Here is a 230,686-nt window from a genome sequence, read left to right on the forward strand (position 1 = left end):
ACAAGCAGGTGCAACATGCCTATCTGTACTGACCGATCGACAGTATTTTAAAGGTCATGATCACTACATGATCAAAGCCAGAAATGTCACAAACTTACCCGTCCTGCGTAAAGATTTTATGGTGGATGAATACCACATCTACGAAAGCCGCGCCTTAGGCGCTGACTGCATTCTGCTGATCATGGCATGCCTAGATGACGAGACGGTTGCTCATCTACACAAGATCGCCATTGATCTGGGTATGGATGTACTGATCGAGATTCACACCCAGCAAGAGCTAGAACGCGCACTTAAATTGCCCAAATCTACCCACAACATTTACGGTATCAACAACCGCGATCTGAATACTTTTAAGGTGGATTTGGCGCATAGCATTCGTCTGTGCGAGCAGCTTTTTGCTGCATTGGGTGATGATGCTCTCGTGGTCAGCGAAAGCGGCATCAATGATGCCAATGACATTCATCTGATGCAAAAGAACAACATCCATCATTTCTTGATTGGTGAACAGTTCATGAAGACAGATGATGCTGGTGCAGCATTGGCAGAGCTACTAAGAAGCATTTAACGCATTAATGATTTAACCCGCCCAACAAAAGCGAATGGCGAGCCATTCGCTTTTGTTGGGCGGGTTAATTTAATAAATCAGGAAAGATTGTTCTAAGTCCACTCACCAAGATCTCAACCGCCACTGCCGCAAGCAGCATACCCATGATACGACTTAGAATATTCAGTCCTGTATCACCCAAGAATCGACTGATACGCCCTGCAGCCATCAAAGACAGATAACAGAACATGCTAATGCACAGCCCTGCCACCAAGATCGTACCAATCTCAAAAGCGCTCTTGACTTGGCTGCTATAAATGATCACCGTCGAGATACCGCCAGGGCCAATCATCATGGGGATGGCCAAAGGTACGACCGCCGAGGCTGTCAGCGATGAATTCACCTCAACTTCATCCTCATTAGGTTTGACGGGATTGCCGCCGCCATTCATCATATTAATGGCAATCAAGAATACTAAGACACCGCCAGCTACTTGGAACGACCCCACCGAGATGCCTAATAACTTCAGCAAACTCTCGCCAAGCAATGTAAAAAAACAAATCGTAATCAATACGGTCAAGCAGGCGATCTGCGCAACTCGTTTGCGATCTTGCGTGGTGCAGCCATTCGTGATGCTTAAGAATAGCCCAAGTGCGCTAAATGGATTGATCAGCACCACGAATGCCAGAATAATTTTAATGAGTTCGGTGTCCATAATACCCTATTCGGTAATTATTTATGTCGCTATTTACATCATGAAAAAAACTAGATATTGTAGCACAATCACACCCAAAATCTTACCAAAATCCGTGTTTTTGTGCTAAAATTCTGCAAAATTTTTAATCACATATTCATCATTTTATCTTATGAACAGCGATTTCAAGAACCATCACGCCATCGTACTATTCTCAGGCGGTCTAGACTCCACCACCTGCCTATACTGGGCACAAGCTAATTTTAAAGACATCATCGCCATCAGCTTTCGTTATGGTCAGCGTCACTCCAGCGAACTGATCGCCGCCACCAAAATCACCAAACAGCTCGGCGTCTCACATCGCATCATCGACATCGATATCGCTCAACTTGGCGGATCAGCCCTGACCGATCAAAACATCGACGTGCCTAACTATGACGCTGCATCAGATGCCGTGCCTGTGACCTATGTTCCTGCGCGTAACACCATATTCTTATCATACGCATTGGCAGCCGCCGAGGTCATGCAGGCTAATTATATCGTGATCGGTGTGAGTTCTGTCGATTTCTCAGGTTATCCTGATTGCCGCCCTGACTTTATCGAAGCCTTTGAGAACCTTGCCAATCTGGCCACTGTTGCAGGGCGTGCAGGCAATCGCCTGTCTGTCGTCGCGCCGCTACAGAATCTATCCAAGGCCCAGACCTTAGAGCTTGGTCTATCTTTGGGTGTGGACTATGGCAAGACGGTGTCCTGCTATCAAGCAGACAGTGATGGGCGCGCTTGCGGTGTGTGTGATAGCTGTGCACTGCGTCGCCAGGGATTCATCGATGCAGGTGTACCTGACCCAACTCGTTATCAGAATGCATAACATCCCTTAGAACGACAAATCATCTCGATTTGTCATTTTTTATTTGCATTTTCTCATGCAGTGTAATAAAATACCGACCAGTTGGTTTTTTATTTGAGACATTTGCTATATGCAATTATCCACCGCTTACGCCCTGCTTGCTCTCGCCATCATCAGCGAAGTGACGGGTTCGACTTTTTTGGCAAAATCTGACGGATTTAGCAAACTCATCCCTACCAGCATTACGCTCGTTTGTTTTGCCATCGCTTTTTATCTACTTTCTCATGTCGTCAAGGTCATCCCTCTTGGCATGACTTATGCCATTTGGTCGGGTGTGGGTATTGTACTAACTGCTTTGATCGGTATGTTCGTATTGAAACAACCTCTAGACATCCCCGCCATGATAGGCATCGGCTTTATCATAGTCGGAGTGATCATCATGAACATCTTTTCAAGCTCTACCGCCCATTAATAAAATAAAGAAAACTCATGGAAAATCAATCACTTGAATTATTCAACGAAAGCCAAAGCAAGCCAAAACGCAAAAACAACCCCGAGCTTCTACGCCACAGCATCCTAATCGCCGCCAAAGACCTTATGCTGCAAGATGGTATCGCCAATCTGTCCATGCAAAAAGTCGCTGATGCGGCAGGCACGAGTAAAGGCGGGCTTTTTCATCACTTTAAAAACAAAGACGAGCTGATCTTATCGGTGCTTGAGCTGTTCATCGCACAGGTGAACACCGCCATAATGCAGCACATTAATGAGATGGGCGAAGCTAAAGGCGTGTTCACGCGCGCTTATGTAAGCGTGTTTTTTGAGAATACTGAGATTGGATTATCAAGTGACTGGTCAGGGTTGATTCGCGCGATGAATGCCGAGAGCAAACTTGCCGCGTTGTGGGATTCATGGCTTCATCATAAGGTGGGCAGCTTTAGTCACACCGACAGTGACATTCGACTAACCGCCATACGTTACGCGGTTGATGGCGCGTGGTTAAACAACATTGATATAAAGGAATTGCCCGCCATTCGCGATTATCTGATGACACTGATTGATGACATTGTGCGCTAACCAATAAAAAACACCACCTAATCAAGCGGTGTTTTTTATTGTAAATCGATGGTCTAATTAAATCGCATAACCCAGCGCATAGAACGCCACCAACGCCACAGCGATGATAACTGTACCGATGTTAAGCTGCTTAAACTCACCAGAGATCAGGCGACCTAATACCAACGCAGCAAAGCCCAACATGATGCCTGTTACGATGTTGGCAGTCAATATGATGAACACCGCACACACCAGACCACTCATCGCACCCACAAAGTCATCAAAATCAAGCTTTGAGACATTGCTTAGCATCAACAGACCCACATGCATCAAGGCAGGCGCGGTCGCATAACCAGGCACTAAGAACGCCAATGGCTGGAAGAACAACATGAGCAAGAATAACACACCCACCACGATCGCGGTCAGACCTGTCTTACCGCCAACCGCCGTGCCCGCCGCTGATTCGATATACACCGCTGCAGGCGCCGTACCGAACAGACCAGAGAATACGCTAGAGACTGAGTCAGCTGTCAATGCCTTGCCGCCGCCGATGATCTGACCGTCTTTATCGATCAGTCCAGCTTGCCCTGCTACTGCACGGATCGTACCAGTCGCATCGAACACCGCCGTCATCACCAGAGCAAATACCGCTGGCAATACCGCTGCATTTAACGCGCCCATGATGTCAAGGTTTAGGAACAGTGATTCGCCTGTAACAGTTGGTAGCTTAAAGACTGAACCGCCAAATTTCACATTCGGGTCAAAAATCAGACCAATCACCGTAATGGCAATGATCACCCATAGAATACTGCCTTTTACCTGCTTACGCTCAAGGCCGATGATCGCAGCCAATCCAACCAAAGACATTACCACAGGAAAAGAAGTAAATTCGCCCATTTTTACAGGCAGGCCAGCATCATTCTTGATGACCAGACCCACACCGTTGGCAGCGATCAGCAGTAGAAACAGACCAATACCAATACCTGCGCCATGCGCAATTGAAATTGGCAGGTTACGCAGAATCCACGCACGAATGCCCGTCACAGAGATAAGCGTGAACACCACACCCATCAAGAAAATCGCGCCCAGCGCCACAGGTACGCTGATGCCTTGACCTAATACAAGGCTAAACGCCGTAAACGCCGTCAAGCTAATCGCACAACCGATCGCCATCGGCACATTCGCCCACAGACCGATTAAGATTGAGCCTAAGCCCGCCACCAAACAAGTCGCAATAAAGACCGACTCGGCAGGAAATCCTGCGTCGCTTAACATGTTCGGCACGACGATCAACGAATACACCATCGCCAAAAATGTCGTCAAGCCAGCGATGACTTCTTGACGCACAGAAGAGCCACGCTCCTCAATTTTTAGATAAGAAAGCAAAGACATAAAACGCCTATCAAGTTGCTAAGAATAATTTTAGGGTGCTAATTTTACTTCATAGACACATTTTTTACAATTTTTAACGAATAAATTTACAAAATTTTATGGCTCATTTGGTCGAAATTTTGACAAATATTAGGTAAAATGGTCGTATTTTTAGATAATTTTAAAACAATATGAAAAACACTCAAGAAACCATCGCATTGCCTGACTTTGATGTGGCACTCGTGAAGAATGACATTCAAAGCTCTGTCAACCTTAGCACTCTCATCCAGGACAGCGGTCGCGGATTGGTGCTATACTTTTATCCCAAGGATAACACCCAAGGCTGCTCGGTGCAGGCGGTTGATTTTAGCCACCTAAAAGAACAATTTGAGAACAAAGGCTATCAAATCATCGGCGTGTCTCGCGATGGCGTCAAGTCACATCAGAGCTTCATCACCAAAAAATCCCTCGACATCCCGCTTATCAGCGACCCTGATGAGAAGCTTTGCCAGTATTTTGATGTCATTAAAGAAAAAATGATGTATGGCAAGACGCATCTTGGCGTGGTGCGCTCAACTTTCGTTTTTGATAACAGTGGACAAATGACGGCAAGCTATCGCAATGTAAAAGCCAAAGAACACGCCGAAAAGCTACTTGAGACCCTATAAAATCTCATGAAAGTTATGCACTTATCATCATCGCTAAAGCATGATGAAGCCGAACGTGGCATCTATGCCATCACCCACGCCCTCATGCGCGCAGGTCATGAATCGATCGTCATCGGTGCCGCTCACGAAGAAGAAGAGCTGGTGACGCGCCTTATGCGTGATGACACCGTATATTATCAATTGCCCATGCCAAAAAAATCTTGGTGGGCGCTAAAAAACATCCTAAAACTTCGCCGAATCATCCAAGCGCACGAGCCTGACATCATTCATGTGCATTCGCGCACGCCCGCATGGGTGCTACATTGGGCGCTGCATCGCACCCCAAAAGAAAAACGCCCAAAAATTGTCGCGACGATGTATGGTTTTTATCCGATGAATTCTTATGCGCGTGCGCTTTTTTATTCCGACGTGATCATCACCGCCTCCAGAAGCATCGACAAATATCTACGCGCCAAGCTCGCCCAAAAAAAAGAAGAGCTCGACATCGAAGAATATCCCTTTGACATCGTGTGTGTGCGACGCGGTGTGGACATTCGCACTTATCCGTATCGCCATCACACATCCGTGTATTGGCTGCATAGTATCTTTGCAGAACATCCAGAGCTTGAACACAAAAAATGGTTGCTATTCCCCACGCCTATCGGTGCAGAATACGGACAAGAATGGCTGGTTGATATCCTAGGCAACCTACAAGAAAAATTCCCCGACATTCACGCTATCATCGCAGAAGATAATGAGCCCAATTTATCCGACCAAGACGTCGCACACGAAGAATTCATCCAACGACTGCACGCCTTAGGTCTGAACGGCAAAGTGACATTCATCGGCCGCAGACCACCCGACATGAAAGAATGGCTATCGTCAGCGAATGTCGTGCTTGCGCTGGCTAATCGCCCAGAGAGTATTGGCATCACCGCCCTACAGGCCATTCACCTTGGTACGCCGGTCATCGGCTGGGCAAAAGGAGCATTTGCTGACATTCTAAGCGCATTGTATCCACAAGGTCTAGTTAAAGAAGAGACCGCCGTCACACTCTGCAAAGCCGTCAAATCACACCTTCAGAACGGCTTGCGCCCTGCCATGACCCACGAATATACCATCGATCAGATGATGGCGGAGACTTTGGCAGTCTATCAGTCGCTCACGCCTGACTGCAAGCTCGTCAAGACCGATCGCCATGATAACCTTGTGTGCGTTCGGGCAAATGAATAATACCGACTTAATCAAACGCGCGTCTCGATTACGCTTTAGATAGCGCAATGCACAATACACACTAACTTTGATTTCATCCCCAATCAAAAACACCGCTAAATTAGCGGTGTTATTACAAAAAAATACCCAGCTTGGGTAACTGGGTGTGTGGGTAAATAGCATCCATCGCCGATGACTCATCCTTTGGCAGCCATGCCTCATACCTCTATCCTAATGTGCGTATTATATTATCAAAAATTTGTCTATACCATCAGCCATTACCTCCACATCCTGTAAGCCATTTCTTACAAGGTTTAAACCGCTTTTAATAATTTAGACATTCAGCTATTTAATAACAAGTGCAGAAAAGCTTATTTTTTTGAGGATATTTACCCAAAAAAGCTTGATTTTTTATTCATAACAGTGCATAGTTATGCGTTTAATTTGAATGGCGCTTGTTTTGCGACATTCATCCGTTTTTATTCATTCTAAGGTGGACACAATGGCAGAAAAATTGGTCGTAGGCTTGGTTGGTTGGCGTGGCATGGTTGGCTCTGTGCTGATGGCTCGCATGGTTGAAGAAGGTGATTTTAATCACATCACGCCTGTTTTTTTCTCAACCAGCAATGCAGGTGGCAAAGCGCCTGACTTCGGCGTAGATGTAGGCACCCTAAAAGACGCATCTGACATCAACGAACTTGCCAAATGTGACGCCATCATCACCTGTCAAGGCGGCGACTATACCAAAGAAGTGCACGGCAAATTGCGCGCATCTGGCTGGAATGGCTACTGGATTGACGCAGCCAGCTCGCTTCGCATGGACGACAACGCCGTCATCATCCTAGATCCTGTTAACCGCAACGTCATCGACGACGCCATCGCTAATGGCAAAAAAGACTTCATCGGCGGCAACTGCACCGTTAGCCTAATGCTGATGGCGATTGGTGAACTATTCCGTCGCGGTTGGGTAGAATGGGTATCTGCCATGACTTATCAAGCCGCTTCTGGCGCGGGTGCTAACAACATGCGCGAGCTTATCTCTGGCATGGGTGTATTACGCGACAGCGTGGCAGACAAGCTTGCTGACCCTGCCTCTGCCATCCTTGAAATCGACAAAACCATCGCCGACACTCAGCGCTCTGACACTTTTCCAAAACAACACTTCGGTGCTGTATTGGCAGGCAGTCTCATTCCTTATATCGACAGCCAGCTTGACAACGGTCAATCTCGCGAAGAATGGAAAGGTCAAGCTGAGACCAATAAGATCCTAGGCAACACAGATTCTGACATCATTAACATCGATGGCATCTGTGTCCGCATCGGTGCAATGCGTTGTCACAGCCAAGCATTAACCATCAAGCTAACCAAAGATATCCCTCTTGCCGAGATTGAAGAAGCACTACGCCAAAGTGACAATCCTTGGCTAGATGTGGTTGAAAATGACAAACCTGCCAGCATGGAGCGACTCACGCCTGTGGCAGTAACGGGTACGCTGAATGTGGCTGTAGGTCGTCTTCGTAAGATGAACATGGGCGGCGAATACCTAACAGCCTTCACGGTGGGCGATCAGCTACTGTGGGGTGCTGCTGAGCCGCTACGTCGCATGCTTGCCATTATCCAAGGCCGCATCTAATCACTCAAGATGCCAAAAGCCATCAAAAAGCACGCAACATGAGCGTGCTTTTTGTGTTATGATACACCAAATTTTTATATTTACCACTCATGACAGACATCACCCACATCATCTATGCAGGCGGAACATTCGGTAGTCATGGTACGCCATTATCACCCTTACCTGCCTATGTTTTTTTACCGACATTAAAACTAACATTGGCAGAACGATTGCCAAACATCACAACTGATATTCTCCCTAATGCCCTTATTAAGGACAGCAGCACCCTAACTCCTGCCGACTTTGTGACCTTGTACGGTACGATTTTGAAGGCTTATGGAGCAGGCGCGAGGCGTTTTGTACTTATTACAGGAACTGACAGCTTAAGCTTTTTGGCGGCATTTTTGGCGAATGCCTTTGAAGGTAGTGACATCAGCCTTGTAATTACAGGCAGTATGCAGCCATTATTCATCGCTGAAAGTCCCAGTCATACCATCAATGATGACAGCGATGCATGGGTTAATCTTCGTGATGCCATCATTGCTACGACCGAACATAAAGGCGTGGCGGTGCAGTTTTATCACAAACTTATGAATGCCAAAGACACCCAAAAAATCAACAGCCAACATCATGATGCCTTCATGGGCGAGTTAGCATCAAAACAAAATACCGACCAGACGGAATGTTTTGATGCTAAAGACGCATTGGGTAATTTACCCATCCTGACGGACAACGCCAAAAACACTCAAATCACTGCCATTTATTGCCTACCTAATGATGTGGCGAACCTTGAACATCAGCTCAGTCAGTTAAGTGAGCATACTCGAGCGGTCATCTTAATTGGGTTTGGTGCGGGCAATGTACCATCATCTGACAAGCTCATCACCGAGCTTCAGCGACTACTAGCCAAGCAAATCCCCGTTATCTGCACTACCATGTGTACTTTTGGCGGTACCAGCGCAGATTATGCGGCAGGCGCTTGGCAGTACCAGTATGGCGTATGCTCAAGCTCGCTTGGGATCGCTGGCATCTACGGACAAACTCTTTGGCAAATCCTACAACCAAACTCATAAACCATGAACGACCTAAGCATACAAACCTACGCCATCGGTGTTGAATTTATTGGTACAAATTATCGAGGCTGGCAGCGACAGCAGGAAGTTGATAGCATTCAGGCACGCCTTGAGTCTGCGCTATCCACCATCGCTAACGAGCCCATCGAGGTGATCGCTGCAGGGCGCACTGATGCAGGGGTGCATGCGGGCAATATGATCGCGCATTTTACCACCGCCGCCAAGCGCACAGAATATAACTGGATGCGCGGCGCAAACACCCTGCTGCCAGACGACATTGCCCTGCGCTGGATTACGCCGATGCCCTCTGATTTTCATGCGCGCTTTGGGGCGATTGCGCGTCGTTATCGTTATGTCACACTAAATCAGCCCTATCGCCCTGCCATCCTACGCCATCAAGTAACGCATGTCTTTGAGCTACTCGATAACGATAAGATGATACGAGCAAGCTCCCTTTTGGTCGGTACACATGATTTTAGTAGCTTTCGTGCAGCGGCTTGCCAGTCTAATCAGCCTGTACGCAATGTCTCACACGCCAATCTGTTTCAGCATGGGGCGTATCTGGTGCTAGACATTCAGGCGGATGGTTTTTTGCATCACATGGTGCGTAACATCATGGGCACGCTGTTCGCCATCGGCAAAGGCGAGCTTGAGATTGATGACATCACAAGGCTTATCGAAGCCAAAGATCGCACATTAGCACCACCAACCGCGTCTGCAGACGGTCTATATTTTATTAACGCATATTATCCCGATCGGTTTCAGACTCTGCTGCCAAACGTACCTCTAACCCCGCTTTGGCTTGGGCTGCCCGATTAAACCAGCAAAAATCCCGCCAAATGACGGGATTTTTTAGATCTATATGATATGAAATTAATCATATTCGATGATAACTTTCACGGCTCCGGTTTGGTCAGCGTGCTTGAAGACATCATACGCTTTTTCCATCTCTGAGAATTTGAAATGAGGGTGGCTAATTTATCCATCGGTAGCCTACTGCATTCACATGATTTTAGTAGCATGCCTGTGGTATTGGCATTCACAAGACCTGTGGTGATTTTAAGGTTCTTAATCCACAGCTTCTCAAGCGCAAAGCTCACAGGCTGACCGTGCACGCCGACGTTGGCGATGTTACCACCTTCTTTGACAGACTGCTAGCAGATGTCCCAAGTCGCAGGAATACCCACCGATTCCATCGCACAGTCCAAACCGCGACCGTCAGTAATCTCAAGGATGCGAGCCACTGCGTCTTCTTTGCCTGAATTAATGGTGTGTCGCGCCCATTTCTTTTGCCATGCGCAGATTTGAAATTTTTGACCGCAGGGCCTACTTCCTCGACAATGCCAACACCTTCATGACCAAGGATTCGCCCATTCCAATCGCCTGTCTTGTCGCGAGCAGCCGCCTCAATCTCAGGGTTCTTGCCCTTCCAGATGCCAAATCCGTACCGCAAATGGTGGTCTTCGTCATGCGAATGATGGCATCAGTAGGGTCGATGATGGTTGGGACGGGACGATCTTCAAAACGAATGTCGTTCTCACCGTAGTAGGTCATGGCTTTCATGGTAGTCATAAGTTACTCCTTTGTAGGTCAAAAATTAACAACTTATGTCATTACCATAACAAAATATTAGGTCGCTGTAAATTTAAAGTTTTATGAAAATATCAATAAAATCATTATGTTATATCATAATTAATGTGTCAATCCACAACCTTGATTATTATCCCTATGCTTTTAAATAAGCCTACATTAAATCAGGAATGTCTTCGCACTTCATTTCAATACCCTTGCCTTCTAACAGCTCTTTTACCATCACTTTTCCACTTCATACATCGACAGACATCACCTCCATCGGGATAGTTGACCCAAAAGATATCACCACCTCAAACTGTTGCCTACTTGGACATGGCGACATACCTTTTCATTAATCAACCAAGAGCCACCAATCTGCCTGCCCTGCTCATCAATATAAAATCCTCTGCCATCTTTTGAGACTTCAGCTCGACCTTAATGAAAGAAAAATGGCTTATCATACAGCACGTCAATCATCGGCTCTCCTGAGCGGTTAAGCATTCCGTGCTTTTTATTAATTTCAATCCCAATGCCCTTACCGGCATCAAAATAAGACATAGAAATACCGTGATATTTCGGCGGTATGATCAGCTTGCCCGACTTATCAGTTACCCCATATAAAGCCATCTCATCGCCATTCGCATCCCGACCATACACGACAACTTCTGCTAGCCCATGATAAAATCCATGCCTAAGACTGTGGTTAAACTGCATCAGAAGCTTGCCATCTGTGTTGATGTAGCCATAACGATCATCTTTTTTAATCACCGCAACACCATCATTAAACCCAAAAATAAAATCATAGTCAAAATCTGCCACGATTTGATTATGGATATCCACCACTCCCCATCTACCATCTTGCTCTACAGGGAAAAGTCCTTCATCTCCTATGAAAATTTCATCATACATGAAAGCAATGATTTGCTTTCTGGATTTATCGATCACACCCCAACGACCACCTCTTTTAAATGGCAAATAGTCATGATAGGAACGGTCGGCATCCTCGAATTGATCAACAACCTGAAGATTAGCATCTAACAGTTGCACCTAATCACCCTTGCCAACCACAAAATACTCACCAAACCCGAAAATCTTATCATATTCAAAGGGAAGAATCTCACGATCATGATGGTCAATCAGCCCACAATTACCATACCTGCCTTCAGCGCGCCGCTCCATCGCGACAATCAGCCCATTGACATCACTTAGCAAACCATATTTAGGCTGAATAATCATCTATCCATGATGCATCATTCCATACTTGCCGTCTTTTATGATTTCATAATAAGAATCATCATGCGGCAATAGATGATCATACTCCATCGGCAAAATAACACGACCTAGACGATCTATCACACCCTCTTTCTCACCATTTGACACGCCAAACTCATCCTTGCCCAGCCGATGGATCTTACGATACTCTGGTGCGATCATCACATCACCTATGACATCTACCAAGCCATGTTTCACGCCTTGATAAGATATCGAAACACCATCTTCAATACAGCCCACCCAGTCATAATCCCCCAAGGGCGGTCTATCACAAACCCATGCCGACGTCACCAGCACACCAGACATCATCAACAAAGCCAAAAATCTTATACCATCCACCTATCGATAACTTTATGTCATATTAACACACCCTGTCGCAAAAACAGCAAAAAACATAGCTTTTGATAAAAATATCGGCTATAATATCGCTTTCATTTTTTAACTTATTTGACTTATGGCAAAAAAAGACGACATCATTGAATTTGAAGGCGAAGTCATTGACACGCTACCAAATACCCTATTTAAAGTCCGCCTTGACAACGGACATGAAATCATCGCACACATCTCGGGCAAAATGCGCAAGCATTACATCCGTATCCTAACAGGTGACAAAGTCAAGGTTGAGATGACCCCTTATGATTTGTCAAAAGGTCGCATCACCTACCGTGGCAAATAATCATCCAGAACCCAAGTTTTTCTTGGGTTTTATTCTATGAGTAAGCCATTCACCCTGCTGATTCACGGGCTGCACATGAGTGGTCTGTATATGTATCCGTTGGCAAAAAAACTCTCTCAAGCAGGCTATCAGACTCACGCGCCTAGCTATCACAGTCTAACCAAATCCATCTCTGACCACAGTCAGATACTGAACGACTGGCTAATACAAAACCACCCAAATGATCGACCACTGAATCTGGTCGGGCACAGTCTGGGTGGCTTGGTGATGCGTCATTTTTTGGCGAATTTTGGTGAGGATTGGCAGGTTCACCGCTGCGTCACACTAGGTACACCGCATCAAGGAAGCATCTGTGCCAATTATGCCAATCGACTCTTTCCGCCTTTGGTTCAAAAAGCCTACCCCTTGGCACTCGATGGCAGCTGTGCACCACTGCCTGATGACATCGAGCTAGGTGTTATCGCTGGCAACCGCCCGATCGGGCTTGGCATGCCAATTTTATCTTATCACAACAGAAGACATCGCCTAGATGCCAATGCCAGACAGCATGACGGTACTGTCTATTTGTCTGAGACCTACCTGCCATCTGCTAAGGATTATCTAATTCTACCTGTGTCGCACACAGGGCTGATCACAGACAGAGCGACCGCGAGCCAAGTGATACATTTTCTAGAATTTGGTAAATTCTTAAAAAAATCCATTTAAAAACCACCTTTTATGAAGGTGGTTTTGATTAATGCGGTTAGGGTTAGCTAAATATGCTTTTTATCCAAGCACCGATTGATTGAATCTGTGGCAGACACACTTGATGTGCCATAGGATATCTGTTAAATGTTGGCTTCAGTCCCAATTCCTCTAATTGCGCCTTGGCATTCACACCCAGAACCTTTGGCACCACATCATCATAATCTCCGTGGTCGATTTTCACACTGATATCGAGATTAGTCGAGACTTCCTGAATGCTATCTTTGCTGGCAAAATATGTCGATAATGCCAATAGTCCACCGAGCTTATGCTTGGACGTTAGCACAGTATGATACGCCACCGCGCCGCCTTGCGAGAATCCTGCGATGATGATGTTCTGACTTGGCATACCTGATGCGATCTCACGCTCGATGAGCTTCTCGATGGCGCGCGCCGATGCTTCGATCTGTGTCACATCCACCTTTCTATCTAGGCTCATCTCAAGAATATCATACCACGCAGGCATGACATAGCCGCCATTGACCGTGACAGGAATTCTAGGTGCGTGCGGAAACACAAAGCGCACCGCCAAATCTCCCAACCCAAGTTCAGGCACAATAGGCTCAAAATCATTTCCGCTCGCGCCAAGACCATGCAGCCAAATCACGGTATGATTGATCGGCAAATTCTTGGGATTATGCTCTACGATCACACAGTCAAGCAATGCATCATTATTAATCAATTCACTCATTGTTATCACCCTTAATTAAAATTGACTTATCATAACACAAACACCCAACGAGATAAATCATAAGCCACCTGCAAAATCATACACCTTTTACTTTTTCTTTGCCAAAATAAGCTCAAAAACCGTTATAATAAGTACATTTTTTGACTTTAATCAAATCATAGAGAGTATATCATGCAGTGGAAAGGTCGCAGGCAAAGTAACAACATCGAGGATCGCCGTGGCGGTGGTGGCGCACGTAAAGTGGGCGGTGTTAGTATTTTTAGCTTAATCTTGGCGCTTATCGTGTGGAAAGTTTTTGGCATCAGTCCTGAGACCACCCTTGGCGTCGCTGAACAAATCACCCAAAACAATCAAAGCGCCCAAGCCCCCGCCCAAGAGACCGCTGATCAAGCCGAGACTCGAGAGTTTGTGGCGACAGTATTGGCAGACACCGAAGATGTCTGGACGCCAATTTTCGCGCAGCTAGGTGGCACTTATCAGGCGCCCAAGCTTGTCATGTTCAGCGGCTCGGTGCAATCAGCCTGCGGTTCAGCGACATCAGCAAGCGGCCCCTTCTACTGCCCTGCCGATCAAAAAGTCTATCTTGACACCAGTTTCTTTAAGGCGATGCGCACACAGATGGGCATCTCTGGCGAGAAGAACAGCAGCGAGCTGACTCGCCAAGACCAAGCCGCAGACTTCGCACAGGCTTATGTGATCGCGCATGAAGTTGGTCACCATGTTCAGACTCTGCTAGGCATCTCAACAGAAGTGCGCCGCGCCCAAGCTAATGCCAGTGAAGCCGCCGCCAACAATCTATCCGTTCGCCAAGAACTACAAGCGGACTGCTTTGCTGGTCTGTGGGCAAGGCATAACCACGAACGCACTCAATTCCTAGAAAAAGGCGACATCGAAGAGGCGTTAGATGCCGCTGAGAAGATCGGTGATGACTATCTACAGCACAAATCGCACGGCCATACCGTCCCTGATAGCTTCACACACGGTACAAGTGCTCAGCGTCAGCGCTGGTTCTACCGCGGTTTTGAGACTGGCGACATCAAACAATGCGACACCTTCGCCACGCGCGAATTATAATTAACAATACCCCACTTTGGGGTATTTTATTATGGCTACTATCATGACAAACACATTCACCTTATCCGACGAATTAACCGAACTACTAACTCAATTCCTAAGACAACGTACCACCAGAGCGATACACATTGACCCTGATGTACTGGCCTATCGCTGGGTGGGCGGCGAATCTGGTCAATTAAGTCCGCTAGACGTGTCATTCCATCAAGATCTTGATGACCTGCTTGGCATCGACACCCAAAAACAAAAACTCATCGCCAACACACGTCAATTCCTATCAGGACTGCCTGCCAACCACGTACTCATGACGGGCTCAAGAGGTGCGGGCAAATCATCACTCATTCGCGCCCTACTAAAGCACTACCACACCCAAGGGCTTCGTATCATCGAGGTGGCGCGTGATGACCTATTGCATCTTGATAAAATTCGCACCGCCATTAAAGCTTCACAATCACAGGGCAACACCAACCGCTATATCGTGTACTGTGATGATTTGGCATTCAACGCCCAAGATGAGAATTATCGCACCCTAAAGAGCGTACTAGATGGTGCGCTTGATAGCGAGCAAGATCGCCTGCTCGTCTATGCCACCAGCAACCGCCGCCACCTACTGCCACAAATGATGAAGGACAACGTAAACATCTATAACGGTCAGACAGATGAGGTGAATCCTTATGAGACCATCGAGGAGACGGTATCATTATCAGATCGCTTTGGTCTGTGGCTGTCATTTTATCCGATGAATCAAGAGCTGTACCTTGATATCGTGGCAAGCTATCTCAATAAAGAAAACATCAACATGGACGATACGGCGCGCCAAGAAGCGCTAAAATGGGCGAGCACACGCGGCGGTCGTTCTGGGCGTATCGCTCATCAGTTTAGCCGTCATTGGATCGGTCAGCTAAAGCTTAATTCAAGCAGCTAGTTAAACACAAAAAATAAAGGCGATCATTGTCACCTTTATTTTTATTTCTGACAGTGTGATTATCGATACGCTAAGCATACGCATATCGCCAGCACATCACGATAAGTTCGAAGCCTGTACCAGTACACGCGTATAGTCTTCTTTTGGCGCGTTAAATATCTGCTCTGCCGTACCCATCTCAACCACCTCGCCATGACTCATGACGATGACTCGGTCGGATAATGCCTTCACTACCGATAGATCATGGCTGATGAATATGTAGCTTAGTCCATATTTACGCTGCAAGTCATTCAATAGCTCAACAACAGTAATCTGAGTTGAACGGTCAAGCGCAGAAGTCGGCTCATCTAGGAGCACAAACTTCGGTTCAAGAATAATCGCTCGCGCAATCGCGATACGCTGACGCTGACCGCCAGAGAATTCATGAGGATAGCGATTAATCATGTTCGGTGAGAGATTTACCTCTTTTAGCATCTGCATGACACGCTGGCGACGCTCATCCTTATTCATGTGCGGATAATGCACCGTCAGACCCTCACCGATGATCTCACCCACCGTCAGACGCGGTGATAGTGAATTAAATGGATCTTGGAACACCATTTGCATGTCTTTTTTGAGCAGCTTGCGCTCAGCATCACCCATCCGATTAATCTCTTTTCCATCAAAGCTGATCTTACCACGCGGCTCAATGATTTGCATGATGGCACGACCCAGTGTTGATTTGCCCGAGCCTGACTCACCAACGATACCCAGAGTCTCGCCTACTTTTAGGTTAAGTGAGATGCCTTTCACCGCGTTGAATACCTGGGTTGGCTTACCAAAGAAACTACGCTTAATTACATAATCAACCTCAACATCATCAGCTGTGATCAGATTAGGCACATCCTCGCCTGGTGATTGTTTTTGGCTTTCAGGAATCGGAGTAAGCAACTCCACAGTATAAGGATGCTGCGGATTATTAAAGACCTCTTCGGTATTACCACGTTCGATGATCACACCATGCTGCATGACGCACACGTCATCGCTGTATCGCTTAACCAAGCGTAGATCATGAGAGATGAGAATAATTGCCATGCCCATGTCCCGCTGTAGCTCACGCATCAAATCCAAGATCTCTGCCTGCGTGGTTACATCCAGCGCTGTGGTCGGCTCATCTGCAATCAGCAGATCAGGCTTATTAATAATTGCCATCGCAATCATGATGCGCTGCAGCTGACCGCCCGAGAATTCATGCGGATAGCTGTTTAATTTTTTATCTGCATTTGGAATTTTGACACGCTGTAGTGTCTCTAGTGCCATTTGGGCTGCCTGAGACTTGCTGATGCTTGGATTATGAATACTAATCGCTTCAGCGACTTGCTGCCCGATTTTCATGTATGGATTTAGCGATGTCATCGGCTCTTGGAAAATCATGCCAATACGCTTACCGCGAATCGTACGCATCTGCTGATCTGATAATGATAGAATCTCATGACCTTCAAAGACAATCGATGCATCATCGCCATATTTTACGATATTCTTTGGCAGCAGCTGCATGATCGCCATCGATGTGACCGATTTGCCAGAGCCTGACTCACCCACGATGGCAAGCGTACGCCCGCGTTCAACCGAGAACGATGATGATTTGACCGCATGCACGAGCTCTTCGTCTGTTTTTAAATAAACATCCAGATTCTTAACTTCTAATAATGTCATCGTTATGTCCTATTTATCCTTTGGATCCAATGCATCGCGCAGACCATCACCGATGAAGTTAAAACAAAACAAAGTAACCACCAAAAACACCGATGGAACCAGCAGCTGCCAAGGCGCTACCTGCATGTTTTGCGCACCTTCTTGAAGCAGTGCGCCCCAGCTGGTCATCGGCTCTTGTACACCCAAACCTAGAAAGCTTAAGAATGACTCAAACAAAATCATACCTGGCACGACCAAAGAAGCATAGACCACAACCACGCCAAGCACGTTCGGGACGATGTGACGCGTGATGATTTTCCAGTTTGATAAACCTGTCACGTGCGCCGCTTCGATGAATTCTTTGTTTTTTAGGCTTAGAGTTTGACCGCGCACCATACGAGCCACATCAAGCCATGACACCAATCCAATCGCCACAAAAATCAAAAAGATATTACGGCCAAATAATGTCACCAAAAGAATGACAAAAAACATGAATGGGAATGCACTTAATACTTCCAAAAAACGCATCATGAGCATATCGACCTTGCCGCCTGCATAGCCAGAGATAGCGCCATACACCGTACCGATCAGCACAGCAACAAAGGCACCCGCGATGCCCACCATCAACGAAATACGACCACCGATCGCAACACGCACAAGCAAGTCGCGACCCAATGTATCCGTGCCAAAGTAATGCCCTGTCGCCATCGATGGTGCTGATTGCATGTTCGCCCAGTCCGTATCAGCATAGCCAAATGGCATCAGCATCGGCGCAATGGTCACAAAAATAGCAATCAACACTAAGATAATAATGCTGGCAATCGCCGCCTTATTACGGCGAAAGCGTCGCCATGCGTCCTGCCATAGGCTGCGACCATTGATGTCAGTTGGTGCAGTTTGTATTGTGTTTGTAGTTACAGACATAAAACAACCTTATTAGTACTTGATTTTTGGATCAATCACGGTGTACAAGATATCCACGATCGCGTTGAACACAATCGTCAGTACACCCACCAAAATCGTCAAACTCAGCACCAAACTATAATCACGGTTCAATGCACCCTCCACAAACAACCGACCAATCCCCGGCAAGCCAAAAATCGTCTCAATCACGATCGAGCCTGTGATGATACCTACAAATGCAGGACCAAGGAATGAGATCACTGGCAACATCGCAGGACGAAGTGCGTGCTTGAACACGATGTGCGATGTCGGCAATCCTTTGGCGCGTGCGGTACGAATGAATGAGCTGTTCATCACCTCAATCATCGAGCCACGCGTCACACGAGCGATGCTGGACGCATACGAGAGCGCGAGTGTGCCAACAGGTAGGATGAGGTATTTTAATGCGCCATCATTCCAACCACCTGCAGGCAGCCATTTTAAGGTCACCGCAAAGATTAACACCAGTAGTGGCGCCTTCACAAAGCTTGGCATCACAACACCAGTCATCGCCACCGTCATGAGCGAATAATCAAAAAAGCTGTTCTGCTTCAAGGCAGCAATCACCCCAAGCGTCACACCAACCAACAGCGCAATAATAAACGCATATAGACCAATCTCAACAGATACCGGCAAAGAGTCAGCAAGCAGCGAATTGATGGTGTGGTCCTTATATTTAAAAGATGGACCAAAATCACCTTGAGCCAGCTGCTTTAGATAATTGCCATACTGTAGCCACATGGGGTCATTAAGATTGTATTTGGCTTCGATGTTCGCCAAAACCGCAGGAGGAAGGTTGCGTTCGCCCGTAAAAGGACTGCCCGGCGCCAATCTCATCATAAAAAACGAGATCGTAATCAGAGATAGCATGGTGGGGATCGCTTCAAGCGCACGTTTAAAAATCAACTTAAACATAAAAACCTCGTGTTTTGCACATCCGCATTAGACACTTGTCATCCAGACAAGAATTCCTTGGATACACTCCTTTGTGATAGATTGGGGAAATCCACCAAATCCTTAATAATAACGCACAATAAATAAGACAGCTGTGTTACTAATTTGTAAATTTTTGGTATTATACATGATTCCAATTAGTTTGTGTTAAGATTTGTCTGTATCAATTTATCAAGCAAAGCATTTATTCAAAATCTTAAGAAATCAATCACTTATTATGATCTGTACTACAAATAAAAAACACATACTAATTTAGTATGTGTTTTTGGTGCCAATCCTAAGCACTCAGTTTAAGATTGGTAAACTTTGATTAATGCTTCAAGATTTTTAGGTCTTTTACATGCCACTGACCTTGTGGGTCATTGGTCGCAAATCCTGATACGTAAGGCTTAACCAGACGCGGTGCAACGTATTGATAAACAAAGATGGTCGCCGCTTCTTTATCCAGTACTTCTTCAGCTTGACGGTACAATTCAGCACGCTGCTCAGGTGTCACATCTGCGCCCAATGTCTGCGCCATGATAGCATCAAATGCAGGACTGTTGTATTTACCATAGTTGCTAGAGTCTGTCGATAGGAACGTATTTAAGAAGGTAGACGCTTCGTTATAGTCAGCACACCAGCCACCACGAGACATTTGATGCTTCTGAGTTCTGCGTGTGTCTAGGTAAGTTTTCCATTCTTGGTTTGCCAGCGTCACATCCACGAATCCAAGCGCATCTTTCCAGAACGATGCTGCCGCCACCGCCAACGTCTTATGCTGCTCATTGGTGTTATACAGTAGTTCGAATTTTAGAGGATTTGATTCACTATAGCCTGCTTCATTTAGAAGCTTCTTCGCTTCTTCGATACGCTTGTCTTTGTCCCATGATTTCCACTCTGGCGTATGATTCTTGATGCCATTGGTGGCTTCAGGGGTGAATTGGTAGGCGACTTTTTGACCTTGACCTAGAATCTTATCCACGATGGTGTCACGATCTAGCACCAACGACAGCGCACGGCGGACGCGCACGTCGTCGAACGGTGCTTTGGTGTGGTTAAATTCATAATAGTAGGTACATAATTTTGGTGAAACTTTTACTTCATCACCAAGCTCGCTTTGTAGCTGCTTGAACTGCGTCGGTGGCAATGCATCATCCGTAATATCAACTTCACCCGCCTTATAGCGCTGTACGTCAGTCGTATCAGAACCGATCACCAATAGGGTAACTTTGTTGATGGTAGTATTGGCATCATCATAGTAGTTCGGGTTACGCTCAAGCACGATGCGCTCATTCACCTGCCACTCTTTTAGGGTGTACGGACCATTACCTACAAAGTTACCCACGCGTGTCCATTGATCACCCAGCGCTTCGACGACTTTTTGGTTCACAGGTTTTACTGAAGTGTGGAACAGCGCGTGTGGGAAATAAGGCACAGGCTCAGCCAAGGTGACTTCTAGCGTCTTATCATCGATCGCCTTTACGCCTAGTGTGTCAGGTTTTACTTTACCATCAACGATGTCTTGGGCGTTAACGACTTTTAGACCAGCCAGATAGGTTGCGTATGGAGACGCTGTGGCAGGATCCACCACACGGCGAAAACTATAAACAAAATCGTGCGCAGTCACAGGATCGCCATTTGACCATTTGGCATCACGAAGTTTAAATACCCATACTTTATTGTCCTCAGATAACCATTCTGTCGCCATGCCTGGCACGGTGTTACCTTCTGTATCGGTGGTGGTTAGACCAACCAACATCTGACGTAGAATATTCGACTCTGGAACGCCGCCTACCTTGTGCGGATCTAGAGATTCAGGTTCTGCGGTATTATTGATAACAATTTCCTGTTTCTCTGCTAGGTCGCCTGCAGCCGGCGCGGCAGCATCCTGTTTATTCGCTTCGGTGGTGGTCGCAGCCTTGTCATCACCGCCACATCCTACTAATGCAGCACCCAAAGCAAGCAGTAGCGCTGATGGCATAAATTTGGTATTCATAGAAATGTCCTTATGATGAGAAATAATTAAAAGCCATTGCCTTGGCAGATCGCCTAAATGACTAGACAATATATAACCGTAGAACCTGATAAAAGTCAAGAGTTTTGTTACAACTTTATGAAAATAAGTTGGGCTTTTACATTCATTTTGTTATGGTTTGATTGCCATACGTATTTTATTCATACCAATAAAAAAACACACCTTAAATAAGGTGTGTTTTTTTATGATTGATGATTACGCGTCGTACGGATCTCTAAGCACGATGGTCTCATCACGGTCAGGGCCGGTTGAGATGATGTCTACAGGGCAGCCCACCAATTCTTCGATGCGCTTGATGTAGATTTTGGCATTCTCTGGCAGATCTTCAAACTTAGTGATGCCAATGGTTGACTCGCTCCAACCCGCCAATGTTTCATAAGTTGGTTCTACTTTTTCATAGAATTCTGCATCGTATGCACCTGCGCACTCGCCTGCGGGTACTTTGTATTCGGTCGCAATCTTAATCTCATCGAGACCATCCAGTACGTCAAGCTTGGTCAAGCAGATGCCAGACATTGAGTTTAGCACCACCGCGCGACGCAGGCTAACAGCATCGAACCAGCCACAGCGACGGGCACGGCCCGTGGTTGCACCAAATTCATGACCCACTTTGGCCAGATGCTCACCCACTTCACAGAACAGCTCAGTTGGGAAAGGACCTGAACCCACGCGCGTGGTATACGCCTTAGTGATGCCCAGTACATAATCAAAGTACAATGGACCCAAGCCTGTGCCTGTCGCCACGCCACCTGCGGTCGTGTTCGAGCTGGTTACGAAGGGGTAGGTGCCGTGATCGATGTCAAGTAGCGTACCTTGAGCACCTTCGAACATTAGGTTCTCACCCGCTTGACGGCGAGTCTCTAGCTCTTCAGTCACATCGACAACCAAATCTCTTAGCTCTTTTGCCCATAGCTGGCATAGCTCAAGCGTCGCATCATAATCGATAGCATCAACCTTGTAGTATTGAGTCAGCGCAAAATTATGATATTCCAAAATCGCTTCTAACTTTTGTGGTAGGTCGCTACGGAATAGGTCGGCTACTTTCAGCGCACGGCGAGCCACTTTATCCTCATAGGCAGGACCAATACCACGACCTGTGGTGCCGATCTTAGCATTGCCGCGTTTGATTTCACGCGCCTGATCAAGTGCAGTGTGATAAGGCATGATCAGCGGACAAGCAGCAGAGATGCGCAGACGCTCGCGTACAGGTACACCTTTATCGATTAGGCCGTTCATTTCTTTTAATAATGCATCCGGTGCCAATACCACGCCATTACCGATGAAGCAAGTCACGCCCTCGCGCAAGATGCCAGATGGAATAAGATGCAATACCGTCTTCTCACCGCCCACGACCAATGTGTGACCTGCATTATGACCACCTTGGTAACGCGCTACTGCGGTTGCTTTTTCGGTCAGTAGATCGACGATTTTACCTTTGCCTTCATCACCCCATTGGCTGCCTAAGACAACGACATTCTTACCCATGATAATTCCTCATTTAACAATTAATTTTCAAATTAGCGACAAATCAAAATCAGTCATCACCGACCAATCGAACAGCCCAACCATCAGCATCATCAAGATGCAACACGCCATCAATCTGGGCAGGTCTGTCATCAGCGGATAGCGGCTTGATAACAACACACCCTTCATCTTGTAAGGTTTTGATCTGCGCAGTTAGATCTTCTTTTTGGGTCTCGGTGCTATTAGTCAGATCCTCAAAGTCCACCACGATGATGGTGTCTTCTTGGAGTTCAACGAATTCAAGCAAGCGGTTAATATCCATACTAAAGCCACTCGCCTGTCGTCCTACCGTCGCACAAAAACGCCCACCACGAACCAAAGGCTGCGTCTGCATGGTAGATGATTGATTCAGATAAACATTAAATACAATACCGGTATGATAGTGATAACCAGACAGCTCAGTCACATCAACACTCACCGTCATGCCAAGCGCTCTTATGTGCGCACCTAGTGTCGCCAGATCCTTAGTTGCATCTATGATGATCGGATCGTTCTGAGCTTTTTTGGAGAGTTTTACCAATAGATTATTGGCGTCTGGTGTCGCATCTTGAGCCAGATTATGCTTAGCAAGTACCAAAAAATCAGCGCCATCTGGCATGTCAGCACAGAACGCTTGAAGCGCTGGCAAGTCTTTTTTGTTATACAGCGCCATCAACTGATCACAAGCTGCCTCATCCAAGCCGTGCAGCTGCGTTAAGCTCTCAAAGATCGCCACATGACCCACATCCACATGAAGATCGCGGCGACTCATACCAATCTCATCTGTCAAGGCAGTGATAAGCTCCAACAAAGACAGCTCCACACCAACATCGCCCACCCCAAAAATCTCAGCGCCCAGCTGTAGCGGTGTACGCAGCCCAAACAATCCGTTCGGCAATGTCTTTAATACTTGTCCGATATAGCAGTAACGTGCCACACCTGTGCCATGCTGAGCATCGATGCGCGTGATCTGCGGTGTGATGTCCGCACGAACACCCATCGTACGTCCCGTCAGCTGATCAACGATCTTAAAGGTCTGGCGTTTTAGGTCTTCATCCGCCCCACCAAGCAACGTCTCGGTGTATTCAATCAAAGGAGGCGACACAAGGCGATAGCCATGCGCCGTCAATACGAACAATAACGCATCGCGCAGACTTTCTTGTTTTTGAGCATCTTTAAATAGAACATCTGCCACACCATCGGGCAGTAGCCAATTCTGAGCATGGGTTTGAAGACTGGTGGAAGCGGTGCAAGCAGGCACAAATCACCCCTAAAAGCATAAAAAATACAATAAAAATAGCAAGTCATCACTTGCCAAATTAAAATAGAGAAAAAACAAACGGTTTTATGTGGTTTTTTCGTGCTTAGTGTACCATTAAATCACGCCCACGGCTAGGCTAAATTGCAAATTATTTTAAAAAACCATGAAAACCACCCAGCAAGAACACAGTCATGAATTTATAATGAAAGTTAGCTAAAATGTTGCTATAATATGGCAATTTTATCCAGCATCTAAGTTTTGGCGTGGATAAGCTTCAAACATCAAGCACACAAGGGGGCGACATGCCGAACAAGCACGATACTGACGACATCCTAGCCCCAGCTGCACCCACAACCAGACCAGAACCGCATCGACCTGACACCATCGAAAGCTACCTAAAAGTTCAAACTAGCGAACACGACATTCGCCCCACCGATGGCGAGCTGGATTTTGGTGAAGAAGATGAAGACGAAGAAGAACTGGTCTTATCGGACAATCAAGACAGCTACATCTACGGCGATGCTGACGCCACAGACGAAGACACCATCGAGACGATGACGGTGTATGACCCTGACGCTGATAGATTTGAAGACCTTGAAGATTCTGGTGACAACGAAACCATCATCTGCTATTCGTATTCTAGAAAAACAGGCGAACCCATCGAACAGCTCGCCATTGATGACGTCAGTCGCGCACTCACCAACAACAACCAATTCATCTGGCTAGGTCTTTACGATCCTAGCATTGAGACCGTTCAGGAAGTCAAGGATGCCTTCGACCTACACGAACTTGCCCTAGAAGACGCCCTTGCCGACCATCAGCGTCCAAAGGTAGAAAGCTATGGCCATGACATGATCTTCGTGGTGGTACGTACCGCAAAGCTAGAAGACAATCAAATCCGCTACGGCACAACCGCGATATTCATGGGCAAGAACTTCATCATCAGCATTCGCCGTGGTGCATCCAACTCATACACCCCTGTGCGAGAGCATTATCATCGCCGCCCTGAACGTCTTCGCTTAGGCCCGATTTTCGTGCTGCACGCGATTTTGGACTTTATTGTCGATAACTATTTGCCGATTACTGACCGCTTGGGTAATTACCTACGTGAACAAGAACGAAACATTTTTTCATCAGAATTTAGCCGTGATACACTACGAAGCCTGTATGAATTAAAATCACAATTGGTTCACATGCGCGCGGTCATTCTGCCCGTACAAGACGTGTGTAATTTCTTTATTAACCACAAAAAAAATGAGCTGATCTCAGCCTTTCCTGCTGCTGCCCAACCCTATTTTAGAGACGTGAACGACCACCTGTTACGCTCGCTGGATGCGGTAAACGGACTTAACGAGATGCTGTCTGTCGCGATGAATACCTATACCACGATGGTTACCATGGGACAGAACGACGTGGTTAGAAAGCTGGCCGCATGGGCAGGTATCGCGGCTGTACCGACTGCCATGGCAGGCATCTATGGCATGAACTTTGAATTCATGCCTGAGCTGACATGGCGTTATGGTTACTTCGCTGTGATTGGGCTGATTTTGGCGATTTGTATGTTTTTATATTATAAATTTCGCAATGCAGGCTGGCTATAAGCATCAACACAAAGGGCGTCAAACGCCCTTTTTCTCGGTCAGATATTGCCAATACCGCCTTGGCAGCTGCGCGATGTGATGCTTAGGATTGATGCGCTCCTTGATGGTGACATGGCGAAAATACGCCTGCCATAGCCTTTGATATATCGGTTCGCGATCCGTGTGAATCACGGACGAATCTTCCAAGACCACTTCATCAATCTGCGCAATCTCACGCACGCCTGCCGTAGGTTCTGTATGGTTATAAAAAATCCCATAACCTCGCACCACATCAAAGATTAGCCAACTCTGATCGGCAAAGCGCTTGGCAAAAAAATCACCTAGCAGCGGCAGCACATTAAAATCAGGGTTCACCTTAGCCAGATACACCCCTTGGGTGGTATCTTCAAACCTGACGAACGCCTGCATGCGATGGCGTTCACGACCTACTTTTTTGATGGCGATTAGAACCGCTTGCACATCAGGATGTGCGAAATTTTGCATAACTTTCTTGTTGGGATTATCCAGCTGATACACCACAACACGAAACAGATGCGTATATATCTTGGCACCTTCTGACAAAAATGCCCACACCACGTCTCGCAGCGGCAAAATTTGCTTAATCTTAATGAGAACGCGCGCCGCCTGCTCTTCATTATTCTCAATCCAAATCTCATTCGCCAAGAAATTCGGCACATGATCAAAAGACGACACGATCGATAATGGCGATCTCGCCAATCGCTGCGCATACGCGTAGAACACTGCTGACAGCCAGCCCTCAAAGCTACCATCAAATATCAGCACCGTCTCATCAGCAGATTCCATCAATGATGGTTGGGAATAAGGTATCAATTGCATGGTTTGATGAGTTACTCAGAATAACGACAGCTGACCTGTGCGATGCTCGCTGAATTTGGTCTTGGTATTACCCATTAGCAGCTCACGGAAATTCTCACGCGTCAGATCATTGAGATAAGGATTAGGCACTGATAACGCCACAAAATACCGCGCTCGGTTCACTGCCGCACCCATCTGTTTAAGATGATCCAACGTCAGTGCAGTGAATTTGCGAGATTTGACGATTTTTTTGGCGGTACGCACACCAATGCCTGGCACACGAAGCACCATCTCATAAGGCGCGGTTTGAATATTGACAGGGAAATGCTCACGATGACGAATCGCCCAAGCCAATTTAGGATCGAATTGCAAATCCAAAAAAGGCGAATCTGCATCGACGATCTCATCAGCATGAAACCCATAAAAACGCATGAGCCAATCCGCCTGATATAGGCGATTTTCACGCACCAGTGGTACGGGCGTGCTGATGTCAGGCAGTCGTTTATCAGACAGCATGGGCACGTAGCCTGAATAATAGACACGTCTTAGCTCATATTTTTGATAAAAATGACTCGATAAGCGGATGATCTGATGGTCAGTCTCACCCGTCGCACCGATGATAAACTGAGTGGATTGCCCTGCTGGCGTGAATTTAGGAGCGTGTTTATGGACTTTTTTTGACTCTTTGAATTGCACGATTTGCTCTTGCACCGTTTGCATGGGCGCTTTCATGTCGTCGTGGTTCTTCTCAGGTGCTAAGAGCGCAAGCCCTGATTTGGTCGGGATTTCCATGTTTACCGAAAGGCGATCTGCATACAGCCCCGCTTCTTTCATCAGTTCATCGGACGCACCTGGAATGGTCTTTAGATGGATATAGCCTTGAAATCTGTGCTCAGTGCGCAAGGTCTTGGCAACCCGCACAAGCCGCTCCATGGTGTAATCCGCATTCTTAAAAATCCCCGAACTCAAAAACAGCCCTTCGATATAATTTCGCCGATAAAACTGCATGGTCAAATCCACCACTTCTTCAACGGTAAAAGCAGCGCGCGGCGTGTCATTACTGCGTCTAGACGTACAATAAGCGCAGTCATAGATGCAGTGATTGGTAAATAGGATCTTCAACAGCGACACACAGCGACCATCTTCGGTAAAACTGTGGCAAATCCCTGACTTAGAGGCATTGCCAAGACCGCCTGTGTTCTTGCGATTGCCACCGCTGGATGAGCAGGAGACATCATATTTAGCAGCATCCGCCAAGATAGAGAGCTTCTCTTCGATACGAGTAGGATTCATTAATCTTTCTTAGTTTTTTGTAGGTTTTGATAGATACGATTGGTATGAATTTATATTATTACTATAATATTTGCCGAACACGTCATTTAATACATCCTGACTACTTCACTGTATATTGGGATGTTGATGATATTTTAAATTAAAATTTTGTTAAAATTTGTACATTGCTTGGTTTTTAAATTTTAACGTCAAACGATAATTCCTGCACCGCTCCATCCAAAATCATGCACCACCTTACCAAAATCATCATCAATCGGAGCCATCACCGTGATACGCTTACCGCTCATGTCATCAAATGCCAAAGTATGAGCGTGCAAAAGTAGCCTTGATACGCCCGTAAACTCTGCCACCGCACGATTTTGGGCGGTGTCGCCATGCGTGGTGTCGCCGACAATGGGGTGAAATAGGTGCGTCATGTGTCGTCTTAGTTGGTGCTTTCGCCCTGTAATTGGGGTAAGTTTCACAAGACTATACCGAGATGTAGCGTATCTATCCACCGAGACAAAGGGCATTTCGCACGTTGCCAAATTCTCATAATCAGTCATGGCGGACTGTGGCTCTTTGTCGCTACTGGCAAATTTATCGGCGATTTTATCAAGTTTGATTTTTAACGGATAATCAATCCGCCCACTACCCAAAAGATAGCCACGCACCACCGCCAGATAGGATTTATCTACCGTATGATGTTCAAATTGCCCCGACAATGCCCGTGCCACGTCTGACGACTTAGCAAACAATAACACGCCCGATGTCGGGCGGTCTAGCCGATGAACAGGAAAAACGTGCTGCCCAAGCATATCACGCAAAACCGTCATCACAAATACCGTCTCATGCTTGTCAAGCCATGAGCGATGAACAAGCATACCAGCAGGTTTGTTTACCGCCACCATATCATCATCTTGATATAAAATTTGTAGCATTTTGCCATTTCCGATTTATTTCATTTATTAAATGTGTAAAATCATAAGAGCGTTGTGTTCGCCCCTACAATCGCAAACTAAGCGTTACAAATCTACCAACCGACAAAACAGCTCATCATACGCCATTTTGTCCTGCACGTTTTGCCCAACCGCCACCGCCATGTCATCAAGACTTGCTAAAAAATTTTCTACCCGATCAAGGCTTAGATTGTCCGCCCCATTTATCAGCCCTGCCACATCCATGTCGGTATGAATGCTATCAAGCCCAAGCCCCACTCGCACCACGTCCATAAGCATGAGCCTTGTCAAAACGGCAAAATCAGCAAAACTCATCACGCCCTGCCAGTAGTCGCTGGCACTCACCGCCGACCGCTCGCCGTGCCTTAGGGTAAGCCATGTTTTTAGCCACAATACACGCTTACCAAACCACACCGCCTTTGGCAAATCCACCGCCTTTAATACCGCCCCGTCGGTGAGTGTCAAGGCAAGTCTGGCAAGACTCTCATCACCCAACACTCCACCTACATAAGCCAACGCCACATCATGAGCAACAGCCCCAAGCGGCAGGGCTTGCGCACGGCTTTTTATGGTAGGCATGAGTTTGGCAGGGTTGTCGCTGATGAGTATCAAATGCACGCCTGCCCGTGGCTCTTCTAAGGTTTTTAGCAGGGCATTGCTCGCCCCAATCGTGAGACTGTCAGCATCATCTAGCACGATGAGCCGAACGCCATGCCCCTTGACGTGGCTATACTCCTGCAAGGCTCGCACATCATCAATCTTAATGGACGACCGCTCACTCTCATCAGACGTAGGCAGGCTCTCGGACGGTAGCACCATGACATCAGGGTGCGTCCCTGCCATGAGCCAATGACAGCTGTCGCACGCCCCACACGCCCCCTGTTCGCCCTTGTGTTGGCACAGTAGCCACGCCACAAACCGCCACACAAATTCACGCTTGCCAATGCCTGCCATGCCACACGCCAACAGCCCATGCGGTAATTTATCGTCATAAAACTGACCGACCACCTGCTCCCAAGCCTGTGCTTGCCAAGGCAATAATGGAGCAAAATAGGGCAACTGTTCTTGTTCGTTCATATCAGAATTTTAAAAACTCATCAATCGGCATGGCATTTAGCCTATCCAAGTCTTCCTGCGTGTCCACCCCAAGCGGTAAGGCGACTTTGGCGACATCTATGGCGATTTTTTGTCCATTTTCTAAAATGCGAAGCTGTTCTAGGCTCTCCAAACGTTCCAATACGCCCTGCTCCCATGTGCCAAATTCCTTTAATAATTTGACCCGATACGCATAAAGCCCCAAATGACGATAGGCGTTTTTTGGTACATCGCCAAGCTCGCCTGTCAAATGAGCATCCCTGTCGTACGGCATGGGGCTACGGCTAAAATACAAGGCATTCTGGCGAGCGTGGACGACTTTTACCACCGAATTTTTATAAAAATCATCATAATTATCAATCACTTCACACAAAGTCGCCATGACACAGTCAGAATTTTCCACCAAAAGATTTTTGGCTTGTTCTAGCAGTACAGGCGGTACAAGCGGTTCATCGCCTTGCATATTGATGACAATGTCATCATCCGCCAAACGCAAAATCTGTGCCACCTCGCCCAGTCTGTCCGTGCCTGATGCATACTCACCCGTCATCACCACAGGCACGCCCGCACACTCACACACCGCAAAAATCCGCTCATCGTCCGTTGCCACACACACGCTGTCGGCAAAAGTCGCTTGCAGGGCTTTTTGAGCTGTCCAGAGAATCATGGGCTTGCCATGCAAATCCAATAAAGGTTTGGCAGGTAGGCGAGTGGATTTGTAGCGGGCAGGGATAATGATGTGGGTTTTTGGTTGGGTTATCATGATTGTTCCATTGGGCTGTTTTGATGAATTAAACCTTTAAAATACGACATGAGCGATCAATAAAAAATTACAAAAACAAAATATTGCCAGTATTAGGCTCTTTTAGGATAATTGTGCCATTGATTAAACCAAGTGCATAATCAAGTTCAGGATTGTTTTCTTTGGGAATGGGGCGAGATTTACCATTCTCATCAATAGCAACAAAGGTAAACACCGCTTCGGTTACACATTCGTGATTACCTGAGCCGTCCTTAACTTGTTTTCGCCATACTTCCACTTTGACTTCCAAAGATGAATTGCCCACACGAGTGCATTGCCCATAACAACACACAACATCACCCACCGACACAGGGCGTAAAAATACCATTTTATCCACCGACACCGTTACCACTCGTCCTTTGGCAATTTCTTTGGCAAGAATCGCTCCGCCCAAATCCATCTGCGACATAATCCAACCACCAAAAATATCGCCATTAGCATTAGTGTCAGCAGGCATTGCCAAAGTTCGCATAACAAGACTACCTTGCGGAGCCTGTTTGATTTCATTTGTCATGAGATTACCTCTTAATCTATAAAATGTTGTTTGTGATTTTAAATGATGTACTTACAAAGATTTAATTAAGGATGTTTAGCCAAAGAAATCAAGCAACATTAACCAATCCTAAAAGCACCCTATCCATCTCCCCATAAACACTTTCCGATAACACCGCTTGTACAGGTAATACCCAAATGTTATCAAAAATTGTATGGTCTGGGTGCGTATTAGCAAGCTCACGCAATTTAACCGCGTCTTTACTGGTTGTGATGATTGGCAAATCGGTCAAATCCACCAAATCATCAAGGCTAAAATCATGATGATCGCCAAAGGATCTCTCCACCACATCAAAGCCCAAATCAGTCAGCGTTTTAAAAAAGCGGGCAGGATAGCCAATACCGCTTACCGCATAGACCTTTTGGGGTGGTAAAGTTTTATCATTTACCGATTTGTCATTTCCCAAAATTGGCATGGGATTGTTTGGGGCTAAGTGCATTAAAAGGGCATTATTATCATATTTCTCGGCTCGGCTATCATGATAAATTACGGTTGCACCATTTAGGCGGTCAAGCGGTTCACGCAAAAAGCCTTGTGGGAATAACTTCTCATTACCAAACCCACGCACACCGTCCACAACTATCCATTCTACATCTCGGTGTAGGGCGTAGTGTTGCAGTCCATCATCACTGATGATGAGTTGTAGGTTTGGGTAATTTTCAAGCAAAATCTCAATCGCCCCACCACGATTTGCCCCCACCGCCATTGGCACGTTTGTACTTTGGACGATAAGGCACGGCTCATCGCCGACTTCTTTGGGGGTACTACCTTCACGAACCAACGCAGGGCGACTGTCCACCCGCCCATAGCCCCGACTTATCACGCCCACGTTTACGCCTTTGCCTTGTAAATATTTGACAAGGGCGATGATAAGTGGCGTTTTTCCACTACCGCCCACCGTAATGTTGCCCACCACCATCACAGGAATGGGGGCGTGGTATTTGGCAAGTTTATCATTATCATACAAGGACTTACGCACACGCCCCACCACGCCATACAGAGCGGACAACGGGGCGAGCGTGGCAAGCATAGGGGAGTTGTCCTGCCATGCCTTTGTGATGAGAAGTTCTAGGTTTTTCATGCCTTACCCTGCTCGCTTTGCTCATCAAAGGTGCGTTCGTACATGGTGCAATACATACCGCCTTTGGCAAACAGCTCGTCATGCGTGCCGATTTCCACGATTTGCCCTTTATCCATGACGATGATACGGTCGGCGTTTTGAATGGTAGATAAACGATGAGCGATGACAAGCGTGGTACGACCGTGCATGACGGACTCCAACGCCTTTTGGATATAATACTCGCTTTCGTTGTCTAGGGCAGATGTGGCTTCGTCCAATATCAAAATTGGCGCATCTTTTAATAACGCCCGTGCGATAGACAGCCGTTGGCGTTGTCCGCCTGACAGCTGCAAACCGTCCGAACCGATAAAGCTGTCATAGCCATTTGGCAAATCCATAATAAAATCATGAGCATAAGCCGATTTGCTTGCTTGTATGATGTCATCACGGGATTTGGCGGATAATGCCCCATAAGCGATGTTATGAGCGACCGTATCCAAAAACAGCGTCACCTGCTGATTGACCATGGCAATCTGTTCACGCAAAGATGACAATTTAATCTCATCAATGGGCGTGCCGTCTATCAATATCTGCCCTGATGTCGGCGTGAGTGAACGAGTAAGTAAGTTCACCAGCGTGGTCTTGCCTGAGCCTGACCGCCCAACCACCGCCACAGTCTCGCCTGCCTTAATGTCAAGGTTAAAGCCCTTTATCGCCTGCGTGCCGCTTTCATAGGTTAGACTCACATTCTCAAATCGAATATCGCCACGCAGCGCCGGGGTCAGCACGCCTATGTCACGCTCCTCTGGCATGTCAATCAGCTCAAAAATAGACACACCTGCGGCAATGCCTCTTTGTAGCTTTTGATTGACATCAGTCAGTGCCTTAACAGGGCGAGCAAGCAAACCTGCCGCCACCAAATAAGAGGCGAACTCCCCTGCGCTGGTATCGCCAAGCACCTCTGGGCGCAGCGACAACCAAATCACAAAACACATCCCTGTCGCCATCAGCAGCTGAATGACGGGCGAGTTAATGGCGGCAAGCACGGTGATTTTTAGCCCTTTATTTAGGTTCTCTTTTGACGCCTTGTCAAATCGTTGCGATTCATAGACTTGTCCGCCATAGTTCTTCACCACTTGATAGCCCGTGATCGCCTCGTTAGTGATGTGACTGACCGCACTCATGGTGTCTTGAATGTCCATGGACAGCATGGCAAATCGCTTCGATACTTTTTTAATGATCCAAAAAATCGGCGGTACAATAATCATCAACACCAAAGTCAATCGCCAATTGGTATAAAACAAAAACCCAAACAACGCAATGACAGTCAAGCCATCTTTCAATAATGTCGTGATGGATTCGGTGGTCGCTGCCGTCACCTGCTCCACGTCAAAGATCAGCTTCGATGAAATCGTACCAGCAGGGTTATTCAAATAAAATTCAGAAGGCAGTTTTAATAGCTTATTAAACACCTCCACGCGCAGCAGATATACCAAGCTACGCGCCATCAATGCTGCATAATAACCCCCCAAGAATGCACCAACACCACGCAAAAAGAACAGTAAAATCACCAAAAACGGGAACCAAAATTTGCGCACATTGTCGTTATTATTGATCGCTTCGATGATGTACTCAAGCAGCTTGGCACTCGCAACCTCGCCGCCTGCACTGATGGCAAAGCCAATCATCACCAAGATGAACGCCCACCAGTAAGGCTTAAGATACGACATCAGTCGTTTAAATACGGCAAATTTATCGGCGCGTTCAAAGACTTGCTTGCAATTAGAAGTTGCTTGAGTTGTGTGCATGATGGTCGTTTTTATGAATGTATTTGATGGATTTTGTTAATTTTAACAAAAAATAAAGGGGATTCGCCAAACTTCCTTGTTTGGCTTTTGTGATTTTTAGTTTAGTCCGAATTGTGATAACAGCCCTTGCAGCTCGTCATCATCATGGAAGAATATCTCAACACTACCTTTGCCGTCTTTACCTTGTTTTAGCTTGACGGTAGCACCTAATAGGTCGGACAGTTTTTGATTCATGGCTTTAATCTCATGACTGTCGGAGTTGATTTTTTTGGCAGGTTCGGGATTTAGGATGGATTTTACCAGCTTTTCGGCATCACGAACGGTCATCTTGCCGTCGATAATTTTTTTGGCGATGATGGGTTGTTGCTTGTCCGATAAGGACAGTAGCGTACGCGCGTGCCCCATGTCCAATAACCCTTCGGTCATGTAGCCCTTGACAGTATCATGTAGGTTATTTAGGCGTAATAGGTTGGAGACGGTGGCGCGCGCTTTACCTACCACATCAGCGATCATCGCATGGCTCATGCCAAATTCGGTGTGGAATCTTTGGAGGGCGGCCGCCTGCTCAAGTACATTCAAATCCTCACGCTGAATATTCTCAATCAGCGCCAACGCGATGGCGATCTCATCTGACAGAACACGCTCAATGGCAGGAATCTCGGTCAGCCCTGCGATCTTAGCTGCGCGCCAACGACGTTCGCCCGCGATGATCTCGTGTGTGACGGCGTCGCTCGTCTTATCTTCATTAGACAACAGCGGACGGATGACGATCGGCTGCATCACGCCATGCTGGCGGATCGAATTGGCAAGCTCATTGAGCGCCTCTTCGTTCATGTCGCGACGTGGTTGATATTTGCCTGACTGTAGACGATCTGGGTGAATTTGTACGAGCGTGATTTGCTCGCCATCATTATCGTCCTGAGCGGGCTTGTCTTTTGATTTTTTATTGGGCTTTTTCTTGGTGATACCGACAGATTTGATGTCTTGCTCATCATCCAATAAGCTAAAATCCGCCTTGGTATCTACAGGCGCAGCCGTCTCTTCAGCTGCCATCAAGGCGCCAGCATCTGTGGCAATTCGCCTTTCTTTTTTTATGTTGCCCATCAGCGCATCTAAGCCACGCTTATCGCCAAGTCCACGTTTTTTCATGATGTTTCCCAAATCAAACCAAGAACCGCCCGCCATGAGTCAGTATATATAAAAGTCAAACGCCCTATTTTAGCATAATTTGCCCGATATTGTCAGTTACCAATCGAACTGCGCACGCACTTTTGCCTTAAACAACTCAGGCTTCTCTGCCTGATCGATGACTTCATTCATTAAGGCATGATAAGCGATTGCACCTTTGGATGATTTTTCATAACCAAAAATCGACTGGCCAAAGCTCGGTGCTTCAGCCAGACGTACGCTGCGCGGAATGACAGTCTTGTACAATAATTCACCAAAATACCCTTCAAGTTCGGCAGACACGTCTTGTGCTAGAGTGTTGCGTCCATCGAACATCGTACGCACCACACCGCGCACATGCAGGTCAGGATTGATATCTTTTAGGCGCTTGATGGTATCGATCAGATCAACCACACCCTCTAGTGCATAGTATTCGCATTGCATCGGGATGATGACATTCTTAGCGACGGCAAACGCATTCACAGTCAGCATGCTTAGGCTGGGTGCGCAGTCCATGATGACATAATCGTAGCCGAATTTTCCGCTCTTTTTAGCGGCTTTGATGGCTTTTTTTAATAAAAATGGTGCATCTTCCACATCTGCCAAAGACACGTCAATCCCTGCCAAATCTCGGTTAGCACCAACCATGTCAAACCCTGCAGGCGCGTCTTTTTGAATGACTTTATGGATTTTTGTGTTATCAAGCAGCACATCGACGATGCTTTTGTCCAGATCATTCTTATCCAGTCCCGTGCCCGTTGTGGCGTTACCTTGTGAATCTAGATCAATGAGCAGTACCCTTTTTTTGCCGATGGTGGATAAAGCCGCCGCAAGGTTCACCGCAGTCGTTGTCTTGCCCACACCGCCTTTTTGGTTGGCGATTGCGATAATTTCCATAAAATACCTTTTAAATCAATATATTAACTATTATTTGGCTATCAAATACACCACACACCGCTCATCGCTCATTTGTGGCACAAAAATGGGCTTCACATCAATTTGCCAATCTGCCAAATTTACCACATCATCGCTTGTTGGAGCTTTGCCTTTCATGGCATATAACACGCCGTCCGCCTTTAAATAGGGCTTGGCAAGATTGACAAAATCATCAAGACTGGCAAACGCCCGAGACGTAATGACATCAAACACCCCATCAAAATCCTCAATGCGACTTGCCACAGGATTGACGTTGGCAAGCCCCAATTCGCCCACCATTTGACGGATAAATCGCACCTTTTTGCCATTGCTATCTAAGGCGGTAACGTGCCAATCAGGTCTCATAATGGCGATAATCACAGAAGGCAAACCTGCCCCTGTGCCAATGTCAAGCACGCTTACGCCTGATTTATCAGCAAACGGTAAATCCGCCACGATTGCCAAACAGTCTAGAATATGCTTAATAAACGCCTCTTTTGGGGCGGTAATGGCAGTGAGATTATACGCCTTTGTCCAAAGCAAAAGATTATCCAAATAGCCGAGCAGTTGCTTTATTTGCACTTCACTAAATGTTAAATTTAGCTTATCAGAAACTCGCTCTAATTCATGAGCAAATTCGTCGGCATGGGCGGATATTTTATGATAAGTCATTGTTATAAAGTCAAGTTAATTTCAAATCCCCTATTTTATCACGTTTTAATCTGTTAAAATATCCCTTTTTCATATTTTAATAACAACAATGACCGACCAATTCGCCCCTTACCGCCTGCCCCACACCGCCCTAAAACGCTACACCGACATCCACACCCTACCGCCCGACAGCACGCACGCACGCCCTGCACTGCATAACTTTGGGCAACGCCGAGCCGTCAATGCCATACAGACCGCCCTTGACATCAAGGCAAACGGCTACCACGTCTTTGCCGTGGGCGAAAACGGGCTTGGTAAACGCACGCTCATCACGCGTCTGCTTGCCGAGCGTGCCAAACACGAGCCGACCCCGCCCGACTTGGTCTATGTGCATAATTTTGACGCACCCCGCCACCCCATTGCACTTACCCTGCCAAGCGGTCAAGGGGCGATTTTTGCCAAGGACATGCACAAACTTTGGCATGACCTGTATAAAAAAATCATCGCCAAATTTAATAGCATCAGCTACCAAAACAGCATTACCACCATTAAGCAATCCGCTCAAAAACAAGAAAGAAATTTGCTTGATGAAATCAATGCCACCGCCAAAAGTCATAATTTGACCTTATTACATTCTGCCGACCAAAAAGCGGTATTTACCCCCATTGATGACAAAAAACCCATTAACAACACCGCCCTTGATAAACTACAAAAAAAACTCACCAAAATAAATATAGAATTGGATAATTTAGATGATGAAGTCAATCAAAAAATAGACGAACTTCACGAAACACTTTTGATTAAAATCATCAAGCCATTATTTGCCCCAATTTTAAAAAAATATGTTACAAAATCTGATAAAAAAATCAGCCAATATTTAACCGACTATCAAAAAGATATTATAGAAAATATCCTATTTATCGTAGAGTATGATGAAGACTTTATGGTAAAAACGGCAAATATCCCCAATCGCTATTATGTCAATGTGGCGGTAAGCCATACGCCAAATAGCGGTTCGCCCATTGTCTTTGAAGATATGCCGACCCACCCCAATCTGTTGGGGCATATTGAATACATCACTCAGCTTGGCACGATTTTAACGGACGCAAGCATGATACGGGCAGGGGCATTGCATAAAGCCAATGGCGGATATTTATTATTAGAAGCGTCATCGCTATTAGAGCACCCCTATGCGTGGCAAGGGTTAAAGCGAGCCTTACAATCAAAATCGCTAAGCATATCAAGCCTAGAACAAATGCTAACCCTAACAGGCTCAGTATCTTTATCGCCTGACAGCACGCCATTATCGGTAAAAGTGATATTATTGGGCGAGCCTGATTTATATTATGAATTATTAGAATTTGAACCTGAATTTAATAACCTATTTAAAATCCGAGCCGATTTTAATGACACCTTACCACGCAATCACGACAGCGAATTATTTATCACCCATAAAATCGCTGACATGATAAAAAAACAAGCATTGCCCACATTTGATAATACTGCCTTTGGGGCGATATTGGACGAATTGTCCGTCTATGCTGATGATAAAGACAAATTGGATTTGCACAGCGACAGATTATTACAACTTGTGGTAGAATCAGCAAGGCAGTTTTATTTAAATCATTCTTATGACATTGATAATAAAAACAATGATAAAAATATTGCCAAAACTGTTAATAAAACCCACGTCCAAAATGCCTTAGATGACATTAAAGAACGTAAAGGCTATTTAAAAGAATTATATTGGCAAGAGATTCAAAACGGACAACAGCTTATCAATACCACAGGAAAAGTAGTCGGGCAAATCAACGCCTTGACCGTGATTGCCTATGCCGACAGCGAATTTGGCTTGCCTGCTCGCTTGACCGCACTCATCGCTCCTAAGTTTGGCACGGGCGAAATCTTAGACATAGAGCGAGACGTGGAGCTTGGCGGAAGTCTGCACGCCAAGGGAATGCTGATTATGACGAGCTTTTTACGCTCATTATTTAGCCAATTTGCCGAGCTTAATTTCTCAGCAAGCCTTGCCTTTGAGCAAAGTTACGCCCACATTGACGGCGACAGTGCCACCCTTGCCGAATGTGCCGTGCTACTGTCCGCCCTTGCAAATGTGCCGATAAATCAATCACTTGCAATCACAGGCTCCATGAATCAGCTTGGGGACGCTCAGGCGATTGGCGGTGTGAACGAAAAAATCATTGGCTTTTTTGACGCTTGTGCTGAGCGTGGGCTTAACGGCGAGCAAGGCGTGATTATCCCAAAAACCAACATCGGACAGCTCATGCTCCCTGATAATGTCGTGGAGGCGGTAGAGCGTGGCGAGTTTCATGTTTATGCGGTGAGTAGCATTTATGAAGCGTTGTTTATTTTGACCGATATGCCGATTCATGATAAAAATAAAAAAGGCGATTATAAAAAGCATACGTTGTTTGGCAAAATCGTAAGACGGCTTATACAATGGGAAGATGATGATAATGAAGCCAAGAAATGAATAATAAAATAAAAGAATATAAAAGCATGATGTTTTGGCGAAATGTCTATGTATATAGCCCATTTATTGTCATGCCAACCGTTGTTTATTTTATTCAAAGCGGTTTTGCAATCATGGTTATTTTGTGGCTAGTCGAAAGGCGAGAATATTGATAAATTAAATCATCAATGATGAAATGAAAAATACCCTCTTGCAAAAGTAACAAGTTTAGATATTTAAAACACCAACTACATTTATCTAAGGTGGTTTTTTTATTTATAAGAGAAAGGTGTGATTTATGATGCGCTGATGTATGTTAAGGATGAACTCAAATACCAACAATAATACCAACAAAATCATGGATAGCAATAGATTATGACGGACTGCCAAAGACAAAAAAGGGCTTAAAGCCTAGAAAAATCAAGGGCTGTCGTACGATGACGGACAGCCCTTGATTGTTTAATGGTCGGAGTGGCGGGATTCGAACTCGCGACCCCTTGCACCCCATGCAAGTGCGCTACCAAGCTGCGCTACACCCCGAATAGGATTGCCATTTTATCAAATTTCTGAGATTTTGCAAGTGTTTTTACATGGCTTATGGCGCAAACTTATTCGCCTGACGATCAATAAAAGACGCGCTTCTATCATTAAATGGTTTTATTTTTGTTATTACATGCAAAATCCTTTATAATTAGCCATTTTCTCGCAGCAGCTTAGGCTGGCTGATGGCAGAACTTTTAGGCTATTTTCAAAACTGGGTGGAAATATCCACCCAAATAATATTAGGTTTAATTTTGTTAAATCAAATATTAGGTTGATTATGCGCAAGCTTCAAGCGCTATTTTTGCAGCGGTTGGTTGAATCATCTAACCTCATCTTGAGTTGTCACCCATCCAATGTAACAATATTAAAACACACTCAAAAGCAAGAACTGAATGCGTTTTAGCACACGGCGGATTTTATTTGCAGTAATGCTTTGAGGTTGTATGACTAAACAATATCAGTTTGTTAGCCCGAATTCCCACATGTGCATTTTACCAACCCCAGTACTACTACTTTGATTCTTTTGCATAAAATCATACACAATAGCAACATCTTTTTGATTTTTGGACTTAGCATTAATTGCAAACCAAATCATACCAAGTGTTTGAGGTTTACTACCCATTGGGAATAGCACTATAGTTATGTCATCATCCAAGGGATCGATTTTTTCTTAATATGTTCATAGGTTTGTATTGGATCGTCTGAAGGAATCGGATGGATTCGTTGCTCTATTTTTTCCATTGAAGCTAGAAGCGTGAAATTTACGTCTACACTTCGCTTTTCCCAGCCAATATTAAATGGAGGTACGCCTATTATGAAATATTTATCGTGCTCATTTTCCACTTCATCAGAATTTAAAAACCCAGCAAGCCGGAAAGCTTCATACCCCAGGCTAACAAAATAAGCTTTGCTACCTAGCTTCTTGGGCTCAAAGTATTGTAGGTAATCCATACCGGCACCATTTCCAGAAAGGGCATAATTATACGCCCCTTTTAAATGAGGAAATTTTGAAAAAGCATTGGATGAATTGCAATATTTTTGAGGTTCTATATAGCAAACAGTAAACTTCAAAAGGTTTTTAAATAACCCATCTAATAAATGTGTAAGATCTGGCACATCAAAAGTGGTTATATCAACAAGAATATTTTGATTTTGAAACTCAGATAATTTTTCTGCAAAAGCACTGATGTGAACTTTTTGCCCCTCCATCGAAATAAGGACATTGTCTGATTGGTAGGTGCATCCAATTTCAACAACTTTAGGTTTTTTAATAAGAGTAGTGTCACCCATCATGCATTTCCAGAATTTTGTCCGATCATCGGTATCAATGTTCTGTCCAGAGAATACGACATCAAAATTCTTAACCCAAGGATGCTCTTTGCTTGGTTGGTATATGAAGTAGTTAATACACTCAATCATACTCATTAAAAATATCTCCTTGAATCTTCTTTTTATTTGAATTCTTAAACTTAAGTTTAAGTTCTTCAAATTGATTGCTATCTCCATTGCATATAATATTCAAATCATGCACCTCCAAAGTAATTTTGTGCATCTTTCTATAGCTTATTCCAAAAGCGGGGCTGTACATGGGTTTAATTGATAATCTAGATACGTTTCCTTAAACTGTTTTTTTCTTTGGTATTGGGATGATCGATGAGTACGTTCCAGCACAATGCCTGATTAAGCAGACGCTCCAAACCACCTTCAAACGCATTACTATCTAGCGAAAAATGGTTAATTTCAGGCTCTGACAGCCTATCCTGATGCAAGATGTAAAAAATCTCCGCCAGTCTTACAGTCAAGACATTCAAAGCCTGCCCCAGAGGAGCGTACGAACCAATATCTTTTACAAGCTTCTGACTTACAGCTTTTGCGGCATCATGCATACGGGTAGGTGGTATGCTATTCATGTTGGCAATATCAATGAAGCCGTCATGTATTGCATTGACTGAATCAAAGTACAATGCCAAAGATTGATAACATAATTCCAAAAAATGGCGTATATTGTCTGCGCTTAAATATATAAACCTATCAAATCCAGAGTATATAGGTATATTGTTATACATTGAATCCAAATTCAGTTTAAATATTCCCGCATGCAAATAATGATCAATTTTTTCATTGAAGGATTTAAGTTCTGGGTCGGTCAGCTTGTTATTTAAACAACGGGTTAAAATATCAGGATCAAATGTTTTATGTTTTGATATTGCAGCAAGAGCAACAATCAAAACAGCATCCTCCTTTAGAAGCTTTATTGATTCTTCATTGAGGTGTTCTATATATTTTTGGTTTTTTATAGCTCTATCAACAAACTTGGGGTTTTGTTTTACATACTCAGAGACTAGATGTTTTGCAGAGTACTCCCTAAATATACCACTTGCAAAACTTAGACAGCATTCATCAGGAGTTTTTTGATAGTTGTCTGGATCCATGGTTGCAAGCAGTACTTTAGCAAAAAAAGACGCTTTTCAGATCTAGCTAAATTATTTATAATTTTGTCAAGATTGATTTCTTCATAATCATGGTTCTTTTGCAGCTGCTCGCCCTGACTACCATCAAATAATTCCTCACCAGGTTCACTAACTTCGTTTGAAACCTGAGCATGTGCTTTATATGCAACATTCCAAGATAGTAGGTCATGTGAATGTTTGCACAGCCCATTAATGAATGATTGTTGTCCAGCGCTTAGATTTTCAAACTCATCAATAAAAACCTTAAAACATATATATTTTTTAATATATTTGGTGGATATACAAAAAAAGGTTCTCCCTGCAATGCTTGAGAATAGAGCCTCGATTTCTGAATGTCTAAATTATTTTTTAAATCTTCCAAGGCACATCCTTTTTCAGAAAAAGTATTTTGGAGCAATTGTAATATTTTGCTATCAGATAGAAACCTGTCTATAGAAAGACCTTGATGCTCGCAAGCATTAATCATGAAAGAAATCAGCTCTTGTGTCACTTCAAGTGTCACCATGGATGAAAATAGATTTCCAGCAATTTTTCCATCCAACTTTCTGGATATGGAGCGATAAAATGTAGTATCAGGCTTCCAATAGAAAATCACACTTTCAAGAGAATTAACATCTGTAGCGATTTTTTTATTTAGCTGCATCCAGTGGGAGAAATACTTTAAATATATTGTTTTCCCTGAGCCTCTACCCCCACCAAAGCCACTGATTGTTTTTTGCAAGAGATTAATTTGTTGCCCAAATGGTGGGCGAACAAATTTTTTTGCAAGTCTTTCGTGTGTATCATTTTCAGTTCGTTTGGCTGAAAGATTGGTTAATACTTGCTGCACTTCTATCATTTTTCAAATTCCTTTTCGGCGAATGAATGGTGGTATCATCACATGAACATAATTTTGACTTAAAAAGGAAGTTGTATTTATCAAGTATGCACTTCTCCTTATCACGCAGTTTGTTTCTTAGTTCTGTATCTCTTAATAATGACTCATAATCAGCCATACAACATTCTCCCATTGCAAGGTATCTTGTTTTCAAATATCCATACTACTGCTTACTATATCATAAACAGCCAACAAGAGCAGTTTGTTGCTAGCTGCAGATAAATTTTGAATATAATCAACTGTATGACCCTTTAGCATTTCTGGATCGATATCGCAGTTATTTAATGCAAATTTGCATAATATGCTAAAGTTTTTAGATCTAATCTTTGCCTTATTATTTAGAATTTTGCTTATTTGAGATTGGTCTATGCCTGCGCTTTTTACAATTCTCCTGGTTTTTTAGGCGACATTCCCAAGAATACAACCTTGTTCTTGAGCAACCCGCCTTTTCATCGAGCAAAAAGTGGATATACTTTTAGTTTTTTTGAAAATATTGGAATCTATCATCAATTGGATATTGCCTTTTTAGATAAAGCGATCTCCCTGTCTTGCCAAACTTCATCTTTGCTATTTATTGTTTCAGCTCCTTTTATTAGTTTTTCTAGCTTTAAGCAGCATAGAAAAAAATTTCTTCAGAAATTTAATGAAGTCAGTGTTATTGCTCTGCCTGATAATATATACACTGGCGCCGAAGTTGATTCTTATGCGATTATCGCCAAAAATACAGACAAAAAAATATTCTCACTGTAGCCTACTAAGCATGGGGGTAGATGGAGGGATTCAAGATGCACCAGTGGTGAATGAAGAAGAGGCGTGTGAAAGCTTATGCTTCAATTTTCACACCAAAAAGAAAATCTTATTATCAAAAGTTGGTAAAAATCATGTCACAATTGCTAAAATTATCAAGGAGATACGACGTGGTAGTAAAACTAAAAAACAATTTAGTGAACTAAATATTGATGCGGTACACATCACAGATTTAATTGACAAAGATCTTGTGTTAAAGCAAAGACAATATCATCATACCCCTCATGCGTTCAATTTTGCGAAAGAGGGAGATATCTTAATCCCTAGGGTTGGCAAGAGATCTATAATGCGCGAATCTTTGGTTGCATCCGGTGCAGATTACTATACTGACTCGATATTTAAATTAACCGCCTCCACAGAAAATGAAACCGAAATCCTATGGGGTGCAATATCAAGTGATTTTGGAAAGGAATGGAGGGGTATTTATTCACAAGGGAAATGTGCGAAATATTTAACATGTGAAGCCTTAATGTCGATGCCCCTTTTGAATTAATTCCATAAAATACCCAGTTTCAAATCACCCTCAAAATCACTTGCTTTTGAGGGTGATTTGATGTCAACCTGCTTTTAAAACCCCACCCCCAAACTCATCCCACCAACCCAATCTTGATCACCAAAGTATTTAGGCTGTCTGATAGGATGTCCTGCAAAGAAGTCGTAGTTTAGGCGTAGTGGCTTAATTTGTCCTTTGATGCCGATTGCACCACCGACCAGAGTATGCCCAAGCAGCAGGTTGTCTTGTTCTTTGTTTTGCATGGCGATACTGCCAGCATCTAGAGCCAGATATAAACTGTGATTTGACTGCTTGATGGGAAAGCTGACATCTTGGCGCAGGATTGCTCCGATGTCACCTGACAGTGTCCGCTCACCATCAAAGCCACGCACGCTATATCGCCCACCAATGCTCATTCGCTCACTGGGGACTAGAGCTTCTTGGGTGTATTGGGCTTTTAGATTTGCCTGATAGCCTGCTTGGTAGTTATCATTAATTTTGATGGGCGTGGCAAAGTTGAGATTAAGTTTATAAATCGGTGTGCGTGCCGTGCCTTCGTTAAACAGACTCTCAGGTGGTGTCAAGGCATTAAATGCCCCTGTACCTCGTTGTATGCTGACATCTGTATTTAGCTGACTTTGCCCCAAGCGTATATCATGACGAATGCCTGCCGTCCAACCTGAGATTTTGCGGCGTTGTACATCGATTTGGGTATCATCAATATGGCTTTTTTGTGATTTGGTAAAGCTGCCCAAATTAAGCCATGTTTTGCTCTTGGCATCTCGATGTACCAAGTGGCTGGCGTTTAGACTGATGTTATCCGAATCACCACTGTAGAGATAATCTTGATTTACCCCTGCCACGGTTTGATGATAGGTGTAATGACTGGCATTGGCATGAAAGACGGTATTTTTAATCGGTAATACATAGCCTAGTCCATAGTTTTTACTGCCGCCTTTGTCGGTCTTATTGGTATATTCGTTTTTATTGATGCGATTGCCCAAATCACGGCTGTAGGTTAAGTAAAGTAAGTCATTATGCCAAGTGGGGTTATCAAAGCTTAGGGTAGCACTGCCTTGGTATTTACCTGTGGTTTTTGAGCCTGAATCATCAAGGCTAAAACTGCCTCGCACTTTTTTGGATGCAGCGTATTTGATGAGTACATCACTTGCTCCCACCTTACCAGTCTCACTTGGCATGATGGCAAAGGTAGCATCAGAGCTTGGCACTCGTTTTAGGTTTTCAAGGGCGGTTTCAAGCTGTCTGATGTTTAGCACATCGTAAGCTTTAAAAGGCAAAGCGGTCTTAAAATTGGCGGGCAGTCCTGTAGGGTCTGTATAAACTGTATAAATAGGTTTGGGGCTACTTAAAGTATCCGCCTTAATCTGTCCGATGATGCCTGGTACGAGGGTTAAGACCAGCTGTCCGCCAGATAAGTTTTGATCACCGATAAAGACTCTGGTGGTGGCAAAGCCACGCTCAATGAGGTGGTTTTGTACATCACGGACAATGCGATGAATGTCATTGATGTTGAGACATTGACCCAATACACTACGCTTGCCATGGGTTAAGGGTGTGAGAGCAAAAGAAAATTGTCTTAGGTCTGTTTTATCTTTGACATCCAGTGGTGCATAAGCAATTTGGTTGATGGTAAAACAAGGCAAATCATCGTGGCTGTCTTGACTGTTAGTATGAATAGAATCCATCTTGGCAACAGGTTCAAAGGCAGCTACATCAACTTGCACGCTAGGGCTTGTCATCAATGATTGATTAAGCACAGCCTGTCTTTGCTCATTAAGCAAGATTTGCTGATGGGTAATCTGTTCAGGGGTATTGGCATAAGCTGAACAGCATAAGGTCAAAGAGACGGCCAATGCCAGTCGTTTTGGTAAGGATAGTGTATGGTAAGATGAGTGGTTGATGTGAGTCATGGGTTTGGGGTTTTTGGGGTTGTGGGTTGTGGGTTGTGGTCTTTAAGGGTTATGCTTGGGCAAAGCGAAGGCCAAACAAAATCAATAGGTTAAGCCACAAATGTTAGGTTTCACATTCGTTCAACTCAATCTACTGTTCTTATTGATTTATTGGATATATACAAAATCCTTTATGCAAACCCTACCATCCGTTACAATCTCGGTAAAATATTTTGATGCCGATGTTAAACTCATTAAAGGAAAAATTGCTAGTAGATTATACTCTCCTTTTTCAAATGCAGAGATAGCAATACAATTATCCAAAGAGTCTAGGCAGTAGTAGAGATTATTTGGGTTGTTTATTTTCTCTCCAAAAATTTCACAAGGTTCCCCTTGTAGATTATGTATTATACTCTTTTTCATCATGATTTTATATTGATCATAAGGAAATAGAGTTTCGTTTTTTTGAAAAAAATCTCCCTTATGATATTTTTCATTTATATTGATGTCAATCATTTTACCACCTTTTCTATATACTTAAGCTCTTCTAATTGCTTGATTGTAAAACCTGTTGCTTCTTTTGTTTCATACTGAATACCCATACCTTCTTTTCCAAACCAAGGCATAACCTTACTTTGTATTACAGGCAAGGGTTTAAGTACAATGTACTCATCTCTAATTAGTAGATTGGTATCTGGCGATAAAGCTCTGGCATCAACAGGAACATCTACTGGGGCCAAATATGAGGAGCGATCGCCTGTGCCGCCATACCTATCTAGTCTCGACCCTACTGGAATTGTGGTATTAAATGACGAGTGTGGTACAATACCATTGTTAGGAGGCCAAATAATACTGCCGTCTGGACTTTTCCAGCCAGTACTTTCAGCTTTTTTCATTAAATCCGAAATGTGAGTAAAACTATCATTATCGGCATTTACATTATTCTCAATTCTTACACTATTCTCTTGAGTGGAGGCAGGCTTATTAGTATGCCTAATATTCCTCCCCTGCAAAACCTTTTTAGCTGCAAGTGCTGACACCTCAGCTACTGGCATTGTCATCCATATTTTTTGAGAGTTTTCTATCTCTTGAGATGTTTTTAAGTATCCGTAGTCATAATAATTACCTTGCAACTGCAACAGCCTTTCATAATCAGCCACCCCTCGAACACTGTCTATAGGTCCAATATCTGAGCTTTGTGCAGATTTGATAATATTGGGAATTAAATTAATAAAGTCATCCAGTATGAGTTTTGTAGTTTTAATAGGGTTGGTGTTTGCTGTGTTATAAGCATTGCCAACACCTTTATTATACTCATAAGCTGCCAATGCAGGATCTTTATTAACCCATATTAATTCTATATACTCCCTGACAGTCTGATCATGAGCTGCAGCCCGCATTAACTCATCTAGATTTTTAAAAGAATCCTCACGAACCTTATCCCTTAAATCGTCTTTAAACAACTTCATGCCGCTATTGGTTTCGTTGGGAACACGCCAATAGTCTTGAACAACTTCATCGTAGTATAAAAAATCAAAAGCTCTATCTTGATCCCCATGCAACACATTTAATTTATTACCATCTTTTTCAAATGCCTCCGCCCATTCTAAATCATGGTAAGCTGTAACAACAATTGCCAGCTCTTTTTTAGCCTCCTCAATACTCAAACCATATTTATCAGCAAATCTTTTTACTCTATCCTCATTTAAGATAAAACGAATCTCATCAGGATGCAACTGCCGATTAAACGCATCCACATTCACTGCTGTGGCAGTGCTTGAAGTATCTACACCTGCTGATTGGGTAGCGGTTGCAACGGCAAGACTTGTGATTAGACTTGTGGCATTTTGTGCAGTATCTTCTGAAATGCCAGCTTTTACCAGTTGTTCAGTTATTTGTTCTGACAGTTTGTTGATTGTTGGTGCAGCTGCTGCAACAGAGCCTGTGGTGACAGCACCTTCAATAGTACCTGTCCCCAAAGCACCCACAACCGTATGCAACGCCACACGATAAACACCACCCTCTGCCCATTTTTTGGCTTCTTGGGTGTTGCCTTGGGCAAGTAGTTTAAGTTCTTTGTCTTGGGCATAATCCCCAATTTGTTTTGGAGCCTCTTCACCAAACTCTGTGGTAATGACTGTCTGAGCCCCAAGCTCTTTAAGTGCTTGCTCTTTATTAAACTCATTGGTGATGATTTCATTAAGCTGGTTTTGAACTTCTGCTTGTTTGAAGTTTTCTGTGTTGATGTGGGAGAGGCCTGCTTGGTCGGTGATGGCAGAATGGGTGGTGGAAGTTTTGTGGGTTGGGGTTATTTTACCATAGCCTAAGCCTTGTAGGGTAGGTTTGGCTTTGCCATTTGGATTGCTGGTGTCTGCACCAATACCAATGCCGACACTGATGGCATCGCCTCCATAACTTAGCTGATTTTGTATGCCTTGGGTTTGGATGCCTTGGGCAAATTGGGTTTGGTTTTTACCTGCATCGGTGATGAGATGGCCACCTGTGAAGCTGCCTTGTCCTTGTACGATTAGAGTGGACTCTTTGGCTGTGATGCCTGATTGGTGGGTGACTTGGGCGTAGGTGGCATCTACATCGGTTTTACCGCCATTGATACTAAAGCTTTGGGGTTTGCCATTAAAGCCAACATCGGCACTAAATCCTGCTTGTTTTTGATCATGAGTGTATTGGTAGGTATCTTGACGGCTTTTGACGATCAGATCACCGCCTACTGTGCCTGTTAGATATGTGGTATCAAGATTGGCTCCATCTAGGATAAGACTGCCACCAATGTCATTGACGGTTGTACCGCCAACAGTGACTTGGGTATTGGTGTGGGTTGTGGTTGTTTCACTGCTACTGCCTTTTGCTTTGTTGGCATTGATGGTAAAGCCAGCAGAGTTTGAGGTCAGCCCATCGGTGCTAAGATTGGCAGAGGCATAGACACCTGCACCCCAACCTTTGCTGCTGTTTTGACTGTCTTGGGTGTTGGTCTGGGTTGAGGCTTGATAAGTAACATCGCCTTCGACCAGATTGTATAAATTTTTTCCAACACTGATGTTTGAACCTGTGACGGTGAGTGTGCTGTTTTCACCTTTGCCTTTGACATCAAAGATGAGATTACCCTCAGCATAAACATTGGCAGCGTCATTCATTTCTTGACGGCTGTGGCTATCACTTTTGGTGCTTTGACTGCCGATGGTAGCTTGGGCTCTGATGTTACCGAGCTTACCGTCTTGTAGATTTTGAGTGAGGGTGCGTGCTTTAGACACAGCAGCCAAGCTGCCCATCAGTTTGGCACGGCGAGAGTTGGTGTCATTGATAGATTCTTTTAGAGTTTCTAGGCTTTGAACCTCGCCAACAAGACTGCTTGAAACACTGGCGGTAATGCCTGTGGTTTTTTGTAAGAAGTGTGATTCATTGCTGGATTGGATATTTTGGCTTGTGATGTCTACAGCTTGGGCTTTAAATAAAATATTACCTGTATTGGCATCAATCGCATCTTTTTGAGCGATGATGTCGCTATTGATGATATTGATGTCATCACCAGCTTCAAGGCGGATGTTACCCCCTGTGGTACCCACCAATGAGCCTGTGTAGGTGGTGTGCTCATAGGCATCGTTCTGACGAGTTTGCTGTTTGCCTAGTGTAACAGAAGTTGGCGAAGTGGCAAATAAGCCTTTTTTTGTGACCTCGTGGCTACTATGACCGCTCACATTATCTTTGGCAGAACCAATAAGCAGTTGGTTGTCGGCTTTGATAAGAATGTCCTTATCTGCCAAGACTTCGGTTGAGATTAGACTGGTGTTTACGCCTTGAATGACAACTTGATTGCCACCAACTTGACTTACTAGACTCTTGTCACTGTACTGTCCAAAGCCAGACTGCTCAGTTTTACTGCCTGTTAAGCGGCGGTTAGTGTGTAAACTTGCACTCTCTGCACGCTCGGTTTGTCTACCTTCGCTAATGCTAACATCCCCTGTTGCCACAACAGCAGTTGTACCACCCGACTGCATACTTGAGCCTTGGATGTTAATGTCTGCATACTCACCTGTGGTTCTGATGATGGTGTTGCCATGACTTGTGATGTTTGAACCCACATCAGTTGTTTGGCTGTAGTTAAAGTAATTATTCTCATCTGCCACAGCACTGATGTGATTGCTTACGGTAACAGTGCCAATGTCGATGCCATTTTCGGCGGTCATGTGGGTACTGCCGCCTGTGTTGTCTGATGTGGCACCTTGATAGATGATCTGATTGCCACGCAGACTTAGGGTGATTAATGGATTACCCTGTTCATCTGTTTGGTCTTTTAATCCATCTCCCACACGGATGGTGGCGATGCGTGTGATGGCGGTATTGGATGAAGTGCTTTGCCCTTGTTTGTTGTGATGAGTGGTTGTTTGGCTTTGGTTGATGATTTGATTGCCAGCATCTAGACTCATGGCACTGTTTGCATACATGGTGCCATGATTGGCAATGGTATTATCTGCTGTGACAGCGACAAAGTTACCATAAATACCGCCGTCATTGGTGACATTGTTTGCTTTGATGCTCATGGTGCCTTTGGCAATGACATTACCATTGTTATCCAAATTGCCAGTCAGCTGCATATCAATGCTTCTGGCAGAGACGGTACTGTATCTACCATCAGGACTAAGCGTGCCTGTCGCGATGTTGGCAGATCTTAGATACAGCTTGGGTACTAAGGCGTCTTGGGTTTTGGTGATGCTATTACCATCTTTGTCTTTGGTGACGACCGTAATTGGTTGTTTGACCAGCCAAACGATGTCAGTGGTTAAGTTTGCCATCTGATCAGGCGTGAGTGCGGTGCCAAGCGTGTAGCCGAACTGCTTGGCTGCCGTGATGCCATTATCCATTAAAGCTTTAAAAGCTTCTTCATTACTGTGATAATCGGTGTTGATGTGTCTGCCTGTCAGTAGATAGTACTGATCTTTAATACGCTCTTGTTCACCATAACCATCAGATAGGCGTTTATGGATGTGATTTGGGTCTGATTGTAGTGCTTTTAGCATGTAGTCAGATGACAACCACTGTTTGTAATCGGTGAACACAGGGTCAGTTTGAACCAGTGGCAGATTGGGGTCGTCAGCGTTGATGATGTAAAGGGCTGAACTTGGGATGGTCAGCTGTGAGAAGTCTGCACTTATCACAGAGGCTGGTTTAGTATTGACGCTTTGAGACAATACCTTGGTCAACTCTGGTAAGATTGCTTCATCAACAGCTTGTCCTTGTGCTTTGGCAGCAAGCAGCTTTGATAGCTGTTGCTTAGCATCAAGGGATAAGGCAGATTGATTGGCTTTTAGAGCAGCAAGCACCGTCTCCACATCACCACTGGTCAAGGCTGATTGGTCAAATGTTATGGCCGATGGGGTTTTGTTGATGGCAGCGTTTAAGATGGGGAGCCCATATGTTGCTAGTGGCGCAAAGGATTGCGTAAAGCTACCACCACCATTAGGTACACGTTTATGACGACGACCACCAGCTGATGAGCGTACAGTATATCTTGTAAAGCGACCATTTTCGGTGACTTTGGTTTTTTCACCATACAAGCCATTGTCAGGTGTTTGAATGACAGTATCGCCAATCACTGAAAAGCCTGCGCCTGCATTCATTTGGCTTTTATCATTAATCAGAGTGTCGCCATGTATAACAAGATTTTGTCCTGCCACCATGCGAGCAGGGTCAGAAGATAAGGTTTTATCTTCATAGACGACAAAGTCAGTAGTAATGACATCCACCTCTTCGGTAACAAAGTGGAAATTGCCACTGGCATCTTTGACATACAAAGCGCCATCTGGTGCGCCTTTTTTGCTGGTTGGTCCAAGTTTTGCTTCATCGGTGGTGTAGATGTTTAGGGCTAAATCAACATCGCTTTTATTTGTGGCAAATTGGCGATTATATTCCCTGATAGCCAGTTCTAACGCTTCAATGGAGGCAGCATTATCCTCTTGCCATTTTAATAAAGGACCCATGACCTTGGTATAATTGGCCAATGCTTCATTATACTGTGTGCAAGCTTGGTTGCTTGCTTCTGCCAACGCACAACTTTCAGCGGTTTCATTCTTTGGTAGCTTAGGCTCATCCAATAAATCTTTGGCTTTGATGTCTGGAATGGGCTGTTTGGGTGCATCAATCTTAAAGTATGACCAGATGGGGGAGTTGTGATCATAATTGACAATACACTCACTGCCTTTAGGGCAGTCAAATAAACCTGCCATGGGCTTTTTACCCAAATCAGCAACATCAGTGCTTTTTTGAGCGGTGGGGATGGCGGCAGCTTGTTCGTGAGCGCGGTAAAGCGTTTGTCCATAAACAGATTCTGCGTCTACCTTAACCGTATGCTTTTTAAAATCAGCATTGGTGTTTAGCAGGGTTTTGGTGTCAACCTGCATCTGTCCTGCCGATTCAATCGTCGCACCTTTATTGACAACTGTCTGTGCTTTGCCTGTGGCATGATGGTCGTCATCTAGGCTGCCACCAATGTGTAGTCCGCCTAGGCTTGTGATTAAAGCTTGATTGTCGAAATCTTCGTTGAATTTGCCTACTCTGTCAGGGTTGGGGTTGTTGTTTAAGTGATTAACACCAATGTCCAGACGCTCTCTTGCGGCAATCACAGGGCTTGTATGATGATCATTTTCTTGATTGGTTTGTTGGTTGGTAGCTTTTGCTGGTGTATTATTCAGCGTATCAGCCTGTATCGCAAGCTGTGTGCCATAGATGCGACCAAAAGCTTGGTTGTTGATGGTGTTTGCGGCTTTAACAATGGTCGTATCGCCATTGATTAAGCCTTGGTTTGTGATGTTTGTTTGGCTAGTAATCTGTGTGTGATTGCCGCTATTGATAATACCTGCTTGCGTGTTATCAATGTAATTGGCATTCAGTGTTAATGTTTGATCCGCGGTTAATTGGCTTTGGTTAATCAGCTTGCCACTTGTTGTAAACGCTAAGCGATTGGCAACAAGCTTATCTTGATCGGTATGGGTATAGTCCACTTGTTGCGTAATGGCAATTGCATCAGCCGTGATGGTGCCACCGTTTTGTAACTCTTTGGCAGTGATATCTGCTTGTTTGACTGCGGTAATGGTGCCGTCTTGATTGATAATACTGTCTTTGGCGATGAGTGTCATATCACCGCCACTTGCTAAGCTGCCACTTGTGTTGATGATGACAGAACCACTGTCAATCACCATGCCATCTCTGGCAGTGATGCTGCCTTTGCTGTTGTCAAAGCGAGTTAATTGCCAATTAATATCCTCTAAGGCGATTTTACTGTTGGTGTTGGTAAGAGTCTTGGTGTTTAAGGTTTGTGCGTCAATGGATGCTTGATTGGTGTTGCTGGTCTGATTAGCGGTGATACTAATGTCGCCTGTGGCTGTGATGAGTGCTTGATTGCCGGTGTTGTGAATGCTGGTGGTAGCAGTGATATGACCGCGAGCAGTTGGGACGGGTTTGGTTTGAGTGTTTACACCAGAGCCACTTAAAGCAGGTGGTTGTGGGTTGGTTCCCAAATTACCTGTACCGCCTGATGTATTTGTATTATCTGCTGGCTCACTGCTGATACTGCCAGCACTTTGATCACTGCTTGGGGTAGAAGGTGTGGGGATACTGGTTTGTCCATACAGGCTTTGACCGATTACAGCTTTATCAGTGTTGATGAGTGTATCGGTGGTGATACCAAGCTTGCCTGTACCAGTTTGGATCAGCTGACCGGTGTTATTAAGCTTATCCGTATGAACTTGCAAAACACCGCCGTAGACACTACCAAGGTTTTTAATGCTATTTTGAGCATCAATCTTGGCAGTCTGTGTGCTGGTGATGGTACCGGCGTTATTAAGACTTGCGGTATTGATGGCGATATCAGCTTGTTCACTTAACAAGGTGCCGTTGTTTTGAGTGGTGCTACCATGTGTGTTGATGGTGACAGCGTCTTTGGCTAGGATTTTACCAGTATTGACAAGATTGCCTTGGCTATCCAAGGTGAGTGTACCTGTGCCAAACTGCCTTCCATTGCCGGTTGCTGTGATAACCCCTTGATTATTAACCCCAAAGCCTTTGTCTGTGCCGACAAGATGAATCTTACCAGCGTACATACCACCAAGCGCTGAAATGTCCAATGCCAAGATTGGCGTAGTGCCTTGTTGCTCCTTATTGGTGGTTTGACTGGCGGATGATGTGCTAGTTTGTTTATTGATGGCAGTTAATTGTGTGAAATCGCCATCTTGAATATTCACACTGTTTTCACCCAAGATAACATCCAGCTGTTTGCCTGCATAAATCTCATCATGGATTTGGGCGGTTTTGGCGATGAGAGTGGCATAATCGGTGCCTTGTAGGTTTAATTTGCCATGGGCGGCAATATGACCTGTGCCAACTTCATAACCTGTCACTTGCCCGTGATTAACTTGGCTGTTTGCTGCTGCCAGATGGACATTACCAGCATTGATAAAGCCAGCACCATTGATGACAAGCCCTGATGGATTGGCAATGATGACATCGGCTTTTTTACCTGCAATTTCAATAAAACCACCTAAGTGACTTGGGTGGTTTGAATTGACTTGGTTTAAGATGGTATTAGCTTCCCCACGAGCCATAAAGGGGTTAGCTTGTACATATCCTGCGATTTGGGTATTGACTGCTTTACGGTTGTTATTTAATACAGCACCTGTGCTACCGACATCAAACTGGCTGTAATGGTTATTGGATAAGCCGTTGGCATTAGGCGTGGCGATATTGACAGAAGTGATGCCACTGGCGGTAGGCAGGATGATGGGCTGCAAGGCTTTATCGGCAGATGGGTCAGCGGTGATGGTGGTGGGTGTGTTGGCGTGCACGGTTAGACCTAAACCAAACAGAAGTGATAGTGCAAGGGTCTTTAAACCAAAGCCAACACCAAAACCAAGCGATGTTGACGAAACTGGCGTACTACCACCCACGCTAGGGTTGTCAGATTTGCCTTCTGATCTTGTCTTTTCAGAAACCACCACAAATCTGCCTAGGCTTTTACTGAAAATGATGCGATAACAAAAGCGGTTCATAACACCCCTAACTTACACTACCAAATTATCATCTTAATTTGCCAAAACACCTGCCAGTTTGCCTATTTTAGTAACAAAGCAGTAATATTGTGTGGATATTAGCACAGGTATTCTTAAAAATAAAGTCTTATCTATTTAAGAATTTAATTTTTGTTTTTTAACTTTATTTAAAAGTTACTCTGCATACTCGAATCACTTCTTGTTTTATGATACTAATCAGCATCTATGGTTATTATGCAACTCTATTTATAATCACAATATTTAAAAAATGATTTAATTTTTTTAAGATAAATCAAATGATGATAAAATCTAAATAAAGCATCTTGCAATCATCAAATCCATCAGTTACAATCAGGTAACTTTAATTGCTGATTAGATGGTCATTAGGCGATCTTGACCATTTGCCTGACCTTTGCTGTCACGACTTGAATCAATCATAATAAGCTCTCAATCTAGCATCCTCATTGATATATGTCTGCACCCTAAAGCACAAATCTCGATAACCTTGCCAGTAGTAATTAGCATCTTGTTTTTCATACATATACCGATCCCAAATATCATCCATCCATGAAATAAAGGTGGTGCGCGCCATCAGATTGAGTGGATGCTGCATGCCTTGTTTTAATTGTTCGCACCGATCTGTGTCAAATACATAACTCATGGCTCGATGTTTGTATTCACTACTTTTGCAAATAAATCTTAATGCCAGTACAAATAAAGCTTGCATTCTGGCACCCGTGGCACCGACAACATCGCTTAGATGGATATTGGTGATATAGACCTGAGCGTGCTTTTGATCAAATTGCTTGATGATCAGCACCTCGCCTGTGTGAGTGTCATTTCGGATGAATGAAACCTTTTGAACCTCATCAAATCCCGCCTCTGGCTCAAAACAAAACTCAACCACCGCCTCGACGGTATTTAAATTGCTAAAGTCTTTGTTTTTAGTAGGGTATGGACAGCCCTCATCAAACATCAACCAAGCGGCGTCACAGCCTAAATAACCTGCCAGCTGTTCAAGCTGGGTAAAGGTAGGTTCAAAATCCCCTTCAAACCAGCGAACCACTTCATCGGCACGCTCATAACCCAATTCATAAGCAATGCGTGCAGGGGTAAGCTGTCTGACTATCGGAACTTTACACAATTCCAATAAAGCGATATTTAATCGCTCTTTAATGGCGCTTAATCGCTTGGTTTTATGATGACGAGCGACAATCTCATCCATCTTCTGGATGATGTCTGCATAGCTGTCATTAGGGGTAGAGAATGAATTGACCAAGCGATAATTCATTTCAAGATTAAGCGAGCGTCCGTTAAACTCTGCTTGTTCTAAGAGTTTTTGTTTCAGGTCAGGTGGGATGCGTAGATTCACCTGAATATCACCAGCCATAAGAACAGCTCCTTTGGATTTAAATGAATTTATTATACTAAAAAGTGAGTGAAAATTAATATACTTTTGCTACATTGTATACCGTTATTTTATATTTATGGTACAATATGGTATATATAAATAAAATAAAAAATATATATTGGTACAAAATTATTTGACAATAACCAATCGATCATTTATGATGAGACAATCGGTTGACATACCTACATAAGGAGCATCATATGACTGTTCGAAATAATCGCCAGATTGCTCAGAGCAACATAAAACTACCAATATACTTGAAAGATTGGGCGAAAGAGCAAGCTGACAATGACTTTCAATCATTATCAGGCTTTATTGCCAAGCTTATTAATGAAGAAAAGAGTCGTCATGAATCTGCAGTCACTACCTGCAACTTGCAAATAAGCAGATCAATACATTCTACATCTGCATAGGACTAGGCACGCTTTTTGCGTGTCTTTTTAATGACTAATAGAAAGAATGAGTAACGGGAGATAGCTTATGCACTGGCCATAAATTTTTGTGGATAATAAAGCAAAAACGCCACCAACGGCAATTGGTAGCGCTTTTATAATGAAATTGTCTTAATCGGGACAGTCTCATTATCCCAAACGGAGTTTGACTTGTCAAGCCCTGTAGAGGGCTTTGTTATCCTTAAATTAAGTTTTTTGTAAAATTTTCTTTTTATTTTTAAATTTATTTACAGGGAAACAAAAATGATTGACTTATTAAGCTTAGCTGATGTTGAAAGTGTCCGCATTGAAAATCATGATGAAGCAGTAACTATCTATGCCAAAACAACTTATCATTTAGTCAACTGCCTCAATTGTGGTGGCGGTTTATACAAGCATGGTAGCCGAGAATATTGTTATACAGACACGCCACTGTACATGAAACCCACCACATTACAGATTAGTGCACGTCGCTATCGTTGTAAAGTATGCAAGTAAGTGTTCAGTGACAGCATTGTTTGTGTTGATGAAAACCGTAGGTGTGCCCACAGGCTAGTGCAGCACATCCAAAACCACTGCTTTAGGCTTGCTTTTAGCGAACTATTGAGGCAGATCGGCCTATCGGTCAATACTATTCGCAATATTGCACAAGACTATTTAAGTTACTTGGAACAAAGTTATCCAAGACCTACCCCAAGTATTTTGGGTATTGATGAAGTGATGATTGCTGGTGAGTATCGCTATGTGCTTACAGACCTTGAGCATCATAGATTGTTCAATATCCTATCAACCAGAAAACAATCCTATCTTGAAAGTTATTTTGAGCAGCTACCCAATAAAGAGAGTATTCATACGGTTTGTAGTGATATGTGGCAGCCTTTTAAAATGTTTGTGCCAAATGCTTACCCTCTGCCAACTTGGTTTTGGATAGATTTCATGTTGTTAAACTCGCCAACGAAGCCCTGGAGAGCATTAGAAAGTCCCATCAAAATAAATTGGACACCAAAGGACGCAAGCAATTAAAAAAGCATCTACGCTGGCTGTTGGTTAAGCGATTAGCACAGCTGTCTTCTGACGACCTAAAAATCTTAGAAGTACTTGCCAAAGAATATCCAAAGCTTGTGATTGCCTATTATTTAAAAGAGAAGTTCTTTGATATTTATGAAGCTAAAGATAAAAATGCGGCAATGTTGGCATTTTTTGAATGGACTGACAGTATTGATGAGCAGGTAACAGGGGTGCATCTGCCTGAGTTTTATCATCTTAAACAAATCGTCAAACGACATTTTACCCAGACCTTCAGCTATTGGGACAGCACCACTAAAGTGAGCAATGGCTACACGGAATGTGCCAATGGTTTAATTAAGCTTGCCAACCGATTGGGCAGAGGTTATGGTTTTGAAATGATCAGAGCTAGAGCCTTGTATGGGCAGATAGGCTTAGATAAAGCCAACAAAAAACCTCAGAAGAGTAACTAGGTAAAAATCTTAAGTGAAAGCATCCAGAAAGATGATTGGTATTCAAAACAAGCCAGTGAATCAGTAAGTCACTGGCTTGTTTTACATCAAGCAATCAAATTATTTATCAAAAATTCAATCCAAAATTATTCTTGTACGCACAATCAAGTTCTTATGTTTTTTCACATTCAACCAAGTTTTGCAAAAGTCAGAGATTTTCAGACATTCAACTTCCACCAGATTTTGCAAGAATCAGAACTTATGCTAGGATAGGTGGCATTGGAGTTCCAACTCGGTTTTGAACATAGCCAAAATTCATTGAAAAACTTCATAAAAGCCAATGGCACATTAATTTTATTGAAGCCCAAAATTACCTAAAACAATTATTTTTATAACTCTTGATTTGATATGATACACATCCAATAAACTTTTTTAATTTTACGAATTAAGGTGCATTCATAAACCTCATTAAAACTCGTGCTGCGGTCGCGTAGGCGCCCAACGAACCTCTAAAAATCGAAGAACTTGACCTCATGCCACCCCCAAAAAGGCGAAGTCTTAGTGCGCATCGTGGCCACAGGTGTCTGCCATACTGATGCTCACACCTTGAGCAGTCAGGATTCTGAAGACATATTCCCTTGCGTGCTTGGGCATGAAGGCGCAGGCATCGTCGAAGCGATTGGTGAAGGCGTGACTGAATTTGCTGTTGGTGATCACGTCATCCCTCTATACACTGCCGAATGCCGAGAATGCAAATTCTGCAAATCCAACAAAACCAACCTATGCTCATCAGTGCGCGCCACACAGGGCAAAGGACTCATGCCAGATGGTACGGTCAGATTCTTTAAGGATGGTCAGCCTATTTATCATTATATGGGCACATCCACCTTCTCAGAATACACAGTCGTCTCTCAATACTCGCTTGCCAAGATCCAAAAAGAAGCACCTCTAGAAGAAGTCTGCCTATTGGGCTGTGGCGTAACGACAGGCATCGGTGCTGTTACCAAGACCGCCAAAGTCAAGCAAGGCGACACCGTAGCAGTGTTTGGTCTTGGTGGTATCGGCCTAGCAGCGATCATCGGCGCGAGAATGGCAGGTGCAAGTCGCATTATTGGCATTGATATTAATGCGGATAAATTTGATAAAGCTTTGGAATTGGGCGCAACTGACTGCATCAACCCCAATGACTTTGACAAGCCGATCCAAGAAGTCATCATTGACATGACAGACGGTGGTGTGGACTTCTCATTCGAATGCATCGGCAATGTCAATGTCATGCGCTCAGCGCTAGAATGCTGCCATAAAGGCTGGGGCGAGAGCATCATTATCGGTGTCGCGCCTGCAGGTGCTGAGATCAGCACGCGACCATTCCAGCTGGTGACAGGACGTGTATGGCGTGGTTCGGCGTTCGGCGGCGTGAAGGGTCGCACTGAGCTGCCTGCGATGATCGACCAATACATGAAAGGCGAGTTTAAACTGACGGACTTCATCACGCACACCATGCCACTTGATGAGATTAATACCGCATTTGATCTGATGCATGAAGGCAAGTCAATCCGTTCAGTGATACATTTCTAATTCATTCAAATACCCCGCCCTTAGACACTCTAAGGGCTACCACAATATTGATAGGATAATCATGGATAAACTCACCCAAATCAACCACTACAAGATGTTCGATGGGCATCATAAGCGTTATCAGCATTTCTCTGATACCAACCAATGCACGATGACCTTTGCCATCTATCTGCCACCTATAGCCCTTCACGGCAAAAAAGTGCCGGTGCTATATTGGCTGTCTGGTCTTACCTGCACCGATGAGAATTTCGCCACGAAGGCGCACGCCCAGCAGTTCGCCAGTCAGCATGGCATTGCACTGGTAATGCCTGATACATCGCCTAGGGGTGATGGCGCGGCTGATGATGATGCGTATGATTTGGGGCAAGGCGCAGGGTTTTATGTCAATGCCACTCAAGAACCATGGGCTAAGCACTACCAAATGTATGACTATGTGGTGCATGAGCTACCAAAGATCATCGAAAGTCATTTTCCTGTGACTGACGAGCGCGCCATCTTCGGGCACAGCATGGGTGGGCATGGCGCACTGCAGATTGCTCTGAAGAACTCACAAAGATACAAGAGCGTCTCTGCCTTCGCACCCATCGTCAACCCAGGCGACATCCCTTGGGGTAAAAAAGCCTTTAGTGCTTACCTAGGCAATGATGCGGCAGCATGGTCAGAATATGATAGCTTGCAGTTACTGGATAAATGCACCCGCAAAGACCTACCCATCCTGATAGATCAGGGCCTGGCGGATAGCTTCTACCCTGAGCAGCTACAACCTGAGAAATTCATCCAAAAAGCTAACGAGCTTGGCTTTAATGCGACGCTTCATCTGCGCAGCGGATATGATCATAGCTACTATTTTATCGCAAGCTTCATTCGTGAACATATTGAATTTCATGCCAAAATCCTAAAGGGATAACCCTTGCATAATATAAAGACCACCGATTTGGTGGTCTTTATATTATTGCTCCATGGTATGAATAGAAATAATCATTGTAAACTTTGGCAGTCTTGCAGAACTTCTTTGATCTCATCTAATTTTAGATATCTGGCGCCTCGATACATCTCTTTTCCCAATAAGAACACCAACACAGCAGGCGCGGTCAACACATGGAAACGCCCTGCAATACTTGGCACATCCGCGATGTTCGTCTGCATGAACTGCACATCATCAAAATCCGCCTCCATACCCCTCACCCGCTCCAAGAACACCTTGCACACACCACAGTTCGGCGCTTGCACGTACAGCAGAACGATGCCATGCTCTGTGATGGTCTGCTCTATCTGACCCAAATCCTCTACAATTCTCATCACTTATTCCATTCGATTAATTCTGTATAAAATAAAAAACCACCCATAAAGGCGGTTCGTTATCTGATTTAGATTTTACAAGCACCGCCTGCGCAGTCATCCTCAGCACTGTCTGCATCAAAACCGCCTTCAACGGTTGCATCAGCGAAGTCGCCAAGCATGGCATCGAAGTCTAGATTATCGATGTCCAGACTGTCAAAGGATGTGTTATTTGTATCTGTTGTATTAAGATTGGGATTGCTCATGGCTTGCTCCGCGTTAGTGCTGGTTAATGTCATCTTTATGCTGTCTGTCTTGATATTTTCAAGTCCACAAATCAAATATCCAAAGGCTGCCACTGTTTGCCCTTTAAAGGCGGCAAGTAGGCAAGTCCTTTTTGTTGGTATGCCCACAACTGGCTTGGGATTTTGTAGATGTGGTTGCACTCAGGATCGATGGCAGTGTTGATCTTATCGTATTCGTCAGTTTTCATCAATGTGGCGAAATTGGGATTAATCATCACTGCCTTACCAACCGCAATGAATTCAGCCCACCCTGTCGCATAAGCACGATTCACATCATCAGCGGACAGCAGACAGCCCACCCCAATCAGTGGCAGACGTCCAGCGATGCACTCGTGAATGAGAGACATTCTAGTAAGGTTCGCGTCTGCACCGCGGCGAGCTTTCTTATAAAAGCCCCACAGCGAGACATACAGATATTGCAATGGTTGCTGAACCAGATAATCAATCAAATCAAAACAGTCCGCCATCGTCAGTCCCTGCTCGCCCGCTTCCTCGGGGGATAAACGATAACCGACAATAAAGTCAGGCTTGACGTGCTTGGTTCTCACCTCATCTACCATCTGTATGACAGCATCCACGAAGCGAAGGCGGTTCTCGAGGCTGCCACCCCATTCATCATCACGCTGATTCGACTAGGGTGAGAAGAACTGCTGGATAAGATAATTATTCGCGCCGTGAATCTCTACACCATCAAAGCCCGCTCGTATCGCAAGGTCAGTCGCCACGCCAAAGCCGTTAATAAGAGCGCGTATCTCATCCACCGTCATCGCACGAGCGATCTGCTTGCCGTTATCCATGGCAGACGGCGCAATCACTTCGCCAAATTCAGCTCAAGACTGATGGCCACCGTGATGAATCTGCAAGATTGCCTTCGCACCACCCTTCTTAATGATGTCTGCAATCTGAGTCAGGCTCGGCAAATACTGCTCATCATAGGCGCACGGCTGACCAACGAACGCCTTGCCACTTGGGTGAACTAAGGTCGCTGCTGTGATGAATAACCCAAAATCATCCGAGCGACCCACCAAAAAATCACGCTCTTCATCAGATAATGTACCATCAGGATTCGATGCATAATGCGTCATCGGAGCGACAACGAGACGGTTGGGTACTTTGACGCCGTTATTTAAGACAAACGGGGTTAATATATTATTTGTATTATTCATAAGATTCTCTATTATCGGATTTAATTGTGGCTAATTGTAGCAGTGACATTATATCAAATCGCACCCACATGCACCGTCATCGCTGTGTAATATCATCTTACCATCATCGTTCAAGCGGTAATATATTGGCTTAATAGACTGCATTTATCATCGCATTTGGATTATCCATCCGCGCTCTTTAACGCCTTAACACCCAATTGAAACCAACGCACAAGCTCATCACGATCATCAATCACTTCACTTGGCACGCTCATGTAATGCATGACCCGCTGCTTGCCCTGAGCAACATAAGTATATGAATGACCACCCGCCTGCGCAAACTCATGACGCGTCTGTCCATCCACTTTCACAAAGATCTCATCATCGTCAGTAATGATCGCAATAATCTTATCGCCATAGAACAGACAATGCTCGCCGAAAATCTTTTTGTAAGTTAATTTATAATAATCACTCAGCTCATCTTGAATAAACCTGACAAAATCATTAGACATATCCCCCTTAATTTTACACATTACGGCATATCGCCAAGCGCAGTCGTTGAAAAATTAAAAACACCACCCAGTGATGGGTAGTGTTTTGATTATAGCATTACTTAGGTAGTTTTGGTGGCTTGTCAGGCTTGGGTAGTGGCGTGGTATTTTGATCTTCTCTCACCTCTATTGTCTCAATCTCCTCATCATCGCTATGATGTTCAGCGATCGCCTCGCGAATGCCTTTATTCTCATCACCTGACTTATCTTTTTCCTGCTCTTTGTCTTTGTCCTTAGGTTTACGACCTAGGCGACGCACGACATAGTTATCAGGCAGCACACGCGTGGTGGGTTCTTTTTCATCTGACACCTCTTCATAGATCACACGCCCTTCACTATCAATCTGGGCATATTTCACCGACTCACTTCTAGGAAAGAAAAAGTCCCAAGGATTGACCAAGAAGTGCTTCCATATCAAGCTATTTAGCTTCTTCCACTCGAAGAATTCCACTTCTTTTGAGCGCAGTGCCACGAACAACGCCAAGGAGAAGCTCACCATCAGGTTCACCATACCGATAAGCAGCACGCCACCGAAGGACAGTAGCGCAAGCCCCCACGTCAAATCCTGTGGCGATAGGTAGAACAGCCCATGCACGAAGTTCGCTGACGCAAAAGCAATGTGGCGAATATCCAGCGGCAACCCAAGCATGTAGCCGATCGTCGCTGTACTACCTAGGAAGCAACCAAAGATAAAGTTACCCATGATCGCGCCCAGATTCGCCTCAATAAAACCACCGAGCTTATCTTGCCATTTGCTAGGCATGATGTGTGACAACAAGCGATGTCTGCGAATGCGTTCACCGATTTTATTATAGGCGGCCAGATTATCATAATAACCTGCGATCAGCCCCGATAAGAACAAGAACACGCCTGCGATCGCCGCATGCGGCAGTGACAATGAACGAATCGGATCAAGCTCATGCAGCAGATGCGCCGCCTTCGAGCCATCGATCATCGGCGCACCCGTGAAATATAGCCAAGCATAGGCAATCATCAGCGCAATCGGCATCGCAATCGAAATATTACCCATAATAGCCACGAACTGCGTACGCAAGATATCAACAATCAATTCAGAAAGCTTGGTGAGCTGCTGGTTTTTTTTGTTGCCAGCACCATGCGAGATGGTCGAGGCAATGGCGGCAGCCGTCATCGCAGGCTGCTTAGTGGCAACCGTACCGCCTGCAATGTGGATCGTCACAAAGCCCAAGCCATAGATCATGCTGTTAATGAATGCCTTGCCAATCGGTGCCAGCACCAATGACGAGCCTAGGATTTTCATCGTCGCCATGAAAGCAATAAAAAAGCCACCGATCGCCGCTTTTTTGAACATCTTGTGATAGCCTATGCGATCAGTACTGATGTAATGCTCGCCGACACGACTGGCATTCTCGGTAACCTTGCGCGACAGCAGCTTGGTATTATTCTCAATCAGATAACCAAAGCTATAACGTGTCTTGGCGGTGCGCACAATCTGAGCAGTTAGCTCCACGATGGCTTTGTCGCGTTTTTTGTCGATGTCTGATACCAGCTCAATCAATACCTGCATGCGATGCAAGCTCTGCTCTAGTCGCACAAGCATGTTCGTCAGGCGAATAGAAATGCCCGTCTTATAGATACGCTTACGTACGCTGGTGGCAATCTCCTCGCACTGCTCCAACATAACAAGCAGCGGTGCAGGACTGATGTCCTCATCAGGCATGATGTCCGTCATTAGGTCAAGCTCATGCGCTTTACGGTATTGATTCACGAATAAAACTGCTTCTTGGTTCTGAGCGACGAAGGCGGCAGAGTGGTTAAGCATCTGCGGATAAGCAGACATCAAATCAGGATGCAGACCCATGCCACTGATGCGATAAGATAAGATAACGATGGCGTTTAGGATATTATTCTTAGCAGTCGCCACCAGTGCTAGATCCGATTCATCGACATGCACAAGCTCGACCAGCTTGTCCCACTTGTCTTCATCAATCATGCGCACCCAACGCAAGTCGCTGCGTTCATTAAATAGGTAACTTGCCAGCTCCACCACCGAATCCTCATCGGGCAATAGTGGCAAGAATCGATGTCCTATCAGACGATTAACACTATAAGAAAAACTATGATCTGAGGCGATGCCCGTATCGGTATATAGAGTGACTTGGTTGTATTTATTGGTTAGCCTTAGGATAAATGCAGCAAGCGATGCGCCATATTCGGGTTTTTGTTCGATGAATTCGATCAGCTCATCCATCTTATCATTGGCGATCTCTTCGTCGCCATCATTCACGCGCAAGAGATCCACCAGCTCCTTGAGCGCCTGTGGTTCAGGCAGCTCTTTTAGGGCGGTGATGCGCTGTAAGGCATGTTCCAATTCAGAATGGTCAACACTTTGCACCAATTCTCTCCAAATTCTTTTTATAATTAGTTTTTAAGTCGCAGTCATTTTAGCACAGTTTTTATTTCAGTTATGTCTTTATATGATTGCGACTTTTGTTATTAGCCGCCGCGCTTGGCTGCAAGCATGGCTTGAATGTTCGACAGGTAGTCTTGGGCGACCAGTTTTGGGTCTTTTTTGACGCCTGATCTGCCTGGGTAATCCATGTGGTCGGTTGGCAGCTCTTCTAAGAATCGTGACGGGGTCGTCTGCTTAAAATCACGTCCTGCGCGGCGTTTTTGGGCAAGTGTTAAAGTCAGCTCCAATCTGGCACGCGTGATGCCCACATACATGAGACGACGCTCTTCTTCGGTGTTCTCTTCGATGAGCGAATTACGGTGTGGCAGAATCTCTTCTTCGACGCCGATGATATACACATAATCGAACTCAAGCCCCTTAGCGGCGTGGAGCGTCATTAGGTTCACCTTATTGGTGTTATCTTCTTCTTGTTGCTGCTCAAGCATGTCAAGCAGCATCATCTTACGAATCACCGCTTCGATGGTCTTATCCTCATCCTCTTCAGCGCGGTCGATGAGTGTCGCGATGCTCTGGTAGAGGGATTCGATGTTGTCAAGGCGGTTTTTTTCTTGTTGTGGGGTTTTGCTGTCTTCTTTGATGTAATCAATATAACCCGTCTCGATGATCATCTGACGTACCAATGGCATGGGATCAGCATTATCATACAGCTCACGCGTGTAACGCTCAATAAAATCAGCAAATGCATACAAAGTATTACTCGCCTTAGCACCAACAGCCGCCTTGAGACCCGCATGAGAACACGCAGACAGCAGCGAGATGCCATATTCTTGGGCGAGCAGACCCAGCTTCTCAAGCGTCGCCGAGCCCATACCGCGCTTCGGCGTATTAATAATCCTTAAAAACGCCGCGTCATCATCAGGATTTAGGATGATGCGCAGATAGCTCATCACATCCTTAATCTCAGTACGCGCAAAGAATGACGTACCGCCCGAGAGCTTATAAGGCACATTCAGCTGACGCAGCTCGGTCTCTAGCACACGTGCTTGGAAATTCGAGCGATACAGCACCGCATACTGATCCCATGTGTTGCCGTTACGCAGGCGGTGTGCGACGATTTCTTTGGCGACGCGTTCCGCCTCATCAAAATCCGACGGGCAAGTAATCACTCGAATGCGCTCACCCTCACCCTTGTCCGACCACAGCGCCTTATCAAAAATATGCTCATTATTGGCGATGACCGTATTCGCCGCGCTTAGAATGCGGTTGGTGGAGCGATAGTTTTGTTCGAGTTTGACGACATGCAGATTGGGGAAGTCTTGCTTAAGCAGCGCCATGTTCTCAGGCTTAGCACCGCGCCATGTGTAGATGGATTGGTCATCATCACCGACCACCGTAAATCTCGCTGATGATCCGACCAGCAGCTTAACCAGCTCATACTGTGCGGTGTTGGTATCTTGATATTCGTCCACGAGTAGATAGCGAATGCGGCGCTGCCATTTGTCACGCACCATCTCATTATCTTTTAGAATCTTGGCAGGCAGCACAATCAAGTCATCAAAATCCACTGCGTTGTACGCGCGCAGATTACGCTCATACAGCCCATACAGATGGGCGAACATCAGATCTTCTGGGTCGGACAGCGTTTGCGCAGCATCTTCAGGAGATACCAAGTCATTCTTCCAATCAGAGATGAATTTCATCGCCTTACCAGCCAGCTCGCGACTCTCGGCGCCGCTCATGTTGTCTCGCATCATCAGCTCCATCAGCAGCCGCTTAGAATCGTCCGAATCCATGATGCTAAAGTTCGCCTTCAGCGGTGTGTGCATGAGCTCATAACGCAAAAACTGCAAGCCAAACTGGTGAAAAGTAGACACTGTCAATCCGCGAGTTTTTTCACTAGGCAAGAGCTTAGAGACACGCGCTTTCATCTCGCGAGCCGCCTTGTTGGTGAAAGTCATCGCCGTGATACGCTCGGCAGGCGTGTTGCAGTTTTGGATAAGATGAGCGATTTTTTGGGTAATCACAGACGTTTTGCCCGACCCTGCCCCTGCCAGAACGAGCAAAGGGCCTGAAACATGGGCTAGGGCTTCTTGTTGGCGGGGGTTTAGTTGGCTCATAATCTAAATTCTTCGGGCAAATGGTTGGCTATTATAATGGATTTTGGCAAATTGGGCAAAAGTTTGTGGTAAAATACACTCATCATTTTAGGAAAAATACTCATGAAAAAACGCCCCACCCTTTTTACCAAATCCCTTTTAACCGCCGTACTGGTTTTGGTAAATATCTCCCATGCCAACACTCCATCAAATAACCTACCAAAAACCCCAAGCCAATTGGAAGCACAAATGCAAGCAGCAGAGAGAGCGAGGCAACGGGCAGAAGAAACAGCAAGACAACGAGCACTGCAACTTGCCAAAAGCCAACTTAGACTCAACCCCATACAAGACCCCATCACACACAAGTACGGCTATACAGACGCACAGGGTAATGTTATCATCAAGCTCATTTATGATGAGATTGAAAAATTTGCTGGCACTGACATGATTGCTGTCAAATCAGGCTTATATGGCGTGATTGATAGAGACGGCAAAGTCATCATTGATATGGTTTATGATGACATAATAAGACAAGATTCGCATTATATCGTCAAAAAACAAGGACTTTATGGCGTGCTTGATAAAAACGGCAAAGTCGTTATTGACCTGACAAATGATGAATTACATGATGTAAAGGTTATTAAAGCATATAAAAGCAAATCTGCTTATTTTGCCAAAAAACAAGGTAAATATGGCATATATGATGACAAAGGCGAAGTTATCTTGCCTTTTGAATATGATAAACACGGCAAAATAGAGCAAGGCATTTTACCTGTCTCCAAAAATGGCAAATGGGGCATGATAAAATTTGCTACCGACCAATATCATGGCGTTGATTTTGACAAGCCATATCATGTCATGGTTGATTTTGGTTTAGATTATGATTTTATTTATTGATTTACCGATGAGCTGTCTTTGGCGGTCAAAGATGACAAATACGGCTTTATTGATAAAACGGGCAAATTGGTGGTTGGGCTAGATTATGATTTAGCTTTGCCATTTTATGCACCCATTTTAAAAATCAAAGCCATAACAAACCCCAGCATCAATAACGAACCCATTACCTTTGTTGCCAAAAAGTCCGGCGATAAAATACATCTTGGTGCAATTGATAAAACAGGCAAAACTGTCATCCCTCTCATCTATGATAACATACAATCAGACCTCTTTACCCATCTGATTATCATCTCAAAGGACGGTAAATTTGGTGTTGTTGGGCGTACAGGCTCATCTGTATTGCCTATGGTGTATGACAACGTTAAAATCTCGCCAATGTGCTTTATGCCTTTTGACTTATTTCCAAAAAATAACAATCAACCACGCCAATGCACAATATATACCCTTAAAGACGGGATAGAAGGCGAAGTTAGTATTGACTATTAAGCCAATCCAATAAAAACGCCAATCATCAGGTTGGCGTTTTTTGTTTTTAGTGATGCTTACGATAAAAGTCCCATTCTTCAACGGTTGGCCCATTGGGTAATTGACACACACTGTATTGGCTGCCGTCTTTGGCGGTCTTAATGACCGACTTACCGCCACGCTCCACGCAGAACACACTGGCAGGATTGGAAGCATCAGCTTTAGGTTCTTTTTTTAGTGGATTATAGTCCTTAATGGTCTGACAACCTGCCAATACCAGACACGTTGCCATCATCGACAGTGCTACTTTTTTCATCTTATGCTCCCAGGTAGGTTTAAAATTTAATTACACCACAAATCGAATGTAAATCGCCAAATATTTTGTACAAGAAACGTTATCAATGGTTGCTTGAACCACCATGGTATTATTCACTATCTTAGATAGAACAGACACCACACCGCCAGCACACCTAATAGAATACCTAGCCCGTTGATTTTTGAGATTTTTCTCTAAATATCACCAGACCAACCACCGCACCGAGGCAGATAACGCCAATATTCATGCCAGCAAATACCAATGTCGGGTCATCTTTATAGACTTGATGCGCCTTGATATAAAATAAAATATTAGCAAAATTGAGCGCGCCCAACAGCACGCCGCTAGCCAGGCTTGTTAGTTGCCATTCGGTTCTGTTCATCACAAGATAAACAAAGAGCAGCACAAACGCCAACACAAAGCTTGCAAACAGCGTATCAGGAAACGCATTGCCAAGCTTTGCCATCTGCTTGAACAGAACATCAATCACACCATAGCCCAGCCACACCCCGCCCAGAATGGCGGCGGCGCGCTTAAAGTCAGTCATATCGGATACTTTAACATCTGTATGATGGACTGGCTTGTAGGTCAAAGCGATGAGCGATGAGAATGCTAAAATAAGACCTACGCCCTTCGCCAGCGTCAAATCCTCCCCAAAGATCGTAAATGACGCCAATATCGGCAAAAATAACGCCAAACGCTGCGCCACGTCTGACTTGGCGATACCGACCATCTGCACCGCTTTTGCCATGATGATGAATACGCTAGGCAGCAGCACACCCAAGGCAACAAAAATAAATGCGCCATTTGCCATTATTTGGCTAACATCAAAGCTCGGCTTTAATAGATAAATACATAAAATAATGGCGGTGATGTAGTTAATTAAGATCGCCTGAACGACATCGATGCCACGGCTGCGCGCCATTTTTAGGAATATAGACACCAGTACGCTGGCACTGATGGCAAGAACCAGATAACTCATAACAGCCGGGCGCTCGCAAGCTCCGTCAGCTGATACAGCGCATGGCGGTATTTATTATCAGGGAGCTTGGCAAGTGCCTCTTGAGAGAGCTTCGTCTCTTCTAATGCGCGCGCCTTACAGTAGTCTAGCGCCCCAGATGATCTGACCAGATCAATTAGCTCGTCAGCATTATCTACCTTGCCTGTTTGGACAGCGATTCTTAGCTTGTCATAGTCAGGAGATTTGGTTGCTTTTAGAATTTCTAAGGTTTTGATAATCGGCAAGGTCGGCTTACCTTCGGCTAGGTCATCGCCCAGATTTTTGCCCATCGTTCGACTGTCGCCCATAAAGTCCAGCACATCATCAATCATCTGAAAGGCATTGCCAAAATGTTGCCCAAAACCAGACAAATTAGCAAGAAGCTCTTTATCATCATGCTTACCATGAAGGAGAGCCGCCCCCACGCACGCCATCATAAAAAGCCGTGAAGTCTTGCCGTCAATGATTTGTAGGTAGTCGCTTTCGGTCGTCTCAATGTTGTGTTGGTGTTGCAGTTGCAAGACTTCGCCTTCGGCAATGTCGCACGTCCCGTCCGAGAACAGTTTTAATAATGTCATGTCGCCAAACCCCGTCAAAAGGTTGAACGAGCGTGCGATGAGATAGTCGCCCACCAGTACAGCCGTGGCGTTGTTCCAAGTGGCGTTGGCGGTCGGTCGCCCCCGTCTCATGCCAGACTGATCAATCACGTCATCATGCACGAGCGTGGCGGTATGGAGCATCTCGGTAATCGCCCCAAGTTCTAGGCTTGGCTGATACTGCTCATCCTTTATCATGCGTGAGATGAGCAGGGTCATCAAGGGTCGCATACGCTTACCGCCTGCGTTGATGACGTGGTCAGACACTTTCATGATGAGCTGAACTTTGGAATTTAGCGAGCCAAAAACCTGCTTGTCCATGACGGCAAAATCATCAGCAACAACGGATAAAATCTCAGAATAAGTGGGCGTGGTCATGTTATTTTTCTCAAAAAATCAACAGTAAACAAAATCCATTTATCATACCACAGCCAACGCATTTACTCAAAGACAAATCAATCCTAGCAACGAAACCGATCAGTTTTATTATTTAGATATCATTAACTGATATTTATATTTTTTGAATTAATTCGATCATAATTAGATTTTTGATGCGATGTTCGTGAATAATTTAAATTTTTTGGGAGCTTTCGCGAGTTTTTGCCCTGCTAAGGCTTGTAAAATGGGTTCATTGTGTGCATAATGGTTGCATTTTTATTTGAGTGTATTTGTGTGCCGCAATAAGCACTGCCAACCACAAGGTACCCCTATGTCATTTTTAACTCATCATACCGAAATCGACGACGTGAACATCGAGAAAATCACACCGCTCATCACCCCTGCAGAACTAAAACGCACCTATCCACTGACCAGCCAAGCCTTTAACACCGTACTTCATGGCCGAAAAGTCATCGAAAACATCCTAGACGGCGAAGATAAGCGCATCCTAGTCGTGATAGGTCCTTGCTCTATTCATGACGTGGAAGCTGCTCATGAGTATGCGGACAAATTGAAAGTATTGGCGGATGAGCTGAAAGACGAGCTATTCATCGTGATGCGCGTGTACTTTGAGAAACCACGCACCACCACCGGCTGGAAGGGTCTGATTAACGACCCTGACATGAATGACAGCTTCGACATCGAAAAAGGGCTTGGCATGGCTCGCAAGCTTCTGCTTGAATTAAACGAAAAAGGCCTACCTTGCGCCACCGAAGCCCTCGACCCTAACACACCGCAATACATGCAAGATCTTATCAGCTGGTCTGCCATCGGCGCACGCACCACCGAATCACAGACTCACCGCGAGATGTCAAGCGGCCTGTCTTGCCCTGTCGGCTTCAAGAACGGTACGGACGGCTCAATGACCGTGGCTGTGAACGCCATGCAAGCCGTTAAGTCAGGGCATAGTTTCCTAGGTTTGTCATCAGACGGTCAAGTGTCTATCATTAAATCCAAAGGCAACAAATACGCCCATGTCGTACTGCGTGGTGGCAACGACCAACCAAACTATGATGAGACTGCCATTGCTGCCGCCGAAAATGAGCTTGCCCGTGGCAAAACCAACGGCAAAATCATGGTAGATGCCAGCCACGCCAACTCTGGCAAAGACCCATACCTTCAGCCAATGGTTATCCAAAACATCGCAGGTCAAATCCAAAATGGCAACAAATCCATCATGGGTCTGATGATCGAAAGCCACCTAAAAGGCGGTCGCCAAAACATTCCTGCCGACCTAAGCCAGCTAGAATATGGCAAATCAGTAACAGACGGCTGCTTAGATTGGGACGCAACGGTTGACGTGCTACGCCAATTCGCCAAAGATGTGAAAGATCATCTACCAAATCGCTAATCGCGACATGCATTGATACATCAAATAGAGGCGGAGCAATTCGCCTTTATTGTTTTTTAGGCTAACAATCAAATTCATCATGTCAAACCCCACTCCCACCAACCCCAATCAAGGCTCATTCTTCGGCTCATTTTACATGGTGCTAGCTAGCCTTGCCTTTGCCTTGATGCTTGTATTTATCAAGCTGTCTGGGCAGAAATTTGGCATGAACACCTATGAGATTACATTTTGGCGAGTGTCGTTCGCCTTGGTGTTATTGGGCGGATTTTCATGGATGAAAGGACGAGATTTTCGCACTAATCATCCAAAAGATCATTTTTGGCGGTCACTGGCTGGCTCGGTCGCTCTACTGATGAACTTTTATGTAGTGCTACACCTACCCTTAGCAACCGCAAGCACCCTGCAGAACACTTCAGCGATATTCCTTGGACTACTCTCCATCATCATCCTAAAACAAAAACCATCACCCATGGCGTGGCTGTCTTTGATTTTAGGTTTCATTGGTGTGGTGATTCTACTAAAACCCACCACAGGCGGTGATACATTCGCCATGCTCGTGGGGCTAGGTAGTGGGGCGATTAGCGGTTATGCGTATCTGCAAGTGCGAGAGCTGTCTTTGCTTGGCGAACCTGCTTGGCGGATTGTGTTTTATTTTTCGTTATTATCCACGCTGACATCAGGCGTTTTGGCGTGGTATTTTGGCTTTACGCCTGTGAGCCTAGCAAGTCTGCCTTATATTGTTGGCATTGGCGTTACCGCCCTAGCAGGGCAACTTTTAATGACTTATGCTTATCAAGTCGGGCAAAAATTTGTCGTGGCGACACTGTCCTATCTTGGCGTGGTATTTGCCATTGTCTTTGGGGCATGGCTGTTTGGCGAGCGATTAGACGCATTAAGCCTTGTTGGTATTGGTATGATTGTGACAAGTGGGGTGCTGAGTGGGAAGAGGTAGCCAATACCAATAAATTCAATGAGAATATTTTCTAAATCAATTTTTATGTTATAATACATATTAAAGTTATGCATCAGTTAATTCAATACATGATTTTTGGTCAAAATTCATCTTAAATGGGTTTTTGACACCAAAAAACCATGTCATCATCATGGTTTTATCACAATAAAACAATAAGGTAACACATGAAAACAACTATGATACCAATGCTGATTATTGGTGGGCTGATGACCGCTCAAACAGCATTTGCTACTGCACCACTTGATGTAAGTTTGGGTCTTGAAACTCACGAAGAAACCTACCGAGAGTATGAAGATGGTCGGCGTGTTATGCAGCAAAAAGGTCGTCTATACGGCTTAAATGCTGCCGCCCAATACCACTTTAATGACGCTCACAGTGTCAAGCTAGAAGGTAGGTACGCCAAAGGCAAGATTGATTATACAGGCGGGGAAAACCCCAGCAAAGAAAACCCAGAGGGTACACCTTATGGCTCGGCACACCAAAAAGACGTTCCCCGCCGTGCTTATGATGTGCGTGCTGTCTATGGCTACCAAAAACCTGTTCGCTCCAATGTTACACTCATTGGCGAGGCAGGTATCGGACATCGAGCGCTTAGAGATTTAAACTCTCGGATTGACCCTGAGGACTATGACCGCAAGAACGAGACCACTTATGCTCAAATTGGTGTTGAAGCAAAAGTTGCCTTGGCAAATGGCTTGGAGATTTCCCCAAAAATCTCTTATAATCACGGCATTCGTGGTCGCCAATACTCCTATTTTGGCGATGATACCATCACCCTAAAACAGCACCATGCCAAAGGTGTGGAAGTTGAACTGCCCATCAGTCGCACCAGAGGTAATCAGCACAAAATCAGCTACACACCCTATTATCGTGGCTGGCGTGTGCCCGTCTCCGATACGGCATATCGCATCGAAAAGGACGAGGATGGCGATGATGTCATCGCAGCATACAGCGAGCCTAAAAATTACACCCATGAATTTGGTGTCAAACTTCAATACACTTTCTAAAACAAGCTCACTTTTATCATAAATACAGCCACAGGCAGTCGCCAGATTGCTTGTGGTTACAATTTATCATCATTCAAATAATAACAAACAACCATTTTTTAATTTCCATGAACAAATCCAACAAAACCACCCTAACCTACACCGACTTTATTATCCTATCTGTCATCTTTTTTGGTTATTTTAGCTATGTTGCCATCACAGGCTATCTGTATGCCACACCCGAACAAACAATCACCGCCACCACCTTTGATGACACCGCCAATTATCTGAGCATCGCCACCGAGCTTATCCTGCTGGCGATTGCAGGGGCATATCTAGCGTGGCGACGCTTTGATTTTTCATTATTGGCTTTTTGCTGGGATAGATACACCCTGCCTTTGACCCTACTGCTCATCATCATTGGGGCGATGACTACCGATGCCGTGCTGTACGGCTGGCATTATCTCTTGACAGGCTACCACCCCTTTGCCGACATCAGCACCGCTCATCTGTCCATCTCTGGTATTTTTGGTCAGCTTACGCTTAGTCTGGTGCTGTTTTCACTACTAAACGGCTTTTTTGAAGAGCTGCTTTTTATGGGACTTGCCTTCGCTGTCAAACCTGAGCATCGCACGCTTGCGATAGCCACCAGCCTATTTGTCCGCTTTATTTTTCATGTCTATCAAGGCATACCATCTGCCATCGCCATCACGATGACAGGACTAATGTTCATTCTTGTCCGCCGTAAGGTACAAAATCTGGTGCCGTTCATGCTGGCTCATGCGGTGTTTGATGTATTTGGGGCGGGGATTTTATCATTCTTTTTGCCAAGCGAAGTGTGATGGTAAAAAAGAGCAAGATAAACATAGGGCGTACCCAACTTTTGTATTTACAATTAAAATCAAGATTTAGCCCCAGCTTTTGACAAACAGTTCATGCAAAAACAATTCATTTATTTCTAAAATATTTCTATTTTATAAATAGTGTTATAAAGGTTGGGCATACCCCATATAAAATCACTTAAAATCCGTCATTTTCTGTTATAATTTGCACCCATTTATCACAACTTGACCGCCATGGACATTATTCTGCAACTTTTTGATTTTATTTTACATATTGATGAGCATTTAGCTGTATTTTTGGCGGATTATGGCTTGTGGATTCATGGCATTTTGTTCTTGATTATCTTTGTGGAGACAGGCTTGGTGGTCATGCCGTTTTTACCAGGGGATAGTTTACTGTTTGCGATGGGGGCATTGGCGGCATTTACAGGCGAGCTAAATCCTGCCTTACTTATCGCTCTGCTGTTTGTGGCGGCGGTACTTGGCGATACGCTCAATTATCACATTGGCAAATACATCGGTCCAAAAGTTTTTGAAAAAAATTACCGCTTTATTAACAAAGACTACCTGTTCAAAACCCAAGCATTTTTTGAAAAACACGGTGGCAAAACTGTGATTTTCGCCCGCTTTTTGCCTTTTGCTCGCACCTTTACCCCCTTTGTGGCAGGAGCAGGGAGCATGAATTATAAGCGGTTTATCAGTTATAACGTCATTGGCGGGTTTTTGTGAATTACATCCTTTGTGCTACTCGGCTATTTTTTGGCAATCAGCCCGTCATCAAGGATAACTTTACTTATGTGATTTTTGGCATTATCGGGTTTAGTGTGTTGCCGATTGTCGTTAGCTTTATCAAGCAAAAAATCAAACCCATGGCTTAATCACTCATCTATTTTTAATCACTCATCTATGTAACGACAGTTATCATCATGACTACATTTAAAGACTTACTCTCCAAAGACGCCCAAACCCAGCTCAAAGAAATGGGTGGCAAATCCTCCACCAAACCAGAGATGGATGCCAAAAGCAAGCCAACCACCGCTGCCGTGATGGGCAAAAAAGAAGCAGCCAGCCAAGTAAAACGCTTTAATCACGAAAGCATCGATGAGGACAAAGTGCTGTTCATGCAAGCAATGAGCGGCGTTCGCCCTTTAAAGCACGAAAAATCAATCGACCACCGCACCAAGACCAACCCCAAGGACCCCACCGCCATCTTTCGCCGTGCCAATGCCGAAGGAAGCGAGGAGTTGGCGAGTGCCAATCTTTCTGATATGCAGGCACTGCTCAATCCTGTGGCAGGCGAGGCGTTTTTAAGCCACAAGAATCCAACCCTACAAAACAGAGTCTTTGAACAGCTAAAACAAGGCAGGCTTCGCTGGTATGATGCCGTTGACCTACACGGTACCAGCATTGATGAGGCTCGCACAGCGGTTCAAACCATCATCTCAAATGCCCTAAAAAACGGTGAGACGGTCATAAAAATCGTTCATGGCAAAGGTTCAGACGCCATCATCAAAACCTGTGTCAACGGCTGGCTTCGCCAAATCAGCGAGGTGATGGCGTTCGTCTCCGCCCCAGTCAATGACGGTGGCACAGGGGCGGTGCTGGTGCTACTCAAACGCAATCAGGTCACAAAATAAATAACAATAGCCAATGACATAACAATCCCAGCGAATGACCACAGACCGATGGTCAGACGATGCGTTCTGGCACATCACAAAACGGCGGTGCGATGAAATTGCATGGTCAGTTTTCAAGCTTTAAGGAGAGATGCACAATGTGTTTATTGACAAGATCAACGACCACCAAGGAGTTGTCATGAACTCGTGTTTGACCATCGGCATCGTCGCTGGCGAGGTTTCAGGCGATGCATTAGGGGCAGATTTCATACACCAAATGCACGCCATTTGCCCAAATGTGTGCTGGGTGGGAGTTGGCGGCGAAAGAATGCAAAAGGCAGGTCTTGTCTGTGTCGCTAACATGGCAAGGCTGTCGGTCATGGGCATCTTTGAGGTTGTCAAGCATCTGCCAGACCTACTGTCCGCCAAGCGTGAGATTTTATCGGCATTTGAGCATCACGAAATTGACATTTTTGTCGGTATTGATGCCCCAGATTTCAATCTAAGACTTGGCAAAGTCTTAAAGCCCAAAGGCATATTTTGTGTCCAGATGGTCAGTCCGAGCATCTGGGCATGGCGTGAAAATCGCATTCATGGCATCAAAGCGGCAACCGACTTGGTTCCCTTTTGAGCTACCCATTTATGCCAAGCACCAGCACCCCGCAGTTTGCATCGGGCACCCACTAATCAAATCACTACGCCCCAAAGGGCTTATTCGCCGTGCTGACACGCTATGTCTGATGGCAGGGTCTAGAATGAGTGAGATTCACGCCATATTGCCCGTTTTGCTTGCAAGTTTCGGCAGATTGTATCAGCTCAATCCGTCCTTAAAAGCGATACTGCCACTTGCCAAGACTGAGCATCATGCCGCCGTCGATGCCATCATCAAGCTGCACGCACCCCACCTGACCTCTGCACTACAAACCCTCACTCCCAAAGACTGGCAGGCATCGACCGACTTTGACGCAAACTACACCGCCAGTCAATACGCCATGCAAATCAGCACTTTGACCATCTTAGCCAGTGGCACAGCAACACTTGAAGCCTTGATGCTACAATCACCGATGATTGTGGTTTATAAAATCAATGCCTTAACCTACTTCATCGCCAAACGACTGGTGAAGACACCTTATGTCGCCCTACCCAACATTTTGGCGGCACAGTCTGGCCCTGCCATCGTGCCAGAGCTGATTCAAAAGCAAGCGACCCCCCACGACATCGTAACCACCGCTTTGGGCATTTTAAATCAACCAGAGCGTCAGCAACAGCAGCTTCGTCATGTTCTAACCCAGCTGCAACAAAACCAGTCAGACGCCGCCCATGCCATTTTGACCCATTTTCAATCAAGCACCAAGAGGTATTCATGACAGCTCACACCAAAGACACCCACCGCCATGATTGCGTGTGCTTTTTGCACAAAAATTACCCAGCAGAATCAACCATTCTCACCATCAGCGTCGATGAGGTCGGTCGTGGCTCGCTGTTTGGTCAGATGACGGTCGCTGCGGTGATACTAGATGATGAGATGACTGGCGAATTTGATGTCGTCGACCTAACTGGCACGCCGATTGCCAGCATCAACGACAGCAAAAAACTCTCTGCCAAAAAACGCACTACTGCTCATGATGCCATCAAGCAGACTTGTCAAAGCTACGCCATCGTTGACATTCCAGCCCATGTCATCGATGAGATTGACATTGATCAAGCAACTTTGCTTGGTATGCGTCTTGCCATCGAAAGCCTTATACAGCTCAATGACATCATGCCTTATGATGCAGTTGTCATCATCGATGGCAACACCGTACCAATCTTATCCAATGATTTCGTTCATCATCAAGACAACCTACGAGCCCTCGTCAAAGGCGACGGCATTCATACCAGTGTTGCTTGTGCCAGCATCTTGGCAAAGGTGCATCGAGATGCCGCCATGGACCGCTTTGCCCAAAAATATCTCCACTATCTTTTGGACAAGAACAAAGGCTACCCCAGCAAAGCTCACACCCAAGCCATCTTTGAACACGGCATCTTACCAGAGCATCGCAAAAGCTTCAATCCGATTCGCACTTTACTGATGACAAAGCGACAACAAGAAGCACACGCACCGCATGGTCTCACCCACACGGCAAACCCGTTCACACACCTCTGACACAGCCCTAACATGGACGAAAGATTTTTTCATCCATTCATGATGTTCATGGTGCATCGGGTTTGGCTTTTTTGTCTTGTCTTTTGACACACTCATAAAAATCAGCCCACCAAAACACATCAGATGAATGTTGACAACACAACCAAACTCTCGATGACAAAGCCGTGCATCAAGGCTTGATTCAAATCTGCCAAAAGGCAGATAAAATTCGTCCCATCTGTTTAGAACCGTCGCCTACTTTTTTGTGATATAATACAAATGCACCATCTCATCACTGCCTTGCTCATTTGCCTTGCATGAGCAATCAGCAGTTTTTCATTAAAATGAAGCATAGAGATGACATACTCAACAAACCAAACAGTTATCATTTTATGCCAATTCAGTTCATAAGCCCTTGCTTTTGATGAATGCAATTCATTCATGGTGCAGGTACGAACGATTGAGCATGACTTATGACAAATGTGCAGCACCGCACGGACATCACAATACAGGCAATCTCATGGTAGAACACATCTTTCATAAAAGTCGCTTTTTGGTATGGCTCATCGTCATTGCCAGCTTGATTTTTTCTATATTGCTGTATTTGTCATCTTTTAAGGTGATGGGACACATCATTGCCGACTTTTCGTCAAATATGCCCACCAAGGTTACCGATTTGCAGTATCAGGCGGTTTATATGCTCAAAGCACTGGACAACCTGTTCATCGCTTTGACTTTCCAAATCATCAGCATTTCACATTATGGTTTGTTTTTATCAAACACGCCGCCATCAGAATCAAAATTTTTGCAAGCTTTGCACATCAGCAGCTATCATGATGTCAAAATCAACATCTTGCAAGTCTCCTTGTTGATTTTGGTAATCATATTTTTAGAACAGTTGGTTGCACGGGGAGCGGTCATTGAGACGCTCTATTTGTCCTTATCTATCGCCACGATGATGGGTGCAATCATCTTTGCGGTCAAGAGTATGCGGCATTAGCCGATGTGCTGTTTGGTCGATGACAAAACCTAAGACAACAGGTCATAGGTCAAAAGACGAGTCAGTCAAATCGTGGTCAAATCAAGAATAGGAGTTTTTTATGAGCATTCAACATCTGACCGTTCTCGGTTCTGGCGTGCTTGGAGCACAAATCGCCTTTCAAGCTGCCTTTCATGGGGTCAAGGTTGTCAGCTATGACATCAATGATGAAGCATTGACAGCTGCCAAGACACGCTTTGAAGCATTGTCCCATCATTAGCGTCGTGATTTGGGGACTGATGATGCTGCAATCGAGCAAGCCTTTGAGCGTTTGAGTCAGTCCAGCGATTTGCAGCAAGCGGTTAAAAATGCCGACATCATCATTGAGGCTGTGCCAGAGAAACTGTCCTTAAAGCAACAAGTTTGGCAGAGTGTGGGGCAGCTTGCCAAAAAAGACTGCATCTTTGCCACCAACACCTTCACCATCTTGCCCAGCAAGTTCAGTCAAAGCTCTGGCGATGTTTCTCGTTTTTTGGCGATGCATTTTGGCAGTGACATCTGGAAACAAAATGTTGTTGAGATTATGGGTACTAAGGACACCCATCAGGCAATCATCGACCAAACCATCGCTTTTGGTGAACAGATGGGCATGGTGCCTGTGTTGGTCAAAAAAGAGCAATCGACTTGGCGAATAAAGCAAACACATAAAAACCAGTCATTACGACTGGTTTTTTGATGAGTAAGATTACTAATCTGATATTTTCTCACCATGGATGGCCAGATCAAGACCTTGATATTCCTCTTCGGCATTCACGCGCAGACCCATGGTCTTCTTAATAATAATACCAATCACGAATGTCATCACACCGCCATACACTAAGGTAGCAATCACACCCTCAACCTGTAGCCAAAGCTGCTTTAATAACGACACATCGGCAATCTCGGGATATAGCGCAGGACTCACAAACACCCCTGTCAATACCGCACCAATGATGCCGCCCACACCGTGCAGCCCAAACGCATCCAGTGCATCATCCACACGCAGGCGTTTTTTGGCATAATAAATCATCACAAAACACCCCAAAGAAGTCAATACACCAATCGCCATCGCACCAGACACATCCACAAAGCCTGCTGCAGGTGTAATCCCCACCAAGCCTGCCACAGCGCCAGACGCTCCTCCTAGTGCGGACGCTTTACCGCGCTTGGCGTATTCTGCCATCAGCCAAGCTATCGCACCCACTGCCGCAGCTGCTTGAGTGGTGATGAGTGCCATCACCGCATTACCGTTAGCGCCGAGCGCAGAACCACCATTAAAGCCGAACCAGCCCACCCAAATCAGACCTGTACCGATGAGTGTTAATGCCAAGTTCGCAGGCGCAAGATTGCCCTTACCATAATCACGGCGACTGCCCAACAGATAAGCCAGCACCAGACCGCCCACACCCGCATTAATATGAACCACCGTACCGCCGGCAAAGTCTAGCGCATCGCCAGTCAGCCAGCCGCCACCCCACACCCAGTGGCATACAGGCACATACACCAGTAGCGTCCAAGCCGCAGCGAACACCATGAATGAGCTAAATTTGATTCGCTCAGCCAAAGAACCCGCTAAGATCGCCATGGCAATAACCGCAAATGTCAGCTGAAAAATTACGGTTAATAGCTTGGGAATGCTGCCATCCAATTCATCCAGCCCAATATTATGCAGCATCACATGATCAAGACCACCCACGAATGTATTCATGGCACCTTCTGAAAATGCCAACGAATAACCAGCCGCAACCCACACAATCGAAACAACAGCCGCAGCACCCAGACTATGCATCATGGTAGATAGGATATTTTTCTTACGCACCATACCAGCATAGAACAGTGCAAGCCCCGGAATGGTCATCATTAAGACCAACGCCGTCGCTGTCAACACCCAGGCTGTATCACCGGTATCTAATACCGACTCATTCGCCATCGCCAAGGCAGGTAACAACCCCACCCCCACCAAACCAAATCGACCTACTGAATTTCTCATTGCTTTTACCCCTTATTAGTTTTATAAAGCATTTTCACCCATTTCGCCTGTACGAATACGAACAATCTCATCTAGTGGCTGTACAAAAATCTTACCATCGCCAATCTTACCTGTATTGGCAGCGTTTGTGATGGTGTGAACCACTTCATCAGCCAAATCATCGCTAACAGCCACTTCAATTTTTAGCTTGGGCAAAAAATCCACCACATACTCAGCACCACGATAAATCTCAGCATGACCCTTTTGACGGCCAAAGCCCTTAACCTCTGTGATCGTCATGCCATGTATGTCTATCGATGTCAGCGACTCGCGAACATCGTCTAATTTGAACGGCTTAATAATAGCGGTGATTAATTTCATAACTAACTCCTATTAATACATAAGTAAAACTGATTAATTAAGTCATAGTATGCCAAAGATTATATAAAATAAAAAATGATTTATCTTAATAAAAAATTGGTTATTTATTAATTTAACTTATTACTATATAAAATTTAATAATATGTAAAATTTTCACGAATTTGTTTGCAAGCATTCCTAGAAATTCGTAAAATATGGCATTTATTTATAATAATTGGGTGACTTATGACAGACATGCTTACCATCGGCATCGTGGCAGGTGAAGTCTCAGGCGATGCGCTGGGTGCGGATTTTATGCATCAGATGAACGCCATTCACCCAAACATTTGCTGGGTAGGCGTGGGCGGTCAAAGCATGCAAAAATTAGGGCTGCGCTCCATCATAGACATGAAGCGGCTCTCTGTGATGGGTCTGACCGAGGTCGTCAAGCATTTGCCTGATTTATTGCGAGCCAGGCGTGAAATATTAGAAGAATTTGATCGTCAGAGCATTGATATTTTCGTTGGCATTGATGCGCCTGATTTTAATTTAAGACTGGGCAAAGTTCTTAAGCCAAAAGGTGTGTTCTGCGTGCAGATGGTCAGCCCGAGCGTGTGGGCATGGCGAGAGAGTCGAATTCACACCATCAAAGCCGCCACCAACCTGGTGCTGTGCCTCTTTCCTTTTGAGCTTGATGTATATGCCAAGCATAATCACCCTGCTGTCTGCGTCGGTCATCCACTGCTGGACAAGCTACAAGCCGATGAACGAGCACTCGATGAGACTAAGGCGGAATTTATCAGTCATCATCGTGGCAGTTTTCCATCACTTAAGAAGCTTAATAACCAGACCATTCTATGCATGATGGCAGGTTCGCGCGTCTCTGAGATTCACGCCATTTTGCCACTGCTTATCGATAGCATGGATGAGCTTGCTGATGATCGCGTGGGTTTTGTGCTGCCCGTAGTGAATGCAGAACACGCGCGGCTGATAGAGTTGATGTTGTTTGAGCGTGCGCCTCATCTGCTGCCCCATGCCCACATCGTTTATGGCGAGGATACACCGATCAGTCATGATGTGATGATGGCATCTGATGTGGTGGTGTTGGCATCGGGCACCGCCACGCTTGAGACATTGCTGCTGCACCGCCCCATGGTCGTGGTATATAAGCTTAGCAATCTCACCTACACCATCGCCAAGTATCTGGTAAAAATCCCCTATGTATCTCTGCCAAATATCCTATCCTACGGGCAGACAGGAAAACCAATCGTACCTGAGTTAATCCAGCATGACGCAACTGCAGCCAATATCGCAAGAGAAGTCAAGCTAATTTTAGGCGACCCTAACGCTCAAATCATAAAATTACAACAAACAACCGCCACACTACGTAAGGACAGTCATCATAACGCCGCCGAAGCCGTATTGACTCATTATCAACATTCATGAAAGCCCATACTCTAAACACGCACACTCACGCCTGCACCATTACCACCCACAAAAATCACGAACCTACATCACGCACTTTTGTCATCGGCATTGATGAAGTGGGGCGGGGTTCACTGTTTGGGCAAATGACGGTTGGGGCGGTGATTTTGGATAATGATTTGACGGACGAATTTGGGCAAATTGACCTGACAAATACGCCCCTTGCTCTTATCAACGACAGCAAAAAATTGTCCGAAAAAAAGCGGAATTTGGTCTTTGACCCGATTAAGCAAACCTGCCAAAGCTATGTCATTATTGACATTCCTGCTTGTGTGATTGATACGATTGACATTTATCAAGCGACTTTACTTGGCATGAGATTGGCGATTGAACACTTGATAACGTTAAATGACGTTAGCAAAAATGACAATCTTATCATCATGATAGACGGCAACGCTGCGCCCACCCTGTCCGATGACTTTACCGATTTTCAGCCGTGCATTCACACGCTCATCAAGGGCGACAGCCTTCACACGTCTATCGCTTGCGCCAGTATCCTTGCCAAGGTTCATCGTGATACCGTCATAAGCGACTATGCCAAGATTTATCCTGATTATGGATTAGACAAGCACAAAGGCTATGCCAGTAAAGCCCATACCACCGCCATTTATGAGCATGGGATATTGACCGAACATCGCAAAAGTTTTAATCCCATGCGGACGATGTTGGCAAATCAACTTTTTTAATCGCTTTAAAACAAATCACCCCTTTAAATTCTTATGCTTTTTTATCATCTCTTTTAACACCCGATTATTATCATCAAACCTACGACAGGTAGGACACATCAAAAGATGAAACTTTACCGTCATTTTTTGGGATAAAGTCAATGGCTCTTCTTGTGATAGACTCATAAGTTCAGTCATTTTTTGGCAATTCTTTAATTGTTTCATTGTATCCCCCTCTAAACAAACCATTTTACCGACAAACACATTTGCAATCTTAATCTAGCTCTGTGCAATAACACATATAAATTCTGTCGAGTAATATTTAGATTCTTACAAATCTCATCACTATCCAATTCTATATATTCTTTCATCAAAAAAACTTGTGCCTGCTCTTTGGGCAGATTCTCCAAACAAAGTTCCAATACTTGCCAAAATTCATCATTTTCAGCTGTTTCATGCGGACTTGCCCAGCGATTATCAAAGGCATTTGGCGATGAACCGTTTTGCCAATGCCCAATATCATCAAACAGCATTGCCAAAAATTCTTCATCGCTATTTTCACTCATGTCGCTCATGACTTCATAATGTTTGTTTTGGCGGATAAAGTCGGCAATTTTATTTTTTAAAATGGCAAATACCCATGTTTTAAAGGCGGACTTTCCTTGAAAACTATCGGCATATTTTAGGGCATTTAAGAGAGCATCTTGCACCACATCTTTGGCGTGCTGTTCGTGATTTAATTGGTTATACGCAAAAGCAAACATGGACTGATATATCTCGTCCATGCTTTTTTTATCAAATTGGCGTAATTGTATTTGGTGCATTTTTAAGTCAAAAAAATTTGAAATAAGACAAGGAAAACGGGCGAAGCTGTACAAATAGGGCGTGTTGAACTTTTATATTTGCAATGAAAAATGAGAAAAATCGCACGTTTTTCAAGGAAAAAACTTAAGGCTGATAGTCACTCTATCAGACCAGTTTTTGACGCAGAAAAACAAGATTTAGCCATTTTTCATGCAAAAACATCATTTCATTTTCACAAGATTTCTAAATTTTAAATTGTGTTATAAAGGTTCGGCACGCCCTCACTGTGAACGAGTTTGACACAGTACTATTTCAAAGTTGGCAGACTTTTATTTATCCAAAAATCCATGCTTATATAACGCCCTGCCCCATAAATAATTAGCACAAGTAACATGATAAAATAAGTCATGCCAAATTCTATGCCATTATTTAAGACCACAAAATTACCCGTTTCGGTCAGCCAATCATAATTGCCATGCGTTTGTAAGATTTCACGGGCTTTATTTAATCGCTCGCCTGCTTGTATGGAATTATCCAAACTTGCCTGTCCCAATCCGCCAAATAATTGGGCGATATTGGTCGCAGGGTCGGTTGGGGTAATGGCGTGCCAGCCGTTTTTTAAATGCACAAGGAGCATGGCAACCGCCATTGTGATTGCCAATAACACGCCAAAAAAACGAGTCGCCACGCCGAGTAATAACGCCACACCACCAATCAATTCAGCAACAATCACCATTGCCACCCAAAAGGATGCAAATGGCAAACCAAGCCCCCAATCGGCATTACCAAACCACTGTGCCGTATCATCAAACGAACGGTATTTGGTTAGCCCTGCCATAATAAACACAGGGGCAAGATAAAGACGAATGGCGAATAATGGCAAAAAGTCCAATTTATTTAAATTTACAACAAATTTATTGTAATAAGCGCTGTATTTTTTTATCATAATTTACCTTATTTTTATTAAAAAGATTGGTTATAAAAAATTTGATTATCAATCATTGTATTGACCAAATCATCAAACGAAGTTTTGATATTATCAAAAATCTCATCATTTAATTCAAAGGTGCGTTGTAGCTCTGCCAATAACTCATTTGTATTTTGATAACATACCTCTTCATTTTGCTTTTCTTGCATAAAGGTTAGTATGATAAAACTAAGCTGGCTTATGGTCATAAATGCCGTTTTAAATGTACCGTCCACCACTTTACGATACACCACCAAAAAAGTGGGGCTTTTTTGACTGGGAGAAAATGCCACGCTAATATCCTGCACCGCCCATTCGTAATATAAAATCTGGGCGGTATGATTGATAAAAATAGACGCATTTTGATACATTAAAATAGGCTTGGGAGTATTGTTCGGTAGATTATCTACAAACAATTCCACCCATTCATAATGAGCAAATTCTGACAAATAAATGGGCAAATCAAATTTTGTCAAAACATCATCGGTCAAATAGCCGACAAATTGCTCGGTAATTTCACTAAAATACGGACTTGCCATATCGCCATGTTTTAAAAAATCTTTAATCAGATTTTGCCAAACCAATATGCCAAAATGCGTCTCAATAATACTGCGAGTAATGGGAAAGCATTGATTGACAAAGCCAGAGACATTATTATAAATCAGATTTTGATATAATTGCCCCACACGAGCAGGCACGGTATCGGTATTATCGTGTTTTTGTTTGCGGATATAATCGCCAAATTCACGCTGAAAGATGCGTAACTTGGGTGCTTTATCAATCATCATTGTTATGCCACTTTATTAAATCATCATTAAAATAATTAGGCCAATTTAAATGTAGAATTATTTTTATGGCGTTCTTGAATTTCCCGAATGAATTTAACTTCACGGGTAAGCTCGCTAAGTTCTGGGAAATTAAAATCACGCTCCAAACAAGTCGGAATCTTATCTGCCGTTTTACCTGTTTTGGCAAATATCAAACCATAAGCGTCATTTAATAACGCCCAAACACGCTCCACCACACTATCGCCATGCGTATCCACAATCAAGCCGTCATCATCCACATAATGCCCAGCAACGTGCAAATAACACGTCCGCTCGAGCGGCAATTCACGCAAATATTGGTGTGGGTCAAAACCAAAGTTTTGGCTATTGACAAAAATATTATTCACATCTAAATGCAATAAACAATCAGCTTCTTTTACCACCGCAGAAATAAATTCACTGTCGGACATTTGGCTTTGGGGTGGTAGATAATAATATGAGGCGTTTTCAATGCCAATTTGAGAGCCTAAAATATCTTGTACTTTTTTAATACGCTCGGCAACCCAAAATACCGCTTCTTCGGTGCAAGGAATGGGTAATAAATCATACAAATGCCCTTTGTCATCACTACACCAAGACAAATGCTCGGTAAATAAATTGATGTTATGCGACTTCATAAAATGCTTAATATTATTTACATGAGCCACGTCCAATTCTTTTGAACTGCCAATAGATAAAGAAAGTCCATGACAAATAAAAGAAAACCGCTCGCTATAAGCACGCAAGATATTTTCAAAACGTCCGCCCATAATTCCGTGGGAGTTTATCCAATTTTCAGGCGACACTTCAAAAAAATCAATCTGGCTTAATTGATGAATGGCATTGGCATCATCAAGAGACATTTGTGGCAATAACTCACGGCGAAAGCCAAGCCCTGCCCCGTGTAATGGTCTTTTACTTGTCATTTTATTTTCCTAATTATTAGGGTTTGTTATCAACATGGCATTTGCAAGTGCTGATGCCCAAAATATGATAAATGGGGCAAAAATTCATAAAGCCTGTCAATAATGGCACAAGCCCAACAATTCCCCCACTACGAACCAAAATAAGTACCCAAGCCAATAATGACAACACCCAAAATAATTCGTACGATTTTATCAGGTTTACCAACATTGATTTTCATAAAATACCTCTTAACGATAGCCCTGTTGTTTTAGGTCTTCATAACCACCGTGATTGGTAACATTGGTATAGCCCAATTTTAAGAGTTCTGTACGAGCGGCTTCGGCACGTCTACCACTACGGCAATACAGATTGATAGGGTTGTCTTTATTAGGCTCAATGGCAGAAATCTTTGATGCAATATCGCCAACAGGGATATTGACGCTATTTGACAAATGCCCTGCTTGATACTCTTCTGGGCTACGCACATCAATCCAAACGCCTTTTGCTTTTGGTTTGATTTGTGATTGAGTTTGGGTTTGAGATTTGGCATTGTTTTGTTTTGATGAGGTATTGGCAAAACTGTTACACGCAGTTAATCCCAAAACGCTAATTGCAATGGCAAGAGTGAGTTTTTTCATAAGACATCTTCTAAATTACACCAATTAAATTTATTTAAAAACAATTAAAATTCAGCAAATAAATCATTTAATGATTCGCTAATGGTTGGGTGCGTAAAAATTTGCCCTTTAAAATAATCCGCTTTAACGCCATTATCCATTGCCAATTTAAATAAATTGATAATCTCATGGCTATTTTCACAAAACAACGTAACGCCCAAAATCTCGTTATTGTCTTTATCCACAATCGCTTTTAATAAGCCTTTGGTATTGCCTGTGATTTTGGCTTTGACAATGGTTTGGGCGGGCAAGGTTGCCACTTGGTAATTTTTGCCACTGTCTTTGGCTTGTTTTTCGCTCAGGCCAATTTGTGATAAAGGCGGTGTGATAAAAACACTCGTTGGGAAGGTGTGGCGGTCGGCTCTGTGGCGTGTGCCGTTCCCAAACAAATCATCCGCCACAATGCGATAATCATCAAGCGAGATGTAGGTAAACTGCGGTGAACCTGCGACATCGCCCATCGCCCAAATGTGGTCGGTGGCTTTTAGTTTGTCATCGCACACAACATAGCCACGCTCGCTTAGCTGTACGCTTGTGTTTTGTAGGTTTAGACCACCTGTGTTAGGTCGTCTACCAATGGCGACAAGCACAGCATCAGCGTCAAGGGTCATCTTATCGGTGATGACTTGGGTATACTCTGTTAGGTGTTTAAACTCTTGGACATCTTGCCCTAAATGCACCGTAATGCCACGCTCATTTAATAGGTCAAGCACAATCGCACGCACATCATCATCGACGTTTGGCAAAAAGCTGTCAAATTTTTCAACAATGCTCACTTGACTGCCAAAAGCGTGATACATAAAGGCAAATTCAAGGGCGATAAAGCCTGCACCCACGATAACCAGTCGCTTGGGGGCAGTCGCTTGGCTGTCGCCTAAGTTTAAAAGCCCCGTGCTGTCATAAACACGCTCGCCGTCCACGCCTGCAATCGGTGGCATAATGGGGGTCGTGCCTGTGTTGATAAAAATCCGCTCGGCACGCACCGTCTCGCCTGTGGATAGGGCAACAGTGTTATCATCAACAAAGCTCGCTTGTGCATTAATGACGGTTACATTTGGCAAATCATTGATTTTGTTAAAATTAGCTTCACGCAAGGCAGAGATGAGCTTGTCCTTGTCCTGCATGGCAACAGCAAAACTGTCTGTTTTGGCTTCATGAATCAGTTTTTTTGACGGAATACAGCCCACGTTAATACACGTTCCGCCATACATTTTGTCCGATTGCTCAACCAAAATGGTACGCTCTCCCTGTTTGTCAAACAGCCCTGCCAGCGTTTTGCCTGCTTTACCAAAGCCGATGATTAAGTTTTTAGTTTGTATCATAAAAAACTCTTATGACGACCAACGTCCAAGCGTCCGTTCAGTCAAACGCACAACCAAAGGACGCAAAGATAAAATGCACATAAAGGTAATAGGCATGGTTTTGATGTATGCCCAAAATACTCTTATTAGGTAATTATCATCTATCCCTGTATTCATGGCGACAGATACCAGCGACATGATGAATGCCATTATCACCGCCATGTAAAGGGCAAAAATCACAGATGAAAATTTGTTAGACACCATGATGACATGGGATTATTTGTTACCGCCACAACTGGCATTAGCATTTTTGTCGGTGCTTGCTCCACAACTGGCAGTTGCTGATTTGTCGGCGGTAGCAGTAGCAGTGTTCGCTCCACAACCTGCATTAGCACTTTTATCGCCTGCTTTTGCTTCGGCTCCGCATTTGCCTTCGCCACATTTGCCCTCACCGCATTTGCCTTCGGCTGATTTGTCGGTCATGGTGGCACTGCACCCTGCTTCGCCACATTTGCCCTCACCGCATTTGCCTTCGGCAGTTTTGGTAGCGGTAGCGGTGTTAGGCTCGGCAGTAGCAGGCTGAGCTGGCTCGGCATTTTGGTAGCCTTGCTCCATGGGCTGGGCTTCTACCTTTTCTTCTTTACAAGCAGTAAGTCCTGTGGCAAGCAGGGTTGCTACGGCAAGACCTGTGATTTTACGGTTAAGATTTGACATGATAAACTCCAATTAAACATCATAAACCATTTTATGATATACCTTAGACGGACGTGGGGCAAATATCTTACAAAAAATTTGAAAAATTTTTAAAAATTGTTGTCATACCCCTTATGTTTTAGGTGCAAACGTATTTTGGCACGCTCTTTTTTATGGCGTGTTTTGGGGTTGTCTTTATCATGAACACCACCCTTCTTCAACAAAGGATTTAGTGCAGTTTGATTGCGCGTTTTAATTACACTTGGACAAATTAGGCGGTTTGGCAATTTCTTGCCAAGCTTGATGAGTTGTTTTTATGTTTTTATATTTTTATTCTCAAATTCATTCGATTCATAGTTTTTGTTGTAAATTTACAATAAAAAAGTGCAAAACCAAAGAAGGTTTGTACCGCATTGAAATCAGGTCAGGCCAGATCACATCACGCAGTCATCATCCAGACAGTCAAAACGGTCAGTTTTATAAATCTACAAGTATTGCAATACATAGACATTGTTTTACTCCCGTTATTATCTGAATGGATGAAATGCGCCAAAGCGCCCGATTGCCTCTATAATGAGTGCCAAAGATACAAATTCAAGTGAATCGAGGCGCTTTTAATCAGCTACTCTATTATTCGCTGACAGTTTTAATGATTAATTTCTCAGCACCCACCAAAGTGTTCTCCACCTGAGTATAATTAATATTCGTCTGCGCAATCATCGCCTTAGTGTCGTTAAAGCTCACCAAAACTTCATCATCCACCTGTGTCACCAACACCTTTAATGGTAGCTGCAGCGCAAAGGTGGGTTCTTGGATCATTAATGGCGTGCCCGCTTTTGGATTGCCAAACACAATAACGGTCGCAGGCTGCATATCAAGACCCGCTTCCTTAGCGGCTTGTTGATGGTCGATGGTCGCAAATACCGCCATACCTTTGCTTTGGATGGCAGCAGTTAATCTCTCAACCGTCTGTTCAAAGCTGTATTTGCTTTTGATGGTTTGCTGTTTCATGATTTTATTCTCCGCATGAATGACAGGTGTTTTTGGGGGGTTGTCAGGCAGACTAGTACACGCACCCAAAAGCATGGTAGCAACAATTAATACAGGTAAAGTTTTCATTATAATACACCCTCAAAAATTAATTCTACTAACTAGATGGAAAATCTAGCGCTTCTTATCGCGTTTCTTAAATTCTGCAATGCGTTTACGTTCACGCATGACTTTCGCCTTATTTTTAATTTTAGGGTTTTTCTTACCTTCGTATGGGTTGGCGTTCTGCTTAAATTCCACATGCAAAGGCGTACCCTCTAGTTTGAACACATCGCGATAAATGTTCTCAAGATAACGCTGATAGCTCTTTGGTAAGGCGGAAGTCTGGTTGCCATGGATGACAATCACTGGCGGATTATGCCCGCCCAAGTGCGCATATCTTAACTTGATGCGGCGACCACCGACCATTGGTGGCTGGTGATTTTGCACGGCATCTTGTAGAATCTGCGTCAGACGAGACGTGGACACCTTGAACATCGACGCATCATACGCCTTATGAATTGACGGATAAAGCTCGCCCACGCCATTACCATACAGCGCTGAGATTAGATGAATCTTCACCCACGGCACGAAGTTAAAGCGGCGATCAATCTCAAGCTTCACATAGTCTTTTTGGTCTTGGGACAGGCCATCCCATTTATTAATGGCAATCACTATCGCGCGACCTGCATCGAGTGCATAGCCTAACATGTGCAGATCCTGATCGACGATACCCTCTTTGGCATCGACCACAACGACAACGACATTCGCATCCTTAATGGCCTGCAAGGTCTTAACAACAGAGAACTTCTCAACCTTCTCATCAATACGACCGCGACGACGCACACCCGCCGTATCGATCAGCGTATATTTGCGGCCTTCGCGCTCAAAAGGAATGTAAATACTGTCTCTGGTCGTGCCCGGCATATCAAAGACGACCACACGCTCCTCGCCCAGTAGGCGATTGACCAGTGTTGATTTACCAACGTTCGGGCGTCCGATAATAGCAAGCTTTAGGCTGTCATCATCATTATCATCAACCTCATCCTCTGGCATGTCAGCCGTTAAGACTTCTAGAAGGTTAGTAACACCCTTACCATGACTGGCAGCGGTCGGAAATGGCTCACCAAAACCCAATTCAAAAAACTCTACCGACGAGGCTTCATGTACGCCATCCATCTTGTTCGCCACAAGATATACCGGCTTGCCCAGAGTATGCAAGAATCTGGCGATCTCGCTATCCGCACCGATCAAGCCAGAACGCGCATCAACCACAAAGACAACGATATCTGCCTCATGAATGGCGGTATAAGACTGAGTCGCCATGTAGTCGTCGATGTTGCCCGTACCATCATCCGCTTCACCGATACCGCCTGTATCCACGACGATGAATGACTTATTTCCAAAATGCGCATCGCCATATTGACGATCGCGCGTCAGACCAGCCATGTCCGCAACCAGTGCTTGACGAGACTTGGTCAGCTGATTAAATAGGGTTGATTTTCCGACATTTGGGCGACCAATCAAGGCAACCACAGGTTTAATACTCATAATCTCTCAAAATTATCTAAAAAATAAATTTACAATCAAATAAAAACACCAAATCCTTTGCCATCATTTGACAGCAAAGGAAAAGTATCAATTAAAAACTTAAAACTGCCAAACGCTCACTACGCCTGATGCACTCTGGGCATAGAGACGATTACCATTGACTTGCAGGCTGGTTAATTGACCTTTGGTATCAACACGGCTTACGATATTGCCATTGACATCGAACAGGTGAATCACTCCATCATAGTCACCAACCGCAATATAATTACCCACAGTAACAGGATTAGTAAGCTTACGGTGTTTTAGGTTTTCATTTAGCCATAATGTCTCGCCTGTCAAGCGGTTAAAAGCCTTAACATCACCATTAACCCCTGTGGCTACAAGCACCTCACCAAGAACGGTCGGTGATTTCGTGCTTGGAATCTCGCCTACGAACATCGGGCGACCTGTTGACATGTTAAAAGCCGCCAATTGACCACTAAAGCTTGTCACATATAAGTGCTGACCTACCACCAATGGCATACCATCCACATCACTCATGCGCTCAACCGCACTGCCACCAGTCGCCATACCCACACGGCGCGTCCATAATGGCGTACCCGAAGCAGGGTTAATCGCATGGATACGACCATCCGCTGTACCAAATAGCGCTGTCTGCTCATCCAAATGTAGCGGCTTAGCGGCGCCGCGTACACTCACATCGACATTCTGCGTGCTAAACTGCCACATGGCTGTACCTGTCTGCAGGTCTAGACCATAAAGCGTTCCATTATTGCCCGACAGTAGGACACGATTGTTAGTAATGAGTGCTGGGGTTGGGCTAGATGTTGGTAGTGCCTTCTCCCACACGATCGCACCTGTCTGAGCATTGATGGCAACCACTTTACCTGAGCGCGTACCAACGATGGCAACACTGCCTGATTGATTGGATGATACGCCGCTGGTGATGGCTTCTTTAAGATCTACCGACCAGACGGTTTGCTTGCCATTCAATAAGGCAACGATGCCATCACGGCTGGCAGCAATCAGACCCTCGCCTGTTTGGGCAACTTGTAGATCAACCACGTCTTTTTTGCTGGCGCGGATGCCTTTCATCATGCTACGACCTTGATCTAGCGATGCACTAAACACAGGTGATAGCACTGCAACAGGTGCGCTGATTTTGATTAATTTGGCAGGTTTTTTGCTTTCTGCCTTAATACCTTTACCACAACCAACCAAAGCCACCGCACTTAATGCGCAGACCAGAGCAGTTTGTACAAAACGAGTGTGCATATTTTATCCTTATACTGTATAGCTGCCAACTGTGCGCTGCAGCAATTTTTTGAGGTGATTGTTCGCTCATCATTATAAAGCTGATTTAATAACGACTAATTACCCATTTGTGTGTTTTGTGTTTCTAAGTTTTGAGCAGGTGCTTCAGCTTCATCACCACCCTCTTGGGTAGCTTGAGCACTCTCAGGCTGACTGACCTGCACAGGCGCTGCGACCACAGGTGTTCTTGGGGTGATCGGTGTTACTTCAACGCCCAACGACTGCAATTTCAGGCTTAATACAGCGCGCTGTTCTTGGCGTTCGCGTAGCGCCTCCCATGCTGCCACATAAGCTTTCTTGGCATTCTCGGTATCATTTTTGGCGATGTGAATATCACCCAACAACTCTTGACGTGACGCCTCAAACGCTGACGGCAGTTCTTTATTTGCCAATTCAAGCGCTTTATCAGCTTCATTGTTGTCAAGCAGCACACGACCTAGGCGCAAATCTGTCATCGCTGCCAAGCCTTGATCATCAAGTTTTAGCGTTTGTGCCTGCTCAAGCGTTGTCATAGCCTCAGTCAGCTTGCCTGCATCCGCTTGATGGCGCGCCTTTAACATCAGGCCTTGCCATGCATATGCAGTATTTGGATGTTCTGCGACCAACTTATCAATGTCAGCGAATAACGCCGCTTCGTCCTTAGCGGTGCTCTCCTGCGCTGCAGCGTCTAGGTCGGGATTTTGCTTGGCAAGCTTAATCACCTCATTACGCTCATTGATGTTAGTATACATATCCGCAGCGACAGTATCAACTTTGGCGTAGTTCTTTTGATAATACTCCCACCCAAAATAACCTGCAAGCACAGCAACGATCACCCATATGATGGTACTGCCGTGTTTTTTGAGTGCGCTCATAGCCTGTTTGTCTGTCATGTTTGACGAATCTTTTGTCATGCCATTATCCCATCAGTTGGCAAATTTGCCATAAATATTAATCAATAATCGACCAGCAATCAATTAATTTAAAAACCAGTTTCTATCTTGGGTGCTCTGCTCGCCAGTCGTCATGTCTTTGACGCTGATCACACCGCGATCAATCTCATCTTGACCGAGCACGACGGTGTATTTAGCGCCTGACTTGTCTGCTTTTTTGAATTGAGATTTTAGACTTGAGCCATTTGCCATTTTTACGCGAAGATCGCTTCGTTCATTGCGAAGACTCTCAGCGAATAGCAATGCCTCTTTATACACCTCGGGCTGCGCTACCACAAACACATCGCAGTCAGCTTCTAGCATAAAAGGATTAACCGCCTCAATCAATAGCAGCAAACGCTCAAGACCCATACCAAAGCCCACCGCAGGCTCAGACTGCTCAGGCTTGCCTTTTAGCACACCGACCAATCCATCATAGCGACCACCACCACATACGGTTGCCTGAGAGCCCAATTTATCCGTCACCCATTCAAAAACCGTCTTATTGTAGTAATCAAGCCCGCGCACCAATTTATCATTGAGTTCAAAATCAATGCCAAGCGCGGTCAAATATATCTTCACCTGCTCAAAGTGCGCTCGAGTATCATCGCCCAAGAAATCATCAAGCTTTGGCGCATTTTGTAAGATGGATTGGGTTTTTTCATCTTTAGAATCCAAGATGCGCAGCGGATTGGTGGTGAGTCGGCGCTGACTGTCTTCATCAAGTTCATCTTTGCGCACCGTTAGGTAATCAACCAGCGCCGTCTTATACGCCAAGCGTTCGCTTTCCTCGCCCAGGGTATTCAATTGCAATTTAACGTGCTCTGACACGCCAAGCTTTTGCCAAAAACGATAAGTCATGGCGATCAATTCCACCTCGCCATCAGGCAGATCATTGCCAAACACCTCGGCGCCAAGCTGATGGAATTGACGATAGCGGCCTTTTTGTGGGCGTTCATAACGGAACATCGGCCCAATGTACCAAAGCTTTGGCGCATCGCCACGAAGCATGTTATGCTCAATCACCGCGCGCACACAGCCTGCCGTACCCTCGGGGCGCAGCGTAAATGACGTACTTTCACCTTCAGATTTGCCGCCATGAATCACGCTGAACATCTCTTTTTCGACGATGTCAGTTGCCTCACCAACACCACGGGCAAACAATTGAGTCTCCTCAACCAAAGGCAGGCGAATTTGGCTAAATCCATAACCATCAAGCACATCACCCAAGATGGCTTCTAGCTTGCGCCATTTTTGTGCATCGCTCGGTAGCACATCGTTGAATCCACGAATGGCGGTAATTTTACTCATGTTTTTTCCTTATTAATATCGTCGGTTTATGTATTAAAATCAATCAAAGCTCAAATCATTCGGTCAAAAATACCTGCTGCAAGGTCGATTCTAATTCGCCATGTGACAAGATCTTATCAAATTCATTCAAAAATCTGTTGGAGTTCGATAAATCAAAATCCGTTACTGTTTTTAGAAATTGGGCAAAGTTCGGGCTTTTTCTTGCCAGCTCATCAATCACCGAATAATCCATTTTTTCTTTGAATTTGGCAGGTGATAAAATCTTAGATTGACCGATATTATTTAAATTCAGCTCAATAATACCAATCCCAAAGCTTTGGCTTAATTTTTGTAAGGCTTCGATAAACTGACCATCTTGCTTGATGTTAAGTGCCACCAAATAACCTTCATTTGCCCAACTTGAATTACTTACCGCCTGAAAGAAGCTTTCTTTATAATTTGAAAAGTTCAGTTCTTTTTTAATTTCAAAAGAAAAAATTTTAACGGGCAAAATATCAAATTTTTTGATAAAACTTAATACATTATTCTTTTGATAATTGGCGTATTCAAAATTAACTGCCACCATATCGGGATACAGCCATTTATCTTCGCCTCTTACGCCTTTTGAACCCTCTTCATGAAAGATGGTTTTGGAATATGCTTTGAAATAGTCATTTTCTTTCAAAAAATAACTCAATAAAGCATGCAGCTCCCTTTCATGACAAGCGGCTTTAGGTGGTCTTGACATCACAGAATTAACTTCTTGAGATACAGTGTCGCTATTTTTTAAGATGTATTGCTTTGGTTTGGTATTTGGTACTGCCTCAAAAATATCACCAGATGTGCAAATTCCAGCGCTAAATGTCGCTTCGGGTGTTTTACCCTTAAAAGATTGCGTCTAAACATCGAAAGTCTTTAGTTGGTGATGCAAATCATTTTGCAAAACAAATTGCCATAAATCTGATGCAGTCATGGGTTTATCAACCATTTGCATAGCTAATTTTGCCAATTCAACAAATCCCAATCTATCGGTTTGCAAAGAATGATTCATCATCCAACCCGAATAATCTCTTTTTGCTTGGCAATGGCTCTTGCCTCAGCAAGCTCTTTGGCTTTGGCGCGCACCATTTGCTCAATTTCATCTGCAAGCGTCTTGGTATCGATCAGATGGCTTTTTTGACCACCCAGATACACGAGCGAATTTGGGCTTGCACCCACGACACCGATGTCCACTTCTTTTGCCTCGCCAGGTCCATTAACCTTGCAGCCAATGACCGAAAGATCAATAGGCTCACGGATGTCTTCCAAGCGAGATTCCAATTCATTCATGACTTTAATGACGTCAAATTCTTGGCGGCTGCAACTAGGGCAAGCGATGAAGTTCACGCCATTTGAACGGATGTTAAGCGATTTCAAAATATCAAAGCCGATTTTGATCTCTTCTTCTGGTTGGCTTGCCAGTGAGATACGCATGGTGTCGCCAATACCCTCTAGCAATAATCCACCCAATGCAATGGCAGATTTGACGGTGCCCGTGCGATACACGCCTGCCTCAGTCACACCAAGATGCAGAGGGTTTTCCACCTGCGCCGAGATAAGTCGATAAGCATCCAAAGTCAAAAATACGTTCGACGCCTTAACTGAGATTTTAAATTGATCAAAGTTATTGCGGTCTAGAATATCAATGTGGCGCAGCGCGGACTCAAGCATTGCCTCGCCTGTCGGTTCGCCGTATTTTTTTTGTAGATCCTTTTCAAGAGAACCGGCATTGACACCGATGCGCATGCTCACGCCATGATGGCGCGCTGCCGCGATGACTTCACGTACTTTTTGTTCGTTGCCGATATTGCCTGGGTTGATGCGCAAGCAATCAGCACCTGCATCTGCCACCGCCAGAGCAATTTTGTAGTCAAAATGAATATCCGCCACCAGTGGCACGCTAACACGTTTTTTGATCTCGGCGAATGCCGCCACCGACTCCATCGTCGGGGTTGAGACTCGCATAAAATCAGCACCCGCATCGACGCAGCGCTGAATCTGCGCAACCGTCGCCTCAACATCACAGGTGTTGGTATTGGTCATGCTCTGCACACTGATTGGTGCATCGCCGCCCACCGCCACAGAACCAACGTGAATCTTCTTGGTGGGGCGGCGCTTGATAGGACTGTGATGTGACATGGAAACTCTCTTTTAATTTTTGGGTAAATCTGGCATCTGTAATTGAGTGCCTTTATATGATAATGCTGACGATCGACCGAAGGCAGCTACGGCTCTTTGATATATATTTCGGGCATCATTCATATTTGACTGCATCACATGTAGATCAATCAGCTGCACATAACTTCGCTCAGTAGCACTGCCCGAATCAATGGCACGTTGATAAGCACCAATCGCATCATCATGCCGACCGATGCGCTGATAAGCCGCAGCCAGATTCTCTAATGACTGCACACGGCCTTCATAGCCTAGGTTGGTCGATGCAATCTTAAAATGATGAATCGCCTGATCATAATGTCCGACCTGCATCAGATACACCGCATAGTTGTTATGCGCACGCATCAGATTGTTATCAAGCTTAAGCGCTTGACAAAAATAACCATCCGCACGCGCAAGGTTCGCCTCACTGCCTTCACTCTGAAGCAGCACACCCATCATGTCATAAGCTGGCGCAAAGCCTGCATCAACTGTCAGCGCCATGTCAAGTTGGCGCTTGGCATCATCTAGCCTACCTGCCGCGATGTATTGCCCTGCCATGGCGGTACGAATCTTAGCAAGTTCGGTCTTATTCTGATGAATGTTACGATCAACGCCCTGACATGCGGTCATCACAAGAGCGATGCTCGCAATCGCCATAGTACGGTAAACTTTCAACCTAAAAACCATCAGACATCCCATTCTATCAAGTCTCAAAAATTTTGCCAACTTATTTCAAATATACCGATTAGGCGTGGTCTTGGCGCTTTTGGATGCTTTCTTGCCATTTTTTGGCACGTCGGGTACGGTCAGCAACTTGCCCAACCAACTGTCCACACGCCGCATCGATGTCATCGCCGCGAGTCTGACGAATCGTACACACAAAGCCTGCATTATTAAGAATGTTGCTAAACGCATGGATTCGGTTATTGCTTGAGCGGTCATAAGGCGCATGTGGGAACGGGTTGAATGGAATTAGGTTCACCTTACTTGGCAAATCTTTTAATAGTGCCACAAGCTGACGCGCGTGCTCATCGCTGTCATTCACGCCGGCGAGCATCACATATTCAATGGTGACGTGTTTTTTGTGGCGTGGATTTTCTTCATAGACGTATGCTTTGGCGGCGGCGATGAGATCTACCAGTGGGTATTTTTTGTTAATTGGCACCAGCTCATCTCGAAGCTCATCATTCGGTGCGTGCAGGCTGATGGCGAGTGCCACATCAATGTCCTTGGCCAGATCATACATCTTTGGCACCACGCCTGATGTTGATAGAGTCACACGGCGTTTTGATAATCCAAACGCATGATCATCAAGCATCAAAGACATGCTGGCAACTACAGGGTTATAGTTCAACAGGGGCTCGCCCATGCCCATCATGACGACATTGGTCACGCGATTCTCACGCTCGGTCGGAGCAACATCTTCCATATATGACTGATTCGCCACCCACAACTGCCCGATGATTTCACTGGCGTCCAAGTCACGCTCAAAGCCCTGTTTACCCGTACTACAAAACGAACAATCCAGCGCGCAGCCAACCTGAGATGAGATACACAAGGTCTTACGCCCAAACTGCTTGCCATCTTCGGCAGGGATAAGCACCGCCTCAACGAGCGAACCGCCCGACACCTCAAAGACCCATTTACGCGTCCCATCTTCGCTAAACTGCTTAAATTTCACCTTCGGCGGTAGTACGCAAGCGACTTCATCAAGCTTTTGTTGAAGTTTTTTTGAGATGTTTGTCATCTCAAAAAAGTCCGTCACGCCAAACTGATAAATCCACTTCATCACCTGCGTCGCTCGAAACGGCTTCTCGCCAAGCGACACAAAAAACTCACCCAAATCCACCTTGGACATACCAAGCAAATTAACCTTATTGGATGAATCAGTGAATTCTGGCGTGTGGATTACGGGGATTTTTGTCATGACAATCGGGCTGCTACAATAAACATAAAAACAGCATATTATACTAAAAATTTCGTTCAAAGTCATGATTTTTTGGTATTGGCGCACTTGTTTGATTTTGCGCAAAATAAAAAACAGCCCACTAAAAAAGCAAGCTGTTTACGATTAATCAGATGATAATATCTGGCAATCAATTAACGAGTGCGTGGGAAGATTTCGTCTGCACCGAAGAAGTAAGCGATTTCGCGCTCAGCTGAAGTGGTAGAGTCAGAACCGTGAGCTGCATTCTCGTCGATGCTTACTGCAAAGTCAGCACGGATGGTGCCAGCAGCAGCTTCAGCTGGGTTGGTTGCGCCTAGGATATCGCGGTGTGCTAGTACAGCGTTCTCGCCTTCTAGTACAGATACAACCACAGGACCTGAAGTCATGAATGCTACTAGGTCAGCGAAGAAGCCACGCTCTTTGTGCTCTGCGTAGAAACCTTCTGCTTCTGCTTGAGTTAGGTGTTTGTATTTGATAGCAACTGGCTTAAGGCCTGCTTTTTCGAAGCGAGCGATGATGTCGCCGATGTGGTTTTTGCCAACTGCGTCTGGCTTGATGATAGATAGAGTACGTTCGATAGCCATGATATTTCCTTAACAATATAAAGGGTTTAAAAGGATAAAAAATTCTACAAGATCGTGCAGAATTACCCACATTATACCAATCTTTTGGGGGATTTGTCATGTGGTTTTTATGTCAAAAATATCAAAAAATATCACCTAAGTCACGCCATCACATTTCGTTTTTTTGCCAAAAATCTCACAGCTTAATGATAATTTTTGGTATAATGGTTTGTTTATGATTTTTAATGCTTTAAGCAACTTTAATTTAACAGCGAGACAACTCATGGGCTTTAACTGTGGTATCGTAGGCTTGCCAAACGTTGGCAAATCCACCCTATTTAACGCACTCACCAAGGCAGGCATTGCCGCCGAAAACTTCCCCTTTTGTACCAAAGACCCAAACACGGGCATCGTGCCTGTGCCAGATCCACGCTTAAAGGCATTGGCAGAAATCGTCAAGCCTGAACGTGTGCTACCGACCAGCATGGAATTTGTGGACATCGCAGGGCTTGTGGCAGGGGCGAGCAAGGGCGAAGGCATGGGCAACCAATTCCTTGCCAATATCCGTGAGACGGACGCGATTGCCCATGTGGTACGCTGTTTTGATGATGACAACGTCATTCATGTGGACGGACGAGTAAACCCCCTATCCGACATTGAGACCATTAATACCGAGCTTGCCCTTGCCGACCTTGAAGCGGTAGGACGTGCGATAACTAACGCCACCAAAAAAGCAAAAGGCGGAGACAAAGACGCTCAGGCGATTTTGGCGGTATTTCAAAAAATTGAGCCATTTTTGGCGGACGGCAAACCTGCACGCATGGCAAATCTTGACAATGATGAGAAAAAACTCATCAAATCCTACGGGCTTATCACTCTAAAACCTGTCATGTACATCGCCAACGTGGCAGAAGACGGTTTTGAAAATAACCCCCACCTAGATGCGGTGCGTGAATTTGCCCAAAGCGAAAACGCCATTGTCGTGGCATTGTGCAACCAAATTGAAGCCGAAATCGCCCAGCTTGACGAAGAAGAAAAGGCGGAGTTCTTAGAAGGTATGGGCATGAGTGAAGCAGGGCTTGACCGTGTGATTCGTGCAGGGTATGAGCTACTAAACCTACAAACCTACTTCACCGCAGGGGTCAAAGAAGTGCGTGCGTGGACGGTGCCTGTGGGTGCGACCGCTCCTGAGGCGGCAGGTGTTATTCACACCGACTTTGAGCGTGGCTTTATCCGTGCCGAAGTGATCGCTTATGATGATTTCATCGAACATGGCGGAGAAAAAGGCGCAGCGGCAGCAGGTAAGTCTCGCCTAGAAGGCAAAACCTATATCGTCCAAGACGGCGATGTGATGCATTTTAGATTTAATGTGTGATTGCGCATTAACCTCAAAAAGCCGATAGTTATCGGCTTTTTTGTTATCAAGTTAAAAGGCTTGAGTCATGATTGTAAATTTTGTTATAATATATCTTGATGATCGCATCTAATATTTAAATATTCCACCATATTAACACATCAAATTAAGGTTTTATCATGAAAAAAATCATCCTAACTTCACTGGTTGCTACTTTGGCTTTAACCGCTTGCGATAAAAAACAAGCCGAAGCACCTGCCGAAACCACAACCACTGAGGCGGCCGCCCTTGCTACCGAAACAGCAAATACTTCTGAAAATACAGCCGATACACAGCATAATCACGATCACAGCCACGAACATGATGATCATGCAGAACACGACCACAATCATGATGGTGACAAATTTCAATGCGGCGACAAGAGTATAAATATTGCTGTACACAATCACGAAGGTGAAATCGAAGCACATCTTACTGCCGATGCTATCACTTACGATCTAAACCAAGACCTAAATGACAAAAAACGCTTCACCACTGATGAAGGTATTGAAGGCGATGGCAAGCCAATGACTCTGATCCTAGATGGCAATAATGCCCAAGTACTGGGCGCAAACAATGCCACCCTTCTAGATTGCACCAAATCTTAATCATCAAGGTGGCAAAGCCAAGCGGTTCACGCTTGGCTTTTTTGATATAAAAAATCATATTAATAAAAATGCAACAAGTTTATGAATTTAATTGAAAATTTCTAGATTTTTATTCATAATACACAGTTATTCACTCAATTTTATGTGCTTTAATGGGCGCGTTTAGGCACACTGACTTCATCGGATTGATTCATGACAGAAACAAAAACCACCACTCGAGAACAAAAAAAACGCCAAACACGTCAAGCTTTCTTTAATGCTGTTCTAGATCTATGCATGACCGGGCAAGGATACAGCTCCATCAGTCTGCGCCAAGTCACTCGCGAGGTTGGGGTTGTGCCGACGGCCTTTTATCGTCATTTTGATGACATGGAATGCCTTGGCAAAGCGTTGGTTGAAGATGAATTGGGTGGTGCACTATCCATCTTACGCGAGCACATGCAGCTGGGCAAAAAACGCAGTTTTGAACGTCAAATCGCCAAGAGCGTACAGCTATTTTTCAAGGCCGTAGATGCGCAACCTAGATATTGGCAATTCATCGCATCGGAGCGCTTTGGTGGCTCCGAGGCGGTACGTAACGCGATCAGTCAACAGATTCACTATTTCGCCAAGATCATGGGCGAGGACTTGGCGCTACAGCCTGCCTTTGAACACATTGGCAGCGAAGACCGCTACCTATTGGCTGAGATTGGTGTCAATCTATCATTCTCCTGGATCATCGACTGGCTAGAGCTGACTTATACACCAAACCTTGATGATGAAGATGCTGAAGACATCACCGACAAACAAGACCCTATTGATGTTGAGCAGCACAAACAAGAAATGCTCCGCCGCTGCACACGCCAGATGCAGATTCTCATGTACGGTGCTTATAACTGGAAATCAAGCGAAGAGACTGTGGTTGAGGATTGATAACACAATCCGTATCAGCCCTACCCTTATCTTTTGGCGGCATTTATGTTAGAATGCCGCCTTTTTTAAATTGCAATTTATCTCATGCCTTATCTACACCGACCAAAATCACATCACACCCTAAACGCCAATGAACGCCTACTGCGCGTCATCTCCATTAATGTCAACGGACTGCGCGCCGCTGAGAAAAAGGGTTTGCTTGATTGGCTGAATGAATCTGAAGCGGATGTCGTCTGCATGCAAGAGACGCGCATCAACCATGATCAATGGACGGATAAATTTAAACCAGAAGGTTGGCAAACCCATCTATTTCCCGCTGAACGTGCAGGCTATGCAGGCACGGCGATTTATAGTCGATTGCCAATCGTATCGGTGAGCCGTGGTCTTGGTTTTGAGCTTGCTGACAGTCAGGGTCGATTCATCACCGCAGAGCTTGACTTAGGTCTTGACAAGCCTGTATTTATCTCATCTCTATACCTACCATCTGGCTCATCAGGCGATGAAGCCCAAGCACGCAAAGACATCTTCCTAGATGAATACAAACAAATCCTAAAACGCTGGCGCGATGAAGATAAATCCGTTATCATATGCGGCGACTACAACATCGTGCATAAGCGCATCGACATCAAAAACTGGTCAGGCAACCAAAAAGCATCTGGCTGCCTACCTCATGAACGCGCATGGCTAGATCATATTTATGATGAATTGGGTTATGTTGATACGTTTCGCGTTGTCCGCAAGGAATCTGAGGTGTATTCTTGGTGGTCAAACCGCGGACAAGCGCGCGCCAAGAACGTGGGCTGGCGCATTGATTATCAAGCCTGCTCGCCCGACTGGAAAGAGCGCACCGTAGGCGCATGGGTTTATAAGGATAATTGGTTTTCAGATCATGCGCCTGTCGTTATTGATTATCTCATTAAGACAGACGTATAAAGACACAAAAAGAGCATCACGCCCTTTTTGTTATTTTAGCTTTAAAATCTTAATATTATCAAAACCCTTACCCTTACTCTTTAATGCCATTGCCTGCAAACCCTCATCACACCACGCTGACAATACAACAAGTGGGTTTTTGATTGATCAAACTCACTAAAGTTCGCACCCAAGCGATAAAAAGGCATCTCGATCACATCCGCTTCCATATCCAGTGGTGAATCCTCGATCTCATCAGGTATGCGAATATTGATGACAACCTCATCTGCCAATACAGTATCAACCGACTGGACGGTTTGATTATCATGTTCTTCGTTTGCAATATCTTGGATATCCATGCATACGGCGGTGTCGATGGCATGTTGCAGAATACCAAAGTCAAAATTCGCTTCCGTATCAACAATCTTATGCTCAATGGCCTTAACCGTTGGGTTTTTTGAGATGACACCGCAGAACTCAGGCATGGATTTGGCAATATCGGCCGTACCAATGCGCTCGGCCATGTTGATAATGTTTTGCTTATCATGAGTGATGAGCGGTCTTAATATGAGTGCATCGCTTGCCTTATCGATCACGCGTAAGTTGGTTAGCGTCTGACTGGCCACCTGCCCCAGCGCCTCACCCGTGACGATTGCTTCAATACGATAATCCCTGGCGATGCTACTGGCAGCACGCACCATCATGCGCTTTAGCACGACGCCCATTTGACCATCATCGATCTTCTGAAGAATCTTAGCCACCACAGGTTCAAAATCCACGGTGATAAATTTCACACGGTGTGAACTGCCGTATTTTTGCTACAGATGGTATGCCATCTGCTTGGTGCCAATCTCATGCTCACGCCCACCCAGATTAAAGAACACATAATGCACTCGACTGCCGCGACGTGTAAACATGTGGCTTGCCACGCCAGAATCAAAACCACCTGAGATCAAAGACAACACATCTTCTTGGGTGCTGATCGGGAATCCCTCAATCCCTTCATGACGCGCCTGCACGAACATCAAGCGATCATGCTCAATCTCAATCTTGATGACGACCTCAGGGTCTTTTAGCTGAACTTTGGCGCTTGGGGTATGCTGATTTAGCCCACCGCCCACATAACGCATGACATCCATGGAATCAAAATCATGTTTGCCGCGACGCTTAACACGCACACAAAAAGTCCTGCCCTCAATCTCGTCTTTAACTCTCGCCATAGTCTGCTCAAAAATATCATGCATGCCTACAAAAGGTGAATCCTCAACCTCCAGCACATGATGAATCCCTAGAATACAAGTCAATGCCGCACGAAGTTGGGCGCGCTTTGATTCATCTTGAACGCACCTCAAGAAAATTCCAATGACGGATGGCCTTAACCGTCTTATCGTGCTGCATGAGTACGTTTTGGATATTGCCCCACAGCACCTTAATAAAGCGTTTCTTGATGGATTCGCTTTTCATGATGATCTCGGGGAAGACTTTGACAATAAATTTCATAATTTTAATGAGCAAATAAAAAAGGTGCTGATTATACGCCTTTTTTGATACAAACATGGACAAGTCAAACAAATCACATCATAAGAACTTACCGCAGCACGCTTTAAATTTATCGCCGCTACCGCATAAGCACGGCTGCTTGTTGGTGAGCGCATTTGGCACAGTAGGGTCTAAAAAGTACCAAACATCATCAACTTTAACAAAGCTTGAATGCTCGTCATGGCAAGATTCGCCCTGCCCGTTATCATAATAAGCTCTAAAATGCACTTGGGCGTGGCGTTTGCCGATCTTGGCGACATGGCTAATCACATCAAGACGCGTCCAATTCATTTCATCCATCCACGATTGTAGCGCATTCTTATCCAATAAACCCTGCTGACTTGGCACGGTCGTCTCGACAATATAGTCGATATTTTTAAGATAAAAAGCACTAAACCGTGAACGCATGAGTGCCTCAGCCGTAGCAGCAGGCACACCTTCATGCAACAACTGACAGCAGTCTTGGCAGGATGGGCTTCCACAAGGACATTGCATCAGCAAATCTTCTCCAGTAGGATGCTCTGGGCATCATGGATGTCAAGGCTATGATGCACCTGATTCCACTCACCACGCCCATCAAGCTCCCAAGCCTGAACGTTATCTTGAAGGTAATTAATCAAGCCGTCTTCGTAGATTTGCTTGAATAGTTTTTTGTCCAAGATAGGAAACGCAGTCTCAACGCGGTGCAATAAGTTACGATCCATCAAATCAGCACTTGAGCAGTACAGCTTCTCATCGCCATCATTATAAAAATAATACACGCGCGTATGTTCTAGGAATCGACCGACGATGGAGCGCACACGGATGTTCTCTGATAGATTCTTTACTTGTGGGCGCAGACAGCAGATAGAACGAACAATCAAATCAATCTGCACACCTGCCTGACTTGCCTCGTATAGCTTGTCAATGATTTGACGCTCGGTGACCGCATTACATTTCATGATGATTCGCGCTTTTTTGCCGTTTTTGGCGTGATGAATCTCATCATCAATCATCTGCACCAACCCATCATGCAAAGTAAAAGGCGCGTGCAGAATCTGATGCGATGGCATCGGACGACCCATGCCTGTTAGCTGCACGAATACGCCGTGCACATCTTCACAGATCTGCTTATCCGCGGTGAATAGACCATAGTCAGTATATGCCTTAGCATTACCCGCGTGATAGTTACCCGTGCCTAAGTGTGTATAACGGCGAATTTTGCCTTTTTCGCGGCGGACGATGAGCATAAGCTTAGCATGAGTCTTATAACCCACCACGCCATACACCACAACCGCCCCAGCCTCTTGAAGCATGTTCGCCACCGCGATGTTGCTCGCTTCATCAAAACGCGCACGCAGCTCAATCACTGCCGTGACCTCTTTGCCATTACGAGCGGCAGCAGCTAGCGCTTGTACGATTTCAGAATTCGTACCAGATCGATAGATGGTCTGCTTGATGGCTAACACATCAGGATCATTCGCCGCTTGCCACAGTAGATTCACCACCGGTTTAAAGGCGTGAAAAGGATGATGCACAAGCACGTCTTCTTTTTTGATGATATCAAACATCGACGTGCCTTCTTTGGCGACTCGCACACTCTCCATGCCGCGAAATGCCTTAGGGATAGCATGGGTAAATGGCGCAAATTTAAGCTCTGGCTTATCAAAGCTCGTCAGCATGCGCGTCAGATTCACAGGACCATTCACGCGATACAGCTGACTCTCGTCGAGCTCAAATTCTTGCAGTAGGAACTCGTAAGTTTCTTTTGGGCAGTTTGTTGTGACCTCTAGGCGAACTTTATGACCAAAGCGACGATTATCCAGCTCACCCTCAAGTGCCTTAGCCAGATCCTCAACATCATCGGACAGCGCAAGGTCGGCATTACGCGTTAATCTAAACTGATGGCAACCTGTAACCTTCATTCCCAAGAACAGCTCGCCCACATGCTCATGAATCACCGCAGACAGCATGATGTGATGATCCTTGCCACCTGTCAGCTCATCAGGCAGGCGAATTACACGCGGCAATGAACGCGGCGCAGGCACTATGGCACGATTAATGTCACGCCCAAAGGCATCCTTACCCTCTAGGCTTACGATGAAGTTTAATGACTTATTCACAAGGCGCGGAAATGGATGCGCAGGATCAATGCTAATCGGTGTCAATACAGGCAGCACCTGATTAAAAAAATACCCTCTCATCCATGCCTTTTGGGCATCTGTAAGCTCATGACGCTTAAGATAACGAATGTCAGATTTGGCAAGCTGTGGCAAAATCTCTTCGTTCAAGATGCGATACTGCTCTTCGACCGCACGATGCGCCACCTGACTGATCTCTGCAAGTAGCTCTGATGGCTTACGACCGTCTAGACTGCTGGACTTGTCGCCAATTTTCATCTTTTGGAGCAATCCTGCCACACGAATCTCAAAAAACTCATCCATATTAGACGAAAAAATCGTCAAAAAAAACATTTGTTCAAGCAAAGGGTTGCGCGGGTTCACCGCCTGAGCAAGCACACGCAACTGAAATCTTAACGTTGATAGATCACGGTTGATGTAACACTCTGGCGTAAAGCCGCCCACCTCATTCATGATGTGCTGAATCTCATGCAGATCTGCTGCTGGTGGTGGTGCCGTGCCTAGCACACTTTGCATGGCGACTTGCTCAATGCTTGGTAAATTGTTCGCTTCGGACAGCACGCTTGATACTTTTGAAGTGGCGCACTTGGCTGCAGGTCTTGAATTGGTGGCTCTTTGGGTCACGGCATTCTCCTTGTATTTTGTTGATTATATTGGCTTATTGCTGGCTTTTTTACCATTCTAGCTTGGCAATACTGCGCTGTTCATGCGACGCAGTATGATTCGTTGTTTGTTTCTAAGTCGTTTGGCGTTTTTATTTTTTTGATAGTATTTTGGGTTTGGTAACATGCTGATAAGCAGCGCGGCTTGTTCGCGATTGAGATTTTTGGCGGATTTGCCATAATAGTGGCGTGCCGCTGACTCAATACCATAAATCCCATCGCCAAACTCCACCACGTTCAAGTACACCTCCAAGATGCGCTTCTTATCCCAAATCCCTTCCATTATCAGGACGATGATCGCCTCTTCGCCCTTTCGGATGTATGAGCGATGGGAAGTCAAAAATAAATTCTTGGCAAGCTGCTGACTGATGGTTGAGCCACCTCTTGCGATCGCGCCTTCAGCTTCATTTTTTTTAATGGCACTCTCAATGCTATCAAAGTCAAACCCGTGATGTTGGGTAAATTTGGCATCCTCGCTCACGATCGCGGCCTGCTTGACACTTTTGGCGATATTGTCATAATCCACCCACGTCTGAGTGACCGTACCGCCGCCGAATCTGTGCGCCATCATGAACGCCGACTCGGTCACTGGTGTAAATTTGCCCACGCCCAAAAGTGCCGCTACCATCAAGTTAAACCCCAAAAAGACAGCAACAACACACAGAACAATCCAACGAAAAAATTTTTTAAGCACTATACCAGCCTTATTTTACGTTATAATGACAATCATCCTATTTTACACTATTTTAGATGTTTATCGATATGAATAATCCAATATTTATCAATCAGTTAACTGATTTATCAAAAAACCGTTTCGCGCTAGACACACTCAGCAATGAACAATTTTTTGAATTTTATCAGACATTATTATCCAATTTTAACATTAATTTGGGCAATGACTGGTATCTGATCGGCACAGACGGCTGCCATCTGTGTGATGAGGTGTACGCCCTGCTCGGTCAAATCGGACGCATCAGACCACTGCCTTTTGTCCATCGTGTAGATGTGATGAATGCAGATGAGCTGGTGATTGAGACTTTGGGAGTTGTGATTCCGATATTGGTGACGCCAGCACGACTGCTGTGCTACCCTTTTGGTGCGATGGACATCATGACATTGACCGACCCAAAAAGCACGATGCCTGTTTAGACAGTCATAATCAAAGCGGTCATTTAATAAACGAACAAAAATTAATTGAGAGCTATTCCTTTTTGGCAAAAAAATCAGTACAATAATGATGAATTTGAGCAACTGTTTTGCAGTTGCTCTACTTTTGACATGGATTTAAACACAACACAAATCGACTCAATGAATCAAACCCAGGCTTTTATGGACTGATTTTATGGGTCGAACTGACCAATCGGCGTGCCTTTACGGTCGCATGGAGCATTGTTATGCTTACCTTTTTGGCGATGTTGCCAATTCTCATTGTTTTTATATTACTCGTTGTGATGCGTCTGCCTGCCAAGACGGCGATGGCGGTCGCTTATCTTGCCACAGCTTTATTGTCTTACTTTTTTTGGCATACCAGTGGCAACCAAATCGCCGCCGCCACCATTCATGGCGTGCTGACTGCTGCCAATGTACTGCTCATCGTGTTTTCTGCCATTTTGCTGCTAAACACCATCAAAACCTCTGGTGCCATTGTCGCCATTCGTCAAGGCTTTATGGGTATCTCTGCTGACCGCCGTGTACAGATGATTATCGTAGCGTGGCTTTTTGGCTCACTCATCGAAGGCTCGACAGGCTGGGGTACGCCATCGGCGGTGGGTGCTCCGCTGCTCTTGGCGTTGGGTTTTCCTGCGATGGCGTGCGTCATGGCGATTCTCATCATTCAGTCCACGCCAGTTTCTTATGGAGCGGTGGGCACACCCATTTTGATTGGTGTGAATTCTGGTCTTGAAAATAAAGATGATGTGAGTGCTGCTATCGCTGAACAAGGCATTGCCTTTGGTGATTACATCGTACAAATCGGTGCTAATGTCGGCTTCATTCATGCTGTTGTTGGATTCTTGATTCCGCTGATTTTGTGCGGATTTTTGACACGATTTTTTGGCGAAAAGCGTTCGTTCGTTGAGGGTTTAAAGGCAGCACCTTTCGCCATTTTTGCAGGGCTTGCTTTTACCATTCCTTACTATCTGACCGCCAAATTCATCGGACCTGAACTGCCTTCATTGGTCGGCTCCATCGTCGGCATGGCAATCGTCATTCCTGCGGCAAAATACGGCTTTTTGACCCCAAAGGACACATTCGACTTTGCCAGCCGTGACCACTGGGAAGAAGACTGGAAAGGCACGATGGCAGCAACCGACATTGACATCAACGAAAAATCCAAACACCCTGTATGGCTTGCATTCATGCCTTATCTGCTGGTCATTGGCATCTTAATTGCCACACGCACCATCAAACCCCTAAAAGCATGGCTGAATGAAAATGCCGTCATCACTTTTAGCAATATCCTAGATACCACCATCACCAACAAAACACAGCTTTTATATTCACCAGCGGCGGTACTGCTCTCGGTGTCGATTGTGTGTATCTTTTTGTTTGGCATGAAAGGCAATGAGGTCAAAAAAAGCTGGGCAGCGTCTGGCAAAACGATGCTTGCTGCTGCACCTGCCCTACTGTTCTCCATTCCGATGGTGCAGGTGTTCATCAATTCAGGGACGCCTGCTGATGTCGCCGAGCCGATACTCGCCATGCCAAGAGTACTGGCGGCAGGTGCTGCTGATGTCTTTGCAAATATGTGGCCACTCGTGTCGCCTTGGATTGGCGCTTTGGGGGCGTTCATTGCAGGCTCTAATACTATCTCAAACATGATGTTTGCTCACTTTCAATGGAGTACTGCCGCTCAGATCGACTTGAACGCCATCGAAGCTGCCAAAGTCGTCGCGCTACAAGCGGTGGGCGGTGCATCTGGCAACATGATCAGCGTGCATAATGTCGTCGCTGCTTGTGCGGTGGTGGGCATGGTCAACCGTGAAGGTCTCATCATTCGTAAGACCTTGGTTGCCATGATTTATTATGCCGCCCAAGCTGGTCTTGTCGGCATGGCAATCGTTGTCAACCCTTTATGGTGGGTTGGGGCGATCATCTGGCCTGTCGTGTTCTTTGGTGTGATGGTAAGAACATCTGCTCGTGCTTGATGACTTTGACGGACAAAACAGCCTGCTGGCTTGTTTTGTCCTGTTTTGTTCGTCAAGCTGGCGGTCTTTCAAGGTCTTGATTGGTTTGGGTCAGATTGATGTGTCTGAAAGTTTTGTATTTTTTAAGACGATTAGGCAGACATTTGTTACAATAAACCATCATGACCAACCAAAGTCGGTCAGTCAGGTGCATGAAAGCCAACCAGCCATGCCCATGATTTAAAAATACTGGGATTGGCACTTTTATTGTTCATGTCCTAGGCCAGTTCTGTGCTTAGGGCGTGCTCATATTCGCCCAGTGCGTCATCGACGGCTCGTTACCAAAAGAACTGGCATCGATTCATTCAACCAAAATAAGGTCATCTTATGGCAGATTTAAGTAAAATTACCGAAATTGAAGATCTCAGACGCGTCGCTGAACGCAAAGTACCAAGAATGTTTTATGACTATGTGGACAGTGGCTCTTGGACACAGACCACCTATCGCAACAACGAGACCGACTTTGATCGCATCAAGCTGCGTCAGCGTGTGCTCGTGGACATGGAAGGTCGTACGCTGGCGACCAAGATGATTGGGCAAGAGGTGCATATGCCGGTGGCAATCGCCCCGACAGGCTTTACAGGCATGATGTGGGCAGACGGTGAGATTCACGCCGCCCGTGCTGCCGAGAAATTTGGCATACCTTTTTCGCTCTCCACCATGAGCATCTGCTCGATTGAAGATGTGGCAGAAAATACCACCAAGCCGTTTTGGTTTCAGTTGTATGTCATGCGTGATAAAAAATTCATGGAAAATCTCATTCGCCGTGCCAAAGAAGCCAAATGCTCCGCCCTCATCTTGACAGCCGACCTGCAAGTCTTAGGGCAACGCCACAAAGACATCAAGAACGGTCTGTCTGCACCCCCCAAGCCTACCCTAAAAAACATCATCAATCTGATGACCAAACCTGAATGGTGCTTTAATATGCTTGGCACCAAACGTCACACTTTTCGCAACATTGTCGGTCATGCCGAAGGGGTGGGTGACTTGTCTAGCTTATCGTCTTGGACGGCAGAGCAGTTTGACCCAAGCCTTAATTGGGACGATGTCGCTCGTATCAAAGAGTTATGGGGCGGCCCGCTCATCATCAAAGGTATCATGGAGCCTGAGGACGCTATTTTGGCTGCCAAATCAGGGGCGGACGCCATGGTCATCTCCAACCACGGCGGTCGTCAGTTAGACGGAGCTCCAAGCTCTATCGCCAGTCTTGCCGACTGCGTACAAGCGGTACAAGCAGAAAACTCAAAATGCGAAATCTGGCTAGACAGCGGTATCCGCTCAGGTCAAGACGTGCTAAAAGCCATCGCACTGGGGGCAAAAGGCACGATGATAGGTCGTTCGTTTTTGTATGGTTTGGGAGCCTATGGGGAGGACGGTGTACGCCGAGCCCTAGAAATCATCTACAAAGAGTGCGACATCACGATGGCTTTTTGTGGACATACCGACATTAGCACCGTCAATGAAGACATCTTTGTCAAAGGCACTTACGAGAATCTCAAAGCCAGCAACCCACACGTTACGCCAATTCGTTGGTAAATAAGCAAACAAACCTTGTAAACAATAAAAAACCACGTTAATCATCACGTGGTTTTTTTATTGTTCGGCAGTTAGTGACCTAATGCATCACGATTCACAGTCAGCTCTGTGGTGTCTTTTAGATACTGTAGATAATCGGACAGCTGGTCTTGACCAATATTATCACGAATCATCATCGCAGCCTGAGCACGCTCGACAGGTGAGATCTGGGCTGTGGCTTGTTCAGCCACAGGACCGCCCACGATCACGCTTGCCCCTGCATCAGTCTCCACTGCCCAAATGTCATTAACGCCTGACTTATGCAGGAATAAACTTGAACGCTCTTGACTGCTTAATTGCGGATTTTGGCGTGTGGTGATGCCAAAATTAGCATTTGGCGTCATCAGCGACTGTCCACCATTGACCTTGGCATCGTCAGCGATCTGAGTTGCTGTCTGTAATGCTAGCTTGGTCGCTTTTTGTTTGGTGATGCGCGCCTTGATCTCTTCTGTCGCTTCAGCCAACGTTAAGCTTTTGGCTTCTTGATAGTTGGTTGGCTGCACCCATACCGTTTTATCTTCAAGTGTTACGTTTGGGCTGACTGATTGATCTTGGATGGCAAAATCATCAAATGCCGCCGCCACAACCGCAGGCTGAGACAGCTCTGTGATGTTATTCTCTTTTTGGTACGACTTGATCAACTTGGCAGGAAGATTCACTTCAGCAGCAATGTCTGCAATCCCCATGCCATCAACCGCCATCGTATTGATCTTAGCGATAAGATCGTTATAAGCCGCTTGGCGCTTCTCATCGATCGCAGATTGAATCAGTTCGTCACGTACATCACTGGCACTAAGATCGCCCGCCTTGGTTAACTTAAAGATCTGATAACCAAAGCCGGTCTTCACAGGCTGACTTACTTCGCCTACTTTTAGGTTGCCAAGCGCCGCATTCACCACACCAGCATCATTACCAAATACCGAAGGGTTGTATTTACCGATATTACCACCTTCAGCACCACTTGGATCCTCAGAATATTGCTTGGCCAATGCCTCGAATGATTCACCATTATCTAGTTTGGCTTTCACCTCGTTGGCTTTATCGGCGTCCGCCACCAGAATTTGAGCCAATTCGCGACCATCACTAAGACCGTTCTTCTGCAAGTATCTGCTAAACTGTGCATTGATCTCATCTTCGGTTGGTGCTTCCACCTTGACATCTAACGGCGTCAATTCAATATATGCCAAATCCACGGTTTGCGGTCGAATTAGCGCATCTTTATTGGCATTATAGTATTCATCAATCTCTGCTTGTGACACGCTGACTGCACCAGCATAGTCCTGCCATTTTAGGCGATGAACCCATACTTCACGGGCTTCAAGCTGTAGATCAAGCAGTCGGCTAACTTGCGCTGCTGGATAGATCGCCGTACCTAAGATACTGGCCGTCAGCTGACGCACGCTAAGCTCGGTGCGAAATCTAGCGAACAGTTCATCTTTTGTTAGATTGTTGTGCTGTAAAAAACTGGCAAACACCTCGTTAGAGAACTCTCCATTTTGATGAAAAGCTTCATCCTGAGCGATCAGGCGAGTGATCTCATCATCCGAGACCGTCATGCCAAGCACATGGGCTTGATTTTGAAGTAGCGCGCGATTAATTAGACTCTCTAGCACCTCATCTGCCATCGCACCTTCATTAATCAGACTGGCGTCATTATTCTGAAGGAGCTGGGTACGATAACGATTCAGCTCTAATTGATACACACTCAAGTCGATGGTGCTATCTCCAGCCTTAATCAGATCATGACCGCTCATCGAGCCGCCACCAATGCCCTGCACGCCTAAGAAAGCCATCGGCACCATGATTAAACCTAAGGTAATGCGACCAGGCCAACTCTGTAAAAAATCGCGCAACTTGTCCATAAAACTTCACTTCTTTTAAATCAAAACTAAAACCTTACTATAATACGCTAAATCTTAAAAATACACAAAGTTTTTTACAATATTTTGGATTTTTTTGGATAAAAAAACACCCTTCATGAACATTGCATGAAGGGCGTGGTCTAATCCAACGTTAATACGTAAATTGTAGGATTAGTTTACCGCGTCTTTTAGACCTTTACCAGCTTTGAAGCCAGGCACTTTGCTTGCAGCGATTTCTAGTGGCTCGCCAGTTTTTGGGTTGCGACCGGTACGTGCTGCGCGCTCTTTTACGCTAAAAGTACCAAAACCAACTAGCACAACGTCATCACCACGCTCTAGAGCGCCTTGTACGCTTGAAGTGAATGCATTTAGCGCTTTAGTGGCTTGGTCTTTTGTTAGACCTGCTTCGCTTGCGATCGCGTCTACCAATTCTGACTTATTCATGTGATGTTCCTCATGTTTTTGAGTTAAATAAAAATCTAGACAGGTCTAATCACCTGCCTTTGTGTGCATTGTATGATTATCATTAAGCATTTACAAGTGGATAAATGCAAAAATCTTGTAAAATTTACAAATTTTTTGTAAAAAATCGAATAAAACCTTACAAATTACAGGCAATGCACGTACCATTCCATTGTTTGTTATAACAAACTTGCTTACCATTTATAGCAAGGGTTTTGGCAATATGCAAGTAAAATTATATAATTTTATGTAACTTTAACAAAAAATTTGTATTTTTTTGAAAAAATCTGTAATTTTTAACCATGCATTTTGTTTTTTGACTTATTTTAAGATACAATCAACTGCATATTTTTGAGTTATTTACCTTTATTACTTTAATGGCTTAGGATTAACATGACGGACAACATACACACACCAAAAAATACCCCTAACGACAACCCAAAACCGCAAAATCAACGCAGTTATAGTAAGTCAGCCCAAAAGGATGCGGGCGTCATTTCTGGCAGCTTTGTGAACGTGCTTTTGGTATTTTTAGAATCTGCCATCACGCTCATGCTGCGTTTTAATCCAAAGCTGCGTCAACTGGCCTACCCGCTCGCCCAAGAAAGCGTGGTGGTAAGTATTCGCACCTATCTGCCACACATTCAGATTTTTGCAACATTCAGCCACCACGGCGTATTGCTTGATCAAGAATTACCCGCTGATAAGCCGGTTGCTGACATCATGGTCAATGCTTACAGCTTTCAGATTGTCAGCACACTAACCAATCACAGCTTCGAAGCGGTTGAGAAGCTTCAGATTCGCGGCACTGCCGAACAAGTGGCTGATTTTAAGGCATTCTTGGTCCAGCTGGGTGTGGGTGGTGTGATTGATCAATTCCTACGCAAAGTCAAAAAAACCGAAAACAAGCCAACCCCTGAAGAACGCGCTGAGAAATTAAGCGAATTAAAGGCTAAGCTGTCCGAACAATCACTTCAAATCGATGGACTAACAACCCAAAACGCACGCCTAAACACACAGCTTGCCGAGGCTAAGACTAAACAAAAAAGTACCTTTACAGGCTTTATTATTGCTTCTTTGGTTGCGATTGCGTCCTTGGTATCACACTTCTTTATTTAAAATTATTAAAGATTAAATGTTATTTTATATCAATAAAAGCAAGGTTTATGGGCCTTGCTTTTGTTTATAAACGATTGATTTAAATCAATAAATTCTAATATTTGCGATGATTGGTTTTATCAAATCTATCTTTTAATAAAAATAACAGCAAAGTTCAATAAATAATCTTGACCTATTTACTAGGAATTATTATAATGAGCCTAAATTAATTCACCGATGTTCGAATCAGAACTAGGCATTTTTGGGTATTTTCTTATGCGCTTAACCACTCGCGGCAGATATGCAGTCACCGCCCTGCTTGATTTGGCGGTACAAGAGAATCGCCATCAAGGTGCGGTCTCACTCTCCGACATCGCAAAACGCCAATCCATCTCAATCTCTTATCTTGAGCAACTATTTTCTAAACTTCGTAAAAAAGGCCTCGTAAATAGCACACGCGGCGCATCAGGTGGCTACCACCTAGCCAAGCCATTAGATGAGATTGATATCATGAGCATTATTACAGCAGTCGATGAGAGTGTCAATGCCATGCAATGCGGCGGTAAAGGCGACTGCCAAGATGGCGCGATGTGTCTGACGCATGATTTATGGCATAATCTGTCTGCACATATCGAAGCATATCTTAGCAATGTCACACTTGATGAGCTTCTTAATTCCAATAACAGACAAAGCATCGCCGAACGCCAAGAGTACAAAGCTCTAAGCAATAAAGGCGATAGAAAAGATCACATTAATACCATTAACTTACTTGGGGTAAATCCAGCATGAGCCAGAATTCCTTAATTTATCTAGATTACGCAGCCACCACACCCGTCGCGAAGGAAGTCGCCGACAAGATGGTTCAATACATGACTTTCGATGGCATCTTTGGCAACCCTGCCAGCCGCTCACATGGCTTTGGCTGGCAAGCAGAAGAAGCAGTTGAAAATGCTCGCCTTCAAATCGCCGAAACCGTTGGCGCTGACCCACGCGAGATCGTGTTTACCAGTGGTGCGACCGAATCAGACAACCTAGCCCTAAAAGGCGTGGCGCACTTTTATCACACTAAAGGCAAGCACATCATCACAAGCCAAATCGAGCACAAGGCAATTCTTGATACCTGCCGTCAGCTTGAACAAGAAGGTTTTGAGATTACTTATCTAACCCCTCAAGAAAGCACAGGCATCATCACGCCAGAGCAGGTAGCTGATGCGATTCGTGAAGACACCATTTTGGTGAGCTTGATGGCAGTAAACAACGAGCTTGGCACTGTGACAGACATTAAAGCCATCGGCGAGATCACTCGCGTCAAAGGCATTATTTTCCATGTGGATGCCGCTCAAGCGGTTGGTAAAATCAAAATCAACCTTGAAGAGCTAAAAGTTGACCTAATGAGCTTCAGCGGTCACAAGATCTACGGTCCTAAAGGTATCGGCGCGCTATACGTTGGACGTAAGCCACGCGTTCGCCTAAAAGCAGAGCAACACGGCGGCGGTCACGAACGTGGCATGCGCTCAGGCACACTGGCTACCCATCAGATCGTTGGTATGGGCGAAGCTTTTGCTCTATCAGTACAGCGTTTTGATGAAGATCATGCACACATCTCTCGTCTGCGTGACAAGCTATGGAACGGCCTACAAGGCATCGAAGAGATCTACCTTAACGGCAGCTTTGAACACGGCATCCCCAACATCCTAAACGTGAGCTTCAACTTCATCGAAGGCGAAAGCTTGATGATGTCGCTAAAAGACCTAGCGGTATCTTCTGGTTCGGCTTGTACTTCAGCGACGCTTGAGCCATCTTATGTGCTGCGTGCGATTGGTCGCCCTGACGAATTGGCTCACTCATCAATTCGCTTTAGTATCGGTCGCTATACCACTGACGAAGACATCGATCGGGTTCTAGCGCAGATCAAAGACGCTGTTGAAAAGCTTCGCGACCTATCTCCGCTATGGGACATGTTCAAAGATGGCGTTGACTTTAGCAAAGTTGAATGGCAAGAGCATTAATTTTTTAAATCACAAAATCCCTAAAATTGAATAGGCAATCGGCTTGATAATCCAATGATCGACAGCATTAAAAGAGTATCAAGCCTAACCCAAAATAGGAAAATATCATGGCATATTCAGATAAAGTTATCGACCATTACGAAAACCCACGTAACGTAGGCAACCTAGACAAAAACTCAAAAAATGTCGGTACTGGCATGGTGGGCGCACCTGCTTGTGGTGACGTGATGCGCCTACAAATCCAAGTTGGCGATGATGGCATCATCCAAGACGCCAAATTTAAAACCTACGGCTGTGGCTCAGCGATTGCCTCTAGCTCACTGGTTACCGAATGGCTAAAAGGCAAAACGCTAGACCAAGCTGCTGCGATTAAGAACAAAGACATCGCTGAAGAGCTTGCCCTACCACCGGTAAAAGTTCACTGCTCAGTATTGGCAGAAGACGCCATCAAGGCAGCGATTGAAGATTATCAAGCCAAAGCACACGCTTAATTTTGTAGTACATAGGAGACAAGTTATGATCACACTAACCGAACGAGCTGCCAAACACGTTAAAGACTTTCTAGATAGCCGTGGTAGCGGAGAAGGGATTCGTGTGGGCGTGCGAACGGCAGGCTGTTCAGGACTTGCCTATGTGCTAGAATTTGTCGATGCGCCAAATGACACTGATGAACGTTTTGAGAGTGATGGCGTGAGCGTGTTTGTCGATCCTAAGAGCTTAGTTTATCTGAACGGCTTACAGATGGATTACGTCACCGAAGGTCTTAACTCTGGCTTTAAATTCACCAACCCCAATCAGACAGGCGAATGCGGCTGCGGTGAATCCTTTACAGTGTGATGGTGCGACATGACGAGTCATAATAATTTCTTCGCACTGTTTGATTTACCTGTGGTATTTGATATTGATAAAGATGCACTAAAAAAATCTTTGTTAGCCTTACAGAAAATTCATCATCCCGATCAAGCTCAAAGCGCGCCCACACAAATAGCATCGCTCATCAACCATGCCTATGACAGCTTATATCATGATGATAAACGAGCAGCTCACTTGCTTGAGCTGGCTGGTGTACAGTGCGATTTGAATGCATCGATCAATGATTGGGATTTTTTGGATGAGATGATGGAATTTCGTATGGCGCTAGACGGTCTAGATAGCCAAGACGAACTGACCGAGCTTCTTCGCGCCATTAATAACCAAAAATCAGGCTACAACATCGCTTTCAACAACAGCTATCAAGCCAAAGATTGGCAAAATGCTGAAGTTAACGCCCAAAAAATACAATTTCTAGAAAAACTCGCCATCGATGTTCAGCATAAGCTTACCAACAGCCTAAGCACCAATGGCGATGATGACGATCTTTATGTATAGATGATAACAGCTAACGATCGTCATTTATGTTTTGATTAGATTAATTAAAATTAGAAGTCAGCCATTTATTTATTTGCGTAATTTTTCGCATTAGCCAGCTTTTAAGAGATACCATGTCTTTATTGCAAATTAGCGAACCCAACCAATCCAAAAACCCCCACCAGCATCGTTTTGCGCTTGGGATCGATTTGGGCACAACCCATTCCTTGATTGGCGTGGTGCGCTCTGGGCGTGCCGATGTCTTGAATTTTGGCGATACACCACTCATGCCATCGGTCGTGTATTATGGTGGTCAGTCCGACCGCCCATTGATTGGTAAAGCCGCGCTGACTTATGCTGATGACACTAAGAACACCATCATCTCCGCCAAGAGATTCATGGGTCGCAGTAAGGCAGACATCAAGTTTTCACACCCTTATACTTTAGTTGGCGATAAGCATACTATGCCCGCCTTCGTAACCGCTCAAGGTGACAAATCTCCCGTTGAGACTTCGGCGCACATCCTGTCACACCTGAAGCGTCATGCTGAAGCTGCATTGCCGCCTGACAGTATCGCTGGTGCTGTCATTACTGTACCTGCGTATTTCGATGAAGCGCAGCGCGCCGCCACCAAAGACGCTGCTACTGCTGCAGGCTTAACGGTGCTTAGACTATTAAACGAACCAACGGCAGCTGCCATCGCTTACGGACTGGATAAGAATACTTCAGAAGGTATTTATCTTGTCTATGACTTGGGTGGTGGTACATTTGACGTGTCCATCTTGAGATTATCAGATGGCGTGTTTGAAGTTCTGGCAACAGGTGGTAATAGCGCACTTGGTGGCGATGACATTGATCGCTTAATTGCCAACTATTTTATCAAAAGCGCAAATCTAAACCCTGCCGACATTGACAATGCAGAAAAGTCACGACTTGCCAAGCTTGCCAAACAATATAAGCAAGCCCTAAGCAGCAGCCATGCTGTGATGATTGACATCACAGTATCAGGCACGCCTGTTCATACGATGTTCAATAGCGCAATGTTAGCCGACATCATCGAGCCTGTCACCAGACGCACTCTACAAATCTGCCAACAAGTCTTACAAGATGCTAAAATCAACAAGGATGACGTTCGAGAAGTCGTGTTGGTCGGTGGTTCAACTCGCATGCCCATCATTCAGCAAGCAGTTCATCAATTTTTTGATAAAGAGCCGCTGTGCACACTAAATCCCGATGAGGTCGTAGCTCTAGGTGCGGCACGCGCTGCCGATCAGCTCATCAATAAGCGCGATGACAATTTACTACTGTTAGATGTGACGCCATTATCGCTTGGGCTTGAGACGATGGGCGGCCTAACTGAAGTCATCATCCCAAGAAACACGCCAATACCTGTTGCACGTCGTCAGGTGTTCACCACCCATCAAGATGGCCAGACTGGCATGGTCGTTCATGTCGTGCAAGGTGAGCGTGAAGCGGTGGCAGATTGTCGTACTTTGGCACGCTTTGAATTGCATGGTATTCCGCCGATGAAGGCTGGTCATGCACGCATCGAGGTGAGCTTTAATATTGATGCGAATGGCCAGCTTACCGTATCCGCCCAAGAGACCACTACTGGCGCGCGCAGTCAGATTCAAGTCAGCCCAAGCTATGGATTAAGCCCTGAACAGCAAGAGCAACTTCTTCAAGCTGGCTTTTTGCATGCTAACGAAGACAAGCGTTTACGCGCACTTATCGAGACCAAAGTCGAAGCAGAACGCGAGCTCATCGCACTAGATTCAGCATTGAATGAATTTGACAATTTATTATCCCAATCTGATAAGACAGCCCTGCTTGCCGCCATGCAGGCACTAAAAGATGCGATACAAGGCGACGACAAAAAATCCATCGATGCAGCCAATACCAAGCTTAAACCATTAAGCGATCATTTTGCCTCGATCATCATGGATCAAAATGTCAAGTCCGCGTTAAAAGGCACAAGCACTGCCGAGTGGCACACGAACTAAGTATTTTAAATCAATCAGAGAAATAACGAGAAAGATCATGGTAACCGTAACTGTCCTACCCCATCACGAAATCTGCCCTGAAGGCTCAACAGTAGAGCTAAATGAAGGTGAAAATCTATGCGAAGGCCTGCTTGAGCGTGGCATTAAGATTGAGCATGCTTGCGACATGTCAAAAGCATGTACTACCTGCCACGTCGTCGTTCGTGAAGGTTTTGATAGCTTAGAAGAGATGGATGACATCGAAGGCGACCTTCTAGATCGCGCTTGGGGGTTAGAGCCTGATTCTAGATTGTCTTGTCAGTGTATCGTATCAAATGAGAATCTTACCATCGAAATTCCTAAATACACCCTAAACCACGCCAAAGAAAACCACTAATTTAATATTAAAAACCCCAAGTAATCACCTGGGGTTTTTCTTAATCATTCAAACCACAGTCGATATGGCAAAGCCAAATTATCAGAAATCACATCTTTATCTAATGATAGAACATCTTTTGCGATCAACTCTAGCGTGAACGGCACCAGCTGATGCTCAAGCTTCTGCACGCGCAATCTTAGTGACTCTGGTAGTTCATTCTGCTTAACCGCCAATACAGCCTGAGTCAATACCTGACCTGCGTCAAGCTCAGCTGTGACCACATGCACGCTGCATCCATGCAGTTTATCGCCAGATTGCAACACACGCTCATGTGTATTTAGCCCTTTATAATTAGGCAGGATCGATGGATGCAGATTAATCATGGCGCAAGGCACAGCAGAGATGAATTCCGCCGACAGCACACGCATGAACCCAGCTAAAACGACCAAATCAGGCATCCACTCATTTAAGAGTTCTAGCGTATGCTTCTCGAAGGTCTTGATGCCCATTTTCTTGCCGTTAGGCACATGCGAAAGCACCACCGTGCGAATGCCTGCATTATTGGCGCGTGTCACCGCATAGGCATCGGCGACATTACTAACCACACCAACAATCTCAATTGGCAGTCGCCCTGCCTGCATAGCATCAATCATCACTTGAAGATTAGAACCACTACCAGAAACCAACACGGCGATTTTTAATTTTTTCATAGATTTGCAATCAATCAAATTATCAGTCATTTAAAAAATAAACCGTCAAAGTGACGGTTTATTAATGTCTTATTGGTAAATAACCGCATCCGTATCACGCGCAGCGATACCGCCAATCACCCAAGAATCCTCGCCTTGATCTTTTAGGAAGCTTAGTGCAGCATCAGCATGCTCTTTTGGGATAACCAGAATAAATCCAACACCACAGTTGAAGGTGCGATACATCTCCAGCGTGTCGATGTTGCCGCCCTTTTGAAGCCATTGGAAGACCTCAGGCAGATTCCAGCTTGAAGTGTCGATTTGAGCTGCTAGGTTCTCAGGCAGTACACGTGGCAAGTTCTCAGTCAGGCCACCACCTGTGATGTGTGCCATGGCGTGGATATTGGCATTGCCCAGGTGCTTTTGAAGTGCATTAACAGACTTAACATAGATGCGCGTTGGTTTCATCAGTGCATCCGCCAGCGACTCTTCACCAAGCTTCGCGGTAGCGACATCGGTGCCAGTTACCTTGATCACCTTGCGCACCAAAGAATAGCCATTAGAATGCACACCACTAGAAGCAAGTGCAATCAGAACATCACCGTCTTGAACGTTCTTGCCAGTGATAACCTCTTCTTCTTCAACCACACCAACACAAAAGCCCGCCAAGTCATAATCTTCGTCTTGATACATGCCTGGCATCTCGGCAGTCTCACCACCAATCAATGCACAATTTGACAATTTACAACCATCGCCAATGCCCTTGATGACAGCTTCTGCGGTATCAACATCCAATTTACCAGTAGCGTAGTAATCCAAGAAGAATAAAGGCTCAGCGCCACAGACCAACAGATCATTCGCACACATCGCCACCAAATCCTGACCGATGGTGTCATGGCGATTTAGGTCTAATGCCAACTTTAGCTTAGTGCCAACGCCGTCAGCACCCGACACCAACAAAGGCGATTTATAGCCCTGTGGGATACGGCAAAGCGCACCAAAACCGCCCAATCCGCCCAACACCTCAGGGCGAGAAGTTGCTTTAGCGACTGATTTGATACGCTGTACTAGCGCTTCGCCTGCGTCAATGTCTACGCCTGCATCTTTATAGCTAAGTGAAGTTTGCTCTGTCATGGCAATTGCAATCCTGTCAAAATCAAAATTGGTTAAAAACTTGTTAATTATACCAAAAATTTAACCCAAAAACTTACTAAAATCACCATTCGCTTTAAATTGTATAATTTTTTTGAAATTGGTGTATATTTATGCAAATTTTTTATTTATCATATAGCCATTATCATCATTTACACCATTTTTTATGAACCAATATCACATTGATCCATTTTTTCGCCGCTTATTTATTACAGTTGGGCTGTGTTTATTTCTCTACCTGCTGTATCTGATGCGGATTGTCATCATGCCTTTTGCTGCGGCGTTTATTTTGGCGTATTTTTTGAATCCGCTGGTGGCGATTTTTGATCGGTTTTTACCCAGAGGTTTGGCGATTGTTGCGGTTTATCTGATTATTACCTTACTCATCTCGGCGCTATTAGTGTGGCTACTTCCCATGCTTTGGGTGCAGCTACAATTGGCTTGGGAATCGTTGCCCGAGTTATTAAAATGGTATAATGACGTGGCGCGGCCTTGGCTGGGTCAATTCACCAAAAACAATCTGCTGAAGCTTGACTTAGACATAATCTCTAACGAGCTGACGACATACATTCAAACCAATTATCAGGTCTCTGATGCTCAGACATTCATCAAGCGCGTACTTACCTCAGGAATGACCGCTGCCAACAGCATCGGTTTGATTGTCATGATTCCGATTTTGACTTTTTATTTTTTGTTGAATTGGCGCGGACGTCTTAGAACTTGGCAAAACGCCCTACCACGCGACCAAGTTAACACAATAAGCCTAATCGCCAAAGATTGCGATGCAGCGCTGATGAACTTCATCAAAGGTCAATTCATGGTGATGATTCTATTAGGTGTGATCTACGCCGTTCAACTTCAGCTCATCGGGTTAAAACTTGGGCTGATCATCGGCATCAGCGCTGGCATCGCAAGCTTTGTGCCTTATCTGGGCTTCGCGGTTGGTATCATTGCAGCACTTGTGGCGGGGTTTTTTCAGTTCGGATTTGATTGGAAATACATGCTGCTGATCATCGGTGCTTTTGGCGTAGGTCAGGTGATGGAAGGCTACGTGCTACAGCCTTTATTGTTGGGTGACAAGATTGGATTGTCTGCGCTGTGGGTGATTTTTGCGGTATTGGCAGGTGCGGCGCTACTTGGGTTCATGGGTATGTTGATCGCCCTGCCTGTCTCAGCGGTGATCAATGTGCTGTTTCGCCATGCTTATGCCGCCTACCTTAGAAGCGATTGGTATCTGGGGTATAAGCAGCTAAAATTATGGTAGTGGCTTAAATGATTTTTTATAAATCCACAAAATCACTTGCCAACATTTCCCAAAATGTGCTATATATAGGCAACTTTAAAATGTATAAAATGACTTGATGGATTCATCAGAATATACCAGCATAATGTTAATAATAAAAATCCATCAAGCCCATGTAGGTAATTGTAATTAATGAGTGATTTTATTCAGCCATCGCTTAATCTTGATCTAAAGCAGGATGCCAGCCTTAGTGACTTTCGTGGGGATGGATTCTTGCCCGTATTAAATGCGATACGTGAGCTAGGTCTTGGTAATCTGAGAGAGTTGTTCATCATTGGCGCCTATGGCTACGGCAAGACGCATCTGGCAGCAGCAATATATAGACACTATACCCAAACCTACAAAAAAAGCGCAATCAGCCTATCGCTTGGCGATATGATCGATAATGACAGTGATGCCAGTGCCTTAGTTGGGCTTGAGATGTTTGACTTGATCATCATTGATGACTTGCATTTAATTCATCGCAGTCGCGAATGGCAAGAAGGCTTATTTCATCTCATCAACCGAGTGCGCGAACAGAACAAGCAGATAGTATTTTTGGCGAATAATCCTGCGCGCGAGCTTGAGATTGGACTGCTGGACTTGGTTACACGGTTATCTCTTGCGCCCACTTTCCGCCTACCGACTAACGAAGACATTGATGATAGAAAGACACTACTTAATTCAATCCTAAAACGTAAAAACTGGCGACTGCCTGAACCGATTTTTGAATTTATGCTAGATAGCGGTCCACGCAATGCTGGTGACATGATTCAAGTATTAGATCAAATCTCGCCCCTACTGACACATCTATCTCGCGTGCAAGTCCCCAAAAAAACCATCGATGAAGCCAAGAGCATCATCGAAAGAGAGACGTTTTTACTCGAAATCTCTGAACATAAAATTGACAATTAATTCAACCAATTAAGCAATAACCCAAATCTCGCCCTAAAGGAAAAACTCATGAAAATGATCACCAAAGCCCTCATCGCCTCGCTTGCACTAAGCGCAGCATATGCTCACGCAGAAGTACGCCTACTGGTCGATGATAACATCAAAGTAACCGCCATTAACGGTCAAGAAGTTCGTCACGGTGCACTACAACCACTACAAAGAGAATTCAAACTAGAAGCAGGTCGTCATGTCGTCACTGCGCGTTATGATCGTATCTTTGACCTGACTCGCGGCGATCATGATTACCTAAAATCTGGTAACATCACAGTGACAGCAGACCTTCAGGACAACCAAACCTATCAACTGGTCATGCCAAACCAACCGAATAACTACAGCGCTGCCAAAGAATACGTAAAATCACCAACCCTAGCCGTTGCTCAAAATGGTCAAATCATCGCTCAAGAGAGCATCGTTGAAGACCGCACAGGCGTACTAAGTTCAATCACCCAGAGCATCGGCGGTATGTTTGGTCGTGATAATGCAGTAACTTCTAACCAAAAAACCATTGCTGCCTTGAACCAAGCACCTACCACTACAGTAACTGCACCAAGCGCACCAACCCAAGCTCCAGTCGCTCGTGATAACCTGGATGGCTTTATGCAGCTTTGGCTTAACTCTAGTGAAGAAGAGCGCGAGAAGATCCGTCAATGGATTGGTAAATAATCCTATCAGATCTTGCAAATAAGGCTCTTAATGAGCCTTATTTTATATCCAAAAAATAAACTCAAATAAAAAAACCATCACAATATTTTGTGATGGTTTTTTATTTGGGATAATCTTAGCTAAGATTATTTTACCAATACAGATACATAACGGCGGTTGAATTGACCTTTAGTCTCGAACTTCACTACGCCTTCAGTTAGAGCGAATAGTGTGTGGTCGCGACCCATGCCTACGCCTTCGCCTGCGTGGAATTCAGTGCCACGTTGACGAACAATGATGTTACCTGCAACAACGTCTTGACCGCCGAATACTTTTACGCCAAGCATTTTTGGGTTAGAGTCACGACCGTTACGAGTAGAACCTGCGGCTTTTTTATGTGCCATGAGAATGTCTCCTATGTGGATGCTTTATCAGATAAAGGCATCAAATAAATGGTAATTAAGCGTTGATTGCTTTGATTTTTAGCTCAGTGAACCATTGACGGTGACCTTGCTCTTTGTGATAGTGCTTACGACGACGGTGCTTAACAATGCGCACTTTTTTGCCGCGACCATGTTCTACCACTTCTGCTTCAACGCTAGCGCCAGCAACAACTGGTTGACCAATTTTGATGTCAGCACCATTTACAACCATTAGCACGTCTTCAATCTTCAGCGTTTCACCTTTTTCAGCTTTTAGTAGCTCAACTTTTAGAGTCTCGCCAACGCTAACACGGTGTTGTTTACCGCCACTTTTGATTACTGCGTACATCTACGTTCTCCGTAAAAAACCTGTGTGTCGTGGCTACCCCTTGATAGCTCTTGATAACGAACACGACTAGGACATAAAATAAGTCGGTATTTTATCAAAAAAATAAAGCACTTACAAGGATAATTTTTAGTTATTTTTTAAATTGTTGAAGCTTTGCGACTAATTCTGACAGCTCTTTGGTACGATAGCGCTGTTTTAGGCTAAATATCATCACGTCGTCAAGTTTTCTGGTGGTATTGACAGCTTTATCATCTAGAATGACAAAAGCGTGAATGGAGCCGTCTTTTGATACAATAATACGATCTTGCTTTATGGTGTAATCAAAATAAGGCTCACGCTGAATCAGCTCAGCTTGTAATCGCTCTATCGGCGCTATGTGGCGCATTGGGTTGTTTAACTTCTTAGGTAAAAAACGGGCTATAAAATACAAAACAATCCCCGCGCCAATAAGTAATATCAGCCAAGTCAACGGGCTATTCATCACTTTAAGAACACCACATCATTATTAAGCTCATTGCCCGAGACATCCCCTGGGTAGTGAATGCGCATCAGATTACCAATCTCGGTAATCAGCGTGGTCAGCCCTGCGCCAAAATTGCCTTGTTTGCATGCATTTAGCGCATTCCGGGTTAGCTTTAACCATTCTTCATCATCGACCAAATCATCAATGCCACGATCAGCAATAACCTCCAAATCATGCTCACAAACATTCACATAAATCAACACACCTGTATTCTCAGCAGTATCCCAAACGCGGTGCAGCCCAAACAAAGCTAAGGCGCGCTCACGACAATCCATCTCATACGCCTCACCGATGGGTAGATGATTCTCAATGACAAGATAAATCTCACCGCGATGACCTCGCTCAGCATCTGTAATACTCTGGGTTAGCGATGACTTTAAGTCATCGGTTAGCCAGCGATTGTGAAGCATCGGAATAAAAAAGAGCTGTCGCCACAGTCGAGCAAGGCTTTTGGTTGATTGGATAGTTTGCATAATTAAATCAAGGTTAAAATCATAAAAAATGAAAGGTGTAAAATAGCAACATCGCTAGAGGTGTTACGGGGCTTAATTACCAAGAGCCGCCCGCACCGCCACCGCCGAATCCGCCACCGCCACCGCCGAATCCACCTGAACCAAAGCCGCCACCGCCGAATCCGCCACCACCTGGCGGTAATACAACAAAGCCGCCGCCACCGCGTCCACCTCTACCACCGCGACCGCCGCCAGACCCGCCTTTGAAGAACAATAGGATCAGCCAAAGCACAATGGCAATCAGTATAACCATAAAGCCAGCACCCGCCATCATACCTATGAAGCCAACACCGCCAGCTGCGATGGTCGCCCCAAGGACCCTACCGAATATCGATGTCAAAAAGGTACCAAAAATAAAGCCAATAATCAGCAGACCGAACAGCGATACGCTCTCTTCACCAAAATTCTCTTCTTCTTGGATTGCGGTATCAGCGCGTTGCAGCGTCTCAGGGTCAGCGCGCAGACGCTCGCTAATACTGGCGATACCAGCAGACAAACCCTGCGCATACTGCCCGCTCTTAAAGGCAGGTGTGATGTCTTGGCGAATGATGCGCTTTAGGGCTGCATCAGGTAGCACACCTTCCAGCCCATAGCCTGTCAAGATGTACAAATCTCGATCATTAATCGCAACGACGATTAAAAGACCTTCGTCGGTGTCTTTTCTACCCAGCTGCCAGCGATCAGCAACCGCCATCGCATAGTCAAAGATCGGCATGCCCTCGGTGCTTGGGATAATAACAAGCGCTGCCTGAGCGAGTTTATCATTATATAGTGTGCGCAGCTGGTCGGAGAGATGGGCTTTTTCGCTTGCACTCAAGATACGCGCCGCATCCACAACAGGCTCATTTAGAATGAGCTTATCATGGGTGATGCTTGGTGAGCTTGAAGTGGTCGGTGTCTGGGCTGTAGCAACTGCGCCGTCATCCGTAGCATCGTCACTCATCTCATCGGTGAAATCACGCACCGATTCAATCAATGGCGATAACGGCTCGCCTGCCGTTCTTAGTGTGTCGTTAATCGCGCCATTACGCGCGACAACGACAGCTGCAAGATCGTCTTCGCTAGCAGCCTGAGCGGTGGCAGTTACTGTTGCAGTATTCGCCGTGGCTGCCGATGACAGGCAGACACCTAGTAAAGCGGTTGCACTTAGACGAACCACTCTATCTAATAGGCTAAATTTAAATTTACCGCTGTTATTTGGCACATCCGCCATTTTATTGTCCTGACGTTGCTGTACCTGTGTTCGTGCCTGTCGCTGTGCCCGATGCGGCAGGTGCTGCACCATTATCAAAATTCACAGTCGGTGCGGTTGAGATTTGGCGCTCATTCTCAACGGTGAAGTTGGCTTTTGGATCCATACCGAACACCATGGCTGTTAGGTTCGTTGGGAACTGGCGCACGGTAGTATTATAACCTTGGACGTCTTGAATATAACGCTGACGAGCCACTGTAATACGGTTCTCAGTGCCTTCTAGCTGAGCTTGTAGATCTTGGAACATCGCGTCGGCTTTAAGATCAGGGTAACGCTCAGAGATTGCCATCAGACGAGATAATGCACCCGTCATTTGCACTTGGGCTTCCTGGTATTGCTTCATCGCATTCGGGTCATTTAGTGTCTCAGGCGTGATCTGGACACTGCCAGCGGCTGCACGCGCCGATGCTACTTCAGTGAATACCTCTCTTTCGTGCTCAGCATAGCGCTGTACGACAGCAACCAGGTTCGGCACTAGGTCAGCACGGCGCTGATACTGGTTCACCACCTCAGACCATGATGCGGTTACTTGCTCATCTTGGGCTTGCAGGGTGTTATAACCACAACCAGACAGGCTTAGCGAGCTTGCCAATAATGCAGCAAAGGTAAGTTTTTTGAAATTTTTCATGTTTTTTCCTTATAATATAAATAGAAACAAAGTCACTCTTGGCGTTCAACTTAAGCAGGCTTATGTCAAAAATCGCCAAACTTAGCAGTATAATGACAAGCTTAACCCAAAAATACAAGCAAAACCGTCCAAATCTTACACAAGCACAACACAATCGTTAAACTTGTAAAAACTTTATTGACAAACCTCAATAAATCGCGCCAAGATTCCTCAAATTCAAGCCAATTAGTATAAATCTCATCCAAGAATTAAGCTTTTTTGTAAAAAATAGCCCATAATTGAAAATTTTACTGGCAATTGTTGCGAAATTATGGCAAATTGCAACATTAAGTTCACGTCACATCTGTTTAGTCAATGCTTTATTCTTCATTGATAGTCGTGAATGTCGCTTTTATTTTATATTTTCCAATGGGCTGAGGAATAGTGATGGAAAATTTTATTAATACGTTAAATGGTATTATCTGGAGTCCTGCACTGGTATATCTATGCTTGGGTGCAGGCTTATTTTATTCAATCATGACTCGCTTCGTGCAAATTCGCATGATCCGAGAAATGGTTAATCTGATGTTCAGCAAGACTAAATCAGCTGACGGTATCTCATCTTTTCAAGCATTCGTGGTAGCGCTTGCCAACCGTGTCGGTGTGGGTAACATCGCAGGTGTGGCAGCGGCGATTGGCTTTGGTGGCCCTTCAGCGGTATTTTGGATGTGGGTTGTGGCATTCTTGGGCGCTTCTACTGCATACGCAGAAAGTACCCTAGCACAGATCTATAAAGAGCGCGACCCGATCACAGGTCAATACCGTGGTGGCCCTGCTTATTATTTTGAAAAAGGCTTGGGTCAAAAATGGTATGCCATCCTATTCGCCATCGCAGCCATCATCTCTTGTGGCATCTTCTTGCCTGGCGTACAGGCGAACGGTGTTGTTAGTGCGGTTACTCGTATCACAGGCGATGGTGCGATGATGAACTTCGCTGGCATTGATGTCGGTACTAACCGTGTTATCGTGATGGCGGTAGTTGTTGCTCTATTAGCAGTGATCATCATGGGTGGTATTAAGCGTATCGCGCGCGTGGCAGAGCTGGTTGTGCCTTTCATGGCATTGGGCTACATCATTCTAGCGCTCATCATCATGGTAACGAACCTTGACAAGATCCCTGCGGTATTTGGGCTTATCATGAGTGACATCCTTAACCCGATGGCAGGCCTAGGCGCAGCGATTGGCTGGGGTGTTAAGCGTGGTGTGTATTCTAACGAAGCTGGTCAAGGTACAGGTCCTCACCACGCAGGTGCCGCAGAAGTTCAGCACCCTGCTCAGCAAGGTCTGGTACAAGCATTCTCAGTATATGTAGATACCCTACTGGTGTGTTCAGCGACCGCCTTTATGATTTTGACCATGGGTACCTACAACATCCAAAATGAGACAACCAAAGAATTCATCGTTCAAAACGTCGATCCTAGCATCGCTGAAATCGGAACGCCTGCCTTTACTCAGATGGCGCTAGAGACTACTTTTGGTTCATTTGGTAACCACTTCATCGCCGTTGCGATTTTCTTCTTTGCCTTCACTACAATCTTGGCGTACTACTACATCGCTGAAGTGAACGTAGCCTATCTAACGCGTCGCATGAAAGCAAGCACTCAGAAGCTAGGCGTATGGATTCCAAAGATCAGTGTATTGCTGGTTGTGGCTTATGGCAGCTTGAACAGTGCAGGTTATATCTGGAACATGGGCGACATCGGTGTTGGTATGACTGCGTGGCTAAACATCGTGGGCATCCTACTAATGTTCGCATTCCTAACCAAGCCTACACTTAATGCCCTTCGCGACTATGAAGAGCAAAAGAAAGCAGGCGTTACGAACTATACCTTCGACCCTGTTAAGCTTGGCATCAAAGGCGCAACCTTCTGGGAAGATCGTCTAAAAAATAAATAATCGTTGATTGTCCATTAAGCCCTGTTCATACAGGGCTTAATTTTTGCGCAGAGATTAAGAGATTAAGAGATTAAGAGATTAAGAGATTAAGAGATTAAGAGATTAAGAGATTAAAAAACCACCATAATTGCTATGGTGGTTTTTAATTATTAGAAATTCGCTAAGGCAGTTTCAAATTCATCTCGCTTCGTCTGCCCCAACATGATGTTGTGCAGATTGCCTTTTTGGTAGAATATCAACGCAGGTGGGCCGATGAGCTGATAGCGATCCAGTAGCGCTCGACCATCATCGGTGACCTCCGTGATGTCAAATTTAACCACTTGAACGTCATTCAATGCCTCTGGACGATCCGTGAATAGTTCACGCTCCATGATGCGACATTCCACACACCAGTCTGCCGTCAGATCAATCAGCACCTTATCATGGCTCGCTAGAATCGCATCAAGCTCGTCAATCTTGGTGATGTGCTTGTCAGTATGGACTACCGTTGATGCCTTCATCACAGACAACGGTCGCCACGCATCCTTAGCACCCATCGATGCACCTGCCATCAGACACGCCGCCCAAATAAGGCCAGCGACAGCCAACACACGCGCAGGCATCCTAGCCAATCGCCACAGCCATACCGACACGATGATAAACCATACTGCCCACAGCAACAGAACAACAGGCGAGACAAACACACGCTCAATCAATAATAGCGAAACCGCAAGCAACAGCAGGCCACAGAACTCCTTCACGCGCACCATCCACGCACCCACCTTAGGCATCCATTTGCCCTGAGCTGCACCCATCAACATGAGCGGCAGCGACAGACCAATGCCAAGCATGAACAGTGCAAAGAATCCAAACAGCACACTACCACTGACTGACACCGCTGCAAGCGCACCCGCCATCGGTGCTGACACACAAGGCGATACCACCAAAGCTGACAACCCGCCTGCCAAGAAGCTACCGCCAATGCTGCCAAGCTTGTCATCAGCAGCTTGGGATTTGGCTTGTAGCTTATCTCGAATGGCACTCGGCAGGCTAATCTTTAGCATATCAAACATATACAATGCCAACAACGCGAACAACACAGCAAAGGCGATGAGCACAACGGGATTCTGTAGATAGCCCAAGATATTCACCGTACGACCTAGCCACGCAATGAGAGCGCCCAGCAGACCATAAGCAGTCGCGACGCCCACGCCATAGGCGGCAGACAGCGCGAAGGCTTTTTTGCTGTCAATGGTTTTTTGGCGGGCGACGATGTTCGCGACAATAGGAATCATCGGATACACACAAGGCGTAAATGCCAACAAAAGCCCCGCCAAGAACAATAATCCTAACGCCAATACAGGATTCTTATGAATACCAAACGGATCGCTCAGTGTTAGCGTGTGATTAAGCTCGTACTGTCCGTCCTGAGGCATGGTTTGGACGACATCATTAGCTGGCGTGCTTGATTCATCTATCACATCATTCTGAACATTAGCATCAGGAGCTATCGCTTCATCGGCAGCAGGTTCATTCTGTTTATCTGCATTGATTGCTTCGTCTTGTTGGTCTTGAGATTCTTTGGCATTATTGTCAGCTACATCTTCAGATGACGTAGCATCTTCTGGCTGATTGGAGGTGATCGGTGCTGCGATGTTTGAGACAGCTTTCTGTTCTGGTTGTGCTTTAGGCTTGGTATCCGCTGCGGCTTTATCAGTCTTTGAATTTGGTATATTGTCTTTAGCAGAGCTTCCTTTAATATTTGCTTGAAGCTTCACCGTCTCAGGCGGATAGCATAGCCCTGCCTTGGCACAGCCCTGCCAGCGCAATGTCAGGGACTCACTCACATCCTTAGCCGAACTCAATTTGGCACGAGCAGTCACATCTTCTTCAAATACCGCCACATTGCCAAATGTCGGGTCATCGATCATGGTGGCAGTCTTGTCAAATTGCCACTTACCAACACTGACACCATCAGGTGCTCTCACGCTGATCTTGTCGCGATAGACATAATGCTTGGGCGTGACTTTGAACATCGCCACTACCTCATCACCTTCCATGCGCACGGCCACATTGAACGCTTCATGCACGGGTAGGAATTTTTGGGCTTTTTGTCCAAATAAAGCAGCAACCCCGCTATCTTGGGCAGTACTGGGCGCTGATACCGTTAATGGCAACACCGCCAACGTGGCGATTATTAAGGAGTTTTTTAGATTGAATGATCGCATAAAACAGTAAAACACAGCAAAAAATCGCATTATACCACCAATATCTATACAAATCACTAAAAATACCAATATGAAAAAACCGCGCAACAAAAGCGTTACGCGGCTCTCTTAATCAATGATGGATCAATCAACATCGACATCTTTGTAGAATGCATCGTGGCGCGATTCTTCAAATTCCACCCAGACCGCACTGACCACCGCCAGTAATACCGCAAAGCCTAAGCCTAATATCCATGCAAAATACCACATAATTCCCCCTAGTCATTAATATAACGTATGTTCGTTTTCTTTGATGTATGCCTTGGTCACTTTGCCACGCATGATGGCGTAAGCCCAGCTCGTATATGCCACGACCACAGGCAGGATCAGCGCAACCACATACACCATCACCATAAGCGTGAACTGACTAGAAGTGCTGTCCCACACGGTCAGGCTAGAACGCGGATCGGACGATGACGGCATATAGAACGGGAATAATGCCACGCCTGCCGTCATGATTACACCAAGCACAGACAGGCTCGATGCGATAAAGGCCAGCAGTGTTTTATTCTCTCTCAATAACACCACCGCAACGAGCGCCATCACGATGCCTAATGCAGGGAATGCCCACAGAATAGGCTGTTCGTGATAGTTGCTCAACCAAGCGCCTGACTCAAGCGTTACAGACTTTGAGATCGGATCAATCAGCGCACTCTTATCAATACTGCTCGTGATGACATAGCCATCCATATTCGCCACAAAGAATCCCGCGATGACAAACAATACCGCCATCAGCACCGATACAATGCCAGTGTAGCGTATCGTTCTGGCTTGGATGTCGCCTACGGTGCGATGCGCCAAGTACGTACCGCCCTGCATGATGAGCATCGTCGCACTGACCAATCCGCAAAGTAGCGCAAATGGATTTAACAGCTCAAAGAACGACCCCGTATAAGTCGATGCCAAGCTATTATCAAAGCCAAAAGGTACACCTAAGAATAAGTTACCAAATGCCACGCCAAAGATCAAAGCAGGGGTAAACGAACCAACAAACAACCCCCAGTCCCATGCCGTGCGCCAGCGATCATCCTTAACCAGACTGCGATACTTAAAGCCAACAGGGCGAAAGAACAACGCCCACAGCGCCGCCATAAGCGCCCAATAAAATCCGCTAAATGCTGTGGCATACACCAATGGTAATGCCGCAAATATCGCACCCCCTGCTGTAATGAACCATACCTGATTCCCCTCCCAGTGCGGACCGATGGTGTTGACGATCACCCGGCGTTCTTCATCGCTCTTACCCACGAAAGGTAATAAGCTACACACCCCCATGTCATGCCCATCCATAATGGCAAAGCCAATCAGCAGCACGCCGATGAGCAGCCACCAGATGAGTTTTAGAGTTTCATAATCAAATAACATGGCTACACCTCTTTATGCTCGCTCAGATTGATGATGTTCGGACTTGTCTTCTCGCCATAATAGCGACCCGTGCCTAGACTGGCAGGACCCAGACGCACGTATTTTTGCATGAGATAAATCTCTACAATGAATAACGCCGTATAGAACACCACGAAGCCCGTCAATGACCAAATCACATTCAACACATCGATGTTCGACACAGACAGATGGGTTGGTAAGATGCCATACACCGTCCACGGCTGACGACCATATTCCGCCACGAACCACCCTGCTTCTGCCGCGATCCAAGGCGCAGGCAACATGATGACAGCGAACTTGAGCAGCCAAGGCTTCTGCGTGAACGTGCCTTTGATCGTGTAAAATAGGCTTAATGCGAATAGAACTAACATCAAGAAGCCAAGCCCCACCATCACACGGAACGACCAAAACATCGGCGTCACTCTAGGAATGGTATCATCTGTCGCCTGTGCGATCATCTCTGGCGTCGCCTGCGTGACATCGCTTGTGTATTTCTTAAGCAGTAACCCAAAACCCAGATCGTTCTTGTTCTTCTCAAAGCTCTCCAGCAGCGCCGGATCAATCGCACGCCCTGCACTCTTATCCTCGCGCATTTGATCAAGAGAGCTTACGGCGATGATGCCATTTTTGATGCGCTCTTCGTTGATGACCTTGATGTCGTGAATACCCAGAATCTGCTTATCAAGCGAGCGCGTGCCGATGATACCCATCGCATATGGCACATGCACCGCCCAGTTATTCTTCTCTTCATCTTCATTGATGCTGGCGATGAGATTGAAGTTGGCAGGCGCTGGCTCAGTCTCCCACATCGCCTCCATGGTGGCAAGTTTGGTCTGCTGAGCCAATCCGATCGAATAACCCGACTCATCACCTAGCACGATCGTACTACAGATCGATGCAAAGCCAAACGCTGCCGCCACATGGAAGCTACGCTTGGCAAATTCGACATCGCGTTTTTTGAGCAGGTACAACGCCGAGATGGCAAGCACGAACACCGCACCCACCACATAACCTGCTGACACCGTATGCACGAACTTATTCTGTGCATCGGGGTTTAGCAGAATCTGCGTGAAGCTCGTCATCTCCATGCGCATCGTTTCATAATTAAACTCTGCACCGACAGGGTTCTGCATCCAGCCATTCGCCACCAGAATCCACAGCGCAGACAGGTTCGTCCCCAACGCCATCATGATGGTCGTCATCAGATGCTGAACACGGCTCATGCGCGCCCAACCAAAGAAAAACAGCCCCACCATCGTCGATTCAAGAAAAAACGCCATCAAGCCTTCAATGGCAAGCGGCGCCCCAAAAATATCCCCCACATAGTGAGAGTAATAAGCCCAGTTCGTACCAAACTGAAATTCCATCGTAATCCCAGTCGTCACCCCAAGCGCGAAGTTAATCCCAAATAACTTCCCCCAGAACTTCGTCATGTCTTTCCAGATCTTTTTACCTGTGATGACATACACACTCTCCATGATGACCAGTAGCCATGTCATGCCCAGCGTCAAGGGAATAAATAGAAAATGAAACAGCGCCGTCACTGCAAACTGTAGCCGTGATATATCCACCAAATGCTCAGTAATCATATCGCACCCATTTTATTAACACAAATACAACATAATTATACAGTATATAATAACCATATTGAATATCTTAGTCAAATTTGGCAAATAGCTCAATCATCACACACTAAAGCAAAAAGCCCATCCCGTAGGATGAGCTTTTTTGATATCTAAATTCTAAATCAGATTAGAATTTGTATTCGATACCACCGCCGATGCCGTATGCATTGGCTTTACCTTCTGTTAGACCAGTTTTTAGGTTGGTGTTTTCAGAACGTTGGTATGCACCGTAGATGTGACCAGTGGTTGCTTTGTTGAATACATATTTACCACCAACAACGGTACGGAATACTTCAGCGTCTTTCTTGCCTTTAGTGTTGTCAACGAAGTCTAGCTGACCATAAGTAGTCCAAGGAGTTTGTGCCACTTTGTAGTTAGCAGAAACGGTGAATGCGTTTTCAGTTTCAGCATTTTCACGTTTAGTGTTTTGATATAGACCACCTAGAGTCAATACTGGGCTAGCTGCATAAGCACCACTTACACGAATCGCTTCTAGCTTACCTGAAACAACTGGAGTTGTTCTTGTTTCGTTTACTTTGATGTAATCACCAGTTGCAGCGCCGTTAGCATCCAAAACTGAAGTTTTTACTGCAACGGTATATTCATCACCACCAACTACATAGCCATTGGCTGCTCTGATGTATGTTGCACCAACTTTAAATGGTTGGTTTGCTGGCTCATACTTAACACCAACACCAAATGCGTCACCGTTTAGGTTGTCAGTAGATTTGTTCTCATCTAGCGCATACATACCCATGAATTGTAGGCCGTTACGCTCTGGTGAGAAGTAAGCGAATGCGTTGTTTGCACGTTCTGCACTGAATGAAGCTAGAACGTTGTTACCGCCAACTGGACGACCAGCTGTTACGTTAGCGTAGTCAACATAGTCATCAATAGTAGTTAGACGACCAGCTACTAGTGTACCGTATTGCTTGTTAGCAAGACCTAGATAAGTGTCACGGCTTTCCCAGTTACGAGCAGCGTCAGAGTCAATATCAACACGATATTCTAGTTGGTAAACTAGATCAGTGTTTTGAGTTAGTGCTTCAGAACCTTTAAGACCGATACGAGAAGCGTTAGAGTTTAGTTGAGTTCGTGAATCTTTAGCGGCACTGTTGCTGTTACCGTCTTGAACGTCAAGAGTAAGGAATGCTTTACCATATACAGTTGGGGCAGCTTGTGCAGCTGTGATAGATAGAGCAGCGACGGCTGATGCTAAAAGTAGTTTTTTCATGGGTTTCTCCACATTACATTTTTTAGTTTGGGTCGCTAAAGCTGCGCCCAATGCAGAACTTGATTATTTAAAATTTAAAACAAGCCTGCGAGGTTACTTTACGAAATAAAGAATCTAGTTCGTGACTTTTTGAATTGTAACAACTCAGAAAAGACCTTTACCAAATCCACATTTCATTTATAGAATACCAACTTTGTCATATTTTGCAACACCTTTTACCAAAAAATTTTTAAATTTTTTTGATGTTTTTTAATTTTTTATTATTTTTCATATAGTTATGTATTTATCAAGCCTTCAAAATTTTGTAAATAACAAGATATATTATTATTATCATTAGTAAATTAGTGTCATTATTGTGCAATAATGTACATTTTTTGAGCAATATTCACACTTTTTTCACCCAAAAAATATGTTAAAATGGTCATCACGCTGTAACATTATTAAGCTAGCTTAAGCCAATATTTACACAGCGAACACAAATGTTTACACAAATATTCATTGATAGATTGATTAATTTTTTTGAACATTGAGACGATCATGACCGACACACCAATGAACGACATCCCGAACCCAGATGCGACCATCGCCCCTGAAGACGATTTACAGAACATTACCACGCGCACCAAAGCCACCACCGACATCAGTCACATTCATGAGTTCCTAGGTGCGCGCACATCGGATAAATGGCTGAGCGCCGCCAAGGACAACCTACCCCTACTCATGCAAGACCACGCCAACTGCGAGAAGAAGGCAGCAGGAACGGCGATGAATTTGATCTTTCGTTATGAGTTTCATCGTGAGCTACAGGAGAGATTAGCTCAGCTGGTTCGTGAAGAGATGCTGCATTATGAACAAGTGCTGACATTAATGAAAGAGCGCGGCATTGAATGGTCATATCTGTCAGCAGGTCGCTACGCCAAGGGTCTACTTAAGCATAAGCGCACGTGGGAGCCTGCTGCGATGGTTGATGTACTGATCATCGGTGCGTTCATTGAGGCGCGTTCGTGTGAGCGGTTCTCGGCGCTGGCGGACGTGATTGACGATGAGAAATTGGCACGTTATTATAAGTATTTACTAAAGTCAGAAAGTCGCCACTACGAAGACTATCTGCGCCTAGCACAGTCCATCACCGATGAGAGCATCGATGAGCGAGTGGCGTTTTTTCGTAAAGTGGAGGCTGAGTTGATTGACAGCCCTGATGGCGAGCTAAGATTTCACAGTGGCGTGCCCGACTTTATATAATAAGTATGACTGGTTGGCTTCATGCGCAATCACACCACCCACCAAAGGATAAATACCATGAGACAGCCTATCTATACTGCAGAAGATGTGCGCCTGTGGGAACAGCGATGGTTCGATCAGGATAATTCATCCTTTGGGCTGATGTGTCAAGCCGCCCTGCTGATGGCGCACCACATCATAGACATCGCCCATGATACAGACAGCATCTGTGTGTGGTGCGGCACGGGTAATAATGGCGGTGATGGGCTAATGATTGCTAGATATTTGCATGATTTTGGCTTTGGCGTGACGGTCGTCCTGCCTAACCCGCCCACCACACCAGACGCCAATCGCGCCCTAGCACAGACGCAAATGACGAGCATTCTTATCAGCGATGATATTAACAACGCCCCGCCTGCCGACATTCAGATAGATGCCATATTCGGCATTGGACTGTCTCGTGCGCTCGATGAAGATTATCAGGCACTCATTCATCGCTTCAATGACAGCCAAGGGCTAAAAATCTCTGTCGATGTACCCAGCGGACTGCATGCCAATACAGGCATCGCCCTACCCGTCTGCGTGCGTGCTGATGCGACACTCTGCCTGATCGGTCTTAAGAGCGGTCTGTTTGGGTCCACCAGTAAGGATGCAGTAGGTAGGGTCATCACTGTGCCACTTATCCCGAATGATGGTGCGATTCACCCCATCGCTCATCTCGTTGACACTCCGCCGACATTACCTCCGCGCAAGCATACTGCCCATAAGGGCGACTTCGGTTCTGTGATGGTCGTCGGCGGCCATCCACACATGGGCGGTGCGGTCATCATGTCAGCAGAATCAGCAATGGCGACGGGCGCAGGACGTACCACCGTCTTGACACACGTTAATCATCATTCAGCGATCCTATCACGCTCGCCCAATCTCATGCTTGGCGATATTGATGATGCCGATGCTTTGGACAGCTTAGCTAAGATGGATGCGGTGTGTTTCGGGATGGGATTGGGTCGCGATGGATGGGCAAAGCAGACCTTCAAGCGTATTTTTGACCATCTACTTGCCAATATGGCAAATAAAGCCGTCATATTAGACGCAGATGCACTGTGGCATTTAGCGACCTATCCAATGCAATGCAAACTACCCCAAAAATGGGTATTAACCCCACACAGTATCGAAGCCGCCAGACTGCTAGACACCGCCGCGCAGGCCATCGAAGATGATCGATTCGCCGCCATTCACGCCCTGCAGCACACCTATGGCGGTCAGTGGGTACTTAAAGGCACGAATAGCCTAATGCTAGACCACACAGGCGCACTTGAGATCTGCACACTGGGCAACGCTGGCATGGCGACAGCAGGTATGGGCGATGTGCTAAGTGGCATGATGGCAGGCATTCTGGCGCAGTATGACACCAGCCCGATGACAGCTGTCACTCTGCACGCCCACGCAGGCGACCTACTCGCCAAAGATGGCGCTCGCGGACTCTCCGCCCATCAGATGCCACACGCCATTAGGCAAGCGGTTAATCTGAAATAAAAAACCGCTTATCATCTAAGCGGTTCTTGGCTATATCAGATTAAACACATTAGTTCATCAGCGCGGCAAATCAAACAACAAAAATTCTGCAAATTCATCACTTTGGGTGATAATTTGGCTCTCATCAATTATCGCTGCCGCATCGCCTGCTTGATACCGCTCTCCATTTATCACAACAGACCCTTTGGCAACTTGTAGCCAGTAGGCTCTGCCTTTGTCAAGGCTTACGATTTGCTTGTCGTCCAACTGATACCGCCATAGCTTCATGTCTTGATATACCACAAACGACCCACTCTCCCCTGTGGGCGACAGAATGAGCGTACCGCCCACGTACTCATCAAACCTTGCCTGCTCATAGCGTGGGGTTACGCCCATGCGGTTGGGCATTATCCAGATTTGGTACAAATGTAGCTCGTCCGTGTCGCTCGGGTTGAACTCCGAATGACGCACGCCCGTCCCTGCCGACATGAGTTGAAACTCGCCTGCCGACACGGTCTCGCTGTTGCCCATGCTGTCCTTGTGAGCGACTGCTCCTGATAGCACATAGGTCAAAATCTCCATGTCCTTGTGTGGGTGCATACCAAAGCCCATGCTCGGGGCTATCCAGTCTTCGTTGATGACTCTGAGGGCAGAAAAGCCCATAAAATTGGGGTCATAATAATCAGCAAACGAAAAGCTATGGCGAGAAGTCAGCCAGCCATGCTCGGCAAAACCACGTTCATGCGATAATCTGGGGATAATCATAAAAATACCTGATGTTTGTTAAAATTTATCCCATTATAAATTTTTAAAAATAAGAAATAAATAGCAGTTTTGTTGATGTATATTTTCTTAATAGGAAAAATAAAACACGCTTGTTAATCTCACTTAAATTAATTATGACAACACCACGCTTTTTAGGAAATTATCATGGATATCAAACCCCTTATTTTTACCCCATTCCTTTTGCCTTTATCTGCTTTAGCATGTGAAAAACCAAAGGTAACAGGGTATGATGATGTTGGTTGCCTGCACGGCGGTTTGGCAAAGGTAGAACAAAATGAGAAATACGGGTTTATAGATAAGACAGGCAAAGTGGTTATTCCTGTTCAATATGATGAAGCTGGTAGTTTTTCAGAAGGTTTGGCAAGAGTAGGTCAAAACAATAAACACGGCTTTATCGATAAAACAGGTGAGGTTGTAATTCCTTATCGATATGATGATGTTCAGGGGTTTGAGAATGGTATGGCAAAAGTATCACTAAATGGTGAAATCATTTTTGGTGAACCCTTTTATATAGACAAAACAGGCAAACGCATTGATTAAAATAAAGCATCCAGGTGGGTGCTTTTTAAGTCACTTCAACAGCCACAGTATCGCCATCGGTAGCCAAACCGCCGTTACCAAGCCGTTGATGGCAAGCCCGAAGGCAGCATATCGCCCTGCGGTGGGGCTGATTGTCCATGCCTCGACCGTACCAATGGCGTGAGCAACCAAGCCAAGCGCCAAGCCTTTTGCTCTATCATCCGTGATGTTTTTGAACAAAATTCGGCACACCCCCGCCCCCAAAATCCCTGATACGATGATGATAAGATTCGCCATGACAAGTGGCGCATCGATGATCTGAGCGACCGACAAGCCCACAGGCGTGGTCACCGAACGCGTGGCGAATGACAGGATCGTATCCATATTTAGCGCGAACAGATAGGCAAGCAGCATCGGCAAGATCGCCCCAACTAAGCTTGCCATGATGACGATGATAGACAGCTTTTTGACAGGCAAGCCCTTAAAATCCATACCTGCCAAAGGCACAGCAAGCAGTACGGTGCTATACCCAAGCAAGCGGTCAAACACAGGTTTGGCATGGGCGTAATAAGTATTGTAGGGCAGTTGAATGACGGCAATGATGATGAGTGTCAGCACAATGGCGATGATAATCATCGGTATGCCACGAAAATAACGGCTGATATAGTGCAAGACATACTTCGCCCCGATGTGGGCGATGAGCGTAACGATAAAGGCGATAAAAATCGTGGTGCTATCAAGAGTTGGCATGGCTATCCCCTTGATTATCTGTACTTTTTAGCCAGTTTTGGGACAATTTGGCGAACGCCCACAGCGGTATCACGGTGCTAAGCACGATGACCGCCGACACGGCAAGCAAATCCGACCCCAGTCCAAACAACAAAATCCCCGCCCCTGCCGACACAGGTAAAAAGGCAAACCCACTATCCACAAGTAGCACGCTTGCCGATGACGATAGCCAATTTGGCAAACCACCCTTAATGAGCCGCACGCCTATCAGCACGGCAAAGAGCGACACCAAGCCGACAATGTTGGTGGCGGTCGGCATACCAAAAGCAGTGCAAACGACCAATGCAAGCTCGCGCACACCAATAACGATAACAACGGTAGCAAGCATGCCCAGCCAGAAAGTGGGCGACTTGGTCAAATATGGGGATTTCATGGTCGTCCTTGTAACAAATTAACTTTTATTAAAGCATTATCTATTCACAAGGTCAAGCCGTGATCGGTACACTTTATAGAAATGTTCGGTATTTTCTGAGAGAATGAAATATCATTAATGGTTTAAAATGAGTGCGAAGATTTCATAATCCGTGAGAAAAGTGTAGATTTAGCAGTCGATGGTGTACTTATGGCCTAAAAATAATATTGGATTTTGTTTAAGAGCCCAATCTAAGATTTGCTTTGTGGAGCAATATCTGCCAAAATACAAATCGCTACATACACCCTTTTTAAAAGCACGATTCTTATAGCCCTTTTTCAACATACAAATTTGAGATTCAACATATTTGTTATCAGGCATGTTTACAAATCCAATATTTTCAAATCCGCACTCTTCCATATCACTTTTAATTAATTCATAATTAACATTCTTTTTGTTTGGTTTGTAAAAATATGACCGGCTTTCTGGTGGTGGTTGCATTGACCTAGCTAGGCAACCTGTTAAAATACAAAGGCTTAAAATACATAAACAAAACTTTTTCATTGCTTGCGCTTTTGTTGTTTTGTTTATCTTAGCAAATCACAGAGTGCGTATTACTTACCACTTATCAAAACCCCGTCCTACAAACAAAACGGATCTAAATCATCATTGTTATCTTTATCATCATTCGCCTTAACTTCCACCTTTTCAAACTCTTCCAATTCTGGCAAAAATTGGCTTGCCTCGTGTGGCGGCAATACGTCAAAGGCATTAAAATGATATTTACCAAGCAATTCTTTTAATTTAGCTTTGGCAAGGCGAACGGTGAGCATCTCATGCCCTGTATCGTCAAATTCGCTATGGGTGATGACCCCAAGCTCGTGCAAGGTATTTTTAAATTGCCCTGCGTGATAGGGTAAGGTGAGCGTAAAGTCGGACAGTCCGCCCACCAATAGCTCTTGCACAGCTTGAGTGAGTTTGTCCATGCCTAAGTTTTCACGAGCAGACACATAGACACGGTGTGGCACGCCTTGTTCTTTGTAGTGAATGGTTGGCATCTCATCGGTGCGGTCGATTTTGTTATGCACCAGTAGCACAGGAGCAGTCACACCAATCTCATCAAGCACCGCATTCACCGCATCAATCTGCTCGTGCATGTCGGGACTACTGCTGTCAATGACATGAAGCAGTAGGTCGGCCTCTAGAGTCTCTTCTAGCGTGGCATGAAAGCTCTCCACCAGCTCATGGGGCAGATGACGCACAAAGCCCACCGTATCAGCAAGCACGACATTGCCCACGCCCACCCATTTAACCTTGCGAAGTGTCGGGTCTAGCGTGGCGAACAGTTGGTCGGCGGCGTAGATATTGTCATCAGCAAGGCGGTTAAAGAGTGTAGATTTGCCTGCGTTGGTGTAACCGACAAGCGACACGGTCGGCACGTCTGATTTTTGGCGTTTGGCGCGTCCTTGCGAGCGGGTTTGTTTGACTTTATCGAGCTTGTTTTTGAGCTGATTTACTCGAATTTGCAAAAGTCGTCTGTCCGTCTCCAACTGCGTCTCCCCCGGCCCTCGAAGTCCGATACCACCCTTTTGGCGCTCTAGGTGCGTCCACCCACGCACAAGGCGAGTGGCAAGGTGCGACAGCTGGGCAAGCTCCACTTGCAATTTACCTTCATACGTTCTGGCACGCTGGGCAAAAATATCCAAAATCAGCCCCGTGCGGTCTAGCACACGGCACTTAATCAAGGCTTCTAGATTTCTCTCTTGGCTTGGGGTTAGGTCGTGGTTAAAGATCACGATGTCCGCTTCATGGCGCGCCACCGCTTGGGCAATCTCGTCTGCCTTGCCCGTGCCGACAAAGTATTTGGCGTGCGGCTTGTTCCGTCCGCCCGTAATGATGTCAAGCTCATTCGCTCCTGCCGAATGCACCAGCAGGCGAAACTCTTCTAAATCATCAGGGTCAATCATCTCACGTATGTCAAGATGTACCAAAATGGCGTTCTCTCCGCCGTCATGTCGGTCAAAATATTGCAAAAGCTATCCTTTGTGATTTCAATGTTATCTGTGGTAGATTGTGGTATGATAGCCAAATTTCAAGGTAGGATCATACGATGAGTATACTGCATTTTAATCATAAAACCCTTGATCTATCCACACCTAGAATCATGGGCGTGCTAAACGTAACGCCCGATTCATTTTCAGACGGCGGACGTTTTAACAGCATAGACACTGCCCTACGCCATGCCGATAAGATGATACGCTGGGGCGTGAACATTATTGACATTGGCGGAGAGTCCACTCGCCCCAACGCCCCAAGCGTAGCAACCGAGACCGAGCTTGATAGGGTTATCCCTGTGGCACAAGCCTTACAAGCGGAGTTTGGCAAAGATGTGTGGCTATCGCTTGACACGAGCAATCCTGTCGTCATGGAACAAGGCATTCATGCAGGGGCGGACATGGTTAATGATGTACGTGGACTTCACCGAGATGGGGCATGCGATGTGGTTGCTCGCCTTGATTGCCCTGTGGTTATCATGCACTCACGGGGCGAACCTGATACAATGACCCAAACCATGAACAGCCTTGCCAATTATGATGATGTGGTGCGTGAAGTCATAAGCGAACTAGATAGAGACATTCAGAACGCCCTAAACGCAGGGGTCAGACGTGAAAACATCGTGATAGATGTGGGCATGGGTTTTGCCAAAAATCACGCTCATCATATCACGCTTATGCAAAACTTGGATACTATCATCGCTCATTTTGGCTTGCCCATGCTCTTTGGTGTATCCCGTAAGCGATTCTTAGGCGAGGTTTTAAGTACATTTGCCCCCGCTCAAGACCACGTCCCAACCGACAGAGACGTGATAGGCACGGTTGCTCACCTGCTTGCCATTCAAAAGGGGGCAAGTATTGTCAGAGTGCATGATGTCGCTCACATGGCACAGGCGATAAAGATGTGGCAGATGGTCAGCTGATTATGTTTAAGTTAACTTTTTTGGGTACGTCCAGCGGCATCCCCACCAAAAGACGTAACGTCTCTGCCCTTGCCGTCGAACTACCCACCAGTGAGCAAGAAAGCACCAATCATCGTGCGCCTTGGCTACTGATCGACTGCGGCGAAGGCACACAGCATCAGCTCATGTACACCAAGCTACGCCTTAGTAACTTGCGCACCATCTGCATCACTCATGTGCATGGCGATCATTGCTATGGCTTGGCGGGCTTATTGGCAAGCCTTGCCATGCATGGGCGCACCACTCCGCTAACCATCATCGCACCTACAGGTGTTTTTGGGTTATTAGACGCTTATGTCGCCCATACCGAGCTTAGATTAAGTTTCGCCATCGAGCGTATCATCATTGAACATGATCAGCCGATCACCCTGTCATTGAACAATCAAACCCTCAATATCAAGACCACCGCCCTATCACACCATTGTCCTAGTTATGCGTTTATCATTAAGCAAGCCATACATCAACATAAGCTGAACATTGACAGACTCGTTAGCGATAACATCCCCAAGCACTTTTGGAATCAGATATTCAAGACCAATCTACCGCACCGGCCCATACATATCAATAATGAATCCATCATCCCAAATGAATACATTGAGCAGATGGACATCAAATCCAAGATCGTCATCGCTGGCGATAATGACACACCAGAACTTCTGACTGATGTGATCCATGATGCTGATGCTCTGGTTCATGAAGCGACCTACACACAGGCGATACTGGATAAGGTGCTGTCTCGGACAGGCGAAGGCAGCTTCGACCCACAGCACAGCAGCGCCAAGATGGTGGCGCAATTCGCCCAGCGTGTAAAACTTCCTAATCTTATCCTGACGCATTTTAGTGCCAGATTTGCGCCTTTTTATGAGCCAAATAACCCTGCCCCTAACATGGGTCATGTCGCACAGGAAGTCAGTCAGCACTATCAAGGGTACTGTGTATGCGCCGAAGACTTTATATCCATACTCATTAATGACAAAAACATGAAAATCATGAAAAAATAAAATAATATAAATCAATATCTTATGTTATTTTTATAAAAATTTTATAAAAAATACTTGTCAACTTCCAAAAAATGTATATAATACGCCCATCAAAACGACATCGACAGATGGTCTAGATAGACAACTTGGGGACGTGGCGGAATTGGTAGACGCACTGGATTTAGGTTCCAGCGCCGCGAGGTGTGAGAGTTCGAGTCTCTCCGTCCCCACCATATTTTAAAAACCGATGATGATTCATCGGTTTTTTATTTTAATAAAATACTTGAAAAATCATAAAATCTTAGTATAATAAACGCTCATTTCGGGCCTATAGCTCAGTCGGTTAGAGCAGAGGACTCATAATCCTTTGGTCCACAGTTCGAGTCTGTGTGGGCCCACCAAATTAAACCCTTTAAAGTCGATGCTTTAAAGGGTTTTTATTTATCTATCATTGCCATAACCATGCTTACACAAAGATGGTATTACTGAGGTGTATTTTGCTGTTCAATGTATTGGTGAATAATCTTAATTGGAGCGCCACCACAACTACCTGCAAAATAGCTAGGCGACCACAACACATCACCTCATAACTGCCCTTTGCATGTTGTTTACAATCTGCATGTGCATTTATTGGTGGTTTATCCGCCTAAGTGGCCATTTCTAGTTTGGTGGATGGTTTAAAAGGTGTGTCTAGTCGGACATTGCGTAAGAAAGAATATCCGTCCATAAAACCACATCGTAAATCGTTTGACATACAATTAGACCGACTGTAAAATATAAAAATCTAATGATACTTAAACCTATGAAAACACTCAAGCTACGCATACGAGATAAACACATAGACCAACTAAACCGCCTAAGCGGTTCGGTCAATTTCGTGTGGAATTATGTTAATGATTTAAGTGATAAATATCTACAAAGAACAGGTAAATTCTTGAGTGCCTACGACCTAAACGAATATACCAAAGGTAGCGGTGAATACTTAGGCTTGCACTCTCAAACCATTCAAGCCATCAATGAAACTTACGCCAAATCAAGAAAGCAATTTAAAAAAGCAAAACTTAACTGGCGTACTAATAACCCAAAGTCTAAACGAATATCGTTAGGTTGGCTACCTTTTAAACAATCTGTCATTAAACACATTGCTCTCACCAAACAGGCAAAAAGGGCTTAAAATCAACCCTGCAACTAAGTCTGACCAAAGGACAAAAGCCAGTCATTGACCTATGGGATGGCTACAATCTATCACTATGCCAATTGATTTAATTAGCTATAATTATAATATTGATCAGCACTGATCGCATCAGGAATGGGGTTATTCAGTAGCGCCAAGGTTTCACGCTCCATCAGTCTTACCATGGTATCTAGCGGCAGGTCATTATCCGCCATGCCAAACGGCTCTTCTAGCTGATAACTAAGCTCATCAAGCCCAAGCAAAAGATAGGATAAGAATCCCACCAAAAATGGCGTCCAAATCCCCATAACCGACTCCAGCCCAAATGGCAACATCCAACAAAAGCAAAATACCGCCCGATGCAGCAGCACCGAATACGGAAAAGGCAGTGGTGTACTGGCGATGCGGTCGCAGCCCGCTTGAATGCTGCCCATCTCCACCACATGACGCTGAACGCTGGTATAGATAATATCTGTCATGCTGCCTGACTTCACTGCATCTATCAGACGCAGCTGCATCCGCTCAAGCACCAGCTGCGGTGCATTGACATGCTGATTAAATCGATCTATCTCATCTTGGTCGATCGGATGATAATGCGTGAACTGCTCAATACTCGCCGACTGTCCGCGCAGACGATTGCGCAGCAGACCAATAAATATCAACATGTCCGTTAGCAGCTTATCTCTCTGATAAGGTTCGAGAAAATGACTGTCGCGGGTTAGATGTCGCGTATTAGCAATCATCGCGCCCCATAGCTTTCGCCCTTCCCACCATCTGTCATAGCAGGCGGTGTTGCGAAACCCCAAGAATATCGACAACACCACCCCAAATACAGTAAAACCCACCGCAGGCACGCCCGTGACGGTATACACCTTATAGTGGGTGAGCATCCATGCCACCATAGACACTGCCATTAAGATGAGCACCATGGGTAGCACTTTTGGCAGTATCGTGCCACGCCAGACGAACAATAGCTTTAGGCTGTTACTTTTATCGCGTACTATCATGGATTATTTTAGGACAGAAAGCGGATCGATGTAGCTGGAATTACGAGAAATACGAAATTCAAGCAATGCCGCACCATCAGGCTGAGCACGCATGCTTGCGATCTTTTGACCTGCTTGCACGGTTTGACCTGACTTAACTTCTGCATTTTGGATGTGGAAATAGTTACTCATAAAGCCATCTGTATGAGCAATTGCGATCATCGCGCCATCGATGTTACCATCAGCATGAATTACCGTACCTGAGCGGCTCGCCAGTACTGCATCACCACCACGACCCGAGAACCACATGCCTTGACTGGTGACACTTTGACCATTAATAGTGGTCGTACCATAACGACGAACCACAGGGTTGCTACTACCCACAGGATAGCGAAACTGCATCAGACCCGCACTACCCACTGATAGTGGTGCATTAGCAGCAGGTGGTGGTGTGTAGCTTGGCGCAGGTGGTGGTGTGTAGCTTGGCGCAGGTGGTGGTGGCAGTGTGGTCGCACGAGGTGGCGTACTTGCCACAGGTGTAGGCGCTCTGGCTGTGGTAGGTGCTGGTGTTCTTTGGACAGATAGCGTTGGGGTTCTACCAGCTGTATCGCCTTTACCCTGCCATAGGGTTAAGTATTGCCCTGTATAGATGGTGTACTTAGAATCCAATCCATTCATTCGCCCAAGCTCACGCCAGTCAAGCCCATAACGCTCTGCAATCTTACTAACAGTATCGCCCTGCTTTACCATGTAGCGATTTGGTACACCGCGGCTATTGGTCACGATTTTTTGATTGCTCGCACCACCATTGTAAGTTGGCTTGCTTGCACAGCCTACCAATGTCAAAGCACCACACGCACCGATCAATAGCGCGGTAGCTTTTAAGGGTGCCATGAGTGAGTTTGTTGTTTCTTTGTGGGCGACATCCATCACAATAACCTCTTATATACAGCTTGATGATTTATTTTGGCAAAATTATAAACAAAATCTAGATAAACATAACCGCCCAATTTGGGCGGAGTTTATTGTAACACAACCATAAAAAACATGAAAACCCATCACAGGACAGGTTTTCATGTTTTTGTTAAAAAAGATTAATTAAAACAATTATTTACAATTTAGCAAAACTAATCATTTAACCTTGAGCGAGATTCGGCCGTTCGCTACGCTTAATGAATGCATAGATCACGCCCGTTACGACAGAGCCCACCGCAATCGCCACCAGATACATCAAGGGCTGCGACACAAAAGGAATCACGAACAATCCACCATGAGGCGCCTGCAAAGCAATGCCAAGCCCCATCGAGATCGCGCCTGTGATCGCACCACCGATGAGTGAGGCAATGATCACGCGTGCAGGGTCTGCCGCAACGAACGGAAGCGCGCCTTCAGAGATGAAGCACAGACCCAGTACAAATGAGGCCTTACCCGCATTGCGCTGGTTTTCATTGAATTTACGGCGAGCGATCCAAGTTGCGATCGCCATGCCAATCGGTGGCACCATACCAGCTGCCATGGCGGCAGCGATTGGGGTATAGACACCTGAAGCAATCATACCCACAGAGAAAGTATAAGCTGCTTTATTAACAGGACCGCCCATATCCGCACACATCATCAAGCCTAGGATGATGCCTAGAATGATGGCGTTGATTTCACCCATGGATTTTAGCCAATTGGTCAGCATCTCCATCAGTGCCGCCACAGGCGGGTTAATGGCATAGATCATCAACAGCCCCACGATGAGCGAACCCAGTAAAGGCAAAATCAGAATGGGCTTGAGCGCAGAGAGGCTTGGCGGCAGCTTAATGGCGTTATTTAGGAATTTCACCGTATAGCCCGCTAAGAAACCAGCAACGATACCGCCCAAGATGCCCGCGCCGGCTGTCGTAGCCAGCATACCACCAATTAGACCCACTGCCAAACCAGGGCGATCCGCGATTGAGAATGCCACATAACCTGCAAAGATAGCAATCATCAAATGAAATGCCGCGCCGCCACCGATGTCCATCAATGCTTTTGGCAGACCAAAGGCGATTGCTTGATCCTTAAATGCTTCCACACCGAACATGAACGACATGGCGATCATCAGACCGCCCGCCACCACAAGTGGTAGCATGTGCGACACACCGGTCATCAGATGCTTATAGATGCCTTTTTTCTCATCAGCATCTGCCGCCTGTGCAGCGTTCGCCGCACCGCCTTGATAGACCGTCGCTTGACTTAATGCCTTATCAAATTCCTGCGCTGTCTTCTTTAGGGCAAGCCCCGTTGAAGTGCGGTACATTCTCTTGCCTTGGAATTTTGACAGATCAACATCGATGTCTGCCGCCACGAACACCAGATCAGCAGCAGCCACTTCATCAGCGGTGATGGCATTACCAGCACCCACCTGCCCGCGAGTCTCAACCTTGACATTCCAGCCTTGTGACTTGGCATGGTTCTCGATCGCTTCTGCTGACATGAAGGTATGCGCCACCCCTGTCGGACAAGCTGTTACCGCCACGACATTAAGCGGCTTATTAGATGGCGATACAGCACCTACAGCACTCGTAGATTCTTGAACTGATACAGGCAGTAGTTGATTCAGATAATCATCTTGGTCAAATTGCGCTTCATCTAAGGCATCTTGATTCAGATAAATGGTCTTACCTTCGACAGCCCGACGATCACCAATGACAATCTTGTGCGCATGTGTTGCCTTGTCATCAAGACTTACAGTGGTAGGAACCGCTCTGTCTTGTAGCGCCTTTGCCAGTTTCTTGGCAAGCAGCAGCGAATATGCTGATCCCTGCTTTGGGACAATCACATAAGAAGTGGATAAAAATTGCATGAAATTTTCCTACATTAGGATAACAATAACAATATCAGTCTCAAGGCAGCGGTTTAACTCAAAACCACCCAGAAACCATTAAATAAATCTAATCATCAGCGACCTGACGAACTTGAACCTGTGGCAGCAGTCGGGACAATTCTTCATCATTCGCCGCGCGAAAGCCAACAATGCTCACCGCATAAGCTGATAAGGCGGTCGCACGCGCCAAAGCACTCAAGGCATCTAAGCCTTGTAATAGCCCGGCCATCATACCTGCCACCAAGGTATCGCCTGCACCTACCGTGCTAACAACGGTCATTTTTGGTGGTATCGCCTGATACACCTTATCACCAGCGAACCAGTTCACGCCTTGGCTGCCCATTGATACGATGACGTTATCAATGTTCATGCGACCGATCAGCGCGCGCTGTTCTTGAAGGGTCTTTGCAGGCTTATGAAATACTTCAAACAGCTCATCATGATTAGGCTTAATAAGCCAAAGCTTATGCTTAAAGGCAACTTTTAAAGCGTCGCCACTTACATCGACCGCCACTTTATCACAGACTGCCGTTAGAGTGCTGAGTAATTTATCAAAGTCACCAATATCAAAGCCTTGCGGTAGGCTACCTGCCACCAAGACAGCTTGGCAATCTTTGGCTAGATCACTAAGCTGCTTGAATAGCATTTGCTTGTCAGCATCATTCACCAAAAAGCCTTTGCCGTTAATGTCGGTCGTCGTACTGTTATCAGCGATCTTAATATTCGTACGGGTCTCGCCTGCCACACGCACAAAACCATCTTGAACCAACCCGCCCTGCATTGCTTGGCGATCTGCAAATAACTGCTCAAATATGGCAGCATTATCCACCCCCAAAAAGCCCGATGCAATGGTATCAGTACCAAGATCAGCAAGAATCTGAGCGGCATTTAGCCCTTTACCAGCAGCATCAGATTGGGATGATAAAGCGCGATTCACCTCACCCACTCGTAGCCCATCCACCGATACCGTCATGTCGATGGCGGGATTCAATGTGATACATAATACTGACATCAGTTGCGATCCTTATAAGTTAAGGTGCGCACATCGCTGGCAGTTTGGCATGCCAAAGCTCGCTTGGCAAGGTACTGACAATCCACCAGATTCAGTCCGCGAATCTGATCTTTAACCAAAGCAATGCTCGATACCGACATACTAAGCTCATCAACGCCAAGTCCCACTAGGATAGGCACTGCTTTTTCGTCGCCTGCAAGCTCACCACACACGCCCACCCATTTGCCATAAGCATGCGCTGCCTTGACCGTATGGTCGATGAGCGTCAAGATACTTGGGTGCAGACCATCCGCATCTTTTGATAAAACCGGATGACCGCGGTCAATCGCCAAGGCGTACTGGGTCAAATCATTTGTGCCGATACTAAAGAAATCCACTTCCTTGGCGAATGCATTCGCCATGATCGCCGCGCTTGGCACCTCAATCATGATGCCCACTTGTAGATTATCATGCGGATATTCTGCCAGCACCTCATCTAAGATCGATCGAGCTTGCGTCCACTCTTCAAGCTGCCCCACCATCGGGAACATGATTCGAAGATCTCGACCCTTGGATGCACGGATGAGCGCAATAAGTTGATTCTTAAGAAGTTCTGGCTGCTTTAATGTTAGACGAATGCCACGCACCCCCAAAAAAGGATTATCCTCGCTCGGCATCGGCAGGTATGGCAAAGGCTTATCCCCGCCAACATCTAAGGTGCGCACCACCAAAGGCTTGCCTTCTAGCGCATCAAAAACTTTCTCATAATCACGAATCTGCGTGTCAATATCTGGCACTTGTCTGTGAGCCATGAATACAAGCTCAGTACGAAGTAGTCCCACCGCCTCAGCGCCACTATCCACAGCAGGCTTAGTATTATCGACATTACCCAGATTCACCGCCACTTCGACACGATGACCATCTTGTGTGATGGCAGGTTCATGTGCGTGCTGATGAGCAATGCGTTTGCGCTCTTTTAGGGCAAGCTGTTCTTTTTGACACGATTTTATCTGCGCTTCACTTGGCTCAACCACAAACCAGCCTTCACCTGCATTCATCAGAACTTTGGCGTCTTGATCGATGTTTAGAACTTCTGTACCTGCACCCACCAGAGCAGGAATTCCTAAGGCACGTGCAACGATGGCACTGTGTGAACTGGCACCGCCTACCGCTGTTAGAATGCCTGCCACTCGTGCAGGATCTAGACTTGCCACATCGGATGGCATTAGATCCTCTTTGATAAGCACATACGGAGAATTAGGTTCGCTCGGTAACTCTTTCCCTGTCAATGCAGACAGCACCTTTTGACCGACATCTCTTAAGTCTGCCGCGCGCTCAGCCAGCAGGTGATTGGAGACTGATGATTGTAATTTTGCCATCGTCTCAATATGCGCATGCCAAGCCGCTTCGGCAGACAGCCCATCATCGATGCCGTCTTTGGCACCAAAGGTTATCTCTTCATCTTCTAACAGCGCCAAATGAGCGGTAAAAATCTTAGCAATCGCGGCGCTCTTAGCATGGCTGATGGTCTGAGAAAGTTCTTCTTTGGCCGCTTCGATCGCATTCATGAGTCGGGCAAATTCTGCCTTTGGATCGCTGGAAGTCGCCGGGTATTCAAACCGCATCTGACGAACGACATGAGCTTCACCCACCGCTAGACCTGACGATGCTGTAGTTGCCGAGCTTTTTTCACCCTTGACGATTGGACTGGCTTTATGACTAAAATCAAGCACGACTGGTGTTGTTTCATTGGCTGCTGTAGTCGCTGCCAGAGCTTGTACGCTCTCGCCCAATCCATCAGCCACCGCCTGAGTTAATTTGTCCAGGTGCGCCACCGCATCCGTGTCAGGCTCTGCGATGAATTTTAGGGTCTGACCACGGACAGCGCCAAGCGATAATAAGCGCGATAGGCTCTTGGCCGATACAAAAAACCCATCATCCACCGCAACTTTAATCTCGCCATCGGCTTCTTTGGCAAGGCTTGACAGCGCAGTGGCAGGACGTGCGTGTAGCCCGTGTTCGTTTAGGATGACGGCTGTCTTAGTCGCCCAAGATTGGCTAGATTCTGCGCCTAACAGCTCTATAATCTTAGCAGTATCTACACCATCAACCGCTGTGGCGAACTCATCATCAAGCATGGCATCGTAAGCTTGGCTTAATTTCTTAGCATCTAAATATTCATTGGCAACAACCACAGCCACGGCTTTTGGAGCGATGTTCTCTTTGGCTATGGCGATGGCAAGCGCCGACTGATTAATCTGCTCGCTCTTACCTTGAATGGTAATACATCTAATATTATTGACCAATGATGTTGATTGGCTGGACAGTGCGGATATGCCATTTACCACGCCTGATGACTTTAGTGCATTTAAGGCGGTAAAGTATAACGCGTCTGAGTCTTTGGCGCTATCGTCTTGCTTGATCAGATTCTCATGCAATAAGAATGACAATGGCGCGCCTTGAATAATGGCAAGCACATCCTCTGGTGTCTTGGCAGATTTAACTTTATCTGACACATCATCAGACAGCACCTTGGTCAGCTGTTTTAATACTTGCAGGTGCTCATCAGACTTGGCAGCGATAACCGCAGCCAGATACACCACATCACCCTCATCATTCCAAACCACCCCATCAGAAAAATACACCAAGCGCACCCCTGTCTGTATGATAGCATCGCGCGAGGCAGGTGTCCCATGCGGAATGGCAATGCCCTGACCCAGATAAGTCGCCGACTGCGCTTCACGGTCTTTTATGCCTTGTAAATATTCTGGCGTGGTCAAAGCGTCTTCGATGAGTACACCACCAAGCACCGCTAATGCTTCGTCTTTGTTGGCGGCATGGGCATTCATGCGGATGTCTTTTGCCGTTAATTGCATGTCATTCCTTAGGCACAAACCTGATTGATCGCTTGGACGAGCCGAGCGATTTATTCGAAATTTATAAACTTAAAAATTAGCTAATTTTACCATTTTTGGGCGGTCAAAATAATAACTTTTCTCAATATTTTTGTAAAAAACAGCAGACCCAACTTTGGATCTGCTGTTAATGATAGATACCTACTACAGAAGTTACATGCCTGGCTTGGTATATGCCAAGATGACGATGATCAAATAAGCCATCGCAGCAAGTAGCATGCCTGCACGAGCCTGCACATTGGTGCTGGTTGGACGGATGGCCTTAATGTTCGCCGATACCGCAACGAATAGCAGCACTAATTTAGCGATCGCCCAATGCTGTACGCCTGCTACTTGGGTTAATTGCCAAAATAGATACAGACCTGTACCCACTAGTAGCAGATAAATAAGGTGGCTGGCCCCCTTAAAGGCACGCGACAATACCAGCTGCTTACCACTAAAAACAAAAATCGTCTGATACAAAAACAACCCTAGCGTGATCAGCGCCATGAGCATGTGTAGATGTTTCATGATAATCCTATTCGTAGATAACTTCTAAAATCTCAAACTCTACCAAGCCGCCTGGGGTTTGAATCTTCGCTTCATCGCCTTCAGACTTGCCAATCAATCCGCGAGCAATAGGAGAGTTCACGGAAATCTTACCTGTCTTAACGTCAGCCTCGTCATCACCCACGATCTTGTAACGACGCTCTTCACCATCATCGATGTTCTCAAGAACCACTGTCACACCAAAGACCACGCGACTATCTTGGGGTAGCTTGGTAGGATCGATGACTTGCGAGCCGCCAAGTTTGGCTTCGATGTCACGGATGCGCGCTTCGCACAAGCCCTGTTGTTCACGCGCGGCGTGATATTCGGCGTTTTCTTTGAGATCGCCATGCTCGCGAGCCTCTGCGATGGCATTGGTGATGCGTGGACGTTCAACGGTTTTTAGCTGTTTTAATTCAGCTTCTAAAGCGGCGTGCCCTTCCGGGGTCATTGGATAACGTTGCATGATTTTCTCCATGAATAAATACAAATAGTGAAAAACACCACGCCAAAAAGGGTGGTGTTTTTTATCAGTCAGAATATTGACTAATGGTAGCAGTTTTGATTCAAAACTTCAAGCCAAATTCATCTGCCATCTTAGGCGTGCAAGTCTTGAAGCTTATACACATCAAAAGGCAGCTTAATTTCATAAGCCTTACATACCGCTTGTGCTGCTGACATTGTGGTCACATGGAAAACTTTGCCCTGTAGCGCGCTGCGGCGGATAGAGAAAGAATCCTCTTGCGCTTGCTTGCCTTCGGTGGTGTTAATCACAATTGCGATTTCGCCATTTTTGATGGCATCCACGATGTGCGGACGGCCTTCGCTGACTTTATTCACACGCTCACAATCGATGTCAGCTTCTGCCAGCACCTTCTGTGTGCCGTCAGTTGCCACCAATTTAAAACCGTAATTAACCAAGGCACGTGCCACTTCTGGGACGTATTTCTTATCACTATCACGCACTGACAAGAACACAGTCTTGGTCTCGCCCTCAGTTGGTAGGCCTGGCAGGCGCTCATTCGAGCCGATGATTGACTTGTAGAACGCTTCTGCGAAGGTCTTGCCAACGCCCATTACCTCACCTGTTGACTTCATCTCTGGTGATAGGATTGGGTCCACACCAGGGAATTTAGCGAATGGGAATACCGCTTCTTTCACTGAGTAGTGGCTTGGGATGACTTCTTTGGTGAAGCCCTGCTCCGCCAATGTCTTGCCTGCCATGCAGCGAGCAGCGATTTTCGCCAATGAATTGCCAATACACTTAGACACGAAAGGTACGGTACGGCTGGCACGCGGGTTCACTTCTAGGATATAGACAGTATTATCCTTAACCGCATACTGTACGTTCATCAGACCCACAACGCCAAGCTCTTTCGCCATGGCGATGGTTTGCTCACGGATTTGGTCTTGGATTTCTTGGCTTAGTGAATAAGGAGGTAATGAACACGCTGAGTCACCAGAGTGAACACCTGCTTGTTCGATGTGCTGCATGATGCCACCAATGACAACCTCTTTGCCATCAGACACACAGTCCACGTCTACTTCGATCGCATCATCTAGGAATCTGTCTAGCAGTACAGGTGCTTCGTTTGATGCTTGAACAGCGGTTTTTAGGTAATGGTGCAGTTCATCTTCGTTATACACGATCTCCATCGCGCGACCACCCAATACATAAGATGGGCGAACAACCAGCGGATAGCCAACTTCTTTGGCACGTACCAGACCTTCATCAGTGCTGGTAGCAAGTGCGTTCGGTGGTTGATTTAGGCTTAGCTGATGTAGCATACGCTGGAAGCGCTCGCGGTCTTCAGCGCGGTCAATCGCATCAGGACTGGTACCAATGATAGGTACACCCGCTTCTTCTAACGCTCTTGCCAGCTTCAATGGTGTCTGACCCCCATACTGTACGATGACACCTTTCGGGTTCTCAGTACGGACGATTTCTAGTACGTCTTCTAGCGTCACCGGTTCGAAGTACAGACGATCAGACGTGTCATAGTCTGTAGATACGGTCTCTGGGTTACAGTTCACCATGATGGTCTCATAGCCATCTTCGCGCATCGCAAGTGCTGCATGTACACAGCAGTAGTCAAATTCAATACCTTGTCCGATACGGTTTGGACCGCCACCGATGACCATGATTTTATCTTTATCGGTTGGGCGAGACTCACATTCCTCGTCATAGCTAGAATACATATACGCAGTTGATGTCTCAAACTCCGCTGCACAGGTATCCACGCGCTTATACACAGGATATACGCCCAAGCCCCAACGATGCTTGCGGAATTGCTTTTGGCTGATGCCCATCAGATTAGCAATGCGCAGATCGCTCATGCCTTTACGCTTAAACTTACGGATATTATCAGCGTCTAGGTCGCCAAAGCCTAGCGATTTAATTTCATTCTCGATTTTTACGATGTCTTCGATTTGGATCAAGAACCAACGATCAATCTTCGTCAATTCAAACACATCCTCCAAGCTAAAGCCATGACGGAACGCTTCAGCGATATAGAAAATACGCTCAGGTGTAGGAATGCTTAGACGGTTCTTAATCTCTGATTCAATGGCGTGAGTTGATTTGCCAGTCAGATCGACGATCTCATCAAAACCTGTCGCACCCGTCTCAAGGCCGCGCAATGCTTTTTGCATTGATTCTTGGAAATTACGTCCGATTGCCATCACCTCACCCACAGATTTCATCTGCGTGGTCAGCGTTGGCTCAGCTTGCGGGAATTTTTCAAAGTTAAAGCGTGGCACTTTGGTAACCACATAGTCAATCGATGGCTCGAATGATGCAGGTGTCTTACCGCCTGTGATGTCATTCTTAAGCTCATCTAGCGTATAGCCGACTGCCAGCTTGGCAGCGATCTTCGCGATCGGGAAGCCAGTTGCCTTTGATGCCAATGCAGATGAACGGCTGACACGTGGGTTCATCTCGATGACCACCATGCGACCATTATCAGGGTTGATGCCGAATTGGACGTTTGAACCGCCCGTCTCTACGCCGATCTCACGCAGTACAGCGATAGATGCGTTACGCATGAGCTGATATTCTTTGTCGGTGAGGGTCTGAGCAGGTGCGACAGTGATGGAGTCGCCTGTGTGTACACCCATCGGGTCAAAGTTCTCGATAGAGCAGACGATGATGCAGTTGTCTTTTTTGTCACGCACCACTTCCATCTCATATTCTTTCCAGCCGATTAGGCTCTCATCGATCAGAAGCTGATGCGTTGGTGATAAGTCAAAACCACGCTCACAAATCTCAATAAATTCTTCTTTGTTATAAGCGATACCACCGCCAGAGCCACCCATGGTGAACGATGGACGGATGATTACAGGAAAGCCAAAGCGTGATTGAATCTCAAGCGCCTGCTCCATCGTCTCAGCGATGTCTGCGCGTGGGCACTCTAGGCCAATTTTCTTCATGGCTTTGTCGAACAATTCGCGGTCTTCAGCCTTTTCGATGGCTTCTTTGGTCGCGCCGATCAGTTCACAGCCATACTTGGCAAGCACGCCATACTTATCTAGGTCTAGCGCACAGTTCAGTGCTGTCTGACCACCCATCGTTGGTAGGATTGCATCTGGGCGTTCTTTTTTGATAATGCGCTCAACTGTCTGCCAAGTGATCGGCTCGATGTAGGTCGCATCCGCCATTGCAGGGTCGGTCATGATGGTCGCTGGGTTTGAGTTCACTAGGATAACTCGGTAGCCTTCTTCTTTTAAGGCTTTACAGGCTTGGGCACCCGAATAGTCAAACTCACAGGCTTGACCGATGACAATGGGGCCTGCACCGATGATTAGAATGGATTGTATGTCGTTACGTTTTGGCATGCGTTAGCTTCTCTTATTTTAAATTCAAAAAATTGATGGTTTTCCAGTGTTGGAATTTTAGCTTAGATCAAAAGCGGTCAGTGATCTTTGCACTGCTCTACATATATTTCTTTTAACTCATTTTCACTTGGTGGATAAACATCGTACCAATTAAAAGCATACACTTTTTCTCTTATTGATTGCAAATCATCATCGAAAAGTATACCTTCACCTGGCAATCCTGTTTTTTCATTAACAACCAAAACTGTTAATGGTGGTAGATCATATTTATTACAAAAATGTGCAATATACCCTAAGATGTGTGCTAGTACACCTTGAGCTGGCTTTTCATACATACTCTGAGATAGAGTTTTATATGTATGAGTTTGCCTATTCATTGCTGTAGAGATTAATATCTGCCAAGCTTGCAAAGCTCTTGCTGGATGAGTTGCTTCTTCACTGAATTTTTTCACAACCATTCCCCATTTGTAGACGAATCAAGATAGGTAAATTTAATACAGTAGAGCTAGGTATTAAGCCTTAGCTTTTTCCATCTCACTCACAAAGCGATCAAACAACACAGCGCAATCATGCGGACCAGGGCTGGCTTCTGGGTGTCCTTGGAAACTAAATGCTGAGTGATCGGTCAGCTCGATGCCTTGGTTTGATCCATCGAATAATGAACGATGAGTCACACGCACGTTGCTAGGCAGGCTATCTTCATCCACACAGAAACCGTGGTTTTGGCTGGTGATCATCACTGTACCATCGATGATGTTTTGTACAGGATGGTTGGCGCCATGATGGCCAAATTTCATCTTGATGGTTTGCGCGCCACTTGCCAAAGCCAATAGCTGATGACCTAAACAAATACCAAATACAGGAATGTCCGTATTAGTAATCACGTGACGAATCGCATCGATGGCATAAGTACATGGTTCTGGATCACCAGGACCATTAGATAGGAAGATACCATCTGGGTTATGTTTTAGAACTTCATCAATCGGTGTGGTCGCAGGCACTACCGTCACATGACAGCCGCGATCGGCGAGCATTCTAAGGATGTTCGTCTTAACACCAAAGTCATATGCCACGATATTAAAGTGCTGCTCAATATCCGTACCAATCTTGGCAAAACGGCCGCCAGTTTCGGTAATCTTGGCATTTCGACCGTCGTGCGCCAGCTCCCATGAACCCTCTGTCCACTCATAGCCGTCTTGGTCGCAGCATACTTTTGCCAGATCCAAACCCTTCATGCTTGGTGCATTTTTTGCCAGTTCGATTGCTTTTTGTTCGTCAATCTCGCCATTAGCATCAGCTGTTAGGATACAGCCGTTTTGGGCGCCGGTATTACGAAGTAGTGCGGTTAGACGACGCGTATCGATGTCACCAATCGCCACCACGCCGTGTGAGATTAGGTATTCGCTTAATGACTGATCAGCACGGAAGTTACTGTGCAGTAGTGGCAGATCACGGATGATCAGACCGCTCGCCCACACCTTATGAATGCGACCCGATTCGCTGTCTTCGCTGTTGCAGCCTGTGTTACCGATGTGCGGATAGGTCAAGGTGACCATCTGATTGGCATAGCTTGGGTCGGTTAGAATTTCTTGATAGCCTGTCATGGCGGTGTTAAAGACAACTTCACCTGTCGTCTGACCGTCTGCACCGATGCTTACACCACGAAAAATGGTTCCGTCAGCTAAGGCTAAAATGGCTTTTTTTGTTGTCATGACACGCTCCGAACATGAATGGTGTGAGATTACTTGTTATAAAAATTTGAAATGAGGTGAGTGCAGGATGGGCAAATTTTAGACAAAATTTTTTGGCAAATACGCCACACTTTATCAAATCATACACCCATAAAAAAGCGAACAACTTAGAAAAATCAAATAACTTAACTTGCAAGATAGGCAAAATTTAAGTTATCTTTTTTCATGGTCGCTCGCTTTGGCACAGATTTGAGTTATTATACATAACTTTACAAAAAATGGCTAGCGCTTTTTACATTTTTTGCCCTAGCCATTTTTATTTTGAAGATGATTTGCCTAAGTCGGATTTCGTCTGTTATATTGGATGGAGTTATACACCGACAGCGCGATGAATGCCACACCAATCAGACCTGTTACGATCTCGGGCACGTGGAATTTGGTTGATAACAGCATGATGATCGCCAGCGCACCGATGGCATAATGCGCACCGTGTTCTAGATAGACGAATTCACTCAGTGTGCCTTTGTCCACTAGATAAATCGTCATCGAACGCACGAACATCGCACCGATGGCAAGGCCGATCATGATGATCACGACATCGTTAGTGATGGCAAATGCGCCAATCACCCCATCAAAACTAAAAGACGCATCCAGCACTTCTAGATACATAAAGCCTGCGATACCACCCTTTAGGATGGCTGGTGACACGCCTGCGGTGTTGGCGATAGGATTACCCTTGGCATCATACACGATCTCGTCAGGATTGCTCTCACCTTCTAGTAGCGTTGATAGCACGCTTACGCCTAGATATGCCAAGATACCCCAGATCCCTGCGACCAGAACGACACCCTCTTTGGCTTCATCCACCCAGCTCATCGAAATCATGAGTACAACCAATGCGACAAACACACTCATCGCATCCACCTTGCCAAACTTCACCAATCGTGACTCTAGCCAACTAAACCAATGAACGTCTTTATCACCGAACATGAATTTTAGGAACACTAACAACAAGAACATCCCACCAAACGCAGAAATCTCCGCATGATGCGCGTTCAGATGCTCAGAATATTTGGTAGGATTGTTAAGCGCCAAATCAATCACTTCAAGCATGCCTAGATTGGCAGTCACCGCCACGATGACGATGGGAAATACCAAGCGCATGCCAAATACCGCGATCAACATCCCAACGGTTAAGAAAATCTTTTTCCAAAAATCATTCCAGCCCTTTAGGATAGAAGCGTTTACCACGGCGTTATCAAAAGACAGTGACACTTCCATAACCGCCAAAATCGCGGTCACGCCCAGCGCCACGAGCATGCCTGACATACCGCCGCGCGAATAACCCCACCACGCAGCGATAAAGAAACACACAATTGTAAAAATAATATCAAATAAAAAATGTCGCATATCAGACCTTATGCCAAATTTTCGTTTAGGCATACAAAGAAAACCAATAATCGTCTGATTATTGGTTTTTAATATGGTGGGGACGGAGAGACTCGAACTCTCACACCTCGCGGCGCTGGAACCTAAATCCAGTGCGTCTACCAATTCCGCCACGTCCCCAAGTTGTCTATCTAGACTATCTGTCGATGTCGTCTTGATGGGCGTATTATATACGACTTTTAAAATTTGGCAAGTATTTTTTGCTAAAAATTTTAAAAATTTTATAAGTTATTGATTTAAAATATCTTTTGAATTAATAAATTTCACCCCAACGCCCGTCATGTCCGCCATCGCCTTATCCAGCGATCCATTTATATCTATCGGGGCAGTGGCGTCCATGATGACCGTGCAATCAAACCCAAACGCTACGGCATCTATCGCCGTCCACGCCACACAAAAATCGGTGGCGATACCCACCACATACACGCTATCTATGCCCCGCTCATGAAGATAGCTCGCCAGCCCCGTTTTGGTCGCCCTGTCGGCTTCCATAAATGCCGAATAGCTGTCTATGTGGCGATGATAGCCTTTGCGAATGATAAGCTGGGCTTTATCGGCTTGCAAATCAGCATGAAAAAGAGCGTCCGATGTCCCTTGTACACAGTGAGCATTCCATAGAACCTGCGTACCATAGGGTAGTTCTATCGTGTCAAACAGGGCTTTGCCGTCATGATTTTGGTAAAATGAAATGTGGTCGGCAGGGTGATAATCTTGGGTCAAAATCACGGTATCAAAATGAGCAATCAAGCGGTTAATCGTGGGGATAATCATATGGCTGTTTGCCACCGTCAGATTGCCGCCGACAAAGCCATTTTGTACATCCACAACCAATAGAGCTTTCATAAACATTCCTTTATAATATCTTTTAAAACTTACCAATAATTCTCCACCGCAATATTACCCACCCCGCGACGGTTCATCGTTAAACCTTTGACTTTTAAAGCTTCCTTGGTGTCATCCACCATCTGTGGATTGCCGCAGAGCATCACATGTGAAGTCTCTGGGTTTAGCGGTATGGTGGCATGATTTTCTAACTCGCCATTTGTGATCAGCGTAGGCAGTCTGTCATGCAGACAGTCAGCCACATCTTCACGAGTCACGATGGGAACAAAGTGAAAACGCGCCGCATTCTCTACAAGCTCACCAAAGCTTGCCTGAAGTTCTTGAATCTTATCCATATAAGCCAGTTCTGCCTGTGTTCGCGCGCTGTATGCCAATACGATGTCGTCATAATTCTGCCAAGTATCAAGATCACCAAGCATCGATAAAAAAGGCGCAAGCCCTGTGCCTGTGGCAAGTAGCCATAGGTCTTTTGGGGCAGGCTCTTGATAGCGGGCAAGGGTCAAAAAACCAAAAGGCTCGGGGTTTAAGTATAGCGCGTCGCCGACTTGTAGGTGTTGTAATTGACAGGTGAACGCCCCATCGGGCACGACCACAGAGAAGAATTCTAAATGCTCATCATAAGGGGATGACACCACCGAGTAAGCACGAAAAATCTTGGCACTGATGGCAGGCTTGGGCTGATTGGCATTCGCCATCAATTCATCAGGAGCGACGCCCAAACGCACAAACTGCCCAGCATCGAAACGAAATCCATCCGGGCGTGTCGTGGTGAAGCTAAATAGCGTGGGCGACCAGACGGTCTTAGAGAGTACTTTGATGGGTGTGGCGTTCTGATCGGACATTGTTATTCTCTTTATGATTGATATAGTTGTCTTAAGTTCGATTTTAATTGTAACAATTTTATATAAAAAAACAAGTGCCCAACAGGACACTTGTTTCATACATTAATCAACGACGTACCTTATTGAATGATGGCAAGCCCTGCCAAATTCATCAAACCATTTGGCAAAATACCAAAGAAAATGATAAGCGCAGTGACAACGAGCAGCATGATGCCCCCTGCTTTAATACCCCATTCGTGATGCACGTCAAATTCCAGATGCGCTTTGGGTCTTTGATACAGCTGGGTCAGTACGCGCAGATAATATGACAGACCAATCGCACTGCCTAAGATCACAAACAATGCCGCCCAGAAGCGCATGCCTTGTACTGATGAGAAGATGATCATGAACTTCGTCATGAATCCTGCGGTTAATGGAATACCCGCCAATGACAGCAACATCATGGTCAAGACAGCCGTCAAGACAGGTCTGCGCCAGAATAACCCTTGATAAAACCTTAGATCATCCGCCTCGCCCGAGATAGACGTCCGCCCACGCTCTTTATAAGGGCTCGACATCAAGGTAATCACACCAAAGGCACCGATAGAAGTCAGTGCATACACCGCCATGTACATACTAATCACGCCAGCACTGCCCGCACCAGCACTGAGCAGCGCAACCAAGGCATAACCAATGTGCGCAACCGAAGAATAGGCAAGCAGTCGCTTAAGGTTCGTTTGGCGAATGGCAAGCAAGTTACCCAGCAAGATCGACGCAGCAATGATTAATATCAGCACCCCGTAGAATGCATTGAGTTCTGTAATCATGGTGGTCGTCAAGAAGCGGATCGCCAATGCCATCATGGCAACCTTACTCACGCTCGCCAAGAATGCCGCCACAGGTGCAGGCGCACCCTCATAGACGTCAGACACCCACGCATGAAATGGCGCGGCTGACAGCTTAAAGGCGATTGCCACCACCATCATGATCGCACCGAGTGCAAACCACATGCTTGCCTGACCATGCACAAGTGCCAACCCAAGCTCTTTAAAGCCCAATACGCCAGTATCAGCAAAGATAAATGCCATGCCCATAAGCAGTGTGGCGGACGCTGTGGCGGACAAGACCAGATACTTAAGACCAGACTCCAACGAACGCGAACGCATGAACGCATAAGCCAGCATGCCATACATCGGCACGGATAGTAGTTCTAGCGCCATAAAGAACGATGCCAAATGCGTCGCACACGCCATCAACATCGCCCCAAGCGTGCTAATAAGCATGAGCAGATACAGCTCATCTTTATTATCAGTTAGCGTCTGGAAGTAGCCATAAGCCAAAGTACAGCAAGCCAAAGATGCAATTAGAATGATCGCAATGTTAAATACAGCAAAGCCATCCACCACAAATAGCATATTCGATGCGCCACTTGGCAATACGCCAAATGCTTGCGCGATTAGCGTGATGAGTGCGGCATTTAGTCCGATTACCGTTAAGGTCGCCGACCAAAAATGCGAACGCTTGATTGCGATGGCAAGCATGACGATTACTGCCGTCAGCGCAACGATCACCATCGGCGCTAGAGACATTAAGGATTCGATTAGATGATTCATGAAATTTTCTCCTTAATTACCATGCTTGCTGTGATCGTGTTCACCATGACCGTGTTCATGATGCTCATGTCCATGATGATGGTGATGTCCGTGGTGGTGATGGCGTCCATGCACATGATCAGCGATGCCGTGCGGCGCGTTATGCTTGGCAGGCAGTTCATCAGCATACGCCTTAGCAATCCAGCTCATCGCAGAATCAGAGGTGTTTAGCACAGGCTGAGGATACAGACCAAGCCAGACCAGACCAATACCAAGAACGCTTAGTAGCGATAGCTCACGCTTACCCAGATCTCTTAGGCGGCCACCGTTTTCTTTGGCTAATTTTGGTGCGGTATTATCCCCAAAAAGTGCCTTATAAATCAAAATCAACGAATACAATCCGCCAAGCACAAGGCTAATTGTCGCAAGCACCACAATCACAGGATACTGATCGAACGAACCAACCAAAATCAAAATCTCGCCGATAAAGTTGCCCGTACCAGGGATGCCAAGCAATGCCGCACAGAAGAACATCAGTAGCGGCGCAAAATAGCGAAATTGACCCCACATACCGCCCATCAAGTTCAGATCGCGCGTATGCAGACGCTCATAAAGCTGACCCGCCATGATGAACAGTGCCGCACTAGATAAACCGTGAGCGAGCATTTGCACCATCAAGCCCTGTAGCGAGATGATATTGCCAGCATAAATGGCAAGCAGGGCAAAGCCCATGTGTGAGATACTGGTATAGGCAAGCAGGCGCTTGATGTCGGTTTGGGCAAATGCCAAAAATGCCCCATAAAAAATCCCAATCGCCCCTAAAACTATCGCCACAGGGGCAAATTCAGCAGATGCGGTGGGAAATAACGGCAATACAAAACGCAGCAAACCAAACGCCGCCGTCTTAATCAAAATCCCCGCCAAGTCCACCGAACCTGCTGTTGGGGCTTGGGCGTGGGCATCAGGTAGCCAGCCATGTAACGGAAATACGGGCAATTTGACTGCAAAGCCGATAAAAAAGCACAGCATGATGGCATATTCCCATTTGCCCAAATCCAGTCCCAACAAATCATGATACGCAAAACTTAGCACGCCTGTTTGACTAAAATGAATGATGACCAGCATCAAGATGCCGATGAGCATAATCAGCCCAGATACTTGGGTGTAGATAAAAAACTTCGTGGCGGCGTATTCTTTGGTCTTACCGCCTGTGGCGTTATGTCCCCACAAGGCAATCAAAAAGTAAATTGGCAATAGCATGAGTTCCCAAAAGAAAAAGAAAAGGAACAAATCAATCGCCAAAAAGACACCGATGACACCGCCCAATGACCATAATAGGTTAAGATGGAAAAATCCCACTCGGCGGGTAATCTCGCCCCACGAACAGCCGACCGCCATAACACCCAAAAATGCCGTCAACGCAATCATGAGCAGCGACAAACCATCCATCGCCAGATGAAAGTTAATGCCCAAAGACGCAATCCAAGGCACAATAAACTCAGCCGCCCATGGTAATGCGCCGTCCTCGGCTGCATCATTTGTTACGATAAGACTGCCAAAGTCGCCCTGTTGCCACAGTACCAAACTCACCCCAAAGGTGGCAAGCATGGCAAATAACGCTATCCAACGTGGCAATTTGTCGTTTACTTTTTCAATCAGCCAACACAAAAATCCCGCCACAAAAGGAATGGCAATCAATGTCGGCAAAAGCCAATTTTGTTCCATCATCTTATACCACCATCATTATTGCCAAAAGTAGCACAACTGCCAACCCCAAGCCGAAGCTCACCGCATGAGAGCCCAGTCGCCCTGTTTGAGTTTTGGTCGTAAGCTTATTGCCCACGCTTGCCAATGCTGGCAAAATGTTCCAAAGTTTGTCCACAGGGTCGCTCTTTAATAGCTTGCAAATCGCCAAAAACGGCCTAACAAACACAATGTCATAAAGAGCGTCAAAACCCAGCCCATGATAGCACCAATAAGTACACGCCCCACCAAAGGCAGAATTTGTCCATTTTGTCAAAATCTTACCCTTGTCAAGCACATACAAAAAGTAAGCTGCCGCCAAGCCAAGTGCGGTTACGCCCACAGCGATAATCTCGGCGGTGTGCTTGCCGTCTGTAAGGGCACTAACCACACTCGCTGGCAAGACATTTGCCAAAGGTGGATGAATCCACGCCCCAATCCCTGTCGATAGCACCAGTAGCACCGCCAAAGGCAGGGCATAGCTGATACCAGATAGCTTCTCGCCATGCGTTTTTTCTTGCCCAAAGAACACGAGATAAATCAAACGGAAGGTATAAATTGACGTTAAGAACGCCCCAAACACGCCTGCCCAAAACAGGCTCATGTGTCCTGTGGCATAAGTTTCCCACAAAATCGCTTCTTTGGAATAAAAGCCAACCGTTACAAAAGGCAAGGCAACCAACGCCCCACCACCAACGACAAACGACCAAAACACAAGGGGGATTTTTTTACGCAGACCGCCCATCTTAAAGATGTTTTGCTCATGGTGTGTTGAGATAATCACCGCTCCACTGGCTAGGAATAACAAGGCTTTAAAAAATGCGTGCGTCATCAAATGAAAAATCGCCACTTGCCACGCCCCAACGCCCAAAGCGATGAACATATAACCAAGCTGGCTCATGGTAGAGTAAGCAAGCACACGCTTAATGTCAGTCTGTGCCAACGCGCAAAATCCTGCCACGAGCATAGACAACGCCCCCACACCACCAACCACATACAATAGCACGTCAGGGGTCAGCATAAAGACAGGGTGCATACGGGCAATCAGATACACCCCTGCGGTTACCATGGTAGCCGCGTGAATCAGAGCCGAAACAGGCGTAGGACCCGCCATGGCATCGGCAAGCCAAGTGTGCAGTGGAATTTGAGCTGATTTACCAAACGCCCCACCCACAAGCATGAGAGCGGTCAGCACCATGGTAGGATTATTGACGGTAAACAGCTCGGGAGCTTTGGCGATGATAGTATGAATGTCTAGCGTGCCAAACTGTTGGTACAACAAAAACAGCCCAATCGCCAAAAACACATCGCCCACACGGGTTACGGTAAATGCCTTGATAGCCGCCCGTCCATTAGCTCGGTTGTGATAATAAAAACCGATAAGTAGGTAAGAGCAGATACCCACGCCTTCCCAGCCCAGATAGAGTAGGAGTAAGTTATCCGCTTGTACAAGCAATAACATACTTGCCACAAATAGATTTAGATAACTAAAAAAACGGGCATATCCTGTCTCGCCTTTCATATACCAACTGGCAAACAGATGAATCAAAAAGCCCACGCCTGTGATGATGGCGGTCATGGTCAAGGACAAACCGTCCAACGCCAAGCCAAATTTTGGGGCAAAACCGCCCACCGACAACCACGTCCACAGTGTCGTAAATACCGTCTTATCACTGCTGTTCGCCAAATAATCCACACCCACAACTGCCGTGGTCAAGGCGGACAAACCCATGACTCCCACGCCGATTATCGTGGCAAGTTTTTCTGAAATTCTATCTCGCCCTGTGGCTAATATCAAAAAGCCAATCAAGGGGAAAATAAAGGTCAATGCTAACAAATTCATACCGCCCTACCCCTTTAATTCACTGGCACGATTGACATCAAGGCTTCTAAATCGATGATAAAACTGCAACAGTATGGCAAGCCCGATCGCCGCTTCGGCTGCCGCCAGTGTCAAGACAAAAATAAACATAATCTGCCCGTCTGCCTTGCCCCAAATATTACTCCCCACCACAAAGGCAAGGGCGGCGGCGTTCATCATAATCTCTAAACTCATAAGCATAAACAGCACATTTCGTCTTGCCATGACCCCAACCAAGCCAATGACAAAGAGTATCGCCGAGACAATCAAGGCATGATGAGCAGGCACGCCAAGACTGGCAAGCTCTGCCGTTTGGGTTGCCGTTTGTAAAGAACTCATGATTTACCCCCTTGTTGTTGGCTAAATACAGGTGCATCAGGCTGGCGGTTTGGTGCATCATTGTTTGGGTCATCTTGATAATGACTCACGTTTTCATCATCTAGGGCTTTTTTACCCAAATGATACGCCGCCACCAATGCCCCAAGCAATAAAAATCCTGCCACTTCCACAAGCAAGACATATTGGGTAAATAGGCTAATGCCGACATCTTTTACACCAATGGTGTTATCTTGTAACATGGTGCTACCCCCTGCGGTCAAAAACCCAACAAGCACGCCACCGATGATAAGCGTCATACAAAACGGGGTTGCCCACGCATTGGCAGTCAGCCACGTCTTCTCTTCTGTGGTGTCCGTGCCTAAGTTTAACATCATAATGACAAACACAAATAAGACCAAAATCGCCCCAGCATAGACAATCATTTCAAGCACGCCTGCAAATGGAGCTCCGATGATAAAGAAAATCCCCGCCACCGCCAGTAGGCTCACTATCATGGATAAAATGGCATGGACGGGATTGGCGTGCGTAACCACCCTTAGGCTTGCCCAAATCGCCATCAGCGACAAGGCATAAAAGCCCACCGCATCGCCATTTGCCAAAAACGCCTTTAACACATCAATCATGGCAACAAACTCCGTACATTAACAGGCTCTGCTTCACGCTCGTGCGACCCTTTGGGCTTATCGTCTGTTGCCATGCCTGTTACTCGATAATAGTTATATTCTGGGTATTTGCCCACGCCACTAATCAGCAAATGCTCTTTTTCATAGACCAGATTTTGGCGGTTGTATTCACCAAGCTCAAAATCAGGGGTTAGCTGAATGGCGGTAGTCGGACAGGCTTCTTCGCACATACCACAAAACACACAACGGCTAAAATTGATACGAAAAAATTCAGGATACCAACGACCGTCTTCACGCTCCGCCTTTTGTAGGCTAATACAGCCCACAGGACACGCCACCGCACATAGGTTGCACGCCACACAGCGTTCATCGCCGTCAGGGTCTCTTGTCAGTACAATTCGCCCACGAAAACGGGGCGGTACAGGCACAGGCTGTTCGGGGTACAAAATCGTGTCTCGTGGACGCAAGGCATGAGAATTTACCATCCACATAGAGCGTACAATGGTAAAAATGCCCACCGCCGTATTTTTTAAAGTTGCAAACATTTAATTCACCATCAAAATCACAAAAGCAGTCGCCAATAGGTTTAGCAAGGTTACAGGTAAACACACTTTCCAGCCAAAATTCATCACTTGGTCATAACGTGGACGCATGAGCGAGCCACGAGCCAACACAAATAAGGTCATAAAAAACAAGGTCTTAATCAAAAACCAAAACACAGGCGGAACAAAGGGCAAATCTAGGTTAAAAGGAGCAAGCCAACCCCCAAAAAACAAGCAGGTCATCAAGGCACTAATCACCACGACATTGACATACTCGCCAATAAAGAACATACCAAATTTCATGCCTGAGTATTCCACATGATACCCTTCAGCAAGCTCTTGCTCGGCTTCTGGTTGGTCAAAGGGGTGTCTGTGCGTAACCGCCACGCCTGCCACCACAAAGGTCAAAAAGCCCAAAAACTGCGGAATGACGTTCCAGACAGTTGTTTGAGCTTCAACAATCTCACGCAAATTAAACGAGCCTGCCATCGCCACCACACCCATGAGCGACAAGCCCAAAAACACCTCATAGCTAATCGTCTGAGCTGCCGAACGCAGTCCACCTAACAGCGAGAACTTATTGGCACTTGCCCAACCGCCAAACATCACCGCATACACAGCAAGCCCTGCCATGGCAAAAAAGAACAAAATGCCAATGTTCCAATCCGCCGCCCCAAGCGTGGGCGATAGCGGAATAATGGCAAAACTTGCCAAAGCGGTAAACATGGCAATGGCAGGGGCGAGCGTAAACAGGCGTTTGTCGGCAAAATTGGGTGTCCAGTCTTCCTTAAAAAAGATTTTTAGCATATCCGCCACCAGTTGTAGCGACCCTTGCCAACCGACCCTATTTGGACCATAGCGGTCTTGCCACAGGGCAAGCATACGCCGTTCATAGACAATCATGAGTGCTGCCGTGATGACTAGCCCTAAAAAGATAATCAAGGTCTGGGCGGTCATAAAAATAAGCGACCACCACTCAAAGGACAAACCGCCAAGCCATGACGGCACATCAGGAATCACACGAATACTCATTTATGCCCCCACTTGCATTGCTAACGGTGCGTTATTAAACCCAGCTTTTGGTGTAAAGATAGTTTCACGCTTGATATTAGCGAGATTTGCCACACTTTTTTGATATTCAGGCACATAGACAGGCGTGTCGGCTTCCGCCTTTTTGACGGTTGTCGGCACACCGACCATAAACGGCACAAGCCCGTCAGGATAGCCGATACAGCCGTCCGCCACATAGTCCGCCACGTCCACAGGCAGGGTAATCTCTATCCCATGCTGGGCAAGGGTTAGCTTATCGCCTGCCTTGATAATCCAACGCTTGGCATCATCATCGCTGATTGTCCATGTGGCAGGCTTAATTTGGCTTACCACCACAGGGCTACGGCTTGCCATGTGTGAGCTTGCAAATAGATTATGCACAGGCACAACGACCGCACGACCGTCAAAAATGCTCGTGCTTATCATGCTGTCAAGCTCGGCTTTGTCAAATACCGTCTCAACTTTTGGCAAGTCATCAAACAGACGAATGCCGACATCTCCGCCTTTTAGCCGTCCGCCCACTTTGTCTTGGATCTTGTTCCATGCTTGGGGCGAGTTCCAGCCTGCACTCCACGCAAATGGGATAAGGCTTGGGTCAGTCTTATCGCCCACATAGCCTTCCATGGAGAACGTCAAACCACTGTCTAAGTCCTTAGGTTGCATGGGTTCGTGGATAGAAATGGGCGAGCGTAACACCGTCCGCCCCGAATAACGGCGTGGCTCACGGGCGACTTTTAGCCCTGTAATGCGATAGTCCGACTCAGGAGCAACGTCTTTGATTTGGGCAAGGTGTGGATAATCGGTGATAAGCTCATCAATGACATCATCAAGATGATACCAAGTTGGCTCATCATTGCCATTTGTTAAACTGGTGCCAATCAAGGCATTAGCGACAGCGTGTAGCCAACGCCAACTGTCTTTTAGCTCGCTGTTTGGCTCATAGTATTTTTTGTCAAAACTGGCAAAAAACCGCCCTGCTCGCCCTTCGGCAGACACAAGCGTGCCGTCGCTTTCTGCAAATGACGCACCAGATAGCACCATGTCGGCTTTGGTGTGCCAGTCATAAGACTGGTGGTCTAGGACGATAAGCGTTTTTTCGGTCAATTTGTCAAATTGGCTTGGGGCAAGGTTGGCTAAGTCATGTTCTAGCACCACCACCGCCTCAAATTCTTTTGCCAGCACTTCTTCTATCGCCTGTCCGCCAAGCAAGTTTACGCCCACGCTATTCGCCTCTGGCATGGCAACGTACACGCCTGTTTTGTCGGCATATAGAGCATTTATTTTTAATAAACGAGATGACAGCTCTTTTTCAAACTCATTGGGGTCTCGCTCTGTGGTGTGTGTGCCGTCCGTTTTGGCATCTTTATCAGGGTCAATGAATTGACGAGCCACTTCATCACGGATTTTGGCGTTTTGCACTTCCACAAATTCACGCTCCACATGGGCGATTTTGGCACGTTTGGCGGTCAAGGTTTGGGCAATATAGCCTGTCGCTTGTACGATTGCTTTTGATGACAAGCTGGTGCCTGTGATGACAAGTGGACGGTTTGCCATAATCAAATCATAAGCGATATGATGAGCCAAGAACTCCATTGCCATGTTCTCATCTATCGCAAGATTTGGCTCTTGTTCTTTGGCAAAAATGGCGTTCTCGCTTTTGCCAATCTCATCTAGTGTATCAGCATAGCCCTTGATGATGTCGCCCACCATAAAGCCCAATTTGGCGATGTCGTTTGGCGTGGCAACGGCAGACACTTTGGCGATGTCGGACAGCTTGGTATCCACCACGCTCGCCACATAAATGGGACTGTACGCCTCTTGCCCGATACGCTTGACAGGCTCGGCAAGCCAATGCTCGGTTTTTAGGGCAGTTGCCATTTGGCGGGCTTTGTTTTTGGACGCTTGACGCACCGACAAGGCGACACGGCTTGCCGTTTGGGTCAAATCCTCACCCAACACAAACACGCTATCTGCCATCTCAATCTCTGCCAAAGACACATTATGCACATCTTTGTGGCGTAACAGCGCCACGCCCAAATCCACCACGTCTTTGACAACCGCTCGCTCGCCTGTGCTGTAATAATCGCTTCCGACCAGTTTTTTTAGGGCAAAATTACTCTCCAAACTTGCCCGAGCCGAACCAATGCCGATGACGTTTTTGCCTTTTAATAACTCCGCCACGCTATCGACCGCAAGGCTTGCACTGGTTTTGACAAATTGTCCGTTTACATTCTGCACAGGCTGGGTTGGGCGATCGCTACGATTGACATAGCCATAGCCAAAACGCCCACGGTCGCATAAGAAATAGCCGTTTACGTCATGGTTATAGCGGTTTTCAATACGTCTAAGCTCGCCATAACGCTCGCCTGCCGAGATGTTACAACCGCTTGAACAGCCGTGGCAAATGCTTGGGGCGTATTGCATGTCCCATTTACGGTTGTAGCGGTCTGAGTGCGTTTTGTCGGTAAACACCCCTGTGGGGCAAACTTCGGTCAAGTTACCACTAAATTCACTCTGTAACTGTCCGCTCTCTTCACGCCCAAAATAGACACGGTTATTTGACGCATACACCCCAAAATCCGTGCCACCTGCGTAATCCTTATAAAACCGCACACAGCGATAGCAAGCGATACAGCGGTTCATTTCATGATTGATAAACGCTCCTAAGTCTTGGTTGTGGTGCGTGCGTTTGGTAAAGCGGTAACGGCGTTTTCTATGTCCGCTCATGTAGGTCATGTCTTGCAAATGACAATGACCACCCTCCTCACAAGTTGGGCAATCGTGGGGGTGGTTGGTCATCAAGTATTCCACGATGCTTTTGCGAAATGCCTTTGCCTCGGCATCGTCCACCGAAATCCAAGTATCGCTTTTTGGCGTGGGGGCAATCATACAGCTCATGACCAACTTGCCACGCCCTGTCTGATAATCCTCCTCACTCATGTACTGCTTGACCGCACATTGACGGCACGACCCCACCGAACCCAAGGCAGGATGATAACAAAAATACGGCACGTCAATGCCAAGCGACAGACACGCCTGCAATAGGTTGTCCGAGCCGTCCACGTCATAGGTTTTGCCATCTATATGAAGGATTGCCATGTTATGCCCCCACTTTGTTGTCTTGTGGCTCTGATTTGCCCACTTTTGCCTCAAATTCATGACGGAAATAGCGTAACGCACTCATGAGTGGCTCCATCGCCCCTGGGGCATGGGCACAAAAGGTCTTGCCAAGCCATAAATCTCGTGTCAGCTCGGACAATTTGTCAATGTCGTCCGCTTGCCCTTGTCCGTTTTCCATCGCATCAAGGATTTTTACGCCCCACGGCAAGCCATCACGGCAAGGGGTACACCAACCGCACGATTCTCTTTGAAAAAACTGTTGTAAGTTTCTAGACAGGCTTACCATGTCTTGCGTTTCGTCCACGACCATCATAAGACACGTCCCAAGGCGTGAGCCTGCCTTCATAATCGGGTCAAAATCCATGACAAGGTCAAGGTGTTCATCGCTTGCCGTCAAAAAGTCGGTACTCGCTCCGCCAGGTAGCCACGCCTTTAAGGTTAAGCCGTCCTGCATACCGCCAGCAAGCTCAATCAGCTCACGAGCTGTATAGCCAAATGGCACTTCCCACAGCCCTGCGTCCTTGACACGACCGCTACACCCCATAATCTTAGTGCCAGGGGTGGTGGATTTGCCTTTGGCGTTTGGCAAGGATAAATACCACTCCACCCCATTTAACAAAATGGCAGGCATGTTGTTTAAGGTTTCAACGTTATTGACCACCGTTGGGCGACCCCACGCCCCAGAGACTTGGGGAAATGGCGGTTTGGTGCGTGGGTTGGCACGGCGACCCTCCAAACAGTTGATAAGAGCCGTCTCCTCGCCACAGATGTACCGCCCTGCCCCTGTGTGGACATGCAATTCAAAGTTAAAATCCGTCCCCAAAATACCCTCGCCAAGCAAATTATTGGCGATACATTCGTTAATGGCGTTTTGTAAGCGTTCGGCGGCTAGGACATATTCGCCACGAATAAAGATATAGCCCACGCTCGCCCCAATGGCATAGGCGGTAATGAGCATTCCTTCAATCAGCTGAAAAGGCAGTCGCTCCATTAAAAGACGGTCTTTAAACGTCCCCGGTTCCATTTCATCGGCATTACAAATCAGATAACGAACACCGCCGTCAGGCGGCGTCATAAAGGTCCATTTTAACCCTGCGTTAAAGCCTGCACCGCCACGCCCACGCACGTTGGCGGTTTTTATCATCTCGCCTACTTCTCTTGGGTCTTTGGCTAGGGCGTTTTTTAGCCCTTTAAAACCGTCCAAGGCTTTATAATCTGCCAATGTCAGCACTGCATCATGATGATACAGTCGCCATGTCAAGGGGTGAGTAAGCGAAGTCGGTGCTTGACCGTCCGCCAGTCCTACGCCCCAGATTGGCGTTTTTTGGCGATTTAGTTGGCTTGGGGCAAGTCCGTTTTTACGAGCATTGATTTGCTCGGCGACATTTGGTTTATTCATGCGTATTGCTCCAACAATAGACCGACCTCAGACGGCAACACAGGTCCATAAGTATCCTCATCAATCAGCACGCTCGCCCCCTTATCGCAGTTGCCAAGACAGCAAATGGGAAGCAGGGTAAAACGACCGTCTTTTGTGGTTTGCCCATAATCAATGCCAAGCTCACGCTTAAAAGCATCCGCCAATGCCTCATAGCCGTTCAGATAACAAGCGATAGAATCACAAATCAAAATCACATGGCGACCGACTGGCATCCGATAAATGCGGTTAAAAAATGTCGCCACGCCCTCCACGTCCGCCACAGGCATGGACAGCATATGGGCTATGGCAGCCACTTGGGCATCGTCCACCCAGCCGTTACGTTTTTGGACGAGTTTTAGGGCATCAAGCACCGCCGCCCTCGGTTGTGGGTAGTGATGAATGTGATGATGAATGCCGTCAATTTCTTGAGGTGTTAAAATGGCGTGAATGTCCACTTTGGGGGTTTTGTCGGTTACAATTTTCATAAAAGACCTTTTTTATGAACAGCTTGCCGAAGCTGGCTACATCTGCTAGCTAAATTCGTGTATGATAACATAAACTTACACAGTGTTGCGTTCAAATTTTACACAAAGTTACCATGCAAAATTCTGTGTAAGTATTTAGTAAGAATTATTCCTATTTTGCCACCGTCCACCGTGCCATATCCTTTTGCCACCCTAAAAGATTTGGTGCTATTTTCAAATAACTGATAACATTTACCAAAAGATTGTTTGGTGTGATTGGTGATTTGTTTCCAGTCGGCAAAAGACATAATAGCCCCCTTATTAAAATTAGTTTTTGATTAACCACAATATTCAAGTATAATTGCATTACGGTGGTGCTATTATAAAGATTTTTATTTGTTGTACTTACCTTTTTGTCTCAAAAATTAGTACAATTAATCCATTTGGGGGATTGTATGCTAGGTAGTTTATTAACGCTGGCACAACTTCGTGCAGGCGTGCATATAGATTATCGCTTGGGCGGTGAGTGGCAGATAGATCAACAGCCCACAGCAGGGCAAATGATGTTGCATATCGCAACCAAAGGGGTGGTAAAACTTGCTGTAAAAAAACACAACTCACATTTTAAGAGCGGGGGATATTGCCTTGTTTTGTGGGATAACCCACTGCATACAAAATGCCAATGCTGACACACATCGCTTGATTGATGCCACTTGTGCTATCCAAAGTATGTCAGGGGCATTTTTGGTCAATCAAGTTGGCAACCAGACCGATTGCACAATGCTGTGCTTAAATTTTTATACCGACAAACACAGTAGCTTATTGGCAAATCTGCCAGATTTTTTTATTGTAACCTTAAATGAATAAACACTGCATCCGTTGGTAAAGTTAATGAGCGATGAAGCTCAAAACCCCAATCAAATTGGCAATGCGTTTTTGGTGGATAATTTAGCCCAATCAATACTGGTATATGTGTTGCGTGCTTTGCCTAATGAAAAATTAGGTGGTGTATTAAAGACACATCAGCACCCTAGGCTGTCAGAATTGATTACCCAAATTACCAATAAGCCTGACGATGATTTTAGCATACCTGCAATGTGTAAAAAATTGCATTTATCTCGCTCAACACTCATTCGGCTATTTCAAAAGACATTGGGTGTCGCACCGCATACTTTTGTCAAAACGATGCGTCTTGAATATGCCGCAAGGCTTTTGCGTACCAGCCAGCAGTCGGTATTACAAATTGCCATTGAGACAGGGTTTGTCTCACAAACCCATTTTAATCGTGCATTTAAAGCACATTATGGCCTATCTCCAAGCACTTATCGCTAACGCCAATATCAATGCAATAACATCAAAATAACAAAAGCCATTTAAAACAGACAAATGATGCGCCACTAATGTGATGATAATGCCAACTGCACCGCACGCTGTATCACAGGGTCGTTTTTGGCGACATTGACATCGGTGGGGAGCGTAAAGTTTGGTGGATTTGCCACCAGTACATCAGGCTGTGTGCCACGGATAGCATTTATCGTGCCGTCTGGGGCAATCCCAAGCTGTTTGGCATAGCGGATAGCAAAATGGGTGTTGGGCAAAATCGCAATCATTGGGTCAGTGCCTACGCCATCGCCACGAGTGGGCGTCCCCACCAAAGTGGCAAACTGTGTGTATTTTGCAAAAATCGCCAAAGTTTCTGCCGAACTGTACACATCGTTGTCCACCAATAGATAAATTTTACCGCCAAACCCAATGCCGTTTGGATCTATATCCACACGCAAAGGCTGAATTTCTTGATAGGCAAATGTATCCAAAATCTGTGCCAAATCTGCCGACACAGGCAACGCCTTTGCCACCTGCGTGCGGTCAATGTCGGTCATATTGGGGCGGGTGGCTTTGTAGGCGTCCATGTGCGTGCCTTGTTTAAAAAAGCTATACAAATCAAGCGATAAGGGGCGAGCTGTGATGGCAGGCAACAAAAACTGCGTCCAATAGCGAGTATCGCCCCCTGCATTGGTGCGAATATCTATAATCAAAGCAGGGTAATGTTTGATTTTTTGCAAATAACGCATCACAGCGTGGCGTTCGTCCGTATCCAGTAGGCTTACATGGGTCAGCTCACGCACCGACAAATAGCCCACCTGATTGGGTGCAACATCAAACATCTGCACATTTGCAGGCACAGCAATTTGGGCATTAATTTTGGCAATTTTATCACGGCGTGCTTGTTCTTCTTGGGATTTGGTCATACCAATTTCGGTAGCATAGGCTTGTTGCAAGCGTTTATCACGAGTCAAATGGGTATAAATCTGCCAGCGATAATCGTCGTGATTGCTTTGACTATAAATGCCAATGGCGTATTGCACATCGGCTTTGGTCATCATATGGGTGTGTTCGTTGTCCAATTTGTCAAGCACATCGTTTAATAAAAAGAAAAACTCGGTGGGATTTTTTGCCTGCATAATATGGGCTTTGTGCTTGGCATAATCAGCAACAAAATCATAGCCTGTGGCGTTTTTTTGTGCTTGCAATAAGGGATATTCTTGCTTGATTAAATCAAACACATAGTCAAAATCTTCTGCTTTTTGTACATCAAAGGGCTTGGGATTGGGTTTGGGGGCTGAGTCATAAAAAACCCAAGCGGTGAGTGCCAATAATGCAATGATTAGGGGCAAGACAATGGCTTTTTTCATTTTTTTAACCGTTCAATATAAAATACTGGTTTATAACAAATCACGCAGTGAACTTATTACCCCAAAACAGGCAAATGCCAATAACACCACCGCCGATAGTATCATACTTATTTTGATAAAATTATCATTGGCAATTTTGGCAAACAAATAAGCGTATAATAACAACAGGCCATAATCCAATACCACCCAAGTCAAAGTTAATATCACTGCTAAGATAAGCTTATCATAAGCGACTGCAAAAAACAAAATGTCTTTGAATTTTTATTAATAAATCATTGAATTGATTTTTTAATTTTATTTTTGGAAGTACATGATTTTTATTTTGATTTTTAATGCTTGGCAATCACAAAGATAATGACAACGACACAAAATAAAACGATGATTAAATAATGCCACATACCACTCACTTGATACAATAAGCCACTTACCATAATACAAGCGGTAAAAATGCTGATTTTTAAACCTGTTTGGCGATTGTCTTGTAAATGGGTCTTGGTGTTATTTGAGACAGTTTTATTGGCAAGTACAGACATCAAACCAACAACACCAATAATAACAAATAAAATTAAGCCAAATACTGTTTTGCTAAGCCCTCCATTTTCATACAAATACACAAGAGCAAAAAACCAAAAAGCTAATACCGCTAATCAAATTAATCAAAAACCCGCCCATAAACTCCCTTAGGTTTTTAGTGGTGCATAATCATAAAAATCACACACCTTAACTATTACCTATCACAATCCGCCATCACAATATCAATACTTGCCAAATAAATAATGGCATCTGATACCAAAGAGCCGTTAATCACGGAAGGCATTTGTTGCAAATGGGCAAAGGTTGGCGTGCGAATGCGTGTGCGGTAGCTCATCGTGCTATTATCGGACACCACATAATAGCTGTTTAGCCCTTTTACGCCTTCTACCATGCACGCACTCTCCCCTTGTGGCATGACAGGCCCCCACGACACCGAGATAAAGTGGTTGATAAGCGTTTCAATGTCTTGTAAGGTGCGGTCTTTTGGCGGTGGCACGGCAAGCGGGTGTTCGGCTTTATACGCTCCGCTTGGCATATTATTTAGGCATTGCTCAATGATACGCAGTGATTGGCGAATCTCTTCAATTTTGACCAAACATCTGTCATAGGCATCGCCGTTATAAAACACAGGCACTTCAAAGTCAAAATTCTCATAGCCCAAATACGGACGAGCCTTACGCAAATCAAAATCAATGCCCGTGGCACGAAGTCCCGCCCCTGTTACACCCCATGCTAGGGCTTGTTTGGCGTTGTATTGGGCGACATTTTGCGTACGTCCTTTTAGCACGGTGTTGGTCATCGTTGCCTTATAGTATTCATCAAGGCGTTTTGGCATCCAATCCAAAAACTCACGCACCAGTCGCTCCCAACCATTTGGCAAATCGTGAGCCGTACCGCCAATTCTAAACCACGCAGGGTGCATACGATAGCCTGTTACCGCTTCAATGACATCATACGCCTTTTGGCGGTCGGCAAACATATAAAACACAGGGGTCATACCGCCAGCGTCTTGGATAAACGTCCCCCAATAGAGCAAGTTATTGGTAATCCTAAAAAACTCACTCATCATAATGCGAATGGTGTTGGCTCGGTCTGGCACACTGATGCCTGCCAATTTTTCCACCGCCATGATATACGGCAACTCATTCATCACACCGCCCAGATAGTCGATGCGGTCGGTATAAGGAATGAACGAATGCCAAGTTTGGCGTTCTGCCATCTTTTCTGCCCCACGATGATGATAGCCGATGTCAGGAATACAATCCACAATCTCCTCGCCATCGAGCTGTAAGACAAGGCGAAACGCCCCGTGAGCAGACGGGTGGTTTGGACCGATGTTCAAAAACATAAAATCTTCATCTCGCCCTGAGCGTTTCATACCCCATTCTTCTGGCACAAAACGCAAATTTTCTTGCTCAAACTGCTGTTTGGCACTGTTTAAAAAATAAGGCATAAACTCGGTCGCACGGGCGTGGTACTCTTTACGCAGTGGGTGTCCTTCCCAATATTTTGGCAATAAAATACGTGTCAAGTGTGGGTGTCCGTCAAACACCACGCCAAACATATCCCACACCTCCCGCTCGTACCAGTTAGCATTGGGGTAGATTTGGGTTGCAGATGGGATATGCTCGCCCTCGGCTAGGGCAACCTTAATGCGAATGTCGGAGTTTCGCTCCAAACTCATCAGATGGTAAAACACCGTAAAATCAGACTCAGGCTGTCCATAGCGGTGCTTTCGTAGGCGTTCGTCAATGGCGGACAAATCCACGAGCATCACAAAAGGCTTAGGCAATTTACGCAAATATAGCAATAAATCAAGCACTTGGGCTTTGTCCACCCACACAGTCGGAATGCCGTCCGCCGTTTCTTGGGCGGTCAGCCCTGTAAACTTAGCGTTTAATTCGGTTAAAATCTCAAAATCGTGAATTTGGTGAATGCTCATAATACCAACTTTTGTTTGTGTTTGTTAATTTGTTTAACTTAATTTAATTTGGTGCTTGCGGTTTAAAGCGAATTTATTTAGTTATTTTTGCCAATAAACTTTGGTGCATTTGGTTGATTAGAACAATGCCCATTATAATAAAAATCGCTCCAACAAAAAATTGATAGGTTGGCAATTCACTTAAAAACACCCAAGCCATAACAACTGCAAAAATAGGTTCGGATAATTCTGTAACCTGCACTTTTGCTGCTGTCAAATAATTTAAAGCCTTAGTTGTGCAATAAAATCCCAATATGGTGGGCAATACTGCTAATGCCAATACATTCATTAAAATCAAAGCATTCCAATCAATGTGGTGTATGTTATTTAAATAAGGAAAAAATAAATACATACTACCGAACATCATAAATAATCTCGTTAAATAAATTCCACCATTTAAAGAGAATTTTTTTACCAAAACCGAAAAAACACCATAGCCACTACCTGCGATAATTGCATTTAATAGCATATTTAAATTACTACCACCAGACCACGATATTGCAAATATTCCAATAATCGCCAACAATGTCCCTAAAATAGCGGAAATTGTTAATTTCTCGTTTAATAAAATCTTCCCAAATAGCAATGCCGAAACAGAAGCGGAAGCCATTAAAACAACCACAACATTTGATGCAAAGCCATATTGATAAGCGGTTGTTTCAAAGAAAAATAACACAAAAATACCCAAAAATGCACAGATGGCTATTTTAGTCAGTAGATTTAACCAATTTAAATCTGATGTTATTTCACTATTAACAATTTCTTTTTTTTGTACTGATAATGGCTTGTTAATCAAAATTAAACTCAATATCACAAAAGCACAAACCGTCTTAAAAAAAGCAATATCTTGTGGACTTAACCCATTTTGTAGCAAAACTTTACTAAATACCCCAATGGACGCATTAAGAGCAGCAGCCGATAACGCCAACAAAACTCCCAACATTACCTTAGACATACTCCCTTCTCCATAACTGTTGCCACATAGAAGGGTTTTTATTGTTAGAAATAAAAATTCCGCCAAATCTTTCATTTATGGAACGATACTCATCATCTTGGATTAAAATATGATGAGCTTTTTCTAAGTTCCAAAATGGAATAGCAGGAAATAAATGATGAATAAGGTGATAATTTTCTCCGTGCATTCCAGTAAAAAAAATGCTCCATAAAATGACTAAAACGATTTCTTGAAATTTCTATATTACTTTTAGCATAAGCAATCATAGGATGATGTTCAGCCAATTCAATAAACCAAGTTATCATTTGAAATACAGTAAAGTAAGGAAAAAGCCAATATAATAAATAAAATTTATATCCAACAAAATAAGTTCCTATTGCAAAAAATAAAATATGAACCAATAAAATTTTTAAAAGTTCTTTTTTATTTGCACTAGACATCAGACGATTTACAAATAAATATTTTATATTTGAAAATAATTTTAAACATAAAATTAGAGCAATAAAAAATCTCCAAAAAAATTCTCTTTTATTATAAGCATCAAAAACACCTGATGACTTATAGTATTCATAATCAGGGTCTAAATCCGTACCTATTTTTGGGTGATGATTTTTGACGTGCGATTGTGTATAACTATCCCAACTCTGAAAAATTAGATAACCTGAAAAATAAGTCCCAAGTATTTTTCCAAACTTTTTATTCTTCGTTAATGCAGAGTGAGATGCTTCGTGCAATATTGTAGCCAAAGCCCTTTGGCGACTACCAATAATTAGCAAAATTAAAGGTAAAAACCAATAAGAGTATTCACTTAATGCAACAGCAAATACAATCAAAGCAAAATCCATACTCAATGCAATGGGGGCGTGCCAATTATCATACACATAGAGAGGTTTAATCTGTTTCAAAATTTCTCTATCAAACTTCTTATGTTGCATTACATAAATCCTTGTCAATTCCTAGTTAATGAATTTTACTCACAAAACAAAATTCACTCCACATTATCAGGACTTCTTAAATTCTTAACCGCAATCCTTTCCGCATTTTTTCTATCCCGTTCTGGGGTCATAATCGGCTGATAAATGTTTTGGTCAAGATGAATGCCAAGCGGACGGCGTTCTTTTTGGATAGACTCTTGCAAAAGCATAATCGCCTGAATCAAGGCTTCTGGACGGGGCGGACAACCAGGGATATAAACGTCCACAGGCAGGATTTTATCGACGCCCTGCACCACCGAATAAATGTCATACATACCGCCCGAGTTGGCACACGCCCCCATAGAGATGACCCATTTGGGTTCTAGCATTTGCTCGTACAATCGCAGTATCACGGGTGCCATTTTGACAAAACACGTCCCCGCCACAATCATCACGTCCGCTTGACGGGGGGAAGCTCGGATAACCTCCGCCCCAAAGCGTGATAAATCGTGTACGCCCGTCAAAGTCGTGGCGTATTCCACATAACAACAGCTCGTGCCAAAGTTAAACGGCCACAAAGAATGCTTGCGTCCCCAGTTGGCAAGGTTATGCGTCAAATCCGACAATTTACCCATAAAGACATTTTTGTCAATCTCAGCTTGGGTGATGTCGTCAACAACCTCACGGGTTTGATGCGGGTATTGGCTTTGGCTTTCGTTTGCCTTAGTGAGTGTATATTTCATAATGGCTACACTTTTAAGTAAATTTGGCTAATTTATAAATGAGTTAGAACAAAGAATCTGGTCATTTTAGACAAGCAGAAACACAAAAACGCCGCCATCATGGCAACGCTTTTGTATTGAATCACCTTGAATCTTTGGCATTGTCTTGATTGAAGTCTTGAGTGGTGACACGTCCTGTGGTGTTGATGTGATCGATGTTTGCCATTTGCTCGCCATCCTTATCAAGTACGGCTTGTAGTTCTTTACGTCCTGAGAAAATACGTCCTGATGACTGGGCGGGTACTTTGCCCGTAGGGTCTGAGTGTAGCTCATCAATGCCATTAAAGGCGGTAATGCTCGCCAAGTCAAAGTCGGCAGGACGCTCATAAATGCGTTGTTTCTTAACACGTTTATCGGCAGGCGCCCAGTTCATCGCCCCAAGTCGCATCTCATAGACAAGACCGACAAATAAAATGGCGATAAAGACAAAGGCGGTAGCAAATCCCAGCCAACCCACTTCGCGCACACTCACCGAATAGGCGTACAGATACAAGGCTTCTAAGTCAAAAATCACAAAGAAAATCGCCACTAAATAAAATTTGGCAGACAAACGAATACGAGCTGACCCTGCTGAGACCACCCCTGCTTCAAAATTTTCTTGTTTTTGGGAACCTGATGAGCGACCGCCAAGCAAGCGCGGCACGACAAGCATAAAGGCAACTAGCCCTAATGCGGCTAATAGATAGACAATGGCTGACCATTCGGCTGGCATAATCACCCCTGCGTGATTTTTTGAATGATGAATTCAAGGATGGTCGAACCTTTTGACGCACCCCAAATGCGGGATGCATTATAGCACATTTAAAAAAAATACTCATGAAAGATGTTTATTTTTTTATCAGTTTGGCTTATAAAAGCCTCAAACAATGAAAAATCCTAAGCATTCGCACGCTTAGGATTTTGTAAAAAGTTATTTCAATCTGTCTAGAATATCTCGATCGGCCAAACCCAACAAAGCAATCATAACAAACTGTCAATATTTCCTATTGATTATTATTGATTAATCACCTCAACGCCTCTTGGTGGTGTAAAGCTAAACTGACTTGCGTTAATTTTTTTGTTCAAGCTGATATTGCTGAATCGGATGTCAGTTCGCTGTCCCATGGCGTCATTTAGCACCATCAGTACAGGCTTGCCCCCATTAAAGCTAATATACAGTTCATTAAAGCCTGCGTTACCGCCCTTAGGTGTCAGCTTAAAATAGTTCTTGGCGCTGTTAGGCTGACTGACATTAAAGTTATTCGCAATCTTCGCAGGGTCGCCTGACAGTAATAGCGCAGGCGTGTCACCCACTTGGTTACTGGTAGATTGCTTGATGGCTTGGCTTAGGTCTTTGTCATATACCCACATGGTCGAGCCATTAGCGACGATGAGCTGCTCAGCAGGAGACTTAGTTTCCCAGCGGAATTGATTTTGGCGCTGTACTGCCATCGTTCCGCTAAATTTATTGGTCTTTTTGCCAGCTTTGGTGGTTTGGCTAAAATTAGCCGTCATTGATTTGATGTTTGACAGCAGGCGGTTTAAATTTTTTACTGCATCCTGCTGACTGGCAGGCGCTGCTTGGGCTATGGTAGGTAGCGTCATTGCACTAACGCCAGCAGCAACCGTAAGACCCAGACAAGCTTTTAAGCTCAATGCCTTTAGTGTGTTTAAATTTGACATGATGTTCTCCATTTTGGTTATTTAAAACTTGCACATTATGCGCAAAATCATTTTTAAATGCAATTCATATGACACAAGTGCCAAATGTGCTTGCTGTTGTTGATGTGAATTTTGCCACTTTTTTATATTGTAATCTACTGGAGAATTGCAAACGAGTGGGATGAATTGTTACTGATCGGCTAAAAGTTAGCTATCTATTCATCAATTTTGGTAAATTGTTACGCCAAACACAAAAAAAGACGAGTCACTGACCCGTCTTTTTAGCTTTACAATCAAATTACTGCTGTGGTGGTACATTAGCAAAAACAGCAACATCCACTTCAACACGTCGGTTAGGCTGCAGACACTGAACCTGAGTTGCCTTTGGTGCGTTAATGTCGCACACGACGTTAGGTAGCGGCTGAGTTTTACCAGCGCCCGTTGCAGTTAATGTACGTGCGGCGATACCTTTTGAGATCAAGTATTGACGAACAGTCTGCGCACGCAGCATAGACAGATTCATGTTATACATGTCATCACCATAGCGGTCGGTATGACCTGTGATCATCACGCGACTGTCGCCACGCGCTTCCCACTCAAGCAGCTTAACAGCAAGCTCATCAAGCTTAGCACGACCTGCTGGCAGCATGTCTTCAAGCTTCCATTTGTCAAATTTAAACAATGCATCCGCTTCTAGGTTGATGCGTTCGTTGGCGATTTGCACTGGTGCAGCCACAGGAATAACAACAGGTGCAGCAGCTACCGGTTGATCTTGTAGTTCAAAACAGCCAGGCTCGCCTTTCCAGTACATCGCTGTTGAGTTTTTTTTGTCAAAATCCACACGCAATTGGCAACGTACATACTCTTGAGTATGCGGCTTACGAATGTCTAGAACGTAGTTCCAAGACTTGTTAAAAATCACGCCTTCATTAAACTGTGGATGGCTTAGTAATTGGCGGATACTATCTTTATCCATACCTACCGCTAAGCGTGCTACATGATTAACTTCATAATGTGGCACCTGCTTTAGATAACTCTTGCTATCAAAGTCTGGGAATTCGATGTCATCAGGTGCAGGCGTGATATAGGCTGCTGATGCACCCGTTCCAATAAGCGTTGTGGCTAATACCAAAGCTTTGATTAATTTCATAAGATTCTCTTTATTAATTAGTGATAAATGAACATTGGTTAGACCCAAGTCCAGCCAACCTTGACTGAACTTGGATAGCAACATGATATATTAATCAATCACACCGCTCACACCGATACGGAAGCCAGTATCGCCCTCGCTGGCAGCAGAGATACCACCAGAGAATGCCCAACGACCATTATCAGCAGTCTTACGCAGGGTTGCTGCAACGGCTTGCTCGCCACCATAGTGCGCTGCACCCACCGCATAGGTCCATTTACCTGGAACGAATGGCGCCTCTTCGAATGCCATCGCAGAAGCGATACCTGCTTTGGCTTCACGATCCACCTGACCGATGCGGTTATTTGCGTAGTTGATATCGTTATAGATATTCTGAGTAATACCTTTTAACTGACTTACGTTAACTGCATCTGTATTTTTGACACCAGGTGCGACATTGGTGATGCGTTGACCACCGTTGTTCAAACCTTGTGCTGTCAAGCTGACAGTGTTGGCAGGTGTTGCTGCGTTGATGGTCAGACCTGTTGTGTCAAGCTTGCTGTTGCCAGCAGTAACACTATCGACAGTGATGTCAGATTTCAGCTGAACCTCGATGGCATCGCCTGCTGCCTTAGTGGTGATGTTCTTATTATCACCTTTGACATTGAGCGTGTCGCCCAGTTTGCGTGCGTCAGTTGAGCCGTTGTCTGCCTTAAAGGTCAGACCTTGGCTATCCACCTTATTTAATGCTTTAACACCTTTGGCGATGTCTTCTTTGGCTTTGTCAGTCAAATCAACGGTGTAGCTGGTGGTTTGTGCACCATCGATGTCGGTTGTGTCGCCTGTTTCGACAGCAATCAAGCCTTGAGCTTTGGCAACAACTTTCGCCGAACGATCTTTAGCACTGATGGTGTAGATGTCCTGACCTTGAGCACCTTTGGTGCTGTCGATGCTGACATTGTTACCTGCTTTGACCTCGGTGGTGGCTGCCGCTTTGGCTTTGTTCAGCTGAGAGACATTGACGGCGTCTTGGTTATTGGTGCCATCGGCCACATTGGTGACTTTCGTACCAGCAGCACTGATGCCGTCTGGAGTGATGGTGATGTTACCAACTTTTAGTACATCGCCAACTTTAACCGTCTCAAATGCCACATCGTCTTTGGTTTCAACAACAATGTTGCCGTTGTCGTCTTGGAACACGCGCGTGTTGTTACCTTGGTTGATGCTCACAGCATCACCAGCTTTGACCAGCTTGCCATCTTCACCATTGGCTTTTAGAGTAAAGCCTGAGTTGTTGATGGCATTGATGGTGTCGGCTGCTGATAAGACTTTGTTACCATCTGCACCTTGGATGTTAAGCTTACCGCTGGCATCAACAGTTGCTGGTGCGGCCTTGGCCACATTAACGGTGTAGATGGTTTGACCGTTGCTACCTACTTTTGAGGTAACTTCGGCAAAGCCTTCACCTTCCACCTCAGTCTTAGCGGCATTGATGCCTTTGGTCAAGTCAGCTTTAAGCTGATAGATTTGACCACCATTCACCGCATCTTTACTGCCTTTACTGATGTTACCATCGGCAACATTGGTGACTTTCTGATTGCCAGCATTGATGCCGTCTTGGTTGATGATCACATCACCGACTTTCAGCGTATCACCTACTTTCACGGTTTCAAACGCCACATCTTGCTTGGTAGCAACAGTTAGGTTACCGTTTTCATCTTGGGTAACTTTGATGTTATCACCTTGATTGATGCTGATGGTGTCACCTGCTTTGATGAGTTTACCAGCTTCACCATTGGCTTTTAGGGTAAAGCCTGAGTTGTTGATGGCATCAGCAACAGTGTTAGCAGTTACTAGTGCATTTGGTGCAGTAGGTGCATCTACTTTACCGTCGTTATCAGCATCAGCCAATGGTGTGGTGTTGGCAGTAATCACAGTCTTAGTCGGATCGTTTGGATCTGTCTTCGTTGTGATGGTATCACCATCCACATTCACATCGTATTTGATGGTTGAAGTTTTGCCGTCTGTGTCTACAACAGCTGTTGTGCCTGCGCCGTTAACGAAGTTTACGGTGTCATAAGCTTTGACAAAGTCAGCCGCTTTGCCATTGGCTTGTAGGTTAAAGCCTGCATTCAACACATCACCAACGGTAGCTGCGTTGTTGTAGATGTTAGCCAACTGTTGACCTTGTGGTGCAGCCTGCTCTTTGGTGGCATCAAAGATCGGATTGGTGGTCAATCTGCCATTAGGACCGACGATCATGTCACCCACATTGTAAGTCGGTGCTAGACTGCCCGCCACATTTGCCAAGTTGGTTGGCTGTGTGGTGCTGCCTTTGCCATTGTTGATAGAAACAATCACATCAGCAGGGTCAACCTCTTTACCATCTTTACCAATAAACTTACCGTTTTTCAGTGTTAGCTTATTGCCAGCTGCGTCGGTATAGACGACTGGTAATTGGGCTTTCTCTACCACACCTTGGGCGTTGACATCAACCTTGATGGTGTTTGCCTGACCGTTTTCGCCTGCTTCCAAAGTCACATTTGTGAAGTTACCATCAATGAAGTTGACTTTATCACCAGCTTTTACAAGCTTACCGTCTTTGCCATTGGCTTGGAGGGTAAAGCCAGAGTTGTTGATGGCGTTGGCAACATCGCCAGCAGTGATAAGAGCGTTTTTATCACCCTCATTTGGTGCGTCGATCTTACCAGTACCTTGGTTTGGCGTTAGAGTTGTGGTCTTAGCGGCGACTTTGCCAGCTTCATTGATTTGGACGGTTGTATTATCAACATCCACTTTCAGACCATTAGAGTTTTTGTCCCCATCGGTCTTGGTAGTGATACCGCCTTTATCAGCCAGTTTGACTTTAAGCTTCTTATCACCGCCTAAAACATTGGTATTATTGTCAACTGCCAAGGTATTAGCATCAACTTTAAGCTCTAGACCGCCTTTGTTGCCAAATTGTAGTGGGTTATTGGCATCTTTTTCAAGTTTGACGGCGACACCACCTGGGGTGATCTGTACACCCATGGCTTCGTTTGCTCGCACACCGATTTCGATGGCTTTGTCTTGTCCGTTTGTTACGGTATAGACACTGTTGTCTCTACCGTGAATGGTCAGTGTTTCACCCAATCTACGCTCAATTGCATCGCCAAAGTCAGCATTAAAGCTCATTGGCAGCTCTGATAACGCTCTTAATTGAGCGACATTGACCGCATCGGTGTCTTCAGAGCCGGCAGCAACATTGATGATTTGACGGGTATTCTCATCATCGCCGACCGAGACGGCACCTAAAGTACCTTTGACCGTGTCTTTGATCGCTTGATTGGCCAGCTGGGCTGCTGGGCTGCTTACGCCATCAGGTACTGGGGTATAGACCTCTCCAAATTCAACATTCGCATTTTGATTGTAAGTGATCGGATCTTGAGTGACGACTCGATCAGCAATCGAGTATGCACCCAGGGCAACACCGCCATCTACAATGACGCGCGAATTGGCACCGATGGCTTGAGCATTGTTAGCAAGTGCTTGGGCATTTGGACCCAAAGCTTGAGCATCAATACCCCATGCCTTCGCTCGTGCACCCACAGCCTGAGCACCAGGAGCGATTGCAAGTGCAGAGTTACCAAAGGCACTTGTATCCTCGCCGAATGCTACGGCACCACGACCAACAGCAGTTGCGTTTTCGGTTGCAAATGTAACATCATCGCCTACTTTGACGCCTTCGCCTTCAGCAAATTGAATGCTGGTGAGACCCTTGACATCTGGGTTTAGAGCGACTTGTAGGGTGTTGTCAGCCGTGTTGATGGTGGTGGTGATGTTTTTATCTTCATCATTGTCACCTGTTTTGCCGCCTTTGATGCCGATGACACCATTATCGACTGATTTGGCGAACTCTTTGCTGGTGGCAGCAGTAGCACCGACGGTTGTTTCATCTTCACCTTGTGGAGGCGTGCTGTCTTCGTCTGCAAAGTACTTGGCCTGTGCTTCGGTCAACTGTTCAACATTGACAGCCTCGTCATCAAACTCACCTCTGGCGACATTACCAATCTTGGCTGCACCGCCATGACTGTTAGAAATCCAAAGGTTGCCCTCACCATCATCGGTCAGTCTTGGACCAGTTTGACCATAGCCTAGCTGAACTTCAAGGAACTCAACTCGATCTTTGGTAGCAATGTCAATCAAGCCGCCAGCTTGGGCAATCATGATATTTTTGCCAGCTTGCATGGTTACTTCGTCACCAGGTTTGATCAATTCTGAGCTACCAACTGACAGACCGCCTGTGCTGGCACTATTTTTTAGCGTAAAGCCAGACTGATTGATGGCCTTGGCAATATCACCAGCAGTAACTAAAGCGTTTTCATTACCACCATTTGGTGCTTCGATCTTACCAGTACCTTGGTTTGGCGTTAGGGTTGTGGTTTTGGCTGATACTTTACCATCTTTGATTTGAACGGTTGTGTTATCAGGATCGATTTCTAAACCCTGACCATTGTTAATAATACCACCCTTATCTTTTAACTTAACAGACAGCTCGTCACCTTTAACCTCAAGTGAATTATCATGCTTTAAGGTCAAGCCATCGCCATCAACAAACAGTGGGTTATCGCCATCTTTCAGCTTGATTGAGATGCCTTGATCGCCTTCAAACTTCAAACCACCTTCATCGTGGATATTAACAGCGATGCCTTGATCATCAACGGTTACGCCTTTGGCTTTATTTGGCTTGGCGTTCACACCTTTAGCGTTAACTTCGATGCCATCACCAGCTTTGACAGCGATACCTTTACCATTACCATTTGCTTGATCAAACTCTAGACCTTTGTTTGGAGCCAAGTTAACTTCAATCTTGCCATCGCCACCAAACTTAACGCCTTTGTCTGTGTCAATTTTAACTGCAACACCGCCAGCACCAACTTCAACACCTTTCATGCTATCTGGCTTAACTTCGATGGTTAAACCGTTGGTTTTTAAGTCAGCGGAGGTGGTAATACCACCATTCTCTTTACCCTTCAATGGCAAGCGATCACCTAAATTAACAATCACTTTACCATTTTGGTCAGCTTCAAAGATGATTGGCGTGCCCGCCAAGGCTTTTAGCTGAGCAACATTGACCGCGTCGGAATCTTCAGAGCCAGCGGCGACATTGATGATTTGACGGGTACCGTTTGAAGTACCAACAGAGACCGCACCATATTCACCTTTGACGGTGTTTTCGATGCCTTCGTTGAATGCTTTTAGTTTTCTTTGCTTATCACCCTCTAGACCATTTAATTTGGTATTCTCAATCATATAAGGCAACAGGGGTGAATAGACTTGATTGTCTTTTGCTTTAGCACCTTCTGCTGCTATTGCCACTCTTGCGCTTTCTAGATGCTTGCGATCTGCCAGCGAATGTGCGCCTAGTGCTACGCCGTCTTTGGTGGTTACACGAGAAAATGCTCCCAAGGCCGAACCGTGGTCAGCTATTTTGGTCACTTGAGCGTGTGCACCTAGAGCGGTAGCGTCTTTTGCCTGAGCCTTGGCGAACGCACCGGTGGCGGTGGCGTGTCGTTTATCAGCCTTTGCCATGTGACCAAAAGCTGCTGCACTCTCGCCCTTGGCTGACGCCAAGTGGCCCACGGCTGTGGCATTGGCTGCCAAAGCACGGGCATCGGCACCGATTGCTTGGGTGTGTAGACCTTTGGCGATGGCGTGAGCACCGATTGCTTGCGATCCAATACCGTCAGCTACAGCACCGAATCCGAGTGCTGTCGCAGCACGCTTATTCGCCTTACTAGCCATACCAATAGCCTGTGAACCCAAACCATCAGCAGTAGCGACAAAACCTATCGCCTGTGCCCCAAAACGACTGGCTTTGGCCGTCGTGCCGATGGCTGTGGATGTCACCCCCTCTGCCTTGGCTGTGTTACCCAGAGCGATGCCATTAGTCTTGCTTGTTTTGGCAGTATCGCCGATTGCCACACCACTAATAGCATTTCTCGCCACTTCTGTATTCTTACCGATGGCGATTGCCTTATTAGCACCTCGGCCAGTACGAGTATGCGTACCAAAAGCGATTGAGTCCTCTGCTTCCGCCATGGTATTTGTAATAGCATCATACTTCTCGGTTGAGTTACCACCTGATGCACCAATCGCAATCGAACGATCACCTTTGGCGTGAGCAGATTGACCCATCGCAATCGTTTTTACACCTTCAGCGGCGGATGTCGCACCGTACGCTTGTGAGGCCTTACCGTTGGCTACCGCCTGACGGCCAACAGCTACAGTGTTGAGTCCAACAGCTTCTGTGGCAGGGCCGATCGCCACACCACCATCAATCGATCTGGAAGCGGCACCTACCGCAACGCCCAAACCTCTTTTGCCCTCACCGACCGTCGACATAGCACCGTGACCGACTGCGACACCACCGCCCTTAGCTTCAGTATTAGTACCGATAGCAACAACAGAAGACGTGACTTTTTGGTCACTAGATTCCGAAGTTTTTGAAATCTCACCAAGAAAACCAGCGTCACCAATCTTAGATACCACTGGATATGTTGATAGCGGATTTTCATAGTGATAGTGATAGTAATAAACATAATTTCCTCTACCAAGTTTACCAGACTTGGCACCTGCACCAATGATCACAGCATCGTACTGCTCACCAGCAGTAGCATCAGCACCAATAACAACAGTATTTGGTGCATTTGCTTTAGCATTTGGACCCACCGCAATTGCCTTCCCATTTTGAGCAGCAGCATCTGACATATTGGAACCATTAATATTTATTTTTATATATTTTTCTAAGCTACCATTATTGGCCATCGCCTCACCGACAGAAAGTGCCAATAGTGACAGTGGCAGGGCAGCTAAGATGCTACGAGAGCGACTGGCTGACTTACTGCCAACCACACCACCTGCCCGTGTGTGCGACTTGGCAAACTCAGCAACCGCCTGGTAGGTGCCGGTTGCCTTATTAAAGACAATTTTATATATACTATTCATATAGAACCCTTAAGATTTCATGATAATACTCTATACAGCTTGACAGATGTCGGCTGTAAAGAGGTGATTCATTGATACAAGCATCTAGGCGACATCCACATCATCAGATGATGGCTGTCGCCTTCATGTTTATGGTCAGATTTCAATAGCAAAAATTATAAAACAGATGAGAAATCGCACAAAAAATCACCCCATTGCTTACTGCCAAAGCAATAAACAATGGGGTGATTTCTTTAAGGTGTGAAGTTATGCGATGCGATGCGATGCGATGCGATGCGATGCGATGCGATGCGATGCGATGCGATGCGATGCGATCAGCATGACTGATTTGATGGGCATTGTCAATACCTTATTGCAAAAAATGATAAAGATTGTGTCTTTCATATTTTACTATAATTCATCCATCCAATGCCAGATGTATTGTTATTTTTGTGTAACATAATAGCAAAATGTTTACAAGTGTACACAATAAACTGCTGCCAAATCCATGGTGATGCCGTATGATGATGGGGTAAAGCTGGCGACTTTTTTTGGTTTTTGTGTCATCAAAAGATGTTATAATAGATAAGATAAGCTGGTCTGTCATCGCTTGGCATACCAGCCAAACCAGCCAAAAAAGGTGTCTATATGTCAGACTCACAAACCAAGCCTACCGTGCCAGCAGATGAGGCGAATCCTACGTCCAAGCCAGCACCCAAACAACCCAAAAAACAGCGTCCACCACCAGAGAAACTCATTCCGCATTCTAAGGACATGGACGCCACCAAGCATCGTGTCCACCCCAGATTCGTCAAGGGTAAATACCAAAGCATCCGTCTGACAGTCATGTATGCGATCTTGGCAGGGTTTTTGGTCGCTCCCTGGATCAGGTGGAATGGACGGCAGGCGATATTGCTTGATGTGATTGAGCCGAAGTTTTATATCTTTGGGGCGACTTTCATGCCGCAGGATTTTTATTTTTTTGCTTTTGTGTTCATCATCGCTGCCATGCTGCTGTTCATGGTAACGGTGTACGCTGGGCGTGTGTGGTGTGGCTATGCCTGTCCGCAGACCATCTATGTGCATCTGTATCAGCACATCGAGAAATGGGTCATCGGCGATCGCAATCAACGCATCAAGTTCGATAAGCAGCCTTGGACCGGCACAAAAATCCTAAAGACCCTCGCCATTCATGGTATCTGGCTTGTGTTCTCTGCCATCACCGCCCTGACTTTCATCGCCTTCATCACAGGGACGGACGCTCTGTTCTTTAATGGACATGTGCCGTTTTTTATGGGCTGGGGGAAGATGACTTGGGTGTTTTTTGTTCTCATCACTTTTGTTACCCAGACCAATGCCGGCTACATGCGCGAGCATATGTGCGTGCACCTGTGTCCCTATGGTCGCTTTCAGTCGGTGATGTTTGACAAAGACACGCTGCTTGTCTCCTACGACTATGAGCGAGGCGAGCCTCGCGGTGCCAGAAAGCGTGGCGATCATCCAGCAGGCTATGGCGACTGTGTGGATTGTAGTATGTGTGTGCAGGTATGCCCCACTGGCATCGACATTCGTGATGGTCTGCAGGTAGAGTGTATCCAGTGTGCCGCCTGTGTGGATGCGTGTAACGAAATCATGGACAAAGTGGGCTATCCTCGTGGGCTCATACGCTACACCACCGAGCGTCAGATGCTCGAACACCAACAAACCAAAATCATCAGCCCACGCATCTTTGCCTACATATTCGTACTGGGAGCTGCCATCACTGCTGCGACACTGGTCGCGACAGGTCGTGCACCGCTAGAAATGGAGATTCGCCATGATCGTAAGCAGTTAAGCACGGTCAAGAACGGTCAAGTCGAGAACAGCTATGTCCTAAAAATCGTCAACAAGACCGACGAACGCCAAGTCTATAAAGTCAGACTTGAGCCTGTCGAAGGTATGATACTGCGTTCACGCTTCAAGCAACTGCCGCTACAAGCGAACGAGCCTTATGACCTGCCTGTGAGCATCGTCGGCGATGTCAATGTCATCAAAGCTGGCAAGACGCCCATCACCATCACCGTGTACAGTGAAGATGGCAAATACAGTGCCAGTGCTCAAGATATCTTCATCTATGAGTCCAAGAAATAAGATGGCACATCAACCAAAATTCCCAAAGTCTGCTTTGGGAATTTTTTTGTGCATACTGTCAGCTTGCCTTGTATATTTTAGGCACGCCCGCCCTTTAGCCCCACCCTAAAATATGCTAGAATACTGGTCAAATTTATCATGCGACCTGATTTCATGACCCACACTCAAAAAGAACCTTGGTACAAAAACCCCTTCATGACTATATTCGTCATCGGTCTGCCTGCACTCGTGGTGGTGATATGTATTTTCTTCATTATCTATGCCATTCGAGTTCAAGACAGCACTGTGCGTGATGATTGGTATATGGATGGCAAGGCGCTCTATCAAGATGCCACGCGCGACCAGTTGGCGCATGACTTAGGCATCTCTGGCATCATGCGCTTCAATGGTGACAATGTCAGCTTTGAGCTGCGCTACCCTAGCGACACCCTGTCATCGGGTAAATTACGCGATAGTACACCATTAGAATATCCAAAGATGCTCGCTGTCAGCATCTCGCACGCCACCGACAGTACCAAGGATAAGGATCTAAGCATTCGCTACGTTGGCGCGAATCGCTATGAAGGCAAAGTCACGCTGGATGAAACCCCTGCCAAATACTATCTACAGGTAAGCAACGATGGCATCTATGACTGGCGTCTCGTTCATGTTCAAAAGCTACCTGCTAAGAACGTTGCTTTCTCACCGCTTGATAGCTTCGATGAAGAGCGCCAAGTCCTGCCTGATCAACGCGATCTGCGCCCTACTCAAAATCAATAATCCTTTTGCTTTAGGATTTTGGCTGCAATTGCATTATTAATAAAATAAAAAATAAACCGCCTGAATTATCTATTTGGGCGGTTTATTATTACTGTGATTATGTGCTGCTTTTGATGAGCCTGGCGGATTGTAATGCCGCTTCTTCTTCAGCGATGACTTGGCGCGCGACGTGTAGGATGAGCTGTCTTAGCCAGCGGTGCGCCGGATGGTGCTGTAGCAGTGGCGACCACGCCATTGTTAGTTCAAATTCAGGAATGAAGAATGGCGGCTCTTTCACCACAATCTGTGGGTTATTATGCGCCTGTAGCTTGGCGACACGCGTGGGTAAAGTAGCGATCAAATCCTTATTCGCGGCGAGCATCGCGGGCATCTGATAATGGCGGGTGAATACGCTGATTTGGCGTTTTTGACCCAGTCGCTGTAGCGCTTGGTCGATCGAACCTAAACCGCCCGACTTCTCAGGATTCACCCCAAAGCCCACGCCCATACCGGTCTTAGACACCCAGACGTGCTGAGCCTTTAGGTAGTTCTTAAGGTTAAATCGACCCACATATGGGCTGTCCGCTGACAGCAGACAGCTGAACGTATCGCGCCATACCAGCACCTGATGGAAGCTCTGGGGAATTTCGTTAAAGCGGTTAATCGCCAAATCCACACGCCCCTGTTCCATATCACGATAAGAGACATCCGACGGTGTCAAAAAGTCCAGAATTACGTTCGGTGCTTCACTGCGTAGTGCCTTGACCAGTCTAGGTACCAAGGTCGCCTCAGCATAGTCACTCGTCATGATACGAAACACGCGCGAGGTGCTGTAAGGGCGAAACTCGGTACGCGGCTCTAATAGCGTACTGACATCCGAGAGTATCTCTCTGATGCGCGGCTGTAGCTCGCCTGCGCGCTCGGTTGGTGTCATACCCTCCGATGAACGCACTAGAAGAGGATCATTAAACAAAGAGCGCAATCGACGCAAGATATTACTCATCGCAGGCTGTGTGATGCCAAGCTGCTCAGCAGCGCGCGTTACGTTCTTCTCACGCAGCAGCACATCCAAATACACCAATAAATTTAAATCAACTTTTTGTAAATTCACGCTTTGCCCTTTTATTATTTTGACCGATGGCAGTCAATCATTGTAGATACACCGTTTGGCTTTTAGTGATTTGAATGACACCATCGATCCGCTTGTAGTCATTAATGCGCCCATTCATATCTTCAGCACTGATCTTAATCGCCAGCATACCGCCCAAATTCTTGTACTCATATAGCACCTCATCTGCATGATGGTGGATGGCTTGCATGAGATTGTCTTTTTTGTCTTTATCGTACGATATGATGTACACGCCCGTCTGCTTAGCGGGTATAGACATCAGATCTGTGCTATTCGCCTGCTTAGTATTTGGCAGACTCGCACAAGCCATCAGCAGCGCCAACAGCGCCACCGATAGCACCTTAACCATACCTGATGATTTTAATACATTATCCATCAATTTAACGTCACTCATACAATATTTACCGCCGTACCGACATCCACCACATCATAAAGCCACACGATATCCTCATTGCGCATGCGTACGCAGCCATGCGACATCGGCTCACCCATCGGCTCGGTATCGGGCGTGCCATGGATATAGATGTAACGCGAAAAAGTATCGCAGACACCATCGGCATTCTCACCCTTATTTACACTATCCTCACAGCCATCAAGCCACAGAATTCTGCTCAATATCCAGTCATGATCTGGGTTCTTACGACCTAGCTCATCATCATAGATCTCGCCCGTGAATACTCGACCGACGAACACGGCATTCATGGGATATTCGCCGCCGATTTTTTGGGCGATGGTGTGTCTGCCCAGCGGCGTGCAGCCCGTGTTCTCAAGCTGACCTGTGCCATTTTTGGCGGTGGATACGCTAAACTGCTTGATCAATTCATCGCCATCATAGACATCAAGGGTCTGATTTGCGGTATCAATCAATAAATGAACTTTGGAAGTCGCTTGGCTCATGGGTTATCAAATTAAAAAATGATGGATATTTTATAAATTGTTAGTTTATCAAAAAATTTAAGCTTTAGGGGAAATTTTGCGCGAATTTTTGATGATGCTATTCAAATATTTTTCGGCAAATCAGCCAAAACCATGCCCAAAAGTGCTATAATCTTAAAAATTCATTTGGCTTTTATTTTTAAGTTTTTTAAGGAAAGTTCATGTCAAACGCCACCATCTTACAAAACCTACCTACCGGCAAGAAAGTCGGTATCGCCTTCTCTGGCGGTCTTGATACCTCTGCCGCCCTACTATGGATGAAACAAAAAGGCGCAGAACCTTATGCCTACACCGCAAACCTAGGTCAGCCTGACGAAGACGACTATAACGCCATCCCTGCCAAGGCAGAGCAATACGGCGCAGTCAAGGCACGCCTTGTCGATTGCCGACTACAGCTTGCCCTAGAAGGTATCGCAGCCATTCAGTGCGGCGCATTCCACGTAACCACAGGTGGCATGCCTTACTTCAACACCACACCGCTGGGACGCGCTGTAACTGGTACGATGCTCGTCTCTGCCATGCGTGAAGATGACGTGAACATCTGGGGTGACGGCTCAACCTATAAAGGCAATGACATCGAGCGCTTCTATCGCTACGGTCTGCTAGCCAACCCTGAACTAAAAATCTACAAGCCTTGGCTAGACCAAACATTCATCGACGAGCTGGGCGGTCGTGCTGAGATGAGTCAATTCCTCATCGACAATGGCTTTGACTATAAGATGAGCAAAGAAAAAGCCTACTCAACCGACTCTAACATGCTGGGTGCGACCCACGAAGCCAAAGACCTTGAGTTACTTAATGTCAGTCACAAGATCGTAGAACCTATCATGGGCGTGGCGTACTGGGATGAGGATGTAAAGATTGATGCCGAAGAAGTTAGCATCACCTTTGAAGAAGGCACGCCTGTGGCAATCAATGGCGAACGCATCGAAAGCCCAGTTGATCTTATCCTAAAAGCCAACGAGATCGGTGGCCGTCACGGTCTGGGCATGACCGATCAGATCGAGAACCGCATCATCGAAGCCAAATCTCGCGGCATCTATGAAGCCCCTGGCATGGCGCTATTGCACATCGCTTATGAGCGTCTGGTGACCGGCATCCATAACGAAGACACCATCGAGCAATACCGCATTAACGGTCTTCGTCTAGGCCGCCTACTGTACCAAGGTCGCTGGTTCGATTCTCAAGCCCTGATGCTAAGAGAGACCGCTCAGCGCTGGGTGGCGCGCGCCATCACAGGTACAGTCACGCTAGAGCTACGCCGTGGCAACGACTATAGCATCCTGAACACCAAATCAGAGAACCTAACTTACGAGCCAGAACGTCTGTCTATGGAGAAGGTTGAAGATGCTGCATTCACTCCGCTTGATCGCATCGGCCAGCTAACCATGCGCAACCTTGACATCGCTGACACTCGTCACAAGCTTGGCATCTACACCCAAAGCGGCCTTCTGGGCGTGGGCGGTGGCAATGCCGTACCACAGCTTGAAAATAAGTAAGCATTTATATTCACCAAAAACACGCTCAAATGGGCGTGTTTTTCATGTGCTATTTTTGGACAAATGATGAATTCTATTGCCTTGCAAGGGTTTTTTGTTTGGTTTGATTGTCGCGATCGGCGCTCAGAATGGCTTTGTATAATTTAACTTCATTTAAACAACAGAAAAACACGGAAAATACTTGTTTGACTTCCTCCCCTCGCTAAACCGAGGGGATTCCTACTGCTAGACGGTCAAGCCGACCGCAAGAATGTTCTTACTAGCATTGATATCTCTATCATGCCATGTGCCACACTTCGCACAAGCCCATTCTCTTATTCGCAAACCTGCTCTACCTTTCGGACTGTTGCTGTCGATTTGACCGCAACACGAACAAGTTTGGGTAGTGTATTTTTCAGATACGGTTTCTAAGCGACAACCTGCATTCTTACATTTGTAGGTCAGTTGTCGTTTGAGTTCAAACCAGCTAGCATCGTAAACCGATTTGGCTAGTTTGCCTTTTTTGCTGTTAAATTGGGTGGTTTTAACGTCACCAACCACAATTAGGGCGTTGTCTTTGACTAATTGGGTAGTGAATTTATGAATTAGGTCTTGGCGTGTGTTTTTAATTTTGGCATGGATTGCCTTGACACGCTGTTTGTTTTTGGCACGTTGGGCTGTGGCTAACGCTTTGGCATATTTAAGAGTTTGCTTGATTTGTAGCTTGTCACCGTTTGAGGTAGTGGCACTGTCTTTTAAGCCTAAATCTATGCCAACGCTACCAGTTCCACAAGTGGTTTTAGGGTAATTTTTAACGGTGATACACGCATACCAACGACTGCGGCTGTCTTGCACAATCTCAAGAGTGTTAATTTGGTATAGCGACAGGTTGTAGCTGTCCCATAGGTCAATGATTAGCTTTTGCCCTTTAGCTAAACTAAGCTGTAAGGTTGATTTTAATCCTTTTTTGCCTGTTTGGTGGGTAGCGATGTGTTTAATGGCAGATTGTTTAAAGGGTAGCCAACCGAGCGATTTACGCTTTGATTTTGGATTGTTGGTTCGCCATGATAATTTAGCCTTTTTGAATTGTTTTCGGCTTTTGGCGTGGGTTTCATTAATCGCTTGAATAGTTTGACTATGCAAGCCTAACAGCTCACCGCTACCTTTGGTGTATTCGTTTAGGTCGTAAGCACTAAAGAATTTGCCAGTCTTTTGCAGATGCTTGTAACTCAAGTCATTGACGTAATTCCACACGAAATTAACCGAACCGCTTAGGTGGTTTAGTTGGTCTGTGTGTTTATCTCGTATGCGTAGCTTGAGTGTTTTCATAGGTTTAAGTATAATTGGATTTTTATATTTTACAGTTGGTCTAATTATATGTCAAATGATTTAAGACGTGGTAGGCATGTTGTTTACAATCTTCATGTGCATTTGGTCTTTGTGGCTAAATACCGCAGAAAGGTATTCACTAAAGAGATTTTAGACGATATGCAGGTTATCTTTGAGGAAGTTTGTTCAAAGTTTGAGGCACAATTAGTTGAGTTTGATGGTGAATGCGACCATGTGCATTTATTGGTGGTTTATCCGCCTAAAGTGGCTATTTCTAGTTTGGTAAATAGCTTGAAAGGCGTATCTAGTCGGTTATTGCGTAAAAAAGAATATCCGTCCATCAAAGGGCAGTTATGGGGTGGTGCGTTGTGGTCGCCTAGCTATTTTGCAGGTAGTTGTGGCGGTGCTCCAATTGAGATTATCCGCCAGTACATTGAACAGCAGAATACACCACACTAAACAACTTTCTGTGCGTAAGCATGATTGCGGAGTTGCCTTATATCCACCGCCTGAAGTCGGTGGTTTTACGGCAACGGAGGATAAAGACAAATCCAAGTTTTTAGCTCATCCTAAATTACCAAAATATTTAGATAAAACCAAAGGACGAGCTAACATTATTTTACCAAACAATCAATTTCTAAACGTGATTTGCAAAAAGGCATTTTAACCCTTTCAAGCTATTTTGATACACCATTGTCTTTTGAACTTGGCAAACTTAAAAACATCATCAATCTTGACAACATACAAGAAGTCAAAGTTGTCAAGATTGCCAATGGTTATGATATTAAAATCACTTACAAAACAGACAAGCCAACACCTAAACCCAATAATGGGCGTTATTTAGCGGTTGATTTAGGTTTAAATAATCTTATGACAGCTGTTAGCAACACAAACAATACGCCTTTTATTGTTACAGGCAAGACTGTAAAATCTGTTAATCAATTTTTTAATAAAATCAAAGCTAAGCTACAGGGTGAAAAAGACAGATTCATTCACCTTGCCAAGCAAAGCAATAAAATCATTCCACAGATTAGCTGCATTAACAAACAGTTAAATAAGTTATCATTTAAACGTAATAATCAAATCAATGATTATTTACATAAAGCAAGCCATTATCTTATCAACCACGCAGTTGCCAACGAGATAACAACGATTGTTATCGGTCACAATCAAGGTTGGAAACAAGGGATAAATATTGGTAAAAGAAACAATCAAAGTTTTGTCAGTGTGCCTTTTGCAAGACTGGTGCAAATGATACAGTATAAAGCTAAATTACAAGGCATTGATGTGATTGTTACTGAGGAAAGTTATACAAGTAAATGTAGCTTTCTTGATGATGAACCCATTGCTAAACAAGTTAATTATCAAGGTAAACGTGTTAAGCGTGGTTTATTTAAATCAAGCAATAACACGCTTATCAATGCTGATGTCAATGGTGCTTACAATATTTTAAGAAAAGTAATTGGGAAGTTTGATTACAACCCAATAGTGGTGTGTAGTACGCCTAAGATGATTAACCTATTAAAGGTTAATCCTTAAACTTAAATTTCCGTGTTTTTCCGTGAAATTTGGAACTATTAAAGCAAGGTTTATTGCGCCAGCATGTCTTTTGAGTGTGCTTGATTTGTTTCTTATGCGATTTTATTTTGATGAGCATGGGCGTGCTTGGTCTAGGAAGCCTGATTAGCCAAAGTCACATTGCCACGCTCATGCTGTCGCTCATGGGTGCTGTGTTCCTATTTTGGTATGGCTTTCGCGCTTTCAAATTCGCTCATCAAGGCACGAGCGCATTGGCATTAGACGATCAGCGTCAAACCCACGCACTGGGCAAGACCATTGCCACCACGCATGCTTTAACATTATTAAATCCGCACGTCTATCTCGATACCGTCGTTCTGGTAGGCAGCATTGCCAGCCCACTTAGCTTGGGCGACAAATACTTCTTTCTCATCGGGGCGGTGCTGGCTTCAGCGACTTGGTTCTTTGGGCTTGGTTATGGCGCAAGACTGCTTACGCCATTATTCAAAAAGTTTGCCACTTGGCGAGTGCTAGACACGTTTATCGGCATCGTCATGTGGGCGATTGCATTTTCGCTGGTGCGCCATGCGCTCACGTTAGCAACCTAGGTCGTGAAATCATTTTGGCAAATGCTTGTTTCATGCTAAAATAATCCAATCAAATCATACTTTAGCGAGCCAGATCATGACCACACTCACCCTGATTCAGCCAGACGATTGGCACATCCATCTGCGCGATGGTGACGCCCTGCGCACCACCGTTACACACGCCGCACAGAGTTTTAACCGCGTCATCTGCATGCCAAACCTCGTCCCACCTGTCAAGACGACCGAGCAGGCGATTGCCTATCGTGGACGCATCTTAGACGCGCTAGCCAATGCTGACATCAGCGCCGAACGCAAGCAGAGCTTCGACCCCTGCATGGTGCTATATCTCACTGATCACACCACGGCTGATGAGATCGCTGCCGCTAAGGCTTCCGGTGTAGTACGCGCTGTTAAGCTCTACCCAGCAGGCGCCACTACCAATTCAGCTGATGGTGTTACCGACATTCTAGGACGTGCAGAAGTCTTTGAAGCCATGCAAAAACACGGCATCCCACTGCTGGTACATGGCGAAGTCACGCACAGTGATGTGGACATCTTTGACCGTGAAAAGCGTTTTTTGGATGAGATTCTGTCGATTATTATCAAAAACTTCCCCGAGCTAAAAATTGTCATGGAGCACATCACGACCGCTGATGCGGCCGATTTTTGTTTGGCTCAGGGTAGTCACATCGGTGCGACCATCACACCGCAGCATCTGCTATTTAACCGTAATCATCTGCTGGTTGGTGGTGTCAAGCCGCACTATTACTGCCTACCCATCCTAAAACGTGCCGACCACCAAAAGCGTCTATTAGAAGTGGCAACCAGTGGCAACCCCAAATTCTTCTTAGGTACAGACTCAGCACCGCATGCCACTCACACCAAAGAGAATGCTTGCGGCTGTGCTGGCTGCTATTCTGCCGTACACGCCTTGCCGCTATATGCGACAGCTTTTGAAAGCGTTGGCGCGCTTGATAAGCTTGAGAATTTCTCTAGCGTCTTTGGTGCTCAGTTCTATGGCTTGCCTGTCAATACCAGCACCATTACGCTGATCAAGCAAGAACAAACCATCCCTGAAGCCTACGACTACCTAGACGGTAAAACCTTGACACCACTACTGGCAGGTCAGAGCCTAGCTTGGACACAGGTGTCGTGATGATATCGGATAAGCCTATCACCCTAAAGGAGCGTTTTCGCGGTTTTATGCCTGTGGTCGTCGATGTCGAGACAGCAGGCTTTAATGCACAGACAGATGCCCTGCTTGAGATTGCCTGCATTCCCATTGTGATGGATGAGCAAGGTCAGCTCATCCAAGGCGAACCACTGAACGCCCACATCGAGCCGTTCATCGGAGCGAATCTTGAGCCTGCCGCACTCAAATTCACTGGCATCAATCCTGAGAGCCCTTTTCGAAAGGCGATCAGCGAGGATGAGAAAGTCGCTCTGCGCCGCATCTTTAAGGCGTTAAAAGAAGTTCGCAAACAATACGACTGCCGTCAATGCATTCTGGTCGGGCATAATGCGCATTTTGATTTGGGTTTTTTGAATGCCGCCATCGCGCGCACCAGTTCAAAGAATCACTCGCCATTTCACGCATTTAGCGTGCTCGACACGGCAAGCCTATCCGCCCTTGCCTATGGGCATACCGTTTTGGCGCGCACCTGTGTGATGGCGGGCATCGAATTTGACAACAATCACGCCCATTCTGCATTATACGACACCCAAAAAACCGCAGAGCTGTTCTGTAAGATTTTTAATGAATTGCCCATGCTGACCGCCATGCCAAGTGTTGATGCTGAAATAGAATCGGCAGAAACAAGTGAATCATAATATTAATAATACATCATGCCATTAATTTGGTATGATGTATTATTAAAAACGCAAAATAATTATGTTCTGTTTACAATCTAAAATCACCAAAACACAGATTTTATCTTTTAGTACACCCTTGGCTTAATTCAAAGTTTAGCCAATTCGATCAAATAATGTTTATATTCTCCTCCAACTCTAAACCACTTTCTTTAATAAGTGTGAGGTAAGCCATCAAGAATTTATATTTAGTCTCTGCAAGTTTTTGCTCTGCCTCTGTTACTCCCTGCCTAGCCTGTATTACCTCCAAATGGTTTCTTATGCCGTATATTTGTCCTGTTTCAGTTGATTTGAGTTGGAGTTGTCTGCTTTTAAGTACGCGTTCTTGTGCAAGAATTTGATGGTACATAGCATTACTTTCAGCATAAGCTTGGCGTATTGCCAGTTTAATTTGTCTCTCCATAGCAACTAATTGAGCATAGGTTGCCTCATATTGATTCATTGCTTCACTTATTTTACTATTTAGGTCTCCACCTGCGAACAAAGGAATATGAAACTGCAATTGTATTGTAGCATTTCTTTGTTTATCATCAACTTTGTAGTTATTGGGAGATGATACATCTTGATATTTAATCTGCCCTTTGAGTTTAGGTAAACGATTATTTTTAGCAGCTTTAACAGCCTCTTCTTGGCTGTTAACAGCATATTTTTGTGCTAAATACCTATGATTATTCTCCAAAGCAATCGATTGCCATTCATCTAGGCTATATTTTTTAATCTGTAAAAGATAATCATCAATTTGATCAAGGATAGAAATAGGCTCAATTTGTTTACTATCCAACCCTGTATAGTTATTAAGCTGATTTTCCAAAATTTGTCTTTTTGCAATTGCGGCACTCTCTTGTGCTACAGCATTGTCATAACCCGCTTGAGCTTCGTGTATATCTAGTGCTGTAGCAACACCTTTATCAAATAATGCCTGAGCACGCCTAACCTGTTGTTCATAAGACATCTTTTCTGCTGTATAAGCAATGATTGTTTCATTACTAAGTAACAGATTAAAATAATTCTCTGCCACATTGTATAATAGTTGCTCTTTAGCATCACTATAATTCTTCTCAGCCACCTTACTATTGTAGATACTTTGACGATATTTGGCAATCTCACTTCCATCAAATAAAGTTTGACTAAGCTGTAAATCCCAACCATAATTTTCTTTAATAGGGGTTGAAGAATGAGGTTGATTCTGATAATTGATATTCCCTGAAAGATGTGGATAGAAAACTGATTTGGCCTGCCGTTGTTTTTCTTGAATAACATTTTTTTGATAAAACGCCTCCTGATAATCTGCAGAATTTTGTTGTGCAGCAACCCACGCTTCTTGCAAATTAAACGCATAAGTAGGAGAACTATTCATAAAAAAGAGTAAAGAAAGTGAATAAGGATAAATATACTTTTTCATTTTTATATTTCTCATGGTTTCTCTGGTTGATTTGGGTGCTTTTAACAATTCTTATTACAACACTCAGTTTATCAAATTAAATAAAAGCACAGGAAAAATTAACGCTCACGAAAACTTTCATCAACTTTTGTCTGCAATGGACTTAGCATATAATCCAAAACACGGCGTTTACCCGTTTTAATTTCAGCAGTAACATTCATTCCTGGTGTTAAGTTGATTGTTGCTCCATCTATATTTAATGTGCTTTTATCAAGAGAAACAAGTGCGGTATATACCAGTCCTAAATGTTGGTGTTCTACGGCATCATGGCTAATGCTTTTGATTTTGCCTGTTAAATAACCATAACGCGTATAAGGAAAACTCTCAACTTTGACAATAACATCCTGACCAACCTTTACAAAGCCGATATCTTTATTTAGCACCAATACCTCTACTTCCACTTGATTATCATTAGGCACCACGACCATGATTTTTTGTGCTGCTTGTACAACTCCACCCAAAGTGTAAGTTGCTAACTCCTGTACAGTACCACTAACAGGCGATTTAATGCTTAGCAATTTCTGTCGCTGCTTAGCTTTATTAGCTTGACCAGTGTATTGATTAATTTGCTCATTGGTTTGACGCAAAGATTCTAATGTATCGCGTTTTAGATTTTGAGTATATAACATACGGTTTTGTTCAGCTTGCATGATTGCAGCTTGTATTTTTTGAATCTGACTACGCGTACTTTGTAAATCATTCTGATTGCTAAGTAATTTACTTTCTTGCTCCAGATAGGCATGCTCGGATATAAAGTTTTCTGCTTTGAGCTTTCGATAGTCATCAGTCTTTTGGCGTTCAATTGCACCAACCGCAACCAACTTTTGTTCTTGAGATCGGGCAGACTGTAATTCTGCCTGATGCCCCTTTAAGATTAATTTTAATTGTTCATCTTGCGCCAACCATGCTTGATATTGATTTTGGGCCAAAGTTTGGGCTTCATTAATTTCCAATTCTGAAATATTTAAAGACTTTGCATATGCTAAATCAATCTTAGGATTGATACGGTGATTCAATGCTGATAAAATTGCTTCAAGGCGTAGTTTGGATAATTGTGCTGCTTGCAGGGCTTTTTCGGACTGAGCGACATCACTATCTGAACCAACCGCCACCAAATCTACCAATACCTCTCCTTGTTGAATATTCTGACCATCACGCACATGCACAGCTTTAACTATGGCCGTTTCCAAAGATTGAATAGTTTTACTACGACTACCTGAAGAAATTTTTCCCGAAGCTGTGGCAACAATATCAATCTGTCCAACCCAAGACCATAGCAAAGCAAATAGGACGAATATCATGATTATTCTAGCTGTCCACTTAGAAGAGCTGGATACAGGTGTGTCAGTGAGTTCTAGATGTGCAGGAAGAAAAGCGAGTTCTTCTTTAGTACGCTTAGGAGGGGTTAGTTGGTCTCGCACTGCCCATGTATTTCGCCAAACGGTCACATAACGAATAAAAAAATCTTTAAGTGCTTGTATAAACATGAATTATTTTCCTTGAATGTTTAATAATAGCATTAATAGAACAAACTTATCCATTCTGCAAATCATATAAATAACGATAGTAACCATCTTCTTTTTGTAACAATTCTTGATGTGTACCCTGCTCCACAATCTTCCCTTTGTCCATCGCAATAATGCGATGTGCCATTTTTACAGTAGATAGGCGATGTGCAATAATTAAGACTGTTCTATCTTGACAAATTGCCTGCATATTTTGCATGATGGCTCTTTCCGACTCATAGTCTAATGCACTAGTAGCTTCATCAAAAATCAAAATACGCGGATTTGTAATTAAAGCACGCGCAATAGCGATACGCTGGCGTTGTCCACCTGACAAGCCTGCACCTTGCTCTCCAACAATCGTATCATAACCCTCAGGCAATTCCATAATAAAGTCATGTGCCCCAGACATCTTGGCAGCCTGGATAATCAACTCTAATGACATGCCCGTATCAGTTAAGGCAATGTTATCTCGAATACTACGATTGAGTAACACATTTTCCTGCAAAACAACACCCACTTGGCGACGCAGCCAAGCGGGATCAGCTAATGCCAAATCGTTTCCATCAACTAATATTCGCCCATTTTCTGGTACATATAAACGCTGTACTAATTTTGTCAATGTTGACTTGCCTGAACCAGAGCGTCCTACGATACCTAGTATCTCTCCAGCGTTAATCTGTAAATTTAAATTCTGTAATATTAAATGCCCATCTATTTTGTAGCGAAAATCAATATTTTCAAATGTAATATCACCCTTAATATCAGGCAAAGTTAAGCGAGATGTAGAATGCTCAGTTGGAGTATTTAAAATATCACCCAATCTCGCCACTGAAATACCTACTTGCTGAAAATCTTGCCATAGCTGTGCCAGGCGAATAACAGGGGCGGCCACCTGACCTGCCAGCATATTAAATGCTATTAATTGACCTACCGATAGCTTGCCTTCAATTACCAATTTTGCACCAATCCATAGAGTTGCCACAACAACCAGCTTTTGAATGAGTTGCACTCCTTGCTGCCCAACCATTGCCAACTTAGCAACCCGAAAACTAGAAACCACATAAGCTGCTAATTGATTATCCCAGCGACGGGTCATTTGAGGTTCAACCGCCATTGCTTTTACCGTACCAACCGCAGTAATACTTTCCACCAAAAAAGATTGATTATCTGCATTGCGTGCAAATTGATCATTTAGTCGAGTGCGTAAAATTGGGCTAATAAAGGCAGACCAAAACGCATATATTGGTAATGATGCCAAAACTACCAGTGTTAAAGTAGGGCTGTAATACCACATTACAAACAAGAATATAAAAGAAAACACCAAATCTAAAACTGAGGTAAGAGCTTGACCAGTTAAGAAATTGCGGATATGTTCCAGCTCCCGTATGCGTGCAACCGTATCACCCACCCTTCTGCTTTCAAAATAAGCAAGTGGTAAAGCGAGTAGATGACGAAATAATCGTGCTCCTAGCTCTACATCAATCCGAGAGGTTGTATGAGCAAAAATATAAGTGCGTAGACCACTTAAAATGACTTCAAATAAACTTACTACCAATAAGGCAATCGCTACCACATCCAGAGTAGAAAAACCACGATGCACCAATACCTTATCCATCACAACCTGAAAAAACAATGGCGTAATCAGAGCAAAAATCTGTAGCACCACTGAAATAACAATAACTTCAAAAAAAATATAACGATATTTGATTACCGCAGGAATAAACCAAGTAAAATCAAATTTAGCCAATGAACCCAATATTGACGCACGGGAAGTTACTAGCATTAACTTACCAGAATATCTTTCAGAAAACTCACTTGCATCTAATATCATAGGACGATTTTCGATCAAATCATAGATGAGATATTTTGCAGCAGATCCCACCCCATCAATTTTAGTTAGTATAAAATGAGAGTTTAAATTTTGATCTAAATCGGGCTTATCATCACACCATACCAAAGCAGGAAGTGTTATCATTGACAATCGAGCTAAAGGCTGTTTTATAATCTTTACCTTTAATTCCAATTTCTTTGCTGCCAACATCCATTCAATTTCATTCAGGTCTCCTTTTGCATTATCAGAAAACTGATGCATAATGTCTGCTGGACTTGCAGAAATACCATAGTATTTGGCAAGGATAACCAGAGCAGATAGAGCAGGTTGTTGAGCATAATCTATCATAACTAAATTACTATTAAGGGTTTGTAAATTAAGTCTAATTAAAGAAGTATCACCACCCATATCACTAGTTTCATAATCTATAACCAATGATATGGGTGGTGATATCGTCTAGTAAATTAAATCACTAAACACTTGGAGCTAAAATACCATGAACCGGTTGTGTAGTTGGTTGCAGGGTATTGGAGCTCACAGGATTCTCTGTACCAAATAACGCCATTGAGCCAATTAGCTTATTTAAACTGCTTGCAATGTCCGATACAGATATCTCTTGACTCTTATTTTTGTTTGCAAGCTCTTGCAATTGTTGAGATGTGATTTTCTCACCAACTTGTTTGTTTTCCAAAAGGCCATCAATTTGCTCAGAGGTAATATAAGTACCATCTTTACCAATAAGGTGCTCAATTTTGTTATCAGTTTTATGACCATGGTAATTCACTAACTTGGATGCAATGTACCAATTTGATATATTAATACTACCAGAATTGTCATTTAGCTTGATCAATATACCTTCTTGAGTACGCTCAATAGTTAACTCTGATAAATTAGCATCTGCGAATGCCAATTTATCATTGCCTTTAGAATCGTACAGTTTATCATTCCCACCCCCTTTTCGAACAATGTATACATCATCGCCAGCACCGCCATTTAATACATCATCGCCAGCACCGCCATCAAGTAGATCATTTCCATCATCGCCTAAAAGTTGATCTGCACCTTTGCCACCAAATAAACGGTCATCGCCAGCACCGCCATCAAGTATATCATCTCCATCTCCACCGTGGAAGATATCAGTGAATTTGGAGCCTTTGAAGTTATCATTAAATTGAGAGCCAATTATTTCTTCTACGGATTTTAATTGATCAGTAGACTTATACCCATATCCAACTTGTCTCAATTCATAATCACGATACTCAAGAGTCTCTGTGCGTTTACCTACCGTAGTATCTTGGCGTTTCACAACTTCATGATAAATATCACCTTTAGCCACTGTACGATTAACGATATAGCTGCCCATTTCAGTTGCATGTGTGCCGTCTACGATAATATTACCCAAGCCACCATCTTTGCTATATAAAACACGATCGTGTCCGGCTCCACCGTCCACATTCATTTTACCTTGCCCAGCAAAGATATCATCGTTACCAGCACCAGCATTTACAATCAGCTCAATTTCCTCTACAGTTTCCTGCTCATTAATACGCTGAATAACTTTAGAGAAGTCTAATTTAGAGCTTGCATCACCATCAGTGATCTGCCAATTTTTAACACGCTCAAATTTCAATTTATTGATATAAGAATATTTACCATTACTTATGCGTTCGCGAGATTCTTTACCTGCACTTAATAATGGTGAAGTAAAGTGTAATGCTTGAGTTTTCTTGCCATCTGAATTACTGATGTCTACAATTCCAGTCTTGGCATCTAATGTAATATTAACACCGGCCTCCACTTTTTTACCATCTTCAAAAGCATCTACATAAGCTTTTCCGCTCTCAACTTTCTCTCCCAACTTGGTAATACCTGCCAACTCACCGATATTATTATCCCAGCGTTGTTGTGTAATAGCAATAACACGCTCAGCTTCCAACTCTTTATTTAGCTCAGACAAAAATTGTAAGTTATTAGCCAAATAAGCAGCATAACGAGAGTCATAACCTTTATCAAAATAGTTCTGACCACCATTTTGCTTTTCCCACTCTAGAATTCTACCTTGCAAACGATTCGCAACACTTTCAAACATTGCTTGCTTAGATGCCTCTAGAATACCAGAGATTAATCCCGTTACTCCAGCGACCAATAGGGCAATAGGTGCACCAACAGCAGATCCTACAGCGGCGGCAGAAACACCCGCAGAAACTGCACCTAATGCCGTATTAATTGTAGTTAACGAAGCTTCAATAGTGCCTGCACCACGCTGATATTCAGCCAGTAGATGGTCTCCATCATAGCCGAATTTTTGGAATTGTTTTGCAAATTCATCAAGAGCATTGGCATGGTTAAATTTATCCGCCGCATTCACAAATGCCAAAGGACTAATTGCCAACATAATTGATGAGGTGATTAAAGCAGCAACTGCGCCGGTAGTTGATAGACCAGCAGCAACGCGTTGTGCTAAAACATATGAAGAAATTGCTTTTGTTACATTACCAACAACTTGATTGCTTAACTCAAAACCTGCAGCCACTTTTTTACCAGTTGATGCATCTTTATCCGCCAAAACAAAACCTGAAGAAATACCTGATAATAAACCAGTAATCACTTCCAAACCAACACTGGTTTTAGAGAAATTTAAGTTTTGCAACTTATTTCCTAAGCCAGAGAAACCCTTAGCCTGCGATATAGTGGAGCCTAGCTTTGCCAGCTGTGCAGAAAATGCCTCAACTGTTTGAACGCTACTAGATAGGTTGCCAACCACTTCATTGATCAATTCAATACTGGCTTTCGCTAAATCAGTAGGTGCAGCATCGCCTTGCTTGATCAAAGAATCAAGTTCCATGCCCGCTAAAGCAGTACCCAAGAAAGAACTGAGGGTTGCCAACACACTACTTGCACCTCCTAATTGATGATCAATATTCTCTGCACTTTTCAGCTCTTGTGCCAACTTATTGGCAGAATGTTTTTTTAAGAGTTCATCTAGTTTTGTTGCAGAGATAGCAACACCGGTTTGTGTAAGAGAGAGTAGCTGATTTGCCGTATCAATAGATTTTTTTGCTGTTTGAGTGTGATTAGGCTCTTCTGCCAAACGAGCAATTCCTAACTCATCGGCAGCTTTGATGAAGTTATTTAAGCTCCCTTCCTTTTTCGGATCATAGTCCTTAGGAATGGCCAAATAAAGACTTTTTAGTCCAGACTTAGTGGAGCTTAAACCGGCTTGAATATTAGTTTTAATTACATTTATTTTAGACATGGCTATTTACCCTAATTGTTTTAAAAAGGTTTGAATTAATTATCTTTAGATATAATAAAATTATTCTGAGTTGATAGTTTGCTCATCAGATCTTCGTGGTATTGCGCAAACATTTTTGAGGCCAACTTTGGATCAACAGATTTTCCATGGAATTCAGTTATCTTACCATGCGACGAATTTTCTTCCACACGGATAGCTCTAAACAATTCATCTGCAAACAACTCTCTCATGTGTTTTGTCAGTCTCAGACTATCGCCAAATGGGGTAATCCAGTCAATAAACCAGTTTCGATTACCCGACTGCCAATCTTCCAACTTAAGAGAGGTAACATCGTTAATATATTTAACCTCATTTTCCAAACTAAGCTTAGCCCAACTACAATATGCTACAGGCATATTATCTCTTCTTAGCAGTACATACTGCTTCGTTTGAATTGCTGGAATAACATTTGTTGTTAAGAGAGAAAGCGTCCAATTCTTATGCAAATTAGAATTAGCCCACAGCCAAGTAATCGCTCCAAGTTCTGTAAAATTATCATTCATGAGTATTCAACTCTCTAAGTTTTTTAAATTAAGTAACTCAAATAGATTTATACATTAACTTCAGCTCAACACAATTTGATACCCCCCCAAACCAAAGAATCATAATACCAATTTAATTCAAAATATCATTTAACATTACTTTGGTACAGAACGAGCAACCTATCAGCATATGTTTACCCACGCCAAGGAGTCTATACCAAGCGATGGAAAGCCAAAATAATCCCAAAAAAACTTATAACAGCCTTAAACTACCGCCAAAAATACCAAGGTTCATTCATCCAAGCTAGGACTTTGGGATTAACGAAAGTGCGGCATACAAAACCATCATATAGATACAAAGCATACCGAATAAGCATAAAAGATTTTGCACAACTCATCAAAAGTCATTATGGACAGACACTAATATTGGCACCGTGCTAATTGATGCAACCAAAACATCCTTTAGACAGCTTAAAATAGTAAGGAGAAAAGAGGCATCAAACCATAAAGATTCAAATGGTCACATTTGAGTGCGTTCTGACTATCAAGACATTCAAGAATACAATACCAAAAGCCAGTTACTAAAGAAAAACATCAGTCTACTCAATAAGGCAGATAAAAAAGCCAATCATAAATTATCTGTCAAACATATTTTAATGAGCATTTACTGGTTAAATTAAACGCTTTTAAAAATTGTCTTGCCACAATCGTAGAGAGCAATTTAAAAGTAAATCTAATTTTTGAGATTTACTTTTAAATTGAGTTAAAAAAGTATTTAATAGAATTATTTATACAGCAAAACAATAAAATTTAAAATTATTTAATCTTTTGGTCAATTACAATTATAATATAGCAATAACAAAAAATCAACCAACTCAGTATAATCATACTACAAATTTTCACATAGAATTAAGCAGGTTGATCAACATAGGACTCCGAAGAAGTCAAACCAAAAAGCGTATTTTTCAGATTGGGCAGAATCCAAAAAGAGCTCTAACTAATAACAAAAGTTCGTGCACATTTTTAGACACCCCCTTTCATCACAAAATCATCGCTTTTGATGGCATTGTGTGATAACATAACCTTAATATGTGATTACAATATTTGACTAGGGTTTAGTATTTCTACCAGTCTTTAGACATCCAAAAAACAGATTGCTAAAACTTATCATAACACCCATCATAAGGAATTCTCATGCCATCATTTGACATCGTTTCAGAACTCAACACCCAAGAGGTACGCAATGCCATTGGCAACACCGACAAAGAGATCGCCACGCGCTTTGACTTTAAAGGCAGTGACATCAACGTCGAGCTGAACGAAAAAGCCAGAACTGTAACCATCACCTGCGATAACGAGCTTCAATCAGACAACGTTTACGCCATCTTCGAAAAGCAGCTCATCAAGCGCGGCGTCGATCTACAAGTCCTCGACCCACAAGATAAAGCCCAATCAGGCAAAACCGTCAAGCAAGTCATCAATCTAAAAGACGGTCTAGACTCAGACACCGCCAAAAAGATCAGCAAAGCCATCAAAGAAAGCGATTTAAAAGTATCGGCCAGCATTCAAGGCGACAAGATTCGCGTCAATGACAAAAAGCGCGACAATCTACAAGCCTGCATGGCATTTCTAAAAGAAAAATCATTTGGCGTGCCTCTGCAATTCAACAACTTCAAAGATTGATTTTTTAAAATAATTTTTTTATATAAATCAAATATTTACAAATTATTTTAAATTTTTGAAAAATAATCGCTTGACGGATGAAAATAATTTGCTATAATGGCGCCACTTTTGAGAAACACGGTGAAAGCGTTCAAAAGTTGGTAAAGCGATTTGAATAAAATCGGTTTTACAGTCCTTGCGCTCCATTCGTCTAGAGGCCTAGGACACCGCCCTTTCACGGCGGTAACAGGGGTTCGAATCCCCTATGGAGTGCCAATATTCTAAAAACAGCCCTTAATTTTAAGGGCTGTTTTTTATCATTTATTTATCAACAATGAAAATAAAAGAGCAGGCACGAACGCCCGCTCTTTTATTTATACAGTTAAGCTTACTGACGCACCAGACGCTTAACCTCTCCCACATCACGATGATAGACGCGCACAGGGTTAATGTCGATGCCACCACGACGAGTGTAATTGGCAAGCACTCTCAAGAACACAGGACGATAATGAATCATACAGTCGGCGAATATCCGCTCGACGCACTGTTCATGAAAGCCGTTATGCTGTCTAAATGACAAAATGTATTTTAAGAACTCACCAAAATCCAATTCATATTCGGTGGCAATCTCAATCTGCACCGCCCCCCAGTCAGGCTGATTGGTCACTGGGCAGTTCGATCGCAGTAGATTAGAGTAGAATTTATACTGAGTTAGCGCGCCTTTCTTGGCATTCTTCAAGAATACATTATCAATATCATCCAGCAGCAAAATTTCTTTTTTAGTGTTATCTAAAACGTCATCAATACAAATGCCCACCGGCGCATGAATATCTAGCCCATCATCGTTCAGCCCAATGATTTCCACGCCCACATTCGCACCCACACAGATAGATAAATCTTTTTGCAAAGTGGTTTTTAATTCATCAATACTGCTAAATTTAGTAAAGTTTAAGCTATTCAGATATAGCTTTAAGGATTTGGATTCTACGATATTTGGCGAATTGGCAGGAATGGTAAAACGAGCCATTGCCACTTGTGAAATGCCAATCGGATTTAGCCATGACAATTCAAAGGCTTGCCAAATATCCACGCCATTTTTTAATTCATCATGGCAATCATTAAAATCAAATCCCACGTCTTTTAAAATCTCATCTCGTCCGATTTGCCGAGATATGGGATATAAAATGGTGGGGTCATAAGTTTTTGAATAAGTGGTGCTTTCGCCTAGTACGCCGTGAATACTCATTTGTGTTTGCCTTTTGATTTATCTTTTATTATAGTGGGCAAATTGCAATTCACCCCTACAAATTTGAATTTAATATTAAATTAAGAAAGCCGAATTCTTTTACCGTCTTTTAATATTTTATATGCCACGCCATAAAACACCGCACAAAATATCAAAATCGCCAATAACGAATAACCGACATTCACATCAGAATGCCCCAATATGCCATAGCGAAAAGCATTGACCATATAAACAATGGGATTTAGTAGGGATAAATTTTGCCAAAATGGTGATAAATTTTCCAACGAATAAAACACCCCACCCAAATAAGTCAAAGGCGTTAAAATAAAACTTGGCACAATAGAAATATCATCAAACGAGCGGGCAAATACCGCATTGATAAATCCGCCCAATGAAAATAATACGGACGTGCCAATAATGGTAATCAGCATGATTGGCAAATTACTAATCGTTAACTTAGTAAAAAATAACGCCGCAATGCTCACAATCAAGGCAATGGCAAGCCCACGAAATACGCCACCACCCACATAGCCTAATAATATGGCGTGCTTGGATATGGGCGACACCAGCATTTCATCAATACTGCCATGAAATTTGGTGCTAAAAAATGATGATACGACATTAGAATAACTATTGGTAATGACCGACATCATGATAAGACCTGGCACGATAAACTGCATATAGCTCACCCCACCCATTTCTCCGACACGAGAGCCAATCATTTGCCCAAATATCACAAAATACAAAGTCATGGTAATGACAGGCGGTAATAGGGTTTGGGGCCAAATACGAACAATGCGTTTGATTTCTTTAAATAATAGGGTGTTAAAGGCGGTTAATTGATTATTCATGATTTTCCCCATTATTTAATTTATTCTCGTCTTTCATTTTGCCTTTATGAAAATGGCTATCTACCACACCCATAAATAATTCTTCTAGGCGGTTGGCTTTATTTCTCATGCTGACAATTTGGATATTTAGGTTGTTTAATTGGGTAAATACGTCATTTAAATTCTGGGTTTTATTAAGTGTGATTTCTAAGGTTTTATTATCTACCAAAGTGATATGGCTGATATTATTAAGAGTTGGGGTATTTTTTAATTCATTTTTTAAATCAAAAACAAAGGTTTCTAAGGATAACTGGGCAAGCAATGATTTCATGTCGGTGTTAATTAAAATTTCGCCATGATTTAATATGGCGATATATTTACACAACTGCTCGGCTTCTTCCAAATAATGGGTCGTCAAAATAATACTTGTGCCTTCGTCTTTATTGATACGCTCCATAAAATCCCACATAGAACGGCGTAATTCAATATCCACCCCTGCGGTCGGCTCGTCTAATATCAAAAGCCTAGGGCGATGCATTAAAGCACGGGCAATCATTAGACGGCGTTTCATACCGCCGGAGAGCGAACGAGCCTTTGTATCTTTCTTATCCCAAAGTCCCAATTCTTTTAATAAAAATTCGGCTCGTGGCAGAGCGTCTTTCTTTTTTATGCCGTAATAGCCTGCTTGAATAATCAATATATCCAAGCATTTTTCAAATTGGTTGAAATTAAGTTCTTGGGGAACAACGCCCAAATAAGACTTGGCAAGGCTTGGATTTTTGTGCAAATCCACACCAAAAATCTCCACCGTGCCGTCTGTTTGGGGAAATAATGAGCTGATGATACCAATCATCGTGGATTTGCCTGCTCCATTTGCTCCAAGCAAGGCAAAAAATTCGCCTTGTGGCACGGTCAAATCCACGCCTTTTAGGGCGGCAGTGCCATTGGGATAGGTTTTCTTTAGATTGCGGACTTTTAGGGCAGGCATTTCATTCATTGTCATTTTAAATTTTCTTTGCTTTTAAAAAGCTATTAATAAGGTTAATCGCGTTATTTTAAAGACCAACGATGAACAACATCAATACAATAAAATACAAAAACACCAAGCAGCCCAAATACTGAATTTAAGCCGTTTGATGTTTATGGGTATTGACGAATGATATTAGCTAGATTGCTCGATCATGTAATCAACAGCGTTCTTAACTTCGTCATCAGAGATGTCAGCACCACCACGCGCTGGCATAGCACCGAAACCATTGATGGCGTGATCGTATAGAGTCGCTTTACCTTTACCGATACGAGGACCCCAATCGCCAGCATTACCAACTTTTGGCGCGCCTACTAGACCAGCATCGTGACAGGTAGCACAGATTGCCTTATAAAGTTGATCGCCAGGACGAGCCTCGCCTTCTACAGCAGGTGCTAGAACGGTGATGTTGATGTCACATTCTTCACCATCAAAACATACCTTGCCATAAGGGGCGATACGCGAGATTAGTTTAGGGTGTAGTGCGATTAGTTTTTTGACGTGGTCGCTGTCTTCTGGGATGGCTTCGGCGGCAGGTGCAGCTTCGGCAGGTGCAGCCTCTGCGGTAGCTTCAGCTTCTGATGCAGCTTCTGCTGCTGGTGCTTCTGTAGCAGGTTGATTCGTTTCAGCGGCAGCTTCTGCGGCTGCAGGCGTGGTAGCTTCTTGAGCTTGGGTCGCCATGGTAAAAATCGCCAACGTAGCGGCGACAGATAACATTACAATTTTTTTCATTGTCATCATCTCGTCTTAGCCTTGAGCAATATGCACTCTGGGTATGTTGGGTGGTTTGGCAAATTCTCGAACACACCCCAACGAATTAAAATTTTCTCCCTGCTATTATAAGGGAAAAGCAAGGTAAAATGCCACGATTTTTATGTAATATCTCAATAAATCGGTAAAATTTTGGTAATATTTTTAAAAATAAGCTACTTTTTGGGTGAGCGGGTGGCATTTTTAACAAAAACTTGGTAAAATTTGCGCTTGAAAAATCCAAATACAGCCAAAATTTTGCACCTATAGCTCAGTTGGATAGAGTGTTGGCCTCCGAAGCCAAAGGTCGTGGGTTCGATTCCCGCTAGGTGCGCCACATAACATTCCTATAGGGTTCAAATCAGTATTTGAGCCCTTTTATTTTAAAGGGTTTTACTAGTTTTACCGTCCTATACCGTCCATATAAAACCGTTTAAATCCACGAAAAAAACTGGTATATTTACTGGTATAAAATTTAATACAGGAAATATACCAGCATGAGCCTTACAGATACCGCCATTAAAAAACTTAAACCGTCCGAAAAATGCAAACCGAACCGACCAGATAAATATGCTGATGGTGGTGGGCTTTGGCTGTATGTGAGAAATACAGGGAATAAAGTATTTATGGCGGTTTATCGCTACATGGGCAAGCAACATGAAATCACTTTGGGCAAATATCCAGCCATGAGCCTAAGCCATGCACGAAGTGAAAATCTAAAAATCAGAGAATTACTAGAACAAGGCAAAAACCCAAAAGACATCATCAAGGCTGAAAAAGCCAAAAAAGACAATCAGACTTCTTTTGATTTTTTCGCCCAAAAATGGCTACATCATCAAAAGAACACCGTAAGCGGTAAAACTTACGAACGAGATTTAAGCATTTATAATAATCACATTAAAAAAGCGTTTGGCACAAAGGACATTCACGCTGTTAATCTGACCGACATTTTAACACTGACAGAAAACCTAACCAATCAAGGGGCTACATATACCGCAAGGCGTATCATCGGACAACTCAACAGCATTTATAGCTTTGTTGTACTCAAACAATTAACGCCAAACCTATATAACCCCATTCCAAGAAACATCAGACGCACCATCACACACAAAGAAACCAAATACGCACGAATTAAAATACAAGAATTACCCAAACTCATGCAGGGCATCGACACCGCCAACATTGAACCCATGACCCGTTACGGCTTTTATCTGCTGGCTTATACTTTTGTACGAACTGGCGAACTGCTAGGCATGACATGGCAAGAAATCGACCTAAACGCCAAAGTTTGGCGAATACCAGCCCACCGCATGAAAAACGGCTTACCCCACATCGTCCCACTTGCCCCGCAAGTGATAGAGATACTACAAGAAATCAAATCTTTTGGCTTTAATAGCGACTATGTGCTTTATAGCAACCGAAGTAAAACAGGTACAATGAGCGAAAACGCCTTTACAACCGCATTAAAACGCATGGGCTATCAAGGCAAGATGACTGGACACGGCTTTCGTGGATTGGCAAGTACCAGCCTTTATGAAATGCAGTACAACCCCAAAGCCATTGAATTACAACTAGCCCACATCAGCAGAGACAAAACCGAACGGGCGTACAATGACGCTGAAATGCTACCCAAACGCATTCAGATGATGAACGACTGGGCGAATATCATTGATGAAGTCAGACAAGGCGACTTCAAAACCTACCAAAACCGCCTTACTGCTGATACCAGCACCGACCAGCTTACCCTATTTTTGGAGCGACTCAACCAAAAGGAAAAAAGCATGAACACCACAACCGCCCCACTGCTAGAAATCCAAGCCATGCAATAAAAACCACCACGCCTGCAAGCCTAAATGATTAAAAATATAAATCAAAAGGGAATATTTATTTTAAATAATATATGTAATGTTATAATATAACAAAAAAGTGCAAAAAATTTGTGCCAGTACCAGCTAATTCAAACAAAAAAACCACCCAAAAAAGATATATAAAAAAATAAAAATAATATTTTTTTATATATTTATCCTTTTGTCGTTTGCCGTCTTTGATTTTTTATGCACCGTTGGTATTTTTTGCCGTTCGTGCGTGGTCGGTATTTTTTGCCAGCTTTGGCGGTGTTGTTTTTTATGGGCTTGCCATGCCTGCAATTTTTTATATGTTATGATATAACTTTTCATTTCCCAGCCATTCCAGCCATTCCAGCCATTCCAGCCATTCCAGCCATTCCAGCCATTCCAGCCATTCCAGCCATTCCAGCCATTCCAGCCATTCCAGCCATTCCAGCCATTCCAGCCATTCCAGCCATTCCAACTGTTCCGACCGAACCGCCAGCACTGACCGCCCCAGCATGGGCAAGCATACCAGCACCGAACAGCAGGCGTGAACCGTGCGACCAAAGCCCCACCGCCCACATTCGTAAAGCTGACCTATTTTTGCCCTAATTGGCATTGTCATGGTTCGCTGATGGGGCTTGCGTGCTTGTTTTTATTATCAACATATTCACATCTTTTTAAGGATAAATTTAAAAATACACCCCCAAAAGTCTGCTAAGTTTGCTAAGTTATTCAAAAAAAGCCTTGTAAGCCTTACACCATAAGGGTTAAAAACTTTCCAGCCATTTGCTAAGTTTTGCTAAGTTATTATAAATTTTACCCCAAGTACCCTTAAAACCAGCACAACCACGACTACACAAAACCCTATAAAACCCTTTATTTAAAAGGCTTTTCGGTGTTTTATTATCAGAATTGAATAACTTAGCAGGGGTGGGAATAACTTAGCAGGCATGGGAATAACTTAGCAGGGGTGGTAGTGGTTATCATCTTTAAATTTTCGGATTTTTTAAAGATGACAGTTGTCTTATGTTGATGATATAAACATAACTATGCTATCATGTACATAATACAGACATACAAGGAAATAAACCGATGCAAGCCACCGAACGCATAAATTTACGCACCACCGCCCACGCCAAAGCCATCATAGAAAAGGCAAGCCAACAATTAGGCGTAAGCATGAGCTATTTTATTTTGGATTGTGCTTATCAAAAGGCAAGCCAAACCATAAAAGATAATTCCCAAATTACCCTAAATAATGATGATTGGCAAAGAGCCATTGACCGCCTAGACGAACCAGCCAGCCCCACGCCTGCCATGCAAGCATTATTTGATAGGGGTTTTGTCAATGTTGATAGCTAAACTTGCCAAAGAACATGACAAAAGCGGTTTTGATTGTGAGAATGAAGCCTTAAACCGTTTTATCAGACAGCAGGCGAGCCAGCTATTAAAACGCCATGAGACCGTCATTTATGGAGCGATTGATAATAACCGCCTTGCAGGTTTTTACACTTTGTCAGCGTGTCAAATTATGCAATCAGACGATACAGAGTTATTAAAACGCCAAAGCCCACATAGCCCCATTGGTTGTGTACTGTTGGGACGGCTGGCGGTAGATAAAGCGTACAAGGGGCGTAGATTGGGTGCTGACCTATTGCTACACGCCATGCAGACAGCAAAAAAACTATCGCAGATGATGGGGCTTGCCTTTGTCATTGTGGACGCCAAAGACGACACCGCCAAAGCCTTTTATGAGCGTTTTGGGTTTGTGGAGCTAAGCCAGCACCCTTTGCGGTTATGCTATGCGATTAAAGATATTCCAAATTTTTAATAAACCCTTTTGCAGGCTAGGAGTAATTAACCGAACGGCGGTTATTTTTTCATACCTTAGACCGCCCCGCCTGCACTCTTTTTTTGGTTAAGGTATGGTAAGGTATGAAATGGGGTTGTTAGACATTGCATTAAATCCCTTAAAGGATTATATCAGCTTACCCGACTTGCTGTTATTGATTGGCGAAAATACACAAAACCCCTTGTATGATATTTGCCTTTATTTACAGTCGGTAAAGTTTGGCGAAGCAGTAGCCTCCTATAAAATCAATCAAGATTTTGCATTGTACGAGTGCAAAGACTTTATCAAAAACATGGACGGCTTGAATGCTGTTTCAAGTATTATTGATGACATTGCCAATAATCTGAAACAAGATGAAAGTGATAGAAAATTGGTTGTTCAAAGTTTGATGGGACTAAATGAGATTTGTGGTTGGCAAGAACACATTAAACGCTACTTTTATCAGGAATGGCAAAAAGAATACTATTTCAAGCGACAAGATTTATTGGCATTTGAACCACTTGCAGAATGCCTAGAGCTGAATTTTGCCATGCAGGAGGAGTACAGGGAAATCGCACGGCTAAGAAAGCAATTACAGCAGGTATTAGATGGGCGTTATTTATCCAGCCTTATATCGCAAAATGACCGCCTAAAAAAAGAAAACGAGATGCTACAAGCCAAACTACAACCCAACATCAACAGATATGGCACACTTAGCGAACAACTAGAACAACAAACCCAAACCGAGACCATTAGCAAACTGCAAAACCGCATAGCAGAGCTTGAAAGCCAGCTTGCTAGTCAGTCGGGGAATGGCACGCCTGCCAGTGAGCCATATTTTGATAAAGATGATATTTATACTTATCCACCCGAATTAGATATGGCGGTTCGGATATGGCACGAGATTTACCGAACTGATAATATGCCAAAGCATTTTACAAATCATAGTGAGAAATTTAAGCAGGCGTGTAGAAATTTAAACTTCAATTTTACCGAAGGTGCAATAAAAAACCGCCTGCAAAAGGTAACCACGCCCCAAAGCCAAAAAAACAAAACCAAAAATAAAATAGCTTAAATTAAATAAAATCAATCACTTATCAAAGGGCAACCCTGCAAGGGTAACCCTTTTTTTCTATGTTACCCTTTGCGGTTACCCATACCCCACCCCCTAAAATACGCCATGCACCGCCTAGTAGTGCTATAAGCCCTATCGGACAACCAACAAAGGCGTATTTTATGACCCATTCAAACGACACTTTCCCAGCACAAGGCATTAGCAGAATTAAATCCGTGTGCATGATGACAGGATTATCCAAATCCACCATTTACGCATGGGTAAAAGCTGGCAAATTCCCAGCACCCATTAAGTTATCCCCCACAATGACCGTATGGCGTAACAGCGATATTTTAGATTGGATTAACCGCCTAGAAACGGCTGATGACTGTCCAGCCATTTCACAGACTACCAGCACCAAACAATAACTAGCACCCATCATAGGAGCGAAACCATGCTACCCATTTCCCACAATCAAAAAAGCCATCAAGCCATGCAGGTGCTACAAGCCATGCTGGACGGCGTGGAAGTACATATCAAGTACGCCATTAACACGATGAACATAGCCAGCCTATCGGCACGAATCGCAGAACTAAAAAAGATGGGATTTGTCATTGATTGGCGTTGGCAAAATAGCCCAAATTCCCGCTACAAAGTCTATTTCATCAAAGATAAGACCACCGCCAAACAGCGTTATCAAGAAATCCTAGACGGCACGGCAAGCATTTACCAAGTAGTAGCACAAGCACGAACAGCAAAACCAAAAACCACCACCAAATCAAAACGCCAAAACAACGGCAAACCACAAGGAAAATAAGCCATGCAACAATTAAATATCAGCGACAAAGCCAAAAAATATCAAGCAACCATGTGGCAAGTTACGCCCTACAGTCGGAGCGGCAAACGCCTAAGCCAAGATAAATATTTGGATAAACTGATGAAGCGTGCTATCAAAGCAGAACTAACACCGATAGGAGCGTTGATTTATTGCCGTGAAATGTGCATCAAGCACGGCTATCCGACCGCTTTTTAATTCGCTTGTTCATTCATTTGTCGATTATCTAGAGGTACATCATGACAGACAAACACCCACCAGCCCAAAGCCCAGCCATCAGCCAATCAGAGCTTGACGAGCTCTACAGCGAGCTGATTTATACCTATGCAGATTTAAAGAATACCGCCCACAACATGCACAGCATTCTATATAGCAAGTGCAGTTTTAGACGCCTAAGCATGGAATATCAAACCCTAATAGGGCGTTTAAATCGCATTATTCACGATAAGCTGGCACCAAATATTAAAAATTTATCA

215 protein-coding genes, 6 tRNA genes and 11 pseudogenes (2 of these 232 only partly in view) are annotated in these 230,686 nt (G+C 44.9%); 89 read left to right on the plus strand and 143 right to left on the minus strand.

The features are described from left to right. A protein-coding gene (trpC, locus tag DYD54_RS06350; protein WP_063514209.1) for an indole-3-glycerol phosphate synthase TrpC crosses the window boundary here: on the plus strand, nt 1-565 show its 3' portion. Its footprint begins 272 nt before the window's first position; the window shows 565 of its 837 coding nt (coding positions 273-837); the start codon falls outside the window, past its left edge; the stop codon is at nt 563-565. Nucleotides 566-629: 64 nt separating this feature from the next. Here trpC and DYD54_RS06355 read toward each other — a convergent pair whose 3' ends face one another. Further along, complete coding sequence (locus tag DYD54_RS06355; RefSeq protein ID WP_063514210.1) at nt 630-1,259, minus strand: MarC family protein; 630 nt, start codon at nt 1,257-1,259, stop codon at nt 630-632. Between the two features lie 151 nt (nt 1,260-1,410). On the opposite strand from DYD54_RS06355, the gene queC reads away from it, so the two are divergent. The 3 genes from queC (at nt 1,411) to DYD54_RS06370 (ending at nt 3,159) form a co-directional block, all read left to right on the plus strand. Then, entirely contained in the window at nt 1,411-2,106 is a 696-nt protein-coding gene (gene queC, locus DYD54_RS06360) for a 7-cyano-7-deazaguanine synthase QueC (RefSeq protein WP_063514211.1), read from the plus strand. Between the two features lie 109 nt (nt 2,107-2,215). Then, complete coding sequence (locus DYD54_RS06365; RefSeq protein ID WP_063514212.1) at nt 2,216-2,557, plus strand: DMT family transporter; 342 nt, start codon at nt 2,216-2,218, stop codon at nt 2,555-2,557. 17 nt (nt 2,558-2,574) lie between these two features. Next, complete coding sequence (locus tag DYD54_RS06370; RefSeq protein WP_063514213.1) at nt 2,575-3,159, plus strand: TetR/AcrR family transcriptional regulator; 585 nt, start codon at nt 2,575-2,577, stop codon at nt 3,157-3,159. A gap of 57 nt (nt 3,160-3,216) precedes the next feature. Here the strand turns inward: DYD54_RS06370 and DYD54_RS06375 are convergent, their stop codons facing one another. Next, a complete protein-coding gene (locus DYD54_RS06375; protein WP_046696703.1) occupies nt 3,217-4,530 on the minus strand; it encodes an NCS2 family permease in 1,314 nt (437 codons plus the stop codon). A gap of 170 nt (nt 4,531-4,700) precedes the next feature. Between DYD54_RS06375 and DYD54_RS06380 the strand changes: the two genes are divergently transcribed. The 5 genes from DYD54_RS06380 to truA all read left to right on the plus strand — a co-directional run bounded on the left by DYD54_RS06380 (nt 4,701) and on the right by truA (nt 9,872). Then, nucleotides 4,701-5,177 (plus strand): peroxiredoxin, encoded by a 477-nt coding sequence (locus tag DYD54_RS06380; RefSeq protein ID WP_063514214.1) that lies wholly within the window; start codon nt 4,701-4,703, stop codon nt 5,175-5,177. 6 nt (nt 5,178-5,183) lie between these two features. Beyond that, entirely contained in the window at nt 5,184-6,389 is a 1,206-nt protein-coding gene (locus tag DYD54_RS06385; protein WP_063514215.1) for a glycosyltransferase family 4 protein, read from the plus strand. A gap of 481 nt (nt 6,390-6,870) precedes the next feature. Next, the gene (asd, locus tag DYD54_RS06390) at nt 6,871-8,001 is read left to right on the plus strand and encodes an aspartate-semialdehyde dehydrogenase (RefSeq protein WP_063514216.1); all 1,131 of its coding nucleotides are present in this window, start codon (nt 6,871-6,873) and stop codon (nt 7,999-8,001) included. 89 nt (nt 8,002-8,090) lie between these two features. Further along, nucleotides 8,091-9,053, plus strand: coding sequence for an asparaginase domain-containing protein (locus DYD54_RS06395; RefSeq protein WP_063514217.1), 963 nt, complete (start codon nt 8,091-8,093; stop codon nt 9,051-9,053). A 3-nt stretch (nt 9,054-9,056) separates the two neighbouring features. Next, the gene (gene truA / locus DYD54_RS06400; protein ID WP_063514218.1) at nt 9,057-9,872 is read left to right on the plus strand and encodes a tRNA pseudouridine(38-40) synthase TruA; all 816 of its coding nucleotides are present in this window, start codon (nt 9,057-9,059) and stop codon (nt 9,870-9,872) included. 77 nt (nt 9,873-9,949) lie between these two features. On the opposite strand, the gene DYD54_RS11865 is transcribed toward truA, so the two are convergent. The 5 genes from DYD54_RS11865 to DYD54_RS06420 all read right to left on the minus strand — a co-directional run bounded on the left by DYD54_RS11865 (nt 9,950) and on the right by DYD54_RS06420 (nt 12,203). Continuing rightward, nucleotides 9,950-10,153: a hypothetical protein gene (locus DYD54_RS11865; RefSeq protein ID WP_305887990.1), complete on the minus strand. Its 204-nt coding sequence runs from the start codon at nt 10,151-10,153 to the stop codon at nt 9,950-9,952. A gap of 226 nt (nt 10,154-10,379) precedes the next feature. Further along, complete coding sequence (locus tag DYD54_RS11870; protein ID WP_167541372.1) at nt 10,380-10,625, minus strand: hypothetical protein; 246 nt, start codon at nt 10,623-10,625, stop codon at nt 10,380-10,382. Nucleotides 10,626-11,060: 435 nt separating this feature from the next. Then, entirely contained in the window at nt 11,061-11,672 is a 612-nt protein-coding gene (locus tag DYD54_RS06410; RefSeq protein ID WP_063514219.1) for a WG repeat-containing protein, read from the minus strand. Next, entirely contained in the window at nt 11,673-11,861 is a 189-nt protein-coding gene (locus tag DYD54_RS06415) for a WG repeat-containing protein (RefSeq protein WP_063514220.1), read from the minus strand. It abuts the gene before it with no gap. Next, nucleotides 11,862-12,203, minus strand: coding sequence for a WG repeat-containing protein (locus tag DYD54_RS06420; protein ID WP_218563646.1), 342 nt, complete (start codon nt 12,201-12,203; stop codon nt 11,862-11,864). It abuts the gene before it with no gap. 148 nt (nt 12,204-12,351) lie between these two features. Between DYD54_RS06420 and infA the strand changes: the two genes are divergently transcribed. Further along, nucleotides 12,352-12,573 carry a translation initiation factor IF-1 gene (gene infA, locus DYD54_RS06425; RefSeq protein ID WP_029102801.1) on the plus strand — a complete coding sequence of 74 codons (222 nt, stop codon included), beginning with the start codon at nt 12,352-12,354 and terminating at the stop codon, nt 12,571-12,573. A gap of 36 nt (nt 12,574-12,609) precedes the next feature. Then, a complete protein-coding gene (locus tag DYD54_RS06430) occupies nt 12,610-13,278 on the plus strand; it encodes an esterase/lipase family protein (RefSeq protein WP_063514222.1) in 669 nt (222 codons plus the stop codon). A 43-nt stretch (nt 13,279-13,321) separates the two neighbouring features. Here DYD54_RS06430 and DYD54_RS06435 read toward each other — a convergent pair whose 3' ends face one another. Then, nucleotides 13,322-14,008, minus strand: a complete 687-nt coding sequence (locus DYD54_RS06435) for an alpha/beta hydrolase (protein ID WP_063514223.1) — start codon at nt 14,006-14,008, stop codon at nt 13,322-13,324. Nucleotides 14,009-14,179: 171 nt separating this feature from the next. On the opposite strand from DYD54_RS06435, the gene ypfJ reads away from it, so the two are divergent. Beyond that, nucleotides 14,180-15,082 (plus strand): KPN_02809 family neutral zinc metallopeptidase, encoded by a 903-nt coding sequence (gene ypfJ, locus DYD54_RS06440; protein ID WP_063514224.1) that lies wholly within the window; start codon nt 14,180-14,182, stop codon nt 15,080-15,082. A gap of 43 nt (nt 15,083-15,125) precedes the next feature. Continuing rightward, complete coding sequence (locus DYD54_RS06445; RefSeq protein WP_228703531.1) at nt 15,126-16,007, plus strand: ATP-binding protein; 882 nt, start codon at nt 15,126-15,128, stop codon at nt 16,005-16,007. Nucleotides 16,008-16,103: 96 nt separating this feature from the next. On the opposite strand, the gene DYD54_RS06450 is transcribed toward DYD54_RS06445, so the two are convergent. From DYD54_RS06450 to DYD54_RS06475, 6 genes are all read right to left on the minus strand, one after another. Next, a complete protein-coding gene (locus tag DYD54_RS06450) occupies nt 16,104-17,702 on the minus strand; it encodes an ABC transporter ATP-binding protein (RefSeq protein ID WP_063514226.1) in 1,599 nt (532 codons plus the stop codon). Between the two features lie 9 nt (nt 17,703-17,711). Then, on the minus strand, nt 17,712-18,605 hold the full coding sequence (gene oppC, locus DYD54_RS06455) for an oligopeptide ABC transporter permease OppC (protein ID WP_063514227.1): 894 nt from the start codon (nt 18,603-18,605) through the stop codon (nt 17,712-17,714). Between the two features lie 12 nt (nt 18,606-18,617). Further along, nucleotides 18,618-19,538: an oligopeptide ABC transporter permease OppB gene (oppB, locus tag DYD54_RS06460; RefSeq protein ID WP_063514228.1), complete on the minus strand. Its 921-nt coding sequence runs from the start codon at nt 19,536-19,538 to the stop codon at nt 18,618-18,620. A 349-nt stretch (nt 19,539-19,887) separates the two neighbouring features. Further along, on the minus strand, nt 19,888-21,555 hold the full coding sequence (locus tag DYD54_RS06465; RefSeq protein ID WP_063514229.1) for an ABC transporter substrate-binding protein: 1,668 nt from the start codon (nt 21,553-21,555) through the stop codon (nt 19,888-19,890). 234 nt (nt 21,556-21,789) lie between these two features. Next, nucleotides 21,790-23,079: an adenylosuccinate synthase gene (locus DYD54_RS06470; RefSeq protein ID WP_046700087.1), complete on the minus strand. Its 1,290-nt coding sequence runs from the start codon at nt 23,077-23,079 to the stop codon at nt 21,790-21,792. Between the two features lie 49 nt (nt 23,080-23,128). Further along, a complete protein-coding gene (locus DYD54_RS06475) occupies nt 23,129-24,358 on the minus strand; it encodes an ATP phosphoribosyltransferase regulatory subunit (protein WP_063514230.1) in 1,230 nt (409 codons plus the stop codon). 263 nt (nt 24,359-24,621) lie between these two features. On the opposite strand from DYD54_RS06475, the gene corA reads away from it, so the two are divergent. Continuing rightward, entirely contained in the window at nt 24,622-25,959 is a 1,338-nt protein-coding gene (gene corA, locus DYD54_RS06480; RefSeq protein ID WP_370446592.1) for a magnesium/cobalt transporter CorA, read from the plus strand. An 18-nt stretch (nt 25,960-25,977) separates the two neighbouring features. Here corA and DYD54_RS06485 read toward each other — a convergent pair whose 3' ends face one another. The 11 genes from DYD54_RS06485 to rsmG all read right to left on the minus strand — a co-directional run bounded on the left by DYD54_RS06485 (nt 25,978) and on the right by rsmG (nt 37,084). After that, the gene (locus tag DYD54_RS06485) at nt 25,978-26,796 is read right to left on the minus strand and encodes a TIGR03915 family putative DNA repair protein (RefSeq protein ID WP_084260643.1); all 819 of its coding nucleotides are present in this window, start codon (nt 26,794-26,796) and stop codon (nt 25,978-25,980) included. 15 nt (nt 26,797-26,811) lie between these two features. After that, a complete protein-coding gene (locus tag DYD54_RS06490) occupies nt 26,812-28,068 on the minus strand; it encodes a putative DNA modification/repair radical SAM protein (RefSeq protein WP_063514232.1) in 1,257 nt (418 codons plus the stop codon). A gap of 188 nt (nt 28,069-28,256) precedes the next feature. Then, nucleotides 28,257-28,988 carry a tRNA pseudouridine(65) synthase TruC gene (truC, locus tag DYD54_RS06495; RefSeq protein ID WP_063514233.1) on the minus strand — a complete coding sequence of 244 codons (732 nt, stop codon included), beginning with the start codon at nt 28,986-28,988 and terminating at the stop codon, nt 28,257-28,259. Between the two features lie 84 nt (nt 28,989-29,072). Then, nucleotides 29,073-30,083 carry a DNA polymerase III subunit gene (locus DYD54_RS06500; RefSeq protein WP_063514234.1) on the minus strand — a complete coding sequence of 337 codons (1,011 nt, stop codon included), beginning with the start codon at nt 30,081-30,083 and terminating at the stop codon, nt 29,073-29,075. A gap of 1 nt (nt 30,084) precedes the next feature. Continuing rightward, a complete protein-coding gene (gene kdsB, locus DYD54_RS06505) occupies nt 30,085-30,864 on the minus strand; it encodes a 3-deoxy-manno-octulosonate cytidylyltransferase (RefSeq protein WP_063514235.1) in 780 nt (259 codons plus the stop codon). Between the two features lie 67 nt (nt 30,865-30,931). Further along, nucleotides 30,932-31,417, minus strand: coding sequence for an acyl-CoA thioester hydrolase YciA (gene yciA / locus DYD54_RS06510; protein ID WP_029103270.1), 486 nt, complete (start codon nt 31,415-31,417; stop codon nt 30,932-30,934). A gap of 88 nt (nt 31,418-31,505) precedes the next feature. Continuing rightward, entirely contained in the window at nt 31,506-32,537 is a 1,032-nt protein-coding gene (lpxK, locus tag DYD54_RS06515) for a tetraacyldisaccharide 4'-kinase (protein ID WP_063514236.1), read from the minus strand. After that, nucleotides 32,534-34,324: a lipid A export permease/ATP-binding protein MsbA gene (gene msbA, locus DYD54_RS06520; RefSeq protein WP_063514237.1), complete on the minus strand. Its 1,791-nt coding sequence runs from the start codon at nt 34,322-34,324 to the stop codon at nt 32,534-32,536. The genes lpxK and msbA overlap by 4 nt, the downstream gene beginning before the upstream one ends. Nucleotides 34,325-34,420: 96 nt before the next feature. Continuing rightward, nucleotides 34,421-35,476: a ParB/RepB/Spo0J family partition protein gene (locus DYD54_RS06525; RefSeq protein WP_046697529.1), complete on the minus strand. Its 1,056-nt coding sequence runs from the start codon at nt 35,474-35,476 to the stop codon at nt 34,421-34,423. 93 nt (nt 35,477-35,569) lie between these two features. After that, nucleotides 35,570-36,388: a ParA family protein gene (locus tag DYD54_RS06530; protein ID WP_063514238.1), complete on the minus strand. Its 819-nt coding sequence runs from the start codon at nt 36,386-36,388 to the stop codon at nt 35,570-35,572. A 30-nt stretch (nt 36,389-36,418) separates the two neighbouring features. Further along, a complete protein-coding gene (rsmG, locus tag DYD54_RS06535) occupies nt 36,419-37,084 on the minus strand; it encodes a 16S rRNA (guanine(527)-N(7))-methyltransferase RsmG (RefSeq protein ID WP_063514239.1) in 666 nt (221 codons plus the stop codon). Nucleotides 37,085-37,166: 82 nt separating this feature from the next. Between rsmG and DYD54_RS06540 the strand changes: the two genes are divergently transcribed. Next, on the plus strand, nt 37,167-39,551 hold the full coding sequence (locus DYD54_RS06540) for a Lon protease family protein (protein WP_063514240.1): 2,385 nt from the start codon (nt 37,167-37,169) through the stop codon (nt 39,549-39,551). A 442-nt stretch (nt 39,552-39,993) separates the two neighbouring features. Here the strand turns inward: DYD54_RS06540 and DYD54_RS06545 are convergent. The 5 genes from DYD54_RS06545 to DYD54_RS06560 form a co-directional block, all read right to left on the minus strand. Beyond that, nucleotides 39,994-40,070, minus strand: a tRNA-Pro gene (locus DYD54_RS06545). Between the two features lie 642 nt (nt 40,071-40,712). Then, a complete protein-coding gene (locus DYD54_RS06550; protein ID WP_063514241.1) occupies nt 40,713-41,498 on the minus strand; it encodes a hypothetical protein in 786 nt (261 codons plus the stop codon). Between the two features lie 179 nt (nt 41,499-41,677). Beyond that, nucleotides 41,678-42,505 carry an ORC-CDC6 family AAA ATPase gene (locus DYD54_RS06555; protein WP_063514242.1) on the minus strand — a complete coding sequence of 276 codons (828 nt, stop codon included), beginning with the start codon at nt 42,503-42,505 and terminating at the stop codon, nt 41,678-41,680. Next, nucleotides 42,460-42,870, minus strand: coding sequence for an ORC-CDC6 family AAA ATPase (locus DYD54_RS11970; protein ID WP_440589634.1), 411 nt, complete (start codon nt 42,868-42,870; stop codon nt 42,460-42,462). Before DYD54_RS11970 ends, DYD54_RS06555 begins: the two co-directional genes overlap by 46 nt. After that, nucleotides 42,759-43,382, minus strand: coding sequence for an ORC-CDC6 family AAA ATPase (locus tag DYD54_RS06560; RefSeq protein ID WP_063514243.1), 624 nt, complete (start codon nt 43,380-43,382; stop codon nt 42,759-42,761). Before DYD54_RS06560 ends, DYD54_RS11970 begins: the two co-directional genes overlap by 112 nt. Nucleotides 43,383-43,853: 471 nt before the next feature. Here DYD54_RS06560 and DYD54_RS06565 point away from each other — a divergent pair, with 471 nt between their 5' ends. Further along, nucleotides 43,854-44,171: a DNA methyltransferase family protein gene (locus DYD54_RS06565; protein WP_063514244.1), complete on the plus strand. Its 318-nt coding sequence runs from the start codon at nt 43,854-43,856 to the stop codon at nt 44,169-44,171. Nucleotides 44,172-44,181: 10 nt separating this feature from the next. After that, complete coding sequence (locus DYD54_RS06570; RefSeq protein ID WP_063514245.1) at nt 44,182-44,721, plus strand: hypothetical protein; 540 nt, start codon at nt 44,182-44,184, stop codon at nt 44,719-44,721. 74 nt (nt 44,722-44,795) lie between these two features. On the opposite strand, the gene DYD54_RS06575 is transcribed toward DYD54_RS06570, so the two are convergent. The 4 genes from DYD54_RS06575 to DYD54_RS06590 form a co-directional block, all read right to left on the minus strand. Further along, on the minus strand, nt 44,796-46,652 hold the full coding sequence (locus tag DYD54_RS06575) for a ShlB/FhaC/HecB family hemolysin secretion/activation protein (RefSeq protein ID WP_063513977.1): 1,857 nt from the start codon (nt 46,650-46,652) through the stop codon (nt 44,796-44,798). A gap of 147 nt (nt 46,653-46,799) precedes the next feature. Beyond that, nucleotides 46,800-47,147, minus strand: coding sequence for a hypothetical protein (locus DYD54_RS06580; RefSeq protein WP_063514246.1), 348 nt, complete (start codon nt 47,145-47,147; stop codon nt 46,800-46,802). Then, nucleotides 47,144-55,687 (minus strand): two-partner secretion domain-containing protein, encoded by an 8,544-nt coding sequence (locus DYD54_RS06585; RefSeq protein WP_115265743.1) that lies wholly within the window; start codon nt 55,685-55,687, stop codon nt 47,144-47,146. Before DYD54_RS06585 ends, DYD54_RS06580 begins: the two co-directional genes overlap by 4 nt. A 430-nt stretch (nt 55,688-56,117) precedes the next feature. Then, nucleotides 56,118-57,077: an Arc family DNA-binding protein gene (locus tag DYD54_RS06590; protein WP_063514250.1), complete on the minus strand. Its 960-nt coding sequence runs from the start codon at nt 57,075-57,077 to the stop codon at nt 56,118-56,120. Between the two features lie 221 nt (nt 57,078-57,298). Between DYD54_RS06590 and DYD54_RS06595 the strand changes: the two genes are divergently transcribed. The 5 genes and pseudogenes from DYD54_RS06595 to fghA all read left to right on the plus strand — a co-directional run bounded on the left by DYD54_RS06595 (nt 57,299) and on the right by fghA (nt 61,471). Next, nucleotides 57,299-57,511 (plus strand): hypothetical protein, encoded by a 213-nt coding sequence (locus tag DYD54_RS06595; protein WP_063514251.1) that lies wholly within the window; start codon nt 57,299-57,301, stop codon nt 57,509-57,511. Nucleotides 57,512-57,793: 282 nt separating this feature from the next. Then, nucleotides 57,794-58,027, plus strand: a complete 234-nt coding sequence (locus DYD54_RS06600) for a transposase family protein (RefSeq protein ID WP_063514252.1) — start codon at nt 57,794-57,796, stop codon at nt 58,025-58,027. A 222-nt stretch (nt 58,028-58,249) separates the two neighbouring features. Continuing rightward, nucleotides 58,250-59,007 (plus strand): annotated as a pseudogene (locus DYD54_RS06610) (ISL3 family transposase). A 494-nt stretch (nt 59,008-59,501) separates the two neighbouring features. Next, nucleotides 59,502-60,564: pseudogene (locus DYD54_RS06615) on the plus strand (S-(hydroxymethyl)glutathione dehydrogenase/class III alcohol dehydrogenase). 61 nt (nt 60,565-60,625) lie between these two features. Further along, nucleotides 60,626-61,471, plus strand: coding sequence for an S-formylglutathione hydrolase (gene fghA / locus DYD54_RS06620; protein WP_063514255.1), 846 nt, complete (start codon nt 60,626-60,628; stop codon nt 61,469-61,471). A 71-nt stretch (nt 61,472-61,542) separates the two neighbouring features. On the opposite strand, the gene DYD54_RS06625 is transcribed toward fghA, so the two are convergent. The 6 genes and pseudogenes from DYD54_RS06625 to DYD54_RS06650 all read right to left on the minus strand — a co-directional run bounded on the left by DYD54_RS06625 (nt 61,543) and on the right by DYD54_RS06650 (nt 68,352). After that, a complete protein-coding gene (locus DYD54_RS06625) occupies nt 61,543-61,863 on the minus strand; it encodes a thioredoxin family protein (protein WP_063514256.1) in 321 nt (106 codons plus the stop codon). 68 nt (nt 61,864-61,931) lie between these two features. Then, nucleotides 61,932-62,201, minus strand: a complete 270-nt coding sequence (locus DYD54_RS06630) for a hypothetical protein (protein WP_063514257.1) — start codon at nt 62,199-62,201, stop codon at nt 61,932-61,934. After that, nucleotides 62,180-63,313 (minus strand): annotated as a pseudogene (locus DYD54_RS06635) (NADH-dependent flavin oxidoreductase). The gene DYD54_RS06630 and the pseudogene DYD54_RS06635 overlap by 22 nt, the downstream one beginning before the upstream one ends. A 161-nt stretch (nt 63,314-63,474) precedes the next feature. After that, entirely contained in the window at nt 63,475-63,804 is a 330-nt protein-coding gene (locus tag DYD54_RS06640; protein WP_063514258.1) for a TfoX/Sxy family protein, read from the minus strand. Nucleotides 63,805-63,901: 97 nt separating this feature from the next. Beyond that, nucleotides 63,902-66,220 carry a site-specific recombinase gene (locus DYD54_RS06645; RefSeq protein WP_370446593.1) on the minus strand — a complete coding sequence of 773 codons (2,319 nt, stop codon included), beginning with the start codon at nt 66,218-66,220 and terminating at the stop codon, nt 63,902-63,904. Nucleotides 66,221-66,318: 98 nt separating this feature from the next. Further along, on the minus strand, nt 66,319-68,352 hold the full coding sequence (locus DYD54_RS06650; protein WP_063514260.1) for a UvrD-helicase domain-containing protein: 2,034 nt from the start codon (nt 68,350-68,352) through the stop codon (nt 66,319-66,321). Between the two features lie 102 nt (nt 68,353-68,454). On the opposite strand from DYD54_RS06650, the gene DYD54_RS06655 reads away from it, so the two are divergent. Both DYD54_RS06655 and DYD54_RS06660 read left to right on the plus strand, forming a co-directional pair. Next, on the plus strand, nt 68,455-69,228 hold the full coding sequence (locus tag DYD54_RS06655) for a WG repeat-containing protein (RefSeq protein WP_063514261.1): 774 nt from the start codon (nt 68,455-68,457) through the stop codon (nt 69,226-69,228). Nucleotides 69,229-69,246: 18 nt separating this feature from the next. Continuing rightward, nucleotides 69,247-69,714, plus strand: a complete 468-nt coding sequence (locus DYD54_RS06660) for a WG repeat-containing protein (RefSeq protein ID WP_063514262.1) — start codon at nt 69,247-69,249, stop codon at nt 69,712-69,714. Between the two features lie 46 nt (nt 69,715-69,760). Here the strand turns inward: DYD54_RS06660 and DYD54_RS06665 are convergent, their stop codons facing one another. The 3 genes from DYD54_RS06665 to DYD54_RS06675 all read right to left on the minus strand — a co-directional run bounded on the left by DYD54_RS06665 (nt 69,761) and on the right by DYD54_RS06675 (nt 71,983). Continuing rightward, complete coding sequence (locus DYD54_RS06665) at nt 69,761-70,009, minus strand: putative hemolysin (RefSeq protein WP_063514263.1); 249 nt, start codon at nt 70,007-70,009, stop codon at nt 69,761-69,763. A gap of 166 nt (nt 70,010-70,175) precedes the next feature. After that, entirely contained in the window at nt 70,176-70,991 is an 816-nt protein-coding gene (locus tag DYD54_RS06670) for an EamA/RhaT family transporter (RefSeq protein WP_218563647.1), read from the minus strand. After that, complete coding sequence (locus tag DYD54_RS06675; protein WP_063514264.1) at nt 70,988-71,983, minus strand: polyprenyl synthetase family protein; 996 nt, start codon at nt 71,981-71,983, stop codon at nt 70,988-70,990. Before DYD54_RS06675 ends, DYD54_RS06670 begins: the two co-directional genes overlap by 4 nt. Nucleotides 71,984-72,314: 331 nt before the next feature. Here DYD54_RS06675 and DYD54_RS06680 point away from each other — a divergent pair, with 331 nt between their 5' ends. The 11 genes and pseudogenes from DYD54_RS06680 (at nt 72,315) to DYD54_RS06730 (ending at nt 81,651) form a co-directional block, all read left to right on the plus strand. Beyond that, nucleotides 72,315-73,394 (plus strand): 3-deoxy-7-phosphoheptulonate synthase, encoded by a 1,080-nt coding sequence (locus DYD54_RS06680; RefSeq protein WP_063514265.1) that lies wholly within the window; start codon nt 72,315-72,317, stop codon nt 73,392-73,394. A 79-nt stretch (nt 73,395-73,473) separates the two neighbouring features. Continuing rightward, nucleotides 73,474-74,346, plus strand: a complete 873-nt coding sequence (locus tag DYD54_RS06685; protein WP_063514266.1) for a DMT family transporter — start codon at nt 73,474-73,476, stop codon at nt 74,344-74,346. Between the two features lie 185 nt (nt 74,347-74,531). Continuing rightward, on the plus strand, nt 74,532-75,374 hold the full coding sequence (locus DYD54_RS06690) for an outer membrane beta-barrel protein (RefSeq protein ID WP_063514267.1): 843 nt from the start codon (nt 74,532-74,534) through the stop codon (nt 75,372-75,374). Between the two features lie 107 nt (nt 75,375-75,481). After that, the gene (locus DYD54_RS06695) at nt 75,482-76,195 is read left to right on the plus strand and encodes a CPBP family intramembrane glutamic endopeptidase (protein WP_063514268.1); all 714 of its coding nucleotides are present in this window, start codon (nt 75,482-75,484) and stop codon (nt 76,193-76,195) included. A 246-nt stretch (nt 76,196-76,441) separates the two neighbouring features. Next, nucleotides 76,442-77,073 (plus strand): annotated as a pseudogene (locus DYD54_RS06700) (DedA family protein). Nucleotides 77,074-77,121: 48 nt separating this feature from the next. After that, complete coding sequence (locus DYD54_RS06705) at nt 77,122-77,832, plus strand: Smr/MutS family protein (protein ID WP_063514269.1); 711 nt, start codon at nt 77,122-77,124, stop codon at nt 77,830-77,832. A 256-nt stretch (nt 77,833-78,088) separates the two neighbouring features. Next, nucleotides 78,089-79,178 (plus strand): annotated as a pseudogene (gene lpxB / locus DYD54_RS06710) (lipid-A-disaccharide synthase). Next, the gene (gene rnhB, locus DYD54_RS06715; protein ID WP_063514270.1) at nt 79,175-79,957 is read left to right on the plus strand and encodes a ribonuclease HII; all 783 of its coding nucleotides are present in this window, start codon (nt 79,175-79,177) and stop codon (nt 79,955-79,957) included. Before lpxB (DYD54_RS06710) ends, rnhB (DYD54_RS06715) begins: the two are co-directional and overlap by 4 nt. A 445-nt stretch (nt 79,958-80,402) precedes the next feature. Continuing rightward, entirely contained in the window at nt 80,403-80,936 is a 534-nt protein-coding gene (locus DYD54_RS06720; protein WP_167541392.1) for a YqhA family protein, read from the plus strand. Nucleotides 80,937-81,036: 100 nt separating this feature from the next. Continuing rightward, nucleotides 81,037-81,195 (plus strand): 3-hydroxyacyl-CoA dehydrogenase NAD-binding domain-containing protein, encoded by a 159-nt coding sequence (locus DYD54_RS11920; protein ID WP_084260648.1) that lies wholly within the window; start codon nt 81,037-81,039, stop codon nt 81,193-81,195. 9 nt (nt 81,196-81,204) lie between these two features. After that, on the plus strand, nt 81,205-81,651 hold the full coding sequence (locus DYD54_RS06730; protein WP_063514272.1) for a 3-hydroxyacyl-CoA dehydrogenase NAD-binding domain-containing protein: 447 nt from the start codon (nt 81,205-81,207) through the stop codon (nt 81,649-81,651). Nucleotides 81,652-81,663: 12 nt separating this feature from the next. Here DYD54_RS06730 and DYD54_RS06735 read toward each other — a convergent pair whose 3' ends face one another. Further along, the gene (locus DYD54_RS06735; protein ID WP_228703622.1) at nt 81,664-82,884 is read right to left on the minus strand and encodes an ammonium transporter; all 1,221 of its coding nucleotides are present in this window, start codon (nt 82,882-82,884) and stop codon (nt 81,664-81,666) included. Nucleotides 82,885-82,965: 81 nt separating this feature from the next. Then, a complete protein-coding gene (locus tag DYD54_RS06740; RefSeq protein WP_063514274.1) occupies nt 82,966-83,304 on the minus strand; it encodes a P-II family nitrogen regulator in 339 nt (112 codons plus the stop codon). 225 nt (nt 83,305-83,529) lie between these two features. Here DYD54_RS06740 and lpxB (DYD54_RS06745) point away from each other — a divergent pair, with 225 nt between their 5' ends. Continuing rightward, nucleotides 83,530-84,729: a lipid-A-disaccharide synthase gene (gene lpxB / locus DYD54_RS06745; RefSeq protein ID WP_063514275.1), complete on the plus strand. Its 1,200-nt coding sequence runs from the start codon at nt 83,530-83,532 to the stop codon at nt 84,727-84,729. Further along, on the plus strand, nt 84,726-85,454 hold the full coding sequence (gene rnhB / locus DYD54_RS06750) for a ribonuclease HII (RefSeq protein WP_063514276.1): 729 nt from the start codon (nt 84,726-84,728) through the stop codon (nt 85,452-85,454). The genes lpxB (DYD54_RS06745) and rnhB (DYD54_RS06750) overlap by 4 nt, the downstream gene beginning before the upstream one ends. A gap of 15 nt (nt 85,455-85,469) precedes the next feature. Here the strand turns inward: rnhB (DYD54_RS06750) and DYD54_RS11975 are convergent, their stop codons facing one another. The 22 genes from DYD54_RS11975 to ndk form a co-directional block, all read right to left on the minus strand. Next, nucleotides 85,470-85,682, minus strand: a complete 213-nt coding sequence (locus tag DYD54_RS11975) for a zf-HC2 domain-containing protein (protein WP_084260649.1) — start codon at nt 85,680-85,682, stop codon at nt 85,470-85,472. Next, nucleotides 85,670-86,257: a sigma-70 family RNA polymerase sigma factor gene (locus tag DYD54_RS06760; protein WP_063514277.1), complete on the minus strand. Its 588-nt coding sequence runs from the start codon at nt 86,255-86,257 to the stop codon at nt 85,670-85,672. The genes DYD54_RS11975 and DYD54_RS06760 overlap by 13 nt, the downstream gene beginning before the upstream one ends. 287 nt (nt 86,258-86,544) lie before the next feature. Further along, a complete protein-coding gene (locus DYD54_RS06765; protein WP_063514278.1) occupies nt 86,545-87,183 on the minus strand; it encodes an HvfX family Cu-binding RiPP maturation protein in 639 nt (212 codons plus the stop codon). A gap of 17 nt (nt 87,184-87,200) precedes the next feature. Beyond that, complete coding sequence (locus DYD54_RS06770) at nt 87,201-87,992, minus strand: HvfC family RiPP maturation protein (RefSeq protein ID WP_063514279.1); 792 nt, start codon at nt 87,990-87,992, stop codon at nt 87,201-87,203. 35 nt (nt 87,993-88,027) lie between these two features. Next, nucleotides 88,028-88,936 carry an HvfB family MNIO-type RiPP peptide maturase gene (locus DYD54_RS06775; protein WP_063514280.1) on the minus strand — a complete coding sequence of 303 codons (909 nt, stop codon included), beginning with the start codon at nt 88,934-88,936 and terminating at the stop codon, nt 88,028-88,030. Between the two features lie 16 nt (nt 88,937-88,952). After that, nucleotides 88,953-89,105 (minus strand): YgaP family membrane protein, encoded by a 153-nt coding sequence (locus tag DYD54_RS06780; protein WP_256594032.1) that lies wholly within the window; start codon nt 89,103-89,105, stop codon nt 88,953-88,955. Next, nucleotides 89,065-89,154: a YgaP-like transmembrane domain gene (locus DYD54_RS11775; protein ID WP_256594033.1), complete on the minus strand. Its 90-nt coding sequence runs from the start codon at nt 89,152-89,154 to the stop codon at nt 89,065-89,067. The genes DYD54_RS06780 and DYD54_RS11775 overlap by 41 nt, the downstream gene beginning before the upstream one ends. Nucleotides 89,155-89,164: 10 nt before the next feature. Continuing rightward, nucleotides 89,165-89,554, minus strand: coding sequence for a rhodanese-like domain-containing protein (locus DYD54_RS06785; protein WP_063514281.1), 390 nt, complete (start codon nt 89,552-89,554; stop codon nt 89,165-89,167). Between the two features lie 44 nt (nt 89,555-89,598). Beyond that, entirely contained in the window at nt 89,599-90,915 is a 1,317-nt protein-coding gene (locus DYD54_RS06790) for an FAD-dependent oxidoreductase (protein ID WP_172459594.1), read from the minus strand. A 9-nt stretch (nt 90,916-90,924) separates the two neighbouring features. Next, complete coding sequence (locus DYD54_RS06795; protein ID WP_084260650.1) at nt 90,925-91,158, minus strand: DUF2798 domain-containing protein; 234 nt, start codon at nt 91,156-91,158, stop codon at nt 90,925-90,927. Between the two features lie 12 nt (nt 91,159-91,170). Beyond that, on the minus strand, nt 91,171-91,608 hold the full coding sequence (locus DYD54_RS06800) for an HvfA family oxazolone/thioamide-modified RiPP metallophore (protein ID WP_063514282.1): 438 nt from the start codon (nt 91,606-91,608) through the stop codon (nt 91,171-91,173). Nucleotides 91,609-92,217: 609 nt separating this feature from the next. Then, a complete protein-coding gene (locus DYD54_RS06805; protein ID WP_063514284.1) occupies nt 92,218-92,706 on the minus strand; it encodes a DUF302 domain-containing protein in 489 nt (162 codons plus the stop codon). Between the two features lie 45 nt (nt 92,707-92,751). Further along, the gene (gene der, locus DYD54_RS06810; protein ID WP_063514285.1) at nt 92,752-94,167 is read right to left on the minus strand and encodes a ribosome biogenesis GTPase Der; all 1,416 of its coding nucleotides are present in this window, start codon (nt 94,165-94,167) and stop codon (nt 92,752-92,754) included. Nucleotides 94,168-94,266: 99 nt separating this feature from the next. After that, complete coding sequence (gene bamB, locus DYD54_RS06815; RefSeq protein WP_063514286.1) at nt 94,267-95,442, minus strand: outer membrane protein assembly factor BamB; 1,176 nt, start codon at nt 95,440-95,442, stop codon at nt 94,267-94,269. Nucleotides 95,443-95,537: 95 nt separating this feature from the next. Then, nucleotides 95,538-96,374 carry a YfgM family protein gene (locus DYD54_RS06820; protein WP_063514287.1) on the minus strand — a complete coding sequence of 279 codons (837 nt, stop codon included), beginning with the start codon at nt 96,372-96,374 and terminating at the stop codon, nt 95,538-95,540. Between the two features lie 63 nt (nt 96,375-96,437). Beyond that, complete coding sequence (gene hisS / locus DYD54_RS06825; RefSeq protein ID WP_063514288.1) at nt 96,438-97,703, minus strand: histidine--tRNA ligase; 1,266 nt, start codon at nt 97,701-97,703, stop codon at nt 96,438-96,440. 55 nt (nt 97,704-97,758) lie between these two features. Then, on the minus strand, nt 97,759-98,430 hold the full coding sequence (locus DYD54_RS06830; RefSeq protein WP_228703532.1) for a hypothetical protein: 672 nt from the start codon (nt 98,428-98,430) through the stop codon (nt 97,759-97,761). A 150-nt stretch (nt 98,431-98,580) separates the two neighbouring features. After that, nucleotides 98,581-98,733, minus strand: coding sequence for a hypothetical protein (locus DYD54_RS11780; RefSeq protein ID WP_256594034.1), 153 nt, complete (start codon nt 98,731-98,733; stop codon nt 98,581-98,583). Then, complete coding sequence (gene ispG / locus DYD54_RS06835) at nt 98,733-99,860, minus strand: flavodoxin-dependent (E)-4-hydroxy-3-methylbut-2-enyl-diphosphate synthase (protein WP_063514289.1); 1,128 nt, start codon at nt 99,858-99,860, stop codon at nt 98,733-98,735. The genes DYD54_RS11780 and ispG overlap by 1 nt, the downstream gene beginning before the upstream one ends. Before the next feature lie 12 nt (nt 99,861-99,872). Next, nucleotides 99,873-100,535: a tetratricopeptide repeat protein gene (locus tag DYD54_RS06840; RefSeq protein WP_063514290.1), complete on the minus strand. Its 663-nt coding sequence runs from the start codon at nt 100,533-100,535 to the stop codon at nt 99,873-99,875. 88 nt (nt 100,536-100,623) lie between these two features. Then, a complete protein-coding gene (gene rlmN, locus DYD54_RS06845; RefSeq protein ID WP_063514291.1) occupies nt 100,624-101,805 on the minus strand; it encodes a dual-specificity RNA methyltransferase RlmN in 1,182 nt (393 codons plus the stop codon). Nucleotides 101,806-101,978: 173 nt separating this feature from the next. Next, nucleotides 101,979-102,410 carry a nucleoside-diphosphate kinase gene (gene ndk / locus DYD54_RS06850; protein ID WP_036366306.1) on the minus strand — a complete coding sequence of 144 codons (432 nt, stop codon included), beginning with the start codon at nt 102,408-102,410 and terminating at the stop codon, nt 101,979-101,981. Nucleotides 102,411-102,672: 262 nt separating this feature from the next. Here ndk and ychF point away from each other — a divergent pair, with 262 nt between their 5' ends. From ychF to DYD54_RS06870, 4 genes are all read left to right on the plus strand, one after another. Beyond that, nucleotides 102,673-103,764 carry a redox-regulated ATPase YchF gene (ychF, locus tag DYD54_RS06855; RefSeq protein WP_063515002.1) on the plus strand — a complete coding sequence of 364 codons (1,092 nt, stop codon included), beginning with the start codon at nt 102,673-102,675 and terminating at the stop codon, nt 103,762-103,764. 158 nt (nt 103,765-103,922) lie between these two features. Further along, nucleotides 103,923-104,390: a hypothetical protein gene (locus DYD54_RS06860; protein ID WP_228703534.1), complete on the plus strand. Its 468-nt coding sequence runs from the start codon at nt 103,923-103,925 to the stop codon at nt 104,388-104,390. A gap of 192 nt (nt 104,391-104,582) precedes the next feature. After that, on the plus strand, nt 104,583-105,302 hold the full coding sequence (locus DYD54_RS06865; RefSeq protein ID WP_063514293.1) for a TetR family transcriptional regulator: 720 nt from the start codon (nt 104,583-104,585) through the stop codon (nt 105,300-105,302). 84 nt (nt 105,303-105,386) lie between these two features. Beyond that, nucleotides 105,387-106,235 (plus strand): exodeoxyribonuclease III, encoded by an 849-nt coding sequence (locus tag DYD54_RS06870; protein WP_063514294.1) that lies wholly within the window; start codon nt 105,387-105,389, stop codon nt 106,233-106,235. Between the two features lie 80 nt (nt 106,236-106,315). Here DYD54_RS06870 and thiI (DYD54_RS11785) read toward each other — a convergent pair whose 3' ends face one another. The 6 genes and pseudogenes from thiI (DYD54_RS11785) to mtgA form a co-directional block, all read right to left on the minus strand. Then, the gene (gene thiI / locus DYD54_RS11785; protein ID WP_228703623.1) at nt 106,316-106,573 is read right to left on the minus strand and encodes a thiazole biosynthesis protein; all 258 of its coding nucleotides are present in this window, start codon (nt 106,571-106,573) and stop codon (nt 106,316-106,318) included. A gap of 48 nt (nt 106,574-106,621) precedes the next feature. Continuing rightward, a pseudogene (gene thiI, locus DYD54_RS11790) lies at nt 106,622-107,458 on the minus strand (tRNA uracil 4-sulfurtransferase ThiI); the annotation flags it as partial. Nucleotides 107,459-107,546: 88 nt separating this feature from the next. Further along, a complete protein-coding gene (locus DYD54_RS11795) occupies nt 107,547-107,678 on the minus strand; it encodes a hypothetical protein (protein ID WP_256594035.1) in 132 nt (43 codons plus the stop codon). Between the two features lie 114 nt (nt 107,679-107,792). Further along, nucleotides 107,793-108,248, minus strand: coding sequence for a YchJ family protein (locus DYD54_RS06880; RefSeq protein WP_063514296.1), 456 nt, complete (start codon nt 108,246-108,248; stop codon nt 107,793-107,795). Beyond that, entirely contained in the window at nt 108,248-110,497 is a 2,250-nt protein-coding gene (ppk1, locus tag DYD54_RS06885; RefSeq protein WP_370446594.1) for a polyphosphate kinase 1, read from the minus strand. Before ppk1 ends, DYD54_RS06880 begins: the two co-directional genes overlap by 1 nt. A 57-nt stretch (nt 110,498-110,554) precedes the next feature. After that, a complete protein-coding gene (gene mtgA / locus DYD54_RS06890; RefSeq protein WP_063514298.1) occupies nt 110,555-111,229 on the minus strand; it encodes a monofunctional biosynthetic peptidoglycan transglycosylase in 675 nt (224 codons plus the stop codon). A gap of 68 nt (nt 111,230-111,297) precedes the next feature. Between mtgA and DYD54_RS06895 the strand changes: the two genes are divergently transcribed. The 4 genes from DYD54_RS06895 (at nt 111,298) to DYD54_RS06910 (ending at nt 115,256) form a co-directional block, all read left to right on the plus strand. Then, nucleotides 111,298-111,684 (plus strand): hypothetical protein, encoded by a 387-nt coding sequence (locus DYD54_RS06895; RefSeq protein ID WP_115265745.1) that lies wholly within the window; start codon nt 111,298-111,300, stop codon nt 111,682-111,684. A gap of 245 nt (nt 111,685-111,929) precedes the next feature. Next, nucleotides 111,930-113,681 (plus strand): L-lactate permease, encoded by a 1,752-nt coding sequence (locus DYD54_RS06900; protein ID WP_063514300.1) that lies wholly within the window; start codon nt 111,930-111,932, stop codon nt 113,679-113,681. Next, entirely contained in the window at nt 113,674-113,904 is a 231-nt protein-coding gene (locus DYD54_RS06905; RefSeq protein WP_063514301.1) for a hypothetical protein, read from the plus strand. The genes DYD54_RS06900 and DYD54_RS06905 overlap by 8 nt, the downstream gene beginning before the upstream one ends. Before the next feature lie 143 nt (nt 113,905-114,047). Further along, a complete protein-coding gene (locus DYD54_RS06910) occupies nt 114,048-115,256 on the plus strand; it encodes an alpha-hydroxy acid oxidase (RefSeq protein ID WP_063514302.1) in 1,209 nt (402 codons plus the stop codon). Between the two features lie 71 nt (nt 115,257-115,327). On the opposite strand, the gene DYD54_RS06915 is transcribed toward DYD54_RS06910, so the two are convergent. Both DYD54_RS06915 and DYD54_RS06920 read right to left on the minus strand, forming a co-directional pair. Beyond that, nucleotides 115,328-117,157: a SurA N-terminal domain-containing protein gene (locus DYD54_RS06915; RefSeq protein WP_063514303.1), complete on the minus strand. Its 1,830-nt coding sequence runs from the start codon at nt 117,155-117,157 to the stop codon at nt 115,328-115,330. A 171-nt stretch (nt 117,158-117,328) separates the two neighbouring features. After that, nucleotides 117,329-117,610 (minus strand): annotated as a pseudogene (locus tag DYD54_RS06920) (HU family DNA-binding protein); the annotation flags it as partial. 402 nt (nt 117,611-118,012) lie between these two features. Here DYD54_RS06920 and DYD54_RS06925 point away from each other — a divergent pair. The 8 genes from DYD54_RS06925 (at nt 118,013) to fdx (ending at nt 124,452) form a co-directional block, all read left to right on the plus strand. Continuing rightward, on the plus strand, nt 118,013-118,738 hold the full coding sequence (locus tag DYD54_RS06925) for a hypothetical protein (RefSeq protein WP_063514304.1): 726 nt from the start codon (nt 118,013-118,015) through the stop codon (nt 118,736-118,738). Nucleotides 118,739-118,993: 255 nt separating this feature from the next. Continuing rightward, nucleotides 118,994-119,506, plus strand: coding sequence for an Rrf2 family transcriptional regulator (locus DYD54_RS06930; RefSeq protein WP_063515003.1), 513 nt, complete (start codon nt 118,994-118,996; stop codon nt 119,504-119,506). Further along, nucleotides 119,503-120,726 carry an IscS subfamily cysteine desulfurase gene (locus tag DYD54_RS06935; RefSeq protein ID WP_063514305.1) on the plus strand — a complete coding sequence of 408 codons (1,224 nt, stop codon included), beginning with the start codon at nt 119,503-119,505 and terminating at the stop codon, nt 120,724-120,726. Before DYD54_RS06930 ends, DYD54_RS06935 begins: the two co-directional genes overlap by 4 nt. Before the next feature lie 107 nt (nt 120,727-120,833). After that, nucleotides 120,834-121,217 carry a Fe-S cluster assembly scaffold IscU gene (gene iscU, locus DYD54_RS06940; RefSeq protein WP_036366269.1) on the plus strand — a complete coding sequence of 128 codons (384 nt, stop codon included), beginning with the start codon at nt 120,834-120,836 and terminating at the stop codon, nt 121,215-121,217. Between the two features lie 25 nt (nt 121,218-121,242). Continuing rightward, nucleotides 121,243-121,563, plus strand: coding sequence for an iron-sulfur cluster assembly protein IscA (iscA, locus tag DYD54_RS06945; RefSeq protein ID WP_063514306.1), 321 nt, complete (start codon nt 121,243-121,245; stop codon nt 121,561-121,563). A 9-nt stretch (nt 121,564-121,572) separates the two neighbouring features. Continuing rightward, the gene (gene hscB / locus DYD54_RS06950) at nt 121,573-122,094 is read left to right on the plus strand and encodes a Fe-S protein assembly co-chaperone HscB (RefSeq protein WP_063514307.1); all 522 of its coding nucleotides are present in this window, start codon (nt 121,573-121,575) and stop codon (nt 122,092-122,094) included. A gap of 113 nt (nt 122,095-122,207) precedes the next feature. Continuing rightward, on the plus strand, nt 122,208-124,076 hold the full coding sequence (hscA, locus tag DYD54_RS06955; protein ID WP_063514308.1) for a Fe-S protein assembly chaperone HscA: 1,869 nt from the start codon (nt 122,208-122,210) through the stop codon (nt 124,074-124,076). Nucleotides 124,077-124,113: 37 nt separating this feature from the next. Further along, a complete protein-coding gene (gene fdx / locus DYD54_RS06960; protein ID WP_063514309.1) occupies nt 124,114-124,452 on the plus strand; it encodes an ISC system 2Fe-2S type ferredoxin in 339 nt (112 codons plus the stop codon). Nucleotides 124,453-124,496: 44 nt separating this feature from the next. Here the strand turns inward: fdx and purN are convergent, their stop codons facing one another. Then, a complete protein-coding gene (gene purN, locus DYD54_RS06965; RefSeq protein WP_115265746.1) occupies nt 124,497-125,144 on the minus strand; it encodes a phosphoribosylglycinamide formyltransferase in 648 nt (215 codons plus the stop codon). A gap of 69 nt (nt 125,145-125,213) precedes the next feature. Then, nucleotides 125,214-126,257 carry a phosphoribosylformylglycinamidine cyclo-ligase gene (gene purM / locus DYD54_RS06970; RefSeq protein WP_063514311.1) on the minus strand — a complete coding sequence of 348 codons (1,044 nt, stop codon included), beginning with the start codon at nt 126,255-126,257 and terminating at the stop codon, nt 125,214-125,216. A gap of 184 nt (nt 126,258-126,441) precedes the next feature. Here purM and DYD54_RS06975 point away from each other — a divergent pair, with 184 nt between their 5' ends. The 3 genes from DYD54_RS06975 to DYD54_RS06985 all read left to right on the plus strand — a co-directional run bounded on the left by DYD54_RS06975 (nt 126,442) and on the right by DYD54_RS06985 (nt 129,174). Continuing rightward, entirely contained in the window at nt 126,442-127,539 is a 1,098-nt protein-coding gene (locus DYD54_RS06975; RefSeq protein ID WP_063514312.1) for an AI-2E family transporter, read from the plus strand. A gap of 171 nt (nt 127,540-127,710) precedes the next feature. After that, nucleotides 127,711-128,472, plus strand: coding sequence for a DnaA ATPase domain-containing protein (locus DYD54_RS06980; protein WP_063514313.1), 762 nt, complete (start codon nt 127,711-127,713; stop codon nt 128,470-128,472). Between the two features lie 48 nt (nt 128,473-128,520). Then, the gene (locus DYD54_RS06985) at nt 128,521-129,174 is read left to right on the plus strand and encodes a DUF2057 family protein (RefSeq protein WP_063514314.1); all 654 of its coding nucleotides are present in this window, start codon (nt 128,521-128,523) and stop codon (nt 129,172-129,174) included. Between the two features lie 125 nt (nt 129,175-129,299). On the opposite strand, the gene rpmA is transcribed toward DYD54_RS06985, so the two are convergent. From rpmA to DYD54_RS07015, 6 genes are all read right to left on the minus strand, one after another. After that, the gene (gene rpmA, locus DYD54_RS06990) at nt 129,300-129,557 is read right to left on the minus strand and encodes a 50S ribosomal protein L27 (protein ID WP_046696386.1); all 258 of its coding nucleotides are present in this window, start codon (nt 129,555-129,557) and stop codon (nt 129,300-129,302) included. A 55-nt stretch (nt 129,558-129,612) separates the two neighbouring features. Beyond that, complete coding sequence (gene rplU / locus DYD54_RS06995) at nt 129,613-129,924, minus strand: 50S ribosomal protein L21 (RefSeq protein ID WP_036366243.1); 312 nt, start codon at nt 129,922-129,924, stop codon at nt 129,613-129,615. A gap of 130 nt (nt 129,925-130,054) precedes the next feature. Next, a complete protein-coding gene (locus DYD54_RS07000) occupies nt 130,055-130,309 on the minus strand; it encodes a hypothetical protein (RefSeq protein WP_147285078.1) in 255 nt (84 codons plus the stop codon). A gap of 95 nt (nt 130,310-130,404) precedes the next feature. Then, nucleotides 130,405-130,920, minus strand: a complete 516-nt coding sequence (locus DYD54_RS07005; protein WP_063514316.1) for a TPM domain-containing protein — start codon at nt 130,918-130,920, stop codon at nt 130,405-130,407. Nucleotides 130,921-130,996: 76 nt separating this feature from the next. After that, a complete protein-coding gene (locus DYD54_RS07010) occupies nt 130,997-132,172 on the minus strand; it encodes a TPM domain-containing protein (RefSeq protein WP_063514317.1) in 1,176 nt (391 codons plus the stop codon). A 1-nt stretch (nt 132,173) separates the two neighbouring features. Next, nucleotides 132,174-132,839, minus strand: coding sequence for a LemA family protein (locus DYD54_RS07015; protein WP_063514318.1), 666 nt, complete (start codon nt 132,837-132,839; stop codon nt 132,174-132,176). Between the two features lie 426 nt (nt 132,840-133,265). Between DYD54_RS07015 and DYD54_RS07020 the strand changes: the two genes are divergently transcribed. After that, on the plus strand, nt 133,266-134,774 hold the full coding sequence (locus tag DYD54_RS07020; protein ID WP_063514319.1) for an alanine/glycine:cation symporter family protein: 1,509 nt from the start codon (nt 133,266-133,268) through the stop codon (nt 134,772-134,774). 149 nt (nt 134,775-134,923) lie between these two features. On the opposite strand, the gene dsbD is transcribed toward DYD54_RS07020, so the two are convergent. The 5 genes from dsbD to DYD54_RS07045 form a co-directional block, all read right to left on the minus strand. Next, complete coding sequence (gene dsbD / locus DYD54_RS07025) at nt 134,924-136,981, minus strand: protein-disulfide reductase DsbD (RefSeq protein WP_063515004.1); 2,058 nt, start codon at nt 136,979-136,981, stop codon at nt 134,924-134,926. Between the two features lie 123 nt (nt 136,982-137,104). After that, on the minus strand, nt 137,105-137,230 hold the full coding sequence (cydX, locus tag DYD54_RS07030) for a cytochrome bd-I oxidase subunit CydX (protein WP_036366232.1): 126 nt from the start codon (nt 137,228-137,230) through the stop codon (nt 137,105-137,107). Between the two features lie 15 nt (nt 137,231-137,245). Then, complete coding sequence (gene cydB, locus DYD54_RS07035; protein WP_063514320.1) at nt 137,246-138,385, minus strand: cytochrome d ubiquinol oxidase subunit II; 1,140 nt, start codon at nt 138,383-138,385, stop codon at nt 137,246-137,248. Nucleotides 138,386-138,387: 2 nt separating this feature from the next. Next, nucleotides 138,388-139,992, minus strand: coding sequence for a cytochrome ubiquinol oxidase subunit I (locus DYD54_RS07040; RefSeq protein WP_063514321.1), 1,605 nt, complete (start codon nt 139,990-139,992; stop codon nt 138,388-138,390). Between the two features lie 163 nt (nt 139,993-140,155). Beyond that, nucleotides 140,156-141,262 carry a porin gene (locus tag DYD54_RS07045; RefSeq protein ID WP_063514322.1) on the minus strand — a complete coding sequence of 369 codons (1,107 nt, stop codon included), beginning with the start codon at nt 141,260-141,262 and terminating at the stop codon, nt 140,156-140,158. Between the two features lie 537 nt (nt 141,263-141,799). Between DYD54_RS07045 and DYD54_RS07050 the strand changes: the two genes are divergently transcribed. Both DYD54_RS07050 and DYD54_RS07055 read left to right on the plus strand, forming a co-directional pair. Further along, nucleotides 141,800-142,504 carry a MiaE family protein gene (locus DYD54_RS07050; protein ID WP_172459595.1) on the plus strand — a complete coding sequence of 235 codons (705 nt, stop codon included), beginning with the start codon at nt 141,800-141,802 and terminating at the stop codon, nt 142,502-142,504. Nucleotides 142,505-142,561: 57 nt separating this feature from the next. Continuing rightward, nucleotides 142,562-144,019, plus strand: coding sequence for a bifunctional ADP-dependent NAD(P)H-hydrate dehydratase/NAD(P)H-hydrate epimerase (locus DYD54_RS07055; protein WP_063514323.1), 1,458 nt, complete (start codon nt 142,562-142,564; stop codon nt 144,017-144,019). Between the two features lie 57 nt (nt 144,020-144,076). On the opposite strand, the gene DYD54_RS07060 is transcribed toward DYD54_RS07055, so the two are convergent. Further along, nucleotides 144,077-144,763 carry a pirin family protein gene (locus tag DYD54_RS07060; RefSeq protein WP_063514324.1) on the minus strand — a complete coding sequence of 229 codons (687 nt, stop codon included), beginning with the start codon at nt 144,761-144,763 and terminating at the stop codon, nt 144,077-144,079. 165 nt (nt 144,764-144,928) lie between these two features. Here DYD54_RS07060 and DYD54_RS07065 point away from each other — a divergent pair, with 165 nt between their 5' ends. Further along, entirely contained in the window at nt 144,929-145,324 is a 396-nt protein-coding gene (locus DYD54_RS07065; protein ID WP_063514325.1) for a WG repeat-containing protein, read from the plus strand. Between the two features lie 30 nt (nt 145,325-145,354). Here DYD54_RS07065 and DYD54_RS07070 read toward each other — a convergent pair whose 3' ends face one another. The 4 genes from DYD54_RS07070 to hflX form a co-directional block, all read right to left on the minus strand. Beyond that, nucleotides 145,355-146,053, minus strand: a complete 699-nt coding sequence (locus DYD54_RS07070; RefSeq protein WP_063514326.1) for an LrgB family protein — start codon at nt 146,051-146,053, stop codon at nt 145,355-145,357. Next, nucleotides 146,040-146,465, minus strand: a complete 426-nt coding sequence (locus DYD54_RS07075) for a hypothetical protein (RefSeq protein WP_063514327.1) — start codon at nt 146,463-146,465, stop codon at nt 146,040-146,042. Before DYD54_RS07075 ends, DYD54_RS07070 begins: the two co-directional genes overlap by 14 nt. Before the next feature lie 168 nt (nt 146,466-146,633). Continuing rightward, nucleotides 146,634-147,008: a hypothetical protein gene (locus tag DYD54_RS07080; protein ID WP_147285079.1), complete on the minus strand. Its 375-nt coding sequence runs from the start codon at nt 147,006-147,008 to the stop codon at nt 146,634-146,636. Nucleotides 147,009-147,085: 77 nt separating this feature from the next. Then, the gene (gene hflX, locus DYD54_RS07085) at nt 147,086-148,477 is read right to left on the minus strand and encodes a ribosome rescue GTPase HflX (protein WP_063514329.1); all 1,392 of its coding nucleotides are present in this window, start codon (nt 148,475-148,477) and stop codon (nt 147,086-147,088) included. 77 nt (nt 148,478-148,554) lie between these two features. Between hflX and folP the strand changes: the two genes are divergently transcribed. From folP to DYD54_RS07105, 4 genes are all read left to right on the plus strand, one after another. After that, nucleotides 148,555-149,421, plus strand: a complete 867-nt coding sequence (gene folP, locus DYD54_RS07090) for a dihydropteroate synthase (protein ID WP_063514330.1) — start codon at nt 148,555-148,557, stop codon at nt 149,419-149,421. Nucleotides 149,422-149,423: 2 nt separating this feature from the next. Then, a complete protein-coding gene (locus DYD54_RS07095) occupies nt 149,424-150,461 on the plus strand; it encodes a ribonuclease Z (RefSeq protein ID WP_063515006.1) in 1,038 nt (345 codons plus the stop codon). 127 nt (nt 150,462-150,588) lie between these two features. Beyond that, nucleotides 150,589-150,673: transfer RNA gene (locus DYD54_RS07100), tRNA-Leu, on the plus strand. 91 nt (nt 150,674-150,764) lie between these two features. After that, nucleotides 150,765-150,841: transfer RNA gene (locus DYD54_RS07105), tRNA-Ile, on the plus strand. Nucleotides 150,842-150,922: 81 nt separating this feature from the next. Here the strand turns inward: DYD54_RS07105 and DYD54_RS07110 are convergent. After that, nucleotides 150,923-151,018 (minus strand): annotated as a pseudogene (locus DYD54_RS07110) (transposase); the annotation flags it as partial. A gap of 40 nt (nt 151,019-151,058) precedes the next feature. Here DYD54_RS07110 and DYD54_RS11925 point away from each other — a divergent pair. Both DYD54_RS11925 and DYD54_RS07120 read left to right on the plus strand, forming a co-directional pair. Next, a pseudogene (locus DYD54_RS11925) lies at nt 151,059-151,171 on the plus strand (transposase); the annotation flags it as partial. Between the two features lie 71 nt (nt 151,172-151,242). After that, nucleotides 151,243-151,700: pseudogene (locus DYD54_RS07120) on the plus strand (RNA-guided endonuclease InsQ/TnpB family protein); the annotation flags it as partial. A 6-nt stretch (nt 151,701-151,706) separates the two neighbouring features. On the opposite strand, the gene DYD54_RS07125 reads toward DYD54_RS07120, so the two are convergent. The 25 genes from DYD54_RS07125 to DYD54_RS07245 form a co-directional block, all read right to left on the minus strand. Continuing rightward, nucleotides 151,707-152,621 (minus strand): bestrophin family protein, encoded by a 915-nt coding sequence (locus tag DYD54_RS07125; protein ID WP_063514331.1) that lies wholly within the window; start codon nt 152,619-152,621, stop codon nt 151,707-151,709. A gap of 3 nt (nt 152,622-152,624) precedes the next feature. Next, entirely contained in the window at nt 152,625-153,533 is a 909-nt protein-coding gene (locus DYD54_RS07130) for a peptidoglycan DD-metalloendopeptidase family protein (protein ID WP_147285080.1), read from the minus strand. 202 nt (nt 153,534-153,735) lie between these two features. Continuing rightward, on the minus strand, nt 153,736-155,430 hold the full coding sequence (locus tag DYD54_RS07135) for a fructose-specific PTS transporter subunit EIIC (protein WP_063514333.1): 1,695 nt from the start codon (nt 155,428-155,430) through the stop codon (nt 153,736-153,738). An 88-nt stretch (nt 155,431-155,518) separates the two neighbouring features. Next, nucleotides 155,519-156,463 (minus strand): 1-phosphofructokinase, encoded by a 945-nt coding sequence (locus DYD54_RS07140; RefSeq protein ID WP_063514334.1) that lies wholly within the window; start codon nt 156,461-156,463, stop codon nt 155,519-155,521. After that, nucleotides 156,463-159,318 (minus strand): phosphoenolpyruvate--protein phosphotransferase, encoded by a 2,856-nt coding sequence (gene ptsP, locus DYD54_RS07145; RefSeq protein WP_063514335.1) that lies wholly within the window; start codon nt 159,316-159,318, stop codon nt 156,463-156,465. The genes DYD54_RS07140 and ptsP overlap by 1 nt, the downstream gene beginning before the upstream one ends. Before the next feature lie 192 nt (nt 159,319-159,510). After that, nucleotides 159,511-159,867, minus strand: coding sequence for a SirB2 family protein (locus DYD54_RS07150; protein ID WP_063514336.1), 357 nt, complete (start codon nt 159,865-159,867; stop codon nt 159,511-159,513). 7 nt (nt 159,868-159,874) lie between these two features. Then, nucleotides 159,875-160,351 carry a transcription elongation factor GreA gene (greA, locus tag DYD54_RS07155; protein ID WP_063514337.1) on the minus strand — a complete coding sequence of 159 codons (477 nt, stop codon included), beginning with the start codon at nt 160,349-160,351 and terminating at the stop codon, nt 159,875-159,877. Nucleotides 160,352-160,482: 131 nt separating this feature from the next. Continuing rightward, a complete protein-coding gene (gene carB / locus DYD54_RS07160) occupies nt 160,483-163,719 on the minus strand; it encodes a carbamoyl-phosphate synthase large subunit (protein ID WP_063514338.1) in 3,237 nt (1,078 codons plus the stop codon). A gap of 77 nt (nt 163,720-163,796) precedes the next feature. Next, nucleotides 163,797-164,171 carry a hypothetical protein gene (locus DYD54_RS07165; protein WP_147285081.1) on the minus strand — a complete coding sequence of 125 codons (375 nt, stop codon included), beginning with the start codon at nt 164,169-164,171 and terminating at the stop codon, nt 163,797-163,799. Between the two features lie 60 nt (nt 164,172-164,231). Further along, on the minus strand, nt 164,232-165,431 hold the full coding sequence (gene carA / locus DYD54_RS07170) for a glutamine-hydrolyzing carbamoyl-phosphate synthase small subunit (RefSeq protein WP_063514340.1): 1,200 nt from the start codon (nt 165,429-165,431) through the stop codon (nt 164,232-164,234). 315 nt (nt 165,432-165,746) lie between these two features. Further along, entirely contained in the window at nt 165,747-166,820 is a 1,074-nt protein-coding gene (locus tag DYD54_RS07175) for a DUF475 domain-containing protein (protein ID WP_063514341.1), read from the minus strand. 74 nt (nt 166,821-166,894) lie between these two features. Next, nucleotides 166,895-166,979, minus strand: a tRNA-Leu gene (locus DYD54_RS07180). Nucleotides 166,980-167,087: 108 nt separating this feature from the next. Further along, on the minus strand, nt 167,088-167,702 hold the full coding sequence (locus DYD54_RS07185; RefSeq protein ID WP_084260653.1) for a nicotinamidase: 615 nt from the start codon (nt 167,700-167,702) through the stop codon (nt 167,088-167,090). Nucleotides 167,703-167,731: 29 nt separating this feature from the next. Next, the gene (locus DYD54_RS07190) at nt 167,732-168,544 is read right to left on the minus strand and encodes a ferredoxin--NADP reductase (RefSeq protein ID WP_063514343.1); all 813 of its coding nucleotides are present in this window, start codon (nt 168,542-168,544) and stop codon (nt 167,732-167,734) included. Nucleotides 168,545-168,663: 119 nt separating this feature from the next. After that, nucleotides 168,664-170,136, minus strand: coding sequence for an NADH-quinone oxidoreductase subunit N (locus DYD54_RS07195; protein WP_063514344.1), 1,473 nt, complete (start codon nt 170,134-170,136; stop codon nt 168,664-168,666). Between the two features lie 12 nt (nt 170,137-170,148). After that, the gene (gene nuoM, locus DYD54_RS07200; RefSeq protein WP_172459606.1) at nt 170,149-171,840 is read right to left on the minus strand and encodes an NADH-quinone oxidoreductase subunit M; all 1,692 of its coding nucleotides are present in this window, start codon (nt 171,838-171,840) and stop codon (nt 170,149-170,151) included. A gap of 4 nt (nt 171,841-171,844) precedes the next feature. Then, entirely contained in the window at nt 171,845-173,701 is a 1,857-nt protein-coding gene (gene nuoL, locus DYD54_RS07205) for an NADH-quinone oxidoreductase subunit L (protein WP_063514345.1), read from the minus strand. Nucleotides 173,702-173,707: 6 nt separating this feature from the next. Beyond that, nucleotides 173,708-174,058 (minus strand): NADH-quinone oxidoreductase subunit NuoK, encoded by a 351-nt coding sequence (gene nuoK, locus DYD54_RS07210; protein WP_063514346.1) that lies wholly within the window; start codon nt 174,056-174,058, stop codon nt 173,708-173,710. Next, nucleotides 174,055-174,681, minus strand: coding sequence for an NADH-quinone oxidoreductase subunit J (nuoJ, locus tag DYD54_RS07215; RefSeq protein WP_084260655.1), 627 nt, complete (start codon nt 174,679-174,681; stop codon nt 174,055-174,057). Before nuoJ ends, nuoK begins: the two co-directional genes overlap by 4 nt. Beyond that, nucleotides 174,678-175,226: an NADH-quinone oxidoreductase subunit NuoI gene (nuoI, locus tag DYD54_RS07220; RefSeq protein WP_029102048.1), complete on the minus strand. Its 549-nt coding sequence runs from the start codon at nt 175,224-175,226 to the stop codon at nt 174,678-174,680. The genes nuoJ and nuoI overlap by 4 nt, the downstream gene beginning before the upstream one ends. After that, a complete protein-coding gene (gene nuoH / locus DYD54_RS07225) occupies nt 175,227-176,255 on the minus strand; it encodes an NADH-quinone oxidoreductase subunit NuoH (RefSeq protein WP_062499127.1) in 1,029 nt (342 codons plus the stop codon). Further along, nucleotides 176,256-179,372 (minus strand): NADH-quinone oxidoreductase subunit NuoG, encoded by a 3,117-nt coding sequence (nuoG, locus tag DYD54_RS07230; protein ID WP_063514347.1) that lies wholly within the window; start codon nt 179,370-179,372, stop codon nt 176,256-176,258. 1 nt (nt 179,373) lies between these two features. Further along, nucleotides 179,374-180,792: an NADH-quinone oxidoreductase subunit NuoF gene (gene nuoF, locus DYD54_RS07235; protein WP_063514348.1), complete on the minus strand. Its 1,419-nt coding sequence runs from the start codon at nt 180,790-180,792 to the stop codon at nt 179,374-179,376. Further along, nucleotides 180,789-181,298 carry an NADH-quinone oxidoreductase subunit NuoE gene (gene nuoE, locus DYD54_RS07240; RefSeq protein ID WP_062499124.1) on the minus strand — a complete coding sequence of 170 codons (510 nt, stop codon included), beginning with the start codon at nt 181,296-181,298 and terminating at the stop codon, nt 180,789-180,791. The genes nuoF and nuoE overlap by 4 nt, the downstream gene beginning before the upstream one ends. 98 nt (nt 181,299-181,396) lie before the next feature. Then, nucleotides 181,397-181,585: a hypothetical protein gene (locus DYD54_RS07245; protein ID WP_063514349.1), complete on the minus strand. Its 189-nt coding sequence runs from the start codon at nt 181,583-181,585 to the stop codon at nt 181,397-181,399. A 147-nt stretch (nt 181,586-181,732) separates the two neighbouring features. On the opposite strand from DYD54_RS07245, the gene DYD54_RS07250 reads away from it, so the two are divergent. Both DYD54_RS07250 and DYD54_RS07255 read left to right on the plus strand, forming a co-directional pair. After that, nucleotides 181,733-181,966: a cupin domain-containing protein gene (locus DYD54_RS07250; protein WP_063514350.1), complete on the plus strand. Its 234-nt coding sequence runs from the start codon at nt 181,733-181,735 to the stop codon at nt 181,964-181,966. Between the two features lie 202 nt (nt 181,967-182,168). Beyond that, nucleotides 182,169-182,609, plus strand: coding sequence for a helix-turn-helix domain-containing protein (locus DYD54_RS07255; RefSeq protein WP_063514351.1), 441 nt, complete (start codon nt 182,169-182,171; stop codon nt 182,607-182,609). 65 nt (nt 182,610-182,674) lie between these two features. On the opposite strand, the gene DYD54_RS07260 is transcribed toward DYD54_RS07255, so the two are convergent. The 11 genes from DYD54_RS07260 to DYD54_RS07305 all read right to left on the minus strand — a co-directional run bounded on the left by DYD54_RS07260 (nt 182,675) and on the right by DYD54_RS07305 (nt 198,893). Continuing rightward, nucleotides 182,675-183,970 carry a S41 family peptidase gene (locus DYD54_RS07260; protein WP_063514352.1) on the minus strand — a complete coding sequence of 432 codons (1,296 nt, stop codon included), beginning with the start codon at nt 183,968-183,970 and terminating at the stop codon, nt 182,675-182,677. A 329-nt stretch (nt 183,971-184,299) separates the two neighbouring features. After that, the gene (locus DYD54_RS07265) at nt 184,300-184,584 is read right to left on the minus strand and encodes a hypothetical protein (RefSeq protein ID WP_063514353.1); all 285 of its coding nucleotides are present in this window, start codon (nt 184,582-184,584) and stop codon (nt 184,300-184,302) included. Between the two features lie 113 nt (nt 184,585-184,697). After that, entirely contained in the window at nt 184,698-186,446 is a 1,749-nt protein-coding gene (gene nuoC, locus DYD54_RS07270) for an NADH-quinone oxidoreductase subunit C/D (protein ID WP_063514354.1), read from the minus strand. Nucleotides 186,447-186,519: 73 nt separating this feature from the next. After that, entirely contained in the window at nt 186,520-187,440 is a 921-nt protein-coding gene (locus tag DYD54_RS07275; protein WP_063514355.1) for a DMT family transporter, read from the minus strand. Continuing rightward, nucleotides 187,433-187,627 (minus strand): fatty acid desaturase, encoded by a 195-nt coding sequence (locus tag DYD54_RS11930; protein WP_370446595.1) that lies wholly within the window; start codon nt 187,625-187,627, stop codon nt 187,433-187,435. The genes DYD54_RS07275 and DYD54_RS11930 overlap by 8 nt, the downstream gene beginning before the upstream one ends. Next, the gene (locus tag DYD54_RS07280) at nt 187,533-188,375 is read right to left on the minus strand and encodes a fatty acid desaturase (RefSeq protein ID WP_228703535.1); all 843 of its coding nucleotides are present in this window, start codon (nt 188,373-188,375) and stop codon (nt 187,533-187,535) included. Before DYD54_RS07280 ends, DYD54_RS11930 begins: the two co-directional genes overlap by 95 nt. A 53-nt stretch (nt 188,376-188,428) precedes the next feature. After that, nucleotides 188,429-189,097 (minus strand): NADH-quinone oxidoreductase subunit B, encoded by a 669-nt coding sequence (locus DYD54_RS07285; protein WP_063514356.1) that lies wholly within the window; start codon nt 189,095-189,097, stop codon nt 188,429-188,431. A gap of 121 nt (nt 189,098-189,218) precedes the next feature. Further along, complete coding sequence (gene ndhC / locus DYD54_RS07290; protein WP_063514357.1) at nt 189,219-189,848, minus strand: NADH-quinone oxidoreductase subunit A; 630 nt, start codon at nt 189,846-189,848, stop codon at nt 189,219-189,221. A gap of 281 nt (nt 189,849-190,129) precedes the next feature. Continuing rightward, a complete protein-coding gene (gene lolA / locus DYD54_RS07295) occupies nt 190,130-190,720 on the minus strand; it encodes an outer membrane lipoprotein periplasmic chaperone LolA (protein WP_502243680.1) in 591 nt (196 codons plus the stop codon). A 355-nt stretch (nt 190,721-191,075) separates the two neighbouring features. Then, nucleotides 191,076-191,927: an OmpA family protein gene (locus DYD54_RS07300; protein WP_063515007.1), complete on the minus strand. Its 852-nt coding sequence runs from the start codon at nt 191,925-191,927 to the stop codon at nt 191,076-191,078. A 90-nt stretch (nt 191,928-192,017) separates the two neighbouring features. Continuing rightward, complete coding sequence (locus tag DYD54_RS07305; protein WP_063514359.1) at nt 192,018-198,893, minus strand: ESPR-type extended signal peptide-containing protein; 6,876 nt, start codon at nt 198,891-198,893, stop codon at nt 192,018-192,020. Between the two features lie 753 nt (nt 198,894-199,646). On the opposite strand from DYD54_RS07305, the gene ccoG reads away from it, so the two are divergent. Together ccoG and DYD54_RS07320 are read left to right on the plus strand one after the other, a co-directional pair. Continuing rightward, nucleotides 199,647-201,002: a cytochrome c oxidase accessory protein CcoG gene (gene ccoG / locus DYD54_RS07315; RefSeq protein WP_063515008.1), complete on the plus strand. Its 1,356-nt coding sequence runs from the start codon at nt 199,647-199,649 to the stop codon at nt 201,000-201,002. 138 nt (nt 201,003-201,140) lie between these two features. Further along, a complete protein-coding gene (locus tag DYD54_RS07320) occupies nt 201,141-201,761 on the plus strand; it encodes a FixH family protein (RefSeq protein ID WP_063514360.1) in 621 nt (206 codons plus the stop codon). A gap of 97 nt (nt 201,762-201,858) precedes the next feature. Here the strand turns inward: DYD54_RS07320 and DYD54_RS07325 are convergent, their stop codons facing one another. Genes DYD54_RS07325 through DYD54_RS07335 form a run of 3 tightly spaced genes read right to left on the minus strand, consistent with a single transcriptional unit; the run spans nt 201,859 to nt 203,766 of the window. Beyond that, nucleotides 201,859-202,851, minus strand: coding sequence for a LysR family transcriptional regulator (locus tag DYD54_RS07325; RefSeq protein ID WP_063514361.1), 993 nt, complete (start codon nt 202,849-202,851; stop codon nt 201,859-201,861). A gap of 37 nt (nt 202,852-202,888) precedes the next feature. Continuing rightward, nucleotides 202,889-203,263, minus strand: coding sequence for a hypothetical protein (locus DYD54_RS07330; RefSeq protein WP_063514362.1), 375 nt, complete (start codon nt 203,261-203,263; stop codon nt 202,889-202,891). Next, on the minus strand, nt 203,260-203,766 hold the full coding sequence (locus DYD54_RS07335; protein WP_063514363.1) for a L,D-transpeptidase: 507 nt from the start codon (nt 203,764-203,766) through the stop codon (nt 203,260-203,262). The genes DYD54_RS07330 and DYD54_RS07335 overlap by 4 nt, the downstream gene beginning before the upstream one ends. Before the next feature lie 200 nt (nt 203,767-203,966). Here DYD54_RS07335 and argG point away from each other — a divergent pair, with 200 nt between their 5' ends. Next, complete coding sequence (gene argG, locus DYD54_RS07340; protein WP_063514364.1) at nt 203,967-205,304, plus strand: argininosuccinate synthase; 1,338 nt, start codon at nt 203,967-203,969, stop codon at nt 205,302-205,304. A 202-nt stretch (nt 205,305-205,506) separates the two neighbouring features. On the opposite strand, the pseudogene DYD54_RS07345 reads toward argG, so the two are convergent. Beyond that, nucleotides 205,507-206,612, minus strand: a pseudogene (locus tag DYD54_RS07345) (RNA-guided endonuclease InsQ/TnpB family protein). 48 nt (nt 206,613-206,660) lie between these two features. Between DYD54_RS07345 and tnpA the strand changes: the two are divergent. The 6 genes from tnpA (at nt 206,661) to rnt (ending at nt 210,547) form a co-directional block, all read left to right on the plus strand. Beyond that, nucleotides 206,661-207,071 carry an IS200/IS605 family transposase gene (gene tnpA / locus DYD54_RS07350; RefSeq protein ID WP_046701032.1) on the plus strand — a complete coding sequence of 137 codons (411 nt, stop codon included), beginning with the start codon at nt 206,661-206,663 and terminating at the stop codon, nt 207,069-207,071. Nucleotides 207,072-207,081: 10 nt separating this feature from the next. Then, entirely contained in the window at nt 207,082-207,279 is a 198-nt protein-coding gene (locus tag DYD54_RS11300) for a hypothetical protein (RefSeq protein WP_147285082.1), read from the plus strand. Then, nucleotides 207,261-208,151: an RNA-guided endonuclease InsQ/TnpB family protein gene (locus DYD54_RS07355; protein WP_063514365.1), complete on the plus strand. Its 891-nt coding sequence runs from the start codon at nt 207,261-207,263 to the stop codon at nt 208,149-208,151. Before DYD54_RS11300 ends, DYD54_RS07355 begins: the two co-directional genes overlap by 19 nt. A gap of 74 nt (nt 208,152-208,225) precedes the next feature. Continuing rightward, a complete protein-coding gene (locus DYD54_RS07360) occupies nt 208,226-208,738 on the plus strand; it encodes a LysE/ArgO family amino acid transporter (RefSeq protein WP_228703538.1) in 513 nt (170 codons plus the stop codon). A gap of 73 nt (nt 208,739-208,811) precedes the next feature. Then, nucleotides 208,812-209,873: a dihydroorotase gene (pyrC, locus tag DYD54_RS07365; protein WP_084260745.1), complete on the plus strand. Its 1,062-nt coding sequence runs from the start codon at nt 208,812-208,814 to the stop codon at nt 209,871-209,873. Continuing rightward, entirely contained in the window at nt 209,873-210,547 is a 675-nt protein-coding gene (gene rnt / locus DYD54_RS07370) for a ribonuclease T (RefSeq protein WP_063514368.1), read from the plus strand. The genes pyrC and rnt overlap by 1 nt, the downstream gene beginning before the upstream one ends. A 148-nt stretch (nt 210,548-210,695) precedes the next feature. On the opposite strand, the gene DYD54_RS07375 is transcribed toward rnt, so the two are convergent. The 5 genes from DYD54_RS07375 to DYD54_RS07395 form a co-directional block, all read right to left on the minus strand. Further along, complete coding sequence (locus DYD54_RS07375) at nt 210,696-212,003, minus strand: TolC family protein (RefSeq protein ID WP_063514369.1); 1,308 nt, start codon at nt 212,001-212,003, stop codon at nt 210,696-210,698. An 83-nt stretch (nt 212,004-212,086) separates the two neighbouring features. Continuing rightward, on the minus strand, nt 212,087-213,514 hold the full coding sequence (locus tag DYD54_RS07380; protein ID WP_063514370.1) for an HlyD family type I secretion periplasmic adaptor subunit: 1,428 nt from the start codon (nt 213,512-213,514) through the stop codon (nt 212,087-212,089). A gap of 46 nt (nt 213,515-213,560) precedes the next feature. After that, on the minus strand, nt 213,561-215,774 hold the full coding sequence (locus tag DYD54_RS07385; protein WP_084260660.1) for a type I secretion system permease/ATPase: 2,214 nt from the start codon (nt 215,772-215,774) through the stop codon (nt 213,561-213,563). Nucleotides 215,775-215,838: 64 nt separating this feature from the next. Next, nucleotides 215,839-218,622 carry an RTX family hemolysin gene (locus tag DYD54_RS07390; RefSeq protein WP_063514371.1) on the minus strand — a complete coding sequence of 928 codons (2,784 nt, stop codon included), beginning with the start codon at nt 218,620-218,622 and terminating at the stop codon, nt 215,839-215,841. A 35-nt stretch (nt 218,623-218,657) separates the two neighbouring features. Then, nucleotides 218,658-219,164: a toxin-activating lysine-acyltransferase gene (locus DYD54_RS07395; RefSeq protein WP_063514372.1), complete on the minus strand. Its 507-nt coding sequence runs from the start codon at nt 219,162-219,164 to the stop codon at nt 218,658-218,660. Nucleotides 219,165-220,337: 1,173 nt separating this feature from the next. On the opposite strand from DYD54_RS07395, the gene DYD54_RS07400 reads away from it, so the two are divergent. Both DYD54_RS07400 and DYD54_RS07405 read left to right on the plus strand, forming a co-directional pair. After that, a complete protein-coding gene (locus DYD54_RS07400) occupies nt 220,338-220,826 on the plus strand; it encodes a YajQ family cyclic di-GMP-binding protein (RefSeq protein ID WP_063514373.1) in 489 nt (162 codons plus the stop codon). A 179-nt stretch (nt 220,827-221,005) separates the two neighbouring features. Continuing rightward, a tRNA-Glu gene (locus DYD54_RS07405) sits at nt 221,006-221,081 on the plus strand. Between the two features lie 112 nt (nt 221,082-221,193). Here the strand turns inward: DYD54_RS07405 and queF are convergent. From queF to DYD54_RS07425, 4 genes are all read right to left on the minus strand, one after another. After that, complete coding sequence (gene queF / locus DYD54_RS07410; protein ID WP_063514374.1) at nt 221,194-222,051, minus strand: NADPH-dependent 7-cyano-7-deazaguanine reductase QueF; 858 nt, start codon at nt 222,049-222,051, stop codon at nt 221,194-221,196. An 80-nt stretch (nt 222,052-222,131) separates the two neighbouring features. Beyond that, the gene (locus DYD54_RS07415) at nt 222,132-222,902 is read right to left on the minus strand and encodes an ABC transporter permease (protein WP_063514375.1); all 771 of its coding nucleotides are present in this window, start codon (nt 222,900-222,902) and stop codon (nt 222,132-222,134) included. Beyond that, a complete protein-coding gene (locus DYD54_RS07420) occupies nt 222,895-223,878 on the minus strand; it encodes an ABC transporter ATP-binding protein (RefSeq protein ID WP_063515010.1) in 984 nt (327 codons plus the stop codon). Before DYD54_RS07420 ends, DYD54_RS07415 begins: the two co-directional genes overlap by 8 nt. Nucleotides 223,879-224,043: 165 nt before the next feature. Next, a complete protein-coding gene (locus tag DYD54_RS07425) occupies nt 224,044-224,649 on the minus strand; it encodes a c-type cytochrome (RefSeq protein WP_063514376.1) in 606 nt (201 codons plus the stop codon). Between the two features lie 269 nt (nt 224,650-224,918). Between DYD54_RS07425 and DYD54_RS07430 the strand changes: the two genes are divergently transcribed. From DYD54_RS07430 to DYD54_RS07475, 10 genes are all read left to right on the plus strand, one after another. Next, nucleotides 224,919-224,995 (plus strand) — tRNA-Arg (locus DYD54_RS07430). Nucleotides 224,996-225,155: 160 nt separating this feature from the next. Further along, complete coding sequence (locus DYD54_RS07435) at nt 225,156-226,487, plus strand: tyrosine-type recombinase/integrase (RefSeq protein ID WP_063514377.1); 1,332 nt, start codon at nt 225,156-225,158, stop codon at nt 226,485-226,487. A 225-nt stretch (nt 226,488-226,712) separates the two neighbouring features. Beyond that, nucleotides 226,713-227,099 (plus strand): hypothetical protein, encoded by a 387-nt coding sequence (locus DYD54_RS11590; RefSeq protein ID WP_157079187.1) that lies wholly within the window; start codon nt 226,713-226,715, stop codon nt 227,097-227,099. A 483-nt stretch (nt 227,100-227,582) separates the two neighbouring features. Further along, nucleotides 227,583-227,852, plus strand: a complete 270-nt coding sequence (locus DYD54_RS07445; RefSeq protein ID WP_063514379.1) for a type II toxin-antitoxin system TacA family antitoxin — start codon at nt 227,583-227,585, stop codon at nt 227,850-227,852. After that, a complete protein-coding gene (locus DYD54_RS07450; protein ID WP_063514380.1) occupies nt 227,839-228,321 on the plus strand; it encodes a GNAT family N-acetyltransferase in 483 nt (160 codons plus the stop codon). Before DYD54_RS07445 ends, DYD54_RS07450 begins: the two co-directional genes overlap by 14 nt. A 109-nt stretch (nt 228,322-228,430) precedes the next feature. Continuing rightward, nucleotides 228,431-229,396 (plus strand): hypothetical protein, encoded by a 966-nt coding sequence (locus tag DYD54_RS07455; RefSeq protein WP_063514381.1) that lies wholly within the window; start codon nt 228,431-228,433, stop codon nt 229,394-229,396. Nucleotides 229,397-229,557: 161 nt separating this feature from the next. Next, nucleotides 229,558-229,803, plus strand: coding sequence for a helix-turn-helix transcriptional regulator (locus DYD54_RS07460; protein WP_063514382.1), 246 nt, complete (start codon nt 229,558-229,560; stop codon nt 229,801-229,803). Between the two features lie 26 nt (nt 229,804-229,829). Next, nucleotides 229,830-230,192 carry a helix-turn-helix domain-containing protein gene (locus tag DYD54_RS07465; protein WP_063514383.1) on the plus strand — a complete coding sequence of 121 codons (363 nt, stop codon included), beginning with the start codon at nt 229,830-229,832 and terminating at the stop codon, nt 230,190-230,192. Between the two features lie 3 nt (nt 230,193-230,195). Further along, on the plus strand, nt 230,196-230,408 hold the full coding sequence (locus DYD54_RS07470) for a hypothetical protein (protein WP_063514384.1): 213 nt from the start codon (nt 230,196-230,198) through the stop codon (nt 230,406-230,408). A gap of 41 nt (nt 230,409-230,449) precedes the next feature. Next, nucleotides 230,450-230,686: the 5' portion of a hypothetical protein gene (locus DYD54_RS07475; protein ID WP_063514385.1), read on the plus strand. It continues 108 nt past the right edge of the window; 237 of the gene's 345 nt are visible here — the first part of the coding sequence; the start codon lies at nt 230,450-230,452; the stop codon falls past the right edge of the window.

Origin of the sequence: Moraxella ovis, from assembly GCF_900453105.1 — a bacterium.
Taxonomy (GTDB): domain Bacteria; phylum Pseudomonadota; class Gammaproteobacteria; order Pseudomonadales; family Moraxellaceae; genus Moraxella; species Moraxella ovis.

Coding starts and splice junctions, on each gene's coding strand:
- DYD54_RS06355 (WP_063514210.1), bottom strand. CDS start 1,259: ATGGACACCGAACTCATTAAAATTATTCTGGCATTCGTGGTGCTGATC.
- queC (WP_063514211.1), top strand. CDS start 1,411: ATGAACAGCGATTTCAAGAACCATCACGCCATCGTACTATTCTCAGGC.
- DYD54_RS06365 (WP_063514212.1), top strand. CDS start 2,216: ATGCAATTATCCACCGCTTACGCCCTGCTTGCTCTCGCCATCATCAGC.
- DYD54_RS06370 (WP_063514213.1), top strand. CDS start 2,575: ATGGAAAATCAATCACTTGAATTATTCAACGAAAGCCAAAGCAAGCCA.
- DYD54_RS06375 (WP_046696703.1), bottom strand. CDS start 4,530: ATGTCTTTGCTTTCTTATCTAAAAATTGAGGAGCGTGGCTCTTCTGTG.
- DYD54_RS06380 (WP_063514214.1), top strand. CDS start 4,701: ATGAAAAACACTCAAGAAACCATCGCATTGCCTGACTTTGATGTGGCA.
- DYD54_RS06385 (WP_063514215.1), top strand. CDS start 5,184: ATGAAAGTTATGCACTTATCATCATCGCTAAAGCATGATGAAGCCGAA.
- asd (WP_063514216.1), top strand. CDS start 6,871: ATGGCAGAAAAATTGGTCGTAGGCTTGGTTGGTTGGCGTGGCATGGTT.
- DYD54_RS06395 (WP_063514217.1), top strand. CDS start 8,091: ATGACAGACATCACCCACATCATCTATGCAGGCGGAACATTCGGTAGT.
- truA (WP_063514218.1), top strand. CDS start 9,057: ATGAACGACCTAAGCATACAAACCTACGCCATCGGTGTTGAATTTATT.
- DYD54_RS11870 (WP_167541372.1), bottom strand. CDS start 10,625: ATGACTACCATGAAAGCCATGACCTACTACGGTGAGAACGACATTCGT.
- DYD54_RS06415 (WP_063514220.1), bottom strand. CDS start 11,861: ATGATTATTCAGCCTAAATATGGTTTGCTAAGTGATGTCAATGGGCTG.
- DYD54_RS06420 (WP_218563646.1), bottom strand. CDS start 12,203: ATGTCTGGTGTGCTGGTGACGTCGGCATGGGTTTGTGATAGACCGCCC.
- infA (WP_029102801.1), top strand. CDS start 12,352: ATGGCAAAAAAAGACGACATCATTGAATTTGAAGGCGAAGTCATTGAC.
- DYD54_RS06430 (WP_063514222.1), top strand. CDS start 12,610: ATGAGTAAGCCATTCACCCTGCTGATTCACGGGCTGCACATGAGTGGT.
- DYD54_RS06435 (WP_063514223.1), bottom strand. CDS start 14,008: ATGAGTGAATTGATTAATAATGATGCATTGCTTGACTGTGTGATCGTA.
- ypfJ (WP_063514224.1), top strand. CDS start 14,180: ATGCAGTGGAAAGGTCGCAGGCAAAGTAACAACATCGAGGATCGCCGT.
- DYD54_RS06445 (WP_228703531.1), top strand. CDS start 15,126: ATGACAAACACATTCACCTTATCCGACGAATTAACCGAACTACTAACT.
- DYD54_RS06450 (WP_063514226.1), bottom strand. CDS start 17,702: ATGACATTATTAGAAGTTAAGAATCTGGATGTTTATTTAAAAACAGAC.
- oppC (WP_063514227.1), bottom strand. CDS start 18,605: ATGTCTGTAACTACAAACACAATACAAACTGCACCAACTGACATCAAT.
- oppB (WP_063514228.1), bottom strand. CDS start 19,538: ATGTTTAAGTTGATTTTTAAACGTGCGCTTGAAGCGATCCCCACCATG.
- DYD54_RS06465 (WP_063514229.1), bottom strand. CDS start 21,555: ATGAATACCAAATTTATGCCATCAGCGCTACTGCTTGCTTTGGGTGCT.
- DYD54_RS06470 (WP_046700087.1), bottom strand. CDS start 23,079: ATGGGTAAGAATGTCGTTGTCTTAGGCAGCCAATGGGGTGATGAAGGC.
- DYD54_RS06485 (WP_084260643.1), bottom strand. CDS start 26,796: ATGCAATTGATACCTTATTCCCAACCATCATTGATGGAATCTGCTGAT.
- DYD54_RS06490 (WP_063514232.1), bottom strand. CDS start 28,068: ATGAATCCTACTCGTATCGAAGAGAAGCTCTCTATCTTGGCGGATGCT.
- truC (WP_063514233.1), bottom strand. CDS start 28,988: ATGCTACAAATTTTATATCAAGATGATGATATGGTGGCGGTAAACAAA.
- DYD54_RS06500 (WP_063514234.1), bottom strand. CDS start 30,083: ATGAACGAACAAGAACAGTTGCCCTATTTTGCTCCATTATTGCCTTGG.
- kdsB (WP_063514235.1), bottom strand. CDS start 30,864: ATGATAACCCAACCAAAAACCCACATCATTATCCCTGCCCGCTACAAA.
- yciA (WP_029103270.1), bottom strand. CDS start 31,417: ATGACAAATGAAATCAAACAGGCTCCGCAAGGTAGTCTTGTTATGCGA.
- lpxK (WP_063514236.1), bottom strand. CDS start 32,537: ATGAAAAACCTAGAACTTCTCATCACAAAGGCATGGCAGGACAACTCC.
- msbA (WP_063514237.1), bottom strand. CDS start 34,324: ATGCACACAACTCAAGCAACTTCTAATTGCAAGCAAGTCTTTGAACGC.
- DYD54_RS06530 (WP_063514238.1), bottom strand. CDS start 36,388: ATGGAAATTATCGCAATCGCCAACCAAAAAGGCGGTGTGGGCAAGACA.
- DYD54_RS06540 (WP_063514240.1), top strand. CDS start 37,167: ATGACCGACCAATTCGCCCCTTACCGCCTGCCCCACACCGCCCTAAAA.
- DYD54_RS06550 (WP_063514241.1), bottom strand. CDS start 41,498: ATGAGTATGATTGAGTGTATTAACTACTTCATATACCAACCAAGCAAA.
- DYD54_RS06555 (WP_063514242.1), bottom strand. CDS start 42,505: ATGGATCCAGACAACTATCAAAAAACTCCTGATGAATGCTGTCTAAGT.
- DYD54_RS06560 (WP_063514243.1), bottom strand. CDS start 43,382: ATGATAGAAGTGCAGCAAGTATTAACCAATCTTTCAGCCAAACGAACT.
- DYD54_RS06570 (WP_063514245.1), top strand. CDS start 44,182: ATGGGGGTAGATGGAGGGATTCAAGATGCACCAGTGGTGAATGAAGAA.
- DYD54_RS06575 (WP_063513977.1), bottom strand. CDS start 46,652: ATGACTCACATCAACCACTCATCTTACCATACACTATCCTTACCAAAA.
- DYD54_RS06580 (WP_063514246.1), bottom strand. CDS start 47,147: ATGATTGACATCAATATAAATGAAAAATATCATAAGGGAGATTTTTTT.
- DYD54_RS06585 (WP_115265743.1), bottom strand. CDS start 55,687: ATGAACCGCTTTTGTTATCGCATCATTTTCAGTAAAAGCCTAGGCAGA.
- DYD54_RS06590 (WP_063514250.1), bottom strand. CDS start 57,077: ATGGCTGGTGATATTCAGGTGAATCTACGCATCCCACCTGACCTGAAA.
- DYD54_RS06595 (WP_063514251.1), top strand. CDS start 57,299: ATGACTGTTCGAAATAATCGCCAGATTGCTCAGAGCAACATAAAACTA.
- DYD54_RS06600 (WP_063514252.1), top strand. CDS start 57,794: ATGATTGACTTATTAAGCTTAGCTGATGTTGAAAGTGTCCGCATTGAA.
- fghA (WP_063514255.1), top strand. CDS start 60,626: ATGGATAAACTCACCCAAATCAACCACTACAAGATGTTCGATGGGCAT.
- DYD54_RS06625 (WP_063514256.1), bottom strand. CDS start 61,863: ATGAGAATTGTAGAGGATTTGGGTCAGATAGAGCAGACCATCACAGAG.
- DYD54_RS06640 (WP_063514258.1), bottom strand. CDS start 63,804: ATGTCTAATGATTTTGTCAGGTTTATTCAAGATGAGCTGAGTGATTAT.
- DYD54_RS06650 (WP_063514260.1), bottom strand. CDS start 68,352: ATGAGCCAACTAAACCCCCGCCAACAAGAAGCCCTAGCCCATGTTTCA.
- DYD54_RS06655 (WP_063514261.1), top strand. CDS start 68,455: ATGAAAAAACGCCCCACCCTTTTTACCAAATCCCTTTTAACCGCCGTA.
- DYD54_RS06665 (WP_063514263.1), bottom strand. CDS start 70,009: ATGAAAAAAGTAGCACTGTCGATGATGGCAACGTGTCTGGTATTGGCA.
- DYD54_RS06670 (WP_218563647.1), bottom strand. CDS start 70,991: ATGAGTTATCTGGTTCTTGCCATCAGTGCCAGCGTACTGGTGTCTATA.
- DYD54_RS06675 (WP_063514264.1), bottom strand. CDS start 71,983: ATGACCACGCCCACTTATTCTGAGATTTTATCCGTTGTTGCTGATGAT.
- DYD54_RS06680 (WP_063514265.1), top strand. CDS start 72,315: ATGTCATTTTTAACTCATCATACCGAAATCGACGACGTGAACATCGAG.
- DYD54_RS06685 (WP_063514266.1), top strand. CDS start 73,474: ATGTCAAACCCCACTCCCACCAACCCCAATCAAGGCTCATTCTTCGGC.
- DYD54_RS06690 (WP_063514267.1), top strand. CDS start 74,532: ATGAAAACAACTATGATACCAATGCTGATTATTGGTGGGCTGATGACC.
- DYD54_RS06695 (WP_063514268.1), top strand. CDS start 75,482: ATGAACAAATCCAACAAAACCACCCTAACCTACACCGACTTTATTATC.
- DYD54_RS06705 (WP_063514269.1), top strand. CDS start 77,122: ATGACTACATTTAAAGACTTACTCTCCAAAGACGCCCAAACCCAGCTC.
- rnhB (WP_063514270.1), top strand. CDS start 79,175: ATGACAGCTCACACCAAAGACACCCACCGCCATGATTGCGTGTGCTTT.
- DYD54_RS06720 (WP_167541392.1), top strand. CDS start 80,403: ATGACTTATGACAAATGTGCAGCACCGCACGGACATCACAATACAGGC.
- DYD54_RS11920 (WP_084260648.1), top strand. CDS start 81,037: ATGAGCATTCAACATCTGACCGTTCTCGGTTCTGGCGTGCTTGGAGCA.
- DYD54_RS06735 (WP_228703622.1), bottom strand. CDS start 82,884: ATGGCGAATGAGTCGGTATTAGATACCGGTGATACAGCCTGGGTGTTG.
- DYD54_RS06740 (WP_063514274.1), bottom strand. CDS start 83,304: ATGAAATTAATCACCGCTATTATTAAGCCGTTCAAATTAGACGATGTT.
- lpxB (WP_063514275.1), top strand. CDS start 83,530: ATGACAGACATGCTTACCATCGGCATCGTGGCAGGTGAAGTCTCAGGC.
- rnhB (WP_063514276.1), top strand. CDS start 84,726: ATGAAAGCCCATACTCTAAACACGCACACTCACGCCTGCACCATTACC.
- DYD54_RS11975 (WP_084260649.1), bottom strand. CDS start 85,682: ATGGTTTGTTTAGAGGGGGATACAATGAAACAATTAAAGAATTGCCAA.
- DYD54_RS06760 (WP_063514277.1), bottom strand. CDS start 86,257: ATGCACCAAATACAATTACGCCAATTTGATAAAAAAAGCATGGACGAG.
- DYD54_RS06765 (WP_063514278.1), bottom strand. CDS start 87,183: ATGATAAAAAAATACAGCGCTTATTACAATAAATTTGTTGTAAATTTA.
- DYD54_RS06770 (WP_063514279.1), bottom strand. CDS start 87,992: ATGATGATTGATAAAGCACCCAAGTTACGCATCTTTCAGCGTGAATTT.
- DYD54_RS06775 (WP_063514280.1), bottom strand. CDS start 88,936: ATGACAAGTAAAAGACCATTACACGGGGCAGGGCTTGGCTTTCGCCGT.
- DYD54_RS11775 (WP_256594033.1), bottom strand. CDS start 89,154: ATGAAAATCAATGTTGGTAAACCTGATAAAATCGTACGAATTATTTTG.
- DYD54_RS06785 (WP_063514281.1), bottom strand. CDS start 89,554: ATGAAAAAACTCACTCTTGCCATTGCAATTAGCGTTTTGGGATTAACT.
- DYD54_RS06790 (WP_172459594.1), bottom strand. CDS start 90,915: ATGATACAAACTAAAAACTTAATCATCGGCTTTGGTAAAGCAGGCAAA.
- DYD54_RS06795 (WP_084260650.1), bottom strand. CDS start 91,158: ATGGTGTCTAACAAATTTTCATCTGTGATTTTTGCCCTTTACATGGCG.
- DYD54_RS06800 (WP_063514282.1), bottom strand. CDS start 91,608: ATGTCAAATCTTAACCGTAAAATCACAGGTCTTGCCGTAGCAACCCTG.
- DYD54_RS06805 (WP_063514284.1), bottom strand. CDS start 92,706: ATGAAAACTTTACCTGTATTAATTGTTGCTACCATGCTTTTGGGTGCG.
- der (WP_063514285.1), bottom strand. CDS start 94,167: ATGAGTATTAAACCTGTGGTTGCCTTGATTGGTCGCCCAAATGTCGGA.
- bamB (WP_063514286.1), bottom strand. CDS start 95,442: ATGCACACTCGTTTTGTACAAACTGCTCTGGTCTGCGCATTAAGTGCG.
- DYD54_RS06820 (WP_063514287.1), bottom strand. CDS start 96,374: ATGACAAAAGATTCGTCAAACATGACAGACAAACAGGCTATGAGCGCA.
- hisS (WP_063514288.1), bottom strand. CDS start 97,703: ATGAGTAAAATTACCGCCATTCGTGGATTCAACGATGTGCTACCGAGC.
- DYD54_RS06830 (WP_228703532.1), bottom strand. CDS start 98,430: ATGTCAAGACCACCTAAAGCCGCTTGTCATGAAAGGGAGCTGCATGCT.
- DYD54_RS11780 (WP_256594034.1), bottom strand. CDS start 98,733: ATGAATCATTCTTTGCAAACCGATAGATTGGGATTTGTTGAATTGGCA.
- ispG (WP_063514289.1), bottom strand. CDS start 99,860: ATGTCACATCACAGTCCTATCAAGCGCCGCCCCACCAAGAAGATTCAC.
- DYD54_RS06840 (WP_063514290.1), bottom strand. CDS start 100,535: ATGGCGATTGCGAGCATCGCTCTTGTGATGACCGCATGTCAGGGCGTT.
- rlmN (WP_063514291.1), bottom strand. CDS start 101,805: ATGACAAAAATCCCCGTAATCCACACGCCAGAATTCACTGATTCATCC.
- ndk (WP_036366306.1), bottom strand. CDS start 102,410: ATGGCTATCGAACGTACTCTATCTATCATCAAGCCAGACGCAGTTGGC.
- ychF (WP_063515002.1), top strand. CDS start 102,673: ATGGGCTTTAACTGTGGTATCGTAGGCTTGCCAAACGTTGGCAAATCC.
- DYD54_RS06860 (WP_228703534.1), top strand. CDS start 103,923: ATGAAAAAAATCATCCTAACTTCACTGGTTGCTACTTTGGCTTTAACC.
- DYD54_RS06865 (WP_063514293.1), top strand. CDS start 104,583: ATGACAGAAACAAAAACCACCACTCGAGAACAAAAAAAACGCCAAACA.
- DYD54_RS06870 (WP_063514294.1), top strand. CDS start 105,387: ATGCCTTATCTACACCGACCAAAATCACATCACACCCTAAACGCCAAT.
- thiI (WP_228703623.1), bottom strand. CDS start 106,573: ATGGATATCCAAGATATTGCAAACGAAGAACATGATAATCAAACCGTC.
- DYD54_RS11795 (WP_256594035.1), bottom strand. CDS start 107,678: ATGAAAAGCGAATCCATCAAGAAACGCTTTATTAAGGTGCTGTGGGGC.
- DYD54_RS06880 (WP_063514296.1), bottom strand. CDS start 108,248: ATGCAATGTCCTTGTGGAAGCCCATCCTGCCAAGACTGCTGTCAGTTG.
- DYD54_RS06895 (WP_115265745.1), top strand. CDS start 111,298: ATGAATAATCCAATATTTATCAATCAGTTAACTGATTTATCAAAAAAC.
- DYD54_RS06900 (WP_063514300.1), top strand. CDS start 111,930: ATGCTTACCTTTTTGGCGATGTTGCCAATTCTCATTGTTTTTATATTA.
- DYD54_RS06910 (WP_063514302.1), top strand. CDS start 114,048: ATGGCAGATTTAAGTAAAATTACCGAAATTGAAGATCTCAGACGCGTC.
- DYD54_RS06915 (WP_063514303.1), bottom strand. CDS start 117,157: ATGGACAAGTTGCGCGATTTTTTACAGAGTTGGCCTGGTCGCATTACC.
- DYD54_RS06925 (WP_063514304.1), top strand. CDS start 118,013: ATGACGGACAACATACACACACCAAAAAATACCCCTAACGACAACCCA.
- DYD54_RS06930 (WP_063515003.1), top strand. CDS start 118,994: ATGCGCTTAACCACTCGCGGCAGATATGCAGTCACCGCCCTGCTTGAT.
- DYD54_RS06935 (WP_063514305.1), top strand. CDS start 119,503: ATGAGCCAGAATTCCTTAATTTATCTAGATTACGCAGCCACCACACCC.
- iscU (WP_036366269.1), top strand. CDS start 120,834: ATGGCATATTCAGATAAAGTTATCGACCATTACGAAAACCCACGTAAC.
- iscA (WP_063514306.1), top strand. CDS start 121,243: ATGATCACACTAACCGAACGAGCTGCCAAACACGTTAAAGACTTTCTA.
- hscB (WP_063514307.1), top strand. CDS start 121,573: ATGACGAGTCATAATAATTTCTTCGCACTGTTTGATTTACCTGTGGTA.
- hscA (WP_063514308.1), top strand. CDS start 122,208: ATGTCTTTATTGCAAATTAGCGAACCCAACCAATCCAAAAACCCCCAC.
- fdx (WP_063514309.1), top strand. CDS start 124,114: ATGGTAACCGTAACTGTCCTACCCCATCACGAAATCTGCCCTGAAGGC.
- purN (WP_115265746.1), bottom strand. CDS start 125,144: ATGAAAAAATTAAAAATCGCCGTGTTGGTTTCTGGTAGTGGTTCTAAT.
- purM (WP_063514311.1), bottom strand. CDS start 126,257: ATGACAGAGCAAACTTCACTTAGCTATAAAGATGCAGGCGTAGACATT.
- DYD54_RS06975 (WP_063514312.1), top strand. CDS start 126,442: ATGAACCAATATCACATTGATCCATTTTTTCGCCGCTTATTTATTACA.
- DYD54_RS06980 (WP_063514313.1), top strand. CDS start 127,711: ATGAGTGATTTTATTCAGCCATCGCTTAATCTTGATCTAAAGCAGGAT.
- DYD54_RS06985 (WP_063514314.1), top strand. CDS start 128,521: ATGAAAATGATCACCAAAGCCCTCATCGCCTCGCTTGCACTAAGCGCA.
- rpmA (WP_046696386.1), bottom strand. CDS start 129,557: ATGGCACATAAAAAAGCCGCAGGTTCTACTCGTAACGGTCGTGACTCT.
- rplU (WP_036366243.1), bottom strand. CDS start 129,924: ATGTACGCAGTAATCAAAAGTGGCGGTAAACAACACCGTGTTAGCGTT.
- DYD54_RS07000 (WP_147285078.1), bottom strand. CDS start 130,309: ATGCGCCACATAGCGCCGATAGAGCGATTACAAGCTGAGCTGATTCAG.
- DYD54_RS07005 (WP_063514316.1), bottom strand. CDS start 130,920: ATGCAAACTATCCAATCAACCAAAAGCCTTGCTCGACTGTGGCGACAG.
- DYD54_RS07010 (WP_063514317.1), bottom strand. CDS start 132,172: ATGGCGGATGTGCCAAATAACAGCGGTAAATTTAAATTTAGCCTATTA.
- DYD54_RS07015 (WP_063514318.1), bottom strand. CDS start 132,839: ATGAAAAATTTCAAAAAACTTACCTTTGCTGCATTATTGGCAAGCTCG.
- DYD54_RS07020 (WP_063514319.1), top strand. CDS start 133,266: ATGGAAAATTTTATTAATACGTTAAATGGTATTATCTGGAGTCCTGCA.
- dsbD (WP_063515004.1), bottom strand. CDS start 136,981: ATGCGATCATTCAATCTAAAAAACTCCTTAATAATCGCCACGTTGGCG.
- cydX (WP_036366232.1), bottom strand. CDS start 137,230: ATGTGGTATTTTGCATGGATATTAGGCTTAGGCTTTGCGGTATTACTG.
- cydB (WP_063514320.1), bottom strand. CDS start 138,385: ATGTTATTTGATTATGAAACTCTAAAACTCATCTGGTGGCTGCTCATC.
- DYD54_RS07040 (WP_063514321.1), bottom strand. CDS start 139,992: ATGATTACTGAGCATTTGGTGGATATATCACGGCTACAGTTTGCAGTG.
- DYD54_RS07045 (WP_063514322.1), bottom strand. CDS start 141,262: ATGAAAAAACTACTTTTAGCATCAGCCGTCGCTGCTCTATCTATCACA.
- DYD54_RS07050 (WP_172459595.1), top strand. CDS start 141,800: ATGACCGACACACCAATGAACGACATCCCGAACCCAGATGCGACCATC.
- DYD54_RS07055 (WP_063514323.1), top strand. CDS start 142,562: ATGAGACAGCCTATCTATACTGCAGAAGATGTGCGCCTGTGGGAACAG.
- DYD54_RS07060 (WP_063514324.1), bottom strand. CDS start 144,763: ATGATTATCCCCAGATTATCGCATGAACGTGGTTTTGCCGAGCATGGC.
- DYD54_RS07065 (WP_063514325.1), top strand. CDS start 144,929: ATGGATATCAAACCCCTTATTTTTACCCCATTCCTTTTGCCTTTATCT.
- DYD54_RS07070 (WP_063514326.1), bottom strand. CDS start 146,053: ATGCCAACTCTTGATAGCACCACGATTTTTATCGCCTTTATCGTTACG.
- DYD54_RS07075 (WP_063514327.1), bottom strand. CDS start 146,465: ATGAAATCCCCATATTTGACCAAGTCGCCCACTTTCTGGCTGGGCATG.
- DYD54_RS07080 (WP_147285079.1), bottom strand. CDS start 147,008: ATGAAAAAGTTTTGTTTATGTATTTTAAGCCTTTGTATTTTAACAGGT.
- folP (WP_063514330.1), top strand. CDS start 148,555: ATGAGTATACTGCATTTTAATCATAAAACCCTTGATCTATCCACACCT.
- DYD54_RS07095 (WP_063515006.1), top strand. CDS start 149,424: ATGTTTAAGTTAACTTTTTTGGGTACGTCCAGCGGCATCCCCACCAAA.
- DYD54_RS07125 (WP_063514331.1), bottom strand. CDS start 152,621: ATGATAGTACGCGATAAAAGTAACAGCCTAAAGCTATTGTTCGTCTGG.
- DYD54_RS07135 (WP_063514333.1), bottom strand. CDS start 155,430: ATGCAATTTTTATCCACTTCTTATGTGATTGTCCCAAAGCAGGGATCA.
- DYD54_RS07140 (WP_063514334.1), bottom strand. CDS start 156,463: ATGTCAGTATTATGTATCACATTGAATCCCGCCATCGACATGACGGTA.
- ptsP (WP_063514335.1), bottom strand. CDS start 159,318: ATGCAATTAACGGCAAAAGACATCCGCATGAATGCCCATGCCGCCAAC.
- DYD54_RS07150 (WP_063514336.1), bottom strand. CDS start 159,867: ATGAAACATCTACACATGCTCATGGCGCTGATCACGCTAGGGTTGTTT.
- greA (WP_063514337.1), bottom strand. CDS start 160,351: ATGCAACGTTATCCAATGACCCCGGAAGGGCACGCCGCTTTAGAAGCT.
- carB (WP_063514338.1), bottom strand. CDS start 163,719: ATGCCAAAACGTAACGACATACAATCCATTCTAATCATCGGTGCAGGC.
- carA (WP_063514340.1), bottom strand. CDS start 165,431: ATGACAACAAAAAAAGCCATTTTAGCCTTAGCTGACGGAACCATTTTT.
- DYD54_RS07175 (WP_063514341.1), bottom strand. CDS start 166,820: ATGCGACATTTTTTATTTGATATTATTTTTACAATTGTGTGTTTCTTT.
- DYD54_RS07185 (WP_084260653.1), bottom strand. CDS start 167,702: ATGAAAGCTCTATTGGTTGTGGATGTACAAAATGGCTTTGTCGGCGGC.
- DYD54_RS07190 (WP_063514343.1), bottom strand. CDS start 168,544: ATGTCCGATCAGAACGCCACACCCATCAAAGTACTCTCTAAGACCGTC.
- DYD54_RS07195 (WP_063514344.1), bottom strand. CDS start 170,136: ATGAATCATCTAATCGAATCCTTAATGTCTCTAGCGCCGATGGTGATC.
- nuoM (WP_172459606.1), bottom strand. CDS start 171,840: ATGGAACAAAATTGGCTTTTGCCGACATTGATTGCCATTCCTTTTGTG.
- nuoL (WP_063514345.1), bottom strand. CDS start 173,701: ATGAATTTGTTAGCATTGACCTTTATTTTCCCCTTGATTGGCTTTTTG.
- nuoK (WP_063514346.1), bottom strand. CDS start 174,058: ATGAGTTCTTTACAAACGGCAACCCAAACGGCAGAGCTTGCCAGTCTT.
- nuoJ (WP_084260655.1), bottom strand. CDS start 174,681: ATGATTGATGTGTTAAAGGCGTTTTTGGCAAATGGCGATGCGGTGGGC.
- nuoI (WP_029102048.1), bottom strand. CDS start 175,226: ATGTTTGCAACTTTAAAAAATACGGCGGTGGGCATTTTTACCATTGTA.
- nuoH (WP_062499127.1), bottom strand. CDS start 176,255: ATGAGTATTCGTGTGATTCCTGATGTGCCGTCATGGCTTGGCGGTTTG.
- nuoG (WP_063514347.1), bottom strand. CDS start 179,372: ATGGCAATCCTTCATATAGATGGCAAAACCTATGACGTGGACGGCTCG.
- nuoF (WP_063514348.1), bottom strand. CDS start 180,792: ATGAATAAACCAAATGTCGCCGAGCAAATCAATGCTCGTAAAAACGGA.
- nuoE (WP_062499124.1), bottom strand. CDS start 181,298: ATGAAAATTGTAACCGACAAAACCCCCAAAGTGGACATTCACGCCATT.
- DYD54_RS07245 (WP_063514349.1), bottom strand. CDS start 181,585: ATGTCTTTTGCCGACTGGAAACAAATCACCAATCACACCAAACAATCT.
- DYD54_RS07250 (WP_063514350.1), top strand. CDS start 181,733: ATGCTAGGTAGTTTATTAACGCTGGCACAACTTCGTGCAGGCGTGCAT.
- DYD54_RS07255 (WP_063514351.1), top strand. CDS start 182,169: ATGAGCGATGAAGCTCAAAACCCCAATCAAATTGGCAATGCGTTTTTG.
- DYD54_RS07260 (WP_063514352.1), bottom strand. CDS start 183,970: ATGAAAAAAGCCATTGTCTTGCCCCTAATCATTGCATTATTGGCACTC.
- nuoC (WP_063514354.1), bottom strand. CDS start 186,446: ATGAGCATTCACCAAATTCACGATTTTGAGATTTTAACCGAATTAAAC.
- DYD54_RS07275 (WP_063514355.1), bottom strand. CDS start 187,440: ATGTCTAAGGTAATGTTGGGAGTTTTGTTGGCGTTATCGGCTGCTGCT.
- DYD54_RS11930 (WP_370446595.1), bottom strand. CDS start 187,627: ATGCACGGAGAAAATTATCACCTTATTCATCATTTATTTCCTGCTATT.
- DYD54_RS07280 (WP_228703535.1), bottom strand. CDS start 188,375: ATGCAACATAAGAAGTTTGATAGAGAAATTTTGAAACAGATTAAACCT.
- DYD54_RS07285 (WP_063514356.1), bottom strand. CDS start 189,097: ATGAAATATACACTCACTAAGGCAAACGAAAGCCAAAGCCAATACCCG.
- ndhC (WP_063514357.1), bottom strand. CDS start 189,848: ATGCCAGCCGAATGGTCAGCCATTGTCTATCTATTAGCCGCATTAGGG.
- lolA (WP_502243680.1), bottom strand. CDS start 190,720: ATGACGCTACCTACCATAGCCCAAGCAGCGCCTGCCAGTCAGCAGGAT.
- DYD54_RS07300 (WP_063515007.1), bottom strand. CDS start 191,927: ATGAAATTAATCAAAGCTTTGGTATTAGCCACAACGCTTATTGGAACG.
- DYD54_RS07305 (WP_063514359.1), bottom strand. CDS start 198,893: ATGAATAGTATATATAAAATTGTCTTTAATAAGGCAACCGGCACCTAC.
- ccoG (WP_063515008.1), top strand. CDS start 199,647: ATGGACGCCACCAAGCATCGTGTCCACCCCAGATTCGTCAAGGGTAAA.
- DYD54_RS07320 (WP_063514360.1), top strand. CDS start 201,141: ATGCGACCTGATTTCATGACCCACACTCAAAAAGAACCTTGGTACAAA.
- DYD54_RS07330 (WP_063514362.1), bottom strand. CDS start 203,263: ATGAGTGACGTTAAATTGATGGATAATGTATTAAAATCATCAGGTATG.
- DYD54_RS07335 (WP_063514363.1), bottom strand. CDS start 203,766: ATGAGCCAAGCGACTTCCAAAGTTCATTTATTGATTGATACCGCAAAT.
- argG (WP_063514364.1), top strand. CDS start 203,967: ATGTCAAACGCCACCATCTTACAAAACCTACCTACCGGCAAGAAAGTC.
- tnpA (WP_046701032.1), top strand. CDS start 206,661: ATGTCAAATGATTTAAGACGTGGTAGGCATGTTGTTTACAATCTTCAT.
- rnt (WP_063514368.1), top strand. CDS start 209,873: ATGATATCGGATAAGCCTATCACCCTAAAGGAGCGTTTTCGCGGTTTT.
- DYD54_RS07375 (WP_063514369.1), bottom strand. CDS start 212,003: ATGAGAAATATAAAAATGAAAAAGTATATTTATCCTTATTCACTTTCT.
- DYD54_RS07380 (WP_063514370.1), bottom strand. CDS start 213,514: ATGTTTATACAAGCACTTAAAGATTTTTTTATTCGTTATGTGACCGTT.
- DYD54_RS07385 (WP_084260660.1), bottom strand. CDS start 215,774: ATGGGTGGTGATACTTCTTTAATTAGACTTAATTTACAAACCCTTAAT.
- DYD54_RS07390 (WP_063514371.1), bottom strand. CDS start 218,622: ATGTCTAAAATAAATGTAATTAAAACTAATATTCAAGCCGGTTTAAGC.
- DYD54_RS07395 (WP_063514372.1), bottom strand. CDS start 219,164: ATGAATGATAATTTTACAGAACTTGGAGCGATTACTTGGCTGTGGGCT.
- DYD54_RS07400 (WP_063514373.1), top strand. CDS start 220,338: ATGCCATCATTTGACATCGTTTCAGAACTCAACACCCAAGAGGTACGC.
- queF (WP_063514374.1), bottom strand. CDS start 222,051: ATGAGTATTCACGGCGTACTAGGCGAAAGCACCACTTATTCAAAAACT.
- DYD54_RS07415 (WP_063514375.1), bottom strand. CDS start 222,902: ATGAATAATCAATTAACCGCCTTTAACACCCTATTATTTAAAGAAATC.
- DYD54_RS07420 (WP_063515010.1), bottom strand. CDS start 223,878: ATGAATGAAATGCCTGCCCTAAAAGTCCGCAATCTAAAGAAAACCTAT.
- DYD54_RS07425 (WP_063514376.1), bottom strand. CDS start 224,649: ATGATGACAATGAAAAAAATTGTAATGTTATCTGTCGCCGCTACGTTG.
- DYD54_RS07435 (WP_063514377.1), top strand. CDS start 225,156: ATGAGCCTTACAGATACCGCCATTAAAAAACTTAAACCGTCCGAAAAA.
- DYD54_RS11590 (WP_157079187.1), top strand. CDS start 226,713: ATGCACCGTTGGTATTTTTTGCCGTTCGTGCGTGGTCGGTATTTTTTG.
- DYD54_RS07445 (WP_063514379.1), top strand. CDS start 227,583: ATGCAAGCCACCGAACGCATAAATTTACGCACCACCGCCCACGCCAAA.
- DYD54_RS07450 (WP_063514380.1), top strand. CDS start 227,839: ATGTTGATAGCTAAACTTGCCAAAGAACATGACAAAAGCGGTTTTGAT.
- DYD54_RS07455 (WP_063514381.1), top strand. CDS start 228,431: ATGGGGTTGTTAGACATTGCATTAAATCCCTTAAAGGATTATATCAGC.
- DYD54_RS07460 (WP_063514382.1), top strand. CDS start 229,558: ATGACCCATTCAAACGACACTTTCCCAGCACAAGGCATTAGCAGAATT.
- DYD54_RS07465 (WP_063514383.1), top strand. CDS start 229,830: ATGCTACCCATTTCCCACAATCAAAAAAGCCATCAAGCCATGCAGGTG.
- DYD54_RS07470 (WP_063514384.1), top strand. CDS start 230,196: ATGCAACAATTAAATATCAGCGACAAAGCCAAAAAATATCAAGCAACC.